Raw genomic sequence first — 228,642 nt, 5'->3', positions numbered from 1 at the left:
CGTCGTGATTGGCATTTCACGGTAGACATCCTGCACTTGCTGGTGGCGGGGGCATGGCTGGGTGCGTTGGTGGCGTTTGCACTGATGGCGAAAATCACCGCTTTGCAAACTGAAGCGCGCATCAGGTTGCTGGCCCGCGCAGTTAGTCGATTTGAGGTGATTGGCGCGGTCATCGTGGTGGTCATCACGGTGACGGGAATTGTGAATTATCTGTTCATCGTCGGGCCGAAGCTGGATGAAGTTTTTCTCAGCACTTATGGGGTTTTGCTGTTCATCAAAGTGGTGCTGTTTGCCGGGATGCTCGTGCTCGCCGCGTTAAACCGGTTTCACCTTGGGCCGTTTTTGGAGCGCTCATTGCGCGACGGTCAACATCGGGAGGCTGCGAATGCGCTACGGCGCAGCGTGGTGGTGGAATTGGCAGCGGCGGTGTTGATTGTCGGACTGGTGGCGTGGCTGGGGACGTTGAGTCCGGAGATGGACGCTCTGTAGAGAGAGTAAGCAGGGAAGCACTCTCTACAGCATCCGATGACCGGCCATAGCAGTCAGTGGACAGGATGTGGGGCCTTTACTAGCGTCTAACCACACTAGATTTCAAGCGAGAGGGTTCAACACCCAAGCGCCAAGGTGAAAAAGAGGCGCAATATCGAAAGGAGATCGAAAATGGCTGAAGTAATGAAAGTAGTGGATGTCGAGTTAAAATTACTTAAATCAAACCCACCGCAGCTACACATATCGGCAATTGGCCTCGTGGGTTCTGCTGGATGGACAAACCCGAGATTGGAGCCACGGGTTTATATTCAATTCCCGCCTGACGGCATTCAAGACTTCGATTTTGTTGCTGATCCGCCCAAAGGAACTGTTATACAGGTCGTCCTTCCCATCGACGCATCAAAGCTTTGGAAAGAGCCGCCACTCGATAAACTCAAGGGCGTAAGAGTCCACTCTGCCAGCAACTCGATTGAAGCGCATCTTAAGAGTTCGAAGTCCTTGGCTTGTGGATAAACAACTAATGTGAAGGGATACGTGTCGGGCCTTGCCTGACACGTCCCATGCGCTGGAGTGAATGGGGTATTGGGACAGTGGATGACAATCGAGAAGCGCGTTCACTACACTGACTCCCGCTTGAACCCCACTCCATCACAAAAGCCCGATAACAATGAAAACCATAAAAAGCACAATGATGCTCTGTGGCCTGCTCGCGTTAGCCAGCGGCGTTCAGGCAGAGCAAAGCCCTTCCCATCTCGACACCGTCCTGCAGCAAGGCCAACTGCGCGTCTGCACGACCGGCGACTACAAACCCTATACCTTCAAAGGCGAAGACGGCGAATACTCGGGGATCGACATCGCCATGGCCCGCTCACTGGCCGACAGCTTGGGCGTCAAAGTTGAGTGGGTCCAGACCACCTGGAAAACCCTGATGCCCGACATGCTCGCGGGCAAATGCGACATCGGCGTCGGCGGCATCCCCGTCACGCTGGAACGCCAGAAAAAAGCCTTCTTCAGCACCACGCTGGACGTCGACGGCAAAATCCCGCTGGTGCGCTGCGAAAATCAGGCGCAATACCAGACCATCGAACAAATCAACCAACCTTCAGTTCGCCTGGTCGAACCGGCCGGCGGCACCAACGAAGCCTTCGTCCACGCCTTCTTGCCCAAGGCGCAATTGAAGCTGCACGACAACGTGACCATCTTCCAGGAGCTCCTGGATAAGAAGGCTGACGTGATGATTACCGATGCGTCGGAAGCGCTGTATCAGCAGAAACTCAAACCGGGTTTGTGCGCGGTTAACCCGACGCAATTTATGCAGTATGGGGAGAAGGCTTATCTGTTGCCGCGTGATGATATTAGTTGGAAGTTGTATGTCGATCAGTGGCTGCACTTGGCCAAGGTGACGGGGAACTACCAGAAAATTCTGGGTCAGTGGATAGCGGTGCCAGAGGCGAAATAGTCCGCTGCTATTCATTCCATGTAGCAATTGGCGAAGCCTGCGTCCGGCTGCGCAGCGGTCGCAAAATCAGAACGTGCGATTCGTCAGGTAGGTCACGCAACGGCGAAAGCATTTCAGCCGTTGCGTCATCTTTAATCGTGCAACAAGCCTGAGCTGTATTCATTGAAGCTGTTACCGATGGCGCTTCCGCCAAAGTTCACCTTGTTGGGGCTATGGCCATCAAACTGTTGGCAGGCTTCTGAGAAACAGGTGCTGGTGCTCATGCCCGAACAGGCGCTCAAGAGCAAAGCACTGGTGATCAGCACGACTTTGAAGAGGTTCGAGATCATTTTCAGTTCCCTATGGGCTGGAAGCGTGGCAACACGACCTTAGGTCATCATCCTATGCCGAAAGCCCGTCAAACTTGATGAAACATTGCTGAGTGACAGCGTTGGTTCAGCTGCCATCATCGTTACGGCTGCTCATCGTCAATCGCGGTGCAGGGTCAATCCTTTTTGGGTCGTGACGGGTTGTCCTGACGATAGGTATGCTGGGGATTGATGACCAATTGTTTGACCTGGCTGTCCAACTCTTTGCTGTGATACAGGTCCAGGCATTTGAGCAGCTCAAAGCGAACGCCTTGACGCTCTGATTCGACCAGTGGATTGTGATAATCACGAGCCAGAAACTGATCAACCAGAGGTCTACCGGCTTGAGGTGCTTGCTCCAGATCGAAATAGGTCCAGTCCATAAGCGCACTGGCACTGCTTCCGGCGTCCTGGGCGGCTTTGGGTTCGCTCTTGTAGGCTGTAGCGATGCAGTCTGCCAGTACCATATCCTTGTAATTTTGCGCGTAGGTGCGCTCGCCTGCCTGTGGGGAGTTGGTCGGATCATCCTTAGACCAACTGTTGGAAGGCGCGGCTGCCCAAGCCAGTACCAAGACCGCAGTCAAATACTTCATCAAGACAAACTCCAGAAGTTTGCGCGGTCGGTTTGATAGTTCATACCCGGCTCATTGAAATAGCAGTGGTCATAACACATTCTGCCGTCGAACAATGTGGCATGCCCCTGAGCGTCCGACCAGCCAGAAACTTCAAACAAAATAAGACCCTTCCGGCCCGCCAGGGTGCCGCCATCTGCGGCAGGGTATCTGACCGTCTCGGCACTTCCCCATTGCTGTTCCAGATAGGCAATCAGGCTTTTGACGCGATAAAAGTACCAGCGCTTGTCAGCGCCAGACACGGTTTCGCCAACTATTCGCGGTATGAGTGAGCCCGAGTAATTGAGGATATAACTCATGCGCACTGCGCACGTGTTGACCCACCTTAGGGCCGGATCACGGCTGTTAATGTTCATTGCAACATTGCCGCCGATGACTGTCGCAACTTTTCCAGATGGATTGACGGTGTCGTAAATCCGTTGAGAAGCTGCCCACGCGTTAGAAAATGAGGGTCGAATCATGTTTCATCCTTGAGTTTAGAAAGCAGAAATCTGCGGCAGTTTAATCCTTCATGCTTGAGGTGACATAGACCTAAACGACGGGGTCATGAAGGTGTGTTGCCCGGAAGGCTCCAGAAGATGAAGCAAATGGGCGACCCCTTCAGGTCGCCCATCTTCATTGCGGCAACTACACCGGCGCCTGCAAGCGCCGCCCCATCACATCCAGCAAATCGCAGCCATCACGCAGCGGAATCGCCAACACCCGCGCGAAGTCCTGCAACAGCAACGCATCACGACTGATGCCCTCGCCCAGACAAACTGTCAAAAGAGTAACGTCCTACACCACACTAGGAATTGTCCGTACACTTATCCATTGCTGCACTTTTGTCACGAGGCCTATAGTCCACCCGACGCCCAAATGGCGTGTCGGGTTTGGCGACTCGATGGCAATTGAACTGAAGCCTTCAACCATTTTCGGAGCGCTTCGGAACGCATCTAGCTGCCTGTTTTATGGTGGCTGTGCGCGGGAGACCTTAGGGTCTGCCGGTTTCTCCATTGCCCGGTTCGCCAACCCGCGTACGGCTACCACCCATTCGTTTGGCGACGATTGAGTAGTAGTTCTCTTGAATTAATGGAGCCCCACATGAACGAATACATGGCTTTAACCAGCAATGCCGACGATCTACCAAGCCTTTTTGTAAACACTACACAACCTTTGCACTCCCTGCTCAGCACTGCCAGTTACAGAATTCGAGCCGTGACGCAGATTCTTGAAAACCTCTCGATGCGCGGTGACATCACCACGGATTCAGTGATACTCAGTGACTTTGCGCTACTGTGCTGCGTGCCATTACGCGATGGCTGCGATGTGCTGGACGTGATCGCCCGACGCATGGATGCTGAACCGTCCTAACGTCAAAAAGGGGCGCCCTCCCCGGACGCCCCTTCGGCTTCATTGAACTCGGCAGAAAAATGTAACTCCGTGCACCGCCTATGCGGTTTGCCCGGATACCATCAATCACATAAGCTGGTCAGTATGAATACACATCTTTCGGAGGCTCCGATGGCCACCACTAAAAAAACCGAAAAGCCCCGCAGAAAGGTCGTCCATAAAGAACTGACGTTCCTGGATGTTAGGGAAGCTGCGCGTGATGGGCAAAAAGTGTTCGATACGTTTGTAATCACTGGCAAGCTTCCTATTACAAAGTAGGTCTGGATGCCGGCAGTTAAAATTGCTGCAGTTTTTCAAAAAGTAAAACACTGGGAAACAATTGCCGCACAGTTCTACAACTACAAGTTGTTCGGTGATCTGCCTGCCATATTTGGCAGAGACGAAAAGTCTCGACCTGAGCGAAATGCATCATATCCACCTCGCGAGTACAGAAGAGATACAAACTCGCTGGGCGAAAATCAGTCGTCAGTATTATCGCACCGCACTTGTTGATGATCCTGAAAATGACTTCTGGCTCATCTATGCTTACGACGACTTCAGAGATGAATACTTACTGCTCACTGTCACGGGGCCGGATGCTCACAATCGTAAAGAATGGGGTTCGTTCCTGCGTACGATGCGCAACGATATCGTAGAACCTTGGATTGTTGGCAAGATCAGATTCCCTGATCTGGATGACCTGTGAACTGTCCGCAAAAAACCCGGCGTTTGGTCGGGTTTCTTTGAGTACTATTTATGGCGAAAAAAAGAACCCTACGAAAAATGGGGAGGGATCTATTTACTCGTGCTATATCCCTGAATCCCTTTCATTCTTCTGTTCATTTGTCCCGAACTACAGCAGCAAGACTCACCTGAGCCCCGCAAGCCCAATCCTGATAAACTCCCCCACCTCCCAGCCTCACCCATTCCAGAAACGCCAATGCCCCCAATCACTGCCACACCCGCCCCGCTCTCCCGCCGCTTCTCCGTCGCCCCGATGATGGATTGGGCATAGCTCTCCCCCAAAGCGCCAACCAGTCTGGCTAACCCGCTGTATTCTCTTCGCTTTGTAGCAATTTCTAAGCAAGCTGCAATTACTGCCTGACAGGGGTACTGCCGGTACTATGCTTGTATTTTTTTGAAAGGAGTCGACGTCATGCTTGGTGATTATTCACTGTCGGATGTACTGGAACGGCTGTATGAAAACCAGCAGGCTCTGGAGGCGGCCATTATGGAGTTGACCCTCTTGGTCGAGAAGCAAGGGGCGCAGGAAGTGGGCGAAAATGTCCGTGGAGCACTGTGGACCATGGGTGAAAACGGCGGCCATATCAAACAAGGCCTGGCGCGATTGAAGAAATTGGATATCGGTTAAGTTACGTCGGGGTGAACTCTGGGTACCAGTTCTGTTCACCTCACAGCGGGTATGGCCAGGAGCGGATGTTTGAGTAGGAAAATGAAGTAACAGAAAAGCGTGGATCTGTGTCTCGCCTAATAAGAAAGCCGTTCTGATGGTGATTTGTTCTCGTTGTGTCCTGCCGCGTGAACATGTATGTACCGGTGCTGGTCCACAGCGGCTGCGATCCGTGCGGATCTCCTATGGGAACTGCAAAAAAATGCGAGGGTGGTTTGCGCCACCCTCGCATTTTTTCACGCGCGCGCCGCCTCAGACGCTGCCAAGAACAATGTCGCCAGACAGAAGATCCACCCCGACCAAGGTAATGGTCGTGATGGCTCCGCCCGTTTCGGTAACCGTCACGATGCTGTTTGTGCCGTTGTTGTCGATCTGGACAACGGCGTTCTGGTCGCCGTTGAGCACCAGGGTGTCTCGCAGGTTTGCGCCTGCATCGAAGCCGGTGACCTGGTACTGGTCCTCACCGAATGACAAATCGACGTTGAAGGCGTCACGCTCACCGCTTGTGCCCACCAGCGTGAAGTCGAAGGTGCCGCCCAAGTCGTTGGCGAACAGGTTGGCGTCAAACGTACTTGATGCCGAGTCCCCATCCTTGTCCGTCAGCGTCGCGTTGAACGTCAGCTTGACATCGCTGGCCAGGTTCTCGGTCTCCTGAATGAACTGGATCACCGGGATCTTGACCACGCCCAGGCCCATCGTGAGCTGAACCGCGTCAATGAGCTTGGAGCCCTCTCTCTCAATGACGAAGGACGTCTGTCCTCCAGTCTCCGGGGTCAGATCAGCGGCAAGTACCTTCGTCGCCGAACCCGAAGTCGTGCCGTCCTGGTAAAAGATCGTGTAGTACAGCTCCTCCGTGGCCGGGCTGTAACCTCCCACTGAGTTGTCGATGAAAACTTTCATGCCCGTCAACAACGTCTCGGGGTTGATGACGAAGCTCTCGTCACCGGCATTGATGCCTACCGTCCCGTTGCCATCCAGGTTGTTGTTGCCAATCCCGATGCCGGATGTGCTGACGTTCATGTTCGCGGTGCCGATGAATCCAAACCCGCTGGCTTCTATCTGCGCTTCGGTGAGGTCGGGCGCTCCCGCTCCGATGGCCGAAAATATGGAACTTGAGCTAGTGGTTGCATTAACACCAAAAAAGACAATCTCCTCAGATGACGAAGGAATAATCGGCGGATTCTGCTCCGGGATTAACAATGTGCGAACGGCGTCCGGGCCGCCGGCATCGAGCGAGCCGTCGGCACTGCTGCGTACGATCGTCGAACTGAAGCCTTGCACCAGATCCAGGGTATAGCTGCCATTGTCAAAGGCGGTCAGCGTGTAGTCGACGCTGGTATTCGCCGTGGCGGCGTTGTTGTCGAAATCGCCGGTCAACGTCCCGGCGAAATGGTACGCGCCATTGGCGTCCGGTGAGGGCGACTGCTCGGTGAGCGTGGCAGAGCCGGTGGTGGTCGAGTTGTCTGGTCTGACGAGAGTGAACTGGCTATTCACCGAGATATCCAGACCAGCCGCACCCAACCCGTCGGCGCCGGCCGACTTATTCCAGAACCCGGTTTGCGGCAGGACGCTACCGGTGCCGATCAGGTTGCCGAATGCCAGTGATGGGCCGTCGTCCTCGAACACCAGGTTTTGCCCGATGTTGAGCGTCGCCTGGGCGCTGTCGCCGTCCTTGTCGGTTTTGGTCCCTATCAGCGTCACCAGATTGTCTGCCGACAGACTCTTCGCGTCATCGGGATTAGTGGCGTCGGGATGCACTACCGCACGGAGCTGGTCGAGTGTGACGTCGCCATTGGCGGCCACGCTGACCGTGAATACCAGCAGGTTGGAGGTGGCCGTGCGGCCTTCCACCACGCCGCCGTTGAGCGACAGGTTCACCGCCTGGCCCGAGGCCGTGTCCACGAGCCCCGATGCACCGGCAACCACGCCCAGCGCATAGGTCAGTGTGCCGGCGCCATCGGCGCCAAACGCCGAGCTGATGTTGGCGGCAAAGCTCTGCGTGGCGTCGGTGCCCAGTACCGTCTCGTCCACCGTCAGCGTCGGCTCGGTGCCGGTGGTGCTGATGCTTGGCCCGTCGTCCTTGAACACCAGGTTTTGCCCGATGTTGAGGGTCGCCTGGGCGCTGTCGCCGTCTCCATCGGTCTTGGTCGCTATCAGCGTCACCAGATTGTCCGCTGTCAGGGTCTTGGAGTCATCGGGATTGGTTGTGACGGGATGCACCACCGCGCGGATCTGGTCGAGCGTGACGCTGCCATTGGCGGCCACGCTGACCGTGAACACCAGCTGGTTGGTCGTGGCCGTACGGCCTTCCACCACACCGGCGTTGAGCGACAGGTTAACCGCCTCGTTGGTGGCCGTGTCGGTGAGCCCGGAGGCGCCCGCCACCACGCCCAACGCATAGGTCAGTGTGCCGGCGCCATCGGCGCCAAACGCCGAGCTGAAGTTGGCGGCAAAGCTCTGGGTGGCGTCGGTGGCCAGTAGCGTCTCGTCCACCGTCAGCGTCGGCTCGGTGCCGGTGGTGTTGATGCTCGGCCCGTCATCCTTGAACACCAAATTTTGCCCGATGTTGAGTAGCGCCTGGGCGCTATCGCCGTCGCCATCGGTCTTGGTCGCCGTCAGCGTCACCAGATTGTCCGCCGACAGAGTCTTCGTATCATCCGGATTGGTCGTGACGGGGTGCACCACGGCGCGGATCTGGTCGAGCGTGACGTCGCCATTGGCGGCGACGCTGACCGTGAACACCAGCAGGTTGGTGGTGGCCGTGCGGCCTTCGACCACACCGCCGTTGAGCGACAGGTTCACTGCCTCGCCCGAGGCCGTGTCGGTCAGCCCGGAGGCGCCCGCCACCACGCCCAGCGCATAGGTCAGCGTGCCGGCGCCATCGGCGCCAAACGCCGAGCTGAAGTTGGCGGCAAAGCTCTGGGTGGCGTTGGTGGCCAGGGTTGTCTCATCCACCGTCAGCGTCGGCTCGGTGCCGGTGGTGTTGATGCTCGGCCCGTCGTCCTTGAATACCAGGTTTTGCCCGATGTTGAGGGTCGCCTGGGCGCTGTCGCCGTCTTTGTCGGTTTTGGTCGCTATCAGTGTCACCAGGTTGTCCGCCGACAGACTCTTGGAATCATCGGGATCGGTCGTGACGGGATGCACTACCGCGCGGATCTGGTCGAGCGTGACGCTGCCATTGGCGGCCACGCTGACCGTGAACACCAGCTGGTTGGTGGTGGCTGTGCGGCCTTCGACCACACCGCCGTTGAGCGACAGGTTCACTGCCTCGCCCGAGGCCGTGTCAGTCAGCCCGGAGGCACCCGCCACCACGCCCAGCGCATAGGTCAATGTGCCGGCGCCATCGGCGCCGAACGCCGAGCTGAAGTTGGCGGCAAAGCTTTGGATGGCGTTGGTGGCCAGGGTTGTCTCGTCCACCGTCAGCGTCGGCTCGGTACCGGTGGTGTTGATGCTCGGCCCGTCGTCCTTGAACACCAGGTTTTGCCCGATGTTGAGGGTCGCTTGGGCGCTGTCGCCGTCCTTGTCGGTTTTGGTCGCTATCAGCGTCACCAGATTGTCCGCCGACAGACTCTTGGAATCATCGGGATCGGTCGTGACGGGATGCACCACCGCGCGGATCTGGTCGAGCGTGACGTCGCCATTGGCGGCCACGCTGACCGTGAACACCAGCTGGTTGGTGGTGGCTGTGCGGCCTTCCACCACACCGGCGTTGAGCGACAGGTTCACCGCTTCGTTGGTGGCCGTGTCCGTCAGCCCGGAGGCACCCGCGACCACGCCCAGCGCATAGGTCAGCGTGCCGGCCCCATCGGCGCCAAACGCCGAGCTGAAGTTGGCGGCATAATTCTGGGTGGCGTCGGTGCCCAGTAGCGTCTCGTCCACTGTCAGCCCCGGCTCTGTGCCGGTGGTGTTGATGCTCGGCCCGTCGTCCTTGAACACCAGGTTTTGCCCGATGTTGAGCGTCGCCTGGGCGCTATCGCCGTCGCCATCGGTCTTGGTCGCTATCAGCGTCACCAGATTGTCCGCCGACAGACTCTTCGTATCATCGGGATTGGTCGTGACGGGGTGCACCACGGCGCGAATCTGATCGAGCGTGACGTCGCCATTGGCGGCGACGCTGACCGTGAACACCAGCTGGTTGGTGGTGGCCGTGCGGCCTTCGACCACGGTGCCGTTGAGCGACAGGTTCACCGCTTCGTTGGTGGCCGTGTCCGTCAGCCCGGAGGCACCCGCGACCACGCCCAGCGCATAGGTCAGCGTGCCGGCGCCATCGGCGCCAAACGCTGAGTTGAAGTTGGCGGCAAAGTTCTGGGTGGCGTTGGTGGCCAGGGTTGTCTCGTCCACCGTCAGCGTCGGCTCGGTGCCGGTGGTGTTGATGCTCGGCCCGTCGTCCTTGAACACCAGGTTTTGCCCGATGTTGAGGGTCGCTTGGGCGCTGTCGCCATCGCCATCGGTTTTGGTCGCGGTCAGCGTCACCAGATTGTCCGCCGTCAGGCTCTTCGAATCATCGGGATTGGTCGTGACGGGGTGCACCACGGCGCGGATCTGGTCGAGCGTGACGTCGCCATTAGCGGCCACGCTGACCGTGAATACCAGCAGGTTGGTGGTGGCCGTGCGGCCTTCGACCACGGTGCCGTTAAGCGACAGGTTGACTGCCTCGCCGGTGGCCGTGTCGGTCAGTCCGGAGCCGCCCGCGACCACGCCCAGCGCATAGGTCAACGTGCCGGCGCCATCGACGCCAAACGCCGAGCTGAAGTTAGCGGCAAAGCTCTGGGTGGCGTTGGTGGCCAGGGTTGTCTCGTCCACCGTCAGCGTCGGCTCGGTACCGGTGGTGCTGATGCTCGGCCCGTCGTCCTCGAAGATCATTTTGGAGCCGATTTCGGTTTTCGAAATAGAGGCCTGGACCAGCGTGAAGCCACCGATATCAAAATCGGCATGGGCCGTGCCCTTGGCATCGAGGGCCGCGCCGTTCTCGATCAGCACGCGGTTGTGATCCGACGTTGTGGTGTATTCAATCTGGTAGCCGGCTTTAATGCCGGTGATGGTTGCAACTCCACCAGTCAGGGTGATGGTAATGGCCGGATCATTCACCGATCCGTTTGAGTTCTCGATCACCTGCCCGGTGCTGATGTTGAAGACCCGAACATTGGTGATGGCAATCGACGCATCACCCGCATAGCCGTTGATGAAAGCCGCGCCAGATTCAACAGCAGTGGTGAATGCGCTGATTTTTACGACTGCAGTCTTGCCGCTTTGCAACTGTACGACGTCGAAATTAGCCATCCTTGCATTGAACACGCCGGTAAAGTCGATGTTGGATTCAACATCTGCTTCGTTCTGATCCAGGTTAGGAATGGTCATATCCTGCCTGGCACCCGTGACGAACGAATAGCGGATGCCTTCCTGTTCCGTAATCATCTGGTTGTTGGTGCCGAAGGTGGTCGGGCCACCCGCCTGGCTGGTATTGATCGTGTCGCCAGTCGTTATATTGACGCCACTTGACTGGTCTGCGGGGTTCTTACCGGTGGCGATGATGACGGGATCCGTGATCCGTACGACACCACTGACAGTTTCAGTAGCCGGGTTCGCTTTGGTGAACATCAGGAACAGGTTCTGACCGGAGGGCGCATTGGCCAGGCTGAATTCCAGGTCCTGGCTGGCGCCGACGAAAACCTTGTTCAGCAGATTGAGCGAATCATCCGGATTCGTCATACCTGGATGCTTGAGCGGTTGGTACTCCACGGTCCAGATCTTGCCGCCCGAAACCGGCGATCCGGTTTCTTCGATGTAGGCAGCGAACACGATCGCGCCGGTCGCGCCACCGGCTCGGCCCAGAACGATGTTGTCGTTGAGCGCATCCGTATAGAGAAAAATACGGGTGCCATTGAGGGTATCCAGACCGCTATCCACGTTATTGAGCGGTGCGCCAGCGCTGTCGACGAAGCTGATATTGGTAATGCTGGCTCCGGGGTCAGCGGTGACGGTGAACGCATTGCTGCCGGTGTTGCCCACGGCACCAGTGTAGCCACTCAAGGCCGCACCCGTTGCGGTACCTGCCCCGAGTGCGGCCAAACGGGTAGTGAAGGTCGAGGGTAGGGACGCCACCAGAATGTCGTTGTCGTCAGCATCTCCCCCTGGGGTTGGCGTGGCGGTGACATTCTGCAATCCGGCTGTTTCGTCCAGCGAAACGTTCGCGCCGCTCGCCACGACGCTGAGAGCGTTGGCGGTAATCGACGTTGTTAGCAATGAGTTTTGTTCGTCAAGAGTCATGACTTTTTCCCGGGTAGCTGCGGTCATCGAGGCCTGACCGTTGACCTTTGGTCGCAACTATGGATAAGCGCCGGGGATTGCGCATCGGAGGATACTCCCAGAAGGGGGGGGAGTTTCGGACTACTTGGAAGAGGGAGACGGGATGAGGCGCGAGGGCGCGCGGCGCATATTCCGTTTGTGAATGAAGACATGGCGCCGGTGTCAAGACCGCGAACGACCTATGCACGGCGCATAGTAATCCCTTTGTACATGTCAGCGAATGACTGCTTTTGGCTGCGGATTCAACCGGTGGACGCAACAGATTGGCTACAGCGGGCGTTTCGTAGTCTAGTGCTTTCCGAGGGCGGCTTTGAGCACCAGTGCCAGTCCTCATTCATAAACAGAACATGCGTCGCCGCTCCTTAGCGCTCTAATCCCGTTTCCCCCTCCCAAGTAGTCTGAAACTCCCATCCCGCTTGGGAGTATCGGCCGATGCGCAATCCTCGGCGCATGCCCATAGTTGCGGAAAATGGTCAACGGTCAGGCCTCGATGACCGCAAATGCTCGGGAGAAAAATCATGGCTATTGGAATCACCGGCGTGGACGTTTCGCTGGACGAAACGGCCGGGTTACAGAACGCCACCGCCACTCCAACCCCTGCAGGCGACGCTGACGACAACGACATTCTGGTGGCGTCCCTGCCCTCTCCCTTTTCTACCCGTTTGACCGCACTTGCGGCAGGTACCGCAACGGGTGCGGCCTTGAGTGGCTACACCGGTGCCGTGGGTAACACGGGCAGCGATGCATTCACCGTCACCGACGGAGCAAGCATTACCGATATCAGCTTCGTCGACAGCGCTGGCGCACCGCTTAATGGCCTGGACAGCGGACTGGACACCCTCGATGGCACCAGCATCCTTCTCTATACGGATACGAACAACAACATCCTTCTGGGCCGCGCCGGGGGCGCAGATGGCGCGATCGTGTTCGCCGCCTATATTGAAGAAACCGGATCGCCGGTCACCGGCGGCAAGATCTGGACCGTGGAGTACCAACCGCTCAAGCATCCAGACGGTACGAACCCCGATGATTCGCTCAATCTGCTGGATAAGGTATTCGTCGGAACCAGTCAGGACCTGGAATTCAGTCTGGCCAATGCGCCCTCCGGTCAGAACCTCTTCCTGATGTTCACAACGGAGGACCCGGCAACTGAAACTGTCAACGGTGTCGTGCGGATCACGGATCCCACCATCATCGCCACCGGTAAGGATCCGGCGAATCAGTCAACTGGCGTCAGTATAACGACCGGCGACACGATCAATACCAGCCAGGCGGGTGGCCCGACCACCTTCGGCACCAACAGCCAGATGATTACGGAACAGGAGGGCATTCGTTATACGTTCGTCACCGGTGCCAGGCAGGATGTGACCATTCCCAACCTGGATCAGAACGAAGCAGATATTGAAGCCAACATCGACTTTACCGACGTCGTCAATGCGAAGAAGGCCAATTTCGACGTCGTGCAGTTGCAAAGCGGCAAGAGTGCTGTCGTAAAAATCAGCGCATACAGCACCACTGCTGAATCTGGCGTGAGTTTCATCGACGGCTATGCAAATGATTCGCTGGTTGAGATCACCAATGTTCGCGTCATCAACATCAGCACCGGGCTGGTGATCGAGGATTCAGACGGACCGGAGGATGATCCCGCTATTACTATTACTTTTGATGCTGACGGGGTTGCAACCATCACCGGCGTTAAAGCCGGCTACCAGATTGAATACACCACAACAGATGATCACAACCGTGTACTCATCGAGAACGGAGCGGCCCTCGACGCCAAGGGCAATACCCACGCCGATTTTGATATCGGTGGTTTCACACTGCTCCAAACTGCTGTTACGACCGCCGAAATCGGCTCCAAGATCATCTTCGAAGATGACGGCCCAGCACTCGCCTTTGGCAACCTGATCGGCACCGGTAGCGTCCTGCCGCAAACCGGCTACTGGAGTAATTCGGCCGGCGCCGACGGGCTGGATACGAACGGTCTGGATATCTCATTGGTGAATAACCAATTCACTCTCGTCAGGCCAGACAACACGACCACCACCGGGACCGGCACGCTCGTCGAGCAGTCGCCCTCACCGGACGGTAATGGCGCGTACCAATTTGCAGGGACGTTGACCGGCGATTTCGACAACAACGCCGCAACCACGGATACCAGCGTCGACTACACGCTGACCGCCTATGCCAATGGCAGCTATACACTGGATCTGGTGCAAGGCTTCAGTTCGACGGTCGTGCTCAGCACTGCCGATGGCTCGCTTGCTGCCGGCGGTCCGGACCCAGTGCGCACATTGTTAATTCCGAAGACGAGTGACCCGACCATTCCTTCGGCATCCGAGGAGGTTGTGTTCTTTTCCGCGAAGGCGCTTGCGTCGACTTCGGACATCCTGACCGGTATCGGGCTTGGAGCACCCGACCCCACCGAAGCCCAGCTACAGACCAACCCCCTGCCCTCGTACATCGACCCAAGGGCCATGAACGTCAGCACGTCCGGCATCGGCGTCGCCAATAACGTCCTCCAGGGAGACAACCTGGTGGCAATCGGCGCTACCGATGAAAGTTTCGTCGTCAATCCGGAGAGCCTGGTGACGGCCATGAAGGTCTTCATCGACAACTCCGTGGCGGGTTACAACACCGCGACCGAGGACCTGTACTACAGGATCTACTACGAGGACGGCTCGACTTCGGATCTCATCGAGGTGAATACCCTGACTCCAGAGGCCCGTGGACAGGTGTCCTTCCTCATTGAACAGGAGGGCTCGCTGCTGATCGATGCTGTTCAGCTTACGATGGGCCGAGGCGAGATCAAGATCCCGGTGATCCAGTTCATTCAGGAGACTGAAAGCCTGGCCAGCGATATCCAGCTGTCGTTCAACGCGACGGTGACGGACAGGGATGGGGACTCGGCATCAAGTACGTTTGACGCCAACCTGTTCGCCAACGACTTGACTGGCGCCTTCGACTACACGCTGGTGGGCACGGACGGTGAGCTTGATGCCTTCAACGTCGACTTGTCATTCGATGAGAACCTGTACCAGGTCACCGGCTTCGATGCGGACGCAAACCTGCGAGACACCCTGGTACTCAACGGCGACCAGAACTCCGCTGTCCAACTCGACACCAGTGGCGCAGACAGCATCGTGACGGTTACCGAAACGGGCGGACAGGTCACGACCATCACCTTGGTGGGGGTCGATCTTCTGACTAGCGACATCGTTATTGGCAGCGTCTGAGGCGTCGAGCGTATGAAAGGATGCGAGAGTGGCGCAAGCCACCCTCGCATTGTTTTTAGCAGTTCCAATAGGCGATCCGCGCGGATCGCATTCGCTGTGGACTTTCGAGCACCGGTGCATACACGTTCGCGCGGTAGGCCACCAACAGTGACGGCGATACGGTGAGGTCTGGGCACGCCCGCACGCGCCAGACAAGGCTTCGTCATCAAGCAGCCAAGTGCTGGGTCTACGCTGAAAGCACAACCGGAGGGCTCCAACCATGTGCGGACGTCTTTCCCAGTACCGAGGCATTCATGACTTTGTCGCGGCGCTCAGCATTCCCAATGCATTGATCAACTATGCAGGCGACCAGCCTTTCGAGTTCTACAACGCCGCGCCGCCCGCTCAGCTCGCCCTCTTCCACCAGGAAGGTCAGTTTCTGCGAGCCGACATGGTGCGCTGGGGATGGCGGCCGCACTGGGCAATGGATCGTTCTGCCTCGATCAGCACCCGGGTAGACAGAGTTGTCCACAATCCATTCTTCAGACCGATATGGCCGCACCGGGCGATCATCGCGATCGACAACTGGTTTGAGTGGGTTGATGAGGGTGGCGCGAAGAAACAGCCCTACATGATCCGCCGTAAAGATCGCACCCCAATCCTCTGCGCCGTGATAGGCCAGTACCCCAACGCAGAGCATGAACCGGACGCGCATGACGGCTTCGTGTTCGTCAGCGCCGAGGGCGGCATGGTGGATGTTCACGACTGGCAGCCGGTGACGCTCAATCCCGAACTGGCCCGAGAATGGCTGAATCCGGCTACACCGGAAAAGCGCGCCGAGCAAATAATGCTGTTGCACTGGGAACCGACTGTGGTTTTCGAGTGGTTCAAGGTCGACCGCCCTGTGGGCAATATCCGCAATCAGCAAAGCAGCGTGATCAACCCTATCAGCGATCCATCTGTCTGACCTTCCTGCTGGCTCTATTACGCTGGTGGATAGCTCTGATAACTAAAACAACCCACCTAACGACGTAGGCTCCCAATTCATGATCACCAACTCACCGCTCAGCTCAGCCTTCCCCTGCCGCTGGTTGCTGTTGCAGTAGCGGATATCCAGCGTCTCAAAGTAAAAGCCATCAAACACCCGGCGAATATCCGGGTGATCGTTAATGCTGACCATCACCTTGCCTTTGCAGCGGCGCATAAAGTCAGCCATCCGTTCGTAATTCTCGAACGGAAAGTCCACGCCGTAGCCGGCGGTCTGCCAGTAAGGCGGGTCCATGTAATGGAAAGTGTGGGCACGGTCGTAGCGTTCGGCGCATTCAAGCCAGGGGAGATTTTCGACGTAGGTGCCGGACAGGCGCTGCCAGGCGGCCGAGAGGTTTTCCTCGATCCGCAGCAGGTTGATTGCTGGGCCGGTGGTGGCGGTACCGAACGTCTGCCCGGTGACTTTGCCGGCGAAGGCATGGTGCTGCAGGTAGAAGAATCGGGCGGCGCGCTGGATGTCGGTGAGGGTTTCAGGGCGGGTCATCTTCTGCCACTCGAACACTTGGCGCGAGCTGAGCGCCCATTTGAACTGGCGCACGAATTCTTCCAGGTGGTTCTGCACGACGCGGTACAGCGTGACCAGGTCACCATTGATGTCGTTGAGGACTTCGACGGGCGATGGCTGGGGCCGCATGAAGTACAGCGCGGCACCGCCGGCAAAGACTTCGACGTAGCATTCGTGCGGTGGGAAGAGCGGAATGAGGCGGTCGGCCAAGCGGCGTTTGCCGCCCATCCAAGGGATGATGGGTGTAGACATTAAGAGCAAGACCTTTACTGTATGGATAAACAGGTGCTAGGCTCGCCGCGCTTCGTGCACGGAGTAAGAGCCTTGGCTGGACTTGCAGGGACCATCTGCAGGGACGGCGATCGGGTTGGATGTTGACGCATCCAGCCCGACCGCTCTTTTTCACTTTGGTGTTGAGACTTCCTTGGCATAGGCCTGGCAGGCCGCCAGCGCGATCAGTCCTTGATCGCCGGCATCGGTGATGCCGATAATTCGTTGAGCATGCGCTGGGTCAAGTTGGGCTCTTGTGGGGCCATGAACCACGCCGCTGGTTGAGGGGGTGGCTGACACTGCGTGGCCACTGGCAGCAGCGGTGGTATCGAGTAGGACTGACAGGCGCAGATCAGCAGTGGCAAGACGGTCGCGCAGGCGACCTTGATCACGTTGGGCATCGCTCAGAGCTCGATAATGGGTTTGTTCACTGGCTGAAAGCCGCTGCTCCAGGGCCAGACGTTTGTCCTGCTCGGCCTGTTGCTGCGCGGCAGCGGCCAGCGTCAGTTGATTGAGACTTTCCGCCTGCAGGCGGGCTTGTTGCTCAAGCTGTCGGCCATAACGCCAGTCCTGAATCTGCCAGGCCGATGCGGCAGAGCCACCCGCCAATGCGGTCAGCAGCACCCCGATGGCCAGCAGCCGATACGGCGCCGGGATCATGTCGACGACACGCATAGCACTGCCCTCGCCCGCTCCCACAATTGCAGCCGATCCGCCAAGCCATTGAGGCCACCGTTGATCTTGCGGGTGATCGCCTCGAACTCATCCCTATCCGCCAAGGCATTCAGCTCTCGCACCCACCAGAACCACGCGGCCGACTCGGCGGCCCATTGCGGCAGCTCGAGCAACTCCGGGGTGCGCAGCAATCGTTCGTCGCCGAACAGTGCCAGGCTGCAGCGCAAGTAGTTGTTGCGGCCAGTGATCTGGATCAGGCCGCGCCCGCGATAGCGCTGGCCATCACCGTCCGGCTCTAGAGTGTTGCCCAGTTTCGCGGCCAGATTGCCGGTGTCGTACTTGCTCAGGTACTGATCGCCACCCAGTTCGCGGACGTACTGCAGTTGGCCGGACTCGTGCCCGACTTGGGCCAGGAATGCGGCCTGGCGCTTCGGTGTGTCGATTTGCCGGTGGGCCATGGCGATGTTTAGGGCGGATACAAAAACGCCCGTTTGGCGGCGGGCGTTTGGCATGATGAGTTGCAGCTGTTTCTCGGTTAAGGACATACAAACTCCAGGCATAAAAAAACCGCACTCGGCGGCTATGGATTCGTTTTCGCGTTACTTCAGGGACACGACTTTGACCGGCTTCACCACCTTCTTTTTCCTGCCCTTGGCCTTGGCCTTGCCATTCTTGCCGCCGTTGCACTCGACGGTGGTCGACCAGCCGGCTTGGGTGTAGACCTGCTCCACCGAGTCCGCCAGATACTCGCCATCAAGCCCGACCTTGAATCCCTGGGCGTTGATCGTCCGCTCGGCAAACAGGTCCGTGCGCCCGGGCATTTCAAACCGAACATCCGCGCTCGATCGGTTGAACGCCGCCAAACGCGCCTTGGCCGCCGATTCCGCGGCGGTCTTGTTCGGATGAATGTGTCGATCGGTATGCACTGCCGGCAGGCCGTCCGGCACATCGTCATTGTCCAGGGAGACGACCGCGAGCTTTCCGGTCTTCTTGTCCTGGTGCTTAGTGGCCACCGCCTTGTGCGCGCTGCGATCGCCGAAGCGAAACTGCCAGCGACTGACGTCACTGCGGGTCAGGGTGACTGCCCCGAACACCTTGCCGCTGGCCGTCTGCCCGCCTTGGCGGGGCATCACCAACAGCTTCCCGTCGCCCACCTTGGCGGTGCAGTCGTATTGCTTGGCTAGGCGCGTGATGAAGTTGAAATCAGACTCGCTGAGCTGGTCCGCCCGGGCGACCTTCGTCGTCACCGGGCACACCGGCTGCCAGCCATTACGCGTGGCGACATCGCTGACGATCTTGGACAACGGCACGTTCTCCCAGCTACCGCTGCGGATGGTCTTGCCGCTGCCGCGCATGTCGCTGGCCTTGCCCTTGATCACGATCACATCCGGCGGACCAGATACCGTGACTTCATCCACCACATAACGCCCCAGGCGCGCCAGGGTTGTCTCGGCATAGCCCAGATAGATCTCGATGCCGATGCCCTTGCGGGGCAGCGTCACCAGCCCGTCGCGATCATCAATGCGCAATTCGAACTCGTCCGACTCCATGCCGGGCTTGTCCGTGGTGCTGAGCTGCAACAGCCGATCGTTGATCAGGCTCGTGATATCGGCACCATCCGCCACGATACGAAAGATGGGCGTCATGAATTTTTTCCAAAAAAATACCCGCACAAGGCGGGCAAGAAAGTAAGGAGCTTGAAGAAATGAACGACACGAGTGTAGACCATCAATTCCATAGCGTTACCTGCTCCGTAGCGGGAGCCAGCAGATCCGGCAGGGTGATGACTACCCCGGCACGATAGGGTTGAGGCTCGTCAGCCAAACCCTGATTGGCATCCAGCACCGCCTCGACACTGCCGACCAGATGGCCGTAGTAGTTGTGACAGATGGTGTCCAACAAATCCCCGTCAGACGTTCTGCATGTCGTCGCCATAGCGTACAAACTCCAGCGTGAACCCTTGTTTGCGCGGGATACCACCCTGCATCAGCGCGCTCTGTTCTTCTTCAATGCTCTTGAGACACCAGTTCCCCAACACGTCGCCATAACCCGTGACCAGGCTCAACGGTTCAAGCCTGGCGCCGATCGCGCGCAACGTGTCGAGCTGCTTCAGGCCGCCCTTGAACCCCGGAAAGATCGCGCCCTTGAGCGTGATCTTCTCATCGCCCATGCCCACGGCTTGCTGCGCCGGCCGGCGCGACAGGCGCTCCTGGGAAGCCCAGCGGAATTCAGTCGAGCGGCGCAGTTCGTCAAAGGCCGCCGTGTCGAGGTTGAAGAAATACGGCGGCGCCTTGGGATCTTTGGGCTGGATGATCAGCAAGTGCGGGAACGGCTTCACCGCCTCCGGTGCCGGCGTCGAATCCGTAGCAAAGGCCCCGGTGGGCACGATGTTGGCCAGCGCCGGACTGGCCTTGCCGGCGATCTTGTTGATCGCCGTCGCCGCCTTGCCCGTCTGCTCCTTCAGCACCCCCATGCGCTCGTCAATCTGCGACAGCGCCCGGGTGGCCGTGTTGTAGGTGGCCACCACCTGCCCGACCTTGGCCTGAGCCGCATTCACCCCACGCATAACCCGCTGCAGCTTGGCCCCCATTGCGGGACCGACAAAGGGCAGCCCCTCCAGCTCGGACGTCGCGCCGGTGATTTCCCCGATCGCGCCATTCACCGGCCCCAGCATGCCGTCCAGGCTGCGCCGACCGGTTTCCCCGGCCGAGGCCAAGTACTTCAGCCCCGACTGTAATTGCCCCAATGCTTCCATGAGCCCTCCTGATTAAACGTGCGGTTCGTCGTAGAGCTTGCGGCTCTCCAGTTGCTTGCCGAGGTCGCGCTGATGCTGATCGAGAAACGGCTTGAGCTGCACATACAGCGCCGCACCGTCCTTCACGTCACCGTTGACCGTCAGCGAAAACGGCGCCTGAATGTCCACCTTGGATTCGATCTTGGCGGGCTCCGACCTCGCGGCCGGCGCCAGGACCTTGGCCAGCGGCCCCGCCCCGATATCGGCGCTGGCCGGCGGCAACATCATCGAGCGCGCGGCGTCACCAGGCTGCGTTTCGGCAGCGGTGGCAGCACGGGCGGGCACGGCGGCGGCCGGCATCACCGGAGCACCGCCACGGGCCATCACCAGCGACCCGGCCACTGGCGCGGCGAACGACCTGGCAATGCCGCCCATCACCGGCGGAATGTCCTTGCCGGCATTGCTCATCATCAGCGGACCGGCGGCCGGCATCCGCTTCAGCTCATCGGGTGTGCCAAACATCGACTTGCCGATGGCCCCACCCAGCGCGTCACCGCCCTGGCTGCCGAGATACCCCCCAATCAACCCGCCGACAAAGGTGCCGATCACCGGCAACACCGCCGTACCGATCGCCGCACCAGCGGCGGCACCGGTCAGCGTGCCCGCCAACCCGCCCGCCGCCGCGCCGTAGCCCTCGGCCTTCTCGTCCCGCGTCTCGGCGTTCTGATAAGTGTCATAGGCCTTGTAACCGGCCTCAGCGACCGCGAGCACCGCCGCCCCTTTGACAACAGCACCGACACCACCCCCACCACGCACGCCACCCTTGCCGCCCGCCCTGCCTTTTTTGCCCTTTTTGCCTTCGCCACCGGCATCGAAGTCGCCGCCATCCAGCCCGTCGGCACCACCGGCCGGCATGTTGGTGACGATCACCTTTTGCGGGATGTTGGGATTGCCCATCAGCGAGCCGCGCCCGAGGTTCATCAGGCCCTTGGCAATCTTGAAGCTGCTCATGGCGGTCTGAAAGCCGATCACGGCCGCGACGGCCGCACCGATACCCGTCACCAGCCGGGGCGACTCATCGGACAGTTTGGCGAGGCCTCGCGTGACGGAGGTCACGCCGTCGACCACTGCGTCAGTCACCGGCCGAAAGGCATCACCGATGCCACGCATGGCGTCGTCGATACCCTGGACCATTTCCGCCTGTTTCTGCGCGGACGACTGCCGGCGTTCCTCAAGGTTCTTGTCCAGAATCCCCGTGGCGCTGGCCGATTCGCTTTTCAACTTCGCATACAGATCCTTGTTCTGCATGTACGCGGTCAAGGCGCCCTTAACCTGCATGTCGGCGAACAGATCGCCGGTACGCAAGGCTTGCTCCAGGGAGGCAATCATGGCCTTGGCTTTTTCCGGATCGGTCTCCTTGCTGATCTTGGCCGTGGCTTCCGCCATGGCGGCGGCCTTCTTCGGATCGGTAGCCGCAATGTACTTCTGGGCCAGCTCAAAGCTGGATTCCAGTGTGGACTTGCCATTCTGCAGGCCGGTGTTCATTGAGCCCTGATAATCGATCCCGGCCTTTTTGTAGGCCTCGACCGTGTCACCCGAACCGATCTTTTCCATCCAGTTCTTGAGGTTGTTCGCCGCCTCATCCGAACCGCCGGCGGTCTTCATCTGCACCTGAAGCATCGCACCCAGTTGCGTGACCGAATCCATCCCGGTGATGCCCAACTTGCCCATGCCTGCCAGCAGCTCAGGGAACCAGCGCGCCATGTCGGCCGCCTCAAAACTGCCCGCCTGCCCTTGGTAAGCGATCGCCTCCAGCGCCTTCTGCATCATGGCCGGATCGGAAATCTTGGCGTTCTGCCCCAGGGCGTTGATCATGCGCGCGGTTTCGCCACCATCCGAGCCTTGGCCCACGGCGAACTTGGCCGCCGTTGGGGCATATTGCAGGGCCTTGTCCAGCTCCATGCCGGCCCCCACCAGCGCGTTGACCACCTCGGCCACCTGATTGCGCGCCATGCCGGTGTCGCGAGACGTGTCGATCACCGTCTGGGACAACTTCGCTTCTTCAGGCTTGTTGGCAATGTTCGACTTGATCGCAATGTCACGAATGATCGCGCCATAGTCCGCGCTGATCTTCGCCGGGAGCGCCATCGCAGCCGTGCCGGCGACCGCCTGGCCGACACTGCTTCTCAGGCGCTGCTTGCCCTCGTCCAGCTGATGGTGACCTTTGGCTTTCAGCTCGGCCTTGGCGGCCGCTTGCCCCATGGTGCTGTAAGCCTTGGCCAGATTGCGGACTTCAACGCCTTGCTTCTTCAGGCTGCTGAGATTGCTTTCCAGCTGTTTCAGCAGCGCGCCGGCGCCCTTCTCGCCCGCCATGTGTGCCTTGCGCCATTCATCGCGCAACCGTATGGTGTCGCCAATGGTCTTTTCCAGCACCCGGGCTTTTTTGCCTTCGGCCTCCAGACGCTTGATGCGACTGGTGACATCCTTAAACGCGGAACCCACGGTAGAGCTGACCGCCCCGCCAATGACCAGGCCGAGCGCGAGTTTGTTCGCCATGTACTTGCCCTATACGTCGGGTCGATCAAGGGCGGCTCAATCCGTGAGCCACCAAACCATCTCATCAAAGGGCATGGCCGTAATCTCGGCAGCAGAGAAACCTGTCTCTTTCGCCAAGCGTTGGGCCGCCATTTTGAGGGTGGTCGCGTTAAACGTCGTCTTCTTCGACCAGGCGAAAATAGCCCGCCGATAGGCGCTGATAGTCCTTGTATTTCAGGCTCAACAATTCCGCCTCAGTGAGCCCCAGCAAGCTGCTAAACAGCGACAACTCCTGTTTTTCATAGTCGCCATTGCCCGCCACCTTTGAGGCGCGCCAATCCATGACGCTGGGCGCACGCATCATCAGCTTGTCCGTCAGGACACCGCTGATCAGAGTCTTGTATTTGAGCGTTACGGTAACGCCCTCATCGCTCAGCTTCAGCCAGCTCGGCAGCTCTTGGTCTTGGGTTACTTGAGTCATGTGCTTTTGTCCTTAGAGGCCGAGGGCCGAGCGTTCGGCGGCAGCTTGGTCGACGCCGTCGACCACCATCACCATGTTGAGCGGGTCGATTTCGTACATGACCCGGCCGTCGATCTCCAGCTTGTAGTAGACCAGCTTGACCGCGTGCTTGATTTCGGCCTTGTCGGCCGGTTTCCAGTCGCCCATGTCGACCTCTTTGATGCCGCCGCGCATGGTCACAATGACCGGCGTGACCACGCCTCGTAGGCCCTTGAAGGCACCGCGGAACACAAGATTGCAAGCGGTCTGATCGGCCAGGCCGAAGTACTTCAGCGCCTCGCGGCGCACGCCGTTGGTGGTAAACGCCGCTTCCAGCTTTTCCAGGCCCATGGCGATTTCGACCGGCGACAACATGCCGCCGCCCTGGTAGTCGTCGGTCTTTTGGGTCAGCTTGGGCAGCGACAGGGTCGGCACGTCGCCGGCGAAACTGATGCCGTCGACGAACGCGTTACAGTTGGAGAGAACTTGAGGAATCATCGAACGGCCCCCTTAGGCTGCTTCAAGAACTTCGGTCGCCCATTGATCGGTGACTTCGAAGAGGAAATTCGGGTTTTCCGCCGGCGGCACGTCGGTGAAACGGATGCGCCAGTAGACTTTGCCCTGCATGATTTGGCTGGCCGTGCTCATTTCGTCGTCCGCGTAGACCTCGAAATTGATCACCGCACCCCGGTTCTTCTCGTCGCGCATGAACGCCTGAAGACCTTCGGTCACATCCTTGACATAGGTCTTGGTGATCGAGCGGTCGACCGCCCACTTGTGCCCGGCCTGCACCGCATCCATGAGGATGTCGCAAGTCCGCACGCGGGTGATGAACGCCCATTTCGGATCGCTGGACAGCGTGCGGTTGCCCCATAGACGGAAACCGCCATCGCGAATGATCGTGGTGATGTTCGCGTTGTTCAGCAGGTTGGCCCGGCAGGTGGCGTCGCCGTCCAGGTACTCGATCGGGCGGCTCGTGCCGGTGATGCCGACAAACTCCTTGTTCGATGGCGACGCCCAGTAGCCGTACTCGGCATCGGTCCAGGCGAACAGGCCCGCCGTCCACGCCGAACCTGGGGCATCGACCGTCGCGCTCTCGACCGTGTCCCAGAACTGCACACCCGGATCGACCAGAAAAAGCCGCTTGCTGCCGAAGTTCAAGGCGTAGGCCATGGCCGCCTCATCGGTGGTATTCGGTCCGTCGATGATGGCGATCGCGCGCAACTTGCCGGCTAGGGCATCCATGGCGGTGGCCACGGCCTGCGTCGACGAATGCCCCGGGGCGATCAACAGTTTGGGCTGGGCGTTGTGCTTACTCTTGCCGTCCAGCAGCGCCTGAAGGCCGGTACGCTGGCCATCGGCAAGAACGCCACCGATGATGGCAGATGTTTGCAGCGCGGCGTCTTCGAGCTTGGGCACGCCGACAGCGACGATCACCGCTTTGGCCCGCACGTAGATGGCGGCCGCTGCCTTGGCGATGGCCGACCCAGCGCCGAATGCCGCGATGGCTTCGCGCTCGGACGTGATCAACTTCAGTTCGCCGGCCTTCGCCGTACCGCCGCCGAGGATGCCTGGGGTGAAGGTGTCGCACAGACCGATGATCGACGACGACGGCAGCGAAATAGTCCGCACCCCGGTGTCGAGCAGCGTGGTCGTAACGCCGTGAAAGAAACTCATAAGGCAATCTCCAGAAACGAGAAAACCCCGCATAAGCGAGGCTGTGAGGGATGTTCGTGTTACGCGTAACGGAAAAGAAAACGCCCCATCAGTGCGGGGCGTTTATTGGGACTGTTCGGCCAGCCATTGAGGAGCTTCCGGCCGACCGGCAATGTCAGGGAACAGCGTTGACGCCGGCCAATCGCGCAGGCTTTGCACATAAGCCAGAAGCTCCGAAAACTGTTCCGCAGTCAGCGTGGTCGCCAGACCGATTTCAACCTCGTCACGATGCCGGTTAATAAGCCACTGAATCTGACTGATCGCTATGTCTCGCCACTCTCGTTCAGCACTAGCAATCAGCTCCGCCGAAGGCTCAGGAGGACCGCCGATAATTGGCACCCCTCCCTCATCAAGCTTAACCAACAGACCCGCAGAGCGAGCGGCCAACAACTCAAGGTATGTTTCTCGAGTGATTTCGACAGCATCATCCGGCATGGAGTGATTTACTTTTGGGTCATAGAACCCGGCTGTTTGCTCTGAAAAATACATAAAGCCCCCTTATCTCCCAATGCCCCAAAAATATGTCCCTTGCGTCGACTGAAGGCTGCCCGAAAAATTCGTGGCCGCCACGCCAACCGTAGACAGCCCGACATTGAAGACGAAAGCGCCAACCGTGTTAGCGGTGGCGCCAGTGCCGTCACAGCTCGCGCCGGCAAGATAGACCGCATTTGGGAACGTGATCGGCCAGCTCGCAGAAACACTCTGCCCGCCGTTGGCTGGCACATTCCCGGGAGCCGTTTTACTCCATTGCAAAATAAGACCGCCCAGCCACGTAGGGAACGCAATGTAACCGGCCGCCGCCAGGCTGATAGCAAAGCCTTTGCGCAGTTTTTTCGGCGTGGCCATCACGGCATCATTCGCGCTATCAAGCATCTGTGCATCAGTGGCGACCTTGGCCGTACCCTGATTGATTTCAGTCGCCTGAGCCGCCAAAGTCACCAACGCGGCAATATCAATGTTTCCCTGATTGATCGGCGCGTTCCAGGCCTTGATGCACCACATAACTGCCAAGTTGCGCGGGCGAGTTTCGGTCGAGGTGCGAACCACACGCGATGCGTCAAACGTGAAGTCCGCATAGGAGATTGCGCTACCGTCCGCTGACCCACCATTGGAAGAAACCACAGATGTAAAGGCGCCACTACCAAAGGCATTGGTACCGCCAATACCACGTGGCATATCGCCAATCGTGCCGGTAATGTTTTGCAGCGCATCGAGCTGGTAACTGCCAATAGCGCGGCCTGCATCGACGCCCCGCCCATGGTCCCAGCCACGCAGGAACTCGGCCCGCGATTCCGGCAAGCGGAAGTTACCAGCACCCTCATCGCCCTTATTGAAGTCAGTCCCCAAAAACGCCGCCAGATCCGGATAGGCCGCAATACTCTTGACGCTGCCATCAATCTCCAGAAATCCGGGCGGGACTTTGTTCACTGGAAACCATACCGAAGCGCCGACCGGCAGCGCCGAGGCCTGCGCAATCATCGCCTCGACTTGAGCCTTGGTGTAACTGTCCGTGATGCCCATCCCGGCCAACGTGCTCGGGTTATCACCCGATACCACAATCCCCCGATCGTTGGTCTTGACCCGGGTCCATTCGCCGGGCGTCTTGTTCTTCGGCAGTACTTCCAGAATGGCCGCGTCGACGTATGCCCGCGAGGCCAGCACAATCGCCGGATCGATCTTGAGCGTGATGTTGCCGGTACTGGTGACGATGAAGTTCATCCGCACGATTTGCGTGCGGCCCGAGCCTTGCGACAGGATCGGCTTGAAGCTCGGCGCACAGTTGGCCACCGCCACCAGATCCCCGTCCGCGTCGTACAGACCGATTTCGCGAATCCACTTGCCGCCTTCATCCGCCGGGATAATCTGCTCGGCGATCAGCACCGCCGGGTTGATGGGGTCGATCTTGAGTTGATTCAGTGGCCGGCGCCGCCATTCGTTGATCAGCGTGGTTTGCGAGGCATTGGGGATCGGGTCGGTGTTGTTGGCATCGCCCACGCCCATTTCGGTGATCTTCCAGGGAATGCCGAGCGCGTCGGCGTTCGCCTGTTTCGCCATTCCCACGTTCGTAAGGATGGCGAAAAACTGCGAGTTCGCATCAATCATGGTAAACGTCCAGGGTGTCTATGGAGTGTTCGCGCCCCACCACGCCGAAGCGGCCCGTGACCTCGATGTCACGCATTACCGGCGGGTAAACGTCGATTTCGTCGCCTTCGTAGAGGGCAACGCTTATGTTCAAATTGCCTTGGGTTTCGAGGCTGATCGCCAGCCCAGTCAGGTGCCGGGTGACGGGCTTGGCGTCGTCGATCAGGCGCTCCAGCTCCTGATACATTTCTTCGGTGATACCGGTGTCCAGAACGCCGACCTTCAGCGCGAAAGTTCCCGGCACGCCCTTGGGCACTGTCTTGAACCACTCGACGATTTCGATCAGGTAGCCCAGGGGCTCGACCACCCGGCGCAAGGCGCCGATGGTCCCTTTGTGGGCATGGATGTAATACGACGCCTTGATGGCGGCGCGCTTGGTCGCTTCGGGCCAACGGTAATCCCAGCGATCGACCGACCACGCCCACGCTAGATGGGGCAGCAGATGCACCGGACAGGTATCGGTGTTGTAGAGCGTGCGCAGCGGGACAATCGTGCGCTCGTAAAACGTCGCCTCCAGGGCGCGCTCCAGTTGCGTGCTATTGCTGGGCAGCAGACTCTTCATGCCGCCCCCGCCATCTTCACGTCATAGTCGAAGCACCAGGCCGCCTGCGCCTTGGTCGGAGCCAGGTCGACCCAGCCGGGCAGCTCAACCCGGGAAACACCGGCAACGTGCAACTGAGCGTCAATCGCCGAGCGCGCCACTTCAACCCCCAATCGCTTGCGCGGATTGATCCAGGCCGCCAGTCGATTGGTGGCCTCGGCCAAACTGGCATCCCCTTCAGGCCCGGCGCTGCTCATGTGCAAAATGGCGTCGATGCGGTAACGGATAATCTCCGCGCTCTGCACCGTCACCCAGTCGGTCAGCGGCCGCACATCTTCATCATTCAGCGCCGTGTCCACGACGGCCAACAACTCAGGGCCGGCCTCGCCTTCCCCTTCCGAACTCAGCACCGTTACCGTAACGCAGCACGGCGCCGGGCTTTCCGCCGTGGCATCCGCCACCAGCCCCGACGCGTTACGTGAATGCAGGATGTAGCTGTTACGCGGCCCGGCCGTGGTCAAGCCCTCAAAGGCCAACTGGATGCGCTCGCGAAACGGGTCGTCCTTTTCCTTGATTTCCGGTACCGGCGGCACCGCTGTCAGATCCTCAGCCTGAATCACCAGGCGCTTCAGATTGTAATTAGCCCCCAACTGGTCGAGGTCGCTGCCAATGGCATGGGCCAGTAACAGCGCCTTGGCGCCGTCGTTGACCCGGGCGCGGTTCCCGACCTTGATGTAAGCCCCGACCTCGATCACCTTGGTGACCGGGTCGCTTTCCAGCGTCGCGGTCCAGTTGTTCCCCATGTAGCCGCGAAAGACGCCCAGCCCTTCCTCATAGGTCGCCTCAAAGTCCAGAGGCTCCAGCACATCCGGCGCCGGCAGGGCCGACAGATCCAGCAGGCTCATACGCTGACCTCCACAAGAAAGCTGTCACCCAGATAGTCGCCGGCAATGCTCAGATTGATTTGCCCGCCCAGCACCGACAGCACACGCACGCGCTCCAGTTTCAGCCGCGGTTCCCAGCGCTCCAGGGCGCGGATGGCTTCCGCTTGCACGGAGCTTTTCCAACCCTCATTGACAGGCAAGTCCACGTAGGAGCGGACCTTGCTGCCATACTCCGGCCGGTGCCGGCGGCTGCCGAGTGGCGTGCCCAGGACGTCGCCCATGGACTGGCGCAGATGCTCGATGCCGGAAATGGGCTGGCCGGTGTGGCGATCCATTCCGATCATCGACATCACTCCTTCAGCGGCTCAAGCTCGGGGTGGGCCTTCAGATACGCGACGGCCTGCTCATCGGAAACCGACACCTCGACACGCCCCTTGGCCACCGACAGCGTGCGATCACTGTCAGGGATGATCAGGGTGCGCGACGTGTACACCTTGTCGCGAAAGGTCAGCATCAGATCCGCCGGCGACTGATCGGCGGCGGGCTGTTCGGTGGTCTTGGCCATGTTTTCTCCAGGCATAAAAAACCCGCACTGGGCGGGTTGGATGGGTTGTTGATTAGTGCGTGTGATGGTTATCGCTGGATCCTGCCGCGAGGATCGAGGCGCCACTGGTGATGTCTTGCGTTACGTGTAACGGCCCGTCGATTTCCACCGCTGCGACCAACTTGATCGCGGCCGATGTGACCGTCACCGAATCGGGCGTCAGCGCGGCCTCGGTGCCGCCAACCTTCACCGTCACGGCGTTATCCGTCACGGCGACTTCGGTGCTGCCGACCTTGATCGTCACTGTCCCGGTGGGCAGCGTGATGGTGTAGGTCTTGGCCTGCCAGTCGTAGATCAGCGAGCCCCCATCATCAAAACGCCAGACTTCGACATGGTCGCGGTTGTCCGGCTGGGCGCCGGCATTGCCGTACAGCCCCGGGATAAAGGTGCCCATGCCGGCCTGCCCGCTGGGGTTGAATAACACCCCTTGCTCGCCCAGGCTCGGCGCGCGCCAGTGTCGCGCCTTGCCGGCTGCGAGGCTGTGCCAGCGCACCCAGGCGCTGGTCCATTCACCATTGGACACCCGGACCATGGCCGCAGCCAGATCCACGCCGACCACCATGCAAGGCATTAGCATGGCGGCAATCATGCGGTCGTGCTCGGCAGTGGCGTAGCTCACGACAGATCCTCCGGCGCTACAAAATCGTCTTTGGCATCGTCATTGATGCCAACCATCAGCGTACCTGGTGGCTCATCCGGCCATGGCCATTCCTCAACGCCCAGATAAATCTGGTGGGTCCACTCCACCAACCAGACCACGTAGCCGTCGAGCTCCGGTTTGGTCCAATCCTGGGTGGCCTGCACGAACTCGGCGGGCTCTACCGCCAGGCCCCAGGTTTGCAGGCGCAACAACACGGCCAGTTGCGCCGCCAGGTGTGCAGCCTGCTGGCAGTGCTTCGGGCGGATCGGATCAACGATGATCCGCGCTTCGAAGCGGCAAATCAGGCTGGTCTCGCCGGTACCGATATCAACACCCGGTTCCATTTCTGCCATTTCAATGAACACCACCGGCAATGCGATGCGGTCCTTGATGTTGGGCCACGCCGTGACCGCTTTGATGCCGGACAGATTGCTCGCCAGGTGCTGCTCGATTGCCTGATACAGCTGATCCAGGCTAAAAGGCTCGTCAGACATGGGCCGTCCCCTTCAGGTACTTCTGCAGCTCAAAGTTGAACTCTTGTTGCAGGATCTCCAGCAGACGCGCGTCGGCCCGTTTGACCCAGGTGTCGAAGTGCGGACGGGCTTGCTCCAGCGACACCTTGGCTTTGGCCAGCGGAAAGCGATCGCCGTTTTCCGCGACCCAACCCGAACTGGCACCACCGCCTCGCGACACCGTGCTGTCGGGATAGTCGTCCACGTTGAAGTGCTTGCTCGCGGTGCGGATCCAGATGTCGGGTTTGTTGCCATAGACCTTCTTGAGGAAGGCCCCTTGATAGCGCCGCCCGGCCACCGACACCCCGCTGCCGGACTGCCGTGCTCGCCCGATCCGGCTGGACTCAATCGCGTTGAGACCAAACCACAACTTGCCGCTCGTGGCTCCCCCGGACACCGGATAACTGCGCAGCCGCTGACGCACCGCCGCAACGGCGATGCGCTCTTGCCGGCTGACGGCGCGGGCAATGTGCGTGCGCAGCCAACCCAGCGTCTTGTTGATCGCTCGCCGGTGCGCCGAAGCGGCTGCTTTTGGTACCAGCTTGGCGAAGTCTTGGAACGCTTTCAGGTCCGCCGCCGAGGACTGGATAGACAGCATCCCGCCCCCCGCCGACGGCTTGAAGTAGCTGCCGACACTCATGCGCGCATCCTCAAAATCAAGGCGACCAGACCGTCACCGCTGGGCTCCAGCTGCAGTAGGTCATACTCGCCACCCCCGTCCAACTCGGGCAGTTCGATGGTGACCAGCAAGCCTTGCTCCAGTCCGTGCGAGTCGCTGACGCGAATCTCGAAACGAGGCTCGCGCAGACCGGTGTTGAGCTTGCCGATCTTCGGCTGCAGCCAGGGCGCGGAGAACATGCCCAGCACCGGCTCCTCCCGGCCTTCGATCAGCGCGGTGTCGCCCAGGGTTTCGAACACCACCGCATCGACCTCGGCGATCAGATCGCGAAAGCCCATGATCAGAGCTCCAACAGGATCTGCGCCAACGGTCGGGTGCACAGGTGCAGGGGGTTGGACTGGGCTTCACCGGCCATGCCTTTGTTGAACGGCATCGGCTCGATCTTGCTGTAATACGGCACGCCTTCGGTGTTGACCGTTTCCATGTAGTCCGCCGGGGCAAACACCGAGATGTAGAGGTCCGGCACACCTTCGGGAATCAACAGCGCCTTGTCGTCATGGATAAAGGTCACGCCCGCGATCTTGCCGCGATAGCGCTCCCAAATGATGCCGCCAAACTCGAAGCTTTCGCGAGCGTCACCGCGCAATGCCGCTGCCTGCTGGGTGTTAAGAAAGGTCTCTTTGACCTTTTCATGAGTGATCAGCTTGTTCCAGAAGTTCTTGCCACAGAACGCCCGGGCGCCACTACTGGTAATGCTACCCAGCGCGTCTTCTTGCAGATCGAGGGCTTCACCGCACTGGATGCGGACCTCGGTATCGGGGTTTGTGAGGCCCATCGACATTTTCTTGCGGGTGACACCGAAGACCTTGTAGATATCGAGCAAAACCGTTTTGCCGTCTGCGTCGAGAATCTGGCCATTGAGCGCACCCATGCGCTGGAATTCGTGCGTCGCATCGAGCTGTCGACGCGCTTTGGCCAGCCGTTTGTTGACCACGTCCTGCACAGCCTGCAACTCGGAACGGGTACCAAAAGCGCGGATGCCTTGAATCTCATCGGCCTTGATCGCAAAGCGCTGTGGCAGATGCACGGTGTTGAACGGGATCAGGTTGCGTTTGGTGCCAGACACCACCAGACCGGACGTGCCGCGTTCGCCCGCCGGTACCAAGGCCAAGGTGTCGCCGTCCTTCTCAATCTGCACCGTCAGGGTGGTGATGCCCTCCTCCTGGAACAAACCGAGGCTGCTGATGCGGCCCGGCAAGTATTCCTGTTCGTTGATCGCGGCGGTCAGCGAAGAGACCGAAAACGCGTCATCGTTAAAGATTTCAATGTCAGCCATGAAGCTATCTCCAGAAAGCAAAAAACCCGCACTCGGCGGGTTCGGTAATCAGGGGGATCGTCTTAGCGGACGATCAGAAAATGGGTAGCCAATGCCTTTTCAGCGGCCGGATCCAGACCGGTGAGATGGACTTCGCTGACCTCGGCCAAGCGCACCACAGCACGGCCGCGACGGACCACATCGGATTCGCCCAGTGGACCGTAGAGAATGGCGATAGCGTTTTCGCTGCCGTCTTCGGCGGTTGGGTTGTACGGGGCGAACTCGCCGCTAATGCTCACCAGGCCGAGGATCTGCCCTGGCTCCAGCGCAGGCCCTGCCGCGACATTGATGGCTTCGCGGGAAATAGTGCCAGCGGCTTCGGACAGGAGAAACTCGCCTGCATGCATCGGCTCTCGTTGAATCGTCATCGTCTTGCTCCTGTAGCAGATTGGGGTTTAGCGGTGTGAGCGGCTTGGCGGGCCGACCAGATAGAGGGTTGATCGATTTGCTTGGCCTGGACTTTCGGCAGTGGGTCTTCGTCCAGCGGCAGGCTGTTGTCGATTTCAAAGCCCTTGCCGCTGCCCACGATCTTGTCGAACAGACGCGCCCGGACCGCCGCAGCATCCAGGCCGGCCGCGACGAACTCGACACTGAACTCTGGCAACCGTGCTGCCACACAGAGGTCATTCACGGCCTTGGCGCGGGTCAGCCCCGCCTGAACGATCTCCTCGCTTTCGAGGTTGGTCGAACTGAGCAACGGCGCCACCAGGTTGCTGATGCCCGCCTCGCCGCAACGCTGGGTGATCATCAGCGCTAATTTGGCTGCATCGACTACGGTCGGCTCCGGTGGCGGGTTGTCTGGCTCTAGTTCGGGATCCGGTTCAGGTGACTCGTCGAGCTGGGCCAGCAGTTCGGCCGGTGCGTGCTGGTAACGCTGCAGCACACCACCCTGGCCGAGGCAGGCCTTGACCTTGATCCCGTCACCGACTTCATCGGCCAGGCCCAAGACCACGGCTTCGTTGGCGGTTAGCCAAGTTTCAGCGGCGACCAACCGGCGCAACTCGACCTCATCGATCTCCGGCGCCTTGGCCTTGTAGGCCGCAATGATCGCCTCCATGGTTTGGTCGAGGACATCGGCCACCTTGCGGAAGTCTTCGGCATCCCCGGCCGCGTAGGTCCATGGGTTGTGAATCATCAGCATGGCGTTGGCTGCAATGACAACCTTGTGCGCACCGCACACCGCGACGCTGGCCGCACTGGCGGCCAGCGCGTCAATCCGACCGGTGCAACGCTCGCCCAAACGCGACAGCGCGTTGTGCATGGCCAAGCCGTCAAACAAATCGCCGCCGATGCTGTTGAACGCGGCGATTACCGGCGAGACGCCATCGTCCATGGCGCGCAGGTCCTGCACGAACTGATTGGCGGTAATACCCCAGGCGCCGATCTCACCATAGACGAACACTTCAATGACTCGCTCGGCGGCTTCGCCGCTGGCTTGCAGGGCATACCAGGTTTTGTCCTGTACCTGCACGCGTTGGCCCGCTCGGTTATAAATGCGCGGGCGCGCTTTCTTGCTCATGGTTGCTCCTTGTCGTCGATGGGGACGAAAGCTTCGAGAGTGGTGTAATTGAGGCCTAGAGCTGTGGCCCGGGCCAGATCGGCGGCGTTTTCCGCGTCGACCGTTTCCGCGTCATAGCCGGTGCGCAGGACCATCTCGCTACGCGAGGCAAAGCCCGCCTGCACTTCCATCCGCCGGGCCTGCACGTCCTGCACCGGCTGGATGTAGGCCCAGCCTTGCGGCACCCAACGTGTGCGCAGGTATTCGCGACGACGCTGTGCGTAGTCTTCCAGCACCAGAGCGCCCGACAGCACCGCCATGTCCATCCAGGCAGCCCGGACCGGGCGGCAGAGCTGGTGGACGTAAACGCTGAATTGCAGTTGCTCCAGGCGACGCCGGAATTCGTTGAGCACCACCCGCAGCGCCCGGTCGTTGACCTCGCGCATGTCGCCCGTGAGGATCTCGTAAGGCGTCCCCGTCCCCGCTGCCGCAGCCATCAGCTGCTGTCGCATGAAGTCCGGGTAGTTGTTACCGGCATCCGGCGGCTTGGAGAACTCGACCTCTTCACCCGGCCCCAGCTCTTGCATAGTGCCGGGCTCCAGCGCCACCATCGGCGTGAAGCCGTCACGGTCCAGGCTCAACGGTTGGCCGGTGACGGGATCTCTCGGCACTGGTCCAGAGTCCTGCGGCGGTCGACTGATGAAACCGGCAAACAGGTTGGCCACCTCCTGACGGAACAGCACCGCGTCGTCGTAGTTGTCGAGACTGCGCAGGCGCTTGAGCACCGGCGACAATCGCGGCACACCGCGCAACTGACCCGGCTCGACTGGCTCGAAGATGTGCAGCACCTGGGCGGCCGGCACGCGCACCAATTGGTTGTATCCGGCGTTCAGTGACGACGCATCACGCGGATGCGACAGGTACATCCAGTACGCTTCTCGTTTGCCGCCCGGAGTGAACTCGATCCCGGCACGGATGATGTTGCCGTCTCGGGTGGTCTCGAACTTGTCGTGCGGAACAAATTCCGGCGCCAGCGCCTGGATCTGCAACGGCACCGCCAGGCCCTCGTCCAGACTGCGCGGCCGCAGGCGAACAAAACATTCGCCGGAGGTCTCTACCGTGCGGGCGATCAGCGCCTGCTGGCCGTAAAAGTCGGTGCGCTCATCCGCGTCCGACTCGTCGACCCAGTCCTCCCAGAGTTCCTGCAGCAACTTGCGCAGGGCTTCGTCGTCAGTCTTGGGACGCGGCGTGATACCGGTGCCAATCAGGTTACTGACGCGCTTGTCGATCACGTTGTAGGCATACGGATCGTTGCGAACCGCTGCCCGTGAACGCGAGCGCAAGTTGCGCAGTGCCGGGGTGTTGATGCTGTTGATCCCGTTGTCGGGAGCATCCCAGCCAGTGGATCGGCGCCCCTCTCCGGCGCCTTCGTAACTGGCCTTGATGTTCGACGGCAGCAAGAATCCGTTACGGGTCAGCGTCGGATAGTGGCGGGCCATTAGACTCCTTTGCCTCCGTGGTACAGCCGAACCACGCGCGAGCGTGGCCCGGCAGCGCTGATCAGCGACGTGCGGATTTCTTCGCGAGCCTTGAGCAACTCGTCAACGGTGCGGTACTCCACGGTGCGGTCGGTGTAGCGCACGGTTTTCTCACCGCGAGCAATAGCCGCCTCAACCGCGTCGAGGTGCTTCTGGGTAAATGACATATCAGCGTCTCTTCAGGTAACCGCTGGTGGAACTGCGGCGTTGAGGTGGCGGTGCTGCGGGTCGCGATGGCGCGGCCGGAGCAGCGAGTTGCGGAGTCGGTTGTAGAGCAACAACGGGGGTTGCATGACCAGCACTGCTAACGCGTTCGCCCTGAACGGGCTTGATGCCCAGGGCTTCGTCAAACAGACCGGATTGTGCCAGGGACTGACGCACCCGCTCCCAGTCGTGTTCCTTGTAACGGTTGAGGCCCAAGTAGTGCGCCATCGCCAGGCAGTACACCATCAGGTCGAGTGCTTCGTTACGCTCAGCCTTGCCCTTGACCCATTCGATTCGCTTGTGTCCGCGGATGTAGCGGGCGACCTTGCGCTCCGCAACGCACTGGTCGAAGAAGTCATCCGGCAGGTCATTGGCAAAGTGCAGCGCGCCCGGACCGGCTTCGAACGGGTAGCGGTTGTAGATCCAGTCCTTGGCAGTGTCGGTACCAACGAACCAGAGCTCGGCGCCATTGCGTTCGGTCTGTCCCTTCCACGTTACGTCGACCATCGACGGCCGCTGAGCAATCACCGGCTTGCCGGGCTTGCTCGCACCCTTGATGGCGAACACGTTTCGCCAGCGACGGACGCGGCAGAACTGATAGACCTCGTCGGTGTGATGACCACCGGAATCGACGGCCACCGCAAGAATGCCGAGGCCGACACCGCACGGGTGGCGGTATTTAGCCTTGAGCAGTTCATCCAGCGCGGTCCAAGTACGCTCGTCTGCGGGATCACCCGAAACCACCTGGTAGTCGACGACCCAGCGCTCCATGCCCACGCCCCAGCCCATGGCCATGAACTCCAGACGGTTGGCCTGAACGTCGACGGCACCGGTGATCATCAGCACGGCAGCCGGCAGCGAGCCAAGACCGAAGCCTTCCAGCCGCGCCCGTTGTCTGAGCACATCGGCTTTGGTTTGCTCTTGGGCGGCGTCCCAGACCTTCGCCAGACGGGTGTTGTAGAACACCTGCATCGGCTCAAGATCGCCTTTGGCCTGGGCCTTTTTGGCCTTCTCGAATTGCTTGGCCAAGGACTTCCAGTCCATCCAGCCCAGCGGCGAATACAGCGCGTTGAGGTGAAAGCCGACCGTCTCGCCATCACCCTCGGCATGGGCACGCCACTCGCCGTTAGCAAGCATCTCGCCCTTGTAGTATTCCTCGATCAGCACGTCGCAGTCAGGGCCTGCGCACTGGTAATGCACGACGCTGAAGTCCTGCGAGTAGTGCAGCCGTTCCCACTCCAGGGTTTGCATGTGTCCGCAAGTCGGGCAAGGCACGTAGTAGTGGCGCTGATCGCTGCCGTCGAACAGGTCGGCGATCCGCGACGCGCCCTTGATTGTTGGCGAGCTGGAGAAGTAGAACTTAGCGTTGCGGCCGAAGGTGCTGCCCCGGGTTTCCGCCAGCTCGATGGGGTCGCCCTCCTCGCCGATATCCACCTCCCAGCGATCAATCTCGTCGCCATAGACATAGCGTGCCGACAGCTCCGACAAGTTGGCCGCCGAACCGGCGGTGGTGACGTACAACGTCCCGCCCTCAAACTCCTTGGTGTCCATAGTGTTGCGTGAATCCCGCGAGCGGTTGGCCGCCACTCGTTCGCGCAGCACTGGCGTGGCCTTGATAGTCTTGCCGATCCGTGACGACACCCGTTTGGCCAGGCCTAGGCTTGGCAGCAAGGCCAGAATGTTGGACGGCGCCATGTGCATCAGGCCGCCGATCCAGTTCAGGCCGATCTGGGTTTTCATCAGCTGCGACGCGACCATGGTGATCACGCGCTTGCAGGGGTGAGCCGGTGACAGACAACGCATGGGCTCGCGGGCATATGGCGTGCGCGAGGTGCGGTACTGGCCCGGCTCAGCGGCGCCGGTGTCACGCGGAATCCGCATGTATTCATCGGCCCACTGATCGATCCAGACGTCCGGGTCGGGCCGTAGCCCACGGAAATACGCCTCGCGGTACACCTCTGCACCGTCAGGAATTTCCGTGGGCATGGGCTTAACTCGTGGTCAGTTCGTGTTCAAGGTCCGCTGAAGACATGCGCTCGGCGTCTTCCAGCGAGCGACGGATCGCCGCCGTGAGGTGCTTTTCGATTTCCCAAGGATCCGTCATGGAGGCCAGTTCGGGCGCTAGCTGCGGTGGCATGCCCAGCAGCTGATCGCGCAGCATGCGGCCGGCGTTGTAGGCGCCGGTCTGAACCGCCGTCATGGCGACCAGAGAACCCTTGGCCTTGTGCAACTCGATCTCGGCGAGCTGGGCCAGGTTGTGTTCGCGCAGTGCGCGGGCTTTCTGAAAGTCGGGCAGCTGCCCCGCAGGAGTAATCGCGGGCGGCGGCGCAGCCATTGAAGTCGGCTCGACCTGACTGGATAGCTGGCTGTACACGTCACGCTGAAGCCGGTCTTGGTGGTGGCGGTCAGCGACGGCGGTCTTGCTGGGGTCAGCGGTGTCGCGAATCAACGCTTCGCTGGCCAGCACATCCACCTGCTTGCCGTCGGCGGTCAGCACCAGTCGGTCGTTGTTTTTCAACCAGGTGATGTAGCTGGGCGCCCTGCCGATCCGAGCCGCGAAGGCGCTCTTTGACAGGTACATTGGTTCTGTCATAAGCCCTCCTTTTCAACGGCTTTTCAATGGAAACCTTTCAATTTCAATGGATTGAATTTCAGTAAGCTGGCAACCCTGCCGCTAACACTTTCCCGCGGGTTTCCGACCCCGTACCCCTCGGATAACTCCAGGGTCCCCGGCGATTTTCGGCGCCCCGGAACGGTGCATCACCCCTGTTCGCTGCGTGCCGGCGACACCTCGCTGACGCCCAGCCGCTTGGCAGCCCAACGTTCGTAGAGACCGATGGCAACATCGGCGCCGGCCATCGCGGTCAGACAGCCCAAGCTGCCCGCCGTCCAGATCGACATACCTGCGGCAATCATCAGCATCATCGCCGACACGCCGCAGACAATGCAGGCACCGGACCGCAGCGCCAGTCGCCGCAACAATGCCCAGCCCCGCGCCCCGTCTTTATCGGCTCGCCACATCTCCCCCGAGACACCGCCGACCAGGGCCAGGACGATCACTAACCAGATCGGCATCTCTGCCAGCGCTTGTTGCTCGTTTGTCATCGCCTACCCCATAAACGCAAAAACCCGGCGCAATGGCCGGGTTTGGTGAGTGGTGCCTGCCGCTCTCTGCGGTCGCACCTATCGAAGATGACTACTTTTTACAGGTGGATTCTCATGGCAGCAACCCCACTTTAATGCCACCCGGTGAATATGTGGGTAACGCAGGGTGAACACCTAGGCAATGTCGGTGAATACACCACCTCGGCTATCTGTTGCTTTCGCGTTGTCCCATCTGTCCCACCTTTCAGAATCGAAGTGGGACGCCTGAGAGCGCCTAAATTCGGGGCTTTGCCCCACTGTCCTACTTTTCTATCTTCTTTCTCGTGTAAAGGAAGAAATTGAATAACACGCGTGCGCGCCACGGGCGCGTGCTGGTGTCCGCTGCGCTCACATGGGCGGGGCGCTACAGCAGGCGGGACGGTGGGACAGCCCAACAACGACGCGGCCCGCGCTTGTCCCACCACGTTAAAACGAAGTGGGACAAGGCGGGCCAGTGGGACAACAATTGCCGGAGTCGTGCCTGGGGTCACGCAGCCTTCCCCATCAACATGCCTTCGATGTGTAGGTGGGCATCATGCAAGCGGCGGTAGTACGTCGGCGCACTGCATCCGCAATGCAGCATCTTCTGCGACAAAAAGCTTTCATGGTTGCAGTAGTGTTCCATCACCACCAGGGCCAGTTCTGGGGCAAGGTGCTTGTTCACGATCAGCTCAATATCGGCCGACTCATCCAGCAGCACCCGGCTGCCGCGAGTCCCACGAATCAGCTCCCCTTTGCACTCCATCAGCATGGCGATCATGTTGCCGCCGCCCAATTCCGAACCACCTTCATGGTGGCTGTGCAGATCCTCAGCCCAGAGCTTGAGCATCTCGTCGATTCGCTTAATCAAAGCAAGGCTCCTCGAACGCTTGGCGCTGCAATGCCGAGGCACCACCCCAACCTGTCGGCTTCTTGTAGGCCCACGGACGCTGCCCACTCTTCACCAGCGCCGGCATGCGGGTACGCCGCCAGCCCAGCCTGTGCATGATCGCCCCCACCCGCATCTGCTCGGGTTTACCCCAGTGCCCGGCGTCAAGCTTCAGCGGGCCAGACAGCACCTCACTGCCGGTGGTGGTTTCACCGATCTGCGACTCCTCCAACCAGGCCAGGATTGGCCCTTCCCACTCATCCACCACAAAGCGCTCATCCTGTGCCTCGGCAAACATCGGGGCTTCATCAGGCGTCACCCACCAGATGTCGCCCGCCTCGTAGCAGAACATCGCCTCAGCCCAGAGCTGGTCGCGGATCTCACGCAATTTCTCCAGGTCGACCTTGGTGCAGGCCACTGGCCAATAACGCCGGTTGCCGGTGGCGTCCTTGAGGTACTCGTCCTGGTTGGTCGTACCCACGAACACACACTGGCGTGGCACGTCGTTCGTTCTGCGGCCGTAGCTCTCGCGGTAGGTGTCGGTGGACGCCGAGAAGAACTGTTTGGCCTTGGTGCTCTCAGCTTTGTTGAAACTGTCCAGCTCGCCCAACTCGACGATCCACTTGCCACGGATCGCCTGAAACCCATCCTTGTCGCCCAGGGCGAAAGGCGTGTCCATAAACCATTCGCCACCGAGGATGCTCATTGCTGTCGATTTACCAGCACCCTGTGCGCCTTCAAGGATCATCACCGAGTCAGCCTTGCAGCCGGGCCTCATCACTCGCCCCACCGCCGAGAGCATCCAACGCTTGCCGACCTTGGCCGAGTAGTCGCTGGCCTGCACGCCCATCACATCAGTGAGCCAGCTTTCCAACCGAGGCACCCGGTCCCATTCAAGCTTGCTCAGATACTCACGCACCGGATGAAACGCGTGGTCATGGGCGACGACGCTCACCGCCTCTATCACTTGCGTCGACTTCACCCGCAGGTTGTATTGCTGCGCGAGCCACTTCATCACCCGCACATCGTCGATGTCAGCCCAGTCCCCTGTGCCGCCGCCATAAGGCGCAGAGCGTAGCTTGACGATCTTGGAACTGAAGGCGCTGTAACTGATGACCCCGGCCCAGCGTTCATCGTTGCCGAGAATCAGCTCGACGTTCTGCATGTGCGCGATCAGCGCGCCATTTTCAGTGCGAGCCAATTGATCCTTCCAGCCACCCGCTGCCGGCGGCTTGACTACCGCAAGGACCTGACGCCGGACCGCTTCCAGCCCCTCGGCGACATGCAGGTCATTGAAGTCGGTCCACTTGTCTTCCCGCTCACCTGAGAAGATCGGCGCGACCACCTGACCACCCACAATCAGCGCGGCGTTGTTGGCTTTCTCTTCACCAGGATTCCAAGGCTCGCCATTCGGGCGCTTGGTCTTCCAGTCATCGTCACGGCAGACAATCAACGGACAACCCGGAAAACGCTCGCGCATGGCCTTGCAGACCACCAGCAGGTTGCCCGCATCAAAGGCAATGGCCACGGTCAGCGAGGTCGCCATGTGCAGGCTGGCGCCGGTGGCGTAACCCTCACACACCAGCACCGGCTCGCCCGGTTCAGGGTGAGGTCCGACCAAATGAAAGGCGCCTTCTTTCGACATGCCGTAAGGCCAATAGGACTTATCCCGGCCGGTATCTTCCTGCTTGTTAGGAAACACCACCTGCAGGCCGACGATCTGATCCCGCACGTTGCACATAGGCACCAAAAAAGCGCCCGTGCGCGGCGCGTAACGAACACCAAACCCGACGATCTGCTTGCGATCCAGGTAATCGCTGCGGCCCTTCTCGGGCATGCGTTTGAACAAGCCCGCCGCCCGGTTTGCCGCTCGCCGTGCTGCGTTGGCCGCGATCTCGGCGGCGCGGCGCTTGGCGTCTTCCTGCCGAGCGCGCATGACCTCACGCTCTTCAGGGGACATCCTCCCGGCCTTGACCTTGATCTTCTGCGATTCGCCCGAACGCCAGTCACCGAAACTGCCGAAGATCAGCGTTTCGTTTTTCTCGGTCCGATGCTCGTGGACGACGTACCAACCATTTTTTTCCTTGCCCTTGTCCTGCGAGGTCCTGCACCGCGTCAGCTTGCCGAAAGTCAGCGGCTGCTCAGGCTCAAGGCCATAGTCTGCGAATTGAACCAATACCTCATCGAGCATGGACAGCCCCCCAGATCTCATCGGTCTCTTGGCAACTCACGCACTGCGTGCAGCCTGGGACAGCAAGACGTCGTCCCTCAGGGATAGGGCTGTCACAGTTTTCGCAAAAGAGAAATGAATGCGCCGCCAAAGCGGGCTTGGCGGCGTTACGCGCAGCAAGAGCCTGATCAAGACGCTCTTGGACCAGGTCATTAGCAAAGTCGGCAATATCAGCCACGGTCGACACCCCGCGTCGTCTGATTGACATAGGTGGCGCGATTGAACATCCCCAGCAGCCCCTGAATACCGCGAAAGACCTGCAGGCGGATCGCGGCTAGCTCGTGATCACTGACCACGCCGTCACCGATGCTCTTGGCCCATGTATCAGCCAAGTCAGCTACCTGCCGAAAGTACTCAGCAATGCCGGTGGTCAAGGTTTCAGGCATGTCGTTGGTGTACGCCTCGGCCAATTCCTGCCAGGTCGTATCTCCCACCAACGCGTGTACCGCATCTAGAATGCGGCGGTCCTTGGTCAGCTCCAGGATCTCGCCAAACTCCTGAATGTTGACCGTGTGACTTGGGTGCGTTGGAGACAACTTGTGCTGCAGCGTGGTCGCGTTTCTGCCGGTGGTGGCGGCAATTGCAGCGGCGCCGCCGGGATAGTCCCGAGCAGCATGGTAAAGCGCTAGATCGAGCGGCAGGATTTCCCGCTGCGCCCGTTCTATAGAACTCAGAGCGATTCGGCTCATGGCATTAATCCTTACAGGTTGCCAGTGCCGCGCGACATGCAGTGGTGTTACATTTGCCGCGTGGCTTGAAAGGGCCCAAACGCCGGCTAGATCTTCAGGATCAATACCGGCACCGTGCCGAGGCGAACGATCCGTCGTTCACCTCTGGCGCAACAGCTGCCCAATCTGTGGTGGAAAAGGCAGCAACACCAAGGCATCCATACCTTGGAAAGCGCGGTAAAGAGAGGTGGTTAGCATGTGGTGTGCCCACCTATCTTTATCGCGACCCGACAGCGCTGTGGTGGTGCGTGCCGGGAGGAACTGGGCGGCCTTTGGGTCGCCTTTTTTCTATTTACGCTGCAACTTTTTGAGGAGCCGAAGCGTTCAACAGCCAAGCAGTTTGGAACTCGTTGCCCCTCTGTTTCGCCGCAGTGGCCAACAGCTCAGCGTATTTGGTCTCGCCTGTGTAATCAGTTCGAGGCAAACAAGCAGCTTGACGCCATTTATTCAATGCCTGATAGCTTCTATTGCATACCTTTGCGGCGGCCCCGATGCCGCCTACGGCTTCAAAAGCGAACGCAATGGCGCTCGGAAAATCTGCGGGGTCCAACATGACAACCTCCACTTATCAACTTACGGTTGATGTTATAGATCAACTGACTATTGCGCAACCTTTATGAGACTCTCAACTCATGGTTGATAAAAACGCACTACGCGCAGCTTTTAGCGAGCGCCTACACGAAGCCCTCAATGACGCCGGCGTACGCAGTCGGGGTCGAGGAGTGGACATTCATCGTCAGTTGAAAATCATGGGCGTGGATAAGACTACACAAGCTATTAGCAAGTGGCTGAACGGCGAAGCAATGGCTGAAGCAGACAGTATGACCGCGCTTTGCTCATGGCTGAACGTACGCCGGGAATGGCTGGAGTACGGTGTTTTACCAAAAGTGCAGACCGGCGAAAGCAACGTCCGTCCACTAGTCATCGGTGATGGGAGCAACGTCAGCGAAATCAACCAGCGCTTTGGTAAAGTTCCATTGATTTCTTGGGTACAGGCGGGCGCTTGGTGTGAGGCGATCTCAAACTTTGAGGCCTACGATGCAGACTCGTGGCTATCGTGCCCCGTCCCCATCAGCAACCATGGCTATGCGTTGAAAGTTCTTGGAGATTCAATGACGAATCCAGGGCCAGGTCGCAGCTATCCGACAGGGTGCATCATCTTCGTTGATCCCGAAGCTGAAACCAGAACGGGGGATCGAGTTATTGCGAGGGTTCCGCGTACTAATGAAGCTACGTTCAAAGTATTGGTGGAGGATGCAGGAACCCAGTTTTTACGTCCGATCAACCCCCAGTATCCAATAATTGAAATTACTGAAGAAACACATATTTGCGGAAAAGTTGTAGGATCATTTATTCCAGAATGAAAAGCTCTCCAATTCCGATTCATTCAAAATGTGATAACCACTTATCCCTGTAACATGAACCGCATGATTAAGCTCATCAATCTGCTTCTGATCCAAGGCATAATCATCACTTAACACAACGACCAACTGACATGTCGAAACTCGTTTAGTAATACTGGTATATTTCACTAACTTTGCAGGAAGTTTATATACCGCATCAGTCAACCTACTGATATTAGTCAGCCTCGGCAGATACTTCACTTCAAAAATTTCGTCCGGCTGCCTCGAATTCTCGGGAAACTTCATCACTCCATCAAGCGCAAGTTTATGATCAGCCGACTTTAATACAACATCGCGCTGAATTGGAAGGCCGTACATACTTTCCACGTAGTCTAATGCTTTAGCCTCGATCCTCAATATCTTCTGAAGCTTACTATTCGACATTGCGGAACGAGCGTGTCCAGGGGGATTGATTACCACATTGCTAAATTTACTAGGAGGTGACGGAGGTGATAATTTAATTGATTCTTCTTCTACCGCATTCGAATGCGAAAGTGCATTTTTTTCTATAGATTCATATGTCGCTCTTACTTCGGCTACACCATCGTTTCGTTCACGAGTACTGGACGAGTCCTCCACCACTCCCTCATCACCCCCTACCTTAGTAGGCACATCGACTGACGATAAAGTAGCTTCATTTATATCCTCATTAGCCGCTTTTTCTGGCTTTTTCTCACCGCCACCCAACTGATCTAATTCAGCCTTTAGCAAGCGCAACTTTTCCTCAGCACTCATCGTACCGGTTTTATATGTAAAGTATTCCTTATTGCCGCGTATAATCGCGGCTAGAGTTTGCAAAAACTCAAGTTCCGTGACAGCAGTAGCAATAATGAACACGGCAGCAAAATAGACACTTATATGATTGCCAAACAGCGCCAAAGCTGCAACCACAAAAATTGCCAAAACCCTCAGACTATGAACCCGTACCTTTTCAAACAAAGAGATACCGCTAAAAATTAAAGCTGCAAGGCAAAACACGCCTCCCGCAACTTCAAAGAACGTACGAGGTAGAAATTCAATCATAGCTAATCATTCCGCTTGCCTTACCTTCAATTGCTCCAAGATTGCAGATTGCCACCATTCACCGCCCTTTTCTACATCAATGCAAAAATCAACCGCCGGCAATCTTGTTGACATTTATCAATTGCTGGTTGATATTCAGCCTCACTCTCCACCACAGAGCGAGGCAACACCATGCACACCACAGCCACCCTACACGTCCATCCGGCCGCGGCTGACCCATTCCGCATTTTCGAGATTCGTCGCTTAGCCCGCGAATGCGGCTGCACGTTTGTCACCACCAAACCAAAGCAGAAAGTCCGCGCTACACCCGCTCCGTTCGATCCGAATGGCGGAGGGTATGCAGCATGAGCAAGTACAAGCTGGATAACCGCACCCTGCAACTGCTCAACGCCCAGGTCAATCTGACCGAGACCTTCAACCACGTTGTACGGTCGACACCCAAGCGGGAGGCCGTGGCGTTTCGCCTGAAAGTCGAACGCAACACATCTGACACCCTCTTCACCGTTGAACTGGGCAGCGAGCGCCACACGCTGACCTTGAAGAACGAAAAAAAGATGCACCTCAAGCTGGCCGACTTTATCGAAGAAATCATCAACGGCCCGTTCGATCCAAGTAACACAGCCGATTTGCTGAACCTCCCGCACGCAAGCCGCCAATACGCCCGATTTGATGTCGAGAACAAGCAGCGCGTGTTTGAGCTGGTGAGCACCGGCGGCGTAGTGAGTTTGGACATGGGGTTCGAGCTCCCACTTCATGTCGCCATCCATCGCACCCAAACACGCACCGGCGTCACCACGATCATGAGCATCGGCGTGAAGCGCCCGCGCACGAAGTGCTTCACCGTTTGCGGTACCGACGTCGAGATCTACGAAAAAGTAGTCGAGTCCATTAACCACCTAGCTGCTGTGGCGACTCCTGCCGCGCATGCAGCCTGAGGAGGTGCCATGGAACGCACGCTTGCTCAAGCCGCAAATCACTTGGGCCTGACCCGGCCCAAGCTAATCGGTCTCATGCGGGAAAAGGGTCTGCTCAATGAGAGGAACCTGCCCATCTATCCGACCCGTGATCGCGATTATCTGCGGATCAAGGACAGCAACTGGTACCACGACCAGCTCGGCATGCAGTACAGCCAGTCGACCCGAATCAAGCAGCCCAGCATCCGCTGGCTAGCCGAGCAACTGGGGCTGAACCTACCTGAAATCCCGGTAGACAACCGTGACGTGGCCTAGGGAATACGCCCGCCAGATCATCGCTATGCGGACACGAGAGGAGCGCAACGCGGCGCTCCTCGAAGTGCCCGAACATCTGCGCGAGCTGACCAAACGCCACTGCCTGAACGCCTGGAACCATCCGGCAAGAACACAACACAAGGAGGCTGCGCAAGCCAATGACTAATGCAGGTCAAACACCACTCCGACTGCTGCCCGCACCAGAGTCGGCAACCGTAGAACTGCTCTACCGCACTTTCGGCGACGTGCTGATCCCGCTGGAAAAAGTGCGCGAGCAGTACTTCCGTAATCTCAACGAACAATCATTTGTGGCCGAGATCAACAGCGGCCGAATTCAGCTACCCGTCACCACGCTGGACACCAGCCGTAAGGCGCCGAAGTACGCACACATCCGGCATGTCGCCTCACTGATCGATATCCGTGCCTACAAGGCGGATGAAGAGATGTTGCGACCGCAAGACGAACCAACCGAATAACACCAGCAACCCAAACGGCTGCCACCACCAGCCGAAGACAGCACCAGGAGCACACCACATGACCGAGACTCAAATTTACGCATTGGTCGGATTCATCATCGCAGTCGGCCTTCTTTTCTGGTTTGGCTACAAGATGGGCCGTACCGACGGCTTGGCAGCCGGCATCACTGAAGGTCAGAGCATCGAGCGGGCCGATGGCACCGAGAAACTCCACGAGCTGAACTTGCGACTTGAGCAAGCCCTCCAGCACCAAAAACATCTCTGGGACCACTACACGCGTGCAGTAGCAGCATCCAAACTCGGCGAACCTGACCGCCAGATCCTGGTGGATATCGCCGAAAAACTCAGAATTGCCGCCGAGACATTCAGCGCATTCCGTACCGGCAAAAAGCTTGAACGCGACACACTCGCCCTGCACGACCAGGCCCTTGCTATGGCCGCCCTGCTGGAACCAGTAGCGCAGGAGGACGCAGCATGAGCAGCCCGACTCCATTGCTTCGCTTGACCCCACAGGTAGCCGGCGCACTGCAACAGCAATGCACCAAAGCCACCACCGAGCTTCGTGAAGTGACGCGTTTCCACAAAGAATTCGATCGTCAACTGGCTGCGTTAATCGGGCACGACGCGATGCGCCAATTGCACAAGGACACCAAGCACGCACTGCTGCTGGCCGATCTGATCAAGGAGGCCGCATGAGCCAGATTCTCACCTACACCGGCAAGCACTTTGATCACCAGCGCCTGATGGACCAACTCGTTATCGAACACCGGAGGAAAGCGGCATGAAGACGGATCGGCATACAACCCAAACGTCGACCGCTTTGCTCTGCAACGCTAATGGCGTCGACGCACAAAAAACAAAGAGTCACTGCTGCGCAGCAGTAGGCATTACTGCACATATCAGCGCCACTTCCGAGCTGCTTATACCCCACGAAAAGCTGCGCGAGGCAGCCCCCCCTGATGCAACGCTAAACGCTCAGGATCGCCCGCCCGCGCAGCCTTTCGTGGGGTGTAAATCCCATCTGCATGGCCAGTTAAATGTGGCTCAGTGGGAGGGGGAGCAATGAACACCTTGTTTTTACTGATGGCACAATACAATGCTCAAGCCGTCATACCATTAACCCGTGTATGCGAGGATTACATGCATCTGACTGTCGAAAAATTCAAACTGAAATGTTTATCAGGAGAAATCGACCTACCTATTGTTCGACTAGGGGCTGACAGTCAGAAAGCATCTTTAGGCGTATATCTAAAAGACCTTGCAGACTACATCGACAGGCAAAGAGAAAAAGCCGCCAAAGAACAAAATAAACTTATGGGCAGAGCCACATGACAAAAATGCCGACTTAAAAAGTCGGCATTTTTGAATACCTTAACCCTAAGAGTCAGCCGCTTCGGTCACTGGGCGGCCGGCGCTGGCGGATTTTGAGCGACTCCTGGCTTCACTTCACCCGCTTCATTGAATACCTCTGCTTTGGGCGTATTTGGCACGGAAGGCCTAGGGGCTGCTGGCTTAGCTGCCGGTTTGGCTGCGGCAGGTTTGGCCGCAGGCTTGGCCGCTACAGGTTTGGCCGCTGGCTTGGCTGCGACAGTTTTGGCCACCGGCTTTGCCGCTGCAGATTTGGCCGCTGGCTTGGCTGCGACAGTTTTGGCCACCGGCTTTGCCGCTGCAGATTTGGCCGCTGGTTTGACTGCGACAGTTTTGGCCGCCGGCTTTGCCGCTGCAGATTTGGCCGCTGGTTTGACTGCGACAGTTTTGGCCGCCGGCTTTGCCGCTGCAGATTTGGCCGCTGGTTTGGCTGCGACAGTTTTGGCCGCTGGCTTGGCTGCGGCAGGTTTGGCCGCCGGCTTTGCCGCTGCAGATTTGGCCGCTGGCTTGACTGCGGCAGGTTTGGCCGCCGCGGCAGGCTTCGCAACTGACATACCGCCAGAAGCAGTTTTCGCCGCCGGTTTATCGGAGTACCCATGCTCCCTCACCCTAAGAACCTTTACCGCCTTCAGTTCGCGGACCACGGACCCTGATTTACTTTGCACATCCACTTTAAGCATTTGCATTAGACTTAAATAAGCCTTACCAACGATAGGGGAACTCAAAAATTCTTCTAATGCAGCACCAAGCTCTGTCTTGCTTTTTGAAATTATTTCACGCTGTTCGAATTGTAAGACAAAAGTAAACCCCTTAGGTTGTTGCACCCAATTGGCGAGCCTAATTTTTTTACTAGAGTCTTTCATAGAACGCATAAAAATTGCGCCGCTAGATTGATTCTGCGAGCGAGGCGGAGTGCCCGACAACATATCTAATGCTGCTGACGCGCTGGAAATAAACGAGTCATTACGCTCGATAGTAAAATCACCATGGGTAGCTTCCAAGAACTTATGGGATAGTTCAAAAAAAACCTCGTCAATTTCAAGCTGATATTTATTTAGATCTTTAGCTGCCCTGACGCCTCGCTTGAAAGCTCCCACGAAATCAAACATATCAGACCCTCATAACCTTTGTAGAAACTGGCAAATGATCAGAAACGGAGCTCCAATCCTCAAAATAACGGCCAAACTCAACTAGAGAGTAGATCTTAGTAGAGCCCTCCGAAAGATGCCACTGATTCTGACCAAAAAATGACGAAGAAAACAGTATCTGATCGAACGTCTTCCAGTAAGTCATTTCTTTATTTTGCTTATAATAACAAGTACCGTAAGGATAGTTCCAAAGCGGCTGATCAGTATGTACGTACGGAATCAATGCTCCCATCTCCCTCCAGAAGGGGTTATACAACACACGCTTATTGGCCAAAACAAAGCTTTTATCTCGCGTAGCCTTCAGGTGGTGGGTCATTGAATCTTCGTACGGATCATCGTTGAAATCGCCCATCAGTATGACGTGGGAGTTTTCGCCAGCCGTTTGAAAAATTGTATTTATTGAGGTCCTTAGAGTGCTACCTAACTCTGCCCTATGAGGCTTTTCAGACACCGAACGCCGGCTCTGCCAATGCGAAAGATAGACATGAAAAACTGATTCCTCACAAACACTAAATCTAACTTTAACGCCAGCCTTATAAAATACCCTAGCCTCATCTCGCCGATCTACAAACTGGTGATCCAAGTATTTTAGTTTTTGTTCATTTATGATAACGCAAAAATCATTAATACTATTACCACTAGAACTATACAGTGAACAAACCCTATAATCTTTTACCTCCAGCCCCTCAAGAAGAACAGCAATCGCTGATATCTCCAAAAGGCTGACCTCACACAATCCCAACAAATCAATTTTGTCTTCAATGAGCAGGTGGCGCAGAACGGTTAAAAAACCTTCAGCCTCTCTCTTTCCCTTAGCGCTTCTCTTCGTCGTCGGCGGAGACATCCCAGTGTTCCACCATGCAATATTTAAATCCATTTTTCACCCACAGACTTTCCTGAACATTATCGGGCAAAGACACTAACAGCATAGTATTTCATTCAGCGATCATGGCTATTATTTTTCGCAACCAAGGCCATTTTTGATATTTATCACCCCGTCCACGTAAATGCGTATAGCGTCGCAACGAATTCCAGTCTCTATGGCCGGAGACGTTGGAGACCCTGGGAATATCCCAGTCCATCTCGAATAGACGGCTCACGCCTTCGTGTCGCAGGTCATGGAAATGCAGATCCTCGATGCCGAGCATCGGACATGCCCGGGTGAATGAGGCCGATACCGACTTAGCGTTGTAAGGGAAGATCTCCCGCTCGACCTTGGGCATGCTCTGCAGAATCGCCCAAGCCTCATCCGGCAAGTGACACCACACGTCATTGCCGATCTTCTGCCCGGGGTTTTTCATGTCGCGCACCAGGACGGCCTGCCGGGTGCAGTCCAAATCCTCCCAGCGAATTCGCGTGATCTCCTCCTGCCGGCGCGTCGAGAAGATCGCGAAAGCGATAAGCTTAGGCATGTCGATCTGGGCTTTGCGGCGCGCCTGCATCTCGAAGAAATGCACCATGAGCTTATCCAGCTCTTCCAACGTCGGCCGGCGGTTACGCTCCTTGCTCTTACTCACCATGCCCAGCTTGCGCAACACCTTGCGCGCATCAGGCATGGCCAGCGGATCGACCTCGTAGCCCCAGGCCGGCCGCGCCACGGACAACACCGCGCCCAAGTGCGACAGGTCGTTACCGACCGTCTGCGCCTGGACGCCACCACCCTCTTTACCCATCCGCCACTGTGCGAATTCCACCAGCTTCTGACTGGTCAGCGCCGAGTCGTCGAGGTCGCCCAGCCAGGTGTCCTTGATGGCGTTCAGCGTCGCGCTCTTGGTCTTTCCCAGCGGCCGGATCTTCTCGTACTCCTCCAGGTACTGCTCGATCATCTTCTTGATCGTCACGCCCTTGCGATTCGCGCGCTCGATGGCACCCGGTTCCGCCAGCTCAGTCTCACGCCGTTTGATCCAGGCCTGGGCAACCTGCTTACGGTCGAAGGTTTGGCTTTCCTGATAAACTGTCTTCCCGTCCCGATTGATCCGTATCTGCGCCGTGTAGGCCGTCGAGTTGTCCTTGCGCTTGCGTGATGTGATCGTGCCCATTTCCAGTTGCTACATTGCCGAATTCGGTTGCTACATTGTAGCAACCGACTGCGAAAAACAAGGAAAAATGGGTAAAAACCGCTGTATAAAAGATCAGTATCAATGAATTTCGAAAAAGCTGAAGCGCCCGTAAATACTAGCCCTACCCATTCCGAGCCGTCTCGCCGTTTCAGTGTGGCGCCGATGATGGATTGGACAGACCGCCATTGCCGTTTCTTCCTACGCCTACTCTCCAAGCACGCCCTCCTCTACACCGAAATGGTCACCACCGGCGCACTCCTCAACGGCGATCACGACCGCTTCCTGCGCCACAACGAAGCCGAACACCCGCTCGCGCTCCAACTCGGCGGCAGTGTCCCATTGGATCTGGCCGCCTGCGCACGCATGGCCCAGGAGCACGGCTACGACGAGGTAAACCTGAACGTCGGCTGCCCGAGTGATCGGGTGCAGAACAATATGATCGGTGCGTGCCTGATGGGGCATCCACAGTTGGTGGCTGATTGTGTGAAGGCGATGCGGGATGCGGTGTCGATTCCGGTGACGGTGAAGCATCGGATCGGGATTAATGGGCGGGACAGTTACGAGGAGTTGTGTGATTTCGTCGGCACGGTTCGGGATGCCGGGTGCACGAGTTTTACGGTACATGCGCGAATTGCGATTCTGGAGGGGTTGTCGCCGAAAGAGAACCGCGACATTCCGCCTCTGCGCTATGACGTGGCGGCGCGGTTGAAGACGGATTTTCCGGAGCTGGAGATTATTCTCAACGGCGGGATCAAGACGCTGGAGGCTTGTCACGAGCATCTGCAGACGTTTGACGGCGTGATGCTGGGCCGTGAGGCGTATCACCATCCTTATGTGATGGCTGAGGTGGATCAGCAGCTGTTTGGCAGCAAAGCCCCGGTGATCAGTCGGGCCGAGGCGCTGGCGCAGTTGCGGCCTTATATTGCCGAGCATCTGCTGGCGGGTGGGGCGATGCATCACATCACTCGGCATGTGCTGGGGCTGGGCACCGGGTTTCCGGGGGCGCGGAAGTTTCGGCAATTGTTGTCGGTGGATATTCATAAGGCCAAAGAGCCTTTGGCGTTGCTGGATCAGGCGGCGGAGTTGTTGGAGGGGCGTTAACGGTCGCTTACGTTGAACCTGTCCCCCATTTCAGCATCGTATCTACCGATACCACGCCCCGCCTTTCAAACATCCGTTTTCAGGTTGTTGCCGCTGGGGCCATCGATACACGTACGCGCCCTTGAGTGGCTGCAAGCGCTCGGGTAATGTCATTAGACCCATAGGACAGAGCACGCCCATGACTTCCAAGCTGGAACAACTCAAACAAATGACTACCGTGGTTGCCGACACCGGCGACTTCGAAGCAATCGCTCGCGTTAAACCCGTGGACGCTACCACCAACCCTTCCCTGCTGCTCAAAGCGGCGGCCATTCCCGCTTATGCCGAGTTGCTGAACGCTTGCGTTCACGACTGCAAGGGCGATGTGGGCCTGGCCAGCGACCGTTTTGGCGTTGCGGTAGGGCAAGAAATTCTGAAGGTTGTACCGGGCCGTATTTCCACTGAAGTGGATGCGCGCCTGTCGTTCGACACTGACGCCGTATTGAAGCGTGCGCACCGTCTGATCGACCTGTACGACAAGGCCGGCGTTGGCCGTGACCGTGTGCTGATCAAGATCGCTTCGACCTGGGAAGGCATTCGCGCTGCCGAGAAGCTGGAAAAGGAAGGCATTCAGTGCAACCTGACACTGCTGTTCTCTTTCGCTCAGGCTGCCGCTTGTGCCGATGCCGGGGTGTTTCTGATTTCGCCGTTCGTGGGCCGCATCTACGACTGGTACAAGAAAGCCACCGGCAACGACTACACCGGCGCGGATGATCCGGGCGTGCAGTCGGTGACGCGTATCTACAACTACTACAAGGCCAATGACTACAAGACTGTGGTGATGGGCGCGAGCTTCCGTAATCTGAATCAGATCGAGCAGTTGGCCGGTTGTGATCGGTTGACCATCAGCCCGGATCTGCTGGAGAAGCTGGCGGCGGATACTGGCAAGCTGGAGCGCAAATTGGCGCCGGGGCATGCCGGTGAAGCGCGTCTGAGCTTGAATGAAGCGCAGTTCCGTTGGTTGTCCAACGAGGATGCGATGGCGACCGAGAAGCTGGCTGAGGGTATTCGTCAGTTTGCTCGGGATCAGGAGAAGCTTGAGGCGTTGTTGCAGGCCAAGCTGTGATCTAGCTCGCAGCGATGCAAAAAGGGCGAACCTTAGCGGGTTCGCCCTTTTTTGTGTGCGTTTGGTAGTGGGGATAGGGTTGGCTTCGCGCTGATGGCCGTGGTGGGTGTGCGGACGCCTTCGCGGGCAAGCCCGCTCCCACAGGGGATTCGTGGTGGGTCGCAATAGTGTGTTCGACGCGGGACTAATGTGGGAGCGGGCTTGCCCGCGAAAGGGCCTGTACATTCAACATCGTAGTGACTGGACTGACGCCTTCGCGAGCAAGCCCGCTCCCACAGGGGACTTGTGGTGGGTCGCAATAGTGTGTTTACGCGGGACCAGACCCATACCGTTTTAGGGAATCAGTGCCGCTCCAGCGCATTCACCAGATCATGGAACGCTTCACGGTTGGAGTCGTTCAGGCCCATGAGGATTTTGTGCGCTTCGAGGACTTTGACGCGTACCACTTCTTCGGACTGATCCTGGTCTGGCAGGTCGGTCAGGCATTCAGGGCATGGGATCGGGCGGTCAACGATGTTGAACACTTGTTCGAAGCCCATGGACTGCAGCAGACGGGTAATGTCTTCGTGGGTGGTGACGACGGTCGGCAGCAGGCCGACCTTTTGCCGCGACAGAATCGACAGTTTGGCCAGCAGGCCCAGGGTGGTGCTGTCAATGCTGCGGGTTTCGGTCAGGTCGATCACGATAGCGTTGAAATTCAACGCGGTGAAGATCCGCTCAATAGTCGCATCCAACGCCGAACACAGGGTCAGGCGAACTTCACCGACGAACTTCAGGACGAAGGTGCCATCCTGCTCGGCGAACTGGATTCTACCGGTACTCATTAAAGATTCCTGCTCAACACCAACAGGGCGATATCATCCGGCATCTCCCCTAGCGTGGCCAATCCAAAAACCTGGCGCAGACCATCCAGGCTGCCGCCCGCTGCCTTCACCCGTTGAGGTAAAGCAGCTTCTTTATCTTTGAGTGTGGGTTCTGGCAAAAGGTCCAAAATGCCATCAGACATCAGCGTCAAGCTGAACACTGGCGGCAATTCCAGTACGTGGTCTTCGTAGGTGGCTTCATTGAAGAGGCCCACCGGCAGACCGCGCCCTTCCAGGTAACGAACACTGTCTGGCGTGTACAACACAGGCAACGGCAGATGACCGCCGATGCTATAGGTCAACAAACCGGTCTCCTCGTCGATGACTCCACCGACCATTGTGACGTGTTTACCCAGCTTACAACTGATCAGGCCCCGGTTGATATGACCAAGAACCTCTGAAGGCTTGAACTCTGGCAATGTGCCGTTGCGCTTGGATTCGAACAGCAAGCGCGTGGTCATGAACTTCAACAGCACGGTAACGAAGGCTGAAGAGGCGCCATGACCGGAAACGTCCGCCAGGTAAAACGCTACCCGACGCTCGTCGACCCGAAAGTAGTCAACGAAATCGCCCGACAGGTACAGCGATGGAATGATCTGGTGCGCAAACTGGAACTCATCAATGCTCCAGGGGCTGACCGGCAGCATGTTCATCTGCACCTGGCGACCGGCGTTCTGGTCTTCCTGGAGCAGGTTCAGGCTGGCTTCGAGCTCGCGGTTGGCCTTTTCCAGCTTCTCGCGATAGCGCTGGTTTTCCAGCAGCAGACGCGCACGATCCAGAGCCCGGCGCACGGAGTGCTCGAGCACGGCCAGATCTTCTAGAGGCTTGATCAGGTAGTCCGCCGCGCCCAGGCGCAGGGCCTCGACCGCGTCGTTCATCACGCCGGCGCCCGATACCACGATCACCGGGGTTTGCGGCGACAGCTCGGTGACCTGGCGAATGAGTTCGAGTCCGCCCATCTGCGGCATTCGCAGATCGCAGATGACCAAGTCGGGCTTGTCTTGCTCGAATACCTGAAGACCCTGCTGGCCGTTGCTGGCCTGCAGGACACTGAAACCACTGTCTTCCAAGTAGGCCGCGAGGCTCGCGCGCACTACTTCGTCATCATCGATTATCAGCAGCGTGGCACTGGTTTTTGGCATGTGGGCAAACGGCGCCAGAATTAGGTTGGCGTAGCAGGCTGGGCATTGGCCCCCGCACACACTACTGGATTCGCTTTCTAGCCTCTCTGATTGCACCGTTTTCGAGCGTTTGCCCTACTCACAGGTCCACCAAAGGTGCCCTTCTAAGGCGCAGACGGTACTCCCATCCGCGAGGCGTTTCAAGCTCACGCCGATGGTCGCTTGACGTCTTTACTTGTCAAATCACCGGGAGTTATAAGAACAGGCAAAACCGTAACCCAAAGGAAGGATCGAGCCCATGAGCCAAACTGAGCGGGACTACAGCGAAAAGCGCGATTTCATCCGAATGCGGGTCGATGCCGATGTGGCGCTGATTCATGAAGGCGACGAGGTGCCAGCCGTCTGTATCGACCTTTCCAGCAGCGGCATGCAGGTTGAAGCGCCCCGCTTATTCAAGGTCGGTGACCGGCTCAGTGTGCGGATCGATTCCGATCATGCGGCGCTAAAAGGCCTTGAGGCCGACACCGAGGTGGTATGGGTGAAAGCACAGGACGATGGTAATCAGAAACTCGGGCTTACAATCCTGAAGATGAAATAACCCGATTAACCCGCAAAGCCAAACGAAAGAAGGCGGCCAAAATGGCCGCCTTCTTCGTTTACCGGTCGAGATCAAAAATCGTCTTCAACCTGGCCGTCCTTGACTTTGAATTCGCGGTTTTGCAGGTACGCATTGCGAATGAAGGTGTATTTGTCGCCGCTGACCAGCTTCTCGGCCGATAGCAGGTTGGCGCGAGTGTCGACGATGTTCAGGCCGAAGATCGAATTACGCACCGGCACGTCGTGGATGTAGCGGTACGGGCCGGTATAGCCGTCGACATACTTGGAAGGCGCATCACGCAAGGTGCTTGGCCCCATGAGCGGCAGCATCAAGTATGGGCCGCTGCCCACGCCCCAATAACCGAGGGTCTGGCCGAAGTCTTCATCATTGCGATGCAGGCCCATCTGGGTGCCCACGTCGAAGAAGCCCAGCAGGCCGAAGGTGGTGTTGAAGATCAAACGCGCAGTGTCGACGCCTGCCGCGGCGGGTTTGACCTGCAACACGTCGTTGGCGAGGTTGGTCACATCACCAACGTTGCGGAACATGTTGTGGATGCCATCTTCCAGAAACTGCGGCGTGACGAATTGATAGCCCTGAGCCAATGGCTTCAGTGCGTAAGTGTCGACAAAATCGTTGAACTTGTAGATCGGGCGATTAATGCTTTCCCAAGGATCTTCTTCCGTGGCAGCCTGAGCCGCAAACGGAACCAGCAATACACTGGCACACATACAAAGCTGAGCGAGTCGATTGCTCCAGCGCATAGAGAAACTCCTTGGATTCGTACTGGCGCGGGGGCTTGGCCCAGGCGCAAAGGCCGCTAGTATATGACGGATAACCCGGTTTAGGCAGCATCGTGCGCGACGACCCCCGGATGAATTCTTCCTGGCTGGGAGCGATTCACATCAGTGTCACTCAACTGTCACCGTCCACGAATAGCCTTGTTACTATTTCAAGGATGTTGACATGCCGCGCGCCGAAACCTCGCCTCTCATCGCTCCCAACCTGACCGCTGTACTGTTCGGCCTCAGTGGATGTCTGGTGGATTTCGGCGCACGCACTCGTCAAGCCGGCACACTGACTGCCGAACATACCGAAGTCACGCTCGGCGCTTTGGATAGTCTGTCCAGCTTGCAGCGCCAACAGATTCCTTGCGCCTGGCTCGATGAACTGCCCCCCGCCCTCAGCCACTCTCTGGCCGCGGCACTCCCGGGCTGGATCAAGCCTTCGCAACACCCGGCAACAATCAATCCATGGCCGGCCCCGAACGCCTGTTGGCAAGCGTTGATGGCGTTGAATGTCGAACGTCTGGACGGTTGCGTACTGGTCAGCGGCGAACCGCGTCTTCTGCAATCGGGCCTGAATGCCGGGTTGTGGACCATTGGCCTGGCGTCCTGCGGCTCGCTGTGCGGGCTGGCCCCCAGCGAATGGCAGGCCTTGAGTCAAAAGGAACGGGAACACCTGCGCGGCAAGGCGACAATGCAGCTGTTCGGCCTGGGCGTGCATTCGGTGATCGATCATTTGGGCGAACTCGACACTTGCCTGGCCGATATCAGCCTGCGCCGGCTCAAGGGCGAAAAGCCCTGATCGAGATCATGCAGTTTGCCCGGGAGTGGATTAATCTAAAGGTCAGCCATAGACCTTTGGCGCGCCGCTGCGGTCTATGCCAGTGCCTATCGATAAAAGGAAGAACGCCATGCCTGCCCGCGAACTGCAAGAACAGCTCAACAAACTGCGCGAGCAATTGGAACAGAATCCACCGCTGACCGAAGCCGAACGCGCAGACTTGCACGCGCTGATGGAACAGATCGAACTGGAACTTGAACTCGAAACCAAAACCCAGGACACCAACCTCGCCGACAATGTGAACCTGGCCGTCGAGCGCTTCGAACTCGAACACCCGACCCTTGCCGGCACCTTGCGCAACATCGTGCAAGCCTTGGCCAATATGGGAATCTGAACCCGCAAGATGCAAAAAGCCCGGCTATCGATAGCGGGGCTTTTTAATGTCTGCGACCTGAAATGCAATCCCTTGTGGGAGCGGGCTTGCTCGCGAAAGCGGTCTGGCAGGCACGTTGATGTTGAATGTGCCGACGTCTTCGCGAGCAAGCCCGCTCCCACATCTATGGTTACCCCCTTTTCTGCAATACTGTTTTTGATGCGTGTTTGGCTTGCTTTCATCTATCCGGCGTCTGAGTGGGGTTGTGGCCCCGCGCCTCGATGAGAATCGATGCCCGACGATCCTAATTATTCGAACGGCCTTTCAGCCGTGTGGGAGCTCAGGGTTGTCGTCAGGCCGGTTAGCCGTTCACGTCATCAGTTATCCAGCATCGCAAAACCAGGTGGGTGGTGCTCGGGTGACAGCAGGGTCAGGCGTTCATCGCGGCTGGCCCTGCATCGAATTCAGTGTGGTGGGCCGCAATCGCCCAGGCGATCCTCGCCAGCTTGTTGGCCAGCGCGCAGACCACATGGTTGGAGTGATGGTGGACCAATAGCTGCCGGACCCAGTCCGCCAGCCAGCCTTTCTGGCGGTCCAGCTGCATCAAGTAAACACGGGCACACTGGACAAGCAGGCGCCTCTGGTTGCGATCGCCGCGCTTGCTGATGCCCAGCAGTACGGTCTTGCCGCCCGTGGAATGTTGTTTGGGCACCAGCCCGATCGAGGCCGAATAGCCCCGGCCGCATTTGAACTGTTTGCCATCGCCCAACTCGGCAGCCAGGACGCTGGAGGTGATCGGGCCGACACACGGCATGGTCATCAAACGGGCCGCCAGATCATCTTCAGCGGCCTGGCATTCCACGTCCTTGTCCATTGCCTTGACCTGCTCATCCAGATAGTTGAAGTGTGCATGCAGCAGCGTCAGAATTTTTTTGGTGCGCTCAGAAAATGAACCCGCCTCCAGCAGCGCCGGCAGCTCTTTGATGGATTTGAAGCCTGGGGCCAGGCTGACGCCCACCTCCAGAAGAACGGCGTGAATCCGATTGACGGTCGCGGTGCGGTCCTTGATGAACGAATCGCGTGTCGAATTGAGCATGGCCAGCTCTTGCTGAGCCTGGGTTTTGGGGTGCACAAAGCGCATCGTTGGACGCGTCGCCGCCTCGCAGATCGCCTCGGCATCAGCGAAGTCGTTCTTGTTGCTTTTCACGTAAGGACGCACAAGGTGAGGAGCAATGAGCTTGGGCGTATGCCCCAGCTTGGCGACCTCCTGCGCCATGAAGTGGGCTCCGCCACAGGCCTCCATCACGACGGTGCAGGGTTCAAGGTTCGCCAAGTGTTGAATGAGCGCCACGCGAGTAAACTTTTTGCGGTAAAGCTCATGGCCTCGATCATCTTGCGCATGCAGGTGAAAGGCGTGTTTTCCCAAATCGATGGCGGCAATAGCTACTTTCATGGCAACGGTCTCCGGTGAGCCCCCTGCGAAAGCTTAGTGGGCGATCGCAGGGGGCGGCGGGGGTAGCCATTTCATTATTGGAGCTTTACTGACGGACCAAGCGATGGTTCGGCAGTTGCACTTCTTCGGTGCTGCGATACGGGTTGATGTCCAACCCACCGCGACGCACATACCGTGCATACACCGTCAGTTTCTCTGGTTTCAGCAACCGTTGCAGGTCGAGGAAAATCCGCTCCACACACTGCTCATGGAAGTCCGAGTGCTGGCGGAAGCTCACGATGTATTCCAGCAAACTCGCATGGTCCAGCGCCGCGCCGCGATACTCCACCGCCACGCTGCCCCAATCCGGTTGACTGGTAACCGGGCAGTTGGATTTGAGCAAATGGCTGTGCACGCTCTCTTCAATAATGAGCGACTCATCGCACCGCAGCAGTTCCGGACGCGGATGTTCATAGTTGCTGACGCTGATGTCCAGGTCATCGATGCACACGCCCGGCAACGCCACGACGCCTTCTGCCTCAACATCTTTCAAGCTGCGAATCCGCACGCCCACCGGTTTGCCAGCAGCGGCCGAGAGGTCTTTCGCCAGTGTCGCTTCAAGGCTTGCGGTATCGGCAAACGCTGTCTGGTTCAGCGAGTTGAGGTACAGCTTGAACGACTTCGATTCGATGATGTTCGGCGAATCCGCCGGAATGCTGAATTCGCCAATCGCCACCACAGGCTTGCCGGATGGCAACAGCCACGACAGTTCGAAGCAGTTCCAGAAGTCCACACCCTTGTACGGCAGGGTTTCAGCCGTCAGGCCCAGCTCGGCCCATTTCGCGGTGCGCGGGATCGGGAACAGCAAGGACGGCGTATAGGTGGCGATGTATTCGCTGGATTTGCCCAGCGGCGAGTGTTCGGCTGCGGGATGCATGGCGGAAACCTGACTGAAGAATCAGCGGATTCTACCAGCCTTTGCTCCCGCCTTTGAGTGCTTACTGACTGACTGTCAGTTTGCCGACCATACCGGCCTGATAGTGGCCGGGGATATTGCAGGCAAATTCCAGGTGGGCGGCCTTGGTGAACGTCCAGGTCAGCTCGGCGGTTTTGCCTGGTTCCACCAGCACGCTGTTCGGGTCATCGTGTTTCATCCCATGCCCTTCGGAAGAATGGCCCATGGAGCCGTGGTCCATGGTCTTCATCCCTGTGGGCATAAGCATGCCGCTTTGCTGCATCTGGAGCATTTCCTGCTGGTGCCGGGCATGCATCGCCGCGTCGCCGAGGTTGAATTCGTGTAATAACTGGCCTTTATTCACCAGTACAAAACGCACGGTTTCCCCGGCCTTGATATCCATCGCCTTGGAAGTGAAGGACATGTCGCCCATCACCACTTCAACGCTGCGGGTAGCCTTGGCGGCCGTCGCTGGTTGACCGAAGTCATAGGAATGCGCGGGGGAAGCCTCAAGCCCCAGGCTCAGAGTCAGTAAGCAAGCAGCCAGTACCAGACGATTGTGCAAAAACATAGTCGCGCTCCAACAAGATGAGGTTCAGCTTGTGGGAAACTCTAAGCTGCGGGTACTGCCAACCACCTGACAGACAAATTACAACTTTGTCAGGTAGGCCTGCTTCGCCGCCGCCCACGGTATAACGCACCTGTTCCAACTGCCCGAGTCGCCCATGAAACTGCTGATCGTCGAAGACCAACCGAAAACCGGCCACTACCTGCGCCAGGGCCTGACCGAGGCCGGGTTCACCACCGAACTGGCGGCAGACGGCAACACCGGCCAGCAATTGGCGTTGAGCGGCGATTACGCCTTGTTGATTCTCGATGTGATGCTGCCTGGTCGCGATGGCTGGCAGATTCTGCAAGCGGTGCGCGGCGCTGGTCTCGACACACCGGTACTGTTTCTTACCGCTAGAGACGCGGTAGAGGACAGGGTCCACGGCCTTGAGCTGGGCGCCGACGACTATCTGGTCAAACCGTTCGCCTTCTCCGAACTGCTGGCGCGGGTTCGCAGTCTGCTACGTCGCGGAAGCGCCACGCCTCAGGAAACCAGCCTGCAACTTTCCGACTTGCGCCTGGATCTGATCCGCCGCCGGGTCGAGCGCAACGGTCAGCGCATCGACCTGACCGCCAAGGAATTCGCCCTGCTGGAAATGCTCCTGCGGCGACAAGGCGAAGTTCTGCCCAAGTCGCTGATCGCTTCCCAGGTGTGGGACATGAATTTCGACAGCGATACCAATGTTATCGAAGTGGCGATCCGCCGTTTGCGCCTGAAGATCGACGATGATTTCCCGAACAAGCTGATCCACACCGTGCGCGGCATGGGCTACGTCCTTGAAGAGCGCCCTGCCTGATGCGCCGACTTTCACTAAGCAATCGTCTGGCGCTGCTGTTCGCAGCTTGCACTGCCGTGGTGTCGTTGTTCGCCGGGGTGTTGTTCAGTCGCGCCAGCGAGGCGCACTTTGTCGAGTTGGACCAGCAGTTGCTGGATGGCAAGCTGATTGGCTTGCGCCGGGCGCTGGATGACATCCAGTCCAGCGAAAGCGAGACCAGACTGGCCGATGAATTGAGCCGACAAGCCGATCTTTCGCTGCGCATCATTGGCAGTGACGGCCAACGCTTGTACGACAGCTCGGACCGTTTACCCAAAGACTTGCCGCTCCAACCAGGCCTGTCGACGATGAGCGACGACGGCACCGACTATCGCGTCCTGAATGCACCGCTGTTCCCCGACAAACCCGACTCACCGCAATTGACCTTGCTGCTGGACATCACCCATCACCAACACTTTCTGCAACGCATGCAGCATCTGATCTGGCTGACCGTCGGCTTGTCAGCGCTGGCCACTGCCCTGCTCGGTGCCTGGGCGGCGCGCAGTGGTTTGCGCCCGCTGCGGCGTATGAGCGCGGTCGCCAGCGGCGTGTCGGCGCAATCGCTCAATGCTCGTCTGCCAGAAGCAGACATGCCGCCAGAGCTCGAGGAATTGGCTTACAGCTTCAACGCCATGCTCGGACGCCTCGACGACTCTTTTCAGCGTCTCTCGGCCTTCTCTGCCGACATCGCCCATGAACTGCGCACCCCCCTGTCGAACTTGCTGACCCATACTCAGGTCACCCTCACCCGCCCTCGCCCCATCGAGGATTACCGCGAGGCGCTGCACAGCAATCTCGAAGAACTGCAATGGATGGCGCAACTGGTCAATGACATGTTGTACCTGGCCAAGGCTGACCATGGCTTGCTGATGCCCAAACGTGAACCGCTGGAACTGGCGGAGGAAGCCGATGTGCTGCTGGAGTTCTTTGCACCGTTGGCCGAGGACGCTCAGGTGAAGTTGAGTCGTGACGGCAGCGCGAGCATGCAGGGCGACCGCAGCATGCTGCGTCGGGCGCTGTCCAATCTGCTGGACAATGCGTTGCGGTTTACCCCGGTCGGTGGCGAGGTGCGGGTGAAAATTGTCGAGCAGCCGGCAGGCTTGAACCTGACTGTTGAAAACAATGGTGAAGGGATTTCTGAAGACTTGTTGCCGCGTTTGTTTGACCGCTTCTACCGGGCAGACCCGGCGCGTCGTGAAGGCAGCAGTGAGCATGCGGGGTTGGGGCTGGCGATCACCCAGTCGATCATCCGCGCCCATGGCGGGCAGATTCATTGCGAATCGGATAACGGATGGACGCGGTTTGTGATTGAGTTGCCGAAGGGGGATTGAGGGCGGCATGTCTGGCCCCTTCGCGAGCAAGCCCGCTCCCACATTTGACCGAGTTGAATCACAAATTTGTGACCGACTCAGATCCAATGTGGGAGCGGGCTTGCTCGCGAAGGCGATGTAACGGCTTACGAATACCGCAACGCAGTAGCCGGCTCGACTTTCGCCGCCCGCCACGCCGGATACACCGTCGCCAAAAAGCTCATGATGAAACCGGCGGAACAGATCAACAACACATCCGCGCCCTGCAGCTCCGACGGCAAGTTACTGACAAAGTACACATCGGAACTGAAGATGTGCTGCCCGCTGACCCGCTCCATCCAGCCCACCAGCTCACTGACGTTCAGCGCTGCGATCACACCCAGCACGCCGCCAATCAAGGTACCGACAACCCCGATCACCGTGCCCTGCACCATGAAGATCGCCATGATCTGCCGAGGCGTCGCGCCGATGGTGCGCAGGATTGCGATGTCCGCGCCCTTGTCGTTCACCACCATGATCAGGGTGGCGATGATGTTGAACGCCGCCACCGCGACGATCATCAGCAACAGCAGGCCGATCATGGTTTTTTCCATCTTCATCGCGCTGAACAGACTGCCTTGGGTGTGGGTCCAGTCGTCAGCCTTGTAGGCAGCGCCCAAGCCGGTCGCGATGTCGCTCGACACTTGCGGCGCGGCGTACAGATCCTTCACCGCCAGGCGCACGCTCTGCACCTGATTCGGCTGCCAGTGCTGCATCTGCGCGGCATCGGCGAGGTGGATCAGCGCCATCGAGCCGTCCAGCTCGGCGCCAACCTTGAACACACCGACCACGTTCAGGCGCTGCATGCGCGGGGTAATCCCACCCGGTGCGCTGCTGATTTCCGGCACGATCAGGGTGATCTTGTCGCCGACATTCAAGCGAAAACGTCGCGCGGTGATCTCACCGACCACTACGCCGAACTCGCCCGGCTTCAAGGCATCGAGACGTCCCTGAACAATGTGCTTGGCAACGATCGAGACCTTGCCTTCCAGCGCCGGATCGACACCGCTGACCTGGATCGGCTGCATCGTGCCCTTGTAGGACAGCATGCCTTCCATCTCGGTGAACGGCACCGCCGCCGTCACTTCAGGATTCTTCATCGCCGCGGCGGCCACCGGCTGCCAATCGTCGATAGGGTTCACGCCGACGATAGTCGCGTGGGGCACCATGCCGAGGATGCGCGAGCTCATTTCGCGCTGGAAGCCGTTCATCACCGACAGCACCACGATCATCGCCAGCACGCCCAGGGCGAGGCCGATCATCGAGGTCATCGAGATGAAGGAAACAAAGCGATTGCGGCGCTTGGCGCGGGTATAGCGCGTGCCGATAAAGATCGATAACGGTCTGAACATTCGCTGGGGCACCGTATAAAAATAAAAGACCCGACGCACTGTTCAGTACGCCGGGTTTCGGTCAATCAGATGGGTGTCAGGTAACCTTCCTGCAAATGCAGGACGCGATCCATCTGGCGGGCCAGGTTCATGTCGTGGGTCACCACCAGGAACGCCGTGCGCATCGAGGTGCTGAGTTCCAGCATCAAATCCTGAATGCCTTGGGCGGTGTGGGAGTCGAGGTTGCCGGTCGGCTCGTCGAGCATCACCAGGCCTGGCTTGTTCACCAGGGCGCGGGCGATGGCCACACGCTGGCGTTCGCCACCGGACAATTCCGCCGGTTTGTGCTCCAGACGATGGCCCAGTCCTACCCGCTCCAGCAACGCCGTCGCACGCTGACGCGCTTCCGGGATCGCGGTTTTACCGATCAGCAACGGCATGCAGACGTTTTCCAGCGCGGTGAACTCAGGCAGCAAGTGGTGGAACTGGTAAACGAAACCCAGCGACCGGTTGCGCAGCAGGCCACGGGCCTTTTCGTTCAATGCCGAGAGCTCTTCACCGGCCAGCCAGACGCTGCCCTTGGTCGGCGTATCGAGGCCGCCCAGCAGGTTGAGCAAGGTACTTTTGCCCGAACCCGACGTACCGACGATCGCCACGCGCTCACCTGGGTGCAACTCCAGTTGCAGACCCGCCAGAACCTCTACCGATTCCGGGCCTTCCACGTAGGATTTGCCCAGGTTGCGGCAGCTCAAGATTGCTTTATCACTCATGCCCGACTCACTCATAACGTAGCGCCTCCGCAGGCTGGGTGCGCGCGGCACGCCAGGCTGGATACAGGGTGGCGAGGAAACTCAGAACCAACGCGGCGGCGCAGACCATCAACACGTCCTGGCTCTGCACTTGCGACGGCAGGTAATCGATGAAATACACGTCAGCGTTCAGGAATTTATGGCCGATCAGCCCTTCAAGGGCCGAAATCGCGGCGCTGACGTTCAGCGCGGCGAAGATCCCGACCACAGCGCCGATCAGCGTACCGACCACACCAATGACCGTGCCCTGGACCATGAAGATCGCCATGATCTGCCCCGGCGTGGAGCCGAGGGTGCGCAGGATCGCGATGTCGCCCTTCTTGTCGTTCACCACCATCACCAGCGTGGAAATGATGTTGAACGCTGCAACCGCGACGATCAGCAGCAACAGCAGGCCGATCATGGCTTTTTCCATGCGGATCGCTTGATACAGATTGCCGTGGGTGCGGGTCCAGTCGCGGGCGTAATACTTGTCTTCGCCGAGTTGCTGGGCGATGGTCCACGCCATGCGCGGTGCCTGGAACAGATCGTCGAACTTCAAGCGGATGCCCTGGACCTGATCCGGCTTCCAGCGGTGCAGCTTCGCCAGATCCTGCAGGTTGGTGATGCCCAGATAGCCGTCGATCTCACCGGCACCGACATGGAAGATGCCAACCACGGTAAAGCGTTTCATGCGCGGGAACATCCCGGCCGGGGTCACGGTGACTTCCGGCGCGACAAACGTCAGCTTGTCGCCAACCGCCACGCCGAGCTTGGCCGCGGCCTTGTCGCCGATGACGATGCCGAAACTGCCCGGCGCCAGGTCGTCGAGTTTGCCCTGTTGCATGAAGTTATCAATGATCGACACCTGCCGTTCCTGCGCCGGGTCGATGGCATTGAGCAGCACTTTGGAGACCTTGCCGTTGTTGGTCAGCAAGCCCTGCATCTGGACGAAGGGCGCAACCGCCGTCACCTGCGGATTCTGCTTGACCTTGGCGGCCAGGCTTTGCCAGTCGCTGATCGGCTCACCGGACTCGATGGTCGCGTGGGGCACCATGCCCAGCACGCGGGTGCGCATCTCATGATCGAAGCCGTTCATGACCGACAGCACGACGATCATCACGACCACGCCGAGGGCGAGTCCGATCATCGAGGTCAGGGAAATGAATGACACAAAATGATTGCGACGCTTTGCACGGGTATAACGCGTGCCAATAAATACGAAGAGAGGTCTGAACATGTCGGGGCTTGTTCGGAGGGAAAAGGAACGTCCTTGTGGCGGGGGTCGATAACCAGCTTTACACTCAGACCACCGCCGCTACCATGGGTTCGCCATGTCGACATTAGATGAAGAAGATCGCCGCGAATACTACCGTATCGAGGACACGATCGCACTGGAAATTCGGCCCCTGTCTGCTCCCGAAGCCGCAGGCCAGGAAGTGTTGCAGGATGCTTCCCCTCTATTCAACCTGCTCAGCGAACTGCACCTGAGCGAATTCGAGTCGCAACACCTGCTGCGACAGATCAGCGAACGTGACCGGACCATCGCCGCGTTCCTGAAATCCCAGAACAAACGCATCGATTTGCTGAGCCAGGTGGTCGCTCTGACCGTGCTCGGGCAGATCGGCGAACCGCAGCCGGTGATCCTCTCCGAAGGAGGCATCGACTTCCAGCATCCGACGCCCATCGCCACTGGCGCGCATCTGTCAGTCAAGCTGGTACTCATGCCGCAAGCCCTTGGCCTGCTGCTGCGAGCCCGCGTCACCCATTGCGACCGCAAGGGCGACGGCTACGATGTCGGCACCGAGTTCGAATACCCGTCCGATGCCCAGCGGCAATTGCTGGCCCGTTACATCTTGCAGCGACAGGCACAAGAACGACGCCTGGCCCGCGAACAAAACGAATCAGGCATTTAATTTAAGGAAGAACCGTGACTCTCATCTACGGCCATCGCGGCGCCAAGGGCGAAGCACCGGAAAACACCCTGACCAGCTTTCAGGAATGCCTCAAGCACGGCGTACGTCGTTGTGAACTGGACTTGCACCTGTCCAAGGACGGCGAGTTGATGGTGATCCACGACCCGACCCTCAAACGCACCACCGACCGCCGCGGCAAAGTAGTCGAGCATACCGCCGCGGAGTTGGTGACCTATGACGCGCGCAAGGGTGGCCCGGGCTGGATCAAACCCTGCCCGATCCCAACGCTGGAAGAACTGTTCGAGAAATGCGATTTCGAGCACTGGCAGCTGGAAGTCAAAAGCGCTTCACGCACCCGTGCCGCGACCACCGTGCTGGCGATTCGCGAAATGGCTCAGCGTTTCGGTATGCGGGACAAGATCACGATTACGTCGAGTTCACGCGAAGTATTGAAAGCCGCGCTGGACCTGGTGCCGGACGTGTCTCGCGGATTGGTGGCCGAGTATGCCTGGCTCGACCCGTTGAAGGTCGCCCAAAACTATGGCTGTGAGATGCTGGCGCTGAACTGGACCCTGTGTACGCCGGAACGCCTGCAGAAGGCGCAGCGTCAGGGGCTGCATGTGTCGGTGTGGACAGTCAACGAGCCCGCGCTGATGCGCAGACTCGCCGACTTCGGCGTTGACAGCCTGATTACAGACTTTCCCGGTTTGGCCACTGCCACTCTCGAGAATTGCTGAAATCGGTCTCCCCGGCCGGCTCAGGCCACCGGCCGGAGCCGCTCAAAAAAGCCGGTTGAGGCCATCGTACGCCGCTACCCGATAGGCTTCAGCCATGGTCGGGTAGTTGAACGTCGTGTTGACGAAGTACTTCAGCGTGTTCAGTTCGCCCGGCTGGCTCATGATCGCCTGACCGATGTGCACGATCTCCGACGCCTGATAACCGAAGCAATGAACGCCCAGCACTTCCAGGGTATCGCGGTGGAACAGGATCTTCAGCATGCCTTGCGGCTCACCGGCGATCTGCGCACGCGCCATGCCCTTGAAGAACGCCTTGCCCACTTCGTACGGGACCTTGGCTTGAGTCAGCTCCTGCTCGTTCTTGCCGATCGAGCTGATCTCCGGAATGGTGTAGATGCCGGTTGGCACGTCGTTGACGAAACGCCAGCTGCCATTGTCAACAATGCTGCCAGCGGCCGAACGGCCCTGGTCGTGGGCGGCACTGGCCAGGCTCGGCCAGCCAATCACGTCCCCGGCACCGTAAATATTCGGCACGCAGGTGCGGTAGTTTTCATCGACTTCGATCTGGCCACGGCTGTTGACCTTCACGCCGATATTTTCCAGGCCCAGCTGATCGGTGTTGCCGGTACGGCCGTTGCACCAGAGCAAGGCATCGGCTTTGATCTTCTTGCCGGACTTCAGGTGCAGGATCACGCCGTTGTCCACGCCTTCGACGCGGTCGTAGTCTTCGTTGTGGCGAACCGTGATGTTGTTGTTGCTGAAGTGATAGCTCAGCGCCTGGGAAATTTCCGAGTCGAGGAAGCTCAGCAACTGGCCGCGGTTATCCACCAGCTCAACCAGCACACCCAGGCCACTGAAGATCGAGGCGTATTCGCAACCGATCACGCCAGCGCCGTAAACGATAAGTTTGCGCGGGGTGTGGCCGAGGCTGAGGATGGTGTCGCTATCGTAGATACGCGGGTGATGGAAATCGATGTCCGCCGGGCGATAAGGACGCGAGCCGGTGGCGATGATGATGTGCTTGGCCACCAGTTTTTCAACCACGCCGTTGGCGCAGACCACTTCGATGGTTTGCTCGTCGGCGAAGCTGCCGGTGCCGAAGAACACGTCGACGCGGTTACGGGCGTAGTAGCCGGTGCGCGAGGCGACTTGTTTGGAGATGACTTTTTCGGCGCTCTTCAAAACGTCCGGGAACGAAAACCAGCGCGGCTCACCAATCGCCCGGAACATCGGGTTGGTGTTGAACTGCATGATCTGCCGGACCGAGTGACGCAAGGCCTTGGACGGGATGGTGCCCAGGTGGGTGCAGTTGCCGCCGACCTGGCGACGACTATCGACCATCGCCACCTTGCGTCCTGCTTTGGCGGCATTCATTGCCGCGCCTTCTCCCGCCGGGCCGGAACCCAACACCACCACGTCGTAGTTGTAGACAGCCATGCATACTCCTCAGAACAGGCCGCGGCGCCCTCGGCACCTGCGGCTAAATCACGCCGATCTGCGGCGTGAAGGAACAATTTGGGGCCAGTGCAGAACCCGGACACAGTCTATAGAAGCGTCAACGCCGGGCACATTAACCCTTGGTCGCGTCGTAGGCTAGTTTTGCCTGCACTACAACGCCATCAAAAATGCTTTTGAGACCGCAATCACTTGGTTTTCTCACCCGCCAGGCGCTCAAAAGCCTGATTGGTGCGTGTGACGAAACCTGTATCGGCACGAATCACAAAGAATGCACCAATGTCATGGGTTTCGGCATAGTCCCAACCCCGTTCAGGACCGAGAATCAGCAACAGCGTCGATAGGCCATCGGCCATTAACGCTGAAGGATGAATCACTGTGACTGACGCCAGGGTGTGTAGGACCGGAGCGCCGGTGCGGGCATCGAAGGTGTGGGAATAGCGCTGGCCGTTCTGCTGAAAATAATTGCGGTAGTCGCCGGACGTGGACACAGCGTAGCCGTCGACAGCGATGATTTTTTGCGCGACTTGCTGATCGTCCCGAGGCTCTTCTAACGCGATGCGCCAAGGTGAACCGTCGAGCTTTTTACCGGCAGCCTTGAGTTCACCGGTGACCTCCGCCAGGTAGTTGTGGATGCCCTGCTCTTCAAGCTTTGCGGCAATCGTGTCGACCGCGTAACCGGCAGCGATGCTGTTGAAGTCGATCTCAACCGCAGCGTCCTTGCACAGCTGATCACCGTCGATGCGCAAGTGGCTGTGGCCGACGCGTTGCTGCATCTCGGCAAGCGCTTCGGCGCTCGGGACTTTTTCCTCACGCGCCTGCGGACCGAATCCCCACAGATTGAGCAGGGGCTCCACTGTCAAGTCGAAGGAGCCGTCGCTTTGGGATGACAACTGCTCGCCCACACGGATCAATTCGAGCACAGGGCCAGGCATGACCTGACAGCGACCGGCCGGCAGTGCGTTGAAACGTACGGTGTCCGAGTCGCTGCGATAGGTCGAGAATTGTCGATCCACTTCGGCGAGGATATTTTCCACTTCAGCCTGCACCGCTTTCGGCCCGGGCGTGGAGGAATGTCTTACGTATTGAATGGAATAACGACTGCCCATGGTCGGGCCGTCGAAGCGTTCCAGGCTGTCGCCGTTGCCACAACCGGACAAGATGCCGGCCAGCACCACAAGTCCACTCCACCGTCCAGTTAACAAATCTTCATCTCCCTTCAAAACCGCGCCCGCCATTATGGGCCTCAGAGCGCATGAGAGCGAGGTCTGCCAGCGCCCGTCAGCCAGACGCAAAACCTGTGGGAGCGAGCCTGTGTGGCGAGGGGGCTTGCCCCCGTCCGATTGCGAAGCAATCGTAAACCCGATCACCCCACAGGCGCAGCGTTTTCAAACAAGATTTACCAGCGTGAGTACCTACAAATGTCTTCCAATACGAGCAACGGCAAAGCAATTTTTCGCGTCGTCAGCGGAAACTTCCTGGAGATGTTCGACTTCATGGTTTACGGCTTTTACGCCACGGCCATTGCTAAAACCTTCTTCCCTGCCGACAGCGCTTTCGCTTCCCTGATGCTGTCTTTGGCCACTTTCGGGGCCGGCTTCCTGATGCGTCCGTTGGGGGCGATTTTCCTCGGGGCTTACATCGACCGTCACGGCCGCCGCAAAGGCCTGATCATCACACTGGCAATGATGGCCGCCGGCACACTATTGATTGCCTGCGTGCCGGGTTACGCGACGCTGGGCGTCGCGGCGCCGCTGATCGTATTGCTCGGTCGCCTGTTGCAAGGCTTCTCGGCGGGCGTGGAACTGGGCGGCGTGTCGGTGTACCTCGCCGAGATCTCCACACCAGGCCGCAAAGGCTTCTTCGTCAGTTGGCAGTCTGCCAGTCAGCAAGCTGCGGTGGTATTCGCCGGCCTGCTCGGCGTGGGCTTGAACCATTGGCTCAGCCCGGAAGAAATGGGTGAATGGGGCTGGCGCGTGCCGTTCCTGATCGGCTGCATGATCGTGCCGGTGATCTTCGTGATCCGCCGCTCGCTGGAAGAAACCCCGGAATTCCAGGCGCGCAAGCACCGCCCTACCCTGCAAGACATTGTCCGCTCGATTGGTCAGAACTTCGGCATCGTCCTCGCCGGCATGGCGCTGGTGGTGATGACCACTGTGTCGTTCTACCTGATCACCGCCTACACCCCGACCTTCGGCAAGGCCGAACTGCATCTGTCGGATCTGGATACGTTGCTGGTGACCGTGTGCATCGGCCTGTCGAACTTCTTCTGGCTGCCGGTGATGGGTTCTGTGTCTGACAGAATCGGGCGCAAACCCCTGCTGTTGGCGGCGACGATTCTGGCGATCCTCACGGCTTATCCAGCGCTGTCATGGCTGGTCGCGAACCCGAGCTTCAGCCATCTGCTGATCGTCGAGTTGTGGCTGTCGTTCCTGTATGGCTCGTACAACGGCGCCATGGTGGTGGCCCTGACCGAGATCATGCCGGTGGAAGTTCGCACGACCGGTTTCTCCCTTGCCTACAGCCTCGCGACCGCGACCTTTGGTGGTTTCACACCGGCGGCTTGTACGTATCTGATCCATGTGCTGGACAACAAGGCGGCGCCGGGGATCTGGCTCAGTGGCGCGGCGGTGCTGGGATTGATTGCGACGCTGGTGCTGTTCCGGGGCAATCGTCACGAGTTGCGGACTGCGCAAGCGGCAGTAGTCGGCGGCGCCTGATCCATCGCCTTCGCGAGCAAGCCCGCTCCCACATTTGACCGCGTCCGCCGGGACAACTCGATCAAATGTGGGAGCGGGCTTGCTCGCGAAGAGACCAACACCGACAACACACCTGCAACTGACCAAACCGCACAACAAAAACGCCCCGACCTAGGTCGGGGCGTTTTCATTTACAACCAAAAGCGCTTAGCGCGGGAACGCTGGCGGGTTTACACCGGCCATGTCTTCCATCACGCGAACTACCTGGCAGCTGTAACCGAACTCGTTGTCGTACCAGACGTACAGAACAACGCGGTTGTCCTGAACGATGGTCGCTTCAGCGTCCACAACGCCTGCGTGGCGCGAGCCAACGAAGTCGGTGGAAACCACTTCCTGCGAATTGACGTAGTCGATTTGCTTGTGCAGATCGGAGTGCAGCGCCATGTAGCGCAGATACTCGTTCATCTCTTCACGGGTGGCGGCTTTCTCAAGGTTGAGGTTGAGAATGGCCATCGACACGTTCGGCGTCGGAACACGGATCGCGTTACCGGTCAGCTTGCCGGCCAGCTCAGGCAGCGCCTTGGCAGCAGCGGTGGCAGCACCAGTCTCGGTGATGACCATGTTCAGCGCGGCGCTACGACCACGGCGATCACCCTTGTGGAAGTTGTCGATCAGGTTCTGGTCGTTGGTGTACGAGTGAACAGTTTCGACGTGACCGTTGATGATGCCGAACTTGTCATTCACAGCTTTCAGCACCGGCACGATGGCGTTGGTGGTGCAGGAAGCGGCGGACACGATCTTGTCCTCAGCTGTGATTTCACCGTGGTTGATGCCGTGAACGATGTTCTTCAGCTTGCCTTTGCCAGGCGCGGTCAGAACAACGCGGTCGATACCCGGGCATGCCAGATGCTGGCCCAGGCCGTCGGCGTCACGCCATACACCGGTGTTGTCCACCAGCAGCGCGTTTTTGATGCCGTACTGGGTGTAGTCCACTTCAGTCGGGTTCTTCGCGTAGATAACCTGGATCAGGTTGCCGTTGGCGGTGATGGTGTTGTTGGCTTCATCAATGGTGATGGTGCCATTGAACGAACCGTGCACCGAGTCGCGACGCAGCAGGCTGGCACGTTTGACCAGATCGTTCTCGGCGCCCTTGCGGACAACGATGGCGCGCAGACGCAGGCCGTCGCCACCACCGGTTTTTTCGATCAGGATGCGCGCCAGCAGACGACCGATACGACCGAAGCCATACAGGACAACGTCGGTGCCGGTACGGCCGGAACCATTCTGCTTGCCGACCACATCGGCCAGTTCGTCACGGACGAACGCTTCGGCGGTACGGCCATTACCTTCGGCTTTGAATTTGACAGCCAGCTTGCCCAGATCTACCGAAGCAGCGCCGAGCTTGAGCTCGCTCATTGCCTTGAGCAGCGGGAATGTTTCGTGGACGGACAATTCGCTGTCATCGGACTGGCGATGGCGAGCAAAGCGATGAGCTTTGAGAATCGCGATGACAGACTGGTTGATCAGACTGCGGCCATAGATCGAGCTCACCACGTTGTTATTGCGGTAGAGCTGACCGATAAGCGGAATCATCGCTTCTGCGAGTGCTTCACGGTCGATCCATTCACCAAGACACTGGTCGGGCTTCTGAGTCACGGTAACCTTCCACATGTAGGGGCAGAAAAAAGGGGCTACATTATGCCGCCGAGTGCCTTCCGTAGCAATGCGCGCCTGTCGCACAGGCGGTAACAAAATCCTGTTCAAAAAAATTACGCCCCGCTCCAGCCCAGTAAAACCGGGGCTTTCAGCATAGTCAATTTTTCGACGATAGCCATGCCGTGTCCGTAACCCTCCGTAACACTGAGCGGTTTTGGCACTACATTTTCAGTATCAAACCGCCAGTTTTTGTCATTACCACTACATTTCACCCAACCTGTGCATATAGACACAGTCTGCAACTGACAGCCGGCACCTGAGGCCGTTACAATTGTCGACTTTGTCGCAACGCTTGGAGCTCAACCTTCCGTGCCCGTTCTGCGTCTACCGCTTCTCCCTGCCGCGGCAGGTAAACAGCACTGGGGCAACCTGCCCGGTGCCGCCCTGAGCCTGGCCATCGCCGAGGCCGCCAGCGCTGCCAAGCGCTTTACCCTGCTACTGACCGCCGACAGCCAGAGTGCCGAACGGCTGGAACAGGAGCTGAGTTTCTTCGCCCCGGATTTGCCTGTTCTGCATTTCCCCGACTGGGAAACCCTGCCCTACGACCTGTTCTCGCCACACCAGGACATCATATCTCAGCGCATCTCCAGCCTGTATCGGTTGCCGGAGCTGGAGCATGGCGTGCTGGTCGTGCCGATCACCACGGCCCTGCACCGCCTGGCGCCGACCAAATTCCTGCTGGGCAGCAGCCTGGTGCTGGATGTCGGCCAGAAGCTTGATGTCGAGCAAATGCGCAGCCGGCTTGAGGCCAGCGGCTATCGTTACGTCGATACAGTCTATGAGCACGGCGAATTCACCGTACGCGGCTCGTTGATCGATCTGTTCCCGATGGGCAGCAAGCTGCCCTTCCGCATCGACCTGTTCGACGACGAAATCGAAACCCTGCGTACCTTCGATCCGGAAAACCAGCGTTCCATCGACAAGGTGGACACCGTTCGCCTGCTGCCGGCGCGGGAATTCCCGCTGCAAAAGGACGCCGTCACTCGCTTCAAGGCACGCTTTCGCGAGCGCTTCGACGTCGATTTCCGTCGCTGCCCGATCTTTCAGGATTTGAGCAGCGGGATTACACCGGCGGGTATCGAGTACTACTTGCCACTGTTCTTCGACGAAACCTCCACGCTGTTCGACTACCTGCCCCAGGACACGCAAGTGTTCTCTTTGCCGGGTATCGAACAGGCGGCAGAGAATTTCTGGAACGATGTGCGCAATCGTTACGAAGAGCGTCGCGTCGATCCATCCCGTCCTTTATTACCACCGGCCGAGCTGTTCTTGCCTGTGGAGGACTGCTTTGCCCGCCTGAAGAGCTGGCCCCGTGTGGTTGCCAGTCAACAGGATGTGGAAACCGGTGTCGGTCGCGAGCGCTTCCCGGCTCAGCCGCTGCCGAACCTGGCCATCGAAGCCAAGGCCACTCAGCCGTTGGCGGCGCTGGCCGGTTTCCTCGACGAGTTCCCTGGCCGCGTGCTGTTTACCGCCGAGTCCGCGGGCCGTCGTGAAGTGCTGCTGGAATTGCTGGAGCGCCTCAAGCTGCGACCGAAAACCGTCGAAAGCTGGCCAGACTTTGTTGCGAGCAAGGAGCGCTTGGCAATCACCATCGCGCCGCTCGACGAAGGTCTCTTGCTGGACGATCCTGCGCTGGCCCTGGTCGCTGAAAGCCCGTTATTCGGTCAGCGCGTAATGCAGCGCCGTCGTCGCGAGAAACGCGCTGACGCCAACAACGATGCAGTGATCAAAAACCTCACCGAGCTGCGCGAAAACGCGCCGGTGGTGCACATCGATCATGGTGTCGGCCGCTATCTGGGGCTGACGATTCTGGAAATCGACAATCAAGCCGCCGAGTTCCTGACCCTTGAGTATGCCGAGAACGCCAAGCTGTACGTTCCGGTAGCCAACCTGCACTTGATCGCTCGTTACACCGGCAGCGACGATGCCTTGGCGCCGCTGCACCGCCTCGGCTCCGAGACCTGGCAGAAAGCCAAGCGCAAAGCCGCCGAACAGGTGCGCGACGTGGCCGCCGAGTTGCTTGACATCTATGCCCGCCGCGCCGCTCGCGAGGGTTATGCCTTCGCCGACCCGAAAGCCGATTACGCGACCTTCAGCGCCGGTTTCCCGTTCGAAGAAACCCCGGACCAGCAGACCACCATCGAAGCGGTGCGCGCCGACATGCTCGCGCCGAAACCGATGGACCGCCTGGTCTGCGGCGACGTCGGTTTCGGCAAGACCGAAGTGGCGATGCGCGCGGCGTTCATTGCGGTGCATGGCGGTCGTCAGGTGGCGATTCTGGTGCCGACCACCCTGCTCGCCCAGCAACACTACAACAGCTTCCGCGACCGCTTCGCCGACTGGCCGGTGAGCGTGGAAGTGATGAGCCGCTTCAAGTCGACCAAAGAAGTGAACGCTGCGGTCGCGGACCTGGCCGAAGGCAAGATCGACATCGTCATCGGCACGCACAAGCTGCTGCAAGACGACGTCAAAATCAAAAACCTCGGGCTGGTGATCATCGACGAAGAGCACCGTTTCGGTGTCCGTCAGAAAGAACAGCTCAAAGCACTGCGCAGTGAAGTCGACATCCTGACGCTGACCGCTACGCCGATTCCGCGCACACTGAACATGGCGGTATCGGGCATGCGCGACCTGTCGATCATCGCCACGCCACCGGCCCGTCGCCTGTCGGTGCGCACGTTCGTCATGGAGCAGAACAAGAGCACGGTCAAAGAAGCCCTGCTCCGTGAACTGCTGCGTGGCGGTCAAGTCTACTACCTGCACAATGATGTGAAGAGCATCGAGAAATGCGCCGCCGACCTCGCCGAACTGGTGCCGGAAGCACGGATCGGCATCGGCCACGGGCAGATGCGTGAACGCGATCTCGAACAAGTGATGAGCGACTTCTACCACAAGCGCTTCAACGTGCTGATCGCCTCGACCATCATCGAGACCGGTATCGACGTGCCGAGCGCCAACACCATCATCATCGAGCGTGCCGACAAGTTCGGCCTGGCGCAGTTGCACCAATTGCGTGGCCGCGTCGGTCGCAGCCACCACCAGGCGTATGCTTACCTGCTGACACCGCCGCGCCAGCAAATCACTCCCGACGCGGAAAAGCGCCTCGAAGCGATCGCCAATACCCAGGACCTCGGCGCGGGCTTCGTACTCGCCACCAACGACCTGGAAATCCGTGGTGCCGGCGAACTGCTGGGCGACGGTCAGAGCGGGCAGATCCAGGCCGTCGGTTTCACGCTGTACATGGAAATGCTCGAGCGCGCGGTGAAGTCGATCCGTAAGGGCGAACAGCCAAACCTCGACCAGCCGCTGGGTGGCGGTCCCGAAGTCAATCTGCGTGTACCGGCGTTGATTCCCGAGGACTATCTGCCAGATGTGCATGCTCGATTGATTCTCTACAAACGCATTGCCTCGGCCACTGATGAGGAAGGCCTCAAGGACCTGCAAGTGGAGATGATCGACCGTTTCGGTTTGCTACCGGAGCCGACCAAGAACCTGGTGCGGATCACGGCGCTGAAATTGCAGGCCGAACAACTGGGCATCAAGAAAGTCGACGGTGGCCCGCAAGGGGGTCGTATCGAGTTCGCGGCGCAGACACCGGTCGACCCGCTGACACTGATCAAACTGATCCAGAGCCAGCCCAAACGCTACAAATTCGAAGGCGCCACGATGTTCAAATTCCAGGTGCCGATGGAAAGCCCGCAAGAGCGTTTTAATACTGTAGAGGCGCTGTTCGAGCGCCTCATTCCGACCACTGCTTAAGGACGCCGCATGCGCCTGTTTCGCTCACTGACCTTGTTGACGATGTTAATCACGACGCTGCTCGCCCCCACGGCGTTTGCGGACGATCTGTATCAGGTTGAAATGATTCTAGTGCGGCAAAACACTGTGCCCGCGATCGTCAGCCGCGCCGCGCCGGAAGACTGGGATGCCGGCGCTCAACGCGTCAGCCCCGACAGTTTTCGCACGCCGAGCCTTAATCCCGAAGTGGAAAAGCTCACCGCCAGCAATGAATACACAGTGTTGATGCACAAGGCCTGGCAACAAAAGCTCGGCGAAGAAGCCAGCAAAGTCGCGATCAGCGAAGGCACCGAGCAGTTCGGCCAGTTCCCGATCGAGGGCACGCTGAGCCTGAAACTGGGGCGCTTCACCGACGTCGATGCAGACTTCTGGGTCAATAAGATTGATGCCAACGGCTTGGTCACCGCCAGCGAACGCCTGAAGCAGGAAAGCCACACCAAGAACGGTCAACTGAACTTCCTCGACAACGGCCACCTGGGCCTGCTGATAAAGATCACCTCGCTGACCGCCCCTGCGCCTCGGCCAGTCCCCGATGTAATTCCGGACTGATTGATTCTTTATGCCCCCGACCCTGAGCAAACCCCTGGCAACATCCTGGGTCAGCCGATTCAAGGAACAGAGCCTGGAGCGTGGCCGCCGCTACGCCCTGGAGAACCGCGTCAGGATCGTCGAAGTCGGCGATGCCACCATCACCGCCAGTTGCGAAGGCTCTGGCGGTAACGTTTACCGTCAGACCATTCGCCTGCGTGAGTCGGCCAAAGGCACCTTGCTGATGATCGACGCCACGTGTACCTGTCCGGTTCATAGCAACTGCAAACATTGCGCGGCGGTGTTGCTGCAAGTGCAGGAAACCCTCGCTTACCCGGCGGCTGCCAAAGACGCTGAACTGCTGGAAAAACTTCAGGCCGTACTGGAGAACCGTAGCCCGAAAGCGCCGCCGCAAGTGTTGGTGGACAATGTGCAACCGGTGCCGCGCCTGTGGCTGGCGAGCATCGAGTTCAGCGCCTTTGAACCGCGCAACGGTAAAATGCAGCGGTACATCCAGCATCGCGCGGCGCTGTCCTTCAGCTATCTGGATGAATACGTCAGTGGACAGAAAAACACTGACATCCTGATTCGCCAAGAGACGCAGACGCTGCGGATAAAGCGTCACCCGGAAGTCGAACAGGCCTACAGGGAACAGCTGCGAATCCTCGGTTTCAAGATCGCCACCCGACAAAGCAAGGCTTTGCCGGAAAGTGCCGGCGAACTCTACGAGATGGTCAACGACAGCGCCTGGCTGACCTTCACCCTCAACGAACTGCCGAAGCTGCGCACCCAGGGGTGGGAGTTGCAGATCGACGAGGACTTCGGCTTCGACCTGACCGCCGTTGATGACTGGTACGCCACTGTCGAGCAAGCACCCGAGCGCGACTGGTTCGACCTGGAATTGGGGATCATCGTCAACGGCGAACGGCTGAGCCTGCTGCCGATCCTGTTGAACCTGATGCGCTCTCACACCGAGATCCTCAACCCGGAACGGCTCGCCCGACGTCGCGACGACGAACTGATTCTGGTGAATATCCCGCAGCGCCGCAGCACCGATCAAGGCCCGTTGCAGGTCGCCCTGCCCTTCGGCCGTTTGAAACCGGTGCTGGCCACCCTCGGCGAGTTTTATCTGCAAGAGCCCGGCGAAACCACGCTGCGCCTGAGCAAGGCCGACGCCACGCGATTGAATCCGCTGGAAGGCCTGCCGTTGCTCTGGGAAGGTGGCGAGCAGATCCGCACCTTTGCCCAGCGCCTGCGCGACATCAAAGACCACACCGCGGTGGCACCCGAAGGGCTGAATGCCACCTTGCGCCCGTATCAGCTGGAGGGCCTGAGCTGGATGCAGTCGTTGCGGCAACTGGAAGTCGGCGGGATTCTCGCGGATGACATGGGCCTGGGCAAAACCCTACAGACCCTGGCGCATATTCTCAGCGAGAAGAATGCCGGGCGCCTCGATCGGCCGTGCATGGTGGTCATGCCCACCAGCCTGATCCCCAACTGGCTCGACGAAGCCGCGCATTTCACGCCGCAGCTAAAAGTGCTGGCTCTGTACGGTGCCAGTCGCAAAAAGCACTTTGAGACTCTGGCCGATTACGACCTGATTCTGACCACCTATGCGCTGCTGCCCAAGGACGTCGAACGCCTGGCCGCGCAACCGTTTCATGTACTGGTGCTGGATGAAGCGCAGTACATCAAGAACCCCACCAGCAAGGCCGCCCACGCAGCCCGTGAGCTGAATGCTCGCCAGCGCCTGTGTCTGAGCGGCACGCCGCTGGAAAACCATCTGGGCGAGTTGTGGTCGCTGTTCCACTTCCTGCTGCCCGGCTGGCTCGGTGACGTAAAAAGCTTCAACCGTGATTACCGCGTACCGATTGAAAAGCGCGCCAGCGAAGTAAGACTTCAACACCTCAACGGTCGGATCAAACCGTTCCTGCTGCGCAGAACCAAGGAACAGGTAGCCACCGAACTGCCGCCGAAAACCGAGATCATCCATTGGGTCGAACTCAACGAAGCCCAGCGCGACGTATACGAAACCATGCGCTTGGCCATGGACAAGAAAGTCCGCGACGAAATCACCCGCAAGGGCGTGGCGCGCAGCCAGATCATCATTCTTGAGGCCCTGCTGAAGCTGCGTCAGGTGTGCTGTGATTTGCGCTTGGTCAACGATGCCGCCCTACCCGCGCGGGGCAGCACTTCCGGCAAGCTCGATAGCCTGATGGAAATGCTGGAAGAGTTGTTTGAGGAAGGTCGGCGAATTCTGCTGTTTTCGCAGTTCACCTCAATGCTGTCGTTGATCGAAGACGAGCTGAAAAAACGTGGCGTGGCGTATGCGATCCTGACCGGACAAACCCGCGACCGACGCACGCCAGTGAAGGAGTTCCAGAGCGGCAAGCGTCAGATCTTTCTGATCAGCCTGAAGGCTGGTGGCGTAGGACTGAACCTGACCGAAGCGGATACGGTGATTCACTATGACCCTTGGTGGAACCCGGCGACGGAAAACCAGGCGACTGATCGCGCGTATCGCATTGGTCAGGAGAAGCCGGTGTTCGTCTACAAGATGATTGCCAGGGGCACGGTGGAAGAGAAGATTCAGCATCTGCAGAAGGAAAAATCCGATCTTGCCGCAGGCGTGCTGGATGGGCGCAAGACCGGGGACTGGAAATTGCAGAGCGATGATATCGAGGCGTTGTTTGCGCCGTTGCCGGAAAAAATTGATAGGTAGCGGCGATTATTGAATCGCCATCGCGAGCAGGCTCGCTCCCACATTTGGATCTGTGTTTGCCCACCATAATGGAGACAACACAAAATTAATCTGGGAGCGAGCCTGCTCGCGATGGGGTCGACTCGGTATAACGACTGATTAACCCTTAAGCACCCGCGCCAACGTCGACTTCACCTTGCCCATCCCGTCACGCAATGCCTGTTCGATCTCGGCCATGGTAATCACCGCTGCCGACTTGCCCGCCGCCGGGTTCACCACCAGCGCCAGACAGGCGTAGTCCAGTTCCAGCTCACGCGCCAATGCCGCTTCAGGCATGCCGGTCATGCCGACGATGTCACAACCATCACGTTCCAGCCGCGCAATTTCAGCGACGGTTTCCAGACGTGGGCCCTGGGTGCAGGCGTACACGCCATGGCTGCTGTAGCCAACGCCTTCAGCCGCCAACGCCGCGATCAATTGCTGACGCAGGGGTTCGCTGTAGGGATAGCTGAAGTCGATGTGTGTGACCTGTTCCAGGTCATCGGCGAAATAGGTGTGTTCGCGGCCGCTGGTGTAGTCGATCAATTGATGCGGCACGCAGAAATGCCCGGTGCCCATCGCAGTGTGAATCCCGCCCACGGCGTTGACCGCAAGAATCGCTTCGGCACCGGCCTGCTTCAAGGCCCACAGGTTGGCGCGGTAGTTCACCTGATGCGGCGGGAAACGGTGTGGGTGCCCATGACGCGCGAGAAACAGCACTTCCTTGCCTGCATACTCACCGATTTGCACTTCGGCCGAAGGCGTGCCGTAAGGCGTGTCCACCGCCAATGACTGACGAATGTTCAGACCTTCGAGTTGTGTCAGGCCGGTGCCACCGATAATCGCGTAAACCGTCATCACGAAGAGTCCTTAATCGATCAATTGAGCTTCTCTGAGCGCGCCGATGGCCGCCAGCCAGCGTGGATCTTGACGGTATTCGGTGCTGGCGTACGCCTGCCCGCGCATCCGCGCAATACGCGCCGAAGGTTTGACCTTCAACCGCTGGGCGGCGCTCAAAGCCAGCTCGGCAGCGGCGCGATCGTTGCACACCAGGCCCATGTCGCAACCGGCAGTCAATGCCGCTTCGATACGACTGGCGGCATCGCCAACCACGTGGGCACCGGCCATCGACAGGTCGTCGCTGAAGATCACGCCATCGAACTGCAGCTCACCGCGCAGGATGTCCTGCAACCAGCGACGGGAGAAACCTGCAGGCTGGGAATCGACCTGTGGATAAATCACGTGAGCCGGCATGACAGCGGCCAGTTGCTTGCTCAATCGCGCAAACGGCACCAGGTCGTTGGCGCGGATTTCATCGAGGCTGCGCTCGTCGTTGGGAATCGCGACGTGGGAATCGGCCTCGGCCCAGCCATGACCCGGGAAATGCTTGCCGGTGGCAGCCATTCCGGCACTGTTCATGCCGCGGATGAATGCACCGGCGAGCAAGGCGGCGCGCTCAGGATCGCCTTCGAACGAACGGGTGCCGACCACTGCGCTGCGCTGGTAATCCAGGTCCAGCACGGGGGCGAAGCTCAGGTCGAGACCGACCGCGAGCACTTCGGTCGCCATGATCCAGCCACACTGCTCGGCCAGGTCTTCGGCATTCGGGTTATCGGCGATGGCACGCATGGCTGGCAGCCGCACGAAGCCCTGACGCAACCGCTGAACCCGACCGCCCTCTTGATCCACCGCCAGCAGCAGATCGGGACGAATGGCGCGGATCGAAGCGCTCAATTCGCGCACTTGACGCGGATGTTCGATGTTGCGGGCAAAAATGATCAGGCCGCCCACTTCGGGCTGGCGCAACAATTGGCGATCTTCGGCCGTCAGCCAGGTACCGGCGACGTCCACCATCAACGAGCCTTGCAGGCCAGCAGTCATAGAGATTCCTTGATTACGATAAACCCGGCTCGCGCGAATTCGCCGCCATGGGCTGGGCCCGGCAGGTCGGCGATATCAATGAGGAGCGGGTTCAGAACGAGAGTCGGCATGGGCGGCTAGCTTAGCGGATGTCAGCTGCCGCGCCCACCCGTGTGCGGTTAAACCTTGGCGGCGACCGGGGCCGATTTGCTGCGCGGACGCAACTGCGCGGTGGCCATGGCAGTGTCGGTGACGCCGCTTTCGGCCCGCATGCCCGCGGCCAGGAACGGCACCATCAGACGCATTACTTGCTCGATGGAGGTGTTGACGCCGAAATCGGTCTCGGCAATCGCACGCAAGGCCTTGATCCCCGACATGCTGAACGCCGCGGCACCCAGCATGAAGTGCACACGCCAGAACAGTTCGATCGGGGGAATGCGCGGAGCGGCCTCGTTGACCAGCATCATGTAGCGGCGGAACACCTTGCCGTACATATCTTCCAGATAACGACGCAAGTGCCCCTGGCTCTGACTGAACGCCAGCCCCAGCAAACGCATGAAAATGGACAGGTCATTGCCGCTGCGTGGCTGCACGACCAGAGCTTGCTCGACGAGGATCTCCAGCAGCTCTTCAAGGGTAGGCTTGTTCTCGGGCTTGGCCTGACGGCGCTCCAGCTCTTTATCGAGACTGAGGCAGAATGGCCCGAGAAAACGCGAGAAGACCGCCTGAATCAGCGCCTTCTTCGACCCGAAGTGATAATTCACCGCCGCCAGATTGACACCGGCCTTGCTGGTGATCAGACGCAATGAGGTTTCAGCAAAACCTTTTTCCGCGAACAACTGCTCGGCAGCATCGAGAATGCGTTCAACGGTTTCCGACTGGGCCATGGCTACTCCGCCTGACAAACACTTGTTTGAAACATACGTTTCAGCCCTGGCCTTGTCAAGTCTGGCGGTTCGTTTTGGGAATGGTCGGTCAGGTATTTAACCATACAACAGTGCCGCTTCCATCAGCGAGCAAAATGACCGTCCAGCGGTCGACAAAAAAAGGGGCATTGCCAAGACCCGTTCACTGTATATAATCACAGTCACTGTATAAAAAGACAGAGCGATCAATATGCTAAAGCTGACGCCACGCCAAGCAGAGATTCTGGCCTTCATCAAACGTTGCCTCGAAGACAACGGCTACCCGCCGACCCGCGCGGAAATCGCTCAGGAACTGGGTTTCAAGTCGCCCAACGCGGCGGAAGAACACCTCAAGGCGCTGGCCCGCAAGGGGGCGATCGAGATGACTCCGGGCGCTTCCCGCGGCATCCGCATTCCTGGCTTCGAAGCCAAGGCCGACGAGTCCAGCTTGCCGATCATTGGCCGGGTGGCCGCCGGTGCGCCGATCCTCGCTCAGCAGCACATCGAAGAATCCTGCAACATCAACCCTTCCTTCTTCCATCCTCGCGCCGACTATCTGCTGCGGGTCCATGGCATGAGCATGAAGGATGTCGGCATTTTCGACGGCGACCTGCTGGCCGTCCACACCACCCGTGAAGCCCGCAACGGCCAGATCGTGGTGGCGCGGATCGGCGACGAAGTGACCGTCAAGCGCTTCAAGCGCGACGGCAGCAAGGTTTGGTTGATTGCCGAAAACCCTGAATTCGCCCCTATCGAAGTCAACCTGAAAGATCAGGAACTGGTTATCGAAGGCTTGAGTGTCGGCGTGATTCGCCGCTAAAGGAGGCTTTATGCAGTTCCCACATACCTCACAGCAAGCCCAACTGCCGTTGTTTGAGGCGTTCATGGCACAGCCATTGGCGCCGATCCTGAAAGATGTGGTCGAATCGCCCTGGAGCGCCGAGCCTGAAGTCTTCAGCGAGCTATCACTGCGCGGCGCTGCCGGGAGCTGCCTGAACCTTCTGGCACCGATTCTCAGGGAACTGAGTCAGGATCAGGATGCACGCTGGCTGACACTGATCGCCCCGCCCGCCAGCCTGACACAAGCCTGGTTACGCGACGCCGGTCTGAATCGTGAGCGCATTCTGCTCCTGCAACCGCGCGGCACGCAGAGCGCTCAGCAGTTGACCTGCGAAGCCTTGCGACTTGGCCGCAGCCATACGGTCGTCAGCTGGCTTAACCCGCTGAGCACAACGTCGCGGCAACAGCTGATCAGCGCCGCCCGTATCGGGGATGCGCAAAGTCTGAATATTCGACTGGGTTAACTGACAAACACTGTGCGCGCTGAACAGCGCGGGGCTTCTCCAGGGATAGAGAAGCCAATCTGTAGAGGTATCCGAAGAATCCGACGGGCGGGATCAATGAAGAACCCGCGGCCCCTCTTCCTTATCAAATTCGCCTTCAACCAGGCGTCCTGCCATCTGAACACCGACGCTCAACATCGCCTTGGCGACTTCCACATGCTGGCCTTGCAGGAAAACCTTGGCATCCTCGGAGAAATCCAAAGTAACCAGAGAACCCTCGTCCTCGGCCCTGCGCAGCTCGATTCGGCCGTCTGGTAACTCGACAATTTCTAGAAAGGACGTTGGCATAAAGGTCTGTTCTCCACGAAAGGCGGGGATTATATAGGCATCAGCCAAGCTTCGCTCGGGATCTTGACCAAATGCCATCATGAAGAGAAATTTCTGACATCACTCTTCCTTGAGCGGACCCATCCCTAAACACTCAATCTTTCAGCACTCGTTCAACCCTTCGCGAAACCGAATCGCCAGGCTTTTAAGGTTCTGACGCCAGCTCTCCAGCTCTTCCCGACTCAGCTCTTCCGGCGCCTCTTCTTCATCCAGATTAACGGCCAGAATAAGCGGTTGCGTCACATCGCCCTTGGGCTTGTGCGGAGCGCGAGGCGGCTGAAACAGTGCTGTATGTGCCGACAGCAGCTTGGCTAGCCAGGTTTCAGGGTTTTGCGCCAGTTCAACCATCTCGGCCATTTCCGGAATAGCGATGGTTTCGAGCACTTCGCGGGTAAGCAGCATCTCTGCCCGCGGTGCATTGGCCTGAGGCAAACGATAGAAACCAGCGATTTCATGGCACAGCCCCAACAGCGCACCGTACAGGTGAAACAACGCCGATTCGCGTCCGGCCTGAATCAGCGCCAGGGAGTTCATCGCCCGCCCCTCTTCGGCTTTGGCCAGCGCTTCCAGCGACAGGCCGGCGAAATAAATCTTCTGGTTGGTACGGGTATAGAGTTCGTGGGCCATGACGGCAGCCTCCACAACGAAATAATTGCTTCACGCAGGTCAGACAGTGTCGTGGATCACCTGAGCTTCCCGCAAGCCCAAAACAAAAGGCCGCATGAAAACCCGAGAGTTGTCATGCGGCCTTTTGTGTACAGCCTTTTAAGCCTTGGCTGATGGACGCTTGTCTTCAACCGTCCACTTGCCGCCGTCGTAATACGCTTTCCAGCCAGTCGGCTTACCGTCGACCTCTGTCTGCACGTACTGCTCTTTGGTCTTGCGGCTGTAACGGATCACTGCTGGGAGACCGTCCGGATCTTTCTTCGGCGCTTCGCAGAGGAAGTGATACTTCGGGTCGATCTCATCCTTGTGCGGCACGATCTCCATGACCAACGGAGCACGAGTCTCGCGATTTTTCGGGAACTGGCTGGCCGCCAGGAACAAGCCGGAAGCACCGTCGCGCAGGATGTAGGTGTCGTTGACCTTTTCGCATTTGAGCTCAGGCATCTTCACCGGATCCATCTTCGGCGGCGCCGCGTCACCGCTTTTCAGCAGCTTGCGGGTGTTCTTGCAGGTGACGTTGGTGCAACCGAAGAACTTGCCGAAACGGCCGGTCTTGAGCTGCATCTCGCTGCCGCACTTGTCGCATTCCAGGCTCGGGCCTTCATAACCCTTGATGCGGTAGGTGCCCTCTTCGATTTCGTAACCAGAGCAATCCGGGTTGTTACCGCAGATGTGCAGCTTGCGCTTCTCGTCGAGCAGGTAAGCGTCCATCGCCGTGCTGCAGATCGGGCAGCGATGCTTGCCACGCAGGACCAGCGACTCGGACTCACCTTCGTCGTCCGCGGCGATTTCATCGCCCGGCACCAGGTTGACGGTGGCTTTGCAGCGCTCTTTCGGCGGCAGGCTATAGCCCGAGCAACCGAGGAACACGCCCGTCGAGGCCGTACGAATCTGCATTGGACGACCGCACAACACGCACGGAATGTCAGTCATTACCGGCTGGTTGGCGCGCATGCCGCCTTCGGCGCTTTCAGCCACTTCGAGTTTCTTCTTGAAGTCGCCGTAGAACTCGTCGAGCACGTTTTTCCAGTCGCGTTCGCCCTGAGCGACGTCATCGAGGTTCTCTTCCATGCCGGCGGTGAAGCCGTAGTCCATGAGATTGGAGAAGCTCTCGGCCAGACGCTCGGTGACGATGTCGCCCATCTTTTCCGAGTAGAAACGACGGTTGTGCAGCGCCACGTAGCCGCGGTCCTGGATGGTCGAAATGATCGCCGCGTAGGTCGAAGGACGACCGATGCCGCGTTTTTCCATTTCTTTAACCAGGCTGGCTTCCGAGTAACGCGCCGGCGGCTTGGTAAAGTGCTGGGTCGGATCAAGCTTGATCAGCTTCATCGCGTCGCCCTGGGCCATGTCCGGCAGCACGTCGTCATCGCCAGGCTTGGCAATTTGCGGCATGACGCGGGTGTAACCGTCGAACTTCAGGATGCGGCCCTTGGCACGCAGCTCGAAGTCGCCGGCACCGACGGTGACTGTGGTCGACAGGTATTGCGCCGGCAGCATCTGGCAGGCCAGGAACTGGCGCCAGATCAGCTCGTAAAGCCGCTCGGCATCACGCTCCATGCCCGACAGCTTGCTTGGCTCGGTATTAGCGTCGGACGGACGAATCGCTTCGTGAGCCTCTTGTGCGCCTTCCTTGCTGCTGTAGACGTTCGGGTTTTCCGGCAGGTACTTCTTGCCGAACTCACCTTCAATATAGGTACGCGCCATCGCCACGGCATCGACCGAGAGGTTGGTGGAGTCAGTACGCATATACGTGATGTAGCCGGCTTCGTACAAACGCTGGGCCATCATCATGGTTTTCTTCACACCGAAGCCCAGGCGGTTACTCGCGGCCTGTTGCAGGGTGGAGGTGATGAACGGTGCCGACGGCTTGCTGCTGGTCGGTTTGTCTTCGCGCTTGACGATGCTGTAGCTGGAAGCCTTGAGCTTTTCCAGCGCGGCCATGGCCTGGGCTTCGTTCAGCGGCTTGAAGGCTTCGCCTTTCTCGCGGGCTACGTCGAAACGCACGGTCGCGCCCTTGGCGGTGCCGAGGTCGGCATGAACTTCCCAGTACTCTTCCGGGTTGAACGCGCGAATTTCACGCTCACGCTCGACCACCAGCTTCACGGCAACCGATTGCACGCGACCGGCGGACAGGCCACGGGCGACCTTGGCCCACAGCAGCGGCGAAACCATGTAACCCACCACGCGGTCGAGGAAGCGACGCGCCTGCTGGGCGTTTACTCGATCGATGTCCAGCTCGCCCGGTTTGGAGAAGGCTTCCTGGATCGCTTTCTTGGTGATTTCGTTGAACACCACGCGCTTGTAGCGGCTGTCGTCACCACCGATGGCTTCGCGCAGGTGCCAGGCAATGGCTTCCCCCTCGCGATCCAAGTCGGTTGCGAGATAGATGGTGTCAGCATCTTTGGCGAGCCGGCGCAGCTCTTCGATGACTTTTTCCTTGCCCGGGAGGATCTCGTACTTGGCTTTCCAGCCATGATCGGGATCGACACCCATGCGCGAGACCAGCTGCTTGCGCGCTTTCTCTTTCGGCGTGAGCACCGGACCTTCACCTGCGGCGGCCTTGCCGCGCTTGGCGGCAGGCTCTTTACTGGCGCTAGCCGAACCGCTGGTGGGCAGGTCTCGGATATGGCCGATACTCGACTTCACCACGTATTGGTTACCCAGATACTTGTTGATGGTCTTGGCCTTAGCCGGGGATTCCACAATGACCAGCGATTTGCCCATGGATCAGAAAATTCCTGAATTCTAGAAGTGAAAGGCGGTTGGCGCCTGACGCGGCACCGCTATATATAGTGGCTACAAGGTGAGGTCAAGCGCAGGGTTCTGCGCGCACTCCCCTTATGACTGCGGAAAAACGCTCGGTTCGGCTTGCACCAAAGCAAAGCGTGGCACCTGTTCACCGTCAACCTCGACCGACTCCAGGAACATGCTCAAGGGGCGCACCCAAAAGCCGTAATCGCCATACAGGGCTTGGTAAAAGACTACTTCCTCTTCGGTTTCCGAATGCCGCGCAACAGCGAATACGCGGTACTGCGGACCTTTGTAATGTTCGTAGAGCCCAGGTTGTATCGGCATGCTTTGGCCCTCACTGAAATTTTTTCAAAATAAAAACAAAATAAATCCGGAAAAACAAAAACCGGGGCACTTGGCCCCGGCTTCCATCAACGAAACGCTTAAACGCGTTCGAAGACGGTGGAGATGCCTTGGCCGAGACCAATGCACATGGTAGCCACCCCGAAGGTGCCGCCATTCTGCTTCATCACGTTCAGCAAAGTGCCGGAGATACGGGCACCGGAACAACCGAACGGGTGACCCAGGGCGATCGCGCCGCCGTGCAGGTTAACCTTCTCGTTCATCTTGTCGAGCACTTTCAAATCTTTCAGCACTGGCAGCGCCTGTGCGGCGAAAGCTTCGTTGAGCTCGAAGAAGTCAATATCGTTGATGCCAAGGCCCGCGCGCTTCAATGCTTTTTGTGTTGCCGGTACTGGACCATAGCCCATGATCGCCGGATCCACACCTGCCACTGCCATCGAACGAATCACCGCCATCGGCTGGATGCCCAGATCCTGGGCACGCTGCGCCGACATCACGATCATGCACGAAGCACCGTCGGTGATCTGCGACGAAGTACCGGCTGTCACGGTGCCGCCCTTCGGGTTAAACGCTGGCTTCAGGGCCGCCAGGCTTTCCAGGGTGGTTTCCGGACGAATGGTTTCGTCGTAGTCGAACAGTTTCAGGAAACCGTTCTCGTCGTAGCCCTGCATCGGGATGATTTCGTCTTTGAACTTGCCTTCCAGAGTCGCCTTGTGGGCGAGCTGGTGGGAGCGCACGCCAAAAGCGTCCTGTTGTTCGCGAGTAATGCCGTGCATTTTGCCGAGCATTTCCGCGGTCAGGCCCATCATGCCCGAGGCTTTCGCCGCGTACAGGGACATGTGCGGGTTCGGATCGACACCGTGCATCATGCTCACGTGACCCATATGCTCGACGCCGCCAACCACGAACACGTCACCGTTACCGGTCATGATCGCTTGCGCAGCGGTGTGCAGAGCACTCATCGACGAGCCACACAGACGACTGACGGTCTGGCCGGCCGCGGTGTGCGGGATCTGCGTCATCAGGGATGCCATGCGGGCGATGTTCCAGCCCTGCTCCAGGGTCTGGTTCACACAGCCCCAGATCACGTCTTCAACTTCGCTCGGGTCGACCTTGACGTTGCGTTCCAGCAATTTGCTGATCAGGTGCGCCGACATGTCTTCGGCGCGGGTGTTGCGGTGCATGCCGCCCTTGGAGCGGCCCATCGGCGTACGACCGAAGTCGACAATCACGACGTCTCTAGGATTCAAGCTCATATACTTTCACTCTCGCTCTAGTGTGGGCGCTTAACCGAAGAAGCTCTGACCGTTTTTGGCCATTTCACGCAGCTTCGCGGTCGGGTGGTACAGCGCGCCCAAATCAGCGTACTGGTCAGCCAGGGCAACGAACTCTGCAACACCGATCGAGTCGATGTAGCGCAGCGCACCGCCACGGAATGGAGGGAAACCAATACCGTAGACCAGACCCATGTCGGCTTCGGCGGCGGTTTCGACGATGCCGTCTTCCAGGCAACGCACGGTTTCCAGGCACAACGGGATCATCATCCAGTTGATGATGTCTTCGTCAGTGACTTCGCGCTGTTCGAACACGATTGGCTTGAGCACTTCCAGTACCGAAGGATCGGCGACTTTCTTCTGCTTGCCGCGCTTGTCGGTCTCGTAGGCGTAGAAGCCTTTGCCATTCTTCTGGCCCAGGCGCTTGGCTTCGTAGAGCACGTCGACGGCTGAACGGCGATCGTCCTTCATGCGATCCGGGAAGCCTTCAGCCATTACATCGCGACCGTGGTGACCGGTGTCGATGCCGACCACATCCATCAGGTATGCGGGGCCCATTGGCCAGCCAAACTTTTCCATGACCTTGTCGATGCGGACGAAGTCCACGCCGGCGCTGACCAGTTTGGCGAAACCGCCGAAGTACGGGAATAGCACCCGGTTGACCAGGAAGCCCGGGCAGTCGTTGACGACGATCGGGTTCTTGCCCATTTTCTTGGCGTAGGCAACGGTGGTGGCAACGGCCACTTCGCTGGACTTCTCGCCACGGATCACTTCAACCAGCGGCATCATGTGCACCGGGTTGAAAAAGTGCATGCCGACGAAGTTTTCCGGACGCTTGAGGGCTTTGGCCAGCAAGGTGATGGAAATGGTCGAAGTGTTGGACGCGAGGATGGTGTCCTCTTTGACCTTGTCTTCAACTTCGGCCAGAACGGCTTGCTTGACCTTCGGGTTCTCGACAACGGCTTCGACGACCAGGTCGACGTGACCGAAATCGCCGTAGGACAGGGTCGGACGAATGCCGTTGAGCACTTCGGCCATTTTCGCCGGGGTCATGCGACCTTTATCAACGCGGCCCACCAGCAGCTTGGCGGCTTCGGCCAGACCTTGCTCGATGCCGTGCTCGTTGATGTCTTTCATCAGGATCGGCGTACCTTTGGAGGCCGACTGATAAGCAATACCACCACCCATGATGCCAGCGCCCAATACGGCGGCCTGCTTCACGTCTTTGGCGATTTCGTCGTAGGCCTTGGCCTTTTTCTTCAGTTCCTGATCGTTCAGGAACAGACCGATCAAGCTCTGCGCGGCAGAGGTCTTGGCCAGTTTGACGAAACCGGTGGCTTCGACTTCCAGCGCCTTGTCGCGACCGAAGTTCGCAGCTTTCTGGATAGTCTTGATTGCTTCAACCGGTGCCGGGTAGTTCGGGCCCGCTTGACCGGCCACGAAACCTTTGGCGGTTTCGAACGACATCATTTGTTCGATGGCGTTGAGCTTGAGCTTTTCGAGCTTCGGCTGACGCTTGGCCTTGTAGTCAAACTCACCGGAGATGGCGCCCTTGACCAGGTTCAGAGCCGCTTCCTGCAATTTCTCTGGTGCGACCACGGCGTCGACGGCACCGACTTTCAGCGCGTCTTCAGCGCGGTTTTCCTTACCGGCGGCAATCCACTCGATGGCGTTGTCGGCACCGATGATGCGCGGCAGACGCACAGTACCGCCGAAGCCCGGGTAGATGCCCAGCTTGACTTCCGGCAGACCGATTTTGGCGGTATTGGCCATGACGCGGAAATCTGCCGCCAGGCACATTTCCAGACCGCCACCCAGTGCGATGCCATTGATCGCGGCGACAGTCGGGACGTTGAGGTCTTCGAAATCGCTGAAAATCTTGTTGGCTTCGAGGTTACCAGCAACAAGCTCTGCATCCGGCAGCTTGAAGTTGTCGACGAATTCGGTGATGTCGGCGCCGACGATGAACACGTCCTTGCCACTGCTGACGATCACACCCTTGATCGAAGCATCTGCCTTGATGGTGTCTACAGCCTGACGCAGTTCGTTCAGGGTAAGACGGTTGAACTTGTTGACGGACTCACCCTTGAGGTCGAATTTCAATTCGACGATGCCACTTTCAAGAGCCTTAACCGTGATGGCTTTACCTTCGTAAATCATCAACTGATCTCCACGATATGGAAGCTGAACAGTACACGTCGGACGCAGGCGACTGGCTCGGCAAGGACGTTTATCGTCGATGCTACGCCAATTCACCCGGCACACCCGCCAACGCGATAGTCGGGATTCTGTAGGAGCATTCTGTAATACAAACGCTCAATTCATACGCCCGTTTGATTTGGGTATGTCACCTTCACGGAATTTCCGGCAATTGTCAATCGCCCAAAATGCTGGTTGAAACGCGACTTTCCGGTCACTTCCGTACCACGAAGCCCTGCAACACGCTCATGCATGTGAGGCCATTCATAGAATCAATAGTTAGAAAAGTCGCCCTAATTAGCGGCAGCCTGTGTTTAACAAGCTACGCTGGCGGGACCCTGAAGAAAAAATTTGAACGCTTTGACGAATGCCCAGCGTAAGATCAGCGCACAAAGAATTACCGGCCTGCCTGGCCAACCTCAGCCCGATGATGATGTCGGGCTTTTTAATGCCTTCTGTAGCAGGCTCCACCTGCTACAGATCGGGTTTCAGGCGAGTGCTTTGAGTGTGGCATCGATCTGTTGCAGAACCTCGGGCTCGCCCTTCTCGCCCCAATACAGGGCAATCATTTGCTTGTCTGCCTCGACCTTGTAGACGTTGGCAGGCAATTTTTCGAAATGATTCAGCAGCATTCCATCCTCACAGACCTCCTGCCACTGATTGACCCACACGCCCGGCGCCTTCTGCCAGTAACTCCAGCACGCCGGTCGCGTGCCACGGCGCGGCCGATGGTACTGGGCGCAAGGGCTAGGCGGCTCCTGGCTCAGCCAATGTGGCCATTCCTGGGGCGCCAGCTGCATGGCAAGGCCAATGCGCCGCGCCTCCATGCGCAGGGCTATGCGCCCGCTCTGGGCACGAGAGGGTCGCAACCAGGCCAGCGGGCTCAAGACCACCAGCAGGATTGACGCCACTATCCAGACCGTCATATGTGTACTCCCGATTCTTGATGAGCCCATTGAGTCACTTTGAAACCAATGCGCTTGAAACCAGCCATACTTACCAATATTGCAATCCTCAGGAGGAGCACCTCATGCCCTACCACCATATTCTGGTCGCTGTAGATCTAACCGAAGAGTGCGATCCTGTAATCCACCGAGCTCGCGAACTCTCGGTGAGCAATGGCGCGAAGCTGTCCCTGGTGCATATCGTCGAACCGATGGCCATGGCCTTTGGCGGCGACGTGCCGATGGACCTCTCCCAGTTGCAACAGCAACAGTTCGATCAGGCCAAAGAGCGTCTTGATCGGCTGATCGTGAAATACCCGGAACTCTCCAAGGAATACAGTCACTTGACCTACGGCCAGCCGCGCCAGGAGATTCACCACCTCGCCAAGGAACAAACGTGCGACCTGATCGTGGTGGGTAGTCATGGCCGACACGGTCTGGCCCTGTTGCTCGGCTCCACTGCCAATGACGTACTGCACGGCGCGCCTTGCGATGTGCTGGCGGTGCGCCTGATCAAAAGCTGATAACACGGAACAATGTGGGAGCGGGCTTGCTCGCGAAGAGCGGACATTCAGTCAGCATTGATGTTGAATGTAAGTCCCTCTTCGCGAGCAAGTCGAATCGTCGCACCGCCGCTCCCACAGTGAAGCCATGTCGGCCAGTAGATCGCATTTCATACGAAAAGCCCGGCGCTCATCACTGAACGCCGGGCTTTTTTATCGCCGGATCAATCAGGCATCCAGCTCGGCCCAGCGCTCGACCATCACGTCGAGTTCAGCCTGCAACTGCTCCAGCTGAGCGATCACCGCAGCCGTTTCGGCAGCAGGACGCTGGTAGAAGCCGACATCCGCCATCTGCGCTTCAACCACCACGATCTGCTGTTCCATGGCTTCGATCTGACTCGGCAACATTTCCAGCTCACGCTGCAACTTGTAGCTGAGCTTTTTCTTTGCCACCGGCGCCTCTACTGCCGCAGCGACTGGCACTGGTTCAGCAGTGACGACAGCCGAGTTCAGGTCGGCCTTGCCGGACTTGCTTTCGGTCACGCCCAACAGGCGCGGCGAGCCGCCCTGACGCAGCCAGTCCTGATAACCACCGACGTATTCGCGAACCTTGCCTTCGCCTTCGAAAACCAGGGTGCTGGTGACCACGTTGTCGAGGAATGCCCGGTCGTGACTGACCATCAGCACGGTGCCGTTGAAGGTCAGCAAGACCTCTTCCAGCAGTTCGAGGGTTTCCACGTCCAGGTCGTTGGTCGGTTCGTCGAGTACCAGCAGGTTCGCCGGTTTGCTGAACAGTTTGGCCAGCAACAGACGGGCACGCTCACCACCGGACAGCGCCTTGACCGGCGTGCGGGCACGCTGCGGGCTGAACAGGAAGTCGCCGAGGTAGCTCAGCACATGGCGGCTCTGACCATCGATATCGATAAAGTCGCGACCTTCGGCCACGTTGTCGATCACGGTCTTTTCCAGGTCCAGCTGATGGCGCAACTGGTCGAAGTAGGCCACGTCGATGCGCGTCCCCTCTTCCACTTTGCCGCTGGTCGGTTGCAGACCGCTGAGCATCAGTTTCAGCAGCGTGGTCTTGCCGGTACCGTTGGCGCCAAGCAAACCGATACGGTCGCCGCGCGTCAGGACCATTGAGAAATCCTTGATCAGGAACGGGCCACCCGGGTGAGCGAAGCTCACGTTCTCGAGGACCATGACCTGCTTGCCGGACTTGTCGGCGGTATCCAGCTGAATATTGGCCTTGCCGGTGCGCTCACGACGCTCGCTACGCTCAACGCGCAATGCTTTCAATGCGCGAACACGGCCTTCGTTACGGGTGCGACGCGCCTTGATGCCCTGGCGGATCCAGACTTCTTCCTGGGCCAGTTTCTTGTCGAACAGCGCGTTGGCGGTTTCTTCAGCAGCCAGAGTCGCCTCTTTGTGCACGAGGAAACTGGCGTAGTCGCCGTTCCAGTCGATCAGGCCGCCACGATCCAGTTCCAGGATGCGGGTCGCGAGGTTCTGCAGGAATGAACGGTCGTGCGTGATGAACAACACGGCGCCCTGGAAATCCTTCAGCGCTTCTTCGAGCCAGGCAATTGCACCGATGTCCAGGTGGTTGGTCGGTTCGTCGAGCAGCAGCAGATCCGGTTCGGAAACCAGGGCCTGAGCCAGCAGGACGCGGCGACGCCAGCCGCCGGACAATTCGGCGAGGGTCTTGTCGGCCGGCAACTGCAGACGACTCAAGGTGCTGTCGACCAGTTGCTGCAAACGCCAGCCGTCGCGGGCTTCGAGGTCGTGCTGGACATGCATCAGCTTGTCCAGATCGGCGTCGGTGACAATGTTCTGGCTCAGGTGGTGGTACTGCGCGAGCAGCTCGCCGACACCGTCCAGGCCTTCGGCAACCACGTCGAACACGGTCCGCTCGTCGGCTACCGGCAATTCTTGCGGCAATTCGCCAATCTTTAGGCCAGGTGCGCGCCAAACAGAGCCCTCATCAGGCTTCTGGTCGCCCTTGACGAGCTTCATCATGCTGGACTTGCCAGTGCCGTTGCGGCCGATGATGCACACCCGCTCACCACGGGCGATCTGCCAGGACACCTTGTCCAACAACGGCATAGCGCCGAAAGCAAGGGACACATCGCTGAATTTGAGCAGGGTCATGAGCTTCTCCAAAAACCGGGCGCGCATTCTACCTGACTTGAGGCTTCAGAAGGCCGGCAATTTCAACGTCGAAGCACTCTGCACAACAATTGTTGCGAACTTGTGCTGACAGCTCGGCAAAGCTTTCGCCCGCTGCTGGCAAAAGGCTAAGCTACAGATAATTCAGTGCCGCTCTCGCCGGCACTTGTCATGATTTCTCTGCCCGGACGTCTCATGCGCAGTCGCCTTTTCAATCTTTTTTCGTGTTTGCTTCTTACAGCCGCTGCCGTTCAATCCGCCCAGGCGGTGGACCTGTCCACCCAACGCCAGTATTACGATGAAGCCAAGCGTGCCTTGGCCAAAGGCGATTCCGGCCCTTATTTCCGTTACAGCCAGGCTCTGAGCGATTACCCGCTGGAGCCCTATCTGGCTTATGACGAATTGACCGCGCGTCTGAAAACCGCGAGCAACGCCGAAATCGAGAAATTCCTCGCCGAACACGGTGACCTGCCGCAAGCCAACTGGATGAAGTTGCGCTGGCTGCGCTGGCTGGCCGAACGCGGCGATTGGGCAACCTTCGTCAAATATTATGACCCCAAACTCAATTTCACCGAACTGGACTGCCTGAACGCGCAGTATCAGATCAGCCATAACCGCAAGGCCGAAGGCTACGCCAACGCCGATAAACTCTGGCTGACCGGCAAAACCCAACCCGACGCTTGCGATGGCGTGTTCGGCATGTGGGCCGCCGAGGGCCAACTGACTGAACAGAAACGCTGGGAACGCACCAAGCTCGCCGCCCAGGCGCGCAACTATCCGCTGGCCAACAGCCTGATCAATGGCCTGACAACACTCGCCCCCCGCGGTCGCCTGCTGGTGGATGTGGCGCAGAAACCCGAGCTGCTCAATCAGCCGTCGCGCTTCATCCCCGCCGACGACCCCATGTCCGACATCGTCAGCCTTGGCCTGCGCCGTCTGGCCCGTCAGGATCCGGACAGGGCCATGGCCCTGCTCGACGGTTACGCCAACAGCATGCACTTCTCCCGTGACGAGAAAGTCGCGATTGCCCGGGAAATCGGGCTGACCCTCGCACGACGTTTCGACAGCCGCGCGCTGGACGTGATGACCAAATACGACCCGGAGCTGCGGGACAACACCGTTTCCGAATGGCGCTTGCGCCTGCTATTGCGTCTGGCCCGCTGGGACGATGCCTATCAGCTGACCCGCCGCCTGCCTCAGGATCTGGCTACCACCAACCGCTGGCGTTACTGGCAGGCTCGCAGCCTGGAACTGGCACAGCCACAGAATCCGGAAGCACAGACGCTTTACAAGGGCTTGGCTCGTGAGCGCGATTTCTACGGTTTCCTGGCGGCCGATCGCTCGCAATCCCCCTATTCGCTGAACAACAAACCGCTGGTGCTCAGTCAGGCGCTGATCAACAAGGTGCGCAACACCCCCGGCATACGACGCGCCCTGGAATTCCATGCACGCGGGCAGATCGTCGACGGTCGTCGCGAGTGGTACCACGTCAGCCGGCACTTCAGCCGTGACGAAATGGTTGCCCAGGCGAAACTGGCTTACGACCTGAAATGGTATTTCCCGGCGATCCGCACCATCAGTCAGGCGAAGTACTGGGACGACCTGGATATCCGCTTCCCGATGGCCCACCGAGAAACCCTGGTCCGTGAAGCCAAGGTCCGTGGCCTGCACTCAAGCTGGGTATTCGCCATCACTCGTCAGGAAAGCGCCTTCATGGCCGATGCGCGCTCCGGCGTCGGTGCCAGCGGCCTGATGCAACTGATGCCCGGCACCGCCAAGGAAACCGCGCGCAAATTCAGCATCCCGCTCGCTTCGCCGCAGCAAGTGTTCGATCCGGACAAGAACATCCAGCTCGGTGCCGCTTACCTGAGCCAGGTCCACAGCCAGTTCAACGGCAACCGCGTCCTCGCCTCCGCCGCCTACAACGCCGGCCCCGGCCGCGTACGTCAATGGCTGCGTGGTGCCGATCACCTGAGCTTCGATGTGTGGGTGGAAAGCATCCCGTTCGACGAAACCCGCCAGTACGTGCAAAACGTGCTGTCGTACTCGGTCATCTACGGCCAGAAGCTCAACTCACCGCAGCCGTTGGTGGATTGGCATGAACGGTATTTTGACGATCAATGATCTGTAGAAGCTGCCGAAGACTGCGATCTTTTCCGCAACTGTAAAAATGCCCGCCTCTTTCGAGGCGGGCATTTTTGTTTGCAGCTCAAAGCACTCACTGATTTTCACCGGACCGGTCCCTTCGAAAGCCCGACGCAATTTCGCTACTTGGTCGGTTACTTGGTCGCTCCTCTTTGATGGGAACTGAAAAGATCGTCTACACCAATAGCGCCTAAACTCGCAGATCGGTTTCGACTTTGCCGTCATTGAACTGCAACGCCGCCAGCCGTGCATACAGCGCATTACTCGCAATCAACTCCTGATGCGTCCCCACCGCCACCAGTTTCCCTTGGTCCATCACTGCGATCCTGTCGGCGTTTTTCACTGTGGCCAATCGGTGGGCGATGACCAGTGTGGTGCGATTTTTCATCAGGCTGGGCAGGGCTTGCTGAATCAGGTGCTCGCTTTGGGCGTCGAGGGCGCTGGTGGCTTCGTCCAGCAGCAGGATCGGCGCGTCCACCAGCAACGCCCGGGCGATGGCGAGGCGCTGGCGTTGCCCGCCGGATAAACCGAGACCAGCGTCGCCGAGGTGTGTCTGGTAGCCGTTGGGCATTTGCTCGATGAAGTCGTGGGCATAGGCGATTTTCGCGGCTTCCTGGACCTGAGCCAAAGTCGCCGTCGGGCGACCGTAGCGAATGTTCTCTTCGATGCTGCCGAAGAACAGCGCCGGGGATTGCGAGACGAGGGCGAAGCAGCGACGCAGGTCCAGAGGATCGAGTTGAGTCAGCGGCACACCGTCGAGCAGGATGCGTCCTTCGGCGGGGTCGTAAAAGCGCAACAGCAGGTCATACACCGTTGACTTGCCGGCACCCGAGGGCCCGACCAATGCAAGGGTTTCGCCGGCGTTGATGGTCAGATTCAGACCATCGACGGCATAGCTTTGCGGACGCGACGGGTAGGAAAAACGCACATCTTGCAGCACCAGATCGCCTTTCACCCGTTCAGGCAACGTCACCAGGCCCTGGGTCGGTGGCTGGATGATGTTTTCCGAACGCAATAACTCGGCAATCCGCTCCGCCGCCCCCGCTGCTCGCTGCAGTTCGCCTATAACTTCACTCAACGTGCCGAAGGCACCACCGACGATCAGGCTGTAAAAGACGAACGCTGCCAGCTCACCCGCGGAAATCCGTCCGGCGATGACATCCATGCCGCCGACCCAGAGCATCACCCCGACCGCGCCCAACACCAGCAGGATCACCAGGGTAATCAACCAGGCCCGCTGGAAGATGCGCTTGCGGGCAGTGTTGAAAGCCTCCTCCACGGTTGTAGCAAAACGCTGCTCGTCCTGAACCTGATGGTTGTAGGCCTGCACGGTTTTGATCTGACTCAGGGTTTCGGAGACATAGCTGCCGATATCGGCAATCCGGTCCTGGCTCAGACGCGACAGGGTGCGCACCCGGCGACCAAAAATCAGGATCGGCGCGACCACCAGCGGCAACGCGACCACCACGATGCTGGTGAGTTTGGGGTTGGTGATAAACAGCAAGACAATCCCGCCGATCACCATCAGCCCGTTACGCAAGAACAGCGACAGCGAAGAGCCGATTACCGATTGCAGCAGCGTGGTGTCGGCCGTCAATCGCGATTGGATCTCGGAGCTGCGGTTGTCTTCATAGAAGCCCGGATGCAGGTAGACCAGATGGTTGAACACTCGACGACGGATGTCGGCGACAACGCGCTCGCCGATCCACGACACCAGGTAAAACCGTGCAAAGGTGCCAATCGCCAGACCAACCACCAACAGCATGAACACGCCGATGGATCGGTTGAGCAAATGCGGCGACTGGGTCATGAAACCCTCGTCCACCAACAGGCGAATACCCTGCCCCATGGACAAAGTGATGCCGGCAGTGACGATCAACGCCAACAAAGCGCCTAAGGCCGGCCAGCGATAAGGCGCGAGGAAACGGCTGGCCAGACGAATGGCTCGGCGGTGACGGGAAGAGAGCATGAAGATCATCCGATGGCGCAACCAATGGCTTAGACCCGGCCAAGCCTACACCGGACAATGGGATTGAACGCTGTAAATCATAATGAGTCAGGTTAATTATGACCGCCAAGACTAGTGGCTAGAGATTATTGGTCTAAAGTCCGGGTGGAAACGTCAGGGTATTTCTGATGGACTGAGGATGCCGACCTGAAGATCGCAGGGAGTTGTCACAGCCCGGTCACCTGGCGGTTCTACAGTAAGCACACAACCTGATGAGGAGACAGGCCATGTCCTTGCAAAACAGCAGCGATGACAAGATTCCAGTGATCCGCACGCAGCCAGACCAGTCTCTGGGTTGCTCGATTATTGATAAGGATGGGCACGAAGTACCGATCACTGAAAATATGATCCAGGACGCTTGCCGCGAACTGGAAAAGCGATTGGTCAAGCCTGCCGAACAAGAGTGATATAGCCACCGTCTTCTTGACCCGGCTCTTTTAGCCGGGTTTTTTATGGGTGCTTATCGAAGAATTGCGGTGTCGCCATTCGCGAGCAAGCCCGCTCCCACATTTGATCTCTGTCGTACACAACACCTGTGTTCACCGAAGATCAATGTGGGAGCGGGCTTGCTCGCGAAAGGGCCAACTCCGTCTCTTAAAGGACCGCAGCACCAAGTGCCGCCACGATCCGCTGCAACGCCGGCGAATCCCCCTCGATCCGCACCTTCAACCCATCGATCTCACGCCGCAGCGGGTAATGCTTGCGTAGCGCATCGAACGCCGCGCGCTGCTCGTTCACGTTGCCTACAAGGCTACGACGGAAATCCGCGTCGTCACGGCGCGGGTCGTACACGCCACGGCACAACATCGCCAGCACCCAGGCCGGATCGCTGTCGGCGTTCAGCGTCACTGCCGACAGCCAAGGGGCTGGCAGCAAGTCGCTCAGGTGGACCTGCTCCGGCTGGTCGAGGAATTGGCAAAACGCCTGGTAAATCTGCGCCGTCCCGCGCTGTTTGCCGTCCAGGCTATAACCGGCAATGTGCGGCGTCGCCAGCACACACAACTCGGCCAGTGCCACATCGACCTCAGGCTCAGCCTCCCAGACATCCAGCACCGCTTGCAGGTCTTCACGCTCCAGCAACACCTGGCGCAGGGCGGCGTTGTCGATGACCGGGCCACGACTGGCGTTGATCAGCCAGGCGCCAGGCTTGAGCTGGTTCAAGCGGTTTTTATCGAACAGATGCCAGGTCGCCTGAGGGCCTTGCTTGTCCAGCGGGGTGTGCAGACTGATGACGTCGCATTGCTCGATGATCTGCTCGAGGCTGACGTAATCGCCCCCTTCAGCGGCTTGCCGTGGGGGATCGCAGACCAGCACGTTCCACCCCAGACCTTGCAGAACCTTGACCAGCCGCCCGCCCACTTCGCCGGCACCGACCACACCGTAGGTGCGCTGAGTCAGGTCAGCGCCTTCGATTTCAGCCAGGGTCAGCAGGCTGCCCAGCACGTAATCGACCACACCCCGGGCATTGCAGCCTGGCGCGCTGGACCAGGTGATGCCGGTCTGTTGAAAGTAATCCAGATCCAGGTGATCGGTGCCGATGGTGCAGGTGCCGACAAAGCGCACCTTGCTGCCTTCGAGCAATTCGCGGTTGACGTTGGTCACCGAGCGCACCAATAGCACATCGGCCTGCTCGACAGTGGCGCGGTCGATGGCACGTCCAGGCACCCGGCGGATTTCACCGAAACCTGCGAAGAAGGCATCGAGCAGCGGGATATTTTCGTCGGCAACAATCAGCATGGCAGGCTCCTTTGGCGGATCGGCAGTGTAGGCGGAGATGACCGTGATGGGCCAGCAGGCATTGTTTACCTTAAATGTGAAGGGACCACTCATCCTGTGGGAGCGGGCTTGCTCGCGAAAGCGGTGTGTCAGGCAACATTAATGTCAGCTGACACTCCCCCTTCGCGAGCAAGCCCGCTCCCACAGGGAACATCGCAACGTCCGAAAACCATTTACAAATCCGCAACACAGGACTTTTCCTGACCACTGCGTCAAGGCGTAGAATGCGCCGCCTGCGCATCAAAACCCTTTTGGACGTTTCGCCTTGAATACCGTGACTGACCGCCCCGCTGCTATTTCCCTCAACCGCCCGGCCCGGGTTCGCCTGGAGCTGAAAAACCTGCTCGGCCTGGCGTTGCCGATCATGATCGCGCAACTGGCGACCACTGCCATGGGCTTCGTCGATGCGGTGATGGCGGGTCGTGTCGGGCCTCGAGATCTGGCGGCCGTCGCGCTGGGCAACTCGATCTGGGTGCCGGTGTTTCTGCTGATGACCGGCACACTGCTGGCCACCACGCCGAAAGTCGCCCAGCGCTTCGGCGCCGGCACGCACAGCGAGATTGGCCCGATCGTGCGTCAGGCGTTGTGGCTGGCGCTAGTGGTGGGTTTGATGGCGACCAGCATCCTGTTCAGCGCCGAACCGATCCTGCACATCATGAAGGTCGACCCCGAATTGATCGGCCCATGCATGCAGTATCTGCACGGTATCGCCAGCGGCCTGCCTGCCGTCGCGTTCTATCACGTGCTGCGCTGCTTCAGTGACGGCCTGGGTCGCACCCGCCCGGCCATGGTCCTTGGCCTGTGCGGGTTGGCACTGAATATTCCGCTCAATTACATCTTCATCTATGGCCACTTTGGTGTGCCGGCCATGGGTGGGGTCGGCTGCGGCTGGGCCACGGCAATCGTGATGTGGGTGATGGCGTTGGGCATGGCCGGCTGGGAACGCTGGGCGCCGGCCTATCAGTCGAGTGAATTGTTCAGCCGTTTCGACTGGCCGCAGTGGTCAGTGATCAAGCGTTTGCTGGGCATCGGCCTGCCGATCGGCATCGCGGTATTCGCCGAGTCGAGTATCTTCGCCGTGATCGCCCTGCTGATCGGCAGCCTCGGCGCCACCGTGGTCGCCGGGCACCAGATCGCGCTGAACTTCAGCTCGCTGGTGTTCATGATCCCCTACTCCCTCGGTATGGCCGTGACCGTGCGAGTCGGCCAGGCGCTCGGTCGTGAGGAACCGCGCGAAGCCCGCTTCGCCGCCGGTGTCGGCATGGGCACCGCCCTGGCGTATGCGTGTCTGTCGGCGAGCATGATGTTGTTGCTGCGTGAACCCATCGCTGCGATTTACACCGCCGACCCGACGGTGATTCAGGTGGCCGCGATGCTGATCGTGTATTCGGCGCTGTTCCAGTTTTCCGATGCGATCCAGGTGACGGCGGCCGGCGCACTACGGGGTTATCAGGACACTCGGGTGACGATGATCCTGACACTGTTCGCTTATTGGGGGATTGGTTTACCGGTGGGTTACGCCCTGGGCCTGACCGACTGGCTCGGTGCGCCGAGCGGCCCGAGCGGGCTGTGGCAGGGTTTGATCGTGGGCTTGAGTTGCGCGGCGCTGATGCTGTCGATCCGCCTGACGCGCAGTGCACGCAAGCGGATCCGCATCAGTCGTTCGGCGGGTTAAGCGAGTTTCTTGCGGATCCAGTAGAGGTAGGTGCCTGCCTCTTCGTGCTGCGCGACCAGTTCGTGGTCGAGAAACACGCAAAACTTGGGGATGTCGCGACGGGTCGACGGGTCGGTGGCGATCACCTTCAGCAGGCCGCCGGGCACCAGGTCACGGATGTGCTGGTGCAGCATCATCACCGGTTCCGGGCAATTGAGGCCGGTGGCGTCGAGGGTGCCGTCTACCGGCGTATCGATCATTTCACTCATGATTTACTCCTGAAACTTACCGGCATTGTCGCGCATTGCCGGGTGTTCGGTCACCTGTGGGAGCGGGCTTGCTCGCGAATGCGGACTGACATTCAACATTGATGTCGACTGAGCCACCGCTTTCGCGAGCAAGCCCGCTCCCACATGGGTCCGTGTGAATCAGCGGGACTTGGGTTTCTTCACGTCCAATCGACGCAGATGGCAGGTCACTTCCTCACGATCGTGATACAGCTGCTTGCAGCCGATCTCTACTCGAATGCCACGTGCCTTGAACCCGTCGGCAATACGTTCCAGCAAGCGTTTCACTTCGGCATAACGCTGTTTCATCGGCAGCTTGAGGTTGACCACCGCTTCCCGGCAATGCCCCTCGCCAATCCATTCTTCCAGCATCGCCGCATTGCGCGCCGGTTTCTCGACGATGTCGCAGACCATCCAGTCCACCGGTTGCTTGGGCTTGAAGGTGAAACCGTCAGCCATCAAATGCTGCACCAAACCGGTGTCCATCAGGCTTTCGGCCATCGGGCCGTTGTCGATGGCGGTCACCAACATGCCGCGGTTGACCAGTTGCCAGGTCCAGCCACCGGGTGCAGCGCCCAGGTCGACACCCGTCATGTCGCTGTGCAGCCGCTCGTCCCACTGGTCCCGGGGGATGAAATGGTGCCAGGCCTCTTCCAGCTTGAGGGTCGACCGGCTCGGCGCTTCACGCGGGAATTTCAGGCGTGGAATACCCATCGGCCACATCGCCGAATTATTCGATTCCGCCAGGCCCATGAACACTTCGCGACCGCTCTTGAAGGTCAGCAGCAGCCGTGGCTTGTGGGCGTCTTCCACCAGTTTGCCGGCCGCCATCAGCGCCTTGCGCAGGTGGCCTTCGAATTTCTTGCAGAAGTTCGACAGCTCTTTGCCATCGTTGGTGTCGACCATTTCCAGCCACAGGCTGCCGCACAGCGGGAAGTCCGCCATGTGCGCGAGGATCACGCTGATGCGGTCGGTTTCCGGCAGATCGATGAAGATCCCGCGAGCCCACTGGCGCGGAAAGATCAGATCGGCGAAACGCTGACCACGCATCAAGCGCTCGGCGCCGTCTTCTTCGGTACAGATAAATTCGGCGCAGGCGCTGGCGGTCTTGGCCTTGGCATAACCGGCCACGTTCAGCCGCGCGGCATGTTCGGAAATCTCGGAACAGACTTCGCTTTCGAAGCCCGGCCGGCAATGCATAAAGAGGGTGTTCATTCTTACTCCTGGGCAGTTGGCGAAGAATTCAGCCACTGCGCGATGCCCAGACTTGCGTTGAAGCAAAGCCTGTCACGAAAACCGGCGCATGATAGCCGAGATCGGAACCTTGGACTTGCCCATAGGGTCCAGTTATTAGCCTTAACGTCTAAACAGGGCTAGGTTAAGAGCTCTGTCTGTCCCGCCAGTCCGTAGCCGTGCGGACCCAAAGGAGATATTTCAATGCCGTCCCTCGATAGCCTGAAAACCCTTAAAACCTTACAAGTCGACGACAAGACCTACCACTATTTCAGCCTGCCCGAAGCCGCCAAAAGCCTGGGCGATCTCGACAAGCTGCCGATGTCGTTGAAAGTGCTGCTGGAAAACCTGCTGCGCTGGGAGGACGAGAAAACCGTTACCGGCGCCGACCTCAAGGCGATTGCCGCCTGGCTCAAGGAGCGTCGCTCCGATCGCGAAATCCAGTACCGGCCCGCGCGGGTATTAATGCAGGACTTTACCGGCGTCCCCGCCGTGGTCGACCTGGCCGCCATGCGCGCCGCCATGGCCAAGGCCGGTGGCGACCCGCAGCGAATCAATCCGCTGTCGCCGGTGGATCTGGTGATCGACCACTCGGTAATGGTCGACAAGTACGCCAGTTCAAGCGCCTTCGAACAGAACGTCGACATCGAAATGCAGCGCAACCACGAGCGTTACGCCTTCCTGCGCTGGGGCCAGAGCGCCTTCGATAACTTCAGCGTGGTGCCACCGGGCACCGGCATCTGCCACCAGGTCAACCTTGAGTACCTGGGCCGCACGGTCTGGACCAAGGACGAGGACGGGCGCACCTATGCCTTCCCGGACACCTTGGTTGGCACTGACTCCCACACCACCATGATCAACGGCCTCGGCGTGCTCGGCTGGGGTGTGGGCGGGATCGAAGCGGAAGCAGCGATGCTCGGCCAACCGGTGTCGATGCTGATCCCGGAAGTGATCGGTTTCAAACTCACCGGCAAGCTCAAGGAAGGCATCACCGCCACCGACCTGGTGCTGACGGTGACCCAGATGCTGCGCAAGAAAGGTGTAGTCGGCAAATTCGTCGAGTTCTACGGCGACGGCCTCGCCGACCTGCCGTTGGCCGATCGCGCGACCATCGCCAACATGGCCCCGGAATATGGCGCCACATGCGGTTTCTTCCCGGTGGACGAGGTGACACTGGAGTACTTGCGCCTGTCCGGCCGTACACCGGAAACCGTGAAACTGGTGGAGGCCTACAGCAAGATCCAGGGTCTGTGGCGCCTGCCCGGCAAAGAGCCGGTGTTCACCGACAGCCTGGCCTTGGACATGGGCAGCGTCGAGGCCAGCCTCGCCGGGCCGAAACGCCCGCAGGACCGCGTCTCGTTGCCGAATGTCGCGCAAGCGTTCACTGACTTTCTCGGCCTGCAATTCAAACCCTCCAGCAAGGAAGAAGGTCGCCTCGAAAGTGAGGGTGGCGGTGGCGTCGCGGTGGGCAACGCCGATCTGGTCGGCGAAACGGACTACGACCACGAAGGCCGCACGTATCGGCTGAAAAACGGCGCGGTGGTGATCGCCGCGATCACCTCTTGCACCAACACCTCCAACCCCAGCGTGATGATGGCCGCGGGTCTGGTGGCGAAGAAAGCCATAGAGAAAGGCCTCAAGCGCAAACCCTGGGTCAAGAGTTCACTGGCCCCCGGTTCGAAAGTGGTCACCGACTACTACAAGGCAGCGGGCCTGACCCAATATCTTGATGAACTCGGTTTTGCGCTGGTCGGTTATGGCTGCACCACCTGCATTGGCAACTCCGGGCCGTTGCCGGAGCCGATCGAAAAAGCCATTCAGAAAGCCGACCTGACGGTTGCCTCGGTGCTCTCGGGCAACCGCAACTTTGAAGGTCGCGTGCATCCGCTGGTGAAAACCAACTGGCTGGCCTCCCCGCCATTGGTCGTGGCCTATGCATTGGCCGGCACGGTGCGCATCGACATCAGCAGCGAGTCATTGGGTAACGACAAGGACGGCCAGCCGGTTTATCTGCGAGACATTTGGCCGAGCACTAAAGAGATCGCCGATGCGGTGACTCAGGTAAACACCGCGATGTTCCACAAGGAGTACGCCGAAGTATTTGCCGGCGACGAGCAGTGGCAGGCGATCGAAGTGCCGCAGGCGGCGACTTATGTCTGGAACAACGATTCGACGTATATCCAGCATCCGCCATTCTTCGATGACATTGGCGGCCCTGCACCGGTGGTCAAAGATGTCGAAGGGGCGAAAGTCCTCGCGCTGCTCGGTGACTCGGTGACCACCGACCACATCTCCCCGGCCGGCAACATCAAGGCTGACAGCCCTGCCGGTCGTTACCTGCGCGAGCAAGGTGTGGAGCCGCGAGACTTTAACTCCTATGGCTCCCGTCGCGGCAACCATCAAGTGATGATGCGGGGCACCTTCGCCAACATCCGGATTCGCAACGAGATGCTCGGCGGCGAAGAAGGCGGCAACACGATTTATATTCCGACCGGGGAGAAGCTGCCGATCTACGACGCGGCCATGCGTTACCAAGCATCAGGCACGCCGCTGGTGGTAATCGCCGGGCAAGAATACGGCACTGGCTCGAGCCGCGACTGGGCGGCTAAGGGCACCAATCTGCTGGGGGTAAAAGCAGTCATCGCCGAGAGCTTCGAGCGGATCCACCGTTCCAATCTGGTGGGCATGGGCGTATTGCCGTTGCAGTTCAAGCTGGATCAGAACCGCAAAAGCCTGAACCTCACCGGCAAGGAAACCGTGGACATTCTTGGCTTGACGGGCGTCGAACTGACTCCGCGCATGAACCTGACACTGGTCATCACCCGCGAAGACGGCAGCAAGGAAAAGATCGAGGTGTTGTGCCGGATCGATACCCTCAATGAAGTGGAGTACTTCAAGGCCGGAGGGATTTTGCATTACGTGTTGCGGCAATTGATTGCCTCGTAACAGCCTGCTGACAACGACACCGCCTTCGGGCGGTGTTTTTGTTTACGCGGTGTGCGTCTCTATAATCGCCCCGTCGTTCACCCTTTTTGTGTCCGGCCGAGATCCCTTGTGGGAGCGGGCTTGCTCGCGAAAGCGGTGTAGCAGTCAACATTGATGTTGGATGTGATGGCCTCTTCGCGAGCAAGCCCGCTCCCACAGGGGGACCGAGGCACATTGCAGAATCTCTGAAACAAGGACTCAACATGATCGCTCTGCCATGGACCTATCTGGCACTTCTCTCCATTGGCTACGGCCTGGCTTTGATCTACGGTCATCTCGGCTGGCTCGCCGCTATCTCCTTCGCGCTGCTGCTGTTCGCCGGTTTCGCCGTTCGCCAACAACAGATTCTCATTGGCCGCTACCTCGGCCACGGTTTGTTCATCTTCCTGGCGGTGGCGCTGGCAATGCACTGGCTTCCCGGCTTCTACAACGGTCGCGTCATCGCCCCCCAGCGTTTCACCGATGATGCTGTGCCGTTCGCCATGTACCTGAATCAGGACAAACCGCTAATCGGTTTCTGGCTGTTGCTGGTTTGTCCATGGATTGTCGGCCGGCGTTCGTTGAAGCTGTCCGTTTATGCCACCGCCCTCGCCCTGACCGTAAGCGCCGTGCTGGCCTTGGGTGGCGCACTGTTGCTGGGCGTGATCAGTTGGGCACCGAAGTGGCCGGATCAAGCCTGGTTGTGGGTGCTGAACAATTTGTTGCTGGTGACGCTGGTGGAAGAAGCATTGTTTCGCGGTTACATCCAGGGTGGCCTGAGCCGGCAGTTCAAACACCTGCCTTATGGCGAAAATCTCGCGTTGTTGCTCGCCTCAATGCTGTTCGGCCTCGTTCATCTGGGTGCCGGTTGGCAATGGGTGTTGCTGGCAGGCCTCGCGGGTGTCGGTTATGGCCTGGCCTACCGTTTCGGCGGATTGGGCGCGGCCATCGCCACCCACTTTGGTTTGAATCTGCTGCATTTCGGGCTGTTCACTTATCCGATGCTCGCTGGCTGACGCAACGGTCGTTTTGCGACACGTCACTGATTATTGAAAAAAACATTTCAATAAATGCCTGACATTGCCGACAACCTCTCAAAGCCTTGCGGATTGAAAAAGCCATGCGTAACAACCAGCCCATTACACAACGCGAACGGACCTTCCCGGCTCAGCAACGGTTGATTTCCACCACCGATGCCAAGGGCGTGATCACCTACTGCAACGACGCCTTCGTTGAAATCAGCGGGTTTTCTCGTGAGGAACTGCTCCGTGCGCCGCATAACCTGGTCCGTCACCCCGACGTCCCGGCAGCGGTGTTCGCGCATATGTGGGGCACATTGAAACAAGGCTTGCCATGGATGGGCATTGTCAAGAATCGCTGTAAGACCGGTGACCACTACTGGGTTAACGCCTATGTCACACCGGTATTCGACGGCAATCAGGTGATCGGTTACGAGTCGGTGCGGGTCAAACCCACCGCCGAACAAATCCGCCGTGCCGAAGCGCTCTACCAACGCATCAACCAGGGCAAATCTGCAATTCCCTCTACAGATAAATGGCTGCCGGTGCTTCAGGACTGGCTGCCATTCATTCTGGTCAGCCAGTTGAGCTTCATGATCGGCGCCACCCTGACGTCCCAATGGGGCTTCGCCCTAGCCGCGGGCCTTTCGGTGCCGTTGGGCTTGATGGGTTTGAGCTGGCAACAGCGCGGTATCAAGCGTTTGCTGCGCCTGGCCGAACAGACCACGTCCGACCCGCTGATCGCGCAGATGTACACCGACAGTCGTGGCGCCCAGGCACGCCTGGAGATGTCGATCCTCAGCCAGGAAGCACGCCTGAAAACCTGCCTGACCCGTTTGCAGGACACTGCCGAACATCTGACCGAACAAGCGAAACAGTCCGACACCCTGGCCCACAACAGCTCCACTGGCCTGGAACGTCAACGCGTCGAAACCGAGCAAGTGGCGACCGCTGTGAATCAGATGGCGGCCACCACTCAGGAAGTCGCCAGCCATGTGCAGCGCACCGCCGATGCCACTCAGGAAGCCAATCGCCTGACCGGTCGCGGTCGCGACATCGCCGGGGAAACCCGCGAAGCCATTCAGCGCCTGTCGGTGGTGGTCGGTGAAACCGGTCTGACGGTCACGCAACTGGCCAAGGACAGCGACGAAATCGGCGGCGTGGTCGATGTGATCAAGGGCATTGCCGACCAGACCAACCTGCTGGCGTTGAACGCGGCTATCGAAGCGGCCCGTGCTGGTGAGATGGGTCGCGGGTTTGCGGTAGTAGCCGACGAAGTTCGCCAACTGGCGCAACGTACCAGCGAATCCACCGGGCAGATTCACGCCCTGATCGCCAAGCTGCAGCAAACCGCCAGCACCGCAGTGCAAACCATGGAAGCCGGGCATCGCCAGGCCGAAGAAGGTGTGGCGCGGGTACTGGAAGCGGATCAGGCGCTGGTGGGCATCAGCGAAGCGGTGGCCAACATCACCGACATGACCACCCAGATCGCTGCCGCCACCGAAGAGCAAAGCGCAGTGGCCGAAGAAATCAGCCGCAACATCAGCAACATCTCGCAACTGGCGGACCAGACCTCGGAACAGGCTCAACACTCGGCATTGTTGAGTGAAGAACTGACGAAGACGGCGAATACCCAGTATTCGTTGGTGGAGCGGTTTAATCGCTGATAGCGCTTGAAGGCAAAAAAAACCGGACGACGAAAGCGTCCGGTTTTTTATTATCCCCTTGAAAATTTGTTGCCTGTGAGGCCGCCATCGCGGGCAAGCCCGCTCCCACAGTGAACTGTGGTGTGGCTGGATTTTGGGATCGAGGCGAAACCCTGTGGGAGCGGGCTTGCCCGCGAAGAGGCCCGAACTGGCACTGCAAATCTCACTGGAGAAACTCGGACACCTTCCCCGCCGCAGCCGCCAAATGCTGTTCATGCGTAAACCCCGAAGCCTTCAATGGCTTCAAGTCATGGTCCGCCGCCTCCAGCCAGAACACCTCGATACTCGGCGCCAACGTGTAAGCCTCGACGGCCGCCCGATTACCCAGCGCATCCCGCTCGCCCTGCACAATCAATGTGCGGGTCTTCAGCGCTGCCAGATGCTCAACCCGCGGCTTTTCCGGTTTGCCCACCGCATAAAACGGATATCCCAGGCACACCAGCGCATCCGCACCCAACTCATCGGCCAACAAACTCGCCATCCGCCCGCCCATGGACTTGCCGCCAATGGCCAGGCGCCCAGCGACATGGCGTCGCACCACCGCATACACCTCACGCCAGCATTCCTGCAGTTTAGGTGCCGGGTTCGGGGGACGTTTACCGCCATCGATACGCCGTTGCGCCATGTAAGGAAACTCGAAACGCAGCACGTTGACCCCATGCGCAGCAAGGCGCGCAGCCATGTCGCTCATCCAGCCACTGTCCATCGGCGCACCGGCACCGTGGGCGAGAATCAGCGTTGCCGAGGCCGGCGCTGTGGCGGCATTCCACAACCATCCATGATCCCGCACACACTGCGCCCATTGATCCCCGTCAATACTGGCCTTGTGCTCTTTGTCCATGCTTGCCTCGCTTTTAGTCTGCCTATAACTCCAGGCGAAGGGAGCGTCTGCCATGCGGCTTACTCGCAAAGACAGGCCCTCACTTCGGCTGAACCGTGGATGGGGAACCATGAACACTTCTATCAGTACCGCCTACAACTACAAGGTGGTCCGCCAATTCGCCATTATGACGGTGGTGTGGGGCATCGTCGGCATGGGGCTCGGGGTTTTTCTCGCCGCCCAATTGGTCTGGCCTGAACTCAACTTCAACCTGCCGTGGACCAGCTTCGGCCGTCTGCGCCCGCTGCACACTAACGCGGTGATCTTTGCCTTCGGCGGTTGTGCCTTGTTCGCCAGTTCTTTCTATTCGGTGCAACGTACTTGCCAGACCCGTTTGTTTGCTCCCGCAATTGCGGCGTTCTGCTTCTGGGGCTGGCAGCTTGTGATCCTGCTGGCGGCCATCAGCCTGCCACTGGGTTACACCAGCTCCAAGGAATACGCCGAGCTGGAATGGCCGATCGACATTCTGATCACCATCGTCTGGGTGGCCTATGCCGTCGTGTTCTTCGGCACGATCATGCAACGCAAGACCAAACACATCTATGTTGGCAACTGGTTCTTCGGTGCATTCATCATCACCGTGGCGATCCTGCACATCGTCAACAACCTTGAGCTGCCGGTGAGTTTCACCAAGTCCTACTCGGTGTACGCCGGTGCGACCGATGCCATGGTGCAGTGGTGGTATGGACACAACGCCGTAGGCTTTTTCCTCACCGCCGGCTTCCTCGGGATGATGTACTACTTCGTGCCGAAACAGGCCGAGCGCCCGGTGTATTCCTATCGCCTGTCCATCGTGCACTTCTGGGCGCTGATCACCCTGTACATCTGGGCCGGCCCGCACCACTTGCACTACACCGCGCTGCCGGACTGGGCGCAGTCGTTGGGCATGGTGATGTCGCTGATCCTGCTGGCGCCAAGCTGGGGCGGGATGATCAACGGGATGATGACGCTCTCGGGCGCCTGGCATAAGTTGCGCAGCGACCCCATCCTGCGCTTCCTCGTGGTGTCGCTGGCGTTCTACGGCATGTCGACCTTCGAAGGGCCGATGATGGCGATCAAGACGGTCAACGCCCTCTCTCACTACACCGACTGGACCATTGGCCACGTTCACGCCGGCGCGCTCGGCTGGGTGGCGATGATTTCCATTGGTGCGCTGTACCACATGATTCCGAAAATCTTCGGCCGCACGCAGATGCACAGCATTGGCCTGATCAACGCGCACTTCTGGCTCGCGACCATCGGCACCGTGCTGTATATCGCGTCGATGTGGGTCAACGGCATCGCCCAGGGCCTGATGTGGCGCGCCGTCAACGAGGACGGCACGCTGACCTATTCCTTCGTCGAAACCCTGGTGGCCAGCCACCCAGGCTTCGTCGTGCGACTGGTGGGCGGCGCGATCTTCCTCAGTGGCATGTTCCTGATGGCTTACAACACCTGGCGCACCGTGCGGGCCTCGCAGCCTGCCGAAGCCGCCGCTGCCGCGCAGATAGCCTGAGGAGTCCGCCATGAAACACGAAACAATCGAGAAAAACGTCGGCCTGCTGATGTTGCTGATGGTGCTTGCCGTGAGCATTGGCGGCCTGACCCAGATCGTCCCGCTGTTCTTTCAGGACGTGACCAATAAACCGGTGGAAGGCATGAAGCCCTACACCGCGCTGCAACTGGAAGGTCGCGACATCTACATCCGCGAAGGCTGCGTCGGTTGCCATTCGCAGATGATCCGCCCGTTCCGCGCCGAAACCGAACGCTATGGCCACTACTCGGTGGCAGGGGAAAGTGTCTGGGATCATCCGTTCCTCTGGGGTTCGAAACGGACCGGACCGGACCTGGCGCGCGTCGGCGGTCGCTACTCCGAAGACTGGCACCGCGCGCACTTGTACAACCCGCGCAACGTAGTGCCTGAGTCGAAAATGCCGGCCTACCCGTGGCTGGTCGACAACAAGGTCGATAGCAGCCACACCGAAACCAAGATCCGCGCCATGCGCACCCTCGGCGTGCCGTACACCGACGACGACATCGCCGGCAGCGTTGCCTCGCTCCAGGGCAAAACCGAAATGGACGCGCTGGTCGCCTACCTGCAAGTGCTCGGCACTGCCATCAAGAGCAAGAGGTGAGCCATGGCCATGCCCTTTGAAATAATCAGCGAGATGAGCAGTGGAATGATCCGCGGCCTGGGCACGGTCGTGGTGTTCGTGGCCTTCGTTGGCCTGACGCTGTGGGTGTTCAACAGCAAGCGCAATCCGGAATTCGCCGAAGCGCGCCTGCTGCCGTTCGCCGACGAACCGCAACCCGAAAACAGCACCCAACAAGAATCCACCACTAGGAGTATCCGGCCATGACCACCTTCTGGAGTACGTGGATCTGCGTACTGACCATCGGCAGCCTGATCGGCCTGACCTGGTTGCTGATCGGTACGCGCCGAGGGGAAACCAAGGGCAGCACCGACCAGACCATGGGCCACAGCTTCGACGGCATCGAGGAGTACGACAACCCGCTGCCGCAGTGGTGGTTCATGCTGTTCGCCGGCACGTTGGTGTTTGCCGTCGGTTATCTGGTGCTTTACCCGGGCCTGGGCAACTGGAAAGGCATATTGCCCGGTTATGAGGACGGCTGGACCGGTGTCCACGAATGGGAAAAGGAGATGAACAAGGCTGACGCGAAGTTCGGGCCGATCTTCGCCAAATTTGCTGCCATGCCCATCGAAGAAGTAGCCAAGGACCCGCTAGCACTGAAAATGGGCGGTCGCCTGTTTGCGTCCAATTGCTCGGTGTGCCACGGCTCGGATGCCAAGGGCGCGTTTGGTTTCCCGAACCTGGCCGACAGCAACTGGCGCTGGGGCGGCGATGCCGAAATGATCAAAACGACAATCATGGGCGGTCGCATGGCCGCAATGCCGGCCTGGGGTGAAATCCTCGGTGACGCCGGCGTGAAGAACGTCGCCGCCTATGTGCGTCATGAACTGGCCGGCCTGCCCTTGCCAGAAGGCAGCACAGCCGATCTGCGCGCTGGACAGCAAGCGTTCAGCACCACCTGCGTAGCCTGTCATGGGGCAAACGGCCAGGGCACTGAAGCCATGGGAGCGCCGAAGCTGACGCAACCGGCCGGATTTATCTACGGTACAAGCCTGGCGCAACTGCAACAAACCATTCGTCATGGCCGCCAGGGCCATATGCCGGCGCAGAACGAACTGCTCGGCAACGACAAGGTGCAATTGCTGGCCGCTTACGTGTACAGCCTGTCTCAAGGCCTGAGCACCGAGCGTTTACAGGCTGAAGGCAAAAGCGAATAAATCTCGTCCGCGCAACGCCGCATTCACCCGGATGCGGCAGTTCCCTGCCCCTTTGCGACGCATTGTCGCACCCTCCCTTGGTCTTCCTTTCGGTTCGCCGGATTCAGGTCTAAGCTTCCCAGCGATGCGGACTGGCCAGCGCCGGTTCCAGGTCGATTCAACCCGATGTGTTCGACGAATTTGCTCGATGACAGGCCGCAAAGGCTGGTAGACACCGGCTATCGTCCCCGTTGCCCTCTGTTACCCGATCGTCGTGTTTGAACATACCCCGTTACAACTGACCTGAACCCCTCGCCTCTTTCATCCGTTGCGACATTTTGTCCGAGGGCAATTTTGTCCTTACGCGGCGCATGGAAAGGCCGCAGAATCAGCTTTTGAAAGCATTGACCCACGTCATGGCGCGTTGCAATGACCCCCCGCTTTCTACATACTTGCGGCCGATTTTTACTCCTAATAAAACACCCAAACCGTGGAACCTTAGAATGAGCACAGCAATCAGTCCGACTGCTTATAACTATAAGGTAGTCCGCCAGTTCGCCATCATGACGGTGGTCTGGGGGATCCTTGGCATGGGGCTCGGTGTCTTCATCGCCTCGCAACTGGTCTGGCCGGAGTTGAACTTCGGTCTGGCATGGACGAGCTTTGGACGCCTGCGCCCGCTGCACACCAACCTGGTGATTTTCGCCTTCGGTGGTTGTGCGCTGTTTGCCACTTCCTATTACGTCGTGCAGCGAACCTGCCAAACGCGACTGATTTCCGACAGCCTCGCGGCCTTCACCTTCTGGGGTTGGCAAGCGGTGATCGTCGGCGCGATCGTTACCTTGCCGATGGGTTTCACTACCACCAAGGAATACGCGGAACTGGAATGGCCTCTGGCTATTCTGCTGGCCATTGTCTGGGTCACCTACGGTCTGGTGTTCTTCGGCACCATCGTCAAGCGCAAGACCAAGCACATCTATGTCGGTAACTGGTTCTACGGTGCCTTCATCGTCGTGACCGCGATGCTGCACATCGTCAACCACGCGTCCCTACCGGTCAGCTTCTTCAAGTCCTACTCGGCTTATTCGGGTGCGACTGATGCGATGATCCAGTGGTGGTACGGCCACAACGCGGTAGGTTTCTTCCTGACCACCGGCTTCCTGGGGATGATGTACTACTTCGTTCCGAAGCAGGCCGAGCGTCCGATCTACTCCTATCGTCTGTCGATTGTGCACTTCTGGGCGTTGATCACCCTGTACATCTGGGCCGGTCCGCACCACCTGCACTACACCGCATTACCGGACTGGGCTCAGTCCCTGGGCATGGCGATGTCGATCATCCTCCTGGCCCCAAGCTGGGGCGGCATGATCAACGGCATGATGACCCTGTCGGGCGCCTGGCATAAGCTGCGCACCGACCCGATCCTGCGTTTCCTCGTGGTATCGCTGGCGTTCTACGGCATGTCGACCTTCGAAGGCCCGATGATGGCCATCAAGACCGTCAACTCGCTGTCGCACTACTCCGACTGGACCATCGGCCACGTACACGCCGGCGCTTTGGGCTGGGTAGCGATGATTTCGATCGGCGCGATCTACCACATGATCCCGAAACTGTTCGGTCGTACGCAGATGCACAGCATCGGCCTGATCAACACGCACTTCTGGCTCGCGACCATCGGTACCGTTCTGTACATCGCTTCGATGTGGGTCAACGGCATCACCCAGGGCCTGATGTGGCGTGCAATCAACGACGACGGCACCCTCACCTACTCGTTCGTTGAAGCGCTGCAAGCCAGCCATCCAGGTTTCATCGTTCGCGCCTTGGGCGGTGCGTTCTTTGCCAGCGGCATGCTGTTCATGGCCTACAACGTATGGCGTACCGTACGTGCCTCGAACCCGGCTGAAGCCAAAGCTGCTGAACAGATTGCTGTAGTTGGAGCTCACTGATGAAGCATGAAGCAGTCGAGAAGAACATTGGCCTGCTGGCCTTCTTCATGGTTATCGCCGTCAGCATCGGCGGCCTGACTCAAATCGTTCCGCTGTTTTTCCAGGACGTCACCAACAAGCCGGTCGAGGGCATGAAGCCTCGCACCGCCCTTGAGCTGGAAGGCCGCGACGTGTACATCGCCAACGGTTGTGTCGGCTGCCACTCGCAGATGATCCGCCCGTTCCGTGCTGAAACCGAACGTTACGGCCACTACTCGGTCGCCGGTGAAAGCGTTTGGGACCACCCGTTCCTGTGGGGTTCCAAGCGTACCGGTCCGGACCTGGCCCGTGTCGGCGGTCGTTACTCCGATGACTGGCAGCGTGCGCACTTGTACAACCCGCGCAACGTAGTGCCTGAGTCGAAAATGCCGGCTTACCCGTTCCTCGTGGAAAACAAGCTCGACGGCAAAGACACCGCCAAGAAAATGGAAGTCTTGCGCACGCTCGGCGTCCCTTACACCGACGAAGACATCGCCGGTGCCAAGGATGCTGTGAAGGGCAAAACCGAAATGGACGCGCTGGTGGCCTATCTGCAAGGCCTGGGCACCATCATCAAAAGCAAACGGTGATTTAGATGGATATCGGGATGATTCGTGGCCTGGGCACCGTTGTTGTGATGGTGGCCTTCATCGGTCTGGCGCTGTGGGTGTTCAGCCCCAAGCGCAAGTCGGAGTTTGAAGACGCGACCTTGCTGCCTTTCGCGGATGATCCCGAAGCCATCAAGCACGTCGAGCAAGCTTCTAGGAGTAACAAAGAATGACTACGTTCTGGAGTCTGTACGTCACAGTCCTCAGTCTCGGCACCATCTTCGCCCTGACCTGGCTGCTGCTGTCCACCCGCAAGGGCCAGCGCAGCGAATCCACCGATGAAACGGTCGGCCACTCCTTCGACGGGATCGAGGAGTATGACAACCCACTGCCGAAATGGTGGTTCATGCTGTTCGTGGGCACCATCATCTTCGCCCTCGGCTACCTGGTGCTGTACCCGGGCCTGGGTAACTGGAAAGGCCTGTTGCCGGGTTACAACTACCTCGATAACGAGAAGCAGACTGCGTTCGCCAACGGCCAGACTGGCTGGACCGGCGTTCACGAATGGGAAAAGGAAATGCTCAGGTCGGACGCCAAGTTCGGCCCGATCTTCGCAAAATTCGCTTCCATGCCGATCGAAGAAGTCGCCAAAGACCCGCAAGCCCTGAAGATGGGTGGCCGCCTGTTCGCCTCCAACTGCTCGGTCTGCCACGGTTCCGACGCCAAAGGTGCCTATGGCTTCCCTAACCTGACCGACGCCGACTGGCGCTGGGGCGGTGAAGCAGAAACCATCAAGACCACCATCATGGGCGGTCGTCACGCTGTGATGCCGGCTTGGGCTGAAGTGATCGGCGAGCAAGGCGTTGCAGACGTTGCCGCGTTCGTGCTGACCAACCTCGATGGCCGCAAGCTGCCGGAAGGCACCAAGGCCGATCCGGTTGCCGGCCAGAAACTGTTCGCCGCCAACTGCGTGGCGTGCCATGGCCCGCAAGGTAAAGGCACGCCAGCAATGGGCGCCCCTGACCTGACCCACCCGACCGGCTTCATCTACGGTTCGAGCTTCGCTCAACTGCAGCAGACCATCCGTTACGGTCGTCAGGGTCAGATGCCTGCGCAAGAACAGCTGCAAGGCAACGACAAGGTTCACCTGCTGGCCGCTTACGTCTACAGCCTCTCTCACGGTGAAAAAGCACCGCAAGCAGACGCCCAGTAAGGCAAGCGCTTGACGCAACAAAAAACGGCCCCGTCAGATGACGGGGCCGTTTTCGTTTCAACTGGATAATCGCAGATTATCGAACCTCAACCGTCTGGATTTCTTTGCGGCTTGGCCAGTTATTCTGGTTGACCTGAAACACCTTCAACGTTTTGCGATCCGCGGACATATCGGCGATCAGGTAGGTCTGGTTCGACGCCCCACCGCTCAAGAAGACCGGCACATCCCCGAAGTAATCCCGTTTGTTCCATCCGTAGTAACTCCCGGGTTCGGTATGCAAATGCCCGGCAAACACCGCCGTTACCTTGTATCGCTCGATTATGGCCTTGAACCGGGCAATCTGTTCGGTACTGCCCTTCCAGCGATCCGGCTTGTGCATATTCAGAAGAATGATCTTTGCGCTCTCACGTGCGCGTTTCAGATCTTCCTCCAGCCAATCCAGAGACTCGGAAATTTGGTAACCCGTGGGCACTCCCCAATCCCAGGCGGTAAACCCGGCGGTATAGGTGGGCTCATTATGTAATTGAACAATGTGTACATCACCAAAGTCCTTGGAATAAGCAAGGCTACCGAAAATACCTTTTTTGACAGCACCTTCATCCGATACTCGCATATCCAACGCCGCCAACTTACCCAAGTAACGATTCTTGAAATCAACAATACTGCCGGCCGCACAGTTATTCAAAAAACAATCATCGACGTTGTTTTCATAATCATGATTCCCCAGGCCATAGTCATAAACACCCCCCAGTTGCTTATCCAGTATCGACCGGGTCATGTCACGCTGGTAGCCGTGCCCGAAAGCGGTCATATCGCCGTTTACCATGACCGGAATGTGTGCCGGGTCAACAGAATGATTACGCCTGAAGCTGGCGACATCGGAATATTGGGTCTCAATCAGCCACTTTGAACGCTGTTCCTTCTCCGAGGTTGTTTCATCCCACCCATGGTCGGAACTTTCAGTCCATGGATACTGAGGATCCGAGGTAAACACTAAATGCCGGGGCAGGTTATTATCTGCCGAATGCGCACCAAACGTAGCGACACATAACAAAGCGCCTAATAGCACATTGACTTTCTTATCAAGAAGCATAGAAATCCATCTCTATTGAAGTTAGATACAAGACACACCGTCTTGCCCGAGCAAGTTATGACAACTTAGAAATCAAAACAAATGTCTATCGCTTCAATATCAATAGTTGATGTTTCCCGCGAGCTCATTAGTGCGCTATCGGAGATAGCCAGATGCACCGCTGCGACCGACGGTCCCCCAACAAGGTTGCGAGCCCCACAGTCAAGTAGTAACGTTCCTACATCGATGCTTTTGCAGGAGCCTACGCATGATGGCCATCACCACCATTTCCAGTCGTGAATTCAACCAGGACACAAGTAGTGCCAAAAAAGCCACCCGTCATGGGCCGGTTATCATCACCGACCGTGGCAAGCCTGCTCACGTACTGCTAAGCATTGAGGAGTACCAAAAACTGACCGGCATAAACGCCAACATCGTCGACCTGTTGGTGATGCCAGAAGCGGCAGACATCGAATTTGAAACCGAGCGTGCCGTCATCACTCATCGACCCGTGGATCTGTCCTGATGTTTCTACTCGACACCAACGTGATTTCTGAACTGCGCAAACCTCAGGCTGACGCGAATGTCGTCGCCTGGGCCAAAAGTGTTATTGCACCACGCCTGTTTATTTCGGCCATTACTTTGAAGGAACTGGAGACAGGGGTTCTTCGAATGGAGCGTCGTGACCCCGTTCAGGGAAAGGTATTGCGCACCTGGCTGAAGCGCCATGTGATACCGGCCTTCGATGCCAGAATCTTGCCCGTCGATGCCGCCGTGGCACTGCGCTGTGCCAGCTTGCATGTTCCGGATCGTGCCAATGAAAGCGACGCCCTGATCGCAGCAACTGCACTGGTTCATGGCCTTACGGTGGTCACCCGAAACATCAGCGATTTTCAATCCAGCGGTGTGGCACTGATCAATCCATGGGTCGAATGAGTTCGCTGCGCCTGCAAAACCGTCCATAATTCACAAGTCAATTGATTCAAGTCATTACACCATCATTTGATTTCCCCCAACGCGACCAAAGGTCGCACCCTTGGACTAGAGCTACAGGCGTATCATTGCGCCACTGCAACACCTCTTTTTGACCGCGGTCGGCATGTACTGACCGAGGCATTTTTCCACTGCCGTGGGATGCAATGATGAGCAATCAGATTCCGGTACACGACGTCACTCCGCCTGCCAAAAACGCGAACAACAGCGTCGACCTCTACGCCTCTCGAGAAAAGATCTACACCCGCGCCTTCACCGGCCTGTTCCGCAATCTGCGGATGATCGGCGGTGCCGGGCTGTTTCTACTGTATTTCGGCACGGTGTGGCTGAGCTGGGGCGGCCATCAGGCCGTCTGGTGGAACCTGCCGGAGCGTAAATTCTTCATTTTTGGCGCGACCTTCTGGCCTCAGGACTTCATCCTGCTCTCGGGTATTTTGATCGTCAGTGCCTTCGGCCTGTTCTTCATCACCGTGTATGCCGGTCGTGTCTGGTGCGGCTACACCTGCCCGCAAAGCGTCTGGACCTGGATCTTCATGTGGTGCGAAAAAGTCACCGAAGGCGACCGTAACCAGCGCATCAAGCTCGACAAGGCGCCGATGGGCGCCAACAAGTTCTTGCGTAAACTCAGCAAGCACACGATGTGGCTGTTGATCGGTTTCGTGACCGGCATGACCTTCGTCGGTTACTTCTCGCCGATTCGCGAACTGGTGATCGATTTTTTCACCGGCCAGGCCGATGGCTGGTCGTATTTCTGGGTCGGCTTCTTCACCCTCGCCACCTACGGCAACGCCGGTTGGTTACGCGAGCAGGTGTGCATTTACATGTGCCCGTACGCCCGCTTCCAGAGCGTGATGTTCGACAAGGACACGCTGATCGTCTCTTACGACCCGCGCCGTGGCGAAAGCCGTGGTCCGCGCAAGAAAGGCATCGACTACAAGGCTCAGGGCCTGGGCGATTGCATCGATTGCACCATGTGCGTCCAGGTCTGCCCCACAGGCATCGACATTCGCGACGGCCTTCAAGTTGAATGCATCGGCTGCGCGGCGTGTATCGACGCCTGCGATAGCATCATGGACAAGATGGATTACCCGCGCGGCCTGATCAGCTACACCACCGAGCACAACCTGTCGGGGCAAAAAACCAATAAACTGCGTCCGCGCCTGATCGGCTATGCCACGGTGCTGCTGGCGATGATCGCGCTGCTGATGACCGCGTTCTTCATGCGTTCGCTGGTCGGTTTCGACGTCAGCAAAGACCGCGTGTTGTACCGCGAGAACGCCGAAGGTCGGATCGAAAACGTCTACAGCCTGAAGATCATGAACAAGGACCAGCGCGACCACACGTACGTGCTGGAAGCCACCGGCCTGCCGGATCTCAAGCTGCAAGGCAAGCGCGAGATCAAAGTCGCCGCCGGGGAGATTTTCAGTCAGCCGGTTGAACTGTCCAGCGCACCGGAACAACTGCCGTCGAGCACCAACGAGGTGAAATTCATCCTCAAGGATGCCGATGATGCCAACATCCACGTTGAAGCCAAGAGCCGATTCATCGGCCCACAAATTCGTTGAGAGAAGTGATCATGTCCGCAGCAACTGCCGCAAGTCCCTGGTACAAGCACCTTTGGCCGTGGATCATCATCGCCATCCTGGCCTGCTCAGTGACCTTGACCCTGTCGATGGTGACCATCGCGGTGAACAACCCGGACAACCTGGTCAACGACAACTATTACGAGGCCGGCAAGGGCATTAACCGTTCGTTGGACCGCGAACTGCTGGCCCAGACCCTGCAACTGCGTGCCAGCGTGCATCTGGATGACGTGACCGGCGAAGTCGATCTGCGCCTGAGCGGCAACAGCCAGCCGAAAACCCTTGAGCTGAACCTGATTTCGCCAACCCAGCCGGAGAAAGATCGCAAGATCACCCTGGCCCGCAGCGAAACCGAACAGGGCCGCTACATCGGCCAGTTGAGCGACAAGATTGAAGGTCGTCGCTTCGTCGAATTGCTGGGCGTGCAGGATGACAAGATCTGGCGCATGTTCGAAGAAGAACAGGTCAGCCATGCCAAGGATCTGCTGCTGGGCGATGAGCCGCTGCAGGGTGCGGAAGACCTGAAAAAATAAAGTCGCGCTTCGCGCATCGCGAGCTGGCTCGCTCCCACAGTGGATCTGCGGTGTACATGAATTTTGTACATGACATCGATCAAATGTGGGAGCGAGCCTGCTCGCGATAAGGCCCTCCCGGACGATATAGATTCCAGCTCATGAGTACTCCAACCCCCTGCTACCACTGCGCCCTGCCCGTCCCGGCCGGCAGCCGCTTCACGGCCGCCGTCCTCGGGGATACTCGCGAGTTCTGCTGCCCGGGTTGCCAGGCAGTGGCCGAGGCCATTGTGGCCGGTGGGCTGGAAAGCTATTACCAGCATCGCAGCGAAGCCTCGGCCAACCCCGAAGCCTTGCCGGTACAGTTGGTGGATGAGCTGGAGCTCTACGATCGCGCCGACGTGCAGCAACCCTTTGTCCGCCACGACGGCGAACTCGCCGAAACCACGCTGTTGATGGAAGGCATCAGTTGCGCCGCCTGCGGCTGGCTGATCGAGAAACACCTGCGCGCATTGCCAGCAGTGGCCGAAGCACGCCTGAATCTGTCCAACCATCGCCTGCATGTACGCTGGGCCGACGCGCAATTGCCATTAAGCCAAGTGCTCAGCGAATTGCGCCACATCGGCTACGCCGCCCACCCTTATCAGGCCGACCGCGCCAGCGAACAACTGGCCAGCGAAAACCGCCTGGCCCTACGTCAACTCGGTGTCGCCGGGCTGCTGTGGTTCCAGGCGATGATGGCGACCATGGCCACCTGGCCGGAATTCAACATCGACCTCAGCCCCGAACTGCACACTATCCTGCGCTGGGTCGCGCTGTTTCTGACCACACCGATCGTGTTCTACAGCTGCGCACCGTTCTTCAAGGGCGCGATGCGCGATCTGCGCACCCGTCACCTGACCATGGACGTTTCAGTGTCGCTGGCGATCGGCAGTGCCTATATCGCCGGGATCTGGACCTCGATCACCGGGGTGGGCGAGCTGTATTTCGATGCGGTGGGAATGTTCGCGCTGTTCCTGCTGGCCGGACGTTATCTGGAACGCCGCGCCCGGGAACGCACCGCCGCCGCGACCGCACAGCTGGTCAATCTGTTGCCTGCCTCCTGCCTGCGGCTGAGCGCTGACGGTCAGAGCGAACGGATTCTGCTCAGTGAGTTGCGCGTGGGCGATCAGGTGCTGGTGCATCCCGGAGCAATTCTGCCGGCCGATGGAAAAATCCTCGACGGTCAGTCGAGCATCGACGAATCCCTGCTGACCGGCGAATACCTGCCACAGCCACGGACCCCAGGCGATGCCGTCACCGCCGGCACCTTGAACGTTGAAGGTGCGCTGACCGTAGAAGTCCTGGCGCTGGGTCAGGACACCCGACTGTCGGCCATCGTCCGCCTGCTGGATCGCGCCCAGGCCGAAAAGCCACGACTGGCGGAAATCGCCGACCGCGCCGCCCAATGGTTTTTGCTGTTGTCACTTATCGCGGTGGCCGCCATCGGCCTGCTGTGGTGGGAACTGGATTCTTCGCGAGCCTTCTGGATTGTCCTGGCGATGCTGGTTGCGACGTGCCCGTGCGCCTTGTCGCTGGCCACGCCAACCGCCCTCACCGCCGCCACCGGCACGCTGCACAAGCTCGGTCTTTTGTTGACACGCGGCCATGTACTGGAAGGCCTGAACCAGATCGACACGGTGATTTTCGACAAGACCGGCACTCTCACCGAAGGCCGCCTGGCCTTGCGTTCGATCCGGCCGCTTGGGGCGCTGACCAGCGATCAATGCCTGAGCCTCGCCGCCGCGTTGGAAAACCGCTCCGAGCACCCGATTGCCCGGGCTTTTGGCCGTGCACCGCTGGCCGCCGAAGAAGTTCACAGCACGCCGGGCCTGGGCCTTGAGGGGTTGGTCGGCGCACAACGCCTGCGCATTGGCCAGCCAAGGTTTGTCTGTGACCTCAGCGGCGCTCAAACGCCAGTAATGCCCGATGAGCCCGGCCAATGGCTGTTGCTCGGCGACAGTCAAGGGCCGCTGGCGTGGTTCGTACTCGATGACCGTTTGCGCGCCGACGCGCCCGCCCTGCTCGCAGCGTGCAAGGCTCGTGGCTGGCGCACGCTGCTGCTGTCCGGCGACAGCTCGCCGATGGTCGCCAGCGTCGCTGCCGAACTGGGCATCGACGAGGCCCGTGGCGGTTTGCGTCCGGACGATAAACTGCAGGTGCTGCAACAGCTGCACAAGGAAGGTCGCAAGGTGTTGATGCTCGGTGACGGGGTCAACGATGTACCGGTGCTGGCCGCCGCCGACATCAGCGTGGCGATGGGTTCGGCCACCGATCTGGCGAAAACCAGTGCCGACGCGGTGCTGCTGTCGAACCGTCTCGACGCGCTGGTGCAAGCCTTCAGCCTGGCCCGTCGCACCCGTCGGGTCATCATCGAGAACTTGCTGTGGGCGGCGCTGTACAATGGCCTTATGTTGCCGTTCGCCGCCCTCGGCTGGATCACTCCGGTATGGGCTGCGGTCGGCATGTCGATCAGTTCGTTGACCGTGGTGTTGAATGCCCTGCGCCTGACTCGCTTGCCGAGCGCGCCGGCCGTCAGCACCACGCCAGAAACCCGCCCGCTGCCGGCCTGAACCGCGCGGGCATGGAGTCCAGATGCCAGCTCTCTACGTGATGATCCCGGCCGCGCTGCTGATCGTGGCCATCGCTATCTATATCTTCTTCTGGGCAGTCGACAGCGGTCAGTACGACGACCTCGATGGCCCGGCCCACAGCATCCTGTTCGACGATCAGGACCCGAACCACAAGGCAGCGGTCGACGAGGCCAGCGGCCATCCGGCCAAACCGGACGACAAGGCGCCGCCCCATGCTTGAGTTGGTGCCACTGTTGGTGTCTGCGCTGATCCTCGGCCTGCTCGGTGGCGGGCATTGTCTGGGCATGTGCGGCGGATTGATGGGCGCGTTGACCCTGGCGATCCCCAAGGAACAACGCAGCCGACGCTTTCGACTATTGCTGGCCTACAACCTGGGGCGAATTCTCAGCTACGCCGCGGCCGGCCTGCTGATCGGCCTGGCCGGCTGGGCTGTGGCCAATAGCCCGGCGGCGATGTTCATGCGCATCCTCGCCGGATTGCTGCTGATCGCCATGGGCCTGTACCTGGCTGGCTGGTGGAGCGGCCTGACCCGCATCGAAAGCCTCGGCCGCGGCCTGTGGCGGCATATCCAGCCGGTGGCCAACACACTATTGCCCGTGTCGAACCTGCCCCGCGCCCTGCTGCTGGGCGCACTCTGGGGCTGGCTGCCGTGCGGGTTGGTTTACAGCACATTGCTGTGGTCGGCGAGCCAGGGCAATGCGCTGGACAGTGCGTTGCTGATGCTGGCATTCGGGCTGGGCACCTGGCCGGTGCTGCTCGCCACAGGGCTGGCGGCCGAGCGCGTCACAGCGTTGTTGCGCAAACGCAGCGTCCGCATGACCGGTGGCTTGCTGGTGATGGTGTTCGGCATCTGGACCTTGCCGGGGCCGCATCAACATTGGCTCATGGGGCATTAGATCGGCAGTGGCCCCATCGCAGACAAGCGATCCCTTGTAGGAGCGAGGCTTGCCCGCGAAGAGGCCCTCACCGACACCACAAATCCCGACCCTTGATGCAAATCAAGATGCCTTTGCGCACTTCTCCCTAGACTCGCCGACACTGCCAGCCTATCCGGGGGAATGCCCGCATGCTCGACGCCATTCGTTGGGACACAGATCTGATCCGCCGTTATGACCTGGCGGGACCGCGCTACACCTCGTACCCGACCGCCGTGCAATTCGACAGCCAGGTCGGCACCTTCGACCTGTTTCATGCCCTGCGCGACAGCCGTAAAGCTCTGCGGCCGCTGTCGCTGTATGTGCACGTGCCCTTCTGCGCGAACATTTGCTACTACTGCGCCTGCAACAAAGTCATCACCAAGGACCGTGGCCGGGCCCTGCCCTATTTGCAGCGCCTGGAACAGGAAATCCAGTTAATTGCCTGTCATCTCGACCCCTCGCAGAAAGTCGAGCAACTGCATTTCGGCGGCGGCACGCCGACCTTTCTCAGCCATGACGAACTGCGCCAGTTGATGGCTCAACTGCGCAAGCATTTCAATTTGCTGGACGACGATTCCGGCGACTACGGCATCGAGATCGACCCTCGCGAGGCTGATTGGTCGACCATGGGCCTGCTCCGGGAACTGGGCTTCAACCGGGTCAGTATCGGCCTGCAAGACCTCGATCCGGCGGTACAACGGGCGGTCAATCGCCTGCAAAGCCTGGAAGAAACCCGCGCGGTGATCGATGCCGCCCGAACCCTGCAATTTCGCTCGATCAACATCGATCTGATCTACGGCCTGCCGAAGCAGACGCCCGAGAACTTCGCCCGCACCGTCGACGAAGTCATCAGCCTGCAACCGGATCGGCTCTCGGTGTTCAACTACGCCCATCTGCCAGAACGCTTCATGCCGCAACGACGGATCAACAGCGACGAACTGCCGACCCCGGCGCAAAAACTTGAAATGCTCCAAGGAACCATCGAGCAGCTGACCAAGGCCGGTTATCGATATATCGGCATGGACCACTTTGCGCTGCCCGACGATGAACTGGCGATTGCTCAGGAAGAATCGACCCTGCAACGTAACTTCCAGGGCTATACCACCCACGGTCATTGCGATTTGATCGGTCTGGGGGTATCGGCGATCAGCCAGATCGGCGATTTGTACTGCCAGAACAGCAGTGATCTGAACCAGTACCAGAATGCGTTGGCCAGCGCACAACTGGCCACCAGCCGTGGTCTGCTGTGCAACGCCGATGACCGCCTGCGACGTGCGGTCATCCAACAACTGATCTGCACTTTCGGCCTGGAATTCGCCCAGATCGAACAAGCCTTCAACATCGACTTTCAGGGCTACTTCGGTGAACTCTGGCCACAGTTGCAGGAAATGGCCGACGACGGACTGATCGAACTTGATAACGAACGGATTACCGTACTGCCCGCCGGACGATTGCTGGTGCGTTCGGTGTGCATGGTGTTCGACGCGTACCTGGAACAGCAAAATCGCCAGCGTTTTTCACGGGTTATCTAGCCATTAGTTCATGGCCGGTCTGCGAAACGCTGATTTTACGACCCTGCGACAAAATCGCCGCGTGCCTGAATGTCCTCCCGTGGGTTACCCTTACAGCTTATGTGTGTTTTCCCACAAGGATTAAAGAAATGTCCGAGCCAGTAAAGCTGCGCGCTCATAGCCAGGCCCATTGCAAGGATTGCAGCCTGGCCCCCCTCTGCCTGCCACTTTCTCTGAATCTGGAAGACATGGATGCGCTGGACGATATCGTCAAACGTGGTCGCCCGCTGAAGAAAGGCGAGTTCCTGTTTCGCCAGGGCGACACGTTCGATTCCGTTTATGCAGTACGCTCCGGCGCCCTGAAGACTTTCAGCCTGAGCGATGGCGGCGAAGAGCAGCTCACCGGTTTCCATTTGCCGAGTGAACTGGTCGGCCTGTCGGGCATGGACACTGAAAAGCACCCGGTCTCGGCGCAAGCCCTGGAAACCACCTCGGTGTGCGAAATTCCTTTCGATCGCCTCGACGAACTGGCCCTGCAACTGCCACAACTGCGCCGTCAGTTGATGCGGGTGATGAGCCGCGAGATTCGCGACGATCAGCAGATGATGTTGCTGCTGTCGAAGAAAACCGCCGACGAGCGCATCGCCACTTTCCTGGTCAACCTGTCGGCCCGTTTCCGCGCCAGGGGCTTCTCGGCCAACCAGTTCCGGTTGAGCATGTCGCGCAACGAAATCGGCAATTATCTGGGCCTGGCGGTGGAAACCGTGTCCCGGGTGTTCACCCGTTTCCAGCAAAACGAACTGATCGCCGCGGAAGGCAAGGAAATCCACATCCTCGACCCGATCCAGCTCTGCGCCCTGGCCGGCGGCTCGCTCGACGGCTGATCGTGGCGACGGCGGCTGAGCGAAACGGTTCAGCCGCCGTTATACTGCGACGTTTGCAGCCCGTTAGGACACCTCGACGATGGTCTTCGACTCCTTCGACATCAAATCCCTGATCCGCCCCGTGATCGACTTCCCCAAGCCGGGCGTGATCTTTCGCGACATCACTCCGTTGTTCCAGTCACCCACGGCCCTGCGCCTAGTGATGGACAGCTTTGCCCATCGTTACGTCGAAGCCGACTTCACCCACATCGGCGCCATGGATGCCCGTGGCTTTCTGATCGGTTCGATCCTGGCCTATCAGCTGAACAAACCGCTGGTGCTGTTCCGCAAGCAGGGCAAACTGCCGGCCGACGTGCTGGCCGAGGGTTATCAGACCGAGTACGGCGAAGCCTTTCTCGAAGTCCATGCCGATAGCCTGTGTGAAGGTGATGCGGTGGTGATGTTCGATGACCTGATCGCCACTGGCGGCACGCTGATCGCGGCGGCGAACCTGATTCGGCGCATGGGCGCGCGGGTGCATGAAGCGGCGGCGATCATAGACTTGCCGGAGCTGGGTGGTTCCCAGCGGCTGGAAGACATGGGGATTCCGACGTTTTGCCTGACGCAGTTTGCGTTAAGCGATAAGTAAGGCGGCGTCTGCACCGACGCCTTCGCGAGCAAGCCCGCTCCCACATTAGATCTCCTGCGTACACCAATCTTATGTCCGACAGTAGCCCAGTGTGGGAGCGGGCTTGCTCGCGAAAGCGTCAGCCGCAACACCGCCTATTTCAAAGCCCCATCTGCTTACTGATGATCTCGTTCATCACTTCCCGCGTCCCGCCGCCGATCGACAGAATCCGGTTATCCCTATACAGCCGCTCCACCAGACTTTCACGCATGTAACCCAGACCGCCCAGAATCTGCACCGCATCGGTCGTAATGCGATCAGCCGTGTCGGTGGCGAAATTCTTGGCCATGGAAATCTCCTTGATCACGCTCTGCCCCGCGGCCATTTTCGCCGCCTGGCGATAGGTGAATTCCCGTGACACCTCCAGCGCCGTGGCCATTTCGGCGAGACGGTGCTTGAGCACCTGGAACTTGCCGATGGGCTTGCCGAAGGCTTCACGCTGACGAGCCCACTTCAGGCTCTCCTCCAGCGCCAACTGCGCGGTTATGTTGGCCATCAGCGCCAGGGCCAGACGCTCACTCTGGAAGTTGCCCATGATGCAGGCGAAGCCCATGTTCTCAGCCCCGATCAGATGGCTAACCGGCACCCGGCAATCATCAAAAAACAATTCGGCGGTGTCCGACGCCCACCAGCCCATTTTCTTTAACTGACGACCGACGGTGAACCCGGGCGTGCCCTTCTCGATCAGCAACAAACTGATGCCGCCAAACCCCGGCTCGCCGGTGCGCACCGCGACGGTGTAGAAATCCGCACGAACGCCGCTGGTAATGAAGGTTTTGCTGCCGCTCACCCGGTAAAAGTCGCCGTCACGTACGGCGCGGGTTTGCAGGTTGGCGACGTCGGAGCCGCCGCTGGGCTCGGTGACGGCCAGGGCGCTGATCTTCTCGCCCGCCAGCACTTGAGGTACAACGCGATCGCGGACTTCGGGCCTGGCCCACTTGAGGATCGGCGGCAGACCAATGCCCAGCGAGCCCAGCCCCGCGACCAGACCACCGGAACCGCAGCGCATCAGCTCTTCACTGGCGGCGATCTTGGCGAACACATCGCCTTCGTGACTGCCACCCAAGGCTTCTGGATAACCAATGCCCAGAATGCCCGCCGCGCCGGCCTTTAGATAGAGCTCACGGGGGAAGCTTTCGGCTTCTTCCCACTGGTCGATGTCCGGAAGAATCTCGCGCTCGACGAAACGTCTGACGCTGTCGCGGACCAATTGGTGGCTGGGATCGAAGTATTCCTGAAAGGCAGGCATCGGCGAGCTCCACTGAAGGTTCAGCGAAGTTAACCGAGCGCTTGCTTGGTTTTCAAGTGAGGATTTGAAGATCAAAAGATTTTGATGCGGTTACAGCGAGATCGGCTTACGCCCGGCAAACGAATGCGCCAATGTCCCGCCGTCCACCAATTCCAGCTCGCCACCCAACGGCACGCCATGGGCGATGCGCGAGGCGATCAGGCCTTTGTTGCTGAGCAACTGGGCGATGTAATGCGCCGTGGCTTCGCCTTCCACCGTCGGGTTGGTGGCGAGGATGACTTCGGCAAACGTACCCGCCTCTTCGATCCGCGCCATCAATTGTGGAATGCCGATGGCGTCCGGCCCCAACCCGTCGAGGGGCGACAGATGGCCTTTGAGCACGAAGTAGCGACCGCGAAAACCGGTCTGCTCCACCGCGTAAACATCCATCGGACCTTCCACCACACACAGCAAGGTATCGTCGCGGCGAGGATCAGCGCATTGCGGGCACAGATCGTCTTCGGTCAGCGTGCGGCACAAGCGGCAGTGGCCCACTCCTTCCATGGCCTGGCTCAGCGCCTGGGCCAGTCGCGAACCGCCGCTGCGATCACGCTCAAGCAGTTGCAACGCCATGCGCTGGGCAGTTTTCTGACCCACACCCGGCAAAATTCGCAGGGCGTCGATCAGTTGGCGAATCAAAGGGCTGAAGCTCATGGGAGAAAATCCGACATAACAACGAGACGCGGTTTATACCCGCGCCTCTGTTTAGCGTCAAATAGCACCGTCAATTACTCGGTCTGCGCGACCCGCACCACCAGTTTGCCGAAGTTGCGCCCCTCCAGCAGACCGATGAATGCCTGGGGCGCGTTCTCCAGACCGTCGACCACGTCTTCACGGAATTTCACCTTGCCGTCCCGCACCCACGGGGCCATGGCGCTGATGAACTCCGGCTGACGATCACCGTAGTCATCGAACACAATGAAGCCCTGAATCCGTACGCGCTTGGTCAGCAGTGTGCGTTGCAACTGAGGCAAGCGATCCGGCCCGCTAGGCGCTTCATTGGCGTTGTAGGACGCAATCAGACCGCAAAGAGGAATCCGCGCCTTGGGGTTGAGCAGCGGCAGCACCGCATCGAACACCTTGCCACCGACGTTTTCAAAGTAGATATCAACGCCTTTGAAGCAGGCCAGCGCCAACTCTTCGGCGAAATCCGGGCGCTTGTGGTCGATGCAGGCATCGAAGCCCAGCTCCTCGACCACGTAGCGGCATTTGTCCGCACCACCGGCCACACCGACCACTCGCAAGCCCTTGATCTTCGCCACTTGGCCGACCACCGAACCCACCGCGCCGGACGCAGCAGCCACCACCAGAGTTTCGCCTTCCTTGGGCTGGCCGATATCCATCAACCCCATGTAGGCGGTCATGCCGGGCATGCCCAGTACACCCAGGGCCATCGACGGACTCTGCAGCCCGGACGGGATCGGAATAACGTTGCGCCCGTCACTGATGCTGTGGCTTTGCCATCCCGTGACACCGACCACCAGATCGCCTTCATGGAATTTCGGATGCAGCGAGCGTTCGACACGGCTGACAGCCCCACCGGTCATTACCTCGTCGATTTCTACCGGTGCAGCGTAGGATGGCGCGTCGCTCATACGACCGCGCATGTAGGGATCGAGCGACAGATAAAGCGTCTTGAGCAACACCTGACCGTCGGCCAGGTCTGGCAGTGCTACCCGTTCCAGGCGGAAATTCTCTGGCGTCGGCGCGCCCACCGGGCGGGACACCAGAACGATTCGTTGGTTGAGGGTCAATGCTTGTGGCATGTGAGCGTCTCCTTGATCGATGAATTTCAGCGGTATAGGGAGCAGACATTTGTGGCGGTGTCGGGTTCGAAGTTTCGTCAGTTGTACCGAGGTGACTTCATCGCGGGCAAGCCACGCTCCCACAGGATTCAGGTGATCACTGTGGGAGCGGGCTTGCCCGCGAAGGCTGCCTCACCGGCACCATACTTCCAACAGACAGAAACAAAAATGCCAGGCGCGATGCCTGGCATTTTTTTGTAACCCATCCGATGCGCGTTGGCGAATCAGAATGGCAGTTTCATACCCGGTGGCAATTGCATGCCAGCGGTCACGCCGGACATTTTGTCCTGGCTGTTGGCTTCGATCTTGCGCACGGCGTCGTTAACGGCTGCGGCGAATACCGCCTCCAGCATTTCTTTGTCGTCTTCGCTCAGGCCTTCGACCAGGCTTGGGTCGATGGTCACGCGCTTGACATCGTGACGACCGGTCATCACCACGGTGACCATATCGCCGCCGGCTTTACCGGTGACTTCGGCGTTGGCCAGTTCTTCCTGCATCTTGGCCATTTTTTCCTGCATCTGCTGCGCCTGCTTCATCAGGCCGGCCATGCCACCTTTCATCATGGGAATCACCTCAAAAGTACTTGGATAAAAACAGCGCCCGGCGAATGCGGCCAAGCGCCTTCAGTTATTAGTCCTGACTGACCAGGGCCTCGACAGGTTCAATAGTATCGTGACGGACCACCGCCCCGAACTGCTGCATCATTTGCTGGATGAACGGATCGCCGTGGATTGATTCCTCGGCCTCGCGTTGACGGTTGGCACGCCGGCGGGATGAGGCCTGAGCCGGGGTTTCCTGCTCGGGCTTGATCAGCTCCATGCTCAGGGTCAGCGTGCGCCCGTGGAACTGGTTCAGTGCATCGTTGAGGCGACGTTGTTGTGTCGCGTTGAACAAGGCGCTATGGGCCGGGTCCAGGTGCAACAACCAATTGTCACCATCGACGGCGATCAGGGTGCAGTTGGCGGCGATGCTGGCTGTCATGCCGGACACCGGCAGTTTCGGGAACACCTCCAGCCATTGCAGGGCCAGACCGGTGGCCGGCATCGCGGCCGGTTCTGGCTCGGGTTCCGGCGCAGGTTCGGCGGTGTGCTCGCTGGCCAGTTCGTCGAGATAGCTATAAGCCGAATCCATGTCCGGCTCGATGTAGTCCTCATCCAGCGGCGGCTCGTCGTCCTGATCCATGCCTGGCGTAGCGGCATCGACTTCGGCCATGGACGGTTCCGGAATCGGGGCAGCAGCCCATTCCGGCGCGTCCGGCACTACGCTGTCCGGCGTCGGCATGGGCATCGGGGGCAATTCGGGTTGTTCGCCAGCCGTTTCCAGCACCGGCTCGACGGTGGGATGCTGGACAACTTCGGGCTCTACCGGGTCGTTCCACGGCAGATCGACGACTTCTTCGACCGCTACGGGCTCGACAACAGACTCGGGCTCAGGCGCGACCACAGGCACAGCCACGGGCGCGACCGGCTCAGGCGCAGCTACCGGGACAGGGGCTGGCGCCACCACGGGCGCAACAGGAGCCGGTGTAACGGCCGTAGCGACTACCGGCGCAACAACCCGCGCGGCAGCCACTGAATTTGCGGAATCAACTGTGGCCTGGCTGATCCCCACTGTCTTTAGCGGTTGCCTCGGCGCGTCCGCAGTGTCTGCCGGCCGGAACGCGAGCATTCGCAGCAGGACCATTTCGAAGCCGCCGCGCGGGTCCGGCGCCAGCGGCAAGTCCCGGCGACCGATCAGGCCCATCTGGTAATAGAACTGCACGTCTTCAGCCGGCAATGCCTGGGCCAGAGCCAATACGCGATCACGGTCGCCATGACCGTTGTCGACGCCTTCAGGCAGGGCCTGGGCGATGGCGACACGGTGCAGCACATTAAGAATTTCCGAGAGCACGCCGTTCCAGTCCGGGCCTTGTTCGGCCAGATGTCGCACGGCTTCGAGCAATGCCTTGGCGTCGCCTTCGATCAGCGCATGCAGGACGTCGTAGACCTGGCCGTGATCGAGAGTACCGAGCATGGCCCGCACGTCGGCGGCCATGACCTTGCCTTCACCGAAAGCAATGGCCTGGTCGGTCAGGCTCATGGCATCGCGCATCGAACCGTCGGCGGCGCGGCCCAGCAGCCACAGCGCGTCGTCTTCAAACGGCACGTTCTCGACGCTCAGCACGTGGGTCAAATGCTCGACCACCCGTTCCGGGGTCATGTTCTTCAGGGAGAACTGCAGGCAACGCGACAGAATCGTTGCAGGAAGTTTCTGGGGATCGGTGGTCGCCAGGATGAACTTGACGTAAGGCGGCGGCTCTTCAAGGGTTTTCAACAGCGCATTAAAGGAATGGCTGGAGAGCATGTGCACTTCGTCGATCAGGTAGACCTTGAAGCGCCCGCGGCTCGGTGCGTACTGCACGTTGTCGAGCAGTTCGCGGGTGTCTTCGACCTTGGTCCGGCTCGCGGCGTCGATCTCGATCAGGTCGACGAAGCGGCCTTCATCGATTTCGCGGCACACCGAGCACTCGCCACAGGGGGTCGAAGTGATACCTGTTTCACAGTTCAGGCATTTGGCGATGATCCGCGCGATGGTGGTCTTGCCAACCCCGCGGGTACCGGTAAAAAGGTACGCGTGGTGCAGCCGCTGGCTGTCCAAGGCATTGATCAGAGCCTTGAGCACATGGGTCTGGCCGACCATTTCGCCGAACGAGCGCGGACGCCATTTACGTGCAAGAACCTGATAACTCATCGAAAACCGTCGCAACGAAGGAACAGAAGCGGCTAATGCTAGCGGAGCAAGGCCAAAATTGCATCCGATGCGCTCGTCTATTCTGGCTAAGCTGCACTTTAAGGGGCTTTTATTGGCTCAGGTTTGAGCCGTACCGGAGCGTTTATGCGTTTTGCCTTGGGGGCACTGCTGTTGGTCAGCCTGAGCGTCGCAGCCGCCGAGGCGCCGTTGCGCTTTGTCGTGTCCGACAGCTGGGCCATGCCCATGGCGCAAATGGAGCGCGGCGGCCGACCGACCCAGGGCATTCTGCACGACATCATGCTCAGCCTGGCGACACAGGTCGGCATGCCGGCGCAATTTCATGTCTTGCCTCGGGCACGGGTGCAAAACGCCATGGAACACGGCGAAGTCGATGTGCGCTGTTATGTCTCAAAAACCTGGCTGCCGAACCTGTCCGACAACTATATCTGGAGCGTTCCACTGCTGGTTCAGCGCGACTTGCTGATTGGCCGGCGAGGCTCACCCGACACGGTCAACCCGGCAGAGCTGCCGCCGCAGTCGATCGGCACAGTGCTCGGCTATAGCTACCCGACCCTGCAACCGCTGTTCGATGCCGACCGCCTGCACCGCGATGACGCGCGCAATCAGGAACAGGTGCTGGATAAACTCCTGGCCGGACGCTACCGCTATGCCGTGAGCAGCCAATGGACCCTGGACTGGTTCAACCAGCGCCTGCTACCCGACCGACAACTGCAAAGCGTAGCACTGGTACACGAACAAACCGTCGGCTGTTATGTGCGCAATGACCCCAAGGTGCCTGTGCAACGCATTCTGGACACGTTGCTGCAAATGAAAACGTCCGGGGAGATTGATGACATTATCCGGCTCTATACCGGTAACCCTGCTGCCAACCAGTAGCAGCTGCATGATTTCTCAGGCTGTCTGGCTGAGCGTCTGCCATTGCGACGGGGCGACAAACCCTGCCACCCATCCCGGCACCTCACCGGGAGGCATCGGGCGGGCGATGAAATAGCCTTGAGCGACTTCGCATCCCAGCCGCAACAGCAATTCACCGTGCTCAACGCTTTCCAGCCCCTCGGCAATCACCTGCCGGCCGAACGCGCGGGCCAGGCCAATCACCGCCGTGGTCAGAGCCAGGTCGTCGTGATCATTCAGAATGTCACGCACGAACGACTTATCGATTTTGATGGTTTGGGTACGTAAACGCTTGAGGTAACTCAGGGATGAGTAACCCGTGCCAAAGTCACCCAACGAGAACTGCACCCCCAACGCCTGACAGGCCTGCAAACAGGCACTGACATGCTGGATATTCTCGATCGCCACCGACTCGACGATTTCCAGATCGAGCATCTGCGGGGCAACCTGGGCATGTCGAGCGAGTACCTGCCTGAGCCGGTCGACGAAGTCAGCGCGCTGAAAATGTCGCGCCGCGATATTGATACTGACCGGCCAGCCCTGCCCCGCTTGCTGCCAGTGGTGCAACTGCGACAGAACCTGATCCATCACCCATTCGCCGATATCGATGATCAGGTCGGTGTCCTCCACCAACGGCAAAAACTCCCGAGGTGGCACCATGCCGTTTTGCGGGTGCTCCCAACGCAACAATGCCTCGAAACCGACGACCACACCACGACGCATGTTCACCTTGGGCTGAAAATGCAGGCGTAACTCACCGGCGACCAGCGCCTGACGCACCCGCTCGACGGTCTGGTGCGTGGCCTTGACCTCCTGATCCCGAGAGACATCGAATAGATGAAAACGGTTTCGCCCGCTCTGCTTGGCCACGTACATCGCCTGATCGGCATGACGCAGCAAGGTTTCGGCATCTTCGTTGTCATGGGGAAACAGGGTGACGCCGATACTGGCAAACACATTGATGTCCTTGCCGTGCAGTGTGTAAGGCGCCGAAATCGCCCCCAACACGCGATTCAGCGCCGCGCGCAACTCTTGCAGATCACGCACATAACGCAGCACCAGCACGAACTCGTCACCGGCCAGTCGGGCCACCACGTCTTCGCCGCGCACAATGTCGCGCAAACGCTTGGCCACTTCCACCAGCAACATATCGCCACTGGCGTGACCGTAACCGTCGTTGACCGCCTTGAACCCGTCGAGGTCAAGCATGCACACCGCCAACGGAATGTTTTCATGCCGGGAGAATTCCAGCGCTTGATCCAGTAAATCCGACAGGAAGGCGCGATTGGGCAGCCCGGTCAGCACGTCGTGCCCGACCCGCCATTGCAAGGATTGCAATAGTTTGCGTTTTTCGCTGATGTCGAAACGAATCGACAGGTATCGGTGAACGCGCCCGGTGGCATCATCGAGCACCGGCACCATGGTGCTGTCGACCCAATACAGGCTGCCATCCTTGGCGCGATTGCAGATTTCGCCCTTCCAGATATTACCCAGGGCGATGGTGCGCCACATGGCGGCGAAGAAATCGGCGGAATGCAGGCCGGAGTTCAGCAGGCGATGGTTTTGCCCCAGCAGTTCCTCGCGGCTGTAGCCGGACACCGCACAGAATTGATCGTTAACATAGGTAATCCGACCGTCCAGATCGGTCTCGGAAAAAATGGCGGCTGCATCCACGGCCCTGCGGTATTTCTCATCCATGAGTCAGGCTCACTGTCGCTAGCGGTGGTACCGCTCGACCAGCGCAGGATGCCCGGAAGAGGTGTTTTGAGACGTACTGCGCAGAGACACGTTATCACTCCATGAACAGCATTTGATGGCCCCGGACCGCCGAAGATCCAGGGCAAAGTAGCAACACCGACTCTGGTAATATTTCGCGAGGCTTCAGACCGTCAGCGGTCTCTGCGCATACCCGGCAGGGAGCGCAATGCTGGCTTTTTCATATCGCCTAAACTTCAGAAAGCAGATCACCCCAAACCCTTCGAAGCGGCGATTCTACGAAATGCATCACATTTTGCAAAGCAAGGTGATGGATCATGCAGTTGCCTAATGCAAAAATCTATCGTTAAGTTCTTGATTCTAAATGGGAATTGAGCGATGCAAATTTCAAGTTTGGGTCCAGCCATCCGACGCTACCGTAAGGTCGCAGGGCTTACTCAGGCTGAACTCGGCGAAAAAACCGGTTTTGACCCCAAAACCATCAGCCGTTTCGAAACCGGCACCTACACCCCCAGCGTGGAAGCATTGTTTTTGCTTGCCGACGTGCTGGGCGTGAAGCTGAAAGCCTTTTTCGCAGATCTGGAAGACGAAGATGAACAGCGGGCGTACCTGTTCAGCGTCATACACAAAGCCACCCCGAAGGATCTGGGAAAGCTGATCGCAGCGGTTGACCAGGCCTTGTCCAAGCCTAGTGCCAGTAAATAAAAAAAGAGGCCGATCTGTCGAATGCGACAGATCGGCCTCCTTTTTGTATCCCGCGCTTTAATTCGGAAACAACGAAACACCGCCCTGGATGAGCTCCATGGCAGGGAAAACAAAACAGTATTTTTAGATAGAAAACACGAAAGAGGGTTCGTGTTGCGTTATGGAGGCAACCCCACCAGCCACACCCCGGCACACAATGTTCCCGCTGTGGCTGCTCCCTTCCGGGTCTGACCAGGTTCACGGGTAATCGTTGCGGGGGGACCGATGGGGTCACCATAACGACGCTCACCTGACGGCGAGCCGCGCCATTGTACCTATCTGAGACGAAGTTACAACCGTTCGGGTGGATTAAAAAATATGAGCCGCTTCAAGGACATGCGCTGGCCTTTAAAAGATCGCAGCCTGCGGCGGCGCCCACAGGCGCGTAGGAGCTGCCGAAGGCTGCGATCCTTTTGATCCTATTGCGCCAACACCTCATCCGCCCTGCCGCCCTCTTGCTGGATCACCAAGTGAATGAAGTGCAGCTTGGCAATCACCGCCGGCGGCAGGACGAACGGATAGAAATCCGGTTGGCCCATACTGCGTGACAATTCGTTGAGCATGCCAGCCAGCTCGATCCATGCGTTGACGAACGACAGGAACGCCGGGCCTCCGGGGTGCTGCGGGTCGAATAGCGTGCTCGGCGGAAACGGCTGGTAGTCGAAATCCATGTCCTGCGCACTCATGCCAAAACCCAAGGCGGTGTCCACTGCATCCATCATGTGCAGGTAGTGAGCCCAGGTTTCGGCCCAGTCTTCCCAAGGGTGCATGGTCGCGTAGGCGCTGACGTAATGTTGCTGCCAGTCGAGCGGCGCGCCTTGCTGATAATGCCGCTCAAGGGCGTCGGTGTAGCTTGTTTGCTCGTCACCAAACAGATCGCGGAACGGTTCCAGCCAATGACTGTTGGCGACCAAGCGGTCCCAGTAGTAATGCCCTACCTCGTGACGAAAGTGCCCGAGCAGCGTGCGATAAGGTTCGTGCATCTGCACGCGGACCTGCTCGCGATGGGCGTCGTCGGCTTCCTTGATATCGAGGGTGATCAGACCGTTGGCATGCCCGGTGGTCGGCGGCTTGCCTTCGAGGTCGATACCGATGAAGTCGAAGGCCAGACCGATGTCTTCGTCCATGGATTTCGGAATGACCGACAAGCCCAGGCTGATCAACTGCGCCACCAGGCGACGCTTGGCGATTTCCACTTTGCGCCAGCGCTCGTGGTTCTCGGGGATCGACAGGTCAGGGATGGTGCGATTCAGGCTACACGCAATGCATAACGCATCGTGATCATTGGCCGGCAGCAGCCAGTTGCATGCGGCTGGAGAATCGAGATTGGCGCAGCGGCGGAACACCCCCGCGTCAGGATCGGCGTCGAGCAACCAGGTATCCGCTTGCGGGCCGGGTTGCAGCGAAGACAAGCGACTCTGCTGCGGCTGATAGCCCAGCGCTGCCGAACAGGCCAGGCACTGACTGTTGCGGAAGAACAGTGACTGCCCGCAGCGACAATGCCAGACCTTGCTGTTGCGCGAACGCTCGCCCATGAAGGGCGCGGCGATGCGTGAACTGAGCTGTTCGAAGAAGCGGTACATGGCGATCTCTCCCTGGGGCCTGCCAAGACTAGATCATTCTTGTACCGTGATCGTTCCCACAAATGAACACACCTGTGTGGGGCCGAGCTTTTGTGGCGAGGGGGCTTGCCCCCGCTGGGCTGCGCAGCGGCCCCAAAACCGCCAACCGCATTTTTCAGGCATACCGTGCAAGCAGGTTTTGCGACGGCTTCGCCGCCGAACGGGGGCAAGCCCCCTCGCCACAGGTCTCTGTTAGATCGAGATGTTGTATTCCTTCAGCCGAGCCACAAACGCCTCTTCATCCAGCACCTTCAACCCCAGCTCATTGGCCTTGGCCAGCTTCGATCCCGCGCCCGGGCCGGCGACCACGCAATGGGTCTTGGCCGACACGGAACCGGCCACCTTGGCGCCGAGGCTTTCAAGTTTGTCCTTGGCGACATCGCGACTCATCAGCTCCAGCGAACCGGTCAGCACCCAAGTCTGCCCGGCCAGCGGCAACCCTTCGACGACCTTTTTCTCGCTCTGCCAATGCATGCCGAAATCACGCAGCTGCTTTTCGGCGGCCTCGGCGAGTTGACGATTTTCGGTCCCCGCAAAGAACTCGCGAACCGAAGTCGCCTGCTTCTCCGGCAATGCCTGACGCATGTCCAGCCAATCAGCACTCATCACCGCTTCGAGCGAGCCGAACTTGTCCGCAAGCTTCTGCGCCCCGCCCGGCCCGACCGACGGAATGTGCAACTTGTCGAGGAAACCGCCCAACGTGGTACTGGCGGCAAATTCGGCACCCAGCTCGCCCTGATCCTGAATCTGCAGGCCGTGCTTGAGCAGATCCTTGATCACCTGCTGGTTATGCGTGTCTTCAAAGAAGCTGTGAATCTCGTGAGCCACTTCCAGCCCGACATCCGGCAAGTACGTGAGTACTTGCGGCAACGCCTGCTGAACCCGCTCCAGAGAGCCGAGAGAACGTGCGAGGACCTTGGCCGTCTCTTCGCCGACATCGGGAATGCCCAAGGCGTAGATGAACCGCGCCAGACTCGGCTGCTTGCTGTCTTCGATAGCGCCGAGCAGGTTCTTGCTCGACAGTTCGGCAAAGCCTTCCAGGTCAACGATCTGCTCGAACGTCAGGGCGTAGAGGTCGGCCGGCGAACTCACCAGGCCTTCGTCCACCAGTTGCTCGACGCTCTTCTCGCCCAGACCTTCAATGTCCATGGCGCGGCGCGAAACGAAGTGAATGATCGCTTGCTTGAGTTGCGCACCACAGGCCAGACGCCCGACGCAGCGATACACCGCGCCCTCGCTGATGGTCTCGCGCCCCTTGCTGCGCTTGACCAGTTGCGTGCGCTCGACATGGGAACCGCAAACCGGGCACTGCTCGGGAATCTGCACCGGCCGGGCATTCTCCGGGCGGCGTTCGGTGACCACTTGCACCACCTGCGGAATCACATCACCAGCGCGACGAATGATCACGGTGTCGCCAATCATCAGGCCCAGCCGCGCAACTTCATCCATGTTGTGCAAGGTCGCATTAGCCACGGTGACACCCGCGACCCTGACCGGTTTCAAGCGCGCTACCGGTGTCACGGCACCGGTGCGACCGACCTGGAATTCCACGTCGAGCAGTTCGGTGAGTTCTTCCATCGCCGGAAATTTGTGGGCAATCGCCCAACGCGGTTCGCGAGCCCGAAAACCCAGTTCACGCTGAGAAGCGATGCTGTTGACCTTGAACACCACGCCGTCGATTTCATACTGGAGCGCATTGCGACGCTCACCGATGTCGCGGTAGTAATCCAGGCATTCTTCGATGCCGTGCGCCAGTTTCAGCTCATGACTGATCGGCAGCCCCCAGGCTTGAAGTTGCTTCAGATTGCCAATGTGCGTGTCGGCAATATCGGCCGAAATCTGGCCGATGCCGTAGCAGCAGAATTCCAGCGGACGGTTGGCGGTGATCTTCGAATCCAGCTGCCGCAAACTGCCCGCCGCCGCGTTACGCGGATTGGCGAAGGTCTTGCCGCCCACTTCCATCTGCGTGGCATTGAGCCGTTCGAAACCGGCCTTGGACATGAACACTTCGCCACGCACTTCCAGGGTCGCCGGCCAGCCGGTGCCATGCAGCTTGAGCGGAATATTGCGCACGGTGCGCACGTTGACGCTGATGTCTTCGCCAGTGGTGCCATCGCCGCGGGTCGCGCCGCGCACCAGCACACCGTCCTGGTACAACAGACTGACCGCCAGGCCATCGAGCTTGGGTTCGCAGCTGTACTCCACCGCTGCGCCACTGCCAAACAAGTCGCCGACCGGCAGATCCAGCCCTTCCGTCACCCGGCGATCGAATTCGCGCATGTCGGTTTCTTCGAAGGCGTTGCCCAGGCTGAGCATTGGCACTTCATGACGCACCTGGGTGAACGCCGACAGTGCCGCGCTGCCGACACGCTGGGTCGGCGAGTCGCTGGTGATCAATTCGGGATGGGCCGCTTCGAGGGCCTTGAGCTCGTGGAACAGGCGATCGTATTCGGCGTCCGGAATGCTCGGCTCGTCCAGCACGTGGTAACGATAGTTGTGCTGATCGAGCTCGGCACGCAGCTCTAGAATGCGGTTTTTGGCGGCGGTCATGGGTGTTCTCTCATAAAGCAAAAGAGCAGCCGAGGCTGCTCAATCTGTTGATGCTGTACAAATCATTGTAGGAGCCAGGCTTGCCGGCGAAGGCATACGTGAGATCGCCTTCGCCGGCAAGCCTGGCTCCTACAAGATCAGCGCTTCTGGGTCAAAGCGCGACGCTCGAACTCGACGATGCGCTGACGGTAGTGCTCGATCGTTTGGGCGGTCAGCACGCTGCGCTGGTCGTCTTTCAGTTCGCCGTTCAGCTCCTGGGACAGTTTGCGTGCCGCAGCCACCATCACGTCGAAGGCTTGCTTCGGATGACGCGGGCCTGGCAGACCGAGGAAGAAGCTCACTGCCGGGGTGCTGAAATGATCGATGTCATCCAGATCGAAGACGCCCGGCTTGACCGCGTTGGCCATGGAGAACAGGACTTCGCCGTTACCGGCCATGCTTTCGTGACGGTGGAAAATGTCCATCTCGCCGAAACGCAGACCGCTTTCCAGAATGTTCTGCAACAACGCCGGGCCCTTGAAGCCGGCCGGGTCGCGGCAGATCACGCTGATCACCAGCACTTCTTCGGCTTGTGGCTGATCTTTCTCGGCCGAGCTGGCGGGCTTGGTGTCATCCGGGAAATCGTCACGGCTATTGAAGCTCGGGCCGCCATCCAGGTCCAGGTTGAGGTTCAAGTCACCCTGCGAGGGTTCGCCATGGCCACGCTTGCCACGCTTGGAACCCGACTCGCGGGGTTCACGGGCAGGCATGCTCACCGACGGCAGATCATGCTCGTCGAGTTGCGGTTCTTTATGGTTATCCAGCACACGGGGCGGGCCCAACAGCTCGGCGCTGGTGTCCTCGTCCGGCAGATTGGACAAACTTCGGTCAAGACGGAATTTCAGTTTTCCCTTGCCGCCGCGCATGCGACGCCAGCCATCAAAAAGAATACCGGCAATGACAATAATGCCGATGACGATCAGCCACTCGCGCAGACCGATTTCCATGTAATCCCGTGCCTCTATAAAAAATGCTGAAAAATAAGGGGTTTACATTGTGTAAACCGCTTTAAAACGTGGCGCCAACTCTATGTTCTGACAGGCGTTTTGCCCACGTATACGAAAAATTGACATTAAACTAGCACGACCAAAGGCAACTTTACACCGTCTGTCACAGTGGCTTGCGCGAATTATGTCGATTGGCCAGCAAGTCAAGGCAAGTAAAAAGCCCTACAGCTCAAAAATACCTGCCCTACAAGCAATGATTCAGGCATCCACCATTGCCATCGCCTCCTCCACATCCACTGCCACCAGACGCGAGCAACCGGGTTCGTGCATCGTCACCCCCATCAATTGATCGGCCATTTCCATGGCGATCTTGTTGTGGGTGATATAGATGAACTGCACCGTCTGCGACATCTCTTTGACCAGCCGTGCGTAGCGTCCAACGTTAGCGTCATCCAATGGCGCGTCAACCTCATCGAGCATGCAGAACGGCGCCGGATTCAACTTGAAGATGGCAAATACCAGAGCCAATGCGGTCAGGGCTTTTTCGCCACCGGAGAGCAAATGGATGGTGCTGTTCTTCTTTCCTGGCGGCTGCGCCATGATCGTTACCCCTGTATCGAGTAGATCTTCGCCCGTCAGTTCCAAATACGCGCGTCCTCCACCAAAAACTTTTGGGAAAAGGGCCTGTAAACCGCCATTGATCTGATCAAAGGTATCTTTGAAGCGGTTTCGGGTTTCCTTGTCGATCTTGCGGATCACGTTCTCGAGCGTGTCCAGCGCTTCCACCAAATCGTCGTTCTGAGCATCCAGATAACGTTTACGCTCGGATTGTTGCTGGTATTCGTCGATGGCCGCGAGGTTGATCGCGCCGAGGCGCTGAATCCGCGCGGCAATGCGCTCGATTTCTTCTTCGGCGTCTTTCTCGTTGGCCCCGGCCAGCAGCGTGGCGAGCACGCCGTTGAGGTCGTAGCCGTCCTCGAGCAATTGATCCTGCAAAGTCTTGCGCCGCACCGTCAGTGCTTGCCATTCCATGCGCTGCTGTTCGAGCTGGCTGCGAATCAACTGGGATTGCTGCTCGGCCTGAGTGCGGCGCTTTTCGGCATCGCGCAGTTCGCGGTCGGCGTCTTCCATGGCGATTTGCGCGGTCTTGAGTTCTTCGTCGACGGTCATGCGCTTGTCGAGCAGCTCTTCGAGTTTCAACCGTAGCTCTTCCAGCGGCGCCTCGCCCTCTTCGAGGTTGAGGCTCAACTGTTCGCGCTTCTCGGTCAGGCGCTCGGACTGCATTTCCAGCCGCTCAAGGGCCTGACGAGTGGAATCGTGTTGCGCCTTTAGCGAACCGAGGCGCACCGCCAATTGATGCGCATGATCCTTGTGCTGCCGGGCTTCCTGACGCACCCGGTCGAGGCGTTCGCGCAGGCTGTCGCGCTGGGCCAAAAGCAACTCGCGCTGCTCGGTGTCCAGCGCCATGCTGTCGAGAGCTTCCTGCAAATGCAGGCGCGCTTCGCCGATGCTTTCGTGCTCCAGGGCGCGCTGCTCGCTCAGTTCGGCAAGTTCTTCATCGAGACGGGTGCGGCGCAGGGTCAACTGCTCGACCTTGGCTTTGCCGGCGGACAACTGGGCTTTCAATTCGCCTTGCTGACGGGCTTCGTCTTGCAGCAAACGGCGCAAATGTTCGCGACCGTTTTCCTGCTGACGCTGTTGCGCCCTGAGATTCTGAAGTTGGGTTTCCAGGGTTTCGACCGTGGCTTCGCGCTCTTCGCGTTCAAGACCCAACCGCTGGATTTCCTGACCACGGGCGAGTACACCGCTTTCCGCTTCGCTGGCCCGGCGCACACGCAAAAAGTGTCGGCCGACCCAGTAACCGTCGCGGCTGATCAGGCTTTGGCCGGCGGCCAATTGCCCGCGCAAGGCCAAGGCCTGCTCAAGGCTGTCGACCGGTTTGACCTGCCCCAGCCATGGCGACAAATCAATCTGCGCCTCGACCTTGTCGAGCAAACTGCCAGGCACGCGCACGCCATCGGTGGCCGGGCTGAGCAGGCGCAAATCGCCTTGGGTAAACCCGGCCAGATCGAAATCACCGAAGTCATCCACCAGCACCGCTTGCAGGTCGGCGCCGAGCACGGTTTCCACCGCCAGCTCCCAACCGGCCTCGACCTTCAGGCCTTCGGCCAGACGCGGACGATCCGCCAGATGCTGTTCGCGCAACCATTCGGCAGTGCCGGTGCCGGGATCGAGCGCGGCTTGCTGCAAGGCTTCCAGCGACGCCAGTCGACCGTTGAGCCGCTGCAAATCACCTTGGGCTTGCTGCTGCGCCGAAAGGGCTTGCTGCAGCTCCTGACGCAGTTGCTCGAGGCGTTCGACCTGAGCCTCTTCACTGGCCTGCAAGTCTTCGAGCGTGGCCTCGGACGCGGCCAACTGCTCGCTGAGTTCCATGATCGCCGCGTCTTCCGGATCCGCCGACAGCAACGCACGTTCTTCGCCAAGGCGTTTCTGGCGATCGGCCAAACGCTCCATGCTGGTTTCCAGCTGCTGGATTCGCGACTGCTGAACTTCAGACTGACGGCGTGGCTCGGCGGCGGTGAGGTTGAAGGTGTCCCACTGCTCCTGCCAGCCGTGCATGGTGGTTTCGGATTCCTCGAGCGCGGCAGCAGCTTCTTCGGCGGCAGCGCTGGTGACTTCCTGTTCCGGCGTGAGCATGTCCAGCTCTTCGCCCAAGGTCAGCAGCAAGGTGCGGTCGTGGCCCAAGTGAGACTCGGTTTCCAGCCGCGCGCGCTCGGCTTCCTTCAAGTCGTCCTGCAACTGACGCAAACGCTGCTGACCGTGCTGGATGCTCTGCTCGACCCGGGCGATGTCACCGCCGACCGAATAAAAACGCCCCTGCACCAGATTGAAGCGTTCGGACAGATCGTGATGGCCGTCACGCAGGCGTTCGATGGCGGCGTCGGCATTGCGTTGCTCGGCCACCAGGGCTTCGAAGGTGACTTCCTGAGTGCCGATGATCGACTCGCGCTGGCCGACCTGTTCATTCAGCGCCTGCCAGCGCAGGGCCGACAGCTGGGCCTTGAGCTGGCGCTCTTCGCCTTTGTATTCCTGATACTTCTTGGCGGCCTCGGCCTGGCGGTGCAAGCGTTCAAGCTGACGCTCGAGCTCTTCGCGCAGGTCGGTCAGGCGGGCAAGGTTTTCGTGGGTGCGGCGGATACGGTTTTCAGTCTCGCGCCGACGTTCCTTGTACTTGGAAATACCGGCGGCTTCTTCAATGAAATTGCGCAGGTCTTCGGGCTTGGACTCGATCAGCTTGGAGATCATCCCCTGCTCGATAATCGAATAGCTGCGGGGGCCGAGGCCGGTACCCAGAAAGATGTCGGTGATATCGCGGCGGCGGCATTTGGTGCCGTTGAGGTAATAGGTGGTCTGGCTGTCGCGGGTCACTTTGCGACGAATGGAAATCTCCGCATAGGCAGCCCATTCACCGAGCAGGGTGCCGTCGGAGTTATCGAACACCAGCTCAATGCTGGCCTGACTCACCGGTTTACGGCTGGTCGAGCCGTTGAAGATGACGTCGGTCATCGACTCGCCGCGCAAGTTCTTGGCCGAGCTCTCGCCCATCACCCAACGCACGGCGTCGATGATGTTCGACTTGCCGCAACCATTGGGGCCGACCACGGCCGCCATGTTACTGGGGAAGTTTACCGTGGTCGGATCGACGAAGGATTTGAACCCCGCCAGTTTGATGCACTTGAGCCGCACGCTTAAGCGACCGTCAGGGCAGAGACCACCAGATCGCAGCTGCGCTGGGCATACGCCGTCAGCACCACGCGGATCTGAGGAAAGTCACGAGCCAGCACGGCAGCGAGCAAGCGTTCGAACAGCTCGAGGAACTCACTCATCGAGGCCTTGCGCTGATCCAGCGCAAGGAAATACGCGCGGCTCATGGCCGGCTGCAGATTCTCGACGGTTTCCTGCAAGTACGGGTTGTTGGCGAACGGATAGGCGGCGCGCATCACACTGAAGCTGTCGTCGACGAACGTGCGGATGTCCTGGCGTTCGTAGCTGTCGGTCAGGCGCTGCTGGATCTGCACGAACGGCGCCATGTCGGCCTGGACTTGCCAGCCGCTGGCCACGGCGTTGCCGAGCAGAATGTACAACTCGCTCATCAACGTGCACAGGCTCTGCACCTTGTGCGCCGTGAGTTCGGTCACGTGGGCGCCACGTCGCGGCAAAATCGCGATCAAGTGGCGGCGCTCGAGAATCAGCAAGGCCTCACGGACGGAACCGCGGCTGACATTGAGCGCCAGCGTGACCTTCTGTTCCTGAATGCGCTCCCCCGGCTTCATTTCGCCGCGAATGATACGTTCGGCGAGGTGGTGAGCGATTTGCTCGGCGAGGCTGTCCGGCGCCTTGAACGTCATGGTTGTCCTTCAATCTCTTCGATCTGCACAAGCGGCGCAGTGTAGCGCAATTGATGGGTCATGGCGGAGTGCCCACCCAGCGGTTTTTGGCACGATTCAAGCAAAAGGCAAGCTATCCCGTGAGGGTCAATAATGAAGGAACGAGTCGTTGATCGACAAAACGCCATTTCCTGACCTTTAAGTCAGAAAATCATTGACCGAAAAGTCAGACCTGATAAATTCGGCTCATGTCGGTTAACAACAATAATGAGTTTGCGAGGCCTTCCGTGATCCAGTTTTTACTAAACCAGGAACTCCGTAGCGAGCACGCCCTGGACCCGAACCTGACCGTGCTCAATTACCTGCGCGAACATGTGGGCAAACCCGGCACCAAAGAAGGCTGCGCCAGCGGCGACTGTGGCGCCTGCACCGTGGTGGTCGGCGAGTTGCAGACGGACGACTTGGGCCGCGAACACATTCGCTATCGCAGCCTCAACTCGTGCCTGACGTTCGTCTCCTCCTTGCACGGCAAGCAACTGATCAGCGTCGAAGACCTCAAGCACCAAGGCGAGCTGCACAGCGTGCAAAAAGCCATGGTCGAGTGCCATGGCTCGCAATGCGGTTTCTGCACACCCGGCTTCGTGATGTCGTTGTTCGCGCTGCAAAAGAACAGCGATCAACCGGATTCTCACAAGGCCCACGAAGCCTTGGCCGGCAACCTTTGCCGCTGCACCGGTTATCGGCCGATCCTGGCCGCCGCCGAGCAATCTTGCTGCAGCAAACAACCCGACCAATTCGATGCTCGCGAAGCGGAAACTATCGCTCGCCTGAAAGCTATCGCTCCCACAGACATCGGTGAACTCAACAGTGGCGACAAACGCTGCCTGGTGCCGTTGACCGTGGCCGATCTGGCCGACCTCTACGACGCTTATCCACAGGCCCGCCTGCTGGCCGGCGGCACTGATCTGGCGCTGGAAGTCACCCAGTTCCACCGCACCTTGCCGGTGATGATCTACGTCGGCAACGTTGCCGAAATGAAACGCATCGAACGCTTCGACGATCGCCTGGAAATCGGCGCCGCCACCGCCCTCTCCGACTGCTACGACGCCTTGAAGGCCGAGTACCCGGACTTCGGCGAATTGCTGCAACGCTTCGCGTCCTTGCAGATCCGCAACCAGGGCACTTTGGGCGGCAACATCGGCAACGCCTCGCCAATCGGCGACTCGCCACCGCTGCTGATCGCCCTCGGCGCGCAGATCGTCCTGTGCAAAGGCGAAACCCGCCGCACCCTGTTGCTGGAAGATTACTTCATCGATTACCGGGTCACCGCGCGTCAGGAAAGCGAGTTCATCGAAAAGATCATCGTGCCGCGCGCCAGCGTTGAACAACTGTTCCGCGCCTACAAGGTATCCAAGCGTCTGGACGATGACATTTCCGCCGTATGTGCAGCGTTCAACCTGCGCATCGACACCGGCGTGATCGCCGACGCCCGCGTTGCTTTCGGCGGCATGGCGGCCATTCCAAAACGCGCCAAAAACTGCGAAGCCGCCCTGCTGGGAGCGCCGTTCAACAACGCCACCCTCGAACGCGCCTGCGCTGCATTGGCCGAAGACTTCACGCCACTCTCGGACTTCCGCGCCAGCAAGGAATACCGTCTGCTCAGCGCGCAGAATCTGCTGCGTAAATACTTCATCGAACTGCAAACACCGCACATCGAGACTCGGGTGACCGCTTATGTCTAATCATCACGCTGTAGAGAAGACCCAAGCCGAACTGGCTGAATTGTTCGCCAAGGACCTGACCACCGGAGTCGGCCGCAGCGTCAAGCACGACAGCGCCGACAAGCATGTGTCCGGTGAAGCGCAGTACATCGACGATCGGCTGGAATTCCCCAATCAGCTGCACGTTTACGCACGACTGTCGGACCGTGCCCACGCGAAAATCATCAGCATCGACACCCAGCCTTGTTACGCCTTCGAAGGCGTGCGCATCGTCATTACCCACGAAGATGTGCCGGGCCTGAAAGACATCGGCCCACTGTTGCCGGGCGACCCGTTGCTCGCCATCGATGACGTGCAATTCGTCGGTCAACCGGTGTTGGCCGTGGCGGCGAAAGACCTGGAAACCGCACGCAAAGCGGCCATGGCCGCGATCATCGAATACGAAGATCTCGAACCGGTTCTGGACGTGGTCGAAGCCCTGCGTAAACGCCATTTCGTGCTCGATAGCCACACGCATCAGCGCGGCGATTCGGCCACTGCGCTTTCTACTGCAGAGCATCGCATTCAAGGCACACTGCACATCGGCGGCCAGGAACACTTTTATCTGGAAACCCAGATCTCTTCGGTGATGCCGACCGAAGACGGCGGCATGATCGTTTACTGCTCGACCCAGAACCCCACTGAAGTACAGAAACTGGTGGCCGAAGTGCTGGACGTGTCGATGAACAAAATCGTCGTCGACATGCGCCGCATGGGCGGTGGTTTCGGCGGCAAGGAAACCCAAGCGGCAAGCCCGGCGTGCCTGTGCGCGGTGATTGCGCACCTGACCGGTCAGCCGACCAAAATGCGCCTTCCGCGGGTCGAAGACATGCTGATGACCGGCAAGCGTCACCCGTTCTACGTCGAGTACGACGTGGGCTTCGACAGCACCGGCCGCCTGCATGGCATTGCGCTGGAACTGGCCGGCAACTGCGGTTGCTCACCGGATTTGTCGGCATCGATTGTCGACCGTGCGATGTTCCATGCCGACAACTCGTACTACTTGGGCGACGCGACCATCAACGGTCACCGCTGCAAGACCAACACCGCGTCGAACACCGCTTACCGGGGTTTCGGCGGCCCACAAGGCATGGTTGCCATCGAAGAAGTGATGGACGCGATTGCCCGCCATCTGGGCCTCGATCCACTGGCCGTACGCAAGGCCAACTACTACGGCAAGACCGAGCGCAACATCACCCATTACTACCAGACCGTCGAGCACAACATGCTCGAGGAAATGACCGCTGAACTGGAAGAAAGCAGCCAGTACGCCGAGCGTCGCGAAGCGATTCGTCGCTACAACGCCAACAGCCCGATCCTGAAAAAAGGCCTGGCGCTGACCCCGGTGAAATTCGGTATTTCCTTCACCGCCAGCTTCCTCAATCAGGCCGGTGCACTGATCCACATCTACACCGACGGCAGCATCCACCTGAACCACGGCGGCACCGAAATGGGCCAAGGTTTGAACACCAAGGTTGCGCAAGTCGTGGCTGAGGTGTTCCAGGTGGAAATGGACCGCGTGCAGATCACCGCGACCAACACCGATAAGGTCCCGAACACTTCGCCAACCGCTGCTTCGAGCGGCGCCGACCTCAATGGTAAAGCGGCGCAAAACGCAGCTGAAATCATCAAGAAGCGCCTGGTGGAATTCGCCGCGCGGCAATACAAGGTCAGCGAAGAAGACGTGGAATTCCACAACGGTCACGTGCGGGTTCGCGATCACATTCTCACCTTCGAATCGCTGATCCAGCAGGCGTATTTCGCTCAGGTGTCGCTGTCGAGCACCGGCTTCTACAAGACCCCGAAAATCTACTACGACCGTAGCCAGGCCCGTGGTCGGCCGTTCTACTACTACGCCTTCGGTGCAGCCTGTGCCGAGGTGATCGTCGACACTTTGACCGGTGAGTACAAGATGCTGCGCACCGACATCCTTCACGACGTCGGCGACTCGCTGAACCCGGCGATCGACATCGGTCAGGTCGAAGGTGGTTTCATCCAGGGCATGGGTTGGCTGACCATGGAAGAGCTGGTGTGGAACGACAAAGGCAAACTGATGACCAACGGCCCGGCCAGCTACAAGATCCCGGCGGTGGCAGACATGCCATTGGACCTGCGGGTGAAGCTGGTTGAAAACCGCAAGAACCCGGAAGACACGGTGTTCCATTCCAAGGCTGTAGGCGAGCCGCCGTTCATGCTTGGTATCGCGGCGTGGTGCGCGATCAAGGACGCCGTGGCCAGTTTGGGCGACTACCAGCATCAACCGAAAATCGACGCACCGGCGACCCCTGAACGGGTGTTGTGGGGCTGTGAGCAGATGCGCCAGTTGAAGGTGGCGAAGGCTGCCGAAGCTGAGCCCGAGTTGGCTTCGCTCTAGACCGAGGCGCGGCCTTCGCGAGCAAGTCGAATCGTCGCACCGCCGCTCCCACATTGAAATGCATTCCAAATGTGGGAACGGGCTTGCTCGCGAAGACGGCCGAACAGACAACAGAGATGTTGAGGTGAAACATGTACAACTGGATCGACGCCCTCGCCGACCTGCAAACTCGGGGTGAACCCTGTGTGTTGGTGACTATCATCGAAGAGCTCGGCTCGACGCCGCGTAATGCCGGCTCGAAAATGGTCATCAGCGCCACACAAACGTTCGACACCATCGGTGGCGGGCATCTGGAATACAAGGCCATGCAGATCGGCCGCGAGATGCTCGCCAGCGGCCGACAGGACACCCATCTGGAGCGCTTCAGCCTCGGCGCCAGCCTGGGCCAGTGCTGCGGTGGCGTGACCGTATTGCTGTTCGAACCGATGGGTCAGGTCCAGGCGCAGATTGCGGTGTTCGGCGCCGGCCACGTCGGTCGGGCGCTCGTGCCGCTGCTCGCCAGCCTGCCCTGCCGGGTGCGCTGGATCGATTCACGGGAAGCTGAATTCCCCGAACAGATCCCCCACGGCGTGCGCAAAATCGTCACCGAAGAACCGCTGGACGAAGTCGATGACCTGCCCGCCGGCAGCTACTGCATCGTCATGACCCACAACCACCAACTCGACCTCGAACTCACCGCCGCGATCCTCAAGCGCAATGACTTCGCCTACTTCGGCCTGATTGGTTCGAAGACCAAACGGGTGAAGTTCGAACACCGCCTGCGTGATCGAGGTTTCGACAGCAGCGTGCTGCAACGCATGCGTTGCCCGATGGGCATCGGCGAAGTCAAAGGCAAGTTGCCTGTGGAAATCGCCATCTCCATCGCCGGCGAAATCATCGCCACCTATAACGCGAATTTCGGCCAGCACACCGCCAGCGCCGGATCATCGATCGCCAAACTGCTGCCTGCTTCACGCCGCAGCCAGGCTTTGAACTGAAAGCTTCGAACTGAAAAGCTTCGAACTAATTGAGAACTCACATGCCTCTGACTCGCAAAGCCTACCGCGCCGCCCTCCTGCACAGCATCGCCGATCCCGCCGAAGTGGGTATCGAAGCCTCGTACGAGTATTTCGAAGACGGCCTGCTGGTGGTCGATAACGGCCAGATCAGCGCCATCGGCCACGCCAGCGAATTGCTGCCGACCCTGCCGGCCGACATCGAGATCACCCATTATCAGGACGCACTGATCACCCCAGGCTTCATCGACACCCACATCCACCTGCCGCAAACCGGCATGGTCGGCGCCTATGGCGAACAGCTTCTGGACTGGCTGAACACCTACACCTTCCCTTGCGAAAGCCAGTTCGCCGACAAGGCCCACGCTGACGAAGTCGCGGATATTTTCATCAAGGAACTGCTGCGCAACGGCACCACCACCGCACTGGTGTTCGGCAGCGTACATCCGCAATCGGTGAACTCGTTCTTCGAGGCCGCCGAACAGCTGGACCTGCGGATGATCGCCGGCAAGGTGATGATGGACCGCAACGCGCCGGACTACCTGACCGACACCGCCGAATCGAGCTACGTCGAAAGCAAGGCGCTGATTGAGCGCTGGCACGGCAAGGGTCGCCTGCACTATGCGGTCACCCCACGCTTCGCCCCGACCAGCACCCCGGAACAACTGACCCTCGCCGGCCAGTTGCTCAGCGAATATCCGGATCTGTACATGCAGACCCACATCAGCGAAAACCTCAAGGAAGTCGAGTGGGTCAAGGCGCTGTTCCCGGAGCGCAGGGGCTACCTGGATGTCTACGATCACTACCAATTGCTCGGCGAGCGCTCAGTGTTCGCCCACGGCGTGCACCTGTGCGACGACGAATGTGCGCGACTGGCGCAGACGGGTTCAGCGATTGCGTTCTGCCCGACCTCGAACCTGTTTCTCGGTAGCGGCCTGTTCAATCTGCCGATGGCCGAGAAACACAAACTCAATGTCGGCCTCGGTACCGACGTCGGTGGCGGTACCAGTTTCTCGCTGCTGCAAACCCTGAACGAAGCCTACAAAGTCATGCAACTGCAAGGTGCGCGGCTGAGCCCGTTCAAATCGCTGTACCTGGCCACCCTCGGCGGCGCCCGCGCCCTGCGCCTGGAAGACAAGATCGGTACCTTGCAACCGGGCACCGACGCGGACTTCCTGGTGCTGGACTACAACGCCACGCCACTGCTCAGCTATCGCCTGAAGCAGGCCAATAACATTGCCGAAACGCTGTTTGTATTGATGACGCTGGGGGATGACCGGACGGTGTTGCAGACCTATGCGGCGGGGAATCTAGTGCATCAGCGCTAAGGTCTTCCGGGCATAAAAAATCCCCCGCAATCGTTGGTTGCGGGGGATTTTTTTATGCCTGTCAGACCGCCTTCGCGAGCAAGCCCGCTCCCACATTTAAATCTCCGTTAACACGATATTTGTGTATGCCACAGATCTAATGTGGGAGCGGGCTTGCTCGCGAAGGGCGCACCGCGGTATCAGAGCTTGACCGCTGGCCGCCCAGGCTTCTTGGTCTGCAACAAATGCGAAAACACCGCATGCAAATCATCCGACGCGCTTTCTTCGTCGAGGTTGAGTTTGCTGTCGATGTGGTCCATGTGATGCATCATCAGGTCCACCGCCAGCGTCGCGTCCCGCGCTTCGATCGCGTCGATCAACTGGGTGTGCTCATCGTAGGAACAGTGCGAACGGTTGCCGCTCTCATACTGGGCGATGATCAACGAAGTCTGGGACACCAGGCTGCGCTGGAAGCTGATCAGCGGCGCGTTTTTCGCCGCTTCGGCCAGTTTCAAATGGAACTCGCCGGACAGGCGGATACCGGCCCCACGATCGCCACGGGAAAAGCTGTCGCGCTCGTCGTTGACCATCTGCCGCAGTTCGAGAAGTTGCTCGGCGGTGGCGTGCTGAACCGCCAATTCAGTGATCGCCCGCTCCACCAGACGCCGCGCCATAAATACCTGACGGGCCTCTTCGACACTCGGGCTGGCGACGACAGCGCCGCGATTCGGTCGCAGCAACACCACGCCTTCATGGGCCAGACGCGACAGCGCACGGCGAATGATGGTGCGGCTGACCCCGAAAATTTCCCCCAGCGCTTCTTCGCTCAACTTGGTGCCGGGCGCCAGACGCTGTTCGAGGATGGCCTCGAAGATATGCGCGTAGACAATATCGTCCTGGGTACCGCTGCGGCCGGCTTTGCCTGCTCGCGGTTGTTTCTTGAGGGGTTGCAACTGTTCGTTCATGGGCACTCGAGTCGGGAGAACTGCGGCGAATTGACCGTGACTGTAATACGGCACAGTGGGTCGCTGGCAAGTATCGCGTAAAAAACACCGCGATTGTACACAATGGACGGTGGCAACACGACTGTACGGCTGTTTGTCGACCTCGCTGTATTGCAACGACCGGTTACTTTTCAGTTTAGGCTTGAACGCAGAATCCGCCGCCTGAATGCGATTCCCTGTGGGAGCGGGCTTGCTCGCGAAGAGGGCGTGTCAGTCGACATCAATGTTGTCTGGCACACCGCCTTCGCGAGCAAGCCCGCTCCCACAGGGTTCAGAGTTGCTACGGACATCTTTATCAGAACAAGGAACACCGCTGTCATGACCGACGCCACGCACACGCAGCTTCGCCCCCTGACTGACACATCACCCTCGGCCATCGTCGCCGGGTTCATCGCCATGATGACCGGCTACACCAGTTCACTGGTGCTGATGTTCCAGGCCGGGCAAGCGGCGGGTCTGACCAGCGGGCAGATTTCGTCGTGGATCTGGGCGATCTCTATCGGCATGGCGGTGTGCTCGATCGGCTTGTCCCTGCGCTACCGCACGCCGATCACCATCGCCTGGTCTACCCCCGGCGCGGCGTTGCTGATCACCAGCCTGGGTGGTGTCAGCTATGGCGAGGCCATCGGCGCCTACATCACTTGCGCTGTGCTGGTGACCATTTGCGGCCTGACCGGCAGTTTCGAACGGCTGGTGAAAAAGATTCCGGCCTCATTGGCGGCGGCATTGCTGGCAGGGATTCTGTTCAAGATCGGCAGCGAGATTTTCGTCGCCGCCCAGCACCGCACTGCGCTGGTGCTGGGAATGTTCTTCACGTATCTGGTGGTCAAACGCCTGTCGCCCCGCTACGCCGTGCTCGCCGCGCTGTTGATCGGCACCGCGCTGTCGGGGTTTATGGGTTTGCTGGATTTCAGTGGCTTCCACCTCGAAGTCGCGATGCCGGTCTGGACCACGCCCCAATTCTCCCTGGCCGCGACCATCAGCATCGGCATTCCACTGTTTGTGGTGGCGATGACCTCGCAGAACATGCCGGGCATCGCCGTATTGCGCGCCGACGGCTACAACGTGCCGGCCTCACCACTGATCACCACCACCGGCATCGCCTCGTTGCTGTTGGCGCCGTTCGGCTCCCATGGGATCAACCTGGCCGCCATCAGCGCGGCTATCTGCACCGGGCCGCATGCCCATGAGGATCGCAACAAGCGCTACACCGCAGCCGTCTGGTGCGGGATTTTCTACGGGATTGCCGGAGTGTTCGGCGCGACGCTGGCAGCGTTGTTCGCCGCATTGCCTAAAGAGCTGGTGCTGTCGATTGCCGCATTGGCGCTGTTCGGCTCGATCATCAATGGGTTGAGCATTGCCATGGCGCAAGTGCAACGGGAAGCAGCGCTGATTACCTTTATGGTGACGGCGTCGGGGTTGACGCTGTTTTCCATCGGTTCGGCGTTTTGGGGGATTGTCGCGGGGGTGTTGACCTTGCTGATCTTGAACTGGCGTAAAAGCTGAAAGATCTTCACAAAAAAAACGGCGACCCTTGGGTCGCCGTTTTTTAGAACATCAAGCTACCGGATTGATCGGCTTTTCCGGGTACCAGACGTCGATCAGCGGGCTGACGGTTGCTTCGGTCAGTTCGCTGCGGCCTTTGAGCCAGGCTTCAACAGCGGCACGCTGCTCTTCGGATACCGAGCCACGCTTCTGCAGGCACACCAGACCGAAGTCGTCGCCGCCAACATAGCCCAGACCGTTGGCTTCCATGGCTTCTTTCAGGAACGCGTCGAGGAAAGCATCAATGGCTTCATCAGCCAAATCTTCTTTGAAATCCAGGTTCAGTTCGAAACCCAGCTCTTGAAATTCATCGACGCACAGTTTTTTGCGCAGACGCTGGGAACGGTTAGTCGCCATTGGAACAATCCTCATAAGTAATAACGGGCCGCACTTTAGCAGTTTAAGGCGCCGATTACCCGTCTCAGAACGGCGCTACGCCTACCGTCGGTAAAAAAATAGCGGATTAGACGACCGGGGTACGGCACAAGCTGTTGCACCTTGGGGCATAATGCCGACACTTTCATGACCGCTGAGGGAATTTATCTCCATGCCCTCGTCTTTTTCCCCCTCGGCTGTAGGGTTCTATTTCAGATGATCAAATCTTTGCGTCCATTGCTGCTGGCCAGCCTTTTTCTGCCCCTGGCCCTTCCCGTTTCCGCCGCTTCGATCAACACCGCCCTGTCGCCCAACGTCGAAAAGGCTCTCAAGGCCAGCAAGCTGCAGGACAGTGCCCTGTCGCTGGTGATGATCCCGCTCAATGGCCCGGGCACCCCAACCATTCATAACGCTGACGTTTCGGTTAACCCGGCCTCGACCATGAAGCTGGTGACCACGTACGCCGCGCTGGAAATGCTCGGCCCGAACCACCAGTGGAAAACCGAGTTCTACACCGACGGCACCCTCAGCGGTGGCATCCTCAACGGCAACCTCTACCTCAAGGGTGGCGGCGATCCAAAGCTGAACATGGAAAAACTCTGGCTGCTGATGCGCGATTTGCGCGCCAACGGCGTGACCCAGATCACCGGCGACCTGGTGCTGGACCGCGGCTTCTTCGTGCAACCGCAACTGCCTGAATTCAACGACGACGGCAATGACGAGAACAAACCGTTCCTGGTCAAACCCGACGCGCTGCTGGTCAACCTCAAGGCCCTGCGCTTCGTGGCCCGCAACGACTCGGGCAAGGTCCTGGTGTCGGTCGAGCCGCCGATTGCCAGCATCCGCATCGACAATCAGGTCAAGGCGCTCAACTCCAAGCAATGCACCGGTGGCGTACGTTACAACCCGGTGCCCCAGGCTGATGGCAGCGTCACCGTGACCGTTGGCGGCCAGTTGGGCGAAGGTTGCAGCTCCCAGACCTACCTGTCGCTGCTCGATCATGCGACCTACACCGCCGGCGCCGTGCGAGCGATCTGGAAGGAATTGGGCGGCAGCATCCAGGGCCAGGATCGTCTGGCACCGACGCCGAGCAACGCCAAGGTGCTGGCCCGGGCCTACTCGCCAGACTTGGCGGAAATCATTCGCGACATCAACAAATACAGTAACAACACCATGGCTCAGCAGTTGTTCCTGAGCCTGGGCCAGAAGTTCCGCACCGATGCCGACGGTGACGACGCCAAGGCCGCCCAGCGCGTGGTGCGTCAGTGGCTGGCGAGAAAAGGCATCACTGCGCCGCACTTGGTGATGGAGAACGGCTCCGGCCTGTCCCGTGCCGAGCGAGTGAGTGCCCGTGAAATGGCCGCGATGCTGCAAGCCGCCTGGCGCAGCCCGTATTCCGCCGAGTTCATCAGCTCGATGCCAATCGCCGGCACCGACGGCACCATGCGCAAACGCCTGAAGACCACCGCGATGCGCGGTGAAGCCCACGTCAAGACCGGCACTCTGAACACCGTGCGCGCCATTTCCGGCTACAGCCGCGACATCAATGGCAATACCTGGGCGGTGGTGGCGATCCTCAACGACAAGGCACCGTTTGGCGCCTCCTCGGTGCTGGATCAGGTGCTGCTGGATCTGTATCGCCAGCCGAAACTGCCGGAAACGGCTTCGGTGTTGTAACCCGATCGTCCAGACACTGGAGATCAAATGTGGGAGCGGGCTTGCTCGCGAAGAGGGCGTGTCAGTCGACATTAATGTTGCCTGACACACCGCCTTCGCGAGCAAGCCCGCTCCCACATTGATTTGGGTCAAAGCACAGCATTGCGATCAGTCCACAGGGTTTGCATGCAGCCTGGGTTAACTCATCTGCCCCTCAACCCGATCCCTTCCCGCCTGTTTCGCCGCGTACACCCCTGAGTCCGCCCGCAACAGCAGCGCATCCGCGCCCTCTCCGGCCCGCCAGCTGGCAATCCCGAAACTCGCTGTGACGATCCCGACCTCGTCGATCGGCGCACTGCGCAACCCCTGCCACAACTCCACGGCCAGCACATGAGCCTGTTCGCCATTGATATCCGGACAGAGCACCATAAACTCTTCGCCGCCCAGGCGACAAAATACATCAGTGCACCGCAAGCGACCGCCAATGCGCTCGCACACGGCCTGCAATACCCGATCACCCACGGCATGACCGTGCTGATCGTTGATGCGCTTGAAGTGATCGATGTCGAGCATGATCACCGACAACTCGCCACCGCCGCGCTCGACCCGGGCCATTTCGGTGGTCAGGCGCTCCTGGAAGTAGCGACGGTTATGGATCCCGGTCAAGGAATCGGTCACCGACAGTGCGCGCAACTCCTCTTCCACCCGCTTGAGGTCGGAGATGTCCGAGATGAAACCATGCCATAGCACACCGCCACCGGGCAGTTCCTCAGGAGTCGCTTCACCGCGGACCCAGCGCAGACCACGCTGCGGTAATTGCACGCGGTACTCTTCACGCCAAGGGCTGAGGGTGTCAGCCGAGGCCAGGATCGAAGCGCGGACCCGACGTGCGTCCTGGGGATGAATCCGCGCGAACACCGCTTCGGCGTTGAGCAACAGCACGTCCGGCTCGAGTTCGTAGATATCGCGCATACCGTCGCTGGCGTAGATCACACTGAAGCGCCCATCGAATTCCATCTTGAACTGGTAGATCCCGCCGGGCACATGGGCGCTGAGTTTCTTCAACAACAGGTCCCGTGCCGCCAGGGCTTCGTGGACGCGCTTGCGCTCGGTGATGTCGATACAAATCGCCAGGTGCCCGACCCACAAGCCTTGCTCGTCGAGTACCGGGGTCGCCAGCATGTTCACCGTCAAATGACTGCCGTCGTGACGCACCAGCGTCCACTCCCGGGCTTCGTGACCGCCCTCTTCCCCGCCTTCGACCAGCATCGCCTGACACGTCGGGATCGGCTTGCCATAGCGCGCGCTCAACTCCGCCGAGCGCGCTTCGAGTTCCCGGGGCAGGTGCAGATTTTCCAGGGTCATGTGGCCCACAACCTGCGCACTGAAGTAACCAAGCATCTGCTCTGCCCCAGCGTTGAAGGTGCAGATGATTCCGCGCAGGTCGGTGGCGATGATCGCCACCTGAGTCGCGGCATCCAGCACACCGCGCAACTGGCCATGCGTGCCGCGCAACTCTTGCTCACGGTCGTGAAGTTCCTGGGTCCGCTGCGCCACCATTTTCAGCGCCCGCTGGCGCTGGCTGACCAGCACATAGAGAAACACACTGAGCAGCAGGCTGAGCAAACCGCCGAGCACCACCAGGCTGGTCACCGAGGAATGGTTGGCTTTCAGGAACGCGGCGCTGGGGCGCATATCCACTTGGTAATCATGGTCGGCCAGACGTAGCAATCGCGTGGAGGACAAGTCACTGGCCCCCGCCGTGTTGGTCGACTCGTACAACACTTCGTGTTGATCCTCGGTGGACAAGTCGAGAATACGCACCGAGAGAGAATCATGATTCTCTTCCGGCAGCCCGTCCGCCAACAGCTGGCGCATGCTGATCACCGCCATGACATACCCGGCGGGCGCGGCATTCGGGAGGTTCTGATAGATGACCGGAGCCACTAGCAACACGCCCCGCGAATAGGCCGGCTCGATGCCTACCAGATGCAGCGGCTGCGACACGGCCATACGGCCATTGCGATCAGCCCGTTCCAGAGTCGAACGACGCAGGGGTTGGGTCAGCAGGTCGTAACCCAGCGGCGCGGGCAGCCGGCTTTGGGTTTGGGTGTAGAGCACCGGTACGTACTCGTCGCGCTCTACGGCAAGTTGCAACTGGCCGTCGGCGGTAAGTTCGCGAAAGGTGAAACCGCTCAAGCCTTCTTCTCGCACCACGCGCTCAAGCAGGGGACGTTCGGCGCGGGAAACCCGGGGAGCCCAGGAGTAGGCCTGGGTGCGACGCAAAAGAGGTTTGGCGTAACCGTCGAATTCCTCGCGGGACACCGATCCGGAATTGACGAAGAACCGGCGCAGGCCGTCGAGGCGCTGCTCCTGATCTTCGAAGCGTTCTTCGATGCGGCTGTAACGTTCACTGGCGAGCAGCTGGAAACGTTGCCGCAATTGCTGATGAAATTGATTGAACGTCGCCCAAGCCAGCAATCCCGTAAGAATCCCGCCGACGAGCAACGCCAGCAGCGCGACCAGCCAGGCCGAAACATCTTCGCGGATAAAACCCAGGATCTTGGGGCGCACGGCGTGCAACGACATAGATACAACTCAAAACGCCAGGTGCCGGAAAAGCCCATTGGCCATGCGTTGAGTTATAGCTATTAGCCACTAATTTGACCAGCACTGAAAGAACCCAAGAGCCTTTAAAAATCAAGGCTCTGTGGATCCAATCAGGCTCAAGTGTCAGCGAGCAGTGATCTTCCAGGCACGGTGGATCTTGCCATTACGGGCAAAATCCGGATCGATGGTCTGGGCGGTGATTTCTTCAACGGCATAACGCTCGGTGAGGTTTTCCTCGAGCTGGAACTTGCGGAAGTTGTTGGAGAAGTACAACACCCCGCCCGGCGCCAGACGTGCCATCGCCAGATCGATCAACTGCACCTGATCACGCTGCACATCGAAGATCCCTTCCATGCGCTTGGAGTTGGAGAAGGTCGGCGGGTCGATGAAGATCAAGTCGTACTCGTCACGGCAGGCATCGAGCCAAGCCATCACATCACCCTGCTCCAGACGGTTCTTGTCGGAGAAACCGTTCAGCGACAGGTTGCGACGCGCCCAATCCAGATAGGTTTTCGACAGGTCGACGCTGGTGGTGCTGCGCGCGCCACCCTTGGCCGCATGAACGCTGGCCGTCGCGGTGTAGCAATACAGGTTGAGGAAGCGCTTGCCGGCTGCCTCTTTCTGAATCCGCATGCGCATCGGCCGGTGGTCGAGGAACAGCCCGGTGTCGAGGTAGTCGGTGAGGTTCACCAGCAGCTTCACGCCGCCTTCGTTGACCTCATTGAACTTGCCCTGTGCGCTCTGGCGTTCGTACTGCTTGGTGCCACTCTGACGCTCGCGACGTTTGACCACCACGCGGTTCTTGTCGATGTTCAACGCTTGCGGGATCGCCGCCAGAGCATCGAACATCCGCGCCGAGGCTTTTTCCGGATCGATGGATTTCGGTGCGGCGTATTCCTGAACGTGGACCCAGTCGTGATACAGGTCGATGGCCATGGAATATTCCGGCATGTCGGCATCGTAGACGCGGTAGCAGTCGATGCCTTCACGCTTGACCCACTTGCCCAGCGCCTTGAGGTTTTTTTGCAGACGGTTGGCAAACATCTGCCCGCCTTCACTCAAGCGCGGTTGCTCGATCACCACCGGGGCCGGTTTGATCGGGTTACCGTTCTTGTTGTACTTCTCGTACTTGCCCGGTGCCACATCGTTGTCGGGAACTTCGACTTCAGCTTGCTCGCGCTCGATCTGACGCTGTTCCGGAGTACGACGCTCGCCGGTGACGAACTGGTCCGGCGTGACCTTGATCAGCAGCAATTTGCACGGCAAGGCGCCGTTCCAGAATGAATACTGCTTGTGGCTGCGGATACCCATGCGCTTGCCCAGGTCCGGGGCGCCGGTGAACACCGCCGCTTCCCAGTTCAGGCACGCCTGACGCAGACGTTCGCCGAGGTTCTGGTAGAGATAGAGCAGGCTCGCCTCATCGCCCAGACGCTCGCCGTACGGAGGGTTGCAGATCACCAGGCCTTTCTGGTTCTGGTCCGGGCGCGGCTCGAATGTCGCGACTTCGCCCTGATAGATCTTGATCCACTCGCTCAGGCCGGCACGTTCGACGTTATTGCGGCCCGGTTGAATCAGGCGTGGGTCAGCTTCGTAACCGCGAATCCACAGCGGTGGCTTGGCCAGGCCGGCTGCGGCGCGTTCGGTGGCTTCTTCGTGGAGCTTTTTCCACAGCGCAGGCACGTGACCGAGCCAGGCGGTGAAGCCCCATTGCTCGCGACGCAGGTTCGGCGCCATGTCGGCGGCGATCATCGCTGCTTCGACCAGGAACGTACCGACACCGCACATCGGGTCAGCCAGCGCGCCGCCATCGGCGGCAATCCGTGGCCAGCCGGAACGGATCAGAATCGCCGCCGCGAGGTTTTCCTTCAGCGGCGCCGCGCCCTGCTGCAAACGATAACCGCGCTGGTGCAGGCTGTGACCGGACAGGTCGAGGGACAGAATCGCTTCGCCACGGTCCAGGCGCAGGTGAATGCGCAGATCCGGGTTGAGCTTGTCGATGGACGGACGGTCGCCCTGCGGGGTGCGCAGTTTATCGACGATCGCATCCTTGACCTTCAAGGCGCCGAAGTGCGTGTTATCAATGCCCGAACCGTGACCGCTGAACTCGACGGCCAGGGTGCCATCGTTGAGCATGTGGTCTTGCCACTCGATATCCAGCACGCCGTGATAGAGGTCTTCGGCGTCCTTCATCGGGAAGCGCTTGAGCACCAGCAGTACCCGGTTCGCCAGACGCGACCACAGGCACAGGCGATAGGCGGTTTCCATGGTGGCCATGCCGCGCACAGCCGAGGTGTGCTCACGTGCATCCTCAAGGCCAAGCCCGACGGCTTCCTCGATGAGCAGGCCTTCAAGGCCTTTGGGGCAAGTGAGGAAGAGTTCGAAACGATCGGACATGGTAATTCCAGAGCCTTTAGCTAAGTGAATCGGCAACGCATTGCCGATCCGGTTTTCAATCAGGCGTTTTTCTGACAGAACGCCCGCGTGGCACGAAGGTGTGCCGTCCCACCCTGACTGCTCGGGTTAAAAGAGCTTAGATGCCAGGACAGATATAAAAGTTGATGCAACAAAATGTCATAAGTCGACCCTTCGTCGAATAGTCCCCAAGTGAACGGGTGTCATTCTCGTTAAAGGCCTCACCCCTCTCATCCAGCGCAGGGCCGATCATACCGGGGTTTGGCCAATAAACGCGGGACAAATATCGTGTTACTTATGGCCATAGCATCTTTATGGTTACGTTCTTATGACAAAACGATCATTCCCTCGATGTGACGCATTGGTTAGAACTCAACACAGGTTGACGTCGCAACGGCGTCAACACCTTGGCTCGCGACGCCGGCAGCGAGCCGCCAACGGCAGGATTTTTCTGCCTGACCTCGATTGAGGTCGACGCGATAAATACAGTCAACAAGTGAGGGCAACACCCTATGAGAAGACTTAAGCGTGATCCGTTGGAAAGAGCATTTTTGCGCGGATATCAATATGGCGTTGGTGGTAAATCCCGTGAGCTTTGCCCTTTTACTCTACCGTCGGTACGCCAAGCCTGGATCAATGGCTGGCGAGAAGGACGCGGCGACAACTGGGACGGTATGACCGGCACTGCGGGAATCCACAGACTCAACGAACTTCACGCCGTCGGCTAATACAGGGCACACACTCCGACACGACAATCTGATTACGCAACGACTTAACCACGCACGTCCCATCCGGACGGCGGGCTTCGGCCCAGGGGCTCCTTCGAGGAGCCCTTTTTTATGTCTGCCAGAAACTCAATCTCGAACTGCAAACACATGACCTGTGGGAGCGGGCTTGCTCGCGAAAGCGATTTAACATTCAAGAATGATGTTGACTGACCCAACGCTTTCGCGAGCAAGCCCGCTCCCACAGGGATTAGCGCAGCGCGGCGATGGCATCCACCGATTCACGAATCAACGCCGGGCCTTTATAGATGAAGCCGGAGTAGAGCTGCACCAAACTTGCACCCGCGGCGATTTTCTCAGCCGCGTGCTTGCCTTCGGTGATGCCGCCCACGGCGATGATTGGCAAGCGACCGGCCAGTTCCGCCGCCAGCACCTTCACCGTGTGAGTGCTCTTGTCGCGAACCGGTGCACCGGACAAACCGCCCGCCTCGTCACCATGTTCCATACCTTCGACACCGACGCGACTCAGGGTGGTGTTGGTGGCGATCACCGCGTCCATCCCGGTTTCGATCAACGCTTGGGCGACTTGAGCGGTTTCTTCGTCAGTCATGTCCGGCGCGATCTTGATCGCCAGCGGAACATGTTTGCCATGACGCAGGGCCAGTTCCGCCCGGCGGGTGGCCAGGTCGGCGAGCAATTGCTTGAGCGAATCGCCGAATTGCAGGCTGCGCAGGCCCGGGGTGTTAGGCGAGCTGACGTTGACCGTCACATAGCTGGCGTGGGCATAGACCTTGTCCAGGCAGATCAGGTAATCGTCGACCGCACGTTCAACCGGCGTATCGAAATTCTTGCCGATGTTGATGCCCAGCACGCCCTTGTACTTGGCCGCCGCCACGCGAGCGAGCAAGTGATCGACGCCGAGGTTGTTGAAACCCATGCGGTTGATGATCGCCTCGGCGTCCGGCAAGCGGAAAATCCGTGGTTTCGGGTTGCCCGGTTGTGGACGCGGCGTGATGGTACCGATTTCGACGAAACCGAAACCCAATTGGGCAAAGCCATCGATCGCTGCGCCGTTCTTGTCCAGACCGGCCGCCAAACCCACAGGGTTCGGGAACTCCAGGCCCATGACCGTTACCGGCAGTTTCGCCGGTGCCTTGCACAGCAAGCCGTTGAGGCCCAAACGCCCGCCCGCGCCGATCAGGTCCAGGGACAGATCGTGGGAGGTTTCCGGGGAAAGTTTGAACAGCAGCTGACGGGCCAGGGTGTACATGGGCAGGCTTGACTCGGTTGGCGATGAGAGGCGGCGATTATAGCCGCGCATCAGGGCTTCACGCGAGGCGCGCAACAAAATCAGCCAGCGATGGCATATGCCTTGCACCGTCACAGGCATCAGCACTCATGCCAACGGCGGGATGAGTGGAAGGACAATGGCGTCGTCACCCGGCTTTGCCCACGCAAGGGCCTTGGGACGACGCTTTTTTTTGGAAGGTGCGAAATCGATGAACGAACCATCAGCCGGCCCACTGGCCTGGGTCAATGGCAGCGATGCCCCGGAAAAAACCGCAATCAACCTCGGCTTCATGGCCTTGAGCGACTGCGCCTCAGTGGTGGTCGCGGCCACTCAGGGCTTCGCCCAACCGTACGGTCTGACCCTGAACCTCAAGCGCCAATCGTCCTGGGCCAACCTGCGAGACAAACTGGTCAGCGGCGAACTCGACGCCGCCCACAGCCTGTACGGCCTGATTTACGCGGTGCATCTGGGGATCGGCGGCGTAGCCTCCACCGACATGGCCGTGCTCATGGGCCTGAACCAGAACGGCCAGAGCATCAACCTCTCCCACGGTTTGCAGGCCCTGGACGTGACCAGTCCTGAAGCACTGGACCGACATGTGCACCAAAGTCGCCCAAAACTGACCTTCGCGCAGACATTTCCTACGGGCACCCACGCCATGTGGCTGTATTACTGGCTCGCGAGCCAGGGTATTCATCCATTGCAGGATGTCGACAGCGTGGTGGTGCCGCCGCCGCAAATGGTCGCGCACCTGCAAGCCGGGCGCATCGACGGTTTCTGTGTCGGCGAGCCGTGGGCGGCCAGTGCAGTACAGCAAAATCTCGGGTTTACGATGGCCACCACCCAGACGATCTGGCCCGATCACCCGGAAAAAGTCCTCGGCTGCACCCGCGCCTTTGTCGAGCAATACCCCAACACCGCACGGGCATTGGTGATGGCGATCCTCGAAGCCAGCCGATTCATCGAAGCCAGCCGCGAAAATCGCCGCAGCACCGCGCAACTGTTGAGTGCGCCTGAGTATCTGGATGCACCGCTCGAGTGCATCGAACCGCGCTTGCTCGGTGACTACGCCGACGGTCTGGGTAATCGCTGGCAAGACCCGCACGCCGTGCGTTTCCACGGTGGTGGCGAGGTCAATTTTCCGTATTTGTCCGACGGTATGTGGTTCATGACCCAGTTCCGGCGCTGGGGTTTGTTGCGTGACGACCCGGATTACCTCGGCGTGGCCCGTCAGGTCCAGCAACTAGACTTATACCGTGAGGCCGCCACCGCTGTCGGTGTGCCCGCCCGGTGCCAGGAAATGCGCAGCAGTCAACTGATCGACGGCAAAGTCTGGGACGGCTCGGACCCGGCCGGCTATGCCCGCAGCTTCACGCTGCACGCCATGAGCGACAGCGCTCCCCTTCTCGCCAGCCGCTGACAGGAGCCTACGAATATGTTGCGTATCCTGCTGATCAATGACACTGCGAAAAAAGTCGGGCGTCTGAAGGCGGCCCTGACCGAAGCCGGGTTCGAGGTCATCGACGAGTCCGGCCTGACCATTGACCTGCCCGCGCGCGTCGAAACGGTGCGCCCGGACGTGATCCTGATCGATACCGAGTCACCGAGCCGCGATGTGATGGAGCAAGTGGTGCTGGTGACCCGTGACCAACCACGGCCGATTGTGATGTTCACCGACGAGCACGATCCCGACGTGATGCGCCGCGCCATCAAGTCCGGCGTCAGTGCCTACATCGTCGAAGGCATCCACGCACAACGCTTGCAGCCGATTCTCGACGTGGCCATGGCGCGCTTTGAAAGCGACCAGGCTCTGCGCGCGCAACTGCACGCCCGCGACCAGCAACTGGCCGAGCGCAAGCGCATCGAGCTGGCCAAGGGGCTTCTGATGAAGATGAAGGACTGCAACGAAGAAGAGGCCTACACCCTGATGCGCCGCCAGGCCATGAGCCGCCAGCAGAAGCTGATACAGGTGGCGGAGCAGATCATTGCCATGAGTGAACTGCTTGGCTGAAGTCCTGCGGTGAATGATCTATCGCCTTCGCGAGCAAGCCCGCTCCCACACTTGATTTGTGTCGAACTTCAATGTCGTGAACGACACAACTCCCCTGTGGGAGCGGGCTTGCTCGCGAATAGCCGCGACTCGATCGCCCTTGTTGGCACAAATCTCGCTAAGTAAATCACTGCAAGGTAACCAACGGCGGTTGCCCCACCTACGACAAAGACGTCGCTTACCTCATTCGCCCCCTTGGCGGATCGGGTAGCGGCGTTTTTCCGTTTTGGCCCCAGAGACCGGGGCTGGTGGTGCGGCCGTTGCGGCGCCCCACCTGCAAGCTCATGACTCCTTCTTGATACGCCTGACAGCTGAGGTGCGCGATGAATTCAAGCTTCTGGAAATCCGGCCATACCCCGACCCTGTTCGCAGCCTTCCTCTATTTCGATCTGAGCTTCATGGTCTGGTACCTGCTCGGCCCAATGGCAGTGCAGATCGCCGCTGACCTGCACCTGACCACCCAACAACGCGGGCTGATGGTGGCCACGCCGATTCTGGCCGGGGCCGTGTTGCGCTTTGCGATGGGCCTGCTGGCTGATCGCCTGTCGCCTAAGACCGCCGGGATAATCGGCCAGGTGATCGTCATCTGCGCCCTGTTAGTCGCCTGGAAACTCGGCATTCACAGTTACGAGCAGGCGCTGTTGCTGGGCCTGTTCCTCGGCATGGCCGGTGCATCCTTCGCCGTAGCCCTGCCGTTGGCCTCGCAATGGTATCCGCCCCAGCACCAAGGCAAAGCCATGGGCATCGCCGGTGCCGGTAACTCGGGCACCGTGCTCGCTGCGCTGATCGCCCCAGTGCTGGCTGCCGCATTTGGCTGGAGCAATGTGTTCGGCTTCGCCCTGATCCCGCTGATCCTGACCCTGATCGTCTTCTACTGGCTGGCCAAGAATGCGCCTGAGCGCCCGAAAGCCAAGTCCATGTCCGACTACTTGAAGGCCTTGGGCGACCGCGACAGCTGGTGGTTCATGTTTTTCTACAGCGTGACCTTCGGCGGCTTCATCGGCCTGGCCAGCGCCCTGCCCGGCTACTTCAACGACCAATACGGCCTGAGCCCGGTAACCGCCGGCTACTACACTGCTGCTTGTGTGTTCGGTGGCAGCCTGATGCGTCCGTTGGGCGGCGCACTGGCGGACCGCTTCGGCGGGATTCGTACTTTGCTGGCGATGTACACCGTGGCAGCGATTTGCATTGCGACAGTGGGTTTCAATCTGCCGAGTTCTTACGCCGCATTGGCGCTTTTCGTCTGCACCATGCTCGGTTTGGGTGCAGGCAACGGTGCGGTATTCCAGCTGGTCCCGCAGCGTTTTCGTCGGGAGATCGGCGTAATGACCGGGCTGATCGGCATGGCCGGCGGCATCGGTGGCTTCGCACTGGCAGCCGGTATGGGCGCGATCAAGCAAAGCACCGGCAGCTATCAGCTGGCCTTGTGGTTGTTCGCCAGCCTTGGCGTACTTGCCTGGTTCGGTCTGCACGGTGTGAAACGCCGCTGGAGAACCACTTGGGGTTCGGCAGCCGTCACCGCTGCTCGGGTGTGAGGGTTGAATGAGCCTGCAACTGAGTTTTGCCGAACACAGCGCCATCGGCCCCCGCGAGGAGAACCAGGACGCTCTGCGCCTGGTCACTCCGGCCCCGGCGCTGGCGGCAAGCAAGGGTTACCTGTTCGCCATCGCCGACGGCGTCAGCCAATGTGCCGATGGCGGACTCGCAGCCCGCTCAACGTTGCAGGCCTTGGCGCTGGACTACTACGCCACCCCGGAAACCTGGGGTGTCGCCCAGGCATTGGACCGTCTGCTACTGGCGCAAAATCGCTGGTTGCAGGCTAACGGCGGCGGGCAACCGCTGCTGACCACGGTCAGTGCCTTGGTGATGCGCGGCCGGCGTTTTACCTTGGCGCATGTCGGCGATTGCCGGGTTTATCGCTGGCACGCCGACACGCTGCAACGGGTGAGCGAGGATCACGTCTGGGACCAGCCGGGCATGCAGCATGTGCTCAAACGGGCCCTTGGGCTGGATCAACACCTGGTGCTGGACTTTCTCGATGGCGAACTGCGCCTGAACGAGAGTTTCGTGCTGCTCAGCGACGGCATTTGGGCCGTGCTGGGTGACACCGCCATTGCAGGCATTTTGCGCGATCAGCCTGACCTGAACAGTGCCGCGCAGACCCTGGTCAGCGCCGCGCACCTGGCCGGCAGTCAGGACAACGCCAGCGCCCTGCTGGTGCGGGTTGATGCCCTCGGTGAAACCAGCATTGGCGATGCACTGATTCATCTGCAGCAATGGCCACTCCCGCCCGCACTGAAGCCGGGCCAGACTTTCGAAGGCTGGCAGGTCGAAGGGATCCTCGGCCAGAGCCAGCAATCGCTGCTCTACCGGGTGCGCGACGCACAACAACAGCCCTGGCTGCTGAAAACGTTGCCCAGTGCGCTCCGTGACGATCATCAGGCCGGGCAGGCGTTGTTGTCGGAGGAATGGTTTCTCAAGCGTGTGGCCGGGCGGCATTTTCCTGAAGTCCATGCCGCCAGTCAGCGTCAGCATTTGTACTACGTGATGCGGGAATATTCCGGCTCGACCCTGGCTGAGCTGCATGAGCGTGTCGCAACGCTGCCATTGGCTCAATGGCTGGACCTGGCCGAACGCTTGCTGCGGGCCATCGGCATATTGCATCGACGACAGATTCTGCATCGCGATATCAAACCGGAGAACCTGCTGCTGGGGGACGACGGTGAGCTGCGCCTGCTGGATTTCGGCCTCGCCTACTGCCCCGGGCTGTCCGAAGATCAAGCCTGCGCCCTGCCCGGAACGCCCAGCTATATCGCACCGGAAGCTTTTCGAGGTGACGCTCCTACACCACAACAGGATTTGTATGCGGTCGGCGTGACCTTGTATTACCTGCTGACCGGGCATTATCCCTACGGCGAAATCGAAGCGTTCCAGCGCCCTCGGTTTGGTGTGCCTGTCAGCGCCAGTCGCTACCGGCCCGACCTGCCGGAATGGATCGCGCAAAGTCTGGAGCGCGCGGTGGCGGTGGCTCCGGATCAGCGTTTTGAAACGGCGGAAGAATGGTTGTTGCTACTGGAACAGGGAGAACGTCGCAGTTTGAGCGTGCGCCCCAGACCGTTGCTGGAGCGCGAACCGCTGAAGGTCTGGCGGACGTTGGCGCTGGTGTCGTTGCTGGTAAATCTGGTGCTGCTGTTTTTGCTGTTTCACGGTTGAGTTTTGCACTGAACCCAAAAGATCAAAAGATCGCAGCCTGTGGCAACCCTACGGGTGCCCACGATCTCCTGCAGGAATGACCGCAGGCTGCGATCTTTTGACTTTTCTGCTTCAAAAACGGGCATAGCGCATTGAACCGGTGCATGCAAACACCCTCCTCCCACGCTGAGAGTCCATAAATTCGGCATTTGTGCGACTTGGCACAACCACTGCATTACCTTTCCCAACATACATAAAGCCCAACCTTCAACGTGGAAGGCTGCGCTGCCCGAGAGAACGGGACAAGGACAAAGGCGTCCTCGCTAGTTAACTAGCGGGACGCCTTTTTTTGTTTGCGCAAAATTTTGTCGAGCAAGGCCTGAATGCCCTGATGAGGCAGGCCCGAGCTCCCCGGAGAACCTGATGAAAAAACTAAAACTAGTGATGATCGGCAACGGCATGGCCGGGGTTCGTACCCTGGAAGAACTGCTCAAGCTGAGTAATGAGCTGTACGACATCACGGTCTTCGGCGCCGAACCCCATACCAACTACAACCGCATCCTCCTGTCGCCTGTACTGGCCGGCGAACAGACGTTCGAAGAGATCGTGCTCAACGATCTGGACTGGTACCTGGAAAACAACATCAAGCTGCTGCTCAACCGCAAAGTGGTGGAGATCGACCGGGTCAAACGCCGGGTCATCGCCGAAGACGGCACCGAGGCCGAATACGACCGCCTGCTGATTGCCACCGGTTCGACCCCGTTCATCCTGCCGATCCCCGGTAATACTTTGCAGGGCGTAATCGGCTACCGCGATATTGCCGACACCCAGGCGATGATCGACACCGCCAAGACCCACAAGCACGCCGTGGTCATCGGCGGCGGTCTGCTGGGTCTTGAAGCCGCCAATGGCCTGATGCTGCGCGGCATGCACGTCACCGTGGTGCACATCGGCGAATGGCTGCTGGAACGGCAACTGGACAAAACCAGTGGCCAACTCCTGCAAACCGCCCTGGAAGCCCGCGGCCTGCATTTCCGTCTGTGCGAACAGACCCAGGCCCTGCACGACGCCGGCAATGGCCGGGTCGGCTCGGTGCAGTTCAAGAACGGCGACATCATCCCCGCCGATCTGGTAGTGATGGCCGCCGGTATTCGCCCCAATACCGAACTCGCGGAAAAATCCGGCATCCCGTGCAACCGCGGGATTCTGGTCAATGACACCATGCAAACCTACGACCCTCGGGTCTACGCCATCGGCGAGTGCGCCAGCCACCGTGGTATCGCCTACGGCCTGGTCGCGCCGCTGTTCGAACAGGCCAAGGTATGCGCCAACCACCTCGCCCAACTGGGTTTCGCCACCTACAAGGGTTCGGTGACGTCGACCAAATTGAAAGTCACCGGCATCGACCTGTTTTCCGCCGGCGACTTCATGGGCGGCGAAGGCACCGAGACCATCACCCTCTCCGACCCGATTGGCGGGGTCTACAAAAAACTGGTGATCAAGGATGACGTGCTGGTCGGCGCCTGTCTGTACGGCGATACGGCAGATGGCGGTTGGTATTTCCGGCAGATTCGTGAGAACCATGGCATCGGCGAGATCCGCGATCACCTGATGTTCGGCGAAAACGCCCTCGGTGACGTAGGACACCAGGGCCAGGACAAAGCCATGAGCATGGCCGACACCGCCGAAGTCTGCGGCTGCAATGGCGTGTGCAAAGGCACCATCGTCAAGGCCATCCAGGAACACGGTCTGTTCAGCGTCGATGATGTGAAGAAACACACCAAGGCCGCCAGTTCCTGCGGCTCCTGCGCCGGCCTTGTCGAACAGATCCTGATCAACACCGTGGGTGGCGCGGCGGACGTCAAACCGAAAAGCGAAAAAGCCATCTGCGGTTGCAGTGACCTCAACCACGGGCAAATCCGCCAGGCTATCCGCGACCAGCACCTGCTGACCATCGCTGGCACCATGAGCTACCTCAACTGGCGTACCCCGAACGGTTGCGCCACGTGCCGTCCGGCGCTCAACTACTACCTGATCTCCACCTGGCCGGGCGAAGCCAAGGACGATCCACAATCGCGCCTGATCAACGAACGCGCCCACGCCAACATTCAGAAAGACGGCACTTACTCTGTAGTCCCGCGGATGTGGGGCGGTGTGACCAATCCTTCAGAGCTGCGGCGCATTGCCGACGTGGCCGACAAGTACAACGTGCCAATGGTCAAGGTCACCGGCGGCCAGCGCATCGACCTACTGGGGATCAAAAAGCAGGACCTGCCAGGCGTCTGGAAAGACCTGGACATGCCGTCCGGTCACGCCTACGGAAAATCCATCCGCACGGTAAAAACCTGTGTCGGCAGCGAGTTCTGCCGCTTCGGCACCCAGAACTCCACGCAACTGGGCATCGAGCTTGAGCACGACCTGTTCAACATGTGGTCGCCGCACAAAGTGAAACTGGCCGTCTCCGGTTGCCCACGCAACTGCTCGGAAGCGGGGATCAAGGACGTCGGAATTATCGGCGTGGACTCCGGCTGGGAGATGTACATCGGTGGCAATGGCGGGATCAAAACCGAAGTCGCGGAGTTCTTCGTCAAACTGAAAACCGCCGAAGAAGTGCGCGAATACAACGGCGCGTTCCTGCAGTTGTATCGCGAAGAAGCCTTCTACCTCGAGCGCACCGTGCATTACCTGCAACGGGTCGGCATGGAACACATCAAGAAAGCCGTGCTGGAAGACCCGGAGCGGCGCAAGGCATTGAACGATCGCCTGCAATTTTCCCTGTCGTTCGAACAGGACCCCTGGAAGGAACGCCTCGAACAGCCGCTGCTGAAAAAAGAATTCGAGGTCATTCCCGTGAAGAACCTGGAGGTGTCGGTATGAACTGGCTGGATATCTGCGCACTGGAAGAGATCAACACCCTTGGCTCGCGGATCATCGCGGGCCCGAAAGGCGACATCGCGATTTTTCGTACGAGCGACGATGAGGTTTTCGCCCTAGACGATCGCTGCCCGCACAAGGGCGGCCCGCTGTCCCAGGGTTTGATCTACGGCAAACGAGTGGCCTGCCCGCTGCACAACTGGCAGATCGACCTGGAAACCGGCGAGGCCCAGGCCCCGGATATCGGCTGCGCCCACCATCATTCGGCACGGGTCGAGAACGGCCGCGTGCTGCTGGCCCTACGGGAAGCAAGCTGATGGACCGTCAAATCACCGCATCGACCTGCTGCTACTGCGGGGTCGGCTGCGGCGTGCTGATCGAACACGACGGCGAGCGCATCCTCGGCGTCAGCGGCGATCCTGCGCACCCGGCCAACTTCGGCAAATTGTGCAGTAAAGGTTCGACCCTGCACCTGACCGGCGACTTGGCAGCACGGGCGTTGTACCCGGAATTGCGCCTCGGCAAAAGCCTGGCCCGCAGCCGCACTGACTGGGACACGGCTCTCGATCACGCCGCCAGCGTCTTCGCCGAAACCATCGCCGAGCATGGCCCGGACAGCGTTGCGTTCTACATCTCCGGGCAATTGCTGACCGAGGATTACTACGCCTTCAACAAACTGGCGCGGGCGCTGGTGGGCACCAACAACATCGACAGCAATTCGCGGCTGTGCATGTCTTCTGCTGTGGTCGGCTACAAGCGCAGCCTCGGCGCCGATGCTCCGCCTTGCAACTACGAAGACTTGGAATTGAGCGACTGCGTGATGATCGTCGGCAGCAACATGGCCTACGCCCATCCGATCCTCTTTCGTCGCCTGGAAGAAGCCAAATCCCGCCGCCCACAGATGAAAGTCATCGTCATCGACCCACGGCGCACCGACACTTGCGATTTGGCTGACATGCATTTGGCAATCCTGCCCGGTACCGATGTCGCCCTGTTCCATGGGATTTTGCACCTGTTGCTGTGGGAAGACTGGGTCGACCGCGACTTCATCAAGGCCCACACCGATGGCCTGGCCGAGCTGAAAAACCTGGTGCGTGATTACACCCCGACAATGGTTTCGCAACTCTGTGGCATCAGCGTCGAGCAACTGTATCAATGCGCGGAATGGGTGGGTACTTCACCGAGCTTTCTGTCGCTGTGGTGCATGGGACTGAATCAGTCCACCGCCGGTAGCGCGAAGAACAGCGCGTTGATCAACCTGCATCTGGCCACCGGGCAAATCAGCCGGCCCGGTGCAGGACCTTTCTCGCTGACGGGTCAGCCGAATGCCATGGGCGGCCGGGAAACCGGCAGTTTGTCGAACCTGCTGCCAGGCCATCGCGAAGCGGCCAATGCCGAACACCGCGCACAAGTGGCCGACTACTGGGGCGTTGATCAACTGCCCGCGAACACCGGGCTGACGGCCATCGAACTGTTCGAGCAGATGCGCAGCGGCAAGATCAAAGCCCTGTGGATCGCCTGCACCAACCCTGCCCAATCGCTGCCGGATCAAACCGCTGTACGCGCGGCACTGCAAGCCTGCCCGTTCGTGGTGTTGCAGGAAGCCTTTCGCACCACCGAAACCGCCGCGTTCGCCGACCTGCTGTTGCCCGCCGCCAGTTGGGGTGAAAAGGACGGCACGGTCACCAACTCCGAACGGCGCATTTCCCACGTCCGTCAGGCCATCGGCGCACCCGGTGAAGCACGGCCCGACTGGGCGATCACCGTGGATTTCGCACAGCGCCTGGAAAAACATCTGCGCCCTGGAGCAACCAGTCTGTTTGCCTTTGAAACCCCGGCGCAGGTCTTCGACGAATACAAACACCTGACTCGCGGCCGCGACCTCGACCTGTCCGGGATCAGTCATGAATTGATCGACCAGCTCGGTCCGCAGCAATGGCCCTTCCCCGCCGGTGCCCGCGAAGGCACGGCGCGGCTGTACCTCGACGGAGTTTTCCCGACCGCCAGCGGGCGTGCACAGTTCGTCACCGACCCGTATCGCGCCGCCAAGGAGCAACGCGACGCGCGCTTCCCGCTGACCCTGATTACCGGCCGCCTGCGCGATCAATGGCACGGCATGAGCCGCACCGGCACCGCCGCGCAGCTGTTTGGCCATGTCAGCGAAGCCATGTTGAGCCTGCACCCGGATGAACTGCGCCGGCATCGCCTGCAACCGGGCGATTTGATCAATCTGAAAAGTCGCCGGGGCTCGGTGATCGTGCCGGTCAGCAGCGATGACAGCGTACGTCCGGGCCAGGCGTTTCTGCCGATGCACTGGGGCGACCGCTTTCTCAAGGGCGGTGTGAATACCCTCACCCTTCCCGCCTTCGACCCGTTGTCGAAGCAACCGGAACTCAAACACAGCGGCGTACGACTCGAGCCAGTGCAATTGCCTTGGCAGCTTTTCGCTCTGATAGAGGGCGATGTTCAACAGCACTTGGAGACGCTACGACCTCTCTGCGAGGCGTTTTCCTACGCAAGCCTCAGCCTTACCGGCCGTGAGCGCCCTGCACTGCTGATACGCGCCGCCAGCGCCACCGCGCCAGAGTCGCAGCTGTTGCGTGATATCGATCAATGCCTGGGGCTCAACGAAGGCCCGGTATTGGCCTACGACGATCCTCAGCGCTCGATCGGCAAGCGGGTACGGATCGAGAACGGTCGGATCACCGCGATTCGCCTGGCCGGTGAAACCCTCGCTCAACACTGGCTGCAAAGCCTGTGGCTCGAAGGTCGCGCCGACGAACAACTACGCCGTTGGCTGCTGGCGCCTTTGAGTGCGCCACCGGGCAGCGCTGGCGGTCCGGCATCGGGTACCAAAACCCTGTGCAACTGCATGAACGTCAGCCAGAACGCGGTCTGTGCTGGCATCAGCCGTGGTCTGGATTTGCAGGGTTTGAAACAAGAATTGGGTTGTGGCACGCAATGCGGCTCCTGCGTCCCGGAAATCAAGCGTTTGCTGGCCGCCACTGCGCAGCCAGTCGCCGTCATCTCGTGAGGAAAACACTATGAGCGCAAAAGTCTGGCTGGTGGGTGCGGGTCCTGGCGACCCTGAATTGCTGACCCTCAAGGCGGTTCGAGCGTTGCGCGAAGCGGACGTGGTGTTGATCGACGATCTGGTCAATGACGCGGTGCTGGAGCATTGCCCGACTGCTCGAATTATTCCTGTGGGCAAGCGCGGTGGTTGTCGCTCCACGCCTCAAGCCTTCATTCATCGTCTGATGTTGCGTTATACCCGCCACGGCAAATGCGTGGTGCGGCTCAAGGGTGGCGATCCGTGCATCTTCGGCCGCGGCGGTGAAGAAGCGCAGTGGCTACGTGAGCGTGGCGTCGAGGTTGAGCTGGTCAATGGCATCACCGCGGGTCTTGCCGGTGCGACCCAATGCGATATTCCGCTGACGCTGAGAGGTGTCGCGCGTGGTGTGACACTGGTCACGGCGCACACTCAGGATAACAGCAGCCTGAACTGGCAGGCCCTGGCTCAAGGAGGCACCACACTGGTGATCTACATGGGCGTGGCAAAGCTCAGTGAAATTCGCGAGCAACTGCTGGCCGGCGGAATGGCTGCCGATACGCCTGTGGCGATGATCGAAAATGCTTCCCTGCCGCACCAACGGGAATGTCGCAGCGACTTGGCAGCCATGGAAGACGATGCCTGCGACTTCCAGCTCAAAAGCCCGGCGATTCTGGTGATCGGTGCTGTGGCGGCCTGCGATGAAATCAAAAGATCGCAGCCTGCGGCAGTTCCTGCACTGGCTCGGTGTTCATCCTTGTAGGGATTAACAGATCGCAGCCTGCGGAAACTCCTACAGAGATAAATGCCAAATCCATGTAGGAGCTGCCGCAGGCTGCGATCTTTTAGAAGCCGCGCACAACCAACTCTGAAACCCAAATCGCAGACAAAGAAAAGCCCGGCCTAAGCCGGGCTTTTCCTGAGCTGCGAGCTAATTACTTAGCGCTAGCTTCAACCTGCGCTTCTACGCGACGGTTTACAGCGCGACCAGCGTCAGTTTTGTTGTCAGCAACTGGGCGGGATTCGCCGTAGCCAACAGACTGAACGCGGGACGATTCAACACCGTACTGGTTGGTCAGAACTTGCTTAACAGCGTTTGCACGACGCTCGGACAGTTTCTGGTTGTAAGCGTCAGGACCGACGGAGTCAGTGTGACCTTCAACAGTAGTAGTGGTGGATGGGTACTGCTTCATGAAGTCAGCCAGGTTTTTGATGTCGCCGTAGCTGTTAGGCTTGACTACCGACTTGTCGAAGTCGAATTTCACGTCCAGCTCAACACGAACAACTTCAGCAACTGCTGGGCAGCCATCAGCGTCAACAGTTACGTTGGCTGGGGTGTCCGGGCACTTGTCAACGTTGTCGCAAACGCCATCGTTGTCGCTGTCGGCGCAGACTTCAGCTGGTGCTGGAACTGGAGCAGCAGCAGGCTTGGAGCCGCCACCGAAGTTCACACCGATACCAACGCTAGGAGCCCACTCGGTGTCGCCCTGGTCGATGTTGTACTGAGCTTCAACGCCGGCACGGGCGTAGAAGTTGTCGGTGAAGTACAGCTTGGCACCGCCGCCAACGTTGGCGAAGGTGGAACCGTTACGACCACCGGAGCCGTTCTGACCGATGCTCTGGTCGGAGAAGCCAGCCGATACGTACGGACGCAGCATGTCGCCCGGGTTGTTGAAGTGGTACAGAGCATCCAGAGCAGTGTTGGAGCCCTTGATGTTACGGCCGTCTTCGGCACGTGCGTTGTGCACTTCGTCATAGGCCAGACGCAGTTCAACGTCGTCGGTCAGGAAGTAACCGATCGAACCGCCGAACAGGTTGCCGTTGTTCTTGAAGTTACGAGCGCTGTCGAATTGTTCTTTCTTAGCGAAGCCTTCGATTTCAACTGCGCCTTGGCCTTGTGCCAGAGCGCCGAACGAAGTGGCAGCAATAAGAGAACCAATGGCCAAGCCCAAGGTGTTTTTCAGTTTCATCCGTTAAATCCCCATCTGGTGATTGTGAAGCAGTCCCGCAAACCGGGGGACAACTCGGCGGCAAGTCTATCAGAACTTGCCTACACGTAAGAGATATTTGCGCCGAACTAAGTTTCAGCAATGCCTGCAAATTTCTCACGCAATTTGTCTAGAGCGCGTTTGTAACGCATTTTTGTTGCACTCAAACCCATGTGCATTATGTCTGCGATCTCCTGAAATTCCAGCTCTGCGACAAATCGTAGCACCAGAATTTCACGGTCGATCGGGTTCACATACACCAGCCAGCGATCAAGCCCGCCCTTCTCCTCGGGTTTCGGCGTCTTTTCTTCAGACGCTTCCTCGAGGGGGTCCAGACTCAAAGCGTCCATCAAGCGACGCTTTCGCCGTTCCTTCCGATACTGCGTGATGCACTCGTTGTACGTGATGCTATATAGCCATGTCTTGAACTTCGATTTCCCCTCGAAGTTCTTCAGGCCGTACAGCACCTTCAACATCACTTCCTGACAGACATCGTCTGCATCACGATCGTTCCCAAGATACCGTGCACAAACGTTAAATAATGTTCGCTGGTAACGCCGCATCAGTTCTTCATAAGCGCGTGTTACGTGAAACAGCTCGGTATGCGAGCGCGCGACCAACTCCTCATCAGAGAGCTCGCGGGGGTCGTAGCGCGTGGAGAGCGATTGAGCTTTATTCAAAACAAGTCTGGCCGACAGTCAGGTCAATGTCCGCCGCAGCCCTTCAGGGCATTTTTGCGGCGGCATACATTAGCAGGATTTGCCGGGTTAGCGGCTACTCACATGCTGCTCCAAGAGAATCCGATTCGAGAGAGAGACTAGCTCACCCTCGTCGGTCAGCACGGTGGTTTTAACCGTGCCGATCTCTTCGATCTGACCTTCGACCTCGCCAACTCGCACTTGTTGCCCAACCTGATACAACTCACGCACATAGATTCCCGCAAGAATCTGCCCGGCAATTTCCCGGCTTCCCAACCCCATGGCCAACGCAACCGCCAGACCAACGGTAATCAGGACGATCACGATCACATGGTTTAGCAGGTCAGTCTTGACCTCCAACTGGCTGATCGCAACCGAAATACTGATGATGATCACCAAGCCCTGGGCAATTCGCCCCAGGCCCGCGGCGTAATCAAGCCCTACACCTTCTGCCGCGCCACGCACCAGCCCATTGGCCAGTTGCGCCAGCAAGACACCTACCAGCAGCACCAGCGCAGCGCCAAATACTTTCGGCAAATACAGCGCCAACATGTCCAGCGTAGCCGAAACTCGCTCAAGTCCAAGGGATTCTGCGGCAGAAACCAGAAAAATCAGCAGAACGAACCAATAAACGATCTTGCCGATCAATGTCGAGATAGGCACCTGAAGGCCGGCGCGGGACAGCAACTTGGTCAGCCCGGTGCCGCCCATCAAGCGATCGAGGCCCAGTTTGGCAAGCAATTTGGAGAGCAGCGTGTCCAGCAGTTTGGCCACGACAAAACCCAGCAGCAGCACAACCAGTGCGCCAAACAGGTTCGGAATGAAGTTTGCAACCTTGGTCCATAACGCAGTCATTGCAGTGACGAGGCTCTGAGTCCAGAGATCAAGTTCCATATTCAATCAGCCTTATCAGCAGTGCGAGCGGTAGGTTTACGAAGACGGGAAACCGGCGAGATATGGGCCGATCCGTTATTCAGGGCGATCATCAGCGCGGGCAACCAGCGGCCCAGCAGGCTGAACAGATCGCCGGCACCGACCTGGCGGTTGGCGGTTTTCAGCACGCGGCCCAGGCAGGCATCGTCGTCACGGCTGGACGGCGAAGCTTTGAGCATGTCACGCAAAGACTGTTCAAACGGATCGTGCATACGCACCTCTCGTAATATCTGTGAAAGACGCGGTTAAATTTGGTCGGGTCACATGACTCATCATCAGAACCAGCGCAAACGTCGGAATAACCACCACTGCCCCAGCGCTACCGAGCCTGCCAGCAAGCAGGCGATCAGGAAGCCATAAGGGCTGGTGGAGAACGGAATACCGCCAACATTGATACCCAAAAGACCGGTCAGAAAACTCATCGGCAAAAAGATTCCGGTGATGATCCCGAAGCGGTACATCGTGCGATTCATACGCACGCTCAGACGCCGGTCTTCGGCCTCCAGGACCAGCCCCACGCGCTCCCGGGTCAATTCCAGCTCCTCGAGATAACGGGTCAGGCTGTTGTTCAATTCGTTCCAGTAATCGCCATCGTCTTCGACGAACCATGGCAGTTTTATCCGCGTCAGCTGACCGAAAATATCCCGCTGCGGTGCCAGAAAACGTTTCAGTGCGGCCGCCCTGCGACGGATCTGCAAAACAGCCCCATGCTCCGGTGTATACCGTTCGTCGGTATCCAGCTTTTCTTCTTCCTCATCGACGATTTCCGAGAGGCAGCCGACCAGATCCTGCACTTTGTTAGTGAGGTATTGCGCCATATAAAGGATCAGTTCGGAAGCGGTTCTCGGCCCTTTTCCTTCGGCCAGTTGCACCAGCAACTCATCGGTGGCGCGTAACGGCCGCAGACGCAGGGAGATCACCCGCTGGGCCGAACCGAAGATCCGCACAGAGACCATGTCTTCCGGCTCGGCACCTGGATTGAGGTTGATCCCGCGCAGAAACAGCAACAGCTCGGAGTCCGGCAGCGGCAAAAGGCGCGGCCGGGTGTTCTCTTCCAGCAACAAGTCGCAACTAAATTCACTCAGACCACTGTATTTACGCAGCCAGGTCTGGGTTTGCGGATGACTACGATCCCAGTGCAACCACAGGCTTTCATGGGCCTGCAACTGCAAGTCATCGAGTTCAGTCCGGGCTATCGAACGCGCACCGCCTTTACCGTCCAGCACGAGGGCATGCACCAGCCCCCACTGCGCGTTTTCTTCCTCGAACATCCTCACCCCTTTATTGAAACGCGCTTTATTCAGGCATCTTCAGCGGGCTTGGCGAAATGATCACGCCGTTGTTGTCCGCATAAACATAGTGACCCGGGTGGAAGGTCACACCCGCGAAGGTCACGGCAATATTGAGCTCACCAACACCGCGCCGGTCGGTTTTCATCGGGTGACTGGCCAGGGCCTGAACCCCCAGATCAGTTTGCGCGATGACGTCGACGTCACGGATGCAACCGTAGATCACCAGCCCTTCCCACCCGTTATTGGCGGCTTTCTCGGCCAGCAGGTCGCCCAACAGCGCGCGGCGCAGGGAACCGCCACCGTCGACAACCAGCACTTTACCGTTACCCTTGAGCGCGACTTGCTCCTTGACCAGCGAATTATCTTCGAAACATTTAATGGTCACGATTTCGCCACCGAAAGAATCACGGCCACCGAAATTGCTGAACATCGGTTCCAGCACCTGCACCAGCTCCGGGTAGGCGTCGCACAGATCAGGCGTGATGTAATGGTTCATCGAGAAACTCCTGTAAGAAGGAAGACAATCGAATAGGCAGCATACGCGGGCCAAGGCTGAACGGCTGCAAACGCGCCGATCGAGTCAATCACCAAAAGTGACCAGAACCGCTTAATGCGTCATATCTTAGCCGCAAGCCGTTCCGAGCGAAATGCCCTTGTTAGAGCATCAGGCTCAAACTGCCGCGGCCAAATCCGGCTTTCCACCCAGCAATGGCGTCTGTTGATCCGCCAGCCAACGCGCCACCAACGGCCAGACTTCAGTCTGCGCAGCCTTGCTGACAAGCATTTCCACATGACCGAAATTATCGCCAAAGCCTTGCTCGCGGCCAAGGGTGATGAATTGCTTGTGCTCGGAGCCAACCTGATCGAACAGCTTGCGGCAGGCCCAAGTCGGGTCCTGATGATCGCCCGCGGCGCTCACGGCCAGCACTGGCAACTGAACCTCGGCCAAACCTGCCCACCAGTCCTTGTCGGCATCGCCAAAACGGCCGAACAGCCCGTACCAGCGCATGCTTTCCAGGGCCAGGCCAATTGGCTCGTCCTCCGGGCCGCGCTTGAGCCGTGAACCTGACAGTTGGGCAAAGCGCTTGAGAATGAAGCGCCCGCTCCACTCCACCGGCGGAAACTTCAACGGCCAGTAGGTGCGGCTGACCTGAGTGCCAAAAAACGCCGCAGACGCGACGACAGGCTCGCCGATGTATTCCCCACCCAGCGCCGCCGCCAGCGTAATACCACCCAGCGAGTGACCGATCCAGTGTGGGACCTGGCCGCTTTGTTCGCGCACGAACGCGCCAATGGCCGGCAAATCGTAACGCGCGTAGTCGGCGACGCGGTTTTTACGATAATCCTGATTGCGCTGAGAAAGCCCATGACCGCGCATTTCCGGAATCCACACATCGAACCCCAGACGCGTCAGATAAGCCCCCAACCCCAGACCTTTGGGAGAGAACCAGAATCGTCGATTGGAAAAGCTGCCGTGCAACAGAATCACCGGCACGCCACGCACCGCCGGCTCATCGGCCAGCCCCAGGCGTGTCACAGCCAGTTCGACGGTGCCGTCGGGGCTGTTGCCGGGTTTCAAACGATAGACGTCTTCGCTCAAATCACCGCGCCGTTCGGCGCTGATCAGGGCGACAGGAAATAGGTTGCTGCTGCTTTGCATAATGCTCTTGCACAAAAAAGGGCGGCATCCAGATGGAGCCCGCCCTACTTGAGTCTTAAAGCCTCGACCCACACTAACACTGGACCGAGGCTTCATTCACGAATCAGACCGAAGCCTGACCTTCAGCCAGGAAGAACCAGGTTTCCAGTACGGAATCGGGGTTCAGCGAAACGCTTTCAATGCCCTGCTCCATCAGCCACTTGGCCAGATCCGGGTGGTCCGAAGGCCCCTGACCGCAGATGCCGATGTATTTGCCAGCCTTGTTGCAGGCCTGAATAGCATTGGCCAGCAGCTTCTTGACCGCAGGATTACGCTCGTCGAACAGGTGCGCGATGATTCCGGAGTCACGGTCCAGGCCCAGTGTCAGCTGAGTCAGGTCGTTGGAGCCGATGGAGAAGCCATCGAAGAACTCGAGGAACTCTTCAGCCAGGATCGCGTTGGACGGCAGTTCGCACATCATGATCACGCGCAGACCGTTTTCGCCACGGGCCAGACCGTTTTCGGCCAGCAGATCGACCACCTGGCTCGCTTCGCCCAGGGTCCGAACGAACGGCACCATGATTTCGACGTTGGTCAGGCCCATCTCGTTGCGCACGCGCTTGAGGGCGCGGCACTCGAGCTCGAAGCAGTCACGGAACGATTCGCTGATGTAACGCGAAGCACCACGGAAGCCCAGCATCGGGTTCTCTTCTTCCGGCTCGTAGAGTTTGCCGCCGATCAGGTTCGCGTATTCGTTGGACTTGAAGTCCGACAGACGCACGATGACCTTTTTCGGCCAGAACGCTGCAGCCAGGGTACTGATGCCCTCGACCAGTTTCTCGACATAGAAGCCGACCGGGTCGTTGTAACCGGCGATGCGCTTGTCGACGCTGTCCTTGATTTCTTGCGGCAAGCCGTCGTAGTTCAACAGCGCTTTCGGGTGCACACCGATCATGCGGTTGATGATGAATTCCAGACGGGCCAGGCCCACACCGGCGTTCGGCAGTTGCGCGAAGTCGAAGGCGCGGTCCGGGTTGCCGACGTTCATCATGATCTTGAACGGCAGATCCGGCATGGCATCCACGGAGTTTTTCTTGATGTCGAAGCCCAGTTCGCCTTCGAAGATGTAACCGGTGTCGCCTTCAGCGCAAGAAACGGTCACACCCTGGCCGTCTTTCAACAGCTGAGTGGCGTTGCCGCAACCGACCACGGCCGGGATACCCAGCTCGCGAGCGATGATCGCCGCGTGGCAGGTACGGCCGCCACGATTGGTGACGATGGCGCTGGCGCGCTTCATGACCGGTTCCCAGTCCGGGTCGGTCATGTCGGAAACCAGAACGTCGCCCGGCTGGACTTTGTCCATCTCGGACACGTCCTTGATGATCCGCACCTTGCCGGCGCCGATGCGCTGGCCGATGGCGCGACCTTCCACCAGCACGGTGCCGGTTTCTTTCAACAGGTAACGTTCCATGACATTGGCCGAAGTGCGGCTCTTCACGGTTTCAGGACGGGCCTGAACGATGTAGAGCTTGCCGTCGTCACCGTCTTTGGCCCATTCGATGTCCATCGGGCACTTGTAGTGCTTTTCGATGATCATCGCTTGCTTGGCCAGCTCGCTGACTTCGGCGTCGCTCAGGCAGAAACGTGCGCGATCAGCCTTGTCCACGTCGATGGTCTTGACCGATTTACCGGCCGTGGCCACTTCGCCGTAGATCATCTTGATGGCTTTGCTGCCCAGGTTGCGACGCAGGATAGCCGGACGACCGGCTTCCAGCGTGCCTTTGTGGACATAGAATTCATCCGGGTTCACCGCGCCTTGTACGACGGTTTCACCCAGGCCGTAAGCGCCGGTGATGAACACCACGTCACGGAAACCCGATTCGGTATCGAGGGTGAACATCACGCCGGCGGTGCCGGTTTCGGAGCGGACCATGCGCTGCACGCCGGCCGACAGGGCAACCAGCTTGTGGTCGAAGCCCTGGTGGACGCGGTAGGAAATCGCACGGTCGTTGAAGAGGGAAGCGAACACCTCTTTGGCGGCGCGAATAACGTTTTCGACACCACGGATGTTCAGGAAGGTTTCTTGCTGACCGGCGAAGGAAGCGTCCGGCAAGTCTTCGGCGGTAGCGGAAGAGCGCACGGCAACGGCCATGTCAGGGTTGCCGGCCGACAGCGTGGCGAACGCGGTGCGGATCTCGGCGTTGAGCTTCTCGGGGAATTCGGCTTCCATGATCCATTGACGGATCTGGGCACCGGTTTTGGCCAGGGCGTTGACATCGTCGACATCGAGCGCGTCGAGGGCGGCGTGGATCTGGTCGTTCAGACCGCTCAGTTCCAGGAAATCGCGATATGCCTGAGCTGTCGTGGCAAAGCCACCGGGCACCGATACACCGGCACCTGCAAGGTTACTGATCATCTCGCCCAGGGATGCGTTCTTGCCCCCCACATGCTCTACATCATGGACGCCGAGCTTATCGAGGGAAACTACGTACTCTACCAAGGTGATCTCTCCACTAACTGTGTTGGAAAAGCTCAGAAGCCGGCGACTCGGGGGAGCATTTGCCGGCTGTATGGCCTGGACCTGGAAAATAAGTGAGAATGCAGGCCACTGGCGGCCGACAAATCGCGCCTACTATATCCAAGAATCGTCACTAGCTTAAGGCCCAAGGTGCAAATGAAACGATCTGCTTTCTTTATCTCCGATGGCACGGGCATTACGGCCGAAACCCTCGGTCAAAGCCTGTTGGCGCAGTTCGAAAACATTACCTTCAGCAAAATCACGCGGCCCTACATCGACAACGCGGATAAAGCGCGGGCCATGGTACAACAAATCAACAAAGCCGCCGAAAACGATGGTTTTCGTCCGATTATTTTCGACACTATTGTCAATCAGGACATTCGTGAGATCCTCGCAACCTCGAATGGTTTCATGATTGACATTTTCTCGACCTTCCTGGCCCCGCTGGAACAGGAACTGACCGAGCATTCTTCCTACACCGTCGGCAAATCCCATTCCATTGGTGGCAACTCCAATTACATGGAGCGCATCGAGGCGGTGAACTTCGCCCTCGACAACGACGATGGCGCCCGCACGCACTATTACGACAAGGCCGACCTGATACTAGTGGGCGTGTCGCGATGTGGTAAGACGCCGACGTGCCTGTACATGGCCATGCAATTCGGCATCCGTGCGGCCAACTATCCGCTGACCGAAGACGACATGGAGCGCCTGCAACTGCCAACCGCCCTGCGCGCCCATCATCACAAGCTGTTCGGCCTGACCATCGACCCGGACCGGCTTACAGCCATCCGCAATGAGCGCAAGCCCAACAGCCGCTATTCGAGCTACGCCCAGTGCGAATTCGAAGTGCGCGAGGTGGAGAATCTGTTTCGTCGCGAGAACATTGCCCACATCAATTCCACGCATTTCTCCGTGGAAGAGATTTCGGCGAAGATTTTAGTAGAGAAAGGTGTGGAGCGACGTTTCAAGTAGTTCTTTAGCGCCTGTCAGGCCGCCTTCGCGAGCAAGCCCGCTCCCACATTTGATCTTCAGCGAACACAGATTTTGTGTACGACAAAGATCAAATGTGGGAGCGGGCTTGCTCGCGAAGAACGATAACTCGGTCTCCTAGATCACAAACAAATCCACAAACCGATTCACCGCCGTCTCCTCAAGCCGCGCCTGGTCCTTGCACAACGCAAAGATCTCGGCACTGCGCTGAGCCGTGAATCGCGTCGCCAGATTGGCCTTGAATTTATCTTCCAGCAGCGGAATACCATCGGTGCGACGACGGCGATGGCCGATCGGATACTCCACCACCACGTTCTCGGTGCTGGAGCCATCCTTGAAAAACACCTGCACCGCATTGGCGATGGACCGTTTGTCCGGCTCCAGATATTCGCGAGTGAAGCGCGGGTCTTCGACGATGACCATTTTGTCGCGCAGCACATCAATAATGGGATGCACGGCATGGAAGTCGTCTTCGTATTGCTCGGCCACCAGATTACCGAACACCAGGGGTACGGCGGTCATGTACTGGATGCAGTGGTCGCGGTCCGCAGCGTTGGCCAGCGGGCCGACCTTGGAGATGATGCGGATCGCCGATTCGTGGGTGGTGATGACGATCCTGTCGATTTCGTGCAGACGGTTCCTGACCAATGGATGCAGGGTAACGGCAGCCTCGCAGGCGGTTTGCGCGTGAAACTCGGCGGGAAAGCTGATCTTGAACAGCACGTTTTCCATCACGTAGCTGCCGAACGGCCGGGAAAAGCTGAAGGCACGTTTGTCTTCAGGTTTGAGCGCCATGTCATTGTTGGTGTGGCTGAACAGTACGTCGTAGAACCCCCATTGTTTGGCGGTCAGTACACCGGGAACACCCATCTCCCCACGCATCGCAATGTCCGCCAGACGCACACCACGGCTGGACGCGTCCCCTGCCGCCCAGGATTTGCGCGACCCGGCATTTGGCGCATGCCGGTAAGTGCGCAACGCCTGGCCATCGGCAAAGGCATGGGACAACGCCGATAGCAGTTGCTCGCGATTGGCGCCCATGAGCTTGGCGGTGACGGCGGTCGAGGCGACTTTCACCAGGATGACGTGGTCGATGCCGACGCGGTTGAATGAGTTTTCCAGGGCAATCACGCCTTGAATCTCGTGAGCCATGATCATCGCTTCCAACACCACGCGAAGGGTCAGCGGTGCGTCGCCATTGGCCAGGTGTTTTTGCGACAGATGGTCGGCCACCGCAAGAATGGCGCCGAGGTTATCGGACGGATGACCCCATTCGGCGGCGAGCCAGGTGTCGTTGTAATCGAGCCAGCGGACGATGCAACCGATATCCCAAGCGGCTTTGACCGGATCAAGACGATAACTGGTGCCCGGCACGCGAGCACCGAAGGGAACGACAGTGCCTTCGACGATAGGTCCCAGGTGTTTGGTGCATTCGGGAAAACGCAGGGCCAGCAGACCGCAGCCGAGGGTGTCCATCAGGCAATTGCGGGCGGTATCCAGCGCCTCTGGCGATTCGATTTTGAAGTTGAGGACGTAGTCGGCGATGTCCTGCAGGACCGTGTCGTAGTCGGGGCGGTTGTTCAGGTCGACGTTGGCGCTCATGTTCGATTCACTCGGTCAGTGGTTCGCTGATGGGACCTCGGTTCAGGATCAATCTTAGTTGGTGACGCCATTCTTGTTATTGAAATGCAATTAACTGTGGGAGCGGGCTTGCTCGCGAAGAGGGAGCGTCAGTCGAAATCAATATTGCCTGATACACCGCCTTCGCGAGCAAGCCCGCTCCCACATTGGTTCAGTGTCGGGGTTAGAAAGAATCCCCCGGCACGCGAACATAACCTTCCATCAACACCCGCGCACTGCGGCTCATGATGGCTTTGTTCACAGTCCATTCACCGTTGACCTGGCTGGCCTCGGCGCCCACGCGCAAGGTACCGGAGGGATGACCGAAGCGCACCGCGTTGCGTTCGATGCCACCTGCCGCCAGATTCACCAACGTGCCGGAAATCGCCGCCGCCGTGCCGATGGCCACTGCCGCCGTGCCCATCATCGCGTGGTGCAGTTTGCCCATGGACAGCGCACGCACCAGCAAGTCAATGTCGGTGGCCGCAATCGCCTTGCCGCTGGACGCAATGTAATCCGCCGGCTTGGCGACGAACGCCACCTTCGGGGTGTGTTGACGCTTGGCCGCTTCGTCCAGGTGCTGAATCAACCCCATGCGCAACGCGCCGTAAGCGCGGATGGTTTCGAACATCGCCAGGGCCTTCAGGTCGCCATTGATGGCGCCCTGCAATTCGGTGCCGGTGTAGCCGATGTCTTCGGCATTGATGAAAATGGTCGGAATGCCGGCGTTGATCAAGGTCGCCCTGAGCGTACCGACGCCCGGCACTTCGAGGTCATCCACCAGATTGCCGGTGGGGAACATCGAACCACCGCCACCCTCTTCTTCCGCCGCAGGGTCCATGAATTCGAGCTGCACTTCGGCCGCCGGAAAGGTCACGCCGTCGAGTTCGAAATCGCCGGTTTCCTGGACCTCACCGTTGGTGATCGGCACGTGGGCGATGATGGTCTTGCCGATGTTGGCCTGCCACACGCGCACCACCGCCACACCGTTGTGTGGAATGCGGCTGGCATCCACCAGGCCATTACTGATGGCGAACGAACCGACCGCCGCCGACAGGTTGCCGCAGTTGCCGCTCCAATCGACGAAAGGCTTGTCGATGGAGACCTGACCGAACAGGTAATCGACGTCATGATCGGCCTTGATGCTTTTCGACAGGATCACGGTTTTGCTGGTGCTGGACGTCGCACCGCCCATGCCATCGATTTGCTTGTCGTATGGGTCGGGACTGCCGATCACTCGCAGCAATAACGCATCGCGAGCCGGGCCGGGAATCTGTGCCGCTTCAGGCAGGTCTTTCAGGCTGAAGAACACGCCTTTGCTGGTGCCGCCGCGCATGTAGGTGGCGGGGATTTTGATCTGAGGTGCGTGAGCCATTGGTGCTCCTTATAGATAGACAGACACGGGCCTGAAATCCCGTGTCCGCATATCGTGTGTTAAACGGCGACCGCCGATTCTTCGAGGAAGTCCTGAGCGAAACGCTGCAACACGCCGCCGGCCTCGTAGATCGACACTTCTTCGGCGGTGTCGAGACGGCAGGTCACCGGCACTTCGACGCGTTCGCCATTCTTGCGATTGATCACCAGCGTCAGCGTCGCACGCGGGGTGCGGTCGCCGATCACGTCGTAGGTTTCGCTGCCGTCGATGGCCAGGGTGTGACGGTCGGTGCCCGGTTTGAACTCCAGCGGCAACACGCCCATGCCCACCAGGTTGGTACGGTGGATGCGCTCGAAACCTTCAGCGGCGATCGCTTCCACACCCGCCAGACGTACGCCTTTGGCCGCCCAGTCACGGGACGAACCCTGACCGTAGTCGGCGCCGGCGATGATGATCAGCGGCTGCTTGCGTTCCATGTAGGTTTCGATGGCTTCCCACATGCGCATGACCTGGCCTTCCGGCTCGACTCGCGCCAGGGAACCCTGCTTGACCTTGCCGTTCTCCTGAACCATTTCATTGAACAGTTTCGGGTTGGCGAACGTCGCGCGCTGCGCAGTCAAGTGGTCGCCGCGGTGGGTGGCGTAGGAGTTGAAGTCTTCTTCCGGCAAGCCCATTTTCGCCAGGTATTCACCGGCGGCGCTGTCGAGCATGATCGCGTTGGAAGGCGACAGGTGATCGGTGGTGATGTTGTCCGGCAGCACCGCCAGCGGGCGCATGCCTTTGAGCGGACGAGCGCCGGCCAGCGCGCCTTCCCAGTACGGCGGACGACGGATGTAGGTGCTCATTTCGCGCCAGTCATACAGCGGCGTAACCTTCGGACCAGTGTCTTCGTGGATGGCGAACATCGGGATGTACACCTGGCGGAACTGCTCCGGTTTCACCGATGCCTTGACCACCGCGTCGATTTCTTCGTCGCTCGGCCAGATGTCTTTCAGGCGGATTTCCTTGCCGTTCGCGTCCAGGCCCAGCACATCTTTTTCGATGTCGAAACGAATGGTCCCGGCGATGGCGTAAGCGACCACCAATGGCGGCGAAGCCAAGAACGCGTTTTTGGCGTATGGGTGAATCCGCCCGTCGAAGTTGCGGTTACCGGACAGCACGGCCGTCGCGTACAGATCACGGTCGATGATTTCTTGCTGGATCACCGGGTCCAGCGCGCCGGACATGCCGTTGCACGTGGTGCAGGCGAAGGCCACGACGCCGAAGCCGAGTTGCTCCAACTCTTTAGTCAGCCCGGCTTCATCCAGATACAGCGCCACGGTTTTCGAACCCGGCGCCAGCGAGGATTTGACCCATGGCTTGCGGCTCAGCCCGAGCTTGTTGGCGTTGCGCGCCAGCAGGCCTGCGGCAATGACGTTGCGTGGGTTGCTGGTGTTGGTGCAACTGGTGATGGCGGCGATGATCACCGCGCCGTCCGGCATCTGGCCCGGCACGTCATCCCACTGGCCGGAGATGCCTTGCGCCGCGAGATCGGATGTGGCGACACGAGCGTGCGGGTTGCTCGGGCCGGCCATGTTGCGCACCACCGAAGACAGGTCGAAGCTCAACCCGCGCTCGTATTGCGCACCTTTCAGGCTGTCAGCCCAGAGGCCGGTCTGCTTGGCGTAATTCTCGACCAACTGCACTTGCTCGTCTTCACGGCCGGTGAGTTTCAGGTAGTCGATGGTCTGCTGGTCGATGTAGAACATTGCCGCCGTGGCGCCGTATTCCGGGGCCATGTTGGAAATGGTCGCACGGTCGCCCAAGGTCAGAGCAGAAGCCCCTTCACCGAAAAACTCCAGCCACGCGCCGACGACTTTTTGTTTGCGCAGGTATTCGGTCAGCGCCAGCACCATGTCGGTGGCGGTGATGCCCGGTTGCAACTTGCCAGTGAGTTCGACACCGACGCTTTCCGGCAGACGCATCCACGATGCGCGACCGAGCATCACGCTTTCCGCTTCCAGACCACCAACACCAATGGCGATCACGCCCAGCGCATCGACGTGCGGGGTGTGACTGTCGGTGCCGACGCAGGTATCGGGGAAGGCCACGCCGTCACGCACCTGAATCACCGGCGACATTTTCTCCAGGTTGATCTGGTGCATGATCCCGTTGCCCGGCGGAATCACGTCGACGTTCTTGAAGGCTTTTTTGGTCCAGTTGATGAAGTGAAAACGGTCTTCGTTGCGACGGTCTTCGATGGCGCGGTTCTTTTCAAACGCCTCGGGATCGAAGCCACCACGTTCAACGGCCAGGGAGTGATCGACGATCAACTGAGTCGGCACCACCGGGTTCACTTGCGCCGGGTCGCCACCTTGCAGGGCGATGGCGTCGCGCAGGCCGGCGAGGTCGACCAGGGCGGTCTGGCCAAGAATGTCGTGGCACACCACGCGGGCCGGGAACCACGGGAAATCGAGATCGCGTTTGCGCTCGATGAATTGCTTGAGGGATTCGGTGAGCGTGGCCGGGTCGCAGCGACGCACAAGGTTTTCCGCCAGCACGCGGGAGGTGTACGGCAGGGTGTCGTAGGCGCCAGGCTGAATGGCATCGACCGCCGCGCGGACGTCGAAATAATCCAGATGGCTGCCGGGCAGCGGTTTGCGGAATTCAGTGTTCATCGTCAGGACTCGGTCACGGTGGTTTCAAAGGGTGGGCGCCTGGCGCAGCTCCCGAAGTGAACACGGTCAAATGTGGGAGCGGGCTTGCTCGCGAAAGCGGTGTGTCAGTCGACATCAATGTTGGATGTCAGTCCGTCTTCGCGAGCAAGCCCGCTCCCACACTGGTTCCCGGTTCATTCAGTAACCAGCGCGGTAGCCCTCCCGGTCAGCGTTGTTCGATTGGCACGAACTTGCGCTGTTCGACGCCGACGTATTCGGCGCTCGGGCGGATGATGCGGTTGTTGGCACGTTGCTCGAACACATGCGCCGCCCAACCAGTCAGGCGCGAGCAGACGAAGATCGGCGTGAACAACTTGGTCGGAATGCCCATGAAGTGGTACGTCGACGCATGGTAGAAGTCGGCGTTCGGGAACAGTTTCTTTTGCTCCCACATGGTCTTGTCGATGGCTTCGGACACCGGGAACAGCACGGTGTCGCCCACTTCGTCGGAGAGTTTTTTCGACCAGGCCTTGATCACCTCGTTGCGCGGATCGTTGTCCTTATAGATCGCGTGGCCGAAGCCCATGATCTTGTCCTTGCGCGCCAGCATGCCGAGGGTGCCCTCGACCGCCTCTTCAGGCGACGAGAAGCGCTCGATCATTTCCATCGCCGCTTCGTTGGCGCCACCGTGCAACGGGCCGCGCAGGGAGCCGATGGCCGCCGTGATGCAGGAATACAAATCCGACAGGGTCGAGGCACACACGCGGGCGGTGAAGGTCGAGGCGTTGAACTCGTGTTCCGCGTAGAGGATCAGCGAAACGTTCATCACCTTGACGTGCAATTCGCTCGGCTTCTTGTCGTGCAACAAGTGCAGGAAATGGCCGCCGATGCAGGCTTCGTCGGTCACGCAATTGATGCGTTTACCGTCGTGACTGAAGCGATACCAGTAGCACATGATCGCCGGGAACGCGGCCAACAGGCGGTCGGTTTTGTCGTGTTGCTCGGAGAAGTCGCTCTCCGGCTCGATGTTGCCCAGAAACGAGCAACCGGTGCGCATCACGTCCATCGGATGGGCGTCGGCGGGGATGCGTTCCAGCACTTCTTTCAGCGCTTGCGGCAGGTCACGCAGCTTGCTCAGTTTCTCGGTGTAGGCAGCAAGTTGCGCTTTGGTTGGCAGCTCGCCGTATAGCAGCAGGTAAGCCACTTCTTCAAATTGTGCGTCAGCCGCCAGGTCGCGAACGTCATAGCCGCGATAGGTCAGGCCTGCGCCCGACTGGCCCACGGTGGACAGTGCGGTTTGCCCGGCAACCTGGCCACGGAGCCCGGCGCCACTGAGTACTTTTGCTTCGGCCATTGCTGTCTCCAGTTTTCTTGAATTTGTCAGGGAATCGGCAAATTGTGTTTCATCAGGTTCTTTGTGATGCCGAAAGATCGCAGCCTCGCTGCGATCTCTTGATCTTTATTTCTTCGCCGCGAACAACGCATCGAGCTTCTGCTCGAAGGTGTGGTAATCGATGCGATCGTACAGCTCCATGCGCGTCTGCATGGTGTCGATGACGTTCTGCTGCGTGCCGTCGCGGCGGATCGCGGTGTAGACGTTTTCCGCGGCTTTGTTCATCGCGCGGAACGCCGACAGCGGGTACAGCACCAGCGACACGTCGGCGGCGGCGAGCTGCTCGGTGGTGTACAGCGGCGTCGCGCCGAACTCGGTGATGTTGGCCAGGATCGGCGCTTTCACGCGGCTGGCGAACAGCTTGTACATCTCAAGCTCGGTGATGGCTTCCGGGAAGATCATGTCGGCGCCGGCTTCGATGCATGCGGCGGCGCGATCCAGTGCAGACTCCAGACCTTCCACCGCCAGGGCGTCGGTGCGGGCCATGATCACGAAGCTGTCGTCGGTGCGGGCATCGACGGCCGCTTTGATGCGGTCGACCATTTCCTGCAGCGAGACGATCTCCTTATTAGGACGATGACCGCAGCGCTTGGCGCCGACCTGGTCTTCGATGTGAATCGCCGCCGCGCCAAACTTGATCATCGACTTCACGGTACGGGCAACGTTGAACGCCGAGGAACCGAAACCGGTGTCCACGTCCACCAGCAGTGGCAAGTCGCAGACGTCAGTGATGCGGCGCACGTCGGTCAGCACGTCATCCAGACCGGTAATTCCCAGGTCCGGCACGCCGAGGGAGCCGGCAGCCACCCCGCCACCCGACAGGTAAATAGCCTTGAAACCGGCGCGCTTGGCGAGCAGTGCGTGGTTGGCGTTGATCGTGCCGACCACTTGCAGCGGATGTTCGCTGGCGACCGCATCGCGGAAACGCTGGCCTGGAGTGCTCTTGTTGGAACTCATGACTCACCTCGTTCAGTGGCTGTCGGGTTAGCGCCGTCCTGGTAGTGACGGGCGATATTGCGTTTGGAGGCGCCGATGTGACGGCGCATCAACAACTCGGCCAACTCACCGTCACGGTCGGCGATGGCATCGAGAATTCGGTGGTGTTCGGCAAACGCCTGGCGCGGCCGATTGGGCGTGGTGGAAAACTGGATGCGGTACATGCGCACCAGCTGATAGAGCTCACCGCACAGCATCTGGGTCAGGGTGCGGTTGCCGCTGCCCTGGATGATCCGGTAATGAAAGTCGAAATCGCCTTCCTGCTGGTAGTAACCGACACCGGCCTGAAACGCCGCATCGCGCTCATGGGTTTCCAGCACCCGACGCAGTTCGTCGATTTCTTCGACCGTCATGCGTTCAGCCGCCAGACGGCACGCCATGCCTTCCAGGGATTCGCGAATTTCGTAGAGTTCCAGCAGTTCGGCGTGGCTCAGCGATACCACCCGCGCCCCGACGTGCGGCACGCGAACCAGCAGGCGCTGGCCTTCCAGACGGTGAATGGCCTCACGCAGCGGCCCGCGGCTGATGCCGTAGGTGCGCGCCAGCTCGGGCTCTGAGATCTTGCTGCCCGGGGCGATCTCGCCTTTGACGATGGCCGCCTGAATACGTCGGAAGACGTTTTCGGAAAGTGTTTCCGAGTCGTCCTGAACTGTGACCGGGGGATCGAGTTGATCCAGCATATTGTCGACACCTTGAAAACCAATGCCGCAAAAACTAGCGAATATGGCCGCTTACGTCAAAGGATAATTCGATATTGTCGACAATCGCCTAATAACCACGCTGCACCATAAGGAAGCAACCCCTCAAGTTATAGCCGTCGGCCAGCGCTGGCGCCATAAACCCACCGTGCTAGAATGCCGCCCGCATTTGCTTGTCATCTGCATTGCCTGTCATGAAAAACAGATAGGCATACGAGGGAGCTTGTGCAGCAATGCCAGGGCCTTGAATTGAAGAACGGACCGCTGCGCACCAGGATTTATGAGACTCAAGCCCTTCACCACATTCCTTTGTCTTTTTGGCCTGCCGGGTTTCGCTGCAGCAGGGGAAAAGACTGTGTACGGCCTCAATGAGTACGCTTCGCTGGACGGCATCAATCTGGAAGTCGCCGCCAAACTCGACACGGGGGCGAAAACTGCTTCGTTGAGTGCCCGCGACATCAAACGTTTCAAACGCAATGGCGAATCCTGGGTGCGCTTCTATCTGGCTATCGACGCCGCGCATTCGCACCCGATCGAACGACCGCTGGCCCGTGTCAGCAAGATCAAGCGCCGGGCCGGTGACTACGACCCGGAAGAAGGCAAAAAATACACCGCCCGTCCGGTCATCGAGCTGGATATCTGCATGGGTTCGGCTTTACGCAGCATCGAAGTGAACTTGACCGACCGCAGTGCCTTCCAATACCCGCTCTTGATCGGCTCCGAAGCGCTCAAACGCTTCGATGCGCTGGTCGACCCCAGTCTTAAATACGCTGCTGGCAAACCCGCCTGCGCCACCGACGCACATACCGCAGAGTAATTCCAATGCGCTCTCTTACCCTCCATCTGAAACTGCTGATCGCCATCCTGGTGGTGCTGGGCATTTCAGTTACGGCCTATCAGATTTTCGTGCTCGGAATCCCGGTGACCGAAGACGCTACCGACGACTTGTGGAACATCGACGCCAAGGTCGAGTTCGTCGCCAACGCCAAGGATCCGATCAAGATCCAGATGTTCGTGCCGCCGCTGAGCCGCGACTACGTGAGCCTCAACGAGAGTTTCATTTCCAATAATTACGGCGTGGCGGTGAACCGTGTCGACGGTAACCGCAAGGTCACCTGGTCGGCGCGTCGGGCCAAGGGCAACCAGACTCTTTATTACCGACTGGTGCTGACCAAGCGCTACAGCGGCGAAAAATCCAAGGTCAAAGGCCCGACCTTCCGCGACAGCATCGCCGTCGAAGGCCCGGAAAAAATCGCCGCCGAAGCCCTGCTCGCGCCGATCCGCCAACACTCGGCTGACGTCGAAACCTTCATCGGCGAAGCCATCAAGCGGGTCAACAACCTCAACGACGACAACGTAAAACTGCTGCTGGCCGGCGATCCGTCCACCGTGAACAAAGCCAAAATCGTCGAACTGGTACTGTCCATCGCCCACGTGCCGGTGGAAAAGGTCCACACCATTCGCCTGGTAGCCGATCAGCCGCAAATGCCTGAACTCTGGTTGCGCAGCTTCAACGGCACTGACTGGCTGTACTTCAACCCGGAAACCGGCGAACAGGGCCTGCCCACCGACCGCTTGCTGTGGTGGACCGGCGACGAGAACCTGATCACCGTCGATGGCGGCAAAAAAGCCAACGTCACTTTCAGCCTGAACAACAGCGAAATGAACGCCATTCGCCTGGCCAAGCTGACCGACGAAAACTCCGACGCCAACTTCCTCGACTACTCGCTGTACGGCCTGCCGCTGGAAACCCAGCAGACCTTCATGATCATGGTGATGATTCCGATCGGCGTGCTGGTGATCCTGATCCTGCGCAACCTGATCGGCATTCAGACACTCGGCACCTTTACCCCGGTGCTGATCGCCCTCGCCTTCCGGGAAACCCAGCTCGGTTTCGGCATCGTGCTGTTTACGATCATCACGACGTTGGGGCTGTCGCTGCGCTCCTACCTTGAGCACTTGAAGCTACAAATGCTGCCGAGGCTATCGGTGGTGCTGACCTTCGTGGTGGTGCTGATCGCGGCTATCAGCCTGTTCAGTCACAAACTCGGCCTAGAACGCGGGTTGTCGGTGGCGCTGTTCCCGATGGTGATTCTGACCATGACCATCGAACGACTGTCGATCACCTGGGAAGAGCGCGGTGGTGGCCACGCGATGAAAGTGGCGATCGGCACGCTGTTCGCCGCTTCTTTGGCGCACCTGATCATGAGCGTGCCTGAGCTGGTGTACTTCGTGTTCACCTTCCCGGCGATTCTGCTGATCCTGGTGGGCTTCATGCTGGCCATGGGTCGCTATCGCGGTTACCGCCTGACCGAACTGGTGCGCTTCAAGGCTTTCCTCAAGAAGGCTGACGCCTGATGTTCGGTCTCTGGAAGACCTGGAAAGCCCTGGAGGCCCGGGGCATCATGGGGATCAATCGGCGCAACGCAGACTACGTGCTCAAGTACAACAAGCGCAGCCTGTACCCGATCGTCGATGACAAGATCATCACCAAGGAGCGCGCCATCGCCGCCGGCATCCACGTGCCGGAGCTGTACGGCGTGATCTCCACCGAGAAGGAAATCGACAACCTCAGCGAGATCATCGGCGGGCGTACCGATTTCGTGGTCAAGCCGGCCCAGGGCGCTGGCGGTGATGGCATTCTGGTGATCGCCGACCGCTTCGAGGGCCGCTATCGCACGGTGTCGGGCAAGATCATCAGCCACGAGGAAATCGAGCATCAGATTTCCAGCATCCTGACCGGCCTGTACTCGCTCGGCGGTCACCGTGACCGCGCGCTGATCGAATACCGAGTGACCCCGGACCAGATCTTCAAAAGCATCAGCTATGAAGGTGTGCCGGACATTCGCATCATCGTGCTGATGGGCTATCCGGTGATGGCCATGTTGCGCCTGCCGACCCGCCAGTCCGGCGGCAAGGCCAACCTGCACCAGGGCGCCATCGGCGTCGGTGTCGATCTGGCCACAGGCCTGACATTGCGCGGCACCTGGCTGAACAACATCATCAACAAACATCCGGACACCACCAACGCAGTGGACGGAGTGCAACTGCCCTACTGGGACGGTTTCATGAAGCTTGCTGCCGGCTGCTATGAGCTGTGCGGGCTGGGTTACATCGGTGTCGACATGGTGCTCGACCAGGAGAAAGGGCCACTGATTCTTGAGCTTAACGCCCGGCCCGGATTGAACATTCAAATCGCCAACGATTGCGGGTTGACGTTGCGTACCCACGCGGTCGAAGCGCGACTGGAAGAATTACAGGCCCGCGGGATAATCGAAACAGCGCAGGAGCGCGTGGAGTTCGTTCAGGAAATGTTTGGGCATATTCCTGCGGTTGAGGGCTGATCCGAGACCAAGGTGCGACCTTCGCGGGCAAGCCTCGCTCCTACAAGGACGCCGCTGTACCTGTAGGAGCGAGGCTTGCCCGCGAAGGCTGACTCACAGCCACCAACTCTTTCAACCCTGGCACCAACAGTTCAATCCCCGACATCCCCTCTAGGAGCAAATCCTGCAGAGGACTACAATCGCTCCCCCGCCTCGATGGCTGATCTGCCCCGCCCATGTTGACCTGTTCCGTACACCTGCTGCCCTATCGCGCCAACCCCGCCGAATACTTCGCGGCGATTCGTCATGCCCCCGGTGCCGTGCTGCTCGACAGCGGCCGGCCTAGCGCCGAGCGTGGGCGTTATGACCTGCTCAGTGCCTGGCCGCTGGAGCAACTGGCCGTATTACCGGATGAAAGCGGCAGCCATTTCCTGCAACGCCTTCGCGACAATCTGACGCGACTTGGCGAAGCCACTGCTCCTTTCGACCTGCCTTTCGCCGGCGGGCTGATCGGTTATCTGAGCTACGACTTCGGCCGGCATCTGGAAAACCTGCCGAGTCAGGCACGGGACGATCTGCAATTGCCCGACGCACGTTTCGGGCTGTACGACTGGGCACTGATCAGCGATCACCACTTGGCCACCAGCCAACTGGTGTTCCACCCGGCGTTGATCGACAGCGAACGACAGCGGCTGATCGAACTGTTCACGCAGCCTGCACCTCAGAAGATCGAGCCTTTCAAACTGGACGGCCCGATGAGCGCCGACCTGAGCGCTGACGACTATCGACAAGCCTTCGAACGCATTCAGCAGTACATCCAGGCCGGCGACTGCTATCAGGTCAACTTCGCCCAGCGCTTTCGCGCGCAATGCCAGGGTGATCCGTGGGCCGCGTACTGCGCGCTGCGGGCGGCGTGCCCGACGCCGTTTTCCGGCTTCCAGAGCCTGCCCGACGGCGACGCCGTCCTGAGCCTGTCGCCGGAGCGCTTCGTCAAAGTCAGCGAGCGCCACGTTGAAACCCGCCCGATCAAAGGCACCCGCCCCCGCGGCCTGACAGCTGCTGAAGATGCGGCGAACGCCGCCGAACTGCTGGCCAGCCCCAAGGATCGTGCGGAAAACCTGATGATCGTCGATTTGCTTCGCAACGACCTCGGTCGCACCTGCCGCATCGGCTCGGTGCGGGTGCCGGAGTTGTTCAGCCTGGAAAGCTATCCGAACGTGCATCACCTGGTGAGCAGCGTTACTGGCGAGCTGGCGGATGACAAGGATGCGCTGGATTTGATCGCCGGCAGCTTCCCCGGCGGCTCGATTACCGGCGCACCAAAGATTCGCGCGATGCAGATCATTGATGAACTGGAGCCGACCCGTCGTGGGTTGTATTGCGGTTCATTGCTGTATCTGGACGTGCGCGGCGAGATGGACAGCTCCATCGCCATTCGCAGTTTGCTGGTCAAGGATGGGCAGGTGTGCTGCTGGGGTGGCGGCGGGATCGTCGCGGATTCGGACTGGCAGGCGGAATATCAGGAATCGATAACTAAGGTGAAGGTGTTGCTCGATACTTTGGGGGGCCTTTAAAAGCTTCGCGGGCAAGCCCGCTCCCGCAGGATTTGTGTTGATCGACACATAACCTGTGGGAGATTCTATGGTTGAAGGGAAGCCCTCAACCAGCTTTGGGTTGATATTCGCTCTGTCCTTTCAGTAGAGCGAATACGATCCGAGCAAGCTTGCGAGCCAGTATCACCAGCGCCTGAGTGGTGCTGAAACCTCGAGCTCTTTGCTCTTCATAAAAGCCTTTCCAGGCTGGCGTACGGCTGGCCGACATAGCTGCATTGTGCAGAAGCCGGCGAGCTTCCGGGTCACCTCGCTTGGTCAAGCTCCGGCGCCCGTCTTTTTGCCCTGACTTCGCCACCCGCAAATCCATTCCCAGAAAGGCAATAAAGGCATCTGCGTTTCTGAAGTCGCCCCGCTGAAACGCCGTGAGCAAGCGGGCTCCGGTCAGAAATCCAATGCCTTCAACTTTCAGGCAACGCTTCAACTGACCGAGCAAACCGGCTTCTTTCAGATGATCATTAATCGTCTTTTCGACCAGCGTTTCAAGCTGCTGCATGGCTTTCACTTGCGCGGCGAAAGCAGATTTCAGCAGCGGTTCATTCGCCCAACTTTGCACCAGGCCGACCCGCGCCTGAACCAAGGCTGCGCGACGACGAAAAAGGCTCAAGAGCTGGCGGTACAGCGGTGATGGCGGGGTCCAAGGATGAAGATCATCACCTTCGTTCTTCAGATAGCGGGCGAGCAGTCTGGCATCCAACGCATCGGTTTTGGCGCGGATATTCACCCCTTTTCGGTAATGGCTGAGTTCATAGCCACCCACCATGTAAATCACGCAGCCAGCCTCATAGGCCAGATCGGCGAACTCCAGGTGATAGATATTGGTCGACTCAATGGCTACCGCGACTGTCCCCGACAAGGCTTTCAACCACTGCTTGATGGCAGCCTTGTTGTTGGGAATCTCTTCAAGCAGGTCAAGTTCGGCGTGATAGATCACCAGTTCGTTCTTGGCGACATCCACGCCTACGATTGGCTTTGTGACAGAAACCGGCATTGCCATTGGATTTCCTCCGGGATATGTTTTGAGCACTTGAAGGGCTCACCCAGAGGCGCAGGCTTGTTCCTATCGTCGGTCCTAGCCAGATGCATTCTTTATCGGCGCTTGGGTGAAAGGAGGAGGGGCGAAATCTCCCACGGATCTGTACTGCGTCAACAGTCAGAATCGGGCTTTGTCCCTCCTCCTCCCTTCAAGTCCTACCATACAAGCGGGCTTGCCCGCGATGGGGCCATCCCTGACGACTACAAACTCAACGCCCGATTCGAAGCCTTGATGAACTCTTGCTTCAACTCCGCAAAGCTGTGCACCGCCGGGAATTGTGGAAACTCACGAATCACATTGTCCGGCGCATGGAACAGAATTCCGGCATCGGCCTCGCCCAGCATCGTCGTATCGTTGTAGGAATCCCCCGCCGCGATCACCCGGTAGTAGAGGCTCTTGAACGCCAACACTGACTGACGCTTGGGATCTTTCTGACGCAACTGATAGCCCGTGACCCGACCGGCATCGTCGGTAATCAGACGATGGCAAAGCAAGGTCGGGAAGCCCAGTTGACGCATCAGCGGTTGGGAGAATTCGTAAAAGGTGTCCGACAGAATCACCACCTGAAAACGCTCACGCAGCCAGTCGACGAATTCGCTCGCGCCTTCCAGAGGCTTGAGCGTCGCGATCACTTCCTGGATGTCGGAAAGCTTCAGGCCGTGCTCGTCGAGAATGCGCAGACGCTGCTTCATCAACACGTCGTAGTCGGGGATGTCCCTAGTGGTGGCCCTGAGGGAGTCGATCCCGGTTTTTTCGGCAAAGGCGATCCAGATTTCCGGGACCAGCACACCTTCAAGATCCAGACAGGCAATTTCCACAAGACACTCCCATTTTGTACTGTTTATTGAGTCGAGCGAGCAAAAGGACTGCCGAACTCTAGCGACTCGCCCTCCTCTGTGCAACGCAGAGGGCGCACCAGCCGCCGCAGGATTTTGTTACCATCAGGCATATATAGAGCGCCCAGCGCCACCGACCTGTAGGAAGCCGCCCTGATGAGCCCATCGTTCGATGTCGTGGAACTCGCCACGACCTATGCCAACAAATCCGCCCAGGACATCCTGAAACTCGCGTTCGCCGAGTTCGGCGATGATCTGTGGATATCTTTCAGCGGCGCCGAGGATGTGGTGCTGGTGGACATGGCCTGGAAGCTGAACAAGAACGTCAAAGTGTTTAGTCTCGACACCGGCCGCTTGCACCCCGAGACCTACCGCTTTATCGAACAGGTGCGCGAGCACTACAAGATCGATATCGAAGTGGTATCGCCGGACTACACCAAGCTCGAACCTTTCGTGAAGGAAAAGGGCCTGTTCAGTTTCTACAAGGACGGCCATGGCGAGTGCTGCGGCATCCGCAAGATCGAGCCGTTGCGTCGCAAGCTGTCGGGCGTGACTGCGTGGGCCACCGGCCAGCGTCGGGACCAGAGCCCGGGCACCCGCAGCGCGGTCGCGGTGCTGGAAGTCGATACCGCGTTCTCCACCCCGGAACGCACTCTGTACAAATTCAATCCGCTGGCGCAAATGACCAGCGAAGAGATCTGGGGCTACATCCGCATGCTGGAGTTGCCGTACAACAGCCTGCATGAGCGCGGCTTCATCAGCATCGGCTGCGAGCCTTGCACCCGCCCGGTATTGCCGAACCAGCACGAGCGCGAAGGTCGTTGGTGGTGGGAAGAAGCCACGCAGAAAGAATGCGGGCTGCATGCCGGGAACATCATCAGCAAATCAAAAGCTTAAAAAATCACTGTCTTGGACCGCGCTATCGTTCATCGCGGGCAAGCCACGCTCCCACAGGGTTTTGTGGTCGTATCGTAATGATGTAAACGACACAAAACCTGTGGGAGCGTGGCTTGCCCGCGAAGGCCGCACCTCGGTTCTAAATCAGACTCACAGAGCACTAAACCGCTGCCCCAACCCCTGCCCCGCAAACTGCTCAATAATGAAATCGACAAACGCCCGGGTCTTGCCCGGCAGCAATTTGTGTTCGGCGTAATAGATGGAGATGTTGCCGTCGTCGACATACCAGTCAGGCAACACCCGCTGCAACGTTCCGGCATCCAGATAGCCCACGGCAAACGGCATGCTCACCAACGCAATGCCCAACCCCTGAGCCGCCGTGGCGCAGGCGGCTTCCGAATCGCTCATGGTCATCCGCGCCTTGAGCGTCAGCGGGCTGTGTTGCCGGGCGCGACTGGTCAACTGCCAGGAACGCACGCGCCCCGTCTGCGGCGAGCGTATCAAGATGCCATCGTGGTGTTTGAGGTCGTCGGGCTCGATGATCGCCTCGTGGCCCGCCAGGTACTCGGCTGAAGCCACCAACACCCGATGGGCGGGCGTCAGCTTTCGCGCCACCACACCCTGAGGCAGTTCGAATCCGCCACCAATCGCCGCATCGAAACCCTGGCCGATCAAGTCGACCTGACGGTTATCGAAATGCCAGTCCGGGTTGATCGCCGGAAAGCGCCGCAGAAACTCTCCCAGCAACGGCACGATGTACAAACGCCCGAACACCGTCCCCATACTGACCTTGAGCGTGCCTGCCGGACGTCCTTCGGCGCTGGCCAGGTTGGCCACGGCATTCTGAATCGTGTGCAGGCTGGCGCTGACTTCGCCGAGAAACAACTGGCCGGCTTCAGTCAGCGTCAGGCTGCGCGTGCTGCGCTGGAACAGCCGCACACCGAGTCGCGCCTCCAGCTTGGCGACGCTCTTGCCCACCGCCGCCGGCGTCAGGCTCAAGCGCCGCGCCGCTTCGGCGAAGCTGCCAACCTCGGCGCTACGCACGAAGCATTCGATACTGCTGAAGGTTTCCATAAGCGCCACTATAAACTTTTGGTTTACACAGACTATAGCAATGACGGTCTACCCCCAGGGTAATGCGAGGCCGATACTCGACTCCAACAACAAGGCAGCCCGCCTTGAATTTCTGGAGATCGACATGACCACTCAACACCTCAGCGGTAAAGTAGCTCTGATTCAAGGCGGTTCACGCGGCATCGGTGCTGCCATCGTCAAACGCCTGGCCGCCGAAGGCGCTACCGTCGCCTTCACTTACGTCAGCTCCACCGCCAAAGCAGAAGAGTTGCAAAACAGCATCACCAGCGCTGGCGGCAAAGCCTTGGCCATCAAGGCCGACAGCGCCGATGCCGTCGCGATTCGCAATGCCGTTAATGCCACCGTCGAAGCCTTCGGTCGCCTGGACATCCTGGTCAACAACGCAGGCGTTTTGGCCGTTGCACCACTGGAAGACTTCAAACTCGAAGACTTCGACCACACCCTGGCGATCAACGTACGCAGCGTATTCATCGCCACCCAGGAAGCGGCCAAACATATGACCGAAGGCGGTCGCATCATTAACATCGGCAGCACCAATGCCGAGCGCATGCCCTTCGCCGGTGGTGGCCCGTACGCCATGAGCAAATCGGCGCTGGTCGGCCTGACCAAAGGTTTGGCTCGGGACCTCGGCCCACGGGGTATCACCATCAACAACGTACAACCGGGCCCGGTCGACACCGACATGAACCCCGCCAGCGGTGACTTCGCTGAAAGCCTGATCCCGCTGATGGCTGTGGGTCGTTACGGCAAAGTGGAAGAAATTGCCAGCTTTGTCGCCTACCTTGTCGGCCCCGAAGCCGGCTACATCACCGGTGCCAGCCTGACCATCGACGGTGGTTTCGGCGCCTGATACAGGTCACTTGTGGGAGCGGGCTTGCTCGCGAAGGCGTCGTATCAGTCGACATTACTGTTGCCTGACACGCCCTCTTCGCGAGCAAGCCCGCTCCCACATTTATCGGCATTAAGCCCAATCGAGTGCCGGCAGGCCACATGCACTGGGCTTGAACGCCTTCAACGTACGAAGAATGCCATCGGCGTGTGCGTACTTTTCGTCGGCCATCGCCGCATCCGGGATCGCAATCGCCGTCATCCCCGCCGCTTTCGCTGCGGTGACGCCGAACGGTGAATCCTCGAACACCAGGCAATCCTCAGGCGCGACACCCAGGCGCCGTGCCGCCGTCAGGAAGATATCCGGCGCCGGTTTGGCCGCGCCCACTTCCGGGTCATCCGCGGTGACGATGAAGTCGAACAGCGCGAACCAGTCGCGGTGCAAGGTGGTTTTCTGGCCGAACGACTGACGTGAAGAACTGGTGCCCACCGCAATAGGAATGTTGTTGGCCTTCAAGTGCCGAACCAGCTCCTCTGCGCCAGGCATCGCCAGCGCCGTCGGAAAACGCTCGCGCATCAGCGGTTCGCGGATCACCAGAAACTCTTCGGCTGTAATCGGCAGGTCCAGCGCCTCGACCACATAGCGCGCCAGATCACCCGCGCCACGACCGATGATGTTCTGTTTGACGCTCCAGTCGAAGGTCCGGCCATAACGTCCGGCAATGATGGACGTGACCTCGGTGTAAATGCCCTCGGTGTCCAGCAACAAGCCGTCCATGTCGAAAATCACGGCCTTGATCGGGCCGAACTCATCCAAGGGTGCATTCATCGCATCTGATCCGTTTTCTCATGACATCCCAGGAGCGGCTAAGGCACGACCGGATCCGTGATGGATTAAAGGGTTCAGCAGCATAGCGAGCGCGGTTGGCAGAGAGCAACGGGCAATGCCTGGGGGATACAAAAAACTGTGTCGAGACGCCCGCGATGATTTAGCGACTTGCCCTACACCAAACACCTCCTTTCCCGACTTCTTTCCTCGTTGATCCCCCGCAAAGTCTTGCGCTCCAGATTAATCAGCGCGAGGGACTGCGAATGTTCGAACCTGACAAGGTCCTGGCCTTGAACAATGCCATCGGCCTGCTGGTGGTCGCCACCATGAACCCCGAGCAGCCGGACGTCGAAGCGCTGCTCGGTGATTTTCGACTTTGCCTCAACGACTACGACGCCTGGGCGGAATACTTCTGGACCGGTGGGGCGCTGAATGTCGAGCAGGTATTCAAGGTCGGCAATGAAGTCCGGCTCAGCGCACCGAAGGACTCCACCGCCCCTGTCAGTTCGACGCTCGCCATGTGCCCCGCCAGCGGTCCATTGACCCTGGTGCACCTGTTTGAGGCCGCGCGTTTCGTGCCTATAGGCAATACGCCGGTGATGCTCGAACCAATTTCGCAGCGTAATGGAGAACTGACGTTCGGTGAGCCCGTCCACGAAACCATTGGCCCCAGCGGCATCCTCGAAATCCCCGAATGCTGGCGTGGCCAGCGCTATCGCATCACCTTCTTTCCCAATGTTAGCGCTGAGCACGTCAAAGCGCTCTATGCCTCTTATCAAGGCGTGATCGGCGAGCTCGAAGGGTGGCTGCGCAATGAATGGACGAGCGAATTCCAACCCCTGTGGGCAGGTTTTTCCGAGGCAGGGTTCACCCAGCGCTACGGCACGCTGCAACAGGCCGACTGGCGCGGTTTCGAGCGTTCGCTGCACGGTTTGTGGGATGACGTGAAGCAGGTCTACGCCCTGCTGGCAGACCTGCAAACCAACAGCGAAAAACTCCTCGAGTACCTGACCCAAGGCGAGCTTGGGACGCTACTGAACGCTTCGGCTGAAGCCATCGCCAATGTGTTGCTGATGTTGAGCGATGAGCCGTTGATGTTCATCCATCTCGCGGCTTTTACCAGTTGGCTGAGAATGCTGCCGCCGCAGTACATCGCCGAAGTCGTGGCGCAAATTCGTACAGAACTATTGATCAGTTTCCTGCTGGTACGCCTTACCGGCCCTACGGGCCTGAAGCTCGGCATGAGCGCCAGAGTATTGGACAAGATCAAGTCCCAGCAGGCTCGGCAGTGGTTGGCGGGGGCCAGTTTGCGGCTGGCCGAACTGACGGCCAAATCTGACCTGACAGCCCACGCTGGCGCACTCAAACCCCTCGTGGTCAACGCGCGCAATGCACCACTGAAACCGGCACCGGCGGTTCCGCTGCAGATCAGCGTCGGCGACTCACCGGTTGTGCGGGTGAATAATCCGGTTGCCATTGCTCGCGACAAATCCGACGCCATGACCCGGCTGGGGCGTCACGAACCTCACGACGATGCATCGAGTCAGGCGAAAACCCCTAACGGCGACAGTGCAGATGCGGCGGATAGGACCGCGACCAACGGCTGTCCGGTGTCGATGGTCAGCGGCGAAGAACTGCTGACCCTGACCGACGGTTCGCTGGATGGGCTGATGCCGTTTGCCTTCACCCGGCTGTACCGAACCAGCGCGGTGGAGATCGATTGCGGGCTGGGTTGGGGCTGGAGCCATTCGCTGGCGCATCGGTTGGAGCTGGGCGATGAACAGGTCGTCTGGATCGACCACGAAAACCGTCGTACGACGTTTCCGCTACCGAGCGTCGAGCGCCCGGTGATCCACAACAGCCTGTCGCGGGCGGCGATTTATCTCGGCGATGCCCCCGAAGAATTGATCCTCGTCCAGGCCGGCGATGACGCACGTTTCTATCACTTTCATAACGGTCGTCTCACGGCGATCAGCGACGCTTACGACAACCGACTGCGCATCACCCGCGACCGTCAGGATCGCATTCAACGCCTCGATAACGGCGCCGGTCGTTCGCTGCTATTTTGCTACGAACGCAGGCACCTCGTCGCCATTGAATATCAGTCGTTTCATCCCACCAATGCCGTGGGTGAAACCTGGCGTACAGAGCAGACGCTGGTTTTCTATCGCTACGACGCCCGCCAACGCTTGATCGAAGCGACCAACGCCGCGGGTGAAAGCGAGCGTTACGACTACGACGACCGGCACGTGATTCTGCAGCGACAACTGGCCGGTGGCGCGAGTTTTTTCTGGGAGTGGGAAAGGTCTGGCAAGGCGTCCCGCTGCGTCCGGCATTGGGCGTCGTTTTCGCAGATGGATGCGCGCTATGCCTGGGATGACCAAGGCAGTGTCACCGTCCAGAACATCGATGGCAGCCAAGAGGTTTACGCCCACGACGACCGGGCGCGGCTGGTGCGCAAGGTTGAACTGAACGGTGGCGAACACCTCAAGGCCTACGACGACCAAGGTCGGTTGGTGGCCGAGCAGGATCCGCTGGGGGCCGTCACCGAATACCGCTACGACGAAGTCGGAAGGTTGGTGGCGCTGATTTCGCCGGAAGACGAGCCAACATCCTACGAATACCGCAACGGTTTCCTGCATGCGCGCTATCGCGGCAAAGCGGTGTGGAAATATCAGCGCAATGCACAGGGGGATGTCACCGAAGCGACCGATCCCGACGGCCAGGTCACTCATTACCACTACGACCCTCAGGGACGTTTGCTGTCGATCCGCTACCCGGACACCAGCCGACATGTCTTCATCCGGAACGGGCTGGGACAACTACTCGAAGAGACCTTGCCGGACGGTGGCCAGCGGCGCTTTTCCTACGACGCGCTAGGCCGGCAGACGACCCGTCAGGACGAACACAGTGCGCTCACCCAGTACCAATGGGATGCCGTCGGCCGACTGGTTCAGACGACTTTGCCTACCGGGGCCAGCCGCGCCTTTAGTTACAACGCCTACGGCAAGATTACCGCCGAACGCGATGAGCTGGGCCGCGTCACTCGCTATGAATACGCCGACGATTTGCACCTGGTCAGCCGCCGGATCAACCCAGACGGCACCCAGCTCAAATATCGCTACGACAACGCGCAGCTGCTGCTCACGGAAATCGAAAACGAATCCGGTGAAAAGTATCGCCTGGACTACACGCCCAGCGGCCTGATCCGACAGGAAACCGGCTTCGACGGCCGCCGCACCGCGTACGCCTACGATCTCAACGGTCATCTGCTGGAGAAAACCGAGTTTGGTGATGACGACTCGCAGCTGATCACCGGCTATCAGCGGGACTCGGCTGGACGTCTGTTGGTCAAGACCCTGCCCGATGGCGTCAAGGTCAAGTACCGCTACGACCGCCTCGGCCGACTGGTCAGTGTCGACGACGGCCACGACCATCCGCTGGAATTCGAATACGACGCCAAGGACAGACTGATCACCGAGCACCAAAGTTGGGGCACCTTGCGTTACCGCTACGACGCGTGCGGCCGACTCAACCACCTGCGCCTGCCGGACAACAGCACACTCGATTATCACCACGCCAAGGGCGGCGCGCTGACGGCCATTGACCTCAATGGCACACGCCTCACCACCCACCAGTTTGCCTTCGGTCGCGAACAAAACCGCCAGCAAGGCCTGTTGCTCAGTGAATATGCCTACGACGACCAAGGCCGTTTGAAGGCCCATGCCGTCAGCCAACATCAACATCCGCTGTACCGTCGCGACTATGCCTACAGCGCCAACGGCAATCTCGACCACATCGCCGACACCCGCCACGGCCAGCGCAGCTACCAGTACGACTCGCTCGACCGCCTGACCCGCGTCCGCCATTCCCGTGACCAATCGCCGGAAAGCTTCGCCCACGACCCGGCGGGCAACCTGCTGATGCAGGATCGCCCTGGCGTTGCGAAGGTGCTGGGTAATCGCCTGCTGATGCAAGGCGACCGGCATTACGACTACGACGCCTTCGGCAACCTGATTCGCGAACGCCGCGGCACCGCGCAAAAACTCGTCACCGAATACCGCTACGACTGCCAGCACCGGTTGATCGACGCCACCCTGCCCAACGGTAGCCAAGCCACTTACCGCTACGACGCCTTCGGCCGCCGTATCAGCAAATCCGTCGATGGCAAAACCACCGAGTTCTTCTGGCAAGGCGACCACCTCGTCGCCGAACACAGCCAGGATCACCATCGCAGCTACATCTACGAACCCGGCACCTTCCGCCCGCTGGCCATGCTCGACGGCAAAGGCCCGCGCCAAGCCTGCCCGTTCTACTACCAACTCGACCACCTCGGCACACCGCAAGAACTCACCGACTACAGCGGCGACATCATCTGGGCCGCCCGATACACCGCCTATGGCCGCCTCACCCGCCTCAACCGCGACACCCACCAGGTCCTCGATCAGCCGCTGCGCTTTCAAGGGCAGTATTTCGACGCGGAAACCGGCCTGCACTACAACCGGCATCGCTACTACAATCCGGATGTCGGGCGGTACCTGACGCCGGACCCGAGCAAGTTGGCGGGTGGGTTAAACGGCTATCAGTACACGCGCAATCCGGTGGGTTGGGTTGATCCGTTGGGGTTGAGTGATTGTCCTGGAGGCGAAGGATGTAAGAAGCCGTCGTTTGGGGATGAGGATCCGGCGGGTAAGGTGGGGGTTGATGAGGGGGAGCCCGGCCCCCCAAATCCAAAACAAGAGAACTATTATTTGTACCGTGGTGACGACCGAGAACCATGGGAAATTTTTGAGGCAGGATTTGAACCCTTGGGAGACAGTACAGATCTGTTTTTGCATGCATCAGATAACAGAAGCCCTCCCAGTTACTTTGTCAGCACTACGACAAACGAAAAAGAGGCAAAAAAGTTTGCCACAGGGTACGGTCTTGCCGACGGCTATATATATGTGCTGAAAAACATTCGCGGCATCGATGTAAATAAAGAACTGGGCATGATGTCACCACATCGGCGTGAGGTTGAAATAGCGTTCCCAGGAGGAATAAAAAATCACGACATCGTGGGCGTCACCCCCGTCTACGATGATGGTAGCTATAAGGGCTACTCAATACCCAACCCTTTCAGGAAGTAACCATGAAAACAATAGAAATTTTAATAAACAATCATGGGATCATAGAAAGGGCCACAATCGAATGCGACAGAAAAAAACCGACACTCACATTCACGATGCAAAATGGTTTAAAAAAAGTTTATACAGCCTATGACCTTTACGTATGCTTTGGCATGTTAAGAGCCGACTATCCTGAGATAAAATTTCTGTGCAAAGGAGCCAAATTAAATGTTCATCCTTCACGAATGTCGTCCCAAATGTCTAGCGGCTTAGTCGCATACGAACTTAAACTTGGAAAACCTAGCGAAGAAGATGACATAGTACGAATTTTCGACTACGAAGACGAAAACATCACTAGCAACATTGAAGAGCAAAAAACCTTCTATAAAAACTGGATCGAGTCATTAATTATTACAACGCAAAAAAAACCTGAAGATAATACTCAATAAAACAACCAACAATATAGAATCATGAACTCACGCAACACGCTCATCGAGCAAATGCGTCAAGCATAAGTGACGCCTGTGAAAAACATCTAAAGCCCAGCTCGACGCTGGGCTCAGTTCTACATTAAACACTGACTTAGCCGCCAGAACCGCCAGTTTTACCTCCACTTCCTACTCCACCACCGCTCTCATCAATTTCAAAATCACCTGATTCTCCAGACCCACCTCCAGAACCACTCCCCATCGAACCTCCCTCGCTCATCGACCCACTTCCCTCCCCCGGGCTGGTGCTACTCCCGCTGGCATCGCCGCCATTCCCACCACCAATGGTGTCCGGTGGCGGCGTCTTCCCGTCCGAGGAACCCGCATTCATTTCCGAGTAAGGTGGCATCCCGCCCTTGTCGACCGGCGCATCGCGGCCGGAAGATTGAGCTAACGCCGACAATGAACTGATCGACAATAAGCCGACCACCGTCAAGGTCGTCAGTTTTGACCTGATCATGGCGCACCTCCATTAAAGAGTGCTTTACCTGATGTCTGGCAGCGGTCGCTTTTTTAAGGTGCCGCACAATCGACGAGCGGCGATGGATCGCTGCGCAGGCTTCAGCTCGGTTCTCCCGATAGATCGTCACCGGCAATGTCCGGGTCATCGGGGTTGGCTTCCACATCCCCCCGCTTCACATCATCGGTATCGGTGGGCACCTGCTCCACGCCGGTATCGTCATCATCGGGCGGGCGCTGATCGCGACTCAGGGAGTCGGTAGGTGAAGGCAGCGGGTATTCGGGGGTATCGTCATCGATATCGGAGTCTTTTGGATCAGCGTTCATAACGCACCTCTCAATGGACCTGAAAAGCAGATCCTGACATTTCGAGGACAACACGATAGGCGCGGTTCGATCAGAGGGACGATCGGTCGGCCCGACCACAACCCCCTGTCACTCGTCGTCTTCCTCATCGTATTCGTCGTACTCGATATTGCCCACATCGCCTGCGTCATCGGCATCGTTGAGCGGCACCGTGGCGTCGTCCATCAGAGACCCCGGATCTTCGTTGCCAGGATCGTTGATCGGACCTTCATCTTCCATGCCTTCGGTTTCCGGAGTCATGACATGCCTCGCAACGTTCAGGGGTGTATGACGTTCGAGGCGTCCTACGGGCAAACGTTCCTGAGTCCTACTGACAGAAACGAAAAACCCGGCGCTGGGCCGGGTTTCTACTCTAACTCGATATCGAGTTAGCGATGCTTGTACTTATTTTTATGCTTGTGTTTGTGTTTGCCGCCGCCGGAGTGCGAGCTGCCGCTGTCATTACCCAGGTTGCTGCCCACCGCGCCACCGGCTGCACCGCCCACGCCAGCGCCAATGGTTGAACCGGTGGAGCCGCCCAAACTATTGCCAATCACTGAGCCGCCCGCCGCGCCGATACCGCCGCCAACGGCTGCTTCTGTGCGGCTGCCCTTGCGCGCGCCGACCGCGCTGCCTGCCGCACCACCGACGCCAGCGCCAACCGCTGCTCCCGTGCTACCGCCTAGTTGACCGCCGACCACGTTACCTAACGCGCCGCCAAGACCACCGCCCACTGCAGCGGTGCCGTCACCGGCAGCCATTGCACCCTGAGCGACCAAAAGTCCTAAAACCACCGTGGACAATGTCAAACGCATGATATGAACCTCTAATTTCCGCATCGGGGGAAGAACGTGCCGCGGATAGGCCTCAGCCTGGCATGTTCGTCTATCGAACAGTAACGCAAATGCCGACTGTACGAGATTTGAGCCACATGCGAGAGAAACGTTCCAAAACGAAAAAGCCCGGCATCGAGCCGGGCTTTTTCAGCGGATCATTCAGGATCAGTGGCGCTTTTTGGACAGATTGCTGCCCACGCCGCCGCCCAATGCACCACCCAGGCCGGCACCGATGGTGGAACCTGTCTTGCCGCCCAGGCTGTTGCCGATCACCGAACCGCCCGCCGCGCCTACCCCGCCGCCAATAGCCGCTTTGGTGCGGCTGCCTTTGCGTGCTGCAACAGCACTGCCGGCTGCGCCCGCTACACCAGCACCAATTGCTGCACCTGTGCTGCCGCCCATTTTCTGACCGACCACATTACCCAGCGCGCCACCCAGACCACCACCGAGCGCAGCGGTGCCATCACCGGCAGCCATCGCACCTTGAGCAACCAAAAGGCCCAAAACCAGAGCAGGCAGTGTCAAACGCATAACGAGAACCTCAAAAAAGGGGGAAACCGAAAGGCCGGAGATTGAATGCTTTAGAGGAGGCAAAGTCCAGACACAAACACGGAACAACCTCGTCATTGGCGACGGTTGGACAGCATTTATGGAAAAGGTTTTATGACAGGCAAAAAAAAGCCCGCTGGGGAGACGGGCCAGGGTACTGCTTTCTAACGGATGAGCTGAGACTACGTAGACAGGTGTGAAAAGTTTGTGAAAAAAAAACTAGCGCTCGCAAAGTTTGTAGGACGTTTTCCCGCATTGCCGCCAAGCCACGCTACCCTTCAAAAACAAGAAACCCCGCTCAATGGCGGGGCTCGTACGAGTCACTGTTTACTTCCTGGAAGGCGCACCCAGCTTGGGCATGAATTTCGACTTCGGCCCTCGAGTTCGAGGCACTGTAGATTTGATTTTGTTGATTTTGATACGGTCTTCACCGAAGCTCGGCACATAGTCCGTCTGACCACACTGCACGCAATTATTGATTGGAAACTCCGCCCCGTCGTCTTCGATATACGGCTCAGTCATATCTTCGCTCCTCTCAAACGGGTCGATACCGGCAAGCCCTATTTGCCTGAAAAATATCGACCACCCAGGATTTTGAGACTAGTCGGTCATTCCCGGACTTGTGATTCAGATTGTTACGTGCCCGACGAATGGCCAGCGCTTGCTTCCTACAAAATCAGATGGCGAATAAACAGAACGCGCACGCCCTTGGCACGGTGCCCTCAAGATTTTTTGACGCCAACTTACCTCAGTTTGACCGCCGTCCCGGTCACAAACACCACCACCATTCCACCCTTGCCGGACGGCATGCTGATCTCATAATCGAGCCCTACCACTGCATCCGCCTGAAGCGCCCGCGCCCGCTCCTTGATCTCGTCGGTCGCCTGAATTCGCGCATCCTTCAATGCCCGCTCCAATGTCTGGGACCGCCCGCCGAAAAAATCCCGCATACCGGCGAACAGATCACGGATCACGTTAACGCCTTGCACCGACTCAGCGCTGACGATGTCCAGGTAAGCGGTGATTTGCCGACCTTCGATGGTGTGGGTTGTGGTGGTGATCATGAAATGTCCTTGTTCAGAGCTGTCGTCGATAGGGTGAAACGACGGGGAAAACGGCGCGAGAATTGAGTATAGAGATCGATTACCGTCGAGGGGGTTGGCAGTCTAACAGGAGGGCGGAATACGCCTGAAACACGGCTTTGGGGGCAGCTTGAAAAGGTCGTACCCGAAAAGCAGTTAAGTCCTACATATCGTTCGGAAGCCGCTCCCCGTTCGCGCATTGGAGCGGGAGCGTATTGTCTGGACGCTGCCTAAATAGTGGTTCGGATTTGGCGACTCGACGATAAATTTGCAGAAGCCTCCAGGTTGGGACTGGTGCCTGAAGTATTAGAGCAGCTTGATCAACACCGCAGTAACGGTAGCTACCGTACCAATCAACCCAATAGCAACGGCCACTGGATACCAAAAAGTATCACGGGTCATCTTGCCGGCCTCGGCGTTCAGCTTGCGCTGTTCAGCGATCAGTTTGACGATCTCCACATGAACCTTTTCCAGCTCTGCCTGTTTCATGGTCATTTCCTGCACAACGTGCGTACGTCCGTTCCGGATAATGGGGGCGCCATTTGCGCTGGCCTTTGATTCATTTTGCACCCTGGAGGCGCAAAACAAATACCCCTTCCAGAGATGGTTCATGTGAGGTGCTGAAACCTATGGAAGCACCCAACTGCCTAGCTTTCCAGCATTACTTCCCACACGCCTAGCACTTGTCCTACATCATTTTCGGACGCGTCTTTGCTGATGCGCCTGAGCCAGCGGCAGCCATGATTGAAAAATCCAGACACCAGAAACCACAAAACCCCTGATTTCTCTCGAAATCAGGGGTTTTGGTTACATCGAATTTGGCGGTGAAGGAGAGATTCGAACTCTCGATACAATTTCTTGTATACACACTTTCCAGGCGTGCTCCTTAAGCCACTCGGACACTTCACCGTATCTCTTCAAACATGTTCTGTCTGTCGAGGCGCGCTAATGTAGTCGAAAGCTTTTCTGATGGCAAACATTTTTTTCAGAATTTTCATGCGGTTAACGCCGTTATCCGTTTCGTGCCGTTCAAGGGCATGGCAAACCTGCCAATCTCCGGCTTCGCCTTTCCTTCTATATAGAAGCCAATGCGCGGCGGACGTGGCTGACTACGGCTGGCGGGCGGCGAAAGGGTGACTGGTGAGTCAGTCACGGCGCTTTACCTGGCCTACGGCGGTGGGTAACGTCTGCCCTACTTTATTAGAAGGATTGGCGTCATGAGTGAGTTGATTTCTTACCATCTCGAAGACGGTATCGCGACCCTGACCTTGAGTAATGGCAAGGTCAATGCCATCTCGCCGGATGTGATTGTTGCGTTTAACGCTGCGCTGGATCGAGCGGTGGCGGATCGGGCGGTGGTGATCATTACCAGTCAGCCAGGTATTTTTTCGGGTGGCTATGACTTGAAGGTGATGACGGCCGGCCCTAAAGAGGCTGTGGCGCTGGTGGCTGCCGGTTCGACCCTGGCTCGTCGCTTGCTGTCGCACCCGTTCCCGGTGGTTGTGGCCTGCCCTGGGCATGCGGTGGCCAAGGGTGCGTTTATTCTGTTGTCGGCCGACTACCGCATTGGTGTCGATGGCCCGTTCAGCATTGGTCTGAACGAAGTGCAGATCGGTATGACCATGCACCACGCCGGTATCGAGCTGGCGCGTGATCGTCTGCGCAAGTCGGCGTTTCATCGTGCGGTGATCAATGCCGAGATGTTCAATCCGCAGAGTGCTGTGGATGCCGGCTTCCTTGATGTGGTGGTGTCGGCCGAAGAGCTGCAAGGCGCGGCACTGGCGGCGGCTCGTCAATTGAAGAAGCTCAACATGACCGCCCACAAAAACACCAAGCTGAAAGTGCGCAAGGCACTGCTGGAGACGCTGGACAACGCGATCATCCTGGATCAGGAGCATATGGGCTAAGCCCTAACGCGTTGCACCGAAAAGCCCGACCGTCGTGTCGGGCTTTTTCTTGCGTGTTTGGTTTAAAACCTTACAACCGCTCTAGACCGCATCTGACCCATAAGTCGGAAACATGCGCTCAAACATCGGCTATCTCCCACTTCTATAGCGGCAATTGCCGAAAACAGTGCACATCCGTACACTGCGCCACCTTTTGTCCCGGTGGGCCCTTTAAATGCTGTTTGTGTTTCGTATGTTATTGATGGGCTTGCACTTTATTCTGGCCGGCGTGCTTGGAGTGATCCTCGGTCTATGCCGGCCGTTTAATCCGGACAATAGCCGTTTATGCGCACGTCTGTACGCGTGGCCGGCGATGTGCATTTTGCGTTTGCGGGTGAAGGCTGACGTCGGGCCATTGATGGATAAGCCTGACAGTTGCGTGATCATCGCCAACCACCAGTCCAACTACGATCTGTTTGTGTTCGGCAACGTAGTGCCCCGCCGCACCGTGTGTATCGGCAAGAAAAGCCTGAAGTGGGTGCCACTGTTCGGGCAGTTGTTCTGGCTGGCCGGCAATGTGTTGATTGACCGCGGCAATGCGCACAAGGCACGCCAGTCGATGCTAACCACGACTCACACCTTGCAGCATGAAGACACCTCGATCTGGGTCTTCCCGGAAGGCACGCGCAACCTCGGCGAAGAGTTGCTGCCGTTCAAGAAAGGCGCGTTCCAGATGGCGATTGCCGCGGGCGTGCCAATCGTGCCGGTGTGTGTCAGCAGTTACGTCAAACACATGCGATTGAACCGCTGGCGCAGTGGGAAGATTCTGATCCGTTCGCTGCCGGCGATTCCTACGGCTGGATTGAGTCTGGATGACATGCCCATGCTGATCGTCCAGTGCCGCGAGCAGATGCGCGAGTGCATCGACTCGATGGATCGGCAACTGCAAGCCGCCTGAAAGAAACCCGCCCTGTGCGGGTTTTCTTTTGCCTGCGAACTCTACAGATTTTGCTGACTCTCAAGCAGCAGACAAGGTTATGCTGAATCCTGCCTGGCACCGCCAGTCTTTACAGAAAGCGGCTAATAAGAAGTGAATCACCATCATGGGTAGAATCGTTGCTGCTGCGGTTTACAGCGCCGGTAAGAAAGTCACCAATATCACCCTCGACGAAGGCGCTGCCTGGGCTGCCAAGCCTGGCCACTTTGTGTGGATTGGCCTCGAAGAGCCGAACGCCCAGGAGCTGTTCAACCTGCAACGCCAATTCAACCTGCACGAACTGGCCATCGAAGACGCCCTGGAAAAACACAGCCGGCCGAAGCTGGAAACCTTCGGTGATGCCCTGTTCATCGTCACGTATTCGCCGATCCGCAATGAAGGCAAACTGGAGTTCATCGAGACTCATATCTTCGCCGGCAAGGGTTACATCATTACCGCTCGTAATGGTCACTCGGCGTCCTACGCCTATGTCCGACAGCGTTGTGAGGCACGGCCGCTGTTGTTGGAGCATGGGGAAGATTTCGTACTTTATGCCATCCTCGATTTCGTGATTGAAAACTACCAGCCGATGGGCGAAGCGATCCATGCCGAGATCGATGAGCTGGAACAAAACGTTATGTGCGGTTCCCTGAACGAGCGCGACATCCAGAAACTCCACAGCCTGCGCCGCGATGTATTGCGCTTGCGCCGATATGCGGCGCCGATGGTGGAGATCGGTGAAGAGTTGCAGAAACTGAGCTTCCCATTCATCGACAAGAACATGCGCCCGTATTTTCGCGATGTGCAGATCCATGTCACGCGGCAGATGGAAGACCTGACAACGCTGGCGGACATTGCCAGCCAGACCATCGAGGTCGGGGTATTGCTGGAGGCGTCACGGCAGAGCGTGGTGCAACGCAAGTTTGCGGCATGGGCGGCGATTCTGGCGTTCCCGACGGCGGTGGCCGGGATCTACGGGATGAACTTCCAGAACATGCCGGAGTTGAGTTGGCATTATGGGTATTTCGGGGTGTTGGGGTTCATCACCATTGGGTGTGTCGGTTTGTGGGCGAGTTTCAAGCGGTCTGGGTGGTTGTGAGACGGTGGGGTTTCAGTCAGAACCGGTTGCCCCCATTCGCGAGCAAGCCCGCTCCCACACTGGATTTTCGTCGTGACACAGATCCAATGTGGGAGCGGGCTTGCTCGCGAAGCTTTTAGCGTTTAACCGCTTCACCCTCAGGCTTATGCGCCACAAACCGCATCATCCACTCCGCAACGGTAGTGCCGTGATGCTCGTGTTCAAGACTCGCCATACCTTTCGCATAGATCTGCTCGCCCAGCGCTTCCTGACGAATATCCAACAATGCCCGTGAGTAATCGTGAATGAACTCAGGATGCCCCTGGAAGCACAGCACTTGATCGTTGATGTGGTACGCGGCGAACGGGCAGAAATCGCTCGAGGCGATGACCGTAGCGTTTTCCGGTAGTGCGGTGACCTGATCCTGGTGGCTGATCAGCAACGTCAACTCCTCCCTCAGCGGGCTCATCCATGGCGCCTTGGCCGCGAGTTTGTAGTTGTGGGTGCCGACGCCCCAACCCTGGGTCGCCCGCTCGCTCTTACCACCCAACAACAGCGCCAGCAATTGATGGCCGAAGCACACGCCCAACAGTTTGTCGCCGCGTTCGTACCGGTTCAGCAGGTACGTCTTGAGGGTTTGAATCCACGGGTCGGTGCCGAAGGAATCGGCCTTGCTGCCGGTGACCAGATACGCATCGAAGGTCAGGTCATCGCTGGGATAATCGCCCTGCATCACGTTGTACACGGTGAACTCGGCAGCGATGGGCTGCTGCGAAAACAGACGCTGGAACATCTGCCCGTAACCCTGATATTGATCGACCAGTTCCGGACGCAGGATGTCGGTTTCCAGAATGCAGATGCGTAACGACATAAAAAATACCTGACACATGAAGGGAATAATGCACACCCCAGAGCCTGCCTTGAAACACAGTGGCAAGGCAAGCCCCGGAGCGCGTCATCGGTCCCTTAGAACGCCCCTTAGAACAGCGCGTTTTTGGCGGCTTTCTCCAGCAGCAGCGCAGGCGGTGTGAAGCGCTCGCCGTACTGCTCAGCCAGGTACTGGGCGCGGGCGACGAAGTCTTTCACGCCGTACTGATTGATGAACTGCAGCGCACCGCCGGTCCAGACCGCGAAGCCGATGCCGAAGATCGAGCCAACGTTGGCATCCGCCGTCGAGGTCAGCACGCCCTCCTCCATACAGCGCACGGTTTCGATGGCTTGTACGAACAGCAGTCGATCACGTATGTCCTTCGGCGAAATCTGCCCATCGGCTTTCTCGAAACGGCTTTTCAGCTCAAGCCACAAATGCTTCTGCCCTGTGGCCGGGTAATCGTAGAAACCACCTCCAGCGGCCTTGCCCGGACGCTTGTATTCCTTGAGCAGCAAGTCAATCACGGCGAACGCCGGGTGCTCAATCAGGTTTTTTCCTTCTGCTCGCAGGTCTTTGGCGGTTTGCTCGCGGATATGGCTCATGAGGCTGAGGGAAACTTCGTCGGAGATCGCCAGAGGTCCGACAGGCATGCCGGCCTTGCGCGCTTCGGTCTCGATCATCGGCGCGCTCACGCCTTCGCCGAGCATGGCGATGCCTTCGTTGGTGAAGGTGCCGAACACCCGCGAGGTAAAGAAGCCACGACTGTCGTTAACCACAATCGGCGTCTTCTTGATTTGCAGGACGAAATCGAAACCGCGCGCCAGGGTTTCGTCGCTGGTATGGACGCCCTTGATGATTTCCACCAGCGGCATTTTCTCCACGGGACTGAAGAAATGCAGGCCGATGAATTTCGTCTGGTCCGGCACGGCATTGGCCAAGCCACTGATCGGCAAGGTCGAGGTGTTGGAGGCGATGACCGCGTCCGGGCCGACGACTGTTTGCGCAGCCGATGAGACCTTGGCCTTCAGTTCGCGATCCTCAAACACCGCTTCAATAATCAGATCGCAACCCGCTAAATCCGCATCGTTTTCGGTGGCATGGATTCGCGCCAGAACCGCCTCGCGCTGCTCCCGAGTTAGCTGACCACGCGCAACCTTCTTGTCCAGCAACGCCGCCGAGTGAGCCTTGCCCTTCTCTGCCGCGGCGAGGTTGATGTCTTTGAGCACCACGTCGATGCCGGCCGAGGCGCTGACAAACGCGATGCCCGCGCCCATCATTCCGGCGCCGAGCACGCCGACTTTCTTAGTCACATAAGGCGCTATGCCTTGGGGCCGCGAGCCGCCGGCATTGATCTCATTGAGCTGGAACCAGAACGTACCAATGAGGTTTTTCGACACCTGGCCGGTGGTCAACTCAGTGAAGTAGCGGGTTTCGATCAGGTGCGCCGTGTCGAAATCCACCTGGGCGCCTTCCACCGCAGCACAGAGGATTTTCTCCGGCGCGGGCAGGCAGCCTTGGGTTTTGCTGCGCAGAATCGATGGCGTGATGGCCAGCATCGGCGCGAGCTTCGGATCGGATGGAGTGCCGCCTGGGATCTGATAACCCTTCACGTCCCAGCGTTGCACAGCGACCGGGTGAGCGACAATCCACGCCCGCGCCTTGGCCATCAACTCATCGCGATCGGCTGCCAACTCGTCGATCAACCGCGCCTGTAACGCCTGTTGCGGCCGGATTTTCTTGCCTTCAAGCAGATACGGCAGAGCTTTTTCAATGCCCAGCATGCGAACCATGCGCACTACCCCGCCGCCCCCCGGCAACAGGCCAAGGGTGACTTCTGGCAGGCCCAGCAGTACCGACGGGTTGTCCAGCGCAACGCGGTGATGACAGGCCAGACAGATTTCCCAACCGCCACCGAGCGCCGCGCCGTTAATGGCGGCGACCACCGGTTTGCCGAGGGTTTCCAGGGTGCGCAGTTGGCCCTTGAGGGTCAGTACCATGTCGTAAAAGGCTTTGGCTTCGGGTTTGCCGACCTTGATCAGTTCATTGAGGTCGCCGCCGGCGAAGAAGGTCTTCTTGGCCGAGGTGATGATCACGCCGGCAATGGCGTCCTTGTCAGCGACCAGTCGGGCGACGCAGGTGGCCATGGCGTCGCGGTAGACCGCGTTCATGGTGTTGGCACTCTGGCCCGGCATGTCGATGGTCAGGACAACAATTTGGTCCTGACCCTTTTCGTAACGGATGGCTGGGGTCATGGCAATTTTCCTTGAGTCAGATTTTCTTAAAGTCATGCTCAGAGGCGTTCGATGATGGTGGCAATGCCCATGCCGCCGCCGACACACAATGTCGCCAGGCCATAGCGCAGGCGCCGGGTTTCCAGTTCATCGAGCAGCGTGCCGAGAATCGCGCAGCCGGTGGCGCCGAGCGGGTGGCCCATGGCGATGGAGCCACCGTTGACGTTGACCTTGTCGGGGTCGATGGCCATGTCCTTGATGAACTTGAGCACGACCGAGGCGAACGCTTCATTGACTTCGAACAGGTCGATGTCTTCGACCCGCAGCCCGGCCTTGGCCAGCGCCTTGCGCGTGGCCGGCGCCGGGCCGGTGAGCATGATGGTCGGGTCGGTGCTGGTGACCGCCGTGGCGACGATTCGCGCCCGTGGCTGCAAGCCCAGCGCCCGGCCCTTGGCCTCGGAGCCGATCAGCATCAGCGCCGCGCCATCGACGATTCCGGAACTGTTGCCCGGCGTGTGCACGTGGTTGATCCGCTCGATCTGGCTATAAACCCGCAATGCCGTGGCGTCGAAGCCCATTTGCCCGATCATTTCGAAACTCGGCTTGAGCTTGCCCAGGCCTTCCATCGTCGATTCAGCACGAATGAACTCATCGTGATCGAGCAGGATGATGCCGTTCTGGTCTTGCACTGGCACCAGCGACTTATTGAACGAACCGTCCGCCCGCGCCCGCGCTGCCTTCTGCTGGGAGTGCAACGCGAAGGCATCGACGTCCTGACGGCTGAAACCTTCAATCGTGGCGATCAGGTCCGCACCCACGCCCTGAGGCGTGAAGTGGTTGTGCAAATTGGTTTCCGGGTCCAGCGCCCAGGCCCCGCCATCGCTGCCCATGGGCACGCGGGACATCGATTCGACGCCACCGACCACCACCAGGTCTTCGAAACCGGAACGCACTTTCATCGCACCGAGGTTCACCGCTTCCAGCCCCGACGCGCAGAAGCGATTGAGCTGCATGCCGGCCACGCTGACGTCCCAATCGGCCACCTGCGTGGCGGTCTTGGCGATGTCGGAACCCTGATCGCCGATGGGCGTCACGCAGCCGAGCACCACATCATCAACCTGACTGGTGTCCAGGGATGTGCGCTGCTGCAGCGCCGTCAGCAGCCCGGCCACCAGATTCACTGGCTTGACGCTGTGCAAGGCGCCATTGGCCTTGCCTTTGCCACGGGGCGTGCGTAACGCGTCGAATATCAAAGCTTGGGTCATGACGTCCTCGAAACCTGATGGTGAATGAAGATCAAAAGATCGCAGCCTGCGGCAGCTCCTACGGGAGACCGTATGACCTGATCTTTATGCCCTCACCTTATGCCGAGCAGCCGTGGATTCAATGACCACAGCGCTCATTGGCGTTGACGGTCACGCTCAGACGAACGGTAGTCTGCTATCGGATAAACCAATTCAAGTCACCAAGCTGTCTAGCAAACGGGCGCCCAAGAAGCTGGCCATAAGCCTCATACCTTTTTAAAAGCTATGAGTGCTCAGCACATACGAAATGGATCTAAGCCAAGCGTGACGCGGGCCCTAAGGTAAACCTGTACGAAGTTGTCGTCGGGTTTTGCCGAGGCACTCGTCATACAAGGAAGTGCAGCGCTCTGCCGTCATGGAGATAGGCAGGCAGGCATCAGGAAATAACAAAAAAGGCGGTCAAGCCATGTTCAAGCATTCGAAAGTTCGTCAAGCCGGGCTCATTCTATTTGCCACTACACTGTTGTTGATTTTGCCGAACCTGACCAAGGTGATTGGCTGATCGAGCATCAGGGTTTTCATTTCGCCTGATAAAAATGTGATTGGCTCGCTACCCGGGTCAGCGTGGTTGTGCCAACCTTTGCGGCACTTCCACGACATGGACGGCGATCACTTGAAAGCGCTCACTCTATTTGGGGCCTTGCTGCTCAGCATGCCTCTGTCTGCCGCACAGCTGAATCTGGAGCTGGGCGCGAGTTCTCGCACCTGGCAGACCGAGCAATTGCTCAAGCATCCTCAGGTTCAGACCATCACGATCACTAACGACGTTTCCTACAAACGGGACATGAGCTATCGCGCCGTGCCGTTGGCGGCGTTGTTGACGGATATCAAGCCGGATGACCACCTGCAAGCCGTAGCCCTGGACGGTTTTGCCGCCGAACTGGCTGCCGCGCCGCTGCTCAATACCCAAGGCGCACGGGCCTGGTTGGCGATTGAGGACCCGGCCAAGCCTTGGCCGCCGCTGTCAGAGGACAAGCACAGTGCGGGGCCGTTTTATCTGGTCTGGACCGATCCACAAGCGGGCAACATCAGCCCCGAACAATGGCCGTTCGAAGTCGCCAGCATCAAGCGCATGGCCCCAGTGGCCGAGCGCTTCCCTGCCCTGCTGCCCGATCCTGCGCTGAAGGCGGACGATCCGGTGAACAAGGGCTTTGCGCTGTTTCAGAAGAACTGCCTGGCCTGTCATCGACTCAATGGCGCAGGGGATGCGCAGTTCGGGCCGGACCTGAATATTCCGTTCAACCCGACCGAGTATTTCGGCGCGGATTTCCTCAAGCGCTACATTCGTGATCCGCAGAGCTTGCGCCAGTGGCCGCAGGCGAAGATGCCGGCGTTCGCGACGACGGTGTTGCCGGAGGGGGATCTGGAATTGTTGATGGGGTATTTGAAGCATATGGCGGGGCGGAAGGTGAAGCCTTGATCGCTTGAGCCTTGTGCTGCCTGGACTGGCCGCTTCGCGAGCAAGCCCGCTCCCACATTGGTTCTCCTTTGTGTCACAAATTTTGTGCACGCCAAAGTTCTAATGTGGGAGCGGGCTTGCTCGCGAAGCGGTATCCCCAATCTTACTGCTGTTGGACGGAGATCACCGGCGCTGGCGTCGGTGAGACAAACACCTTCGCATGCATCTGCTCGCACCCACCGCCACGGCGCATGCCGCGCACCGGGCAGGCGTCGAGATAATCCAGGCCCACGGCCAGTTTCAGGTGACGCTCCGGGCGGGCCAGTTCGTTGGTTACGTCGAAGCTGTACCAGGCGTCATCCAGCCAGGCTTCAGCCCAGGCGTGACTGGCCAGGTGTTCGCTGTTCTCGCTGTACAAATACCCCGATACATAACGCGAGGGAATGCCCAGGCTGCGGGCGCAGGCGAGGAAGGCATGTGTGTGGTCCTGGCAGACCCCGGAACGCCCGGCGAAAGCCTGGGCGGCGCTGGTGTCCACTTCGGTGGAACCCGGCGTGTAGGTCATGTGCTGGTTCAGGCCATGCATCAAATCGATCAGCGCCGTACGATCCCGGCGTTGTTTGCAGGCCTTCTCGGCAAACGCGCGCAGGGCTTCGTCGGCTTCGGTCAGGCGTGTGAAGCGCAGGAACGGCAGCGCCGACTGGCTTTCATGCTCGGCTTCGCGCAGTTCGTCGATGTCCACCTGCCCTCGGGCCCCGATGATGATTGCCTCGTGGGGTTCGTCCAGGGTCAGCACATGCAGAATGTTGCCGAACGGATCGAGTTGCGCGCGCACCGGGCGTGGCAGGTCGAGCTGCCAGCTGAGCACGTGTTGGCGCTCGCTGTCATGGGGGGTCAGTCGCAGGTACTGGATGCTCGCCCGCACCTGATCTTCGTAGTGATAGGTGGTCTCGTGGCTAATGGAAAGTCTCATGCAGCCTCCAGGTAGGAACTGTGTATGGCGTTGCCCAACTGGCGCACCAGCGGGATGAACTCGGTCAGCCAGGCGTGCAGGCCTTCGTCGAGAATTTCGTTGATACCGGTGTAGCGCAGGCGTGCGTCCATTTCCGCGGCCAGGCGTTGCGCGGGACGGCCGTTGGCCCCCGGCAATTGGGCGAGGATCTGGTCGATTTCTTCGGTGCAGGCGCGCAGGGATCGCGGCACGTCGGCGCGCAGCAGCAACAACTCGGCCACATGTCGGGCACCAGGGGCGTCGCGGTAAATCTCGGTGTAAGCCTCAAACGACGACAAGGCCCGCAGCAAGGCGCTCCACTGGTAATAGGCGTGAGCCGTGCCGTCGCTGACTGCTTCGGCCTGATCGCCGGCCATTTCGTAACGAGCGTCGAGCAGGCGCAAAGTGTTGTCAGCCCTTTCGATAAAGGTGCCCAGACGAATGAAGCGGAACGCGTCGTTACGCATGATGGTGCCGTAGGACGCGCCTCGGAACAGGTGGGAACGTTCCTTGATCCACTCACAGAAACGGCTCATGCCGTAGCGACTCAAGCCTTGCTCGGCGATCCCGCGAATTTCCAGCCAGGTGGCGTTGATGTTTTCCCACATGTCGGCGGTGATTCGCCCACGCACCGCGTGGGCGCTGGCTCGCGCGGCACCGAGGCAGCTGTAGATGCTCGCCGGGTTGGCCGCATCCAACGCGAAAAAATGCAGCAGCCGTTCGGCATGCAGATCGCCGTGACGCTCCAGGTAATCGTCCAGAGTGCCGGTGATCAGCAACGGCATGGCGAGTTCGTGCAAGCCGTCGCCACGACCGTCCTGAGGCATCAGTGACAGCGAATAACTGATGTCGAGCATCCGTGCGAGGTTTTCGGCCCGCTCCAGGTAACGCGACATCCAATACAGATCCGAGGCAGTTCTACTTAACATGGCAGGCTTCCTTCAATCCTCGACCACCCAGGTGTCCTTGGTTCCGCCGCCCTGGGATGAGTTCACCACCAGGGAGCCTTCGCGCAAGGCGACACGGGTCAAACCGCCGGGCACTACCCGGGTTTCGCGGCCAGACAATACAAACGGACGCAGGTCGATATGGCGTGGAGCGATGCCGTTTTCGACAAAGGTCGGACAGGTCGATAAAGATAACGTCGGTTGGGCGATGTACGCGTGGGGCTTGGCTTTGATCCTCTCACGGAAAGATTCGATTTCCGCTGCCGTCGCCGCCGGCCCCACCAGCATTCCGTAACCACCGGAGCCTTGGGTTTCCTTGACCACCAGTTCTGGAAGATTGGCCAGCACGTGGGACAGTTCAGAGGGATTACGACACTGCCATGTAGGCACGTTCTTCAGGATCGGCTCTTCATCCAGGTAGAAACGAATCATGTCCGTGACGAAGGGATACACCGACTTGTCGTCCGCGACCCCGGTGCCGATGGCATTCGCCAGCACCACATTGCCGGAGCGGTAGGACGACAGCAGTCCTGGAACACCAAGCATCGAATCCGGGTTGAACGCCAGCGGATCAAGGAACGCATCGTCGAGGCGACGATAGATCACGTCGACGGCTTTCGGCCCGTCCGTGGTGCGCATGAACACCTTGTCATCGCGCACGAACAGGTCCGCGCCTTCCACCAGTTCAACGCCCATTTCCCGGGCCAGAAACGCATGCTCGAAAAACGCGCTGTTGAAGCGCCCCGGCGTCAGCACTACCACGCTCGGGTTGTCGATCGGGCTGGAGCTTTTCAGGGTGTCGAGCAACAGGTTCGGATAGTGGTCGATCGGTGCAATGCGCTGGGCCGCGAACAACTCGGGGAATAATCGCATCATCATTTTGCGGTCTTCGAGCATGTAGCTCACGCCGCTGGGTGTACGAAGATTGTCTTCGAGCACGTAGTACGTGCCGTCGCCATCGCGCACCAGGTCGACGCCGGAAATGTGCGAATAGATATCGCGGTGCAGATCCAGCCCTTGCATCGCCAACTGGTATTGCTCGTTGGCCAGCACTTGCTCGGCAGGAATGATGCCGGCCTTGATGATGCGCTGCTCGTGATAGAGGTCGGCAAGGAACATGTTCAATGCCTTGACCCGCT

General features: G+C 59.1%; 205 protein-coding genes, 1 tRNA gene and 1 other RNA gene (2 of these 207 only partly in view). 86 read left to right on the top strand and 121 right to left on the bottom strand.

Features of this window, described 5'->3' with window-relative positions:
- The 3 genes from copD to AB7M29_RS13750 all read left to right on the top strand — a co-directional run.
- Positions 1-489, top strand: partial view of a copper homeostasis membrane protein CopD gene (gene copD, locus AB7M29_RS13760; protein WP_217858334.1) — the 3' portion only. Its footprint begins 435 nt before the window's first position; only the last 489 of its 924 coding nucleotides appear in the window; the start codon falls outside the window, past its left edge; it ends in the stop codon at positions 487-489.
- 171 nt (positions 490-660) lie between these two features.
- Positions 661-1,002 (top strand): hypothetical protein, encoded by a 342-nt coding sequence (locus tag AB7M29_RS13755; RefSeq protein ID WP_217858333.1) that lies wholly within the window; start codon positions 661-663, stop codon positions 1,000-1,002.
- Between the two features lie 154 nt (positions 1,003-1,156).
- Complete coding sequence (locus AB7M29_RS13750) at positions 1,157-1,948, top strand: transporter substrate-binding domain-containing protein (RefSeq protein ID WP_454247053.1); 792 nt, start codon at positions 1,157-1,159, stop codon at positions 1,946-1,948.
- 131 nt (positions 1,949-2,079) lie between these two features.
- Here the strand turns inward: AB7M29_RS13750 and AB7M29_RS13745 are convergent, their stop codons facing one another.
- From AB7M29_RS13745 to AB7M29_RS13730, 4 genes are all read right to left on the bottom strand, one after another.
- Positions 2,080-2,277, bottom strand: coding sequence for a hypothetical protein (locus AB7M29_RS13745; RefSeq protein ID WP_217858331.1), 198 nt, complete (start codon positions 2,275-2,277; stop codon positions 2,080-2,082).
- A 155-nt stretch (positions 2,278-2,432) separates the two neighbouring features.
- Positions 2,433-2,888, bottom strand: a complete 456-nt coding sequence (locus AB7M29_RS13740; protein WP_217858330.1) for a type VI secretion system amidase immunity protein Tai4 — start codon at positions 2,886-2,888, stop codon at positions 2,433-2,435.
- On the bottom strand, positions 2,888-3,388 hold the full coding sequence (locus AB7M29_RS13735; RefSeq protein ID WP_454247052.1) for a type VI secretion system amidase effector protein Tae4: 501 nt from the start codon (positions 3,386-3,388) through the stop codon (positions 2,888-2,890). Before AB7M29_RS13735 ends, AB7M29_RS13740 begins: the two co-directional genes overlap by 1 nt.
- A 166-nt stretch (positions 3,389-3,554) precedes the next feature.
- Positions 3,555-3,692 carry a hypothetical protein gene (locus tag AB7M29_RS13730; protein WP_454248768.1) on the bottom strand — a complete coding sequence of 46 codons (138 nt, stop codon included), beginning with the start codon at positions 3,690-3,692 and terminating at the stop codon, positions 3,555-3,557.
- Positions 3,693-4,010: 318 nt separating this feature from the next.
- Between AB7M29_RS13730 and AB7M29_RS13725 the strand changes: the two genes are divergently transcribed.
- The 4 genes from AB7M29_RS13725 (at position 4,011) to AB7M29_RS13710 (ending at position 5,670) form a co-directional block, all read left to right on the top strand.
- Positions 4,011-4,280: a short-chain dehydrogenase gene (locus AB7M29_RS13725; protein WP_217858327.1), complete on the top strand. Its 270-nt coding sequence runs from the start codon at positions 4,011-4,013 to the stop codon at positions 4,278-4,280.
- Positions 4,281-4,430: 150 nt separating this feature from the next.
- The gene (locus AB7M29_RS13720; protein ID WP_217858326.1) at positions 4,431-4,577 is read left to right on the top strand and encodes a hypothetical protein; all 147 of its coding nucleotides are present in this window, start codon (positions 4,431-4,433) and stop codon (positions 4,575-4,577) included.
- A gap of 145 nt (positions 4,578-4,722) precedes the next feature.
- A complete protein-coding gene (locus AB7M29_RS13715) occupies positions 4,723-5,004 on the top strand; it encodes a type II toxin-antitoxin system YafO family toxin (protein WP_454247051.1) in 282 nt (93 codons plus the stop codon).
- Positions 5,005-5,454: 450 nt separating this feature from the next.
- Positions 5,455-5,670 carry a hypothetical protein gene (locus AB7M29_RS13710; protein ID WP_454247050.1) on the top strand — a complete coding sequence of 72 codons (216 nt, stop codon included), beginning with the start codon at positions 5,455-5,457 and terminating at the stop codon, positions 5,668-5,670.
- Between the two features lie 291 nt (positions 5,671-5,961).
- Here AB7M29_RS13710 and AB7M29_RS13705 read toward each other — a convergent pair whose 3' ends face one another.
- Complete coding sequence (locus tag AB7M29_RS13705; protein WP_454247049.1) at positions 5,962-11,976, bottom strand: DUF5801 repeats-in-toxin domain-containing protein; 6,015 nt, start codon at positions 11,974-11,976, stop codon at positions 5,962-5,964.
- A gap of 557 nt (positions 11,977-12,533) precedes the next feature.
- On the opposite strand from AB7M29_RS13705, the gene AB7M29_RS13700 reads away from it, so the two are divergent.
- Positions 12,534-15,251: a DUF5801 repeats-in-toxin domain-containing protein gene (locus tag AB7M29_RS13700; RefSeq protein ID WP_454247048.1), complete on the top strand. Its 2,718-nt coding sequence runs from the start codon at positions 12,534-12,536 to the stop codon at positions 15,249-15,251.
- A gap of 259 nt (positions 15,252-15,510) precedes the next feature.
- Entirely contained in the window at positions 15,511-16,197 is a 687-nt protein-coding gene (locus AB7M29_RS13695; protein ID WP_454247047.1) for an SOS response-associated peptidase family protein, read from the top strand.
- 42 nt (positions 16,198-16,239) lie between these two features.
- On the opposite strand, the gene AB7M29_RS13690 is transcribed toward AB7M29_RS13695, so the two are convergent.
- The 33 genes from AB7M29_RS13690 to AB7M29_RS13530 form a co-directional block, all read right to left on the bottom strand.
- A complete protein-coding gene (locus tag AB7M29_RS13690) occupies positions 16,240-17,034 on the bottom strand; it encodes a DNA adenine methylase (RefSeq protein WP_454247046.1) in 795 nt (264 codons plus the stop codon).
- A 150-nt stretch (positions 17,035-17,184) separates the two neighbouring features.
- A complete protein-coding gene (locus tag AB7M29_RS13685) occupies positions 17,185-17,727 on the bottom strand; it encodes a lysis protein (protein ID WP_454247045.1) in 543 nt (180 codons plus the stop codon).
- Positions 17,709-18,272, bottom strand: coding sequence for a glycoside hydrolase family 19 protein (locus AB7M29_RS13680; RefSeq protein WP_454247044.1), 564 nt, complete (start codon positions 18,270-18,272; stop codon positions 17,709-17,711). The genes AB7M29_RS13685 and AB7M29_RS13680 overlap by 19 nt, the downstream gene beginning before the upstream one ends.
- Before the next feature lie 54 nt (positions 18,273-18,326).
- Positions 18,327-19,373 (bottom strand): phage late control D family protein, encoded by a 1,047-nt coding sequence (locus tag AB7M29_RS13675; protein ID WP_454247043.1) that lies wholly within the window; start codon positions 19,371-19,373, stop codon positions 18,327-18,329.
- Positions 19,374-19,455: 82 nt separating this feature from the next.
- A complete protein-coding gene (locus tag AB7M29_RS13670) occupies positions 19,456-19,662 on the bottom strand; it encodes a tail protein X (protein ID WP_403138717.1) in 207 nt (68 codons plus the stop codon).
- Complete coding sequence (locus tag AB7M29_RS13665; RefSeq protein WP_454247042.1) at positions 19,637-20,482, bottom strand: phage tail protein; 846 nt, start codon at positions 20,480-20,482, stop codon at positions 19,637-19,639. The genes AB7M29_RS13670 and AB7M29_RS13665 overlap by 26 nt, the downstream gene beginning before the upstream one ends.
- A gap of 12 nt (positions 20,483-20,494) precedes the next feature.
- Complete coding sequence (locus AB7M29_RS13660; RefSeq protein WP_454247041.1) at positions 20,495-23,017, bottom strand: phage tail tape measure protein; 2,523 nt, start codon at positions 23,015-23,017, stop codon at positions 20,495-20,497.
- Between the two features lie 148 nt (positions 23,018-23,165).
- Positions 23,166-23,477, bottom strand: coding sequence for a phage tail assembly protein (locus AB7M29_RS13655; protein ID WP_123720930.1), 312 nt, complete (start codon positions 23,475-23,477; stop codon positions 23,166-23,168).
- A gap of 12 nt (positions 23,478-23,489) precedes the next feature.
- A complete protein-coding gene (locus tag AB7M29_RS13650) occupies positions 23,490-23,993 on the bottom strand; it encodes a phage major tail tube protein (protein WP_429580569.1) in 504 nt (167 codons plus the stop codon).
- 12 nt (positions 23,994-24,005) lie between these two features.
- The gene (locus tag AB7M29_RS13645) at positions 24,006-25,172 is read right to left on the bottom strand and encodes a phage tail sheath subtilisin-like domain-containing protein (protein ID WP_454247040.1); all 1,167 of its coding nucleotides are present in this window, start codon (positions 25,170-25,172) and stop codon (positions 24,006-24,008) included.
- 102 nt (positions 25,173-25,274) lie between these two features.
- Positions 25,275-25,700 carry a phage tail assembly chaperone gene (locus AB7M29_RS13640; protein WP_454247039.1) on the bottom strand — a complete coding sequence of 142 codons (426 nt, stop codon included), beginning with the start codon at positions 25,698-25,700 and terminating at the stop codon, positions 25,275-25,277.
- A 9-nt stretch (positions 25,701-25,709) separates the two neighbouring features.
- Positions 25,710-27,314 (bottom strand): phage tail protein, encoded by a 1,605-nt coding sequence (locus tag AB7M29_RS13635; RefSeq protein ID WP_454247038.1) that lies wholly within the window; start codon positions 27,312-27,314, stop codon positions 25,710-25,712.
- A complete protein-coding gene (locus AB7M29_RS13630; RefSeq protein WP_454247037.1) occupies positions 27,307-27,915 on the bottom strand; it encodes a phage tail protein I in 609 nt (202 codons plus the stop codon). Before AB7M29_RS13630 ends, AB7M29_RS13635 begins: the two co-directional genes overlap by 8 nt.
- The gene (locus AB7M29_RS13625; RefSeq protein ID WP_454247036.1) at positions 27,912-28,799 is read right to left on the bottom strand and encodes a baseplate assembly protein; all 888 of its coding nucleotides are present in this window, start codon (positions 28,797-28,799) and stop codon (positions 27,912-27,914) included. Before AB7M29_RS13625 ends, AB7M29_RS13630 begins: the two co-directional genes overlap by 4 nt.
- Positions 28,796-29,122: a GPW/gp25 family protein gene (locus AB7M29_RS13620; RefSeq protein ID WP_403138697.1), complete on the bottom strand. Its 327-nt coding sequence runs from the start codon at positions 29,120-29,122 to the stop codon at positions 28,796-28,798. Before AB7M29_RS13620 ends, AB7M29_RS13625 begins: the two co-directional genes overlap by 4 nt.
- Positions 29,123-29,127: 5 nt before the next feature.
- On the bottom strand, positions 29,128-29,343 hold the full coding sequence (locus tag AB7M29_RS13615) for a hypothetical protein (RefSeq protein ID WP_454247035.1): 216 nt from the start codon (positions 29,341-29,343) through the stop codon (positions 29,128-29,130).
- 52 nt (positions 29,344-29,395) lie between these two features.
- Positions 29,396-30,001: a phage baseplate assembly protein V gene (locus tag AB7M29_RS13610; RefSeq protein ID WP_454247034.1), complete on the bottom strand. Its 606-nt coding sequence runs from the start codon at positions 29,999-30,001 to the stop codon at positions 29,396-29,398.
- Positions 29,998-30,516 (bottom strand): hypothetical protein, encoded by a 519-nt coding sequence (locus tag AB7M29_RS13605; protein WP_454247033.1) that lies wholly within the window; start codon positions 30,514-30,516, stop codon positions 29,998-30,000. The genes AB7M29_RS13610 and AB7M29_RS13605 overlap by 4 nt, the downstream gene beginning before the upstream one ends.
- Entirely contained in the window at positions 30,509-31,174 is a 666-nt protein-coding gene (locus AB7M29_RS13600) for a hypothetical protein (RefSeq protein ID WP_454247032.1), read from the bottom strand. The genes AB7M29_RS13605 and AB7M29_RS13600 overlap by 8 nt, the downstream gene beginning before the upstream one ends.
- Entirely contained in the window at positions 31,171-31,491 is a 321-nt protein-coding gene (locus tag AB7M29_RS13595; RefSeq protein ID WP_454247031.1) for a head-tail joining protein, read from the bottom strand. Before AB7M29_RS13595 ends, AB7M29_RS13600 begins: the two co-directional genes overlap by 4 nt.
- Positions 31,492-31,493: 2 nt before the next feature.
- Positions 31,494-32,489 carry a major capsid protein gene (locus tag AB7M29_RS13590; RefSeq protein ID WP_454247030.1) on the bottom strand — a complete coding sequence of 332 codons (996 nt, stop codon included), beginning with the start codon at positions 32,487-32,489 and terminating at the stop codon, positions 31,494-31,496.
- Positions 32,490-32,551: 62 nt separating this feature from the next.
- Positions 32,552-32,896, bottom strand: coding sequence for a head decoration protein (locus tag AB7M29_RS13585; protein ID WP_329517330.1), 345 nt, complete (start codon positions 32,894-32,896; stop codon positions 32,552-32,554).
- Positions 32,893-34,047, bottom strand: coding sequence for a head maturation protease, ClpP-related (locus AB7M29_RS13580; protein WP_454247029.1), 1,155 nt, complete (start codon positions 34,045-34,047; stop codon positions 32,893-32,895). Before AB7M29_RS13580 ends, AB7M29_RS13585 begins: the two co-directional genes overlap by 4 nt.
- A complete protein-coding gene (locus AB7M29_RS13575) occupies positions 34,044-35,525 on the bottom strand; it encodes a phage portal protein (protein ID WP_454246934.1) in 1,482 nt (493 codons plus the stop codon). Before AB7M29_RS13575 ends, AB7M29_RS13580 begins: the two co-directional genes overlap by 4 nt.
- Positions 35,525-35,731, bottom strand: a complete 207-nt coding sequence (locus tag AB7M29_RS13570) for a phage head-tail joining protein (protein ID WP_201059406.1) — start codon at positions 35,729-35,731, stop codon at positions 35,525-35,527. Before AB7M29_RS13570 ends, AB7M29_RS13575 begins: the two co-directional genes overlap by 1 nt.
- A 1-nt stretch (position 35,732) precedes the next feature.
- Positions 35,733-37,754, bottom strand: a complete 2,022-nt coding sequence (locus AB7M29_RS13565; protein WP_454246933.1) for a phage terminase large subunit family protein — start codon at positions 37,752-37,754, stop codon at positions 35,733-35,735.
- Between the two features lie 4 nt (positions 37,755-37,758).
- The gene (locus AB7M29_RS13560) at positions 37,759-38,361 is read right to left on the bottom strand and encodes a terminase small subunit (protein WP_454246932.1); all 603 of its coding nucleotides are present in this window, start codon (positions 38,359-38,361) and stop codon (positions 37,759-37,761) included.
- Between the two features lie 167 nt (positions 38,362-38,528).
- Complete coding sequence (locus tag AB7M29_RS13555; RefSeq protein ID WP_454247028.1) at positions 38,529-38,873, bottom strand: phage holin family protein; 345 nt, start codon at positions 38,871-38,873, stop codon at positions 38,529-38,531.
- Positions 38,874-39,399: 526 nt separating this feature from the next.
- The gene (locus AB7M29_RS13550; RefSeq protein WP_454247027.1) at positions 39,400-39,762 is read right to left on the bottom strand and encodes a PA0613 family protein; all 363 of its coding nucleotides are present in this window, start codon (positions 39,760-39,762) and stop codon (positions 39,400-39,402) included.
- Positions 39,755-41,971 (bottom strand): VapE domain-containing protein, encoded by a 2,217-nt coding sequence (locus AB7M29_RS13545; RefSeq protein WP_454247026.1) that lies wholly within the window; start codon positions 41,969-41,971, stop codon positions 39,755-39,757. The genes AB7M29_RS13550 and AB7M29_RS13545 overlap by 8 nt, the downstream gene beginning before the upstream one ends.
- Complete coding sequence (locus tag AB7M29_RS13540) at positions 41,961-42,188, bottom strand: TraR/DksA family transcriptional regulator (protein ID WP_454247025.1); 228 nt, start codon at positions 42,186-42,188, stop codon at positions 41,961-41,963. The genes AB7M29_RS13545 and AB7M29_RS13540 overlap by 11 nt, the downstream gene beginning before the upstream one ends.
- On the bottom strand, positions 42,181-42,699 hold the full coding sequence (locus AB7M29_RS13535; protein ID WP_454247024.1) for a phage regulatory CII family protein: 519 nt from the start codon (positions 42,697-42,699) through the stop codon (positions 42,181-42,183). The genes AB7M29_RS13540 and AB7M29_RS13535 overlap by 8 nt, the downstream gene beginning before the upstream one ends.
- A gap of 331 nt (positions 42,700-43,030) precedes the next feature.
- Positions 43,031-43,291, bottom strand: a complete 261-nt coding sequence (locus AB7M29_RS13530; RefSeq protein ID WP_454247023.1) for a hypothetical protein — start codon at positions 43,289-43,291, stop codon at positions 43,031-43,033.
- A gap of 79 nt (positions 43,292-43,370) precedes the next feature.
- Between AB7M29_RS13530 and AB7M29_RS13525 the strand changes: the two genes are divergently transcribed.
- On the top strand, positions 43,371-44,102 hold the full coding sequence (locus tag AB7M29_RS13525) for a LexA family protein (protein ID WP_454247022.1): 732 nt from the start codon (positions 43,371-43,373) through the stop codon (positions 44,100-44,102).
- Here AB7M29_RS13525 and AB7M29_RS13520 read toward each other — a convergent pair.
- Positions 44,085-45,164 (bottom strand): hypothetical protein, encoded by a 1,080-nt coding sequence (locus AB7M29_RS13520; RefSeq protein WP_454247021.1) that lies wholly within the window; start codon positions 45,162-45,164, stop codon positions 44,085-44,087. The two genes, AB7M29_RS13525 and AB7M29_RS13520, sit on opposite strands and share 18 nt — an antisense overlap.
- Before the next feature lie 344 nt (positions 45,165-45,508).
- On the opposite strand from AB7M29_RS13520, the gene AB7M29_RS13515 reads away from it, so the two are divergent.
- The 6 genes from AB7M29_RS13515 (at position 45,509) to AB7M29_RS13490 (ending at position 48,201) form a co-directional block, all read left to right on the top strand.
- Positions 45,509-46,099 carry a hypothetical protein gene (locus AB7M29_RS13515; RefSeq protein WP_454247020.1) on the top strand — a complete coding sequence of 197 codons (591 nt, stop codon included), beginning with the start codon at positions 45,509-45,511 and terminating at the stop codon, positions 46,097-46,099.
- A 9-nt stretch (positions 46,100-46,108) separates the two neighbouring features.
- The gene (locus tag AB7M29_RS13510; protein WP_454247019.1) at positions 46,109-46,393 is read left to right on the top strand and encodes a DNA-binding protein; all 285 of its coding nucleotides are present in this window, start codon (positions 46,109-46,111) and stop codon (positions 46,391-46,393) included.
- 158 nt (positions 46,394-46,551) lie between these two features.
- Positions 46,552-46,869, top strand: a complete 318-nt coding sequence (locus AB7M29_RS13505) for a pyocin activator PrtN family protein (protein WP_454247018.1) — start codon at positions 46,552-46,554, stop codon at positions 46,867-46,869.
- 58 nt (positions 46,870-46,927) lie between these two features.
- Entirely contained in the window at positions 46,928-47,347 is a 420-nt protein-coding gene (locus tag AB7M29_RS13500; protein WP_454247017.1) for a hypothetical protein, read from the top strand.
- On the top strand, positions 47,344-47,565 hold the full coding sequence (locus AB7M29_RS13495) for a hypothetical protein (RefSeq protein WP_454247016.1): 222 nt from the start codon (positions 47,344-47,346) through the stop codon (positions 47,563-47,565). The genes AB7M29_RS13500 and AB7M29_RS13495 overlap by 4 nt, the downstream gene beginning before the upstream one ends.
- 366 nt (positions 47,566-47,931) lie before the next feature.
- Positions 47,932-48,201, top strand: a complete 270-nt coding sequence (locus tag AB7M29_RS13490; protein ID WP_454247015.1) for a pyocin activator PrtN family protein — start codon at positions 47,932-47,934, stop codon at positions 48,199-48,201.
- A gap of 65 nt (positions 48,202-48,266) precedes the next feature.
- Here the strand turns inward: AB7M29_RS13490 and AB7M29_RS13485 are convergent, their stop codons facing one another.
- From AB7M29_RS13485 to AB7M29_RS13475, 3 genes are read right to left on the bottom strand one after another with little or no spacing between them, the layout of a single operon-like run.
- Positions 48,267-49,346 (bottom strand): AlgP family protein, encoded by a 1,080-nt coding sequence (locus tag AB7M29_RS13485; protein ID WP_454247014.1) that lies wholly within the window; start codon positions 49,344-49,346, stop codon positions 48,267-48,269.
- 1 nt (position 49,347) lies between these two features.
- A complete protein-coding gene (locus AB7M29_RS13480) occupies positions 49,348-50,262 on the bottom strand; it encodes an endonuclease/exonuclease/phosphatase family protein (protein ID WP_454247013.1) in 915 nt (304 codons plus the stop codon).
- Positions 50,263-50,320: 58 nt separating this feature from the next.
- On the bottom strand, positions 50,321-51,424 hold the full coding sequence (locus tag AB7M29_RS13475; protein ID WP_454247012.1) for a site-specific integrase: 1,104 nt from the start codon (positions 51,422-51,424) through the stop codon (positions 50,321-50,323).
- 102 nt (positions 51,425-51,526) lie between these two features.
- On the opposite strand from AB7M29_RS13475, the gene dusA reads away from it, so the two are divergent.
- Together dusA and tal are read left to right on the top strand one after the other, a co-directional pair.
- Positions 51,527-52,546: a tRNA dihydrouridine(20/20a) synthase DusA gene (dusA, locus tag AB7M29_RS13470; RefSeq protein ID WP_454247011.1), complete on the top strand. Its 1,020-nt coding sequence runs from the start codon at positions 51,527-51,529 to the stop codon at positions 52,544-52,546.
- A gap of 178 nt (positions 52,547-52,724) precedes the next feature.
- Positions 52,725-53,651, top strand: a complete 927-nt coding sequence (gene tal, locus AB7M29_RS13465; protein ID WP_192343296.1) for a transaldolase — start codon at positions 52,725-52,727, stop codon at positions 53,649-53,651.
- 341 nt (positions 53,652-53,992) lie between these two features.
- On the opposite strand, the gene rssC is transcribed toward tal, so the two are convergent.
- Positions 53,993-54,475, bottom strand: a complete 483-nt coding sequence (gene rssC / locus AB7M29_RS13460; RefSeq protein ID WP_007897104.1) for an anti-sigma factor antagonist RssC — start codon at positions 54,473-54,475, stop codon at positions 53,993-53,995.
- Positions 54,475-55,656 (bottom strand): two-component system response regulator RssB, encoded by a 1,182-nt coding sequence (rssB, locus tag AB7M29_RS13455; RefSeq protein ID WP_038979995.1) that lies wholly within the window; start codon positions 55,654-55,656, stop codon positions 54,475-54,477. Before rssB ends, rssC begins: the two co-directional genes overlap by 1 nt.
- Before the next feature lie 277 nt (positions 55,657-55,933).
- Here rssB and AB7M29_RS13450 point away from each other — a divergent pair, with 277 nt between their 5' ends.
- Complete coding sequence (locus tag AB7M29_RS13450) at positions 55,934-56,233, top strand: PilZ domain-containing protein (protein ID WP_052965481.1); 300 nt, start codon at positions 55,934-55,936, stop codon at positions 56,231-56,233.
- Between the two features lie 71 nt (positions 56,234-56,304).
- Here AB7M29_RS13450 and AB7M29_RS13445 read toward each other — a convergent pair whose 3' ends face one another.
- Entirely contained in the window at positions 56,305-56,994 is a 690-nt protein-coding gene (locus AB7M29_RS13445) for an MlaA family lipoprotein (RefSeq protein WP_052965480.1), read from the bottom strand.
- A 202-nt stretch (positions 56,995-57,196) separates the two neighbouring features.
- Between AB7M29_RS13445 and AB7M29_RS13440 the strand changes: the two genes are divergently transcribed.
- Positions 57,197-57,817: an HAD family phosphatase gene (locus AB7M29_RS13440; protein ID WP_217858288.1), complete on the top strand. Its 621-nt coding sequence runs from the start codon at positions 57,197-57,199 to the stop codon at positions 57,815-57,817.
- Between the two features lie 109 nt (positions 57,818-57,926).
- Positions 57,927-58,190, top strand: coding sequence for a DUF4404 family protein (locus AB7M29_RS13435; RefSeq protein ID WP_217858287.1), 264 nt, complete (start codon positions 57,927-57,929; stop codon positions 58,188-58,190).
- A 409-nt stretch (positions 58,191-58,599) separates the two neighbouring features.
- Here AB7M29_RS13435 and AB7M29_RS13430 read toward each other — a convergent pair whose 3' ends face one another.
- The 3 genes from AB7M29_RS13430 to copI form a co-directional block, all read right to left on the bottom strand.
- Complete coding sequence (locus tag AB7M29_RS13430; RefSeq protein WP_454246555.1) at positions 58,600-59,622, bottom strand: IS110 family transposase; 1,023 nt, start codon at positions 59,620-59,622, stop codon at positions 58,600-58,602.
- Between the two features lie 85 nt (positions 59,623-59,707).
- Positions 59,708-60,538, bottom strand: coding sequence for an NADPH-dependent 7-cyano-7-deazaguanine reductase QueF (gene queF / locus AB7M29_RS13425; protein ID WP_217858286.1), 831 nt, complete (start codon positions 60,536-60,538; stop codon positions 59,708-59,710).
- 61 nt (positions 60,539-60,599) lie between these two features.
- Positions 60,600-61,127 (bottom strand): copper-resistant cuproprotein CopI, encoded by a 528-nt coding sequence (copI, locus tag AB7M29_RS13420; RefSeq protein WP_217858285.1) that lies wholly within the window; start codon positions 61,125-61,127, stop codon positions 60,600-60,602.
- A 154-nt stretch (positions 61,128-61,281) separates the two neighbouring features.
- Between copI and AB7M29_RS13415 the strand changes: the two genes are divergently transcribed.
- Together AB7M29_RS13415 and AB7M29_RS13410 are read left to right on the top strand one after the other, a co-directional pair.
- Positions 61,282-61,962 (top strand): heavy metal response regulator transcription factor, encoded by a 681-nt coding sequence (locus tag AB7M29_RS13415; protein ID WP_217858284.1) that lies wholly within the window; start codon positions 61,282-61,284, stop codon positions 61,960-61,962.
- A complete protein-coding gene (locus tag AB7M29_RS13410) occupies positions 61,962-63,311 on the top strand; it encodes a heavy metal sensor histidine kinase (RefSeq protein ID WP_454247010.1) in 1,350 nt (449 codons plus the stop codon). The genes AB7M29_RS13415 and AB7M29_RS13410 overlap by 1 nt, the downstream gene beginning before the upstream one ends.
- Before the next feature lie 125 nt (positions 63,312-63,436).
- Here AB7M29_RS13410 and AB7M29_RS13405 read toward each other — a convergent pair whose 3' ends face one another.
- The 3 genes from AB7M29_RS13405 to AB7M29_RS13395 all read right to left on the bottom strand — a co-directional run bounded on the left by AB7M29_RS13405 (position 63,437) and on the right by AB7M29_RS13395 (position 66,688).
- A complete protein-coding gene (locus AB7M29_RS13405) occupies positions 63,437-64,681 on the bottom strand; it encodes a lipoprotein-releasing ABC transporter permease subunit (RefSeq protein ID WP_123720888.1) in 1,245 nt (414 codons plus the stop codon).
- Between the two features lie 65 nt (positions 64,682-64,746).
- Positions 64,747-65,430, bottom strand: a complete 684-nt coding sequence (gene lolD, locus AB7M29_RS13400; RefSeq protein WP_020700644.1) for a lipoprotein-releasing ABC transporter ATP-binding protein LolD — start codon at positions 65,428-65,430, stop codon at positions 64,747-64,749.
- A 7-nt stretch (positions 65,431-65,437) separates the two neighbouring features.
- Positions 65,438-66,688: a lipoprotein-releasing ABC transporter permease subunit gene (locus AB7M29_RS13395; RefSeq protein ID WP_454247009.1), complete on the bottom strand. Its 1,251-nt coding sequence runs from the start codon at positions 66,686-66,688 to the stop codon at positions 65,438-65,440.
- Between the two features lie 94 nt (positions 66,689-66,782).
- Between AB7M29_RS13395 and AB7M29_RS13390 the strand changes: the two genes are divergently transcribed.
- Positions 66,783-67,364: a PilZ domain-containing protein gene (locus AB7M29_RS13390; RefSeq protein WP_217858280.1), complete on the top strand. Its 582-nt coding sequence runs from the start codon at positions 66,783-66,785 to the stop codon at positions 67,362-67,364.
- Positions 67,365-67,378: 14 nt separating this feature from the next.
- On the top strand, positions 67,379-68,101 hold the full coding sequence (locus AB7M29_RS13385) for a glycerophosphodiester phosphodiesterase (RefSeq protein ID WP_454247008.1): 723 nt from the start codon (positions 67,379-67,381) through the stop codon (positions 68,099-68,101).
- Between the two features lie 42 nt (positions 68,102-68,143).
- Here the strand turns inward: AB7M29_RS13385 and sthA are convergent, their stop codons facing one another.
- Both sthA and AB7M29_RS13375 read right to left on the bottom strand, forming a co-directional pair.
- Positions 68,144-69,538, bottom strand: a complete 1,395-nt coding sequence (gene sthA, locus AB7M29_RS13380; RefSeq protein ID WP_030128406.1) for a Si-specific NAD(P)(+) transhydrogenase — start codon at positions 69,536-69,538, stop codon at positions 68,144-68,146.
- A 206-nt stretch (positions 69,539-69,744) separates the two neighbouring features.
- Entirely contained in the window at positions 69,745-70,794 is a 1,050-nt protein-coding gene (locus AB7M29_RS13375; RefSeq protein WP_454247007.1) for an FAD:protein FMN transferase, read from the bottom strand.
- Between the two features lie 183 nt (positions 70,795-70,977).
- Here AB7M29_RS13375 and tcuC point away from each other — a divergent pair, with 183 nt between their 5' ends.
- A complete protein-coding gene (tcuC, locus tag AB7M29_RS13370) occupies positions 70,978-72,276 on the top strand; it encodes an MFS transporter (protein ID WP_217858278.1) in 1,299 nt (432 codons plus the stop codon).
- Positions 72,277-72,462: 186 nt separating this feature from the next.
- On the opposite strand, the gene AB7M29_RS13365 is transcribed toward tcuC, so the two are convergent.
- Positions 72,463-73,926 carry a glyceraldehyde-3-phosphate dehydrogenase gene (locus tag AB7M29_RS13365; RefSeq protein WP_052965467.1) on the bottom strand — a complete coding sequence of 488 codons (1,464 nt, stop codon included), beginning with the start codon at positions 73,924-73,926 and terminating at the stop codon, positions 72,463-72,465.
- Positions 73,927-74,280: 354 nt separating this feature from the next.
- Between AB7M29_RS13365 and mfd the strand changes: the two genes are divergently transcribed.
- Genes mfd through AB7M29_RS13350 form a run of 3 tightly spaced genes read left to right on the top strand, consistent with a single transcriptional unit; the run spans position 74,281 to position 81,019 of the window.
- Positions 74,281-77,730 carry a transcription-repair coupling factor gene (gene mfd, locus AB7M29_RS13360; protein ID WP_217858277.1) on the top strand — a complete coding sequence of 1,150 codons (3,450 nt, stop codon included), beginning with the start codon at positions 74,281-74,283 and terminating at the stop codon, positions 77,728-77,730.
- Between the two features lie 9 nt (positions 77,731-77,739).
- Positions 77,740-78,318, top strand: coding sequence for a CsiV family protein (locus AB7M29_RS13355; protein ID WP_123720881.1), 579 nt, complete (start codon positions 77,740-77,742; stop codon positions 78,316-78,318).
- A gap of 10 nt (positions 78,319-78,328) precedes the next feature.
- Positions 78,329-81,019 (top strand): DEAD/DEAH box helicase, encoded by a 2,691-nt coding sequence (locus AB7M29_RS13350; RefSeq protein ID WP_217858276.1) that lies wholly within the window; start codon positions 78,329-78,331, stop codon positions 81,017-81,019.
- Between the two features lie 138 nt (positions 81,020-81,157).
- On the opposite strand, the gene AB7M29_RS13345 is transcribed toward AB7M29_RS13350, so the two are convergent.
- The 3 genes from AB7M29_RS13345 to AB7M29_RS13335 form a co-directional block, all read right to left on the bottom strand.
- Positions 81,158-81,895, bottom strand: a complete 738-nt coding sequence (locus AB7M29_RS13345) for an S-methyl-5'-thioinosine phosphorylase (RefSeq protein WP_217858275.1) — start codon at positions 81,893-81,895, stop codon at positions 81,158-81,160.
- A 12-nt stretch (positions 81,896-81,907) separates the two neighbouring features.
- Positions 81,908-82,906 (bottom strand): beta-N-acetylhexosaminidase, encoded by a 999-nt coding sequence (nagZ, locus tag AB7M29_RS13340; RefSeq protein WP_177319494.1) that lies wholly within the window; start codon positions 82,904-82,906, stop codon positions 81,908-81,910.
- Positions 82,907-83,076: 170 nt separating this feature from the next.
- Entirely contained in the window at positions 83,077-83,784 is a 708-nt protein-coding gene (locus AB7M29_RS13335; protein ID WP_217858274.1) for a TetR/AcrR family transcriptional regulator, read from the bottom strand.
- Between the two features lie 229 nt (positions 83,785-84,013).
- Here AB7M29_RS13335 and lexA point away from each other — a divergent pair, with 229 nt between their 5' ends.
- Positions 84,014-84,622: a transcriptional repressor LexA gene (gene lexA / locus AB7M29_RS13330; RefSeq protein ID WP_007907770.1), complete on the top strand. Its 609-nt coding sequence runs from the start codon at positions 84,014-84,016 to the stop codon at positions 84,620-84,622.
- 10 nt (positions 84,623-84,632) lie between these two features.
- Complete coding sequence (sulA, locus tag AB7M29_RS13325) at positions 84,633-85,106, top strand: SOS-induced cell division inhibitor SulA (protein WP_454247006.1); 474 nt, start codon at positions 84,633-84,635, stop codon at positions 85,104-85,106.
- 93 nt (positions 85,107-85,199) lie between these two features.
- Here the strand turns inward: sulA and AB7M29_RS13320 are convergent, their stop codons facing one another.
- The 7 genes from AB7M29_RS13320 to AB7M29_RS13290 all read right to left on the bottom strand — a co-directional run bounded on the left by AB7M29_RS13320 (position 85,200) and on the right by AB7M29_RS13290 (position 93,633).
- The gene (locus tag AB7M29_RS13320; RefSeq protein WP_007907774.1) at positions 85,200-85,433 is read right to left on the bottom strand and encodes a hypothetical protein; all 234 of its coding nucleotides are present in this window, start codon (positions 85,431-85,433) and stop codon (positions 85,200-85,202) included.
- A 141-nt stretch (positions 85,434-85,574) separates the two neighbouring features.
- Positions 85,575-86,099 (bottom strand): DUF6586 family protein, encoded by a 525-nt coding sequence (locus AB7M29_RS13315; protein ID WP_454247005.1) that lies wholly within the window; start codon positions 86,097-86,099, stop codon positions 85,575-85,577.
- Positions 86,100-86,237: 138 nt separating this feature from the next.
- Complete coding sequence (gene topA / locus AB7M29_RS13310) at positions 86,238-88,865, bottom strand: type I DNA topoisomerase (RefSeq protein WP_217858272.1); 2,628 nt, start codon at positions 88,863-88,865, stop codon at positions 86,238-86,240.
- Between the two features lie 114 nt (positions 88,866-88,979).
- Positions 88,980-89,216, bottom strand: coding sequence for a DUF1653 domain-containing protein (locus AB7M29_RS13305; RefSeq protein ID WP_008007078.1), 237 nt, complete (start codon positions 89,214-89,216; stop codon positions 88,980-88,982).
- A 98-nt stretch (positions 89,217-89,314) separates the two neighbouring features.
- Complete coding sequence (fadA, locus tag AB7M29_RS13300; RefSeq protein WP_008007076.1) at positions 89,315-90,490, bottom strand: acetyl-CoA C-acyltransferase FadA; 1,176 nt, start codon at positions 90,488-90,490, stop codon at positions 89,315-89,317.
- 30 nt (positions 90,491-90,520) lie between these two features.
- Entirely contained in the window at positions 90,521-92,668 is a 2,148-nt protein-coding gene (fadB, locus tag AB7M29_RS13295; protein WP_123720875.1) for a fatty acid oxidation complex subunit alpha FadB, read from the bottom strand.
- Between the two features lie 527 nt (positions 92,669-93,195).
- On the bottom strand, positions 93,196-93,633 hold the full coding sequence (locus tag AB7M29_RS13290; protein WP_454247004.1) for a hypothetical protein: 438 nt from the start codon (positions 93,631-93,633) through the stop codon (positions 93,196-93,198).
- A 104-nt stretch (positions 93,634-93,737) separates the two neighbouring features.
- On the opposite strand from AB7M29_RS13290, the gene AB7M29_RS13285 reads away from it, so the two are divergent.
- On the top strand, positions 93,738-94,175 hold the full coding sequence (locus AB7M29_RS13285; protein WP_010456367.1) for a universal stress protein: 438 nt from the start codon (positions 93,738-93,740) through the stop codon (positions 94,173-94,175).
- A gap of 207 nt (positions 94,176-94,382) precedes the next feature.
- On the opposite strand, the gene AB7M29_RS13280 is transcribed toward AB7M29_RS13285, so the two are convergent.
- Positions 94,383-96,302: an ATP-binding cassette domain-containing protein gene (locus AB7M29_RS13280; protein WP_217858269.1), complete on the bottom strand. Its 1,920-nt coding sequence runs from the start codon at positions 96,300-96,302 to the stop codon at positions 94,383-94,385.
- A gap of 213 nt (positions 96,303-96,515) precedes the next feature.
- Between AB7M29_RS13280 and AB7M29_RS13275 the strand changes: the two genes are divergently transcribed.
- Positions 96,516-98,444, top strand: coding sequence for a transglycosylase SLT domain-containing protein (locus tag AB7M29_RS13275; protein ID WP_454247003.1), 1,929 nt, complete (start codon positions 96,516-96,518; stop codon positions 98,442-98,444).
- Positions 98,445-98,655: 211 nt separating this feature from the next.
- On the opposite strand, the gene AB7M29_RS13270 is transcribed toward AB7M29_RS13275, so the two are convergent.
- The gene (locus AB7M29_RS13270; protein WP_454247002.1) at positions 98,656-100,443 is read right to left on the bottom strand and encodes an ABC transporter transmembrane domain-containing protein; all 1,788 of its coding nucleotides are present in this window, start codon (positions 100,441-100,443) and stop codon (positions 98,656-98,658) included.
- A gap of 257 nt (positions 100,444-100,700) precedes the next feature.
- Between AB7M29_RS13270 and AB7M29_RS13265 the strand changes: the two genes are divergently transcribed.
- Positions 100,701-100,880 (top strand): PA1571 family protein, encoded by a 180-nt coding sequence (locus tag AB7M29_RS13265; RefSeq protein ID WP_007907798.1) that lies wholly within the window; start codon positions 100,701-100,703, stop codon positions 100,878-100,880.
- A 187-nt stretch (positions 100,881-101,067) separates the two neighbouring features.
- Here AB7M29_RS13265 and pdxB read toward each other — a convergent pair whose 3' ends face one another.
- A complete protein-coding gene (gene pdxB / locus AB7M29_RS13260; protein ID WP_454247001.1) occupies positions 101,068-102,210 on the bottom strand; it encodes a 4-phosphoerythronate dehydrogenase PdxB in 1,143 nt (380 codons plus the stop codon).
- Between the two features lie 304 nt (positions 102,211-102,514).
- Between pdxB and AB7M29_RS13255 the strand changes: the two genes are divergently transcribed.
- Positions 102,515-103,924, top strand: coding sequence for an MATE family efflux transporter (locus tag AB7M29_RS13255; protein WP_217858265.1), 1,410 nt, complete (start codon positions 102,515-102,517; stop codon positions 103,922-103,924).
- On the opposite strand, the gene tusA is transcribed toward AB7M29_RS13255, so the two are convergent.
- Positions 103,921-104,172 carry a sulfurtransferase TusA gene (tusA, locus tag AB7M29_RS13250; RefSeq protein WP_007907805.1) on the bottom strand — a complete coding sequence of 84 codons (252 nt, stop codon included), beginning with the start codon at positions 104,170-104,172 and terminating at the stop codon, positions 103,921-103,923. The two genes, AB7M29_RS13255 and tusA, sit on opposite strands and share 4 nt — an antisense overlap.
- Positions 104,173-104,331: 159 nt before the next feature.
- The gene (gene rlmM / locus AB7M29_RS13245) at positions 104,332-105,405 is read right to left on the bottom strand and encodes a 23S rRNA (cytidine(2498)-2'-O)-methyltransferase RlmM (protein WP_008072978.1); all 1,074 of its coding nucleotides are present in this window, start codon (positions 105,403-105,405) and stop codon (positions 104,332-104,334) included.
- A gap of 222 nt (positions 105,406-105,627) precedes the next feature.
- Here rlmM and acnA point away from each other — a divergent pair, with 222 nt between their 5' ends.
- The 3 genes from acnA (at position 105,628) to AB7M29_RS13230 (ending at position 111,073) form a co-directional block, all read left to right on the top strand.
- Positions 105,628-108,369 (top strand): aconitate hydratase AcnA, encoded by a 2,742-nt coding sequence (gene acnA, locus AB7M29_RS13240; RefSeq protein ID WP_217858263.1) that lies wholly within the window; start codon positions 105,628-105,630, stop codon positions 108,367-108,369.
- 242 nt (positions 108,370-108,611) lie between these two features.
- Positions 108,612-109,403 (top strand): CPBP family intramembrane glutamic endopeptidase, encoded by a 792-nt coding sequence (locus tag AB7M29_RS13235; RefSeq protein ID WP_217858262.1) that lies wholly within the window; start codon positions 108,612-108,614, stop codon positions 109,401-109,403.
- Positions 109,404-109,507: 104 nt separating this feature from the next.
- A complete protein-coding gene (locus AB7M29_RS13230) occupies positions 109,508-111,073 on the top strand; it encodes a methyl-accepting chemotaxis protein (RefSeq protein WP_454247000.1) in 1,566 nt (521 codons plus the stop codon).
- A gap of 202 nt (positions 111,074-111,275) precedes the next feature.
- Here the strand turns inward: AB7M29_RS13230 and AB7M29_RS13225 are convergent, their stop codons facing one another.
- Positions 111,276-111,953 (bottom strand): alpha/beta family hydrolase, encoded by a 678-nt coding sequence (locus AB7M29_RS13225; protein ID WP_454246999.1) that lies wholly within the window; start codon positions 111,951-111,953, stop codon positions 111,276-111,278.
- A 109-nt stretch (positions 111,954-112,062) separates the two neighbouring features.
- Here AB7M29_RS13225 and ccoN (AB7M29_RS13220) point away from each other — a divergent pair, with 109 nt between their 5' ends.
- The 8 genes from ccoN (AB7M29_RS13220) (at position 112,063) to ccoP (AB7M29_RS13185) (ending at position 118,985) form a co-directional block, all read left to right on the top strand.
- The gene (ccoN, locus tag AB7M29_RS13220) at positions 112,063-113,487 is read left to right on the top strand and encodes a cytochrome-c oxidase, cbb3-type subunit I (protein ID WP_217858260.1); all 1,425 of its coding nucleotides are present in this window, start codon (positions 112,063-112,065) and stop codon (positions 113,485-113,487) included.
- Between the two features lie 10 nt (positions 113,488-113,497).
- Positions 113,498-114,106, top strand: a complete 609-nt coding sequence (gene ccoO, locus AB7M29_RS13215) for a cytochrome-c oxidase, cbb3-type subunit II (protein ID WP_052965446.1) — start codon at positions 113,498-113,500, stop codon at positions 114,104-114,106.
- A gap of 21 nt (positions 114,107-114,127) precedes the next feature.
- A complete protein-coding gene (locus AB7M29_RS13210; protein ID WP_454248711.1) occupies positions 114,128-114,331 on the top strand; it encodes a cbb3-type cytochrome oxidase subunit 3 in 204 nt (67 codons plus the stop codon).
- Positions 114,328-115,281 carry a cytochrome-c oxidase, cbb3-type subunit III gene (gene ccoP, locus AB7M29_RS13205; RefSeq protein WP_454246998.1) on the top strand — a complete coding sequence of 318 codons (954 nt, stop codon included), beginning with the start codon at positions 114,328-114,330 and terminating at the stop codon, positions 115,279-115,281. Before AB7M29_RS13210 ends, ccoP (AB7M29_RS13205) begins: the two co-directional genes overlap by 4 nt.
- Before the next feature lie 482 nt (positions 115,282-115,763).
- Complete coding sequence (ccoN, locus tag AB7M29_RS13200; RefSeq protein ID WP_454246997.1) at positions 115,764-117,206, top strand: cytochrome-c oxidase, cbb3-type subunit I; 1,443 nt, start codon at positions 115,764-115,766, stop codon at positions 117,204-117,206.
- Positions 117,206-117,814 (top strand): cytochrome-c oxidase, cbb3-type subunit II, encoded by a 609-nt coding sequence (ccoO, locus tag AB7M29_RS13195; protein WP_009042961.1) that lies wholly within the window; start codon positions 117,206-117,208, stop codon positions 117,812-117,814. Before ccoN (AB7M29_RS13200) ends, ccoO (AB7M29_RS13195) begins: the two co-directional genes overlap by 1 nt.
- Positions 117,815-117,819: 5 nt before the next feature.
- Positions 117,820-118,005: a CcoQ/FixQ family Cbb3-type cytochrome c oxidase assembly chaperone gene (locus AB7M29_RS13190; protein WP_003175465.1), complete on the top strand. Its 186-nt coding sequence runs from the start codon at positions 117,820-117,822 to the stop codon at positions 118,003-118,005.
- The gene (ccoP, locus tag AB7M29_RS13185; RefSeq protein WP_052965443.1) at positions 118,002-118,985 is read left to right on the top strand and encodes a cytochrome-c oxidase, cbb3-type subunit III; all 984 of its coding nucleotides are present in this window, start codon (positions 118,002-118,004) and stop codon (positions 118,983-118,985) included. Before AB7M29_RS13190 ends, ccoP (AB7M29_RS13185) begins: the two co-directional genes overlap by 4 nt.
- A 76-nt stretch (positions 118,986-119,061) precedes the next feature.
- Here ccoP (AB7M29_RS13185) and AB7M29_RS13180 read toward each other — a convergent pair whose 3' ends face one another.
- Complete coding sequence (locus AB7M29_RS13180; protein ID WP_454246996.1) at positions 119,062-120,078, bottom strand: metallophosphoesterase family protein; 1,017 nt, start codon at positions 120,076-120,078, stop codon at positions 119,062-119,064.
- Between the two features lie 250 nt (positions 120,079-120,328).
- Here AB7M29_RS13180 and AB7M29_RS13175 point away from each other — a divergent pair, with 250 nt between their 5' ends.
- The 10 genes from AB7M29_RS13175 to AB7M29_RS13130 all read left to right on the top strand — a co-directional run bounded on the left by AB7M29_RS13175 (position 120,329) and on the right by AB7M29_RS13130 (position 129,718).
- The gene (locus AB7M29_RS13175) at positions 120,329-120,583 is read left to right on the top strand and encodes a type II toxin-antitoxin system Phd/YefM family antitoxin (RefSeq protein ID WP_038980251.1); all 255 of its coding nucleotides are present in this window, start codon (positions 120,329-120,331) and stop codon (positions 120,581-120,583) included.
- Positions 120,583-120,993 (top strand): PIN domain-containing protein, encoded by a 411-nt coding sequence (locus AB7M29_RS13170; protein WP_454246995.1) that lies wholly within the window; start codon positions 120,583-120,585, stop codon positions 120,991-120,993. The genes AB7M29_RS13175 and AB7M29_RS13170 overlap by 1 nt, the downstream gene beginning before the upstream one ends.
- Positions 120,994-121,199: 206 nt before the next feature.
- Positions 121,200-122,615 (top strand): cytochrome c oxidase accessory protein CcoG, encoded by a 1,416-nt coding sequence (gene ccoG / locus AB7M29_RS13165; RefSeq protein ID WP_217858255.1) that lies wholly within the window; start codon positions 121,200-121,202, stop codon positions 122,613-122,615.
- An 11-nt stretch (positions 122,616-122,626) separates the two neighbouring features.
- The gene (locus tag AB7M29_RS13160; protein ID WP_052965439.1) at positions 122,627-123,166 is read left to right on the top strand and encodes a FixH family protein; all 540 of its coding nucleotides are present in this window, start codon (positions 122,627-122,629) and stop codon (positions 123,164-123,166) included.
- Between the two features lie 140 nt (positions 123,167-123,306).
- Positions 123,307-125,757, top strand: a complete 2,451-nt coding sequence (locus AB7M29_RS13155; RefSeq protein WP_454246994.1) for a heavy metal translocating P-type ATPase — start codon at positions 123,307-123,309, stop codon at positions 125,755-125,757.
- Positions 125,758-125,779: 22 nt separating this feature from the next.
- Positions 125,780-125,998, top strand: a complete 219-nt coding sequence (ccoS, locus tag AB7M29_RS13150) for a cbb3-type cytochrome oxidase assembly protein CcoS (RefSeq protein ID WP_007905420.1) — start codon at positions 125,780-125,782, stop codon at positions 125,996-125,998.
- The gene (locus AB7M29_RS13145; protein ID WP_217858253.1) at positions 125,991-126,674 is read left to right on the top strand and encodes a sulfite exporter TauE/SafE family protein; all 684 of its coding nucleotides are present in this window, start codon (positions 125,991-125,993) and stop codon (positions 126,672-126,674) included. The genes ccoS and AB7M29_RS13145 overlap by 8 nt, the downstream gene beginning before the upstream one ends.
- A gap of 170 nt (positions 126,675-126,844) precedes the next feature.
- A complete protein-coding gene (hemN, locus tag AB7M29_RS13140; protein WP_217858252.1) occupies positions 126,845-128,227 on the top strand; it encodes an oxygen-independent coproporphyrinogen III oxidase in 1,383 nt (460 codons plus the stop codon).
- Between the two features lie 128 nt (positions 128,228-128,355).
- Positions 128,356-129,090: a fumarate/nitrate reduction transcriptional regulator Fnr gene (gene fnr / locus AB7M29_RS13135; RefSeq protein WP_052965436.1), complete on the top strand. Its 735-nt coding sequence runs from the start codon at positions 128,356-128,358 to the stop codon at positions 129,088-129,090.
- Positions 129,091-129,169: 79 nt separating this feature from the next.
- On the top strand, positions 129,170-129,718 hold the full coding sequence (locus AB7M29_RS13130) for an adenine phosphoribosyltransferase (protein ID WP_008007029.1): 549 nt from the start codon (positions 129,170-129,172) through the stop codon (positions 129,716-129,718).
- Positions 129,719-129,857: 139 nt separating this feature from the next.
- Here the strand turns inward: AB7M29_RS13130 and AB7M29_RS13125 are convergent, their stop codons facing one another.
- From AB7M29_RS13125 to dnaX, 5 genes are all read right to left on the bottom strand, one after another.
- Positions 129,858-131,006, bottom strand: a complete 1,149-nt coding sequence (locus AB7M29_RS13125; protein ID WP_454246993.1) for an acyl-CoA dehydrogenase family protein — start codon at positions 131,004-131,006, stop codon at positions 129,858-129,860.
- 90 nt (positions 131,007-131,096) lie between these two features.
- Positions 131,097-131,699, bottom strand: a complete 603-nt coding sequence (gene recR, locus AB7M29_RS13120) for a recombination mediator RecR (RefSeq protein ID WP_008075173.1) — start codon at positions 131,697-131,699, stop codon at positions 131,097-131,099.
- 74 nt (positions 131,700-131,773) lie between these two features.
- A complete protein-coding gene (locus AB7M29_RS13115) occupies positions 131,774-132,811 on the bottom strand; it encodes an NADP-dependent oxidoreductase (protein ID WP_454246992.1) in 1,038 nt (345 codons plus the stop codon).
- 263 nt (positions 132,812-133,074) lie between these two features.
- On the bottom strand, positions 133,075-133,413 hold the full coding sequence (locus AB7M29_RS13110; protein WP_007905413.1) for a YbaB/EbfC family nucleoid-associated protein: 339 nt from the start codon (positions 133,411-133,413) through the stop codon (positions 133,075-133,077).
- A gap of 67 nt (positions 133,414-133,480) precedes the next feature.
- On the bottom strand, positions 133,481-135,580 hold the full coding sequence (dnaX, locus tag AB7M29_RS13105; RefSeq protein ID WP_454246991.1) for a DNA polymerase III subunit gamma/tau: 2,100 nt from the start codon (positions 135,578-135,580) through the stop codon (positions 133,481-133,483).
- A 144-nt stretch (positions 135,581-135,724) separates the two neighbouring features.
- Between dnaX and AB7M29_RS13100 the strand changes: the two genes are divergently transcribed.
- Positions 135,725-136,477 (top strand): substrate-binding periplasmic protein, encoded by a 753-nt coding sequence (locus AB7M29_RS13100; protein WP_217858248.1) that lies wholly within the window; start codon positions 135,725-135,727, stop codon positions 136,475-136,477.
- A 15-nt stretch (positions 136,478-136,492) separates the two neighbouring features.
- Here the strand turns inward: AB7M29_RS13100 and AB7M29_RS13095 are convergent, their stop codons facing one another.
- Entirely contained in the window at positions 136,493-138,193 is a 1,701-nt protein-coding gene (locus tag AB7M29_RS13095; RefSeq protein WP_454246990.1) for a putative bifunctional diguanylate cyclase/phosphodiesterase, read from the bottom strand.
- 396 nt (positions 138,194-138,589) lie between these two features.
- Here AB7M29_RS13095 and AB7M29_RS13090 point away from each other — a divergent pair, with 396 nt between their 5' ends.
- Positions 138,590-138,916: a helix-turn-helix domain-containing protein gene (locus tag AB7M29_RS13090; RefSeq protein WP_007905395.1), complete on the top strand. Its 327-nt coding sequence runs from the start codon at positions 138,590-138,592 to the stop codon at positions 138,914-138,916.
- A gap of 170 nt (positions 138,917-139,086) precedes the next feature.
- Here the strand turns inward: AB7M29_RS13090 and ffs are convergent.
- The 6 genes from ffs to AB7M29_RS13060 form a co-directional block, all read right to left on the bottom strand.
- Positions 139,087-139,183: signal recognition particle sRNA small type (gene ffs / locus AB7M29_RS13085), an RNA gene on the bottom strand.
- A gap of 191 nt (positions 139,184-139,374) precedes the next feature.
- The gene (locus AB7M29_RS13080) at positions 139,375-140,538 is read right to left on the bottom strand and encodes a zinc-binding metallopeptidase family protein (protein WP_454246989.1); all 1,164 of its coding nucleotides are present in this window, start codon (positions 140,536-140,538) and stop codon (positions 139,375-139,377) included.
- 231 nt (positions 140,539-140,769) lie between these two features.
- Positions 140,770-143,127 carry an NAD-dependent DNA ligase LigA gene (ligA, locus tag AB7M29_RS13075; RefSeq protein WP_217858245.1) on the bottom strand — a complete coding sequence of 786 codons (2,358 nt, stop codon included), beginning with the start codon at positions 143,125-143,127 and terminating at the stop codon, positions 140,770-140,772.
- Between the two features lie 137 nt (positions 143,128-143,264).
- Positions 143,265-144,113: a cell division protein ZipA gene (zipA, locus tag AB7M29_RS13070; protein ID WP_217858244.1), complete on the bottom strand. Its 849-nt coding sequence runs from the start codon at positions 144,111-144,113 to the stop codon at positions 143,265-143,267.
- A 258-nt stretch (positions 144,114-144,371) separates the two neighbouring features.
- Positions 144,372-147,860 (bottom strand): chromosome segregation protein SMC, encoded by a 3,489-nt coding sequence (gene smc / locus AB7M29_RS13065; protein WP_454246988.1) that lies wholly within the window; start codon positions 147,858-147,860, stop codon positions 144,372-144,374.
- 2 nt (positions 147,861-147,862) lie between these two features.
- Positions 147,863-148,522, bottom strand: a complete 660-nt coding sequence (locus tag AB7M29_RS13060) for a GntR family transcriptional regulator (protein WP_123720845.1) — start codon at positions 148,520-148,522, stop codon at positions 147,863-147,865.
- A 266-nt stretch (positions 148,523-148,788) separates the two neighbouring features.
- Between AB7M29_RS13060 and xdhA the strand changes: the two genes are divergently transcribed.
- The 4 genes from xdhA (at position 148,789) to guaD (ending at position 154,958) form a co-directional block, all read left to right on the top strand.
- Complete coding sequence (xdhA, locus tag AB7M29_RS13055) at positions 148,789-150,243, top strand: xanthine dehydrogenase small subunit (RefSeq protein WP_454246987.1); 1,455 nt, start codon at positions 148,789-148,791, stop codon at positions 150,241-150,243.
- Positions 150,236-152,635, top strand: a complete 2,400-nt coding sequence (gene xdhB / locus AB7M29_RS13050) for a xanthine dehydrogenase molybdopterin binding subunit (RefSeq protein WP_217858241.1) — start codon at positions 150,236-150,238, stop codon at positions 152,633-152,635. The genes xdhA and xdhB overlap by 8 nt, the downstream gene beginning before the upstream one ends.
- Before the next feature lie 131 nt (positions 152,636-152,766).
- On the top strand, positions 152,767-153,612 hold the full coding sequence (xdhC, locus tag AB7M29_RS13045) for a xanthine dehydrogenase accessory protein XdhC (protein WP_454246986.1): 846 nt from the start codon (positions 152,767-152,769) through the stop codon (positions 153,610-153,612).
- A gap of 41 nt (positions 153,613-153,653) precedes the next feature.
- Positions 153,654-154,958 carry a guanine deaminase gene (gene guaD / locus AB7M29_RS13040; protein WP_123720842.1) on the top strand — a complete coding sequence of 435 codons (1,305 nt, stop codon included), beginning with the start codon at positions 153,654-153,656 and terminating at the stop codon, positions 154,956-154,958.
- A gap of 179 nt (positions 154,959-155,137) precedes the next feature.
- Here the strand turns inward: guaD and AB7M29_RS13035 are convergent, their stop codons facing one another.
- Positions 155,138-155,902 carry a GntR family transcriptional regulator gene (locus tag AB7M29_RS13035; RefSeq protein ID WP_454246985.1) on the bottom strand — a complete coding sequence of 255 codons (765 nt, stop codon included), beginning with the start codon at positions 155,900-155,902 and terminating at the stop codon, positions 155,138-155,140.
- A 357-nt stretch (positions 155,903-156,259) separates the two neighbouring features.
- Between AB7M29_RS13035 and AB7M29_RS13030 the strand changes: the two genes are divergently transcribed.
- Positions 156,260-157,447, top strand: a complete 1,188-nt coding sequence (locus AB7M29_RS13030) for a benzoate/H(+) symporter BenE family transporter (RefSeq protein WP_454246984.1) — start codon at positions 156,260-156,262, stop codon at positions 157,445-157,447.
- A gap of 51 nt (positions 157,448-157,498) precedes the next feature.
- On the opposite strand, the gene AB7M29_RS13025 is transcribed toward AB7M29_RS13030, so the two are convergent.
- Complete coding sequence (locus tag AB7M29_RS13025; RefSeq protein ID WP_007896965.1) at positions 157,499-157,843, bottom strand: YggL family protein; 345 nt, start codon at positions 157,841-157,843, stop codon at positions 157,499-157,501.
- A 234-nt stretch (positions 157,844-158,077) separates the two neighbouring features.
- Here AB7M29_RS13025 and dacB point away from each other — a divergent pair, with 234 nt between their 5' ends.
- Positions 158,078-159,538 carry a D-alanyl-D-alanine carboxypeptidase/D-alanyl-D-alanine endopeptidase gene (dacB, locus tag AB7M29_RS13020; RefSeq protein WP_217858238.1) on the top strand — a complete coding sequence of 487 codons (1,461 nt, stop codon included), beginning with the start codon at positions 158,078-158,080 and terminating at the stop codon, positions 159,536-159,538.
- A 177-nt stretch (positions 159,539-159,715) separates the two neighbouring features.
- Here the strand turns inward: dacB and AB7M29_RS13015 are convergent, their stop codons facing one another.
- Together AB7M29_RS13015 and rlmKL are read right to left on the bottom strand one after the other, a co-directional pair.
- Positions 159,716-162,106 carry a sensor domain-containing diguanylate cyclase gene (locus tag AB7M29_RS13015; protein ID WP_454246983.1) on the bottom strand — a complete coding sequence of 797 codons (2,391 nt, stop codon included), beginning with the start codon at positions 162,104-162,106 and terminating at the stop codon, positions 159,716-159,718.
- Positions 162,107-162,250: 144 nt separating this feature from the next.
- Positions 162,251-164,521, bottom strand: coding sequence for a bifunctional 23S rRNA (guanine(2069)-N(7))-methyltransferase RlmK/23S rRNA (guanine(2445)-N(2))-methyltransferase RlmL (gene rlmKL / locus AB7M29_RS13010; protein WP_217858236.1), 2,271 nt, complete (start codon positions 164,519-164,521; stop codon positions 162,251-162,253).
- Positions 164,522-165,051: 530 nt separating this feature from the next.
- On the opposite strand from rlmKL, the gene rmf reads away from it, so the two are divergent.
- Positions 165,052-165,267, top strand: a complete 216-nt coding sequence (rmf, locus tag AB7M29_RS13005; RefSeq protein ID WP_003223300.1) for a ribosome modulation factor — start codon at positions 165,052-165,054, stop codon at positions 165,265-165,267.
- Positions 165,268-165,514: 247 nt separating this feature from the next.
- Here the strand turns inward: rmf and AB7M29_RS13000 are convergent, their stop codons facing one another.
- Positions 165,515-166,534 (bottom strand): quinone-dependent dihydroorotate dehydrogenase, encoded by a 1,020-nt coding sequence (locus AB7M29_RS13000; RefSeq protein ID WP_038980250.1) that lies wholly within the window; start codon positions 166,532-166,534, stop codon positions 165,515-165,517.
- A gap of 229 nt (positions 166,535-166,763) precedes the next feature.
- Between AB7M29_RS13000 and AB7M29_RS12995 the strand changes: the two genes are divergently transcribed.
- From AB7M29_RS12995 to cobA, 8 genes are all read left to right on the top strand, one after another.
- Positions 166,764-167,975, top strand: coding sequence for a CmpA/NrtA family ABC transporter substrate-binding protein (locus AB7M29_RS12995; protein WP_217858235.1), 1,212 nt, complete (start codon positions 166,764-166,766; stop codon positions 167,973-167,975).
- Between the two features lie 15 nt (positions 167,976-167,990).
- Entirely contained in the window at positions 167,991-168,566 is a 576-nt protein-coding gene (locus AB7M29_RS12990; RefSeq protein ID WP_008006986.1) for an ANTAR domain-containing response regulator, read from the top strand.
- 362 nt (positions 168,567-168,928) lie between these two features.
- On the top strand, positions 168,929-170,140 hold the full coding sequence (locus AB7M29_RS12985; protein ID WP_217858234.1) for a nitrate/nitrite transporter: 1,212 nt from the start codon (positions 168,929-168,931) through the stop codon (positions 170,138-170,140).
- Positions 170,141-170,147: 7 nt separating this feature from the next.
- The gene (locus AB7M29_RS12980) at positions 170,148-171,818 is read left to right on the top strand and encodes a bifunctional protein-serine/threonine kinase/phosphatase (protein ID WP_217858233.1); all 1,671 of its coding nucleotides are present in this window, start codon (positions 170,148-170,150) and stop codon (positions 171,816-171,818) included.
- 402 nt (positions 171,819-172,220) lie between these two features.
- Positions 172,221-174,674, top strand: a complete 2,454-nt coding sequence (gene nirB, locus AB7M29_RS12975) for a nitrite reductase large subunit NirB (RefSeq protein ID WP_052965412.1) — start codon at positions 172,221-172,223, stop codon at positions 174,672-174,674.
- Entirely contained in the window at positions 174,671-174,988 is a 318-nt protein-coding gene (gene nirD, locus AB7M29_RS12970; protein ID WP_007902067.1) for a nitrite reductase small subunit NirD, read from the top strand. Before nirB ends, nirD begins: the two co-directional genes overlap by 4 nt.
- The gene (locus AB7M29_RS12965) at positions 174,988-177,705 is read left to right on the top strand and encodes a nitrate reductase (RefSeq protein WP_454246982.1); all 2,718 of its coding nucleotides are present in this window, start codon (positions 174,988-174,990) and stop codon (positions 177,703-177,705) included. Before nirD ends, AB7M29_RS12965 begins: the two co-directional genes overlap by 1 nt.
- Positions 177,706-177,715: 10 nt before the next feature.
- Positions 177,716-178,483, top strand: coding sequence for a uroporphyrinogen-III C-methyltransferase (gene cobA, locus AB7M29_RS12960; protein ID WP_217858231.1), 768 nt, complete (start codon positions 177,716-177,718; stop codon positions 178,481-178,483).
- 172 nt (positions 178,484-178,655) lie between these two features.
- On the opposite strand, the gene AB7M29_RS12955 is transcribed toward cobA, so the two are convergent.
- From AB7M29_RS12955 to ppsA, 8 genes are all read right to left on the bottom strand, one after another.
- Positions 178,656-179,690 (bottom strand): OmpA family protein, encoded by a 1,035-nt coding sequence (locus AB7M29_RS12955; RefSeq protein WP_217858230.1) that lies wholly within the window; start codon positions 179,688-179,690, stop codon positions 178,656-178,658.
- A gap of 107 nt (positions 179,691-179,797) precedes the next feature.
- Complete coding sequence (sigX, locus tag AB7M29_RS12950) at positions 179,798-180,388, bottom strand: RNA polymerase sigma factor SigX (protein WP_032834987.1); 591 nt, start codon at positions 180,386-180,388, stop codon at positions 179,798-179,800.
- Between the two features lie 87 nt (positions 180,389-180,475).
- Positions 180,476-181,300 carry a mechanosensitive ion channel family protein gene (locus AB7M29_RS12945; RefSeq protein WP_007902078.1) on the bottom strand — a complete coding sequence of 275 codons (825 nt, stop codon included), beginning with the start codon at positions 181,298-181,300 and terminating at the stop codon, positions 180,476-180,478.
- A gap of 2 nt (positions 181,301-181,302) precedes the next feature.
- Positions 181,303-181,551, bottom strand: coding sequence for a hypothetical protein (locus AB7M29_RS12940; RefSeq protein WP_007902080.1), 249 nt, complete (start codon positions 181,549-181,551; stop codon positions 181,303-181,305).
- Between the two features lie 63 nt (positions 181,552-181,614).
- Positions 181,615-182,610: a zinc transporter ZntB gene (locus tag AB7M29_RS12935; protein WP_217858229.1), complete on the bottom strand. Its 996-nt coding sequence runs from the start codon at positions 182,608-182,610 to the stop codon at positions 181,615-181,617.
- A gap of 25 nt (positions 182,611-182,635) precedes the next feature.
- The gene (gene rraA, locus AB7M29_RS12930) at positions 182,636-183,127 is read right to left on the bottom strand and encodes a ribonuclease E activity regulator RraA (RefSeq protein ID WP_038979910.1); all 492 of its coding nucleotides are present in this window, start codon (positions 183,125-183,127) and stop codon (positions 182,636-182,638) included.
- A gap of 174 nt (positions 183,128-183,301) precedes the next feature.
- Positions 183,302-184,291, bottom strand: coding sequence for an alpha/beta fold hydrolase (locus AB7M29_RS12925; protein WP_367372277.1), 990 nt, complete (start codon positions 184,289-184,291; stop codon positions 183,302-183,304).
- 103 nt (positions 184,292-184,394) lie between these two features.
- Positions 184,395-186,770, bottom strand: a complete 2,376-nt coding sequence (gene ppsA, locus AB7M29_RS12920; RefSeq protein WP_038979908.1) for a phosphoenolpyruvate synthase — start codon at positions 186,768-186,770, stop codon at positions 184,395-184,397.
- A 174-nt stretch (positions 186,771-186,944) separates the two neighbouring features.
- Between ppsA and ppsR the strand changes: the two genes are divergently transcribed.
- Positions 186,945-187,763 carry a posphoenolpyruvate synthetase regulatory kinase/phosphorylase PpsR gene (gene ppsR / locus AB7M29_RS12915; protein WP_007902088.1) on the top strand — a complete coding sequence of 273 codons (819 nt, stop codon included), beginning with the start codon at positions 186,945-186,947 and terminating at the stop codon, positions 187,761-187,763.
- Positions 187,764-187,898: 135 nt separating this feature from the next.
- Here ppsR and prpD read toward each other — a convergent pair whose 3' ends face one another.
- From prpD to AB7M29_RS12885, 6 genes are all read right to left on the bottom strand, one after another.
- Complete coding sequence (gene prpD / locus AB7M29_RS12910; protein WP_454246981.1) at positions 187,899-189,383, bottom strand: 2-methylcitrate dehydratase; 1,485 nt, start codon at positions 189,381-189,383, stop codon at positions 187,899-187,901.
- A 202-nt stretch (positions 189,384-189,585) separates the two neighbouring features.
- Positions 189,586-190,776: a 2-methylaconitate cis-trans isomerase PrpF gene (gene prpF, locus AB7M29_RS12905; RefSeq protein WP_052965402.1), complete on the bottom strand. Its 1,191-nt coding sequence runs from the start codon at positions 190,774-190,776 to the stop codon at positions 189,586-189,588.
- Between the two features lie 59 nt (positions 190,777-190,835).
- Positions 190,836-193,433: a Fe/S-dependent 2-methylisocitrate dehydratase AcnD gene (gene acnD / locus AB7M29_RS12900; protein WP_217857959.1), complete on the bottom strand. Its 2,598-nt coding sequence runs from the start codon at positions 193,431-193,433 to the stop codon at positions 190,836-190,838.
- Positions 193,434-193,638: 205 nt separating this feature from the next.
- On the bottom strand, positions 193,639-194,766 hold the full coding sequence (prpC, locus tag AB7M29_RS12895) for a bifunctional 2-methylcitrate synthase/citrate synthase (protein ID WP_454246980.1): 1,128 nt from the start codon (positions 194,764-194,766) through the stop codon (positions 193,639-193,641).
- A gap of 105 nt (positions 194,767-194,871) precedes the next feature.
- Positions 194,872-195,762: a methylisocitrate lyase gene (gene prpB, locus AB7M29_RS12890; protein WP_123720825.1), complete on the bottom strand. Its 891-nt coding sequence runs from the start codon at positions 195,760-195,762 to the stop codon at positions 194,872-194,874.
- Complete coding sequence (locus tag AB7M29_RS12885) at positions 195,759-196,481, bottom strand: GntR family transcriptional regulator (protein ID WP_007902102.1); 723 nt, start codon at positions 196,479-196,481, stop codon at positions 195,759-195,761. The genes prpB and AB7M29_RS12885 overlap by 4 nt, the downstream gene beginning before the upstream one ends.
- A gap of 298 nt (positions 196,482-196,779) precedes the next feature.
- On the opposite strand from AB7M29_RS12885, the gene rloA reads away from it, so the two are divergent.
- The 4 genes from rloA (at position 196,780) to pabB (ending at position 201,396) form a co-directional block, all read left to right on the top strand.
- On the top strand, positions 196,780-197,316 hold the full coding sequence (gene rloA, locus AB7M29_RS12880) for a retropepsin-like aspartic peptidase RloA (RefSeq protein WP_007902103.1): 537 nt from the start codon (positions 196,780-196,782) through the stop codon (positions 197,314-197,316).
- A 5-nt stretch (positions 197,317-197,321) separates the two neighbouring features.
- Positions 197,322-198,857, top strand: coding sequence for an osmotic stress tolerance membrane protein RloB (gene rloB / locus AB7M29_RS12875; protein WP_217857961.1), 1,536 nt, complete (start codon positions 197,322-197,324; stop codon positions 198,855-198,857).
- On the top strand, positions 198,857-199,843 hold the full coding sequence (locus AB7M29_RS12870; RefSeq protein ID WP_123720822.1) for an alpha-L-glutamate ligase-like protein: 987 nt from the start codon (positions 198,857-198,859) through the stop codon (positions 199,841-199,843). Before rloB ends, AB7M29_RS12870 begins: the two co-directional genes overlap by 1 nt.
- A gap of 215 nt (positions 199,844-200,058) precedes the next feature.
- Positions 200,059-201,396: an aminodeoxychorismate synthase component I gene (pabB, locus tag AB7M29_RS12865; protein WP_454246979.1), complete on the top strand. Its 1,338-nt coding sequence runs from the start codon at positions 200,059-200,061 to the stop codon at positions 201,394-201,396.
- A gap of 85 nt (positions 201,397-201,481) precedes the next feature.
- Here the strand turns inward: pabB and AB7M29_RS12860 are convergent, their stop codons facing one another.
- Both AB7M29_RS12860 and thrH read right to left on the bottom strand, forming a co-directional pair.
- Entirely contained in the window at positions 201,482-202,429 is a 948-nt protein-coding gene (locus AB7M29_RS12860) for an IS110 family transposase (protein WP_217858081.1), read from the bottom strand.
- Between the two features lie 239 nt (positions 202,430-202,668).
- The gene (thrH, locus tag AB7M29_RS12855; RefSeq protein ID WP_008074130.1) at positions 202,669-203,286 is read right to left on the bottom strand and encodes a bifunctional phosphoserine phosphatase/homoserine phosphotransferase ThrH; all 618 of its coding nucleotides are present in this window, start codon (positions 203,284-203,286) and stop codon (positions 202,669-202,671) included.
- A 174-nt stretch (positions 203,287-203,460) separates the two neighbouring features.
- Between thrH and AB7M29_RS12850 the strand changes: the two genes are divergently transcribed.
- Complete coding sequence (locus tag AB7M29_RS12850) at positions 203,461-204,201, top strand: phosphoadenylyl-sulfate reductase (RefSeq protein ID WP_217857964.1); 741 nt, start codon at positions 203,461-203,463, stop codon at positions 204,199-204,201.
- Positions 204,202-204,351: 150 nt separating this feature from the next.
- Here the strand turns inward: AB7M29_RS12850 and AB7M29_RS12845 are convergent, their stop codons facing one another.
- Positions 204,352-205,275: a LysR family transcriptional regulator gene (locus AB7M29_RS12845; protein WP_217857965.1), complete on the bottom strand. Its 924-nt coding sequence runs from the start codon at positions 205,273-205,275 to the stop codon at positions 204,352-204,354.
- Positions 205,276-205,399: 124 nt separating this feature from the next.
- Between AB7M29_RS12845 and AB7M29_RS12840 the strand changes: the two genes are divergently transcribed.
- Positions 205,400-206,146 carry a 3-oxoacyl-ACP reductase family protein gene (locus AB7M29_RS12840; protein WP_217857966.1) on the top strand — a complete coding sequence of 249 codons (747 nt, stop codon included), beginning with the start codon at positions 205,400-205,402 and terminating at the stop codon, positions 206,144-206,146.
- Positions 206,147-206,257: 111 nt separating this feature from the next.
- Here the strand turns inward: AB7M29_RS12840 and AB7M29_RS12835 are convergent, their stop codons facing one another.
- Positions 206,258-206,953: an HAD-IA family hydrolase gene (locus AB7M29_RS12835; protein WP_217857967.1), complete on the bottom strand. Its 696-nt coding sequence runs from the start codon at positions 206,951-206,953 to the stop codon at positions 206,258-206,260.
- Between the two features lie 263 nt (positions 206,954-207,216).
- On the opposite strand from AB7M29_RS12835, the gene AB7M29_RS12830 reads away from it, so the two are divergent.
- Positions 207,217-212,082: an RHS repeat-associated core domain-containing protein gene (locus AB7M29_RS12830; protein WP_454246978.1), complete on the top strand. Its 4,866-nt coding sequence runs from the start codon at positions 207,217-207,219 to the stop codon at positions 212,080-212,082.
- 2 nt (positions 212,083-212,084) lie between these two features.
- Entirely contained in the window at positions 212,085-212,510 is a 426-nt protein-coding gene (locus tag AB7M29_RS12825; RefSeq protein WP_454246977.1) for a hypothetical protein, read from the top strand.
- A 133-nt stretch (positions 212,511-212,643) separates the two neighbouring features.
- Here the strand turns inward: AB7M29_RS12825 and AB7M29_RS12820 are convergent, their stop codons facing one another.
- The 9 genes from AB7M29_RS12820 to AB7M29_RS12780 all read right to left on the bottom strand — a co-directional run bounded on the left by AB7M29_RS12820 (position 212,644) and on the right by AB7M29_RS12780 (position 216,729).
- A complete protein-coding gene (locus AB7M29_RS12820; RefSeq protein ID WP_454246976.1) occupies positions 212,644-213,009 on the bottom strand; it encodes a hypothetical protein in 366 nt (121 codons plus the stop codon).
- Positions 213,010-213,110: 101 nt separating this feature from the next.
- Complete coding sequence (locus AB7M29_RS12815) at positions 213,111-213,335, bottom strand: hypothetical protein (RefSeq protein ID WP_123360066.1); 225 nt, start codon at positions 213,333-213,335, stop codon at positions 213,111-213,113.
- A 108-nt stretch (positions 213,336-213,443) separates the two neighbouring features.
- Positions 213,444-213,614, bottom strand: a complete 171-nt coding sequence (locus tag AB7M29_RS12810) for a hypothetical protein (RefSeq protein WP_167344811.1) — start codon at positions 213,612-213,614, stop codon at positions 213,444-213,446.
- 128 nt (positions 213,615-213,742) lie between these two features.
- A complete protein-coding gene (locus AB7M29_RS12805) occupies positions 213,743-214,168 on the bottom strand; it encodes a glycine zipper domain-containing protein (protein ID WP_030127952.1) in 426 nt (141 codons plus the stop codon).
- Between the two features lie 186 nt (positions 214,169-214,354).
- A complete protein-coding gene (locus AB7M29_RS12800; protein ID WP_038979874.1) occupies positions 214,355-214,720 on the bottom strand; it encodes a glycine zipper domain-containing protein in 366 nt (121 codons plus the stop codon).
- Between the two features lie 345 nt (positions 214,721-215,065).
- Complete coding sequence (locus AB7M29_RS12795; RefSeq protein WP_008072999.1) at positions 215,066-215,260, bottom strand: hypothetical protein; 195 nt, start codon at positions 215,258-215,260, stop codon at positions 215,066-215,068.
- Positions 215,261-215,481: 221 nt separating this feature from the next.
- Complete coding sequence (locus tag AB7M29_RS12790) at positions 215,482-215,802, bottom strand: YbjQ family protein (protein ID WP_038979872.1); 321 nt, start codon at positions 215,800-215,802, stop codon at positions 215,482-215,484.
- Between the two features lie 324 nt (positions 215,803-216,126).
- On the bottom strand, positions 216,127-216,309 hold the full coding sequence (locus AB7M29_RS12785) for a hypothetical protein (RefSeq protein WP_123720815.1): 183 nt from the start codon (positions 216,307-216,309) through the stop codon (positions 216,127-216,129).
- A gap of 330 nt (positions 216,310-216,639) precedes the next feature.
- Positions 216,640-216,729 (bottom strand) — tRNA-Ser (locus AB7M29_RS12780).
- A 308-nt stretch (positions 216,730-217,037) separates the two neighbouring features.
- On the opposite strand from AB7M29_RS12780, the gene AB7M29_RS12775 reads away from it, so the two are divergent.
- The 3 genes from AB7M29_RS12775 to AB7M29_RS12765 all read left to right on the top strand — a co-directional run bounded on the left by AB7M29_RS12775 (position 217,038) and on the right by AB7M29_RS12765 (position 219,781).
- Positions 217,038-217,727 (top strand): crotonase/enoyl-CoA hydratase family protein, encoded by a 690-nt coding sequence (locus AB7M29_RS12775; RefSeq protein ID WP_052966975.1) that lies wholly within the window; start codon positions 217,038-217,040, stop codon positions 217,725-217,727.
- 214 nt (positions 217,728-217,941) lie between these two features.
- The gene (locus AB7M29_RS12770) at positions 217,942-218,664 is read left to right on the top strand and encodes a 1-acylglycerol-3-phosphate O-acyltransferase (RefSeq protein WP_217858002.1); all 723 of its coding nucleotides are present in this window, start codon (positions 217,942-217,944) and stop codon (positions 218,662-218,664) included.
- A 145-nt stretch (positions 218,665-218,809) separates the two neighbouring features.
- Positions 218,810-219,781: a magnesium and cobalt transport protein CorA gene (locus tag AB7M29_RS12765; RefSeq protein ID WP_454246975.1), complete on the top strand. Its 972-nt coding sequence runs from the start codon at positions 218,810-218,812 to the stop codon at positions 219,779-219,781.
- A 115-nt stretch (positions 219,782-219,896) separates the two neighbouring features.
- Here the strand turns inward: AB7M29_RS12765 and AB7M29_RS12760 are convergent, their stop codons facing one another.
- The 3 genes from AB7M29_RS12760 to AB7M29_RS12750 all read right to left on the bottom strand — a co-directional run bounded on the left by AB7M29_RS12760 (position 219,897) and on the right by AB7M29_RS12750 (position 224,127).
- Positions 219,897-220,631, bottom strand: coding sequence for an amidotransferase (locus tag AB7M29_RS12760; RefSeq protein ID WP_454246974.1), 735 nt, complete (start codon positions 220,629-220,631; stop codon positions 219,897-219,899).
- A 107-nt stretch (positions 220,632-220,738) separates the two neighbouring features.
- Positions 220,739-222,883, bottom strand: a complete 2,145-nt coding sequence (locus AB7M29_RS12755; protein ID WP_454246973.1) for a 3-hydroxyacyl-CoA dehydrogenase NAD-binding domain-containing protein — start codon at positions 222,881-222,883, stop codon at positions 220,739-220,741.
- 38 nt (positions 222,884-222,921) lie between these two features.
- Positions 222,922-224,127: an acetyl-CoA C-acetyltransferase gene (locus AB7M29_RS12750; RefSeq protein WP_217858006.1), complete on the bottom strand. Its 1,206-nt coding sequence runs from the start codon at positions 224,125-224,127 to the stop codon at positions 222,922-222,924.
- Between the two features lie 637 nt (positions 224,128-224,764).
- On the opposite strand from AB7M29_RS12750, the gene AB7M29_RS12745 reads away from it, so the two are divergent.
- A complete protein-coding gene (locus AB7M29_RS12745) occupies positions 224,765-225,586 on the top strand; it encodes a c-type cytochrome (RefSeq protein WP_454248710.1) in 822 nt (273 codons plus the stop codon).
- Between the two features lie 142 nt (positions 225,587-225,728).
- Here the strand turns inward: AB7M29_RS12745 and AB7M29_RS12740 are convergent, their stop codons facing one another.
- The 3 genes in view from AB7M29_RS12740 to AB7M29_RS12730 are tightly spaced (at most 12 nt apart) and all read right to left on the bottom strand, a layout consistent with a single transcriptional unit that may run on beyond the window.
- On the bottom strand, positions 225,729-226,538 hold the full coding sequence (locus tag AB7M29_RS12740) for a transglutaminase family protein (protein WP_048394414.1): 810 nt from the start codon (positions 226,536-226,538) through the stop codon (positions 225,729-225,731).
- Positions 226,535-227,485 (bottom strand): alpha-E domain-containing protein, encoded by a 951-nt coding sequence (locus tag AB7M29_RS12735; protein ID WP_010456611.1) that lies wholly within the window; start codon positions 227,483-227,485, stop codon positions 226,535-226,537. The genes AB7M29_RS12740 and AB7M29_RS12735 overlap by 4 nt, the downstream gene beginning before the upstream one ends.
- Before the next feature lie 12 nt (positions 227,486-227,497).
- A protein-coding gene (locus tag AB7M29_RS12730) for a circularly permuted type 2 ATP-grasp protein (RefSeq protein WP_007902187.1) crosses the window boundary here: on the bottom strand, positions 227,498-228,642 show its 3' portion. 265 nt of this gene lie beyond the right edge of the window; 1,145 of the gene's 1,410 nt are visible here — the last part of the coding sequence; the start codon falls outside the window, past its right edge — the gene reads right to left on this strand; it ends in the stop codon at positions 227,498-227,500.

This window comes from Pseudomonas sp. F-14 TE3623 (assembly GCF_053629015.1).
This window is presented reverse-complemented; position numbering and strand designations above follow the sequence as displayed.

Excerpts from the sequence above, each read along its gene's own strand:
- dacB (WP_217858238.1), top strand. The coding sequence starts at position 158,078 with ATGATCAAATCTTTGCGTCCATTGCTGCTGGCCAGCCTTTTTCTGCCC.
- AB7M29_RS12940 (WP_007902080.1), bottom strand. The coding sequence starts at position 181,551 with ATGCACGATCCGTTTGAACAGTCTTTGCGTGACATGCTCAAAGCTTCG.
- xdhC (WP_454246986.1), top strand. The coding sequence starts at position 152,767 with ATGTACAACTGGATCGACGCCCTCGCCGACCTGCAAACTCGGGGTGAA.
- AB7M29_RS12785 (WP_123720815.1), bottom strand. The coding sequence starts at position 216,309 with ATGAAACAGGCAGAGCTGGAAAAGGTTCATGTGGAGATCGTCAAACTG.
- AB7M29_RS12760 (WP_454246974.1), bottom strand. The coding sequence starts at position 220,631 with ATGTCGTTACGCATCTGCATTCTGGAAACCGACATCCTGCGTCCGGAA.
- AB7M29_RS13640 (WP_454247039.1), bottom strand. The coding sequence starts at position 25,700 with ATGTATTTTTCAGAGCAAACAGCCGGGTTCTATGACCCAAAAGTAAAT.
- AB7M29_RS12830 (WP_454246978.1), top strand. The coding sequence starts at position 207,217 with ATGTTCGAACCTGACAAGGTCCTGGCCTTGAACAATGCCATCGGCCTG.
- lexA (WP_007907770.1), top strand. The coding sequence starts at position 84,014 with ATGCTAAAGCTGACGCCACGCCAAGCAGAGATTCTGGCCTTCATCAAA.
- AB7M29_RS13670 (WP_403138717.1), bottom strand. The coding sequence starts at position 19,662 with ATGGCGACGACATGCAGAACGTCTGACGGGGATTTGTTGGACACCATC.
- AB7M29_RS12980 (WP_217858233.1), top strand. The coding sequence starts at position 170,148 with ATGAGCCTGCAACTGAGTTTTGCCGAACACAGCGCCATCGGCCCCCGC.
- lolD (WP_020700644.1), bottom strand. The coding sequence starts at position 65,430 with ATGAGTGATAAAGCAATCTTGAGCTGCCGCAACCTGGGCAAATCCTAC.
- AB7M29_RS13750 (WP_454247053.1), top strand. The coding sequence starts at position 1,157 with ATGAAAACCATAAAAAGCACAATGATGCTCTGTGGCCTGCTCGCGTTA.
- acnA (WP_217858263.1), top strand. The coding sequence starts at position 105,628 with ATGCCGTCCCTCGATAGCCTGAAAACCCTTAAAACCTTACAAGTCGAC.
- AB7M29_RS13030 (WP_454246984.1), top strand. The coding sequence starts at position 156,260 with ATGACCGACGCCACGCACACGCAGCTTCGCCCCCTGACTGACACATCA.
- AB7M29_RS13235 (WP_217858262.1), top strand. The coding sequence starts at position 108,612 with ATGATCGCTCTGCCATGGACCTATCTGGCACTTCTCTCCATTGGCTAC.
- AB7M29_RS13695 (WP_454247047.1), top strand. The coding sequence starts at position 15,511 with ATGTGCGGACGTCTTTCCCAGTACCGAGGCATTCATGACTTTGTCGCG.
- tcuC (WP_217858278.1), top strand. The coding sequence starts at position 70,978 with ATGTCTTCCAATACGAGCAACGGCAAAGCAATTTTTCGCGTCGTCAGC.
- zipA (WP_217858244.1), bottom strand. The coding sequence starts at position 144,113 with ATGGAAATCGGTCTGCGCGAGTGGCTGATCGTCATCGGCATTATTGTC.
- ccoP (WP_454246998.1), top strand. The coding sequence starts at position 114,328 with ATGACCACCTTCTGGAGTACGTGGATCTGCGTACTGACCATCGGCAGC.
- AB7M29_RS13680 (WP_454247044.1), bottom strand. The coding sequence starts at position 18,272 with ATGTCCTTAACCGAGAAACAGCTGCAACTCATCATGCCAAACGCCCGC.
- topA (WP_217858272.1), bottom strand. The coding sequence starts at position 88,865 with ATGGGCAAATCGCTGGTCATTGTGGAATCCCCGGCTAAGGCCAAGACC.
- rssC (WP_007897104.1), bottom strand. The coding sequence starts at position 54,475 with ATGAGTACCGGTAGAATCCAGTTCGCCGAGCAGGATGGCACCTTCGTC.
- rssB (WP_038979995.1), bottom strand. The coding sequence starts at position 55,656 with ATGCCAAAAACCAGTGCCACGCTGCTGATAATCGATGATGACGAAGTA.
- AB7M29_RS13095 (WP_454246990.1), bottom strand. The coding sequence starts at position 138,193 with ATGGATGAGAAATACCGCAGGGCCGTGGATGCAGCCGCCATTTTTTCC.
- prpC (WP_454246980.1), bottom strand. The coding sequence starts at position 194,766 with ATGGCCGAAGCAAAAGTACTCAGTGGCGCCGGGCTCCGTGGCCAGGTT.
- AB7M29_RS13475 (WP_454247012.1), bottom strand. The coding sequence starts at position 51,424 with ATGGGCACGATCACATCACGCAAGCGCAAGGACAACTCGACGGCCTAC.
- AB7M29_RS12885 (WP_007902102.1), bottom strand. The coding sequence starts at position 196,481 with ATGCTGGATCAACTCGATCCCCCGGTCACAGTTCAGGACGACTCGGAA.
- AB7M29_RS13375 (WP_454247007.1), bottom strand. The coding sequence starts at position 70,794 with ATGGCGGGCGCGGTTTTGAAGGGAGATGAAGATTTGTTAACTGGACGG.
- AB7M29_RS13125 (WP_454246993.1), bottom strand. The coding sequence starts at position 131,006 with ATGCCTGCCTTTCAGGAATACTTCGATCCCAGCCACCAATTGGTCCGC.
- sulA (WP_454247006.1), top strand. The coding sequence starts at position 84,633 with ATGCAGTTCCCACATACCTCACAGCAAGCCCAACTGCCGTTGTTTGAG.
- prpD (WP_454246981.1), bottom strand. The coding sequence starts at position 189,383 with ATGAGCGCCAACGTCGACCTGAACAACCGCCCCGACTACGACACGGTC.
- acnD (WP_217857959.1), bottom strand. The coding sequence starts at position 193,433 with ATGAACACTGAATTCCGCAAACCGCTGCCCGGCAGCCATCTGGATTAT.
- fadB (WP_123720875.1), bottom strand. The coding sequence starts at position 92,668 with ATGATTTACGAAGGTAAAGCCATCACGGTTAAGGCTCTTGAAAGTGGC.
- fadA (WP_008007076.1), bottom strand. The coding sequence starts at position 90,490 with ATGAGCTTGAATCCTAGAGACGTCGTGATTGTCGACTTCGGTCGTACG.
- AB7M29_RS13130 (WP_008007029.1), top strand. The coding sequence starts at position 129,170 with ATGGTCTTCGACTCCTTCGACATCAAATCCCTGATCCGCCCCGTGATC.
- AB7M29_RS13755 (WP_217858333.1), top strand. The coding sequence starts at position 661 with ATGGCTGAAGTAATGAAAGTAGTGGATGTCGAGTTAAAATTACTTAAA.
- AB7M29_RS13690 (WP_454247046.1), bottom strand. The coding sequence starts at position 17,034 with ATGTCTACACCCATCATCCCTTGGATGGGCGGCAAACGCCGCTTGGCC.
- AB7M29_RS12770 (WP_217858002.1), top strand. The coding sequence starts at position 217,942 with ATGCTGTTTGTGTTTCGTATGTTATTGATGGGCTTGCACTTTATTCTG.
- AB7M29_RS12805 (WP_030127952.1), bottom strand. The coding sequence starts at position 214,168 with ATGCGTTTGACATTGTCCACGGTGGTTTTAGGACTTTTGGTCGCTCAG.
- AB7M29_RS13435 (WP_217858287.1), top strand. The coding sequence starts at position 57,927 with ATGCCTGCCCGCGAACTGCAAGAACAGCTCAACAAACTGCGCGAGCAA.
- AB7M29_RS13345 (WP_217858275.1), bottom strand. The coding sequence starts at position 81,895 with ATGACGGTTTACGCGATTATCGGTGGCACCGGCCTGACACAACTCGAA.
- AB7M29_RS13025 (WP_007896965.1), bottom strand. The coding sequence starts at position 157,843 with ATGGCGACTAACCGTTCCCAGCGTCTGCGCAAAAAACTGTGCGTCGAT.
- AB7M29_RS13315 (WP_454247005.1), bottom strand. The coding sequence starts at position 86,099 with ATGGCCCACGAACTCTATACCCGTACCAACCAGAAGATTTATTTCGCC.
- prpB (WP_123720825.1), bottom strand. The coding sequence starts at position 195,762 with ATGAGTTCCAACAAGAGCACTCCAGGCCAGCGTTTCCGCGATGCGGTC.
- AB7M29_RS12990 (WP_008006986.1), top strand. The coding sequence starts at position 167,991 with ATGTTGCGTATCCTGCTGATCAATGACACTGCGAAAAAAGTCGGGCGT.
- AB7M29_RS13620 (WP_403138697.1), bottom strand. The coding sequence starts at position 29,122 with ATGATCGGAATGGATCGCCACACCGGCCAGCCCATTTCCGGCATCGAG.
- AB7M29_RS13290 (WP_454247004.1), bottom strand. The coding sequence starts at position 93,633 with ATGACGGTCTGGATAGTGGCGTCAATCCTGCTGGTGGTCTTGAGCCCG.
- AB7M29_RS13285 (WP_010456367.1), top strand. The coding sequence starts at position 93,738 with ATGCCCTACCACCATATTCTGGTCGCTGTAGATCTAACCGAAGAGTGC.
- AB7M29_RS13090 (WP_007905395.1), top strand. The coding sequence starts at position 138,590 with ATGCAAATTTCAAGTTTGGGTCCAGCCATCCGACGCTACCGTAAGGTC.
- AB7M29_RS13405 (WP_123720888.1), bottom strand. The coding sequence starts at position 64,681 with ATGTTCAGACCGTTATCGATCTTTATCGGCACGCGCTATACCCGCGCC.
- sthA (WP_030128406.1), bottom strand. The coding sequence starts at position 69,538 with ATGGCTGTCTACAACTACGACGTGGTGGTGTTGGGTTCCGGCCCGGCG.
- AB7M29_RS12860 (WP_217858081.1), bottom strand. The coding sequence starts at position 202,429 with ATGGCAATGCCGGTTTCTGTCACAAAGCCAATCGTAGGCGTGGATGTC.
- AB7M29_RS13265 (WP_007907798.1), top strand. The coding sequence starts at position 100,701 with ATGTCCTTGCAAAACAGCAGCGATGACAAGATTCCAGTGATCCGCACG.
- prpF (WP_052965402.1), bottom strand. The coding sequence starts at position 190,776 with ATGGCTCACGCACCTCAGATCAAAATCCCCGCCACCTACATGCGCGGC.
- AB7M29_RS13450 (WP_052965481.1), top strand. The coding sequence starts at position 55,934 with ATGAGCCAAACTGAGCGGGACTACAGCGAAAAGCGCGATTTCATCCGA.
- AB7M29_RS12835 (WP_217857967.1), bottom strand. The coding sequence starts at position 206,953 with ATGAATGCACCCTTGGATGAGTTCGGCCCGATCAAGGCCGTGATTTTC.
- AB7M29_RS12825 (WP_454246977.1), top strand. The coding sequence starts at position 212,085 with ATGAAAACAATAGAAATTTTAATAAACAATCATGGGATCATAGAAAGG.
- ccoO (WP_009042961.1), top strand. The coding sequence starts at position 117,206 with ATGAAGCATGAAGCAGTCGAGAAGAACATTGGCCTGCTGGCCTTCTTC.
- AB7M29_RS12800 (WP_038979874.1), bottom strand. The coding sequence starts at position 214,720 with ATGCGTTTGACACTGCCTGCTCTGGTTTTGGGCCTTTTGGTTGCTCAA.
- AB7M29_RS13675 (WP_454247043.1), bottom strand. The coding sequence starts at position 19,373 with ATGACGCCCATCTTTCGTATCGTGGCGGATGGTGCCGATATCACGAGC.
- copI (WP_217858285.1), bottom strand. The coding sequence starts at position 61,127 with ATGTTTTTGCACAATCGTCTGGTACTGGCTGCTTGCTTACTGACTCTG.
- AB7M29_RS13000 (WP_038980250.1), bottom strand. The coding sequence starts at position 166,534 with ATGTACACCCTGGCCCGTCAGCTGCTGTTCAAACTTTCCCCGGAAACC.
- tal (WP_192343296.1), top strand. The coding sequence starts at position 52,725 with ATGACTTCCAAGCTGGAACAACTCAAACAAATGACTACCGTGGTTGCC.
- fnr (WP_052965436.1), top strand. The coding sequence starts at position 128,356 with ATGTCCGAGCCAGTAAAGCTGCGCGCTCATAGCCAGGCCCATTGCAAG.
- AB7M29_RS12965 (WP_454246982.1), top strand. The coding sequence starts at position 174,988 with ATGGACCGTCAAATCACCGCATCGACCTGCTGCTACTGCGGGGTCGGC.
- rloB (WP_217857961.1), top strand. The coding sequence starts at position 197,322 with ATGCGCTCTCTTACCCTCCATCTGAAACTGCTGATCGCCATCCTGGTG.
- ppsR (WP_007902088.1), top strand. The coding sequence starts at position 186,945 with ATGAAACGATCTGCTTTCTTTATCTCCGATGGCACGGGCATTACGGCC.
- AB7M29_RS13035 (WP_454246985.1), bottom strand. The coding sequence starts at position 155,902 with ATGAACGAACAGTTGCAACCCCTCAAGAAACAACCGCGAGCAGGCAAA.
- AB7M29_RS13445 (WP_052965480.1), bottom strand. The coding sequence starts at position 56,994 with ATGCGCTGGAGCAATCGACTCGCTCAGCTTTGTATGTGTGCCAGTGTA.
- AB7M29_RS13710 (WP_454247050.1), top strand. The coding sequence starts at position 5,455 with ATGCTTGGTGATTATTCACTGTCGGATGTACTGGAACGGCTGTATGAA.
- ccoP (WP_052965443.1), top strand. The coding sequence starts at position 118,002 with ATGACTACGTTCTGGAGTCTGTACGTCACAGTCCTCAGTCTCGGCACC.
- AB7M29_RS13500 (WP_454247017.1), top strand. The coding sequence starts at position 46,928 with ATGACCGAGACTCAAATTTACGCATTGGTCGGATTCATCATCGCAGTC.
- AB7M29_RS13565 (WP_454246933.1), bottom strand. The coding sequence starts at position 37,754 with ATGCCCACGGAAATTCCTGACGGTGCAGAGGTGTACCGCGAGGCGTAT.
- AB7M29_RS13280 (WP_217858269.1), bottom strand. The coding sequence starts at position 96,302 with ATGACCCTGCTCAAATTCAGCGATGTGTCCCTTGCTTTCGGCGCTATG.
- AB7M29_RS13560 (WP_454246932.1), bottom strand. The coding sequence starts at position 38,361 with ATGACAGAACCAATGTACCTGTCAAAGAGCGCCTTCGCGGCTCGGATC.
- AB7M29_RS12755 (WP_454246973.1), bottom strand. The coding sequence starts at position 222,883 with ATGACCCCAGCCATCCGTTACGAAAAGGGTCAGGACCAAATTGTTGTC.
- AB7M29_RS13270 (WP_454247002.1), bottom strand. The coding sequence starts at position 100,443 with ATGATCTTCATGCTCTCTTCCCGTCACCGCCGAGCCATTCGTCTGGCC.
- AB7M29_RS13700 (WP_454247048.1), top strand. The coding sequence starts at position 12,534 with ATGGCTATTGGAATCACCGGCGTGGACGTTTCGCTGGACGAAACGGCC.
- AB7M29_RS13485 (WP_454247014.1), bottom strand. The coding sequence starts at position 49,346 with ATGTTTGATTTCGTGGGAGCTTTCAAGCGAGGCGTCAGGGCAGCTAAA.
- AB7M29_RS13645 (WP_454247040.1), bottom strand. The coding sequence starts at position 25,172 with ATGAGTTTCTTTCACGGCGTTACGACCACGCTGCTCGACACCGGGGTG.
- AB7M29_RS13580 (WP_454247029.1), bottom strand. The coding sequence starts at position 34,047 with ATGAGCAAGAAAGCGCGCCCGCGCATTTATAACCGAGCGGGCCAACGC.
- AB7M29_RS13110 (WP_007905413.1), bottom strand. The coding sequence starts at position 133,413 with ATGATGAAAGGTGGCATGGCCGGCCTGATGAAGCAGGCGCAGCAGATG.
- AB7M29_RS12925 (WP_367372277.1), bottom strand. The coding sequence starts at position 184,291 with ATGCAAAGCAGCAGCAACCTATTTCCTGTCGCCCTGATCAGCGCCGAA.
- AB7M29_RS13520 (WP_454247021.1), bottom strand. The coding sequence starts at position 45,164 with ATGATTGAATTTCTACCTCGTACGTTCTTTGAAGTTGCGGGAGGCGTG.
- tusA (WP_007907805.1), bottom strand. The coding sequence starts at position 104,172 with ATGAGTGAAATGATCGATACGCCGGTAGACGGCACCCTCGACGCCACC.
- guaD (WP_123720842.1), top strand. The coding sequence starts at position 153,654 with ATGCCTCTGACTCGCAAAGCCTACCGCGCCGCCCTCCTGCACAGCATC.
- AB7M29_RS13605 (WP_454247033.1), bottom strand. The coding sequence starts at position 30,516 with ATGTCTGACGAGCCTTTTAGCCTGGATCAGCTGTATCAGGCAATCGAG.
- AB7M29_RS12820 (WP_454246976.1), bottom strand. The coding sequence starts at position 213,009 with ATGATCAGGTCAAAACTGACGACCTTGACGGTGGTCGGCTTATTGTCG.
- AB7M29_RS13530 (WP_454247023.1), bottom strand. The coding sequence starts at position 43,291 with ATGTTGGACCCCGCAGATTTTCCGAGCGCCATTGCGTTCGCTTTTGAA.
- AB7M29_RS12810 (WP_167344811.1), bottom strand. The coding sequence starts at position 213,614 with ATGACTCCGGAAACCGAAGGCATGGAAGATGAAGGTCCGATCAACGAT.
- AB7M29_RS13635 (WP_454247038.1), bottom strand. The coding sequence starts at position 27,314 with ATGATTGATGCGAACTCGCAGTTTTTCGCCATCCTTACGAACGTGGGA.
- ccoN (WP_217858260.1), top strand. The coding sequence starts at position 112,063 with ATGAACACTTCTATCAGTACCGCCTACAACTACAAGGTGGTCCGCCAA.
- nirD (WP_007902067.1), top strand. The coding sequence starts at position 174,671 with ATGAACTGGCTGGATATCTGCGCACTGGAAGAGATCAACACCCTTGGC.
- AB7M29_RS13650 (WP_429580569.1), bottom strand. The coding sequence starts at position 23,993 with ATGATTCCTCAAGTTCTCTCCAACTGTAACGCGTTCGTCGACGGCATC.
- AB7M29_RS13535 (WP_454247024.1), bottom strand. The coding sequence starts at position 42,699 with ATGAGCCGAATCGCTCTGAGTTCTATAGAACGGGCGCAGCGGGAAATC.
- rloA (WP_007902103.1), top strand. The coding sequence starts at position 196,780 with ATGAGACTCAAGCCCTTCACCACATTCCTTTGTCTTTTTGGCCTGCCG.
- pdxB (WP_454247001.1), bottom strand. The coding sequence starts at position 102,210 with ATGCTGATTGTTGCCGACGAAAATATCCCGCTGCTCGATGCCTTCTTC.
- AB7M29_RS13740 (WP_217858330.1), bottom strand. The coding sequence starts at position 2,888 with ATGAAGTATTTGACTGCGGTCTTGGTACTGGCTTGGGCAGCCGCGCCT.
- AB7M29_RS12795 (WP_008072999.1), bottom strand. The coding sequence starts at position 215,260 with ATGACTGAGCCGTATATCGAAGACGACGGGGCGGAGTTTCCAATCAAT.
- AB7M29_RS13495 (WP_454247016.1), top strand. The coding sequence starts at position 47,344 with ATGAGCAGCCCGACTCCATTGCTTCGCTTGACCCCACAGGTAGCCGGC.
- AB7M29_RS13615 (WP_454247035.1), bottom strand. The coding sequence starts at position 29,343 with ATGGCCAAGACCACCGAACAGCCCGCCGCCGATCAGTCGCCGGCGGAT.
- AB7M29_RS13225 (WP_454246999.1), bottom strand. The coding sequence starts at position 111,953 with ATGGACAAAGAGCACAAGGCCAGTATTGACGGGGATCAATGGGCGCAG.
- AB7M29_RS13415 (WP_217858284.1), top strand. The coding sequence starts at position 61,282 with ATGAAACTGCTGATCGTCGAAGACCAACCGAAAACCGGCCACTACCTG.
- ccoN (WP_454246997.1), top strand. The coding sequence starts at position 115,764 with ATGAGCACAGCAATCAGTCCGACTGCTTATAACTATAAGGTAGTCCGC.
- AB7M29_RS12985 (WP_217858234.1), top strand. The coding sequence starts at position 168,929 with ATGAATTCAAGCTTCTGGAAATCCGGCCATACCCCGACCCTGTTCGCA.
- AB7M29_RS12790 (WP_038979872.1), bottom strand. The coding sequence starts at position 215,802 with ATGATCACCACCACAACCCACACCATCGAAGGTCGGCAAATCACCGCT.
- rraA (WP_038979910.1), bottom strand. The coding sequence starts at position 183,127 with ATGAACCATTACATCACGCCTGATCTGTGCGACGCCTACCCGGAGCTG.
- AB7M29_RS12840 (WP_217857966.1), top strand. The coding sequence starts at position 205,400 with ATGACCACTCAACACCTCAGCGGTAAAGTAGCTCTGATTCAAGGCGGT.
- AB7M29_RS13725 (WP_217858327.1), top strand. The coding sequence starts at position 4,011 with ATGAACGAATACATGGCTTTAACCAGCAATGCCGACGATCTACCAAGC.
- AB7M29_RS13100 (WP_217858248.1), top strand. The coding sequence starts at position 135,725 with ATGCGTTTTGCCTTGGGGGCACTGCTGTTGGTCAGCCTGAGCGTCGCA.
- AB7M29_RS13590 (WP_454247030.1), bottom strand. The coding sequence starts at position 32,489 with ATGGCTGACATTGAAATCTTTAACGATGACGCGTTTTCGGTCTCTTCG.
- AB7M29_RS13720 (WP_217858326.1), top strand. The coding sequence starts at position 4,431 with ATGGCCACCACTAAAAAAACCGAAAAGCCCCGCAGAAAGGTCGTCCAT.
- AB7M29_RS12750 (WP_217858006.1), bottom strand. The coding sequence starts at position 224,127 with ATGACCCAAGCTTTGATATTCGACGCGTTACGCACGCCCCGTGGCAAA.
- AB7M29_RS13745 (WP_217858331.1), bottom strand. The coding sequence starts at position 2,277 with ATGATCTCGAACCTCTTCAAAGTCGTGCTGATCACCAGTGCTTTGCTC.
- AB7M29_RS13335 (WP_217858274.1), bottom strand. The coding sequence starts at position 83,784 with ATGGCCCAGTCGGAAACCGTTGAACGCATTCTCGATGCTGCCGAGCAG.
- AB7M29_RS13115 (WP_454246992.1), bottom strand. The coding sequence starts at position 132,811 with ATGCCACAAGCATTGACCCTCAACCAACGAATCGTTCTGGTGTCCCGC.
- AB7M29_RS13190 (WP_003175465.1), top strand. The coding sequence starts at position 117,820 with ATGGATATCGGGATGATTCGTGGCCTGGGCACCGTTGTTGTGATGGTG.
- AB7M29_RS13275 (WP_454247003.1), top strand. The coding sequence starts at position 96,516 with ATGCGCAGTCGCCTTTTCAATCTTTTTTCGTGTTTGCTTCTTACAGCC.
- AB7M29_RS13655 (WP_123720930.1), bottom strand. The coding sequence starts at position 23,477 with ATGACTCAAGTAACCCAAGACCAAGAGCTGCCGAGCTGGCTGAAGCTG.
- ccoG (WP_217858255.1), top strand. The coding sequence starts at position 121,200 with ATGAGCAATCAGATTCCGGTACACGACGTCACTCCGCCTGCCAAAAAC.
- AB7M29_RS13490 (WP_454247015.1), top strand. The coding sequence starts at position 47,932 with ATGAACACCTTGTTTTTACTGATGGCACAATACAATGCTCAAGCCGTC.
- rlmM (WP_008072978.1), bottom strand. The coding sequence starts at position 105,405 with ATGAACACCCTCTTTATGCATTGCCGGCCGGGCTTCGAAAGCGAAGTC.
- AB7M29_RS13510 (WP_454247019.1), top strand. The coding sequence starts at position 46,109 with ATGGAACGCACGCTTGCTCAAGCCGCAAATCACTTGGGCCTGACCCGG.
- rmf (WP_003223300.1), top strand. The coding sequence starts at position 165,052 with ATGAGAAGACTTAAGCGTGATCCGTTGGAAAGAGCATTTTTGCGCGGA.
- AB7M29_RS13515 (WP_454247020.1), top strand. The coding sequence starts at position 45,509 with ATGAGCAAGTACAAGCTGGATAACCGCACCCTGCAACTGCTCAACGCC.
- AB7M29_RS12995 (WP_217858235.1), top strand. The coding sequence starts at position 166,764 with ATGAACGAACCATCAGCCGGCCCACTGGCCTGGGTCAATGGCAGCGAT.
- AB7M29_RS13160 (WP_052965439.1), top strand. The coding sequence starts at position 122,627 with ATGTCCGCAGCAACTGCCGCAAGTCCCTGGTACAAGCACCTTTGGCCG.
- AB7M29_RS13595 (WP_454247031.1), bottom strand. The coding sequence starts at position 31,491 with ATGGGCTTTCGCGATCTGATCGCCGAGGTCGATGCGGTGGTGTTCGAA.
- AB7M29_RS13705 (WP_454247049.1), bottom strand. The coding sequence starts at position 11,976 with ATGACTCTTGACGAACAAAACTCATTGCTAACAACGTCGATTACCGCC.
- AB7M29_RS13440 (WP_217858288.1), top strand. The coding sequence starts at position 57,197 with ATGCCGCGCGCCGAAACCTCGCCTCTCATCGCTCCCAACCTGACCGCT.
- ligA (WP_217858245.1), bottom strand. The coding sequence starts at position 143,127 with ATGACCGCCGCCAAAAACCGCATTCTAGAGCTGCGTGCCGAGCTCGAT.
- AB7M29_RS13600 (WP_454247032.1), bottom strand. The coding sequence starts at position 31,174 with ATGAGTGTCGGCAGCTACTTCAAGCCGTCGGCGGGGGGCGGGATGCTG.
- AB7M29_RS12815 (WP_123360066.1), bottom strand. The coding sequence starts at position 213,335 with ATGAACGCTGATCCAAAAGACTCCGATATCGATGACGATACCCCCGAA.
- AB7M29_RS13365 (WP_052965467.1), bottom strand. The coding sequence starts at position 73,926 with ATGTGGAAGGTTACCGTGACTCAGAAGCCCGACCAGTGTCTTGGTGAA.
- AB7M29_RS13060 (WP_123720845.1), bottom strand. The coding sequence starts at position 148,522 with ATGACGTTCAAGGCGCCGGACAGCCTCGCCGAGCAAATCGCTCACCAC.
- AB7M29_RS13430 (WP_454246555.1), bottom strand. The coding sequence starts at position 59,622 with ATGAAAGTAGCTATTGCCGCCATCGATTTGGGAAAACACGCCTTTCAC.
- AB7M29_RS12735 (WP_010456611.1), bottom strand. The coding sequence starts at position 227,485 with ATGTTAAGTAGAACTGCCTCGGATCTGTATTGGATGTCGCGTTACCTG.
- AB7M29_RS12845 (WP_217857965.1), bottom strand. The coding sequence starts at position 205,275 with ATGGAAACCTTCAGCAGTATCGAATGCTTCGTGCGTAGCGCCGAGGTT.
- AB7M29_RS13480 (WP_454247013.1), bottom strand. The coding sequence starts at position 50,262 with ATGGATTTAAATATTGCATGGTGGAACACTGGGATGTCTCCGCCGACG.
- AB7M29_RS13170 (WP_454246995.1), top strand. The coding sequence starts at position 120,583 with ATGTTTCTACTCGACACCAACGTGATTTCTGAACTGCGCAAACCTCAG.
- AB7M29_RS13015 (WP_454246983.1), bottom strand. The coding sequence starts at position 162,106 with ATGTCGTTGCACGCCGTGCGCCCCAAGATCCTGGGTTTTATCCGCGAA.
- AB7M29_RS13180 (WP_454246996.1), bottom strand. The coding sequence starts at position 120,078 with ATGCTTCTTGATAAGAAAGTCAATGTGCTATTAGGCGCTTTGTTATGT.
- AB7M29_RS13350 (WP_217858276.1), top strand. The coding sequence starts at position 78,329 with ATGCCCCCGACCCTGAGCAAACCCCTGGCAACATCCTGGGTCAGCCGA.
- AB7M29_RS13230 (WP_454247000.1), top strand. The coding sequence starts at position 109,508 with ATGCGTAACAACCAGCCCATTACACAACGCGAACGGACCTTCCCGGCT.
- recR (WP_008075173.1), bottom strand. The coding sequence starts at position 131,699 with ATGAGCTTCAGCCCTTTGATTCGCCAACTGATCGACGCCCTGCGAATT.
- AB7M29_RS13630 (WP_454247037.1), bottom strand. The coding sequence starts at position 27,915 with ATGAAGAGTCTGCTGCCCAGCAATAGCACGCAACTGGAGCGCGCCCTG.
- AB7M29_RS13570 (WP_201059406.1), bottom strand. The coding sequence starts at position 35,731 with ATGTCATTTACCCAGAAGCACCTCGACGCGGTTGAGGCGGCTATTGCT.
- queF (WP_217858286.1), bottom strand. The coding sequence starts at position 60,538 with ATGCATCCCGCAGCCGAACACTCGCCGCTGGGCAAATCCAGCGAATAC.
- AB7M29_RS13665 (WP_454247042.1), bottom strand. The coding sequence starts at position 20,482 with ATGGAAGCATTGGGGCAATTACAGTCGGGGCTGAAGTACTTGGCCTCG.
- pabB (WP_454246979.1), top strand. The coding sequence starts at position 200,059 with ATGTTGACCTGTTCCGTACACCTGCTGCCCTATCGCGCCAACCCCGCC.
- ccoO (WP_052965446.1), top strand. The coding sequence starts at position 113,498 with ATGAAACACGAAACAATCGAGAAAAACGTCGGCCTGCTGATGTTGCTG.
- AB7M29_RS12870 (WP_123720822.1), top strand. The coding sequence starts at position 198,857 with ATGTTCGGTCTCTGGAAGACCTGGAAAGCCCTGGAGGCCCGGGGCATC.
- AB7M29_RS13585 (WP_329517330.1), bottom strand. The coding sequence starts at position 32,896 with ATGACGATTCAACGAGAGCCGATGCATGCAGGCGAGTTTCTCCTGTCC.
- cobA (WP_217858231.1), top strand. The coding sequence starts at position 177,716 with ATGAGCGCAAAAGTCTGGCTGGTGGGTGCGGGTCCTGGCGACCCTGAA.
- AB7M29_RS13545 (WP_454247026.1), bottom strand. The coding sequence starts at position 41,971 with ATGCTCGATGAGGTATTGGTTCAATTCGCAGACTATGGCCTTGAGCCT.
- AB7M29_RS13735 (WP_454247052.1), bottom strand. The coding sequence starts at position 3,388 with ATGATTCGACCCTCATTTTCTAACGCGTGGGCAGCTTCTCAACGGATT.
- AB7M29_RS13660 (WP_454247041.1), bottom strand. The coding sequence starts at position 23,017 with ATGGCGAACAAACTCGCGCTCGGCCTGGTCATTGGCGGGGCGGTCAGC.
- AB7M29_RS12775 (WP_052966975.1), top strand. The coding sequence starts at position 217,038 with ATGAGTGAGTTGATTTCTTACCATCTCGAAGACGGTATCGCGACCCTG.
- nirB (WP_052965412.1), top strand. The coding sequence starts at position 172,221 with ATGAAAAAACTAAAACTAGTGATGATCGGCAACGGCATGGCCGGGGTT.
- AB7M29_RS13410 (WP_454247010.1), top strand. The coding sequence starts at position 61,962 with ATGCGCCGACTTTCACTAAGCAATCGTCTGGCGCTGCTGTTCGCAGCT.
- AB7M29_RS13555 (WP_454247028.1), bottom strand. The coding sequence starts at position 38,873 with ATGACAAACGAGCAACAAGCGCTGGCAGAGATGCCGATCTGGTTAGTG.
- AB7M29_RS13625 (WP_454247036.1), bottom strand. The coding sequence starts at position 28,799 with ATGAGCCTGCTGGATCTGTCGGCCCTGCCGGCGCCGGATGTGCTGGAG.
- xdhB (WP_217858241.1), top strand. The coding sequence starts at position 150,236 with ATGTCTAATCATCACGCTGTAGAGAAGACCCAAGCCGAACTGGCTGAA.
- rlmKL (WP_217858236.1), bottom strand. The coding sequence starts at position 164,521 with ATGTCCGATCGTTTCGAACTCTTCCTCACTTGCCCCAAAGGCCTTGAA.
- AB7M29_RS12745 (WP_454248710.1), top strand. The coding sequence starts at position 224,765 with ATGGACGGCGATCACTTGAAAGCGCTCACTCTATTTGGGGCCTTGCTG.
- AB7M29_RS13685 (WP_454247045.1), bottom strand. The coding sequence starts at position 17,727 with ATGCGTGTCGTCGACATGATCCCGGCGCCGTATCGGCTGCTGGCCATC.
- dusA (WP_454247011.1), top strand. The coding sequence starts at position 51,527 with ATGAATTTCGAAAAAGCTGAAGCGCCCGTAAATACTAGCCCTACCCAT.
- AB7M29_RS13715 (WP_454247051.1), top strand. The coding sequence starts at position 4,723 with ATGCATCATATCCACCTCGCGAGTACAGAAGAGATACAAACTCGCTGG.
- AB7M29_RS12955 (WP_217858230.1), bottom strand. The coding sequence starts at position 179,690 with ATGAAACTGAAAAACACCTTGGGCTTGGCCATTGGTTCTCTTATTGCT.
- AB7M29_RS12850 (WP_217857964.1), top strand. The coding sequence starts at position 203,461 with ATGAGCCCATCGTTCGATGTCGTGGAACTCGCCACGACCTATGCCAAC.
- AB7M29_RS13305 (WP_008007078.1), bottom strand. The coding sequence starts at position 89,216 with ATGCCGATACAACCTGGGCTCTACGAACATTACAAAGGTCCGCAGTAC.
- AB7M29_RS13320 (WP_007907774.1), bottom strand. The coding sequence starts at position 85,433 with ATGCCAACGTCCTTTCTAGAAATTGTCGAGTTACCAGACGGCCGAATC.
- ccoS (WP_007905420.1), top strand. The coding sequence starts at position 125,780 with ATGCCAGCTCTCTACGTGATGATCCCGGCCGCGCTGCTGATCGTGGCC.
- AB7M29_RS12945 (WP_007902078.1), bottom strand. The coding sequence starts at position 181,300 with ATGGAACTTGATCTCTGGACTCAGAGCCTCGTCACTGCAATGACTGCG.
- AB7M29_RS13525 (WP_454247022.1), top strand. The coding sequence starts at position 43,371 with ATGGTTGATAAAAACGCACTACGCGCAGCTTTTAGCGAGCGCCTACAC.
- AB7M29_RS13395 (WP_454247009.1), bottom strand. The coding sequence starts at position 66,688 with ATGTTCAGACCTCTCTTCGTATTTATTGGCACGCGTTATACCCGTGCA.
- AB7M29_RS13145 (WP_217858253.1), top strand. The coding sequence starts at position 125,991 with ATGCTTGAGTTGGTGCCACTGTTGGTGTCTGCGCTGATCCTCGGCCTG.
- AB7M29_RS13155 (WP_454246994.1), top strand. The coding sequence starts at position 123,307 with ATGAGTACTCCAACCCCCTGCTACCACTGCGCCCTGCCCGTCCCGGCC.
- AB7M29_RS13575 (WP_454246934.1), bottom strand. The coding sequence starts at position 35,525 with ATGGCCCGCCACTATCCGACGCTGACCCGTAACGGATTCTTGCTGCCG.
- hemN (WP_217858252.1), top strand. The coding sequence starts at position 126,845 with ATGCTCGACGCCATTCGTTGGGACACAGATCTGATCCGCCGTTATGAC.
- dnaX (WP_454246991.1), bottom strand. The coding sequence starts at position 135,580 with ATGAGTTATCAGGTTCTTGCACGTAAATGGCGTCCGCGCTCGTTCGGC.
- AB7M29_RS13390 (WP_217858280.1), top strand. The coding sequence starts at position 66,783 with ATGTCGACATTAGATGAAGAAGATCGCCGCGAATACTACCGTATCGAG.
- AB7M29_RS13505 (WP_454247018.1), top strand. The coding sequence starts at position 46,552 with ATGACTAATGCAGGTCAAACACCACTCCGACTGCTGCCCGCACCAGAG.
- AB7M29_RS13175 (WP_038980251.1), top strand. The coding sequence starts at position 120,329 with ATGGCCATCACCACCATTTCCAGTCGTGAATTCAACCAGGACACAAGT.
- AB7M29_RS13080 (WP_454246989.1), bottom strand. The coding sequence starts at position 140,538 with ATGTACCGCTTCTTCGAACAGCTCAGTTCACGCATCGCCGCGCCCTTC.
- AB7M29_RS12765 (WP_454246975.1), top strand. The coding sequence starts at position 218,810 with ATGGGTAGAATCGTTGCTGCTGCGGTTTACAGCGCCGGTAAGAAAGTC.
- AB7M29_RS12740 (WP_048394414.1), bottom strand. The coding sequence starts at position 226,538 with ATGAGACTTTCCATTAGCCACGAGACCACCTATCACTACGAAGATCAG.
- AB7M29_RS13355 (WP_123720881.1), top strand. The coding sequence starts at position 77,740 with ATGCGCCTGTTTCGCTCACTGACCTTGTTGACGATGTTAATCACGACG.
- AB7M29_RS12935 (WP_217858229.1), bottom strand. The coding sequence starts at position 182,610 with ATGTTCGAGGAAGAAAACGCGCAGTGGGGGCTGGTGCATGCCCTCGTG.